We start from the raw sequence: 230,686 nt of genomic DNA, 5'->3' as shown, positions 1-230,686 counted from the left end.
TGCCATCCGGACCTATCTGAACGGCCGGACGGTGCAGGACGACAACACCGGGAACATGATCCACCGGATCCCGGCCCTGATCGAGTACATCAGCACCTTCAGCGCCCTGTCGCCGGGCGACGTCATCATCACCGGATCGCCGGGCGGCGTCGGCAAGAAGCGCACTCCGCCCCTCTTCCTAAAGGAAGGCGACGTGGTGGAGGTCGAGATCGAGCGTATCGGCCGCCTCAGCAACCGCGTCGTCCGCGACGCGATCGCCGCATAGCGGCCGACCTGATGTTACCCGGCCGGCATCGACCGGCCGGCCTGCTCTACGGCGCGGGGGAAGGGAGTGCCCGACCCGCAGGAACCGCGACCACCCTGTCGGAAGCTCCAGAGGGAGCATGACTCCGTGACTGACGAACTCGAATTCTACGCCGTCGATCCGGCCTGCAGCGTCAGGGAGCGCCGGGAGATCCGGACCCTCCTCGGCCGCTGCGGGCTCGACTACGAGGAGCACATCCAGGTCTTCGTGGTCTGCCGCGACGCCGGCCGGCTGGTGGCCTGCGCCGGGCTGGAAAGCAACATCGTCAAGTGCTGCGCCATCGAGCCCGACCTGCGCGGCGGCTCGCTGAGCCTGACGCTGCTGAGCGAGGTGGTCCATCTCGCCTACGAGCGCGGCCACTCGCACCTCTTCCTCTACACCCGGCCGGAGAACGTCTCCTTCTTCCAGGGCTGCGGCTTCTACCCGCTGGCCGAGGTGCCGGGCTACGTCACGCTGATGGAGAACACGCCGGTCGGCATCCGCTCCTATTGCGACCGGCTGCGCGCCCAGCGCCCGCAGGGGCTGCGGCCCGACGCGAAGATCGGCGGCATCGTCATCAACGCCAACCCCTTCACGCTCGGCCACCAGTATCTCGTGACGCTGGCGGCGGCGCAATGCGACTGGCTGCACCTGTTCGTGGTCAGCGAGGACGTCTCCTTCGTCTCCTACCGCGACCGCTATGCGCTGGTGGAGACGGGTGTCCAGGGAATCCCCAACCTGACGCTCCACCACGGTTCGCAATACATGGTCTCGCGCGCCACCTTCCCCGACTATTTCTTCAAGGAGAAGGGGGTGGTGGGCGATTGCTGCACGGCGATCGACCTGCTGCTGTTCCGCACCTACATCGCACCCGCGCTCGGCATCACCCACCGCTTCGTCGGGACCGAGCCCTTCTGCGAGACCACGCGCAAATACAACGCGGACATGAAGTTCTGGCTGCAGACCGCGGACAGCGCGGCGCCGGCCGTCACCGTCATCGAGGAGGCGCGCACCCGCTCGGGCGGCACGCCGATCTCCGCGTCCGAGGTGCGGCGCCTGCTGCGCGCCCGCGACCTCGACCGCATCCGCGCCCTGGTTCCCGCGGCGACCTTCGACCTGCTGCGGGAGAAATACGTGTCCAAGATCGTGCCGTTCGTCCCGGAGGCGTTGGTTTCCGGCGGCGAGCCCGACGCGCTGCCGCGCCGGGCCCTGGCGGCCGGCATCTGAACCGGCCCGGCGGCGGGGCGCTGGACGCCTCCGCCGCCGGACCATCTGGAGTGGGATCGATGAAGATCGTGAAAGAGGCCCTGGCGGGCACGCTCGAATCGAGCGACCTGCTGGTCAAGGTATCCCCCGGACCGGGCACCGGGCTGGAAGTCGTCATCAGCAGCGAGGTCATGCAGCAGTTCGGCGCCCAGATCGACCGGGTGGTGCGCGACACGCTCGCCCGGCTCGGCGTCACCGCCGGGCTGGTCGTGGTGGAGGACAAGGGGGCGCTCGACTGCGCCATCCGCGCGCGCGTCCAGACGGCGGTGATGCGCGGGGCCGAGGCCAAAACCATCAACTGGAGCGCCCTGTCATGAAACTCCGCCGCAGCATGCTCTTCCTGCCCGGCGCCAACGCCGCCATGCTCAGCACGGCGTTCGTCTACAAGCCGGACTCCATCATGTTCGACCTGGAGGACGCCGTCTCGCTGCGCGAGAAGGACTCGGCCCGCCTCCTCGTCTTCCACGCCCTCCAGCTCCCGGTCTACCGCGAGATCGAGACTGTGGTGCGCATCAACCCCCTCAACACCCCCTTCGGCCATGCCGACCTGGAGGCCGCGGTGCGGGCCGGCGTCGACGTCGTCCGCCTGCCCAAGACCGACTGCGCCGAGGATGTCGAGGTTCTGGAGCGCGAGGTGGAGCGCATCGAGCGCGCCTGCGGCCGCGAGGTCGGCTCCACCAAGCTGATGGCGGCCATCGAGTCCGCCAGCGGCGTCATCAACGCGCTGGCCATCGCCAAATCCTCGCCGCGCCTGATCGGCATCGCGCTGGCCGGCTTCGACTATGTGATGGACATGCAGACCGAGCGCGGCGACGGCACCGAGCTGTTCTACGCCCGCTGCGCCGTCCTCCATGCCGCCCGCGCCGCCAGGATCGACGCCTTCGACGTGGTGTGGTCCGACCTCAACGACGAGGCCGGCTTCCTCAAGGAGGTCGACCTGATCAAGCGGCTGGGCTTCAACGGCAAGTCGCTGATCAACCCGCGCCAGATCGAGCTTCTGCACAACGCCTACGCCCCGACCGAGGAAGAGGTCGAGTATGCCGGGCGCGTCGTCGCCGCGGCGGCGGAGGGCGAGCGCAAGGGGCTGGGCGTCGTGTCGCTCAACGGAAAGATGATCGACGGTCCCGTCATCGACCACGCGCGCCGTGTGCTGCAGCGGGCCGAGGCCTCGGGAACCCGCAAGTGAACTGGAGTGCTGTGCCGTGACCGACCTCAATGATCCGCTGCTCGACCGCCTGGCCCGCTTCGACGGGTTCGCGAAGCAGACCCCCTATCTGACCGATCCCGAGCTGAAGCGCTCCCGCAAGGTCTGCCCGTCGCTGGAGGAGGCGATCCGCCGCTCCGGCCTCAGGGACGGGATGACGATCTCCTTCCACCACGCCTTCCGCGAAGGCGACAAGACGATCAACACCGTGGTCGACCTGCTGGCCCGCATGGGCTTCCGGGACCTGACCCTGGCCCCCTCGTCGCTGCTGAACTGCAACGCGCCGCTGATCGAGCATATCCGCAACGGCGTCATCAGCCGCATCTACACCTCCGGCATGCGCGGCAAGCTGGCCGAGGCGATCAGCCACGGGCTGATGCGGCATCCGGTCAACATCCACTCGCACGGCGGCCGGGTGAAGCTGATCCAGGACGGCGAGCTGACGATCGACGTCGCCTTCCTCGGCGTCTCGACATCCGACTGTTTCGGCAACGCCAACGGCATCAGCGGCCGGTCGCGCTGCGGCTCGCTCGGCTACGCCAAGGTCGACGCCCGCCATGCCGGCACGGTGATCCTGCTGGCGGAGGAGATCGTGCCCTTCCCCAACGCCCCGGCCAGCATCTCGCAGGACGAGGTCGACTGGGTCGTCAAGGTGGACCAGATCGGCGATCCCTCGAAGATCAGCGTCGGGGCGGCGCGCATCACCTCCAACCCCCGCGAATTGCTGATCGCCCGCCTGTCGGCCGAGGTGATGGTCCATTCCGGCTATTTCGAGCAGGGCTTCTCGCTGCAGACCGGTTCCGGCGCATCCTCCACCGCGGCGACGCGCTTCCTGGAAGGCTACATGCGCAAGAAGGGGATCACCGCCAGCTTCGCGCTGGGCGGCATCACCGGCGGCATCGTGGACCTGCACAGGAAGGGCCTGATCGAGCGGGTGATCGACACCCAGAGCTTCGACGGCGACGCCGCGGAATCGCTGCGCACCTCGCCCAACCACATCGAGATCTCGACCAACGAATACGCCAACCCCGGCTCCAAGGGCGCCTATGTCGACCAGATGGATCTGGTGATCCTCAGCGCGCTGGAGATCGACCTCGACTTCAACGTGAACGTCATCACCGGCTCGGACGGGGTGATGCGCGGGGCGTCGGGCGGCCACTCCGACGTGGCGGCGGCGGCCAATCTCTCCATCGTCGTGGCGCCGCTGATCCGCAGCCGCATCCCGACCGTCGTGCGCCGGGTCACCACCGTGGTCACGCCCGGCGAGTGCATCGGCGTGCTGGTCACCGACCACGGCATCGCCGTCAACCCGCGCCGGCCCGAGGTGGCGCAGCGGCTGAAGGACGCCGGCCTGCCGTTGATGACCATCGGGGAGCTGCAGGCCCGTGCCGACTCGATCACCGGCGAACCGCGGCCGATCGAGTTCCTCGACAAGCTGGTCGGCGTCATCCGCTACCGCGACGGCAGCGTGATCGACGCCGTGCGGCAGGTGAAGGGCTGACGGCGATGGATACGGTCCTTGCACCGACACCGGCGCAGACCCGGTCCCCTGCCGGGCCGGTCTCGCTTCCGGTCACGCTGGCGGAGATGCTGGACGCGCGGGACCGCCGTGCGGAGCGCCAGCGCATGGTGCTGGACCGCTATCAGGCGCCGGTCCTGTCGGTGACGCTGGTCATGCCGGGGCCGGTCAAGGATACGCCCGACAGCCGCTTCGTCATGGAGACGGCGGCCGGCGAACTCGACGCGCTGTTCGCCCGCACGGGCTGGCCGGTGCTGTTCCATCTGCCGGTGTGGGGATGGACGGGGGCCGAGGCGCTCTATGCCGTGGACGCCGACGCCCGCGACCTCAAGCGTGCCGCGGCCGCGCTGGAGGACGGGCATCCCCTGGGCCGGCTGTGGGACCTCGACGTCCTGTGCCCGCGGGGGGGCGGCCTGTCGCGTACCGCCCTGGGGCTGGCGCCGCGGCGCTGCCTGGTGTGCGGCGAGGCGGGACACGCCTGCGCGCGCTCGCGCCGCCATCCGCTGGACGAGGTGCTGGCGGCGATCGAGGAGAGGGTAAATGCCTGTCGCGCCCGTTGACGCCGCCGTCCGCACCCTGCCGCCGTCCGCCGCATTCATGGCCGGGCGGGACGGCCATGCCATCGGCAACCGGCTGGCCCATCTGGCCTACCGGTCGCTGCTGCGCGAGGTCCTGCTGACGCCCAAGCCCGGGCTGGTCGACCGGCGCAACACCGGGTCGCACCGCGACATGGACCTGGCGAGTTTCCTCGCCTCCGCCCGCGCCGTCACCCCCTGGTTCCGCCGGTTCTTCGCCTGCGGGCTGGCGGGCTGCACGGTGCCGGCCGACCTGTTCCTGCCGGGCATCCGCGGCCACGGTCTCGCCTGCGAGCGCGACATGCTGCGCGCCACCGGCGGGGTCAACACCCACAAGGGCAGCATCTTCGCCTTCGGGCTGCTGTGCGCCGCGGCCGGCCGGCTGGTCGGGCAGGGGCGGGCGCTTGCCGTCGAGCCGCTGTGCGGGGAGGTGGCGGCGATCTGCACCGGCGTGGTCGATGAACTGCGCCGTCCGGGCGAGGCCGGCACGGCGGGCGAGCATCTCTACCGCCGCTACGGCCTGACCGGGGCGCGCGGCGAGGCGGCCTCCGGCTTCGCCACCGTGCGCACCCATGCCCTGCCGGCCTTCGACCGGCTGCGCGCCTCCGGGGCGGACGCGGCGACGGCTCTGCATGCCGCCCTGCTGGAACTGATGGCGTTCAACTCCGACACCAACGTCGTCGCCCGCGGCGGGCCGGAGGGGCTGGCCTTCCTGCAGGGGGAGGCGCAGCGCCTGCGTCGCGCCGGCGGGGTCGCCGCGCCGGGATACCTGCGGCGGCTGGCGGCGCTGGATGACGAGGCGATCCGCCGCAACCTCAGCCCCGGCGGCAGCGCCGACCTGCTGGCGGTCACCTGGTTCCTGTCCCGTCTGCCGGCGGTTTCCGTCTCCCGCTCCTGACGCAGTCCGCAAGAAGGAGGCGGGCGGCAGCGCCGGTGTGGCGGGACCGGCAGGACGACCGCGGTGGCCCATGGAAGTCGATCACATGCACGAGGTTGATGCGGCCCTGCTCGAGGCGTCGGCACGCTACAGCTTCGTGCTGGTGCCGGGCCTGTACGACAGCGGACCCGAGCACTGGCAGAGCTTCTGGCAGAACCGCCATCCCTTCTGGCTGCGCATCGCCCAGAGCAACTGGAACGTTCCGGACATCGAACGCTGGATCGGCGCGATCCGCCGGCTCCTCGGCCGGCGGTCGCGGCCGGCCATCCTGGTCGGGCACAGCTTCGGCGCGCTGGCGTCCTGCTGCCTCGCCACCGACCGCAGCCACGACATCGCCGGCCTGATGGTGGTCGCCCCGGCCGAGCCCTCCCGTTTCGAGGCGGAGGACCGCGTCCCGGACCATGCGCTGGGCGTCCCCGCCGTGGTGGTGGCGAGCCACACCGATCCGGTGATGCGCTTCCCGCGTGCCGTCCACTGGGCCGGCGTCTGGCAGGCCGAACTCGTCGACCTCGGCGAGGCCGGGCACATCAACGCCGAGGCCGGCTTCGGCCCCTGGCCCTATGGGCTCCAGGTGCTGCGCGCGCTGGTCGCCCGCATCGACGCGGCGGCGGGCGGCGGGGCCGTCCCTCCCGAAAAAGCCGTTCCGGGCTTCGAACCCTGACAGGCTTCTGACAGATCTGATCGGTAAAAACGTCATAACGAGCAAGTACGAGACGATTGATCTGCCACATGGTGATTTCCAGGAAAGCACGCTGAAGAGATAAATAGAATAAAGATCATAAGAAGGTGACCTAGATTTGCCGCGGTCCCGGTGTTTGCGGCGTTCTGTTCGTTTGTCAATTTTCCGGACGTCCCTTCGCAGCGCTATTACGGCCGTCTGCGATGGATGTTCCGACCTTCCACAGGCCGCCCGGCGCACGACCGGAGCGCAAACAAACCCAAATGGCTGGAGGACCCCATGCCCAGTGAAGTCTCTATCGCCTCCATTCCGCTCGACGAGGCGCTCTCGTCGGCAGACGCGGCCTCCCGCAGGTCATGGCGCGAGATCTGGTGGTCGCTGCTCGACATCCGGATCGGCATCGTTCCGCTGCCGGTGTTCGTGATGCTGATCGGGGTGTTCGCCGGGGCCGTCGCGACCGGATCGCTGACGCACGAGATCAACATGATGATCGCCGTCCTGGCGGTCTGCGGCTTCAGTTGCGGCGAGCTGGGCAAGCGTCTTCCGGTGTTCCGCCACATCGGCGCCGCGGCGATCTTCGCCACCTTCATCCCCTCGGCGCTGGCCTACTACCATGTCCTGCCCGTGCCGATGCTGAAGGCGGTGGTGGACTTCACCAAGTTCACCAACTTCCTCTATCTCTTCATCGCCTGCATCATCGTCGGCAGCGTGCTCAGCATGAACCGCGACGCGCTGGTGAAGGGCTTCTTCAAGATCTTCGTGCCGCTGGCCAGCGGCGCCGTCTGCGCCGCCTGCGTAGGCACGCTGGTCGGCACGCTGCTTGGCCTCGATCCCAAGCACACCTTCTTCTTCATCGTCGTTCCGATCATGTCGGGCGGCGTCGGCGAGGGCGCCATCCCGTTGTCCATGGGCTATGCCGAGATCCTGAACGGCAACCAGGGCGAGATCTTCGCGCAGGTCCTGCCGATGGTCATGCTGGGCAGCCTGATGGCGATCCTGATGTCGGGCTTGCTGAACTTCATCGGCAAGCGCATGCCGCACCTGACCGGCAACGGCCAGCTCCAGCCCGGCAACGGCGCCGACTTCGCCAACGCCAAGACCAAGAGCAGCGGCCCCGTGGATGCCAACACCGTCGCCGCCGCCGGCCTGTTCGCCGTCACCCTCTACCTGATGGGCGTCATGGCCCAGAAGATGGTCGGCCTGCCGGCTCCGGTGGCGATGCTGTTCATCGCGGTGCTGGTCAAGGTCCTCCAGCTCGCCTCCCCCTCGCTGGAGGCCGGCGCCGGCGTCGTCTACAAGTTCTTCCAGGTCGCCGTGACCTACCCGCTGCTCTTCGCGATGGGTGTCGCCGTGACCCCGTGGGACAAGCTGGTCTCCGCCTTCAACCTGCAGAACCTGATCATCATCTTCTGCACCGTGGCGACGCACATGTCGGTCGGCTTCACCATCGGCCGGCTGGTGAAGATGTATCCGATCGAAACCGCAATCATCAATTCCTGCAACTGCGGCCAGGGCGGCACCGGCGACGTCGCCATCCTGACGGCGGCCAACCGGATGCAGCTGATGCCCTTCGCCCAGGTCGCGACCCGCATCGGCGGCGCCATCACCGTCACCCTGTCGCTGATCGCGATGGCCAAGCTGATGTGATCCGCTCTCTTCCGCTCCGGGGCCGGCGGGCCCGGGGCGGACGGCGATCAAACGAAAAGGGGGTGCGGCATGCACCTCCTTTCTTCGTTTTTGCGGGCTGCCCGTTACCCGGCGGCCTCCAGGGCGTCGAGTGTGCCGCCGAGGGTGTCCGCGGCGGTTTCGGCGGAGCGGGCGGGCTCGGGTTGTGCGGGTCGCTCGACCCAGGCGATGCGCAGGACGTTTGTCGAGCCCGGCATGCCGAAGGGGACGCCGGCGGTGATGACCAGCCGCTGGCCGTCCCTGGCCAGCCCATGGGCATGCGCCAGCCTCGTGGCCTTGTGCACCATGTCGGAGAAGTTCTGCACATCCTCCGACAGCACGCTGTGCACCCCGTAGGCCAGCACCAGGCGGCGCGCCGTCCCCAGGCTGGCGGTCAGGCCGAGGATGGGCACCGCCGGCCGCTCGCGCGCCGCGCGCAGCGTGGTCGAGCCGCTGGTCGTGTAGGTGACGATCGCCGCCGCCTGCACCGTCTCGGCGACCTGGCGCGCCGCCGCGGTGATGGCGTCGGCCTCGGTGCTCTCCGGGGCGGCGTGCTGGGCGTCCATCATGGTGCGGTAGAGCGGGTCGTCCTCGACCCGCCGGGCGATGCGGTTCATGATCGACACCGCCTCGATGGGATAGGCGCCGCTGGCGGTCTCGGCCGACAGCATCACCGCGTCGGCGCCGTCGAACACCGCGGTGGCGACGTCGGACGCCTCGGCGCGGGTCGGGGCGGGGGCGCCGACCATCGACTCCAGCATCTGGGTGGCGACGATCACCGGCTTGCCGGCGCGGCGCGCCTCGGCGACGATGCGCTTCTGGATCGACGGGACATCCTCGGGCGGCATCTCGACGCCGAGGTCGCCGCGCGCCACCATGACGCCGTCGGACAGCTCGACGATGCGCGCGAGATGGTCGATGGCCTGGGGCTTCTCCAGCTTGGACAGCAGGGCGGCGCGGCCGCCGATCAGCTTGCGCGCCTCCAGCACGTCCTCGGGACGCTGGACGAAGCTCAGCGCCACCCAGTCGACACCCTGGTCGAGGGCGAAGGCGAGGTCGGCGCGGTCCTTGGCGGTGAGGGGCGACAGCGGCAGGACGACGCCGGGGACGTTGACGCCCTTGCGGTCGGAGAGCCGGGTGCCGGAGACGACGAGCGTGTCGGCGTGGCCGGGGCTGCAGTCGATGACGCGCAGGCGCACGCGGCCGTCGTCGAGCAGCAGTTCGGCGCCGGGTTCGAGGGCGGCGAAGATCTCGGGATGGGGCATGCCGACGCGGCTGGCGGTGCCGGGCTCGGGGAGAGGTCGAGGCGGAAGCCCTGGCCGGGGATGAGGTCGACGGGGCCGTCGGCGAAGCGTCCCAGGCGCAGCTTGGGCCCCTGCAGGTCGGCCATGATGGCCATCGGGCGTCCGGCGTCCTGCTCCAGGGCGCGGATGGCGCGGATGCGGGCGCCGTGGTCGTCGTGGGTGCCGTGGCTGAAGTTGAGGCGGAAGACGTCGACGCCCGCCTCGAACAGCGCGCGGATCATCTCAGGAGACGTGCTGGACGGACCCAGAGTGGCGACGATCTTCGTCTGCCGGAAACGGCGGACCGGGGTGCCGGTGGTCATGGTGACGCGAGCTCCACAAGGAAGGGGGCGCAAGGAAAAAGAGGGCGGTGACCCCGCATCGCGGTGCAGGCGGCCGTGCCGCCGCTCCGGCGAGGTCTCGATGGCTGGCGGCCCCAACGCAAATCCGGCGCCGTGGGTACCCATCGCAGTGAGCCCGTCCCGGCAAATATATTAGTATACGCGGAGCCTGTACAGGGTCCGGGCAGCGGTCGGGGTCCGCCCTGACACTATGTCGCAGCGCGGCATCGGGTTCGCGCGCCGCCGGAAGATTGGCGTTCAAACCGCCGGCGCCCTTGGCTAAGGTGCGCCGGTCGGCCGGGTCCGACCGCGCCTTGCCGGGGGGCGGGCGACGTCAACGCTGGCGACATCCGTCGCCGTCATGGGAGTGCGGGCATGGTCACGGCCAAGATCCTTCTTCTCGGCTCCGGCGAGCTGGGCAAGGAGTTCGTCATTTCGGCAAAGCGCCTCGGCTGTCAGGTCGTCGCCTGCGACAGCTACGCCGACGCCCCGGCCATGCAGGTGGCCGATTCCTGCGAAGTCTTCTCCATGCTCGACGCCGACGCCCTGCGGGCGGCGATCCTGAAGCACGCCCCGGACTTCATCGTGCCGGAGATCGAGGCGATCCGCACCGAGGTCCTGCAGGAGGTCGAGGCGGCCGGGATGACCGTGGTCCCCTCGGCCCGCGCCGCCGCGATGACGATGAACCGCGACCGCATCCGCGAGGTCGCCGCCACCGAGCTCGGGCTGCGCACCTCCCGCTACCGCTACGCCGAAAGCCTGGAGGAGGTGCGGGCCGCCGTGGCCCATACCGGCCTGCCCTGCGTCATCAAGCCGGTGATGTCCTCCTCCGGCAAGGGGCAGAGCACCGTCCGCACCGCCGACGAGCTGGAGGCCGCCTGGACCTATGCGGTCGCCAACATGCGCGGCGACCGCCGCAAGGTGATCGTCGAGGAGTTCGTCGCCTTCGAGTACGAGATCACCCTGCTGACCGTCCGCACGCGCGACGGCGTCCTGTTCTGCGATCCGATCGGCCACCGGCAGGAGCGCGGCGACTACCAGGAGTCCTGGCAGCCGGTCGCCATGCCGGACACGCTGATCGGGGACGCGAAGGACATGGCGACCAAGGTCGTCGACAATCTCGGCGGCTACGGCATCTTCGGCGTCGAGTTCTTCGTCACCCGCGACGAGGTGATCTTCTCCGAGCTGTCGCCGCGTCCGCACGACACCGGCATGGTCACCCTGCTGTCGCAGAACCTGTCGGAATTCGACCTGCACGCCCGCGCCATCCTGGGGCTGCCGATTCCGCGCATCGCCGTGCGCGGCCCGACCGCCTCGGCGGTGATCCTGGCCGACCGCGAGGCGGAACGCTTCACCATCGAGGGGCTGGCCGAGGCGCTGGGCCACGGAACGGCGGACTTCGACGTGGACGTCCGCCTGTTCGGCAAGCCGGTCACCCGCAGGAACCGCCGCATGGGCGTGGCGCTCGCCGCCGGGGCGACGCTGGACGAGGCGCGCGCGCGGGCGATGGCGGCGGCGGCGGCGGTCCGCATCCGCTACGAGTGACGATAAGGAGAAGGCCCCGCCCCGCGGAGTGCGGGACGGGGCCTTCGGACGGGCGGCGACGGGATGCGGGTCGGGGATCACATGACCGCGCCCATCTGCCAGGGGATGAACTCGTCGGATCCGACGCCGATCAGCTCGCTCTTGCTCTTCGTTCCCGACGCGGTGTCGAGGATCATCTGGAAGATCCGGCGGCCGACCTCCTCGATCGTCGCGTCGCCGCTGGCGATCGGGCCGCAGTCGATGTCCATGTCGTCGGGCATGCGGCGGAACAGCGCCGTGTTGGTCGCCAGCTTCAGGCACGGCACCGGCTTGCTGCCGAAGACGGAGCCGCGGCCGGTGGTGAAGCACAGCACGTTGGCGCCCCCCGCCACCTGGCCGGTCGCCGCCACCGGGTCGTAGCCCGGCGTGTCCATGAACACCAGCCCCTTCGCCGTCACCGGCTCGGCATAGCGGTAGACTTCCGTCAAAGCGGTGGTGCCGGCCTTGGCGACGGCGCCCAGCGACTTCTCCAGGATGGTCGTCAGGCCGCCCTTCTTGTTGCCGGGGGAGGGGTTGTTGTTCATCTCGCCGCCGGTGCGGCTGGTGTAGTCCTCCCACCAGCGGATCCGCTCCACCAGCTTCTCGCCGACCGCGCGGCTCACCGCCCGGCGGGTCAGCAGATGCTCGGCGCCGTAGACCTCCGGCGTCTCGGACAGGATGGCGGTGCCGCCCTGGCGCACCAGAAGATCGACCGCATGGCCGAGCGCCGGATTGGCGGTGATCCCCGAATAGCCGTCGGAGCCGCCGCATTCCAGCGCCAGAGTCAGGTGGCTGGCCGGCAGGGGCCGGCGGACGACCGCATCGGCTTCGGGCAGCAGCGCCTCGATCAGGCGGATGCCTTCGCGCACCGCCGCGGTGGTGCCGCCGAGGTCCTGGATCGACAGGGTCCGCACCCGTGCGCCCAGCTCCAGCCCCTCGGCCTCGACCAGCCGGTCCACCTGGTTGACCTCGCAGCCCAGCCCGATGATCAGCACGGCGGCGAAGTTGGGGTGGCGGGCGTAGCCGGCGATGGTGCGGCGCAGGGCGTCGATGGCGTCCCCCTGGGCGCCCATGCCGCAGCCGTAGCCGTGGGCGAGCGCCACGACGCCGTCGACGTTCGGATAGGCGGCAAGTGCCGCGCCGCGGAAATGGTCGGCGATCAGCCGCGCCGCGGTGGCGGAGCAGTTCACCGACGTCAGCACGCCGATGTAGTTGCGCGTCGCCACCTGCCCGTCGGCGCGCCGGATCCCCTGGAAGGTGGCGCGTTCGGCCTCCGGCACCAGGTCGGTCGGCCGGGCGTCGGCGCCGAAGGCATAGTCGCGCTCGAACTCGTCGCCCATGCTCAGGTTGTGGACATGCACATGCTCGCCCGGCGCGATGGCGGCGGTGGCGAAGCCGATGACCTGATTGTACTTGCGCACCGGCTCGCCGGCCGCGATGGGCTGGACCGCGACCTTGTGGCCGGCGGGGACCGTCGTGCCGCAGGCCACATCGGTCCCCGGCAGCCGCGTGCCGGGCAGCAGATCGGCCCCGGCGACGACGACGTTGTCGGCGGGGTGCAGGCGGATGGTCAGCGATGCCATGGAACGGTCCTCGTTGCGGGGACGGCCCGGCCGGACCGTCCCCCTTTCCAGATCGGAACGTGCTGACCCGGCGGTTGCCGGCTACAGCTTGTAGGCGTTCTTGGCGAGCCGGTAGGCGAGATCGACGGCCAGCTCCGCCGCCTCGTCCTCGTCCAGCCGGTGCTCCGACACCAGCCGCGCCAGGAAGGCGCAGTCCACCCGGCGGGCGACGTCGTGGCGGGCCGGGATCGAGCAGAAGGCGCGGGTGTCGTCGTTGAAGCCGACCGTGTTGTAGAAGCCGGCGGTCTCGGTGACCATCTCGCGGTAGCGGCGCATGCCCTCGGGGCTGTCGTGGAACCACCAGGCCGGACCCAGCCGCAGGGCGGGGTAATGGCCGGCCAGCGGCGCCAGCTCGCGGGCATAGCTGGTCTCGTCCAGCGTGAAGAGGATGATGGTCAGGCCGCGCTCGTTGCCGAAGCGGTCGAGCAGCGGCTTCAGCGACCGGACATATTCGGTGGCGGTCGGGATGTCGGCGCCCTTGTCGCGGCCGAACCGCTCGAAGACCTGCGGGTTGTGGTTGCGGAAGCTGCCGGGGTGGATCTGCATGACCAGCCCGTCGTCCAGGCTCATGCGGGCCATCTCGGTCAGCATCTGGCCGCGGAACAGCTCGGCCTCCTCGGCCGTCACGGTGCCGGCCAGCGCCTTGGCGAACAGGCTTTCCGCCTCGGCCGCCGAAAGGTTCGCCGTGCGGGCGGTCGGGTGGCCGTGGTCGGTGGAGGTGGCGCCGCCGACCTCCTTGAAGTACTGGCGGCGGTTGGCGAGCGCGGCGAGATAGCCCTTCCAGGTCGCCGTGTTCTCACCCGTCAGGGCGCCCAGCGCCTCGACGTTGGCCTTGAAGCCCTCGAACTCCGGATCGACCACCGGGTCCGGGCGGAAGGCGGTGACGACCCGGCCCTTCCAGCCGCTGGCGCGGATGGTCTTGTGATGCTCCAGCGTATCGAGCGGGGACTCGGTGGTCGCCAGCACCTCGAGGTTGAAGCGCTCGAACAGGGCGCGCGGGCGGAACTCCGGCTTGCGCAGGCAGTCCTCGATGCGGTCGTAGATGGCGTCGGCGGTGTCCGGGGCCAGACGCTCGGTCACGCCGAAGACCGTCTCGAAGGCATGCTCCAGCCACATGCGGGTCGGGGTGCCGCGGAACAGGTACCAGTGATCGGCCAACTGGCGCCAGATCTTGCGGGAGTCGCTCTCGACCGGCGCGCCGTCCAGGCGCTTCACGCCGACGTCCTCGATGGCGACGCCCTGGCTGTAGAGCATGCGGAAGGCGTAATGGTCCGGCTTGACGAACAGCGTCGCGGGGTCGGGGAACGGCAGGTCCTCGGCGAACCAGGACGGGTCGGTGTGGCCGTGCGGGCTGACGATCGGCAGGTCGCGCACCTCGGCATAGAGCCGCCGCGCAATCGCGCGCTGCGTCGCGTCGCTCGGGAAAAGCCGGTCAGGGTGGAGCATCCTCGGTCTCCGGAAGATAAGGGATGGTGCGGTTGCCGGGGGCGGATCCCCGCTGTCCGCGCCGCATGTGAATATTAATATACTAGCTTGCCCCGCGCATCGCTACAGCCATCATCGGCGCTCAGCCAAAATGCCGCACGCGGCGACCCGGACTCAGAGCTGGCGGCCTTCGTAGCTGCGGAAGTCGACCGGCCGCGGCCGGTAGCTGTCGGTGAACAGCGGCGAGGACACGACCATGTCGGCGGTCGCCTCGTTGCAGGCGAAGGGCACGTTGTAGAGCGTGGCGAGCCGGGTCAGCGCCTTCACGTCGACGTCGTGCGGCTGGGCGGTCATCGGGTCGACGAAGAACACCAGCAGGTCGACGCGCCCCTCGGCGATCATCGCGCCGATCTGCTGGTCGCCGCCCAGCGGGCCGCTCTTCAGCGGGGTCACGTCCAGGTCGGGAAACGCCTCCTTCACCCGGCCGCCGGTGGTGCCGGTGGCATAGAAGATGTGGCCGGACAGGGACCGCAGGTGGGCTCCGATCCAGGTGATCAGGTCGCGCTTGCGGGCGTCGTGCGCGACCAGGGCGATGCACTTGCGTTCCATGAGGCGGGGATCCTGCCGTTGCTGTGCTCCCGATGCGATATTAGCGCGCGGGGGCGAAGGATGACATTGGCGTGACGGGCCAATCAACGTATACTAATATGCCAGGATGAGGCGCAAGCCCCGCGCCCTGCGTCACTTCGCGCGGGGCCACGTCCTGCTGCAGTACGCAGGCGTACGTCCCGGACAAGGGTTTGGTGGCGTCCGGGCCGCAGCCTTGTGGTAGACTGCTCCGCATGGAAGATCGCGCTTTGGACGCGGCGGTGAGAATGGCAAGGACGGGTCGGCAAATGCTCGGCGGCAACGAAGCGGTGAAGGATCGGCGGGTGCGCCGCAAGACGATGAAGGCGGATGCGCGGCCGGTCCAGCGCACCACCACCATTTCCGCGACCATCTACCGCGACCTGCGTGAGGATATCCTGACGCTGCGCCGCGCCCCCGGCTCGCCCATCGCGGAAAAGGCGATCGCCGAGACCTACGGCGTCAGCCGCACGCCGGTGCGCGAGGCCATGCTGAAGCTGGCGGACGAGGGGCTGGTGGAGATCTATCCGCAGTCCGGCACCTTCGTCGGCCGCATCCCCATCGGTGCCCTGCCCGAGGCCATCACCATCCGCCGCGTGCTGGAGGAGGCGGTGGTGCGCTACGCCGCGGAGCGGGCGACCCGCAGCCAGGTGGCGCTGCTGCGCGCCTGTCTGGAGCGGCAGCATGAATGCGACGCCGCCGGCGACCGCGAAGGCTTCCACAAGGCGGACGAGGAGTTCCACGCCCTGCTGGCGGAGATTTCCGGCTATCCCGGCTTCTGGTCGATCATCGATCAGGTCAAGGTGCAGGTCGACCGCTACCGCCGGCTGACCCTGCCGCTGGCCGGCCGCGTCGGCGCCGCCATCGCCGAGCATGAGGCGATCGTCGAGGCCATCGCGTCCCGCGACCCGGCGCGGGCCGTCGAGACGCTGAAGGCCCATCTGGAGCACCTGGAGGTCTCCATCGCCGAGGCCCGGGCGGCGAACCCCGAGTACTTCACCGTTCCCGGATCCGCCGACGCCCGCATCTGAGAGCGGCACCGGGGGAGGGGAGGCTCCGCTCCCCCGGCGTTCCAGGACGGGGCTGCGAGGACGGGGCCGCGGCGTTACATCTGCGCGTCGGACAGCGCCATCACCGTGTCGGCGCCGTTCACCACCGCCGCCCGGCAGCCCTCCACCTGACCCAGCAGATGCTCGGCGAAGAAGCGGGCGGTGACCGGCTTGGCGGCGAGGAAGCCGTCGTCGGCCTCGCCCTCCGACAGGCGGCGCAGGGCGGCGACCGCCCCCAGGCTCAGATAATGGGCGCCGGCGACCAGGCCCATGGCGTTCAGCAGCGGGACGGCCGCGGCGGCGGGCTTCGCCGGGTCGGCGGCGTTGGCGAGGATCCAGCCGGTCATTTCCCGCGTGCGGCCGGCGGCGAGTGCGATCTCGCGGCCGATCACCTGCAGGTCGAGGTCGGTCGAGCCCTCCAGCGTCCGGGCGTTCCCCTCCACCTCGTCCAGCCAGACGCCGAGCGAGGCGCCCTTGTCGCGCAGCAGCTTGCGGTTCACCAGATCGTTGGCCTGGATCGCCGTGGTGCCTTCATAGATGGTGGTGATGCGGGCGTCGCGCAGGTGCTGGGCTGCGCCGGTCTCCTCGACATAGCCCATGCCGCCGTGGATCTGCACGCCCTGGGAGGCGATGTCCTGGCCCGTCTCGGTCGACCAGCCCTTGGCGATGGGCGTCAGCAGCTCCTCCAGCACGGCCGCCGTCTGACGGGCCTCCGGCTCGGGATGGCTGTGGCGGATGTCGTGGGCGGCGGCGGCGGTGTAGAGGATGCCGCGCATCGCCTCGATCCGCGCCTTCATGCTCATCAGGCTGCGCCGGACCTCGGGGTGGTTGAGGATCGGCGTGCGCCCCTCGCCCTGCCAGCCGGCCGGCTTGCCCTGCACGCGCTCGCGGGCATAGGACAGCGCCTGCTGGTAGGCCCGCTCGCCGATGGACAGGCCCTGCAGCCCGACCGCCTGCCGGGCGTGGTTCATCATCACGAACATGTATTCCAGGCCGCGGTGCGGCTCGCCGACCAGCCAGCCGATGGCGCCGCCCTGGTCGCCGAAGGCCAGCACGGCGGTCGGGCTGGCATGGATGCCCAGCTTGTGCTCGATCGAGACGCAGGCCACGTCGTTGCGCGCACCCAGGCTGCCGTCGGCATTCACCATCACCTTCGGCACGACGAACAGCGAGATGCCCTTCACGCCCGGCGGGGCGTCGGGCAGGCGGGCCAGCACCAGATGGACGATGTTGTCCGTCAGGTCATGGTCGCCATAGGTGATGAAGATCTTCTGTCCGTAGACGCGGTAGCTGCCGTCGCCCACCGGCTCTGCCCGCGAGCGGATGGCGGCGAGGTCGGATCCGGCCTGCGGCTCGGTCAGGTTCATGGTGCCGGTCCACTCGCCGGTCACCATCTTCGGCAGGTAGGTCTGCTTGACCTCCTCCGAAGCGAACTGCTGCAGGGCGTTGACGGCGCCCTGCGTCAGCATCGGGCACAGCGCGAAGGCCATGTTGGCGGCGTGCCACATCTCCTGCACGGCGGTGTTCAGCACGTTGGGCAGCCCCATCCCGCCCCACTGCGCGGCGAAGGGCAGGCCGTTCCAGCCGCCCTCGACCAGCGTGTTCCAGGCGTCCCGCCAGCCGTCCGGCGTGGTGACGGCGCCGTCGGTCCAGCGGGCGCCCTGCCGGTCGCCGGGAGCGTTCAGCGGCGCCAGCACGCCGCCGGCGATCTTCGCCGCTTCCTCCAGGATGGAGTCGGCCAGCTCGGGCGTCGCCTCCTCGAAGCCGGGCAGGGCGGCCACGGAATCGAAGCCGGCGATCTCCTTCAGCACGAAGCGGATGTCGCGCAGCGGTGCGGTGTAGGTCATCTCGGTGCTTTCTCCCCAGTCTTCTTCTTGGCGGGCGGTGGTTTCCCGGCCGTTCGGCCGTCAGCCGGCCAGCGCCTTGTCCAGCTCCGGCAGGGCGGCGAACAGGTCGGCGACGAGGCCGTAGTCGGCGACCTGGAAGATCGGCGCCTCCTCGTCCTTGTTGATGGCGACGATCACCTTGCTGTCCTTCATGCCGGCCAGATGCTGGATCGCGCCGGAGATGCCGACCGCGACATAGAGGTCCGGAGCGACGATCTTGCCGGTCTGCCCGACCTGATAGTCGTTCGGGACATAGCCGGCATCGACCGCGGCGCGGCTGGCGCCCACGGCGGCCCCCAGCCGGTCGGCGACCGCCTCCAGCAGCCCGAAATTCTCGCCCGACTGCATGCCGCGCCCGCCGGAGATCACGACGCGGGCGGCGGTCAGCTCCGGCCGCTCCGACTTCACGATCTCGGCGGAGACGAAGCGGGACAGGCCGGGATCGCCCGCCGCGGCGACCGGCTTCACGGTCGCCGCGCCGCCGGTTGCCGGCACCGCCTCGAAGGCGGTGGTGCGCACGGTGACCACCTTCACCGCGTCCGACGACTGCACGGTCGCCAGCGCGTTGCCGGCATAGATCGGCCGGACGAAGGTGTCGGCGCTCTCCACCGCCACGATGTCGGAGATCTGGGCGACGTCGAGCAGGGCGGCGACGCGCGGCAGCACATTCTTGGCGCCCGCCGTCGCCGGGGCCAGGATGTGGCTGTAGCCGCCGGCGACCGACAGGATCAGGGCGGCCAGCGGTTCCGCCAGCGCATGGGCGTAGGCGGCATCCTCCGCCGCCAGCACCGTCTCCACCCCCTCGACGGCGGCCGCGGCGGCGGCGATGCCGGTTCCGGGCGCGGAGGCCGCCAGCAGGTCGACCGGGCCGCCGATCCGGCGGGCGGCGGCGACGGCGTTGAGCGTGGCGGGCTTGAGGACGCCGCCCTCGCAGTCGGCGATGACCAGGATGCGCATCGTCAGATCACCTTCGCTTCGGTCTTCAGCTTCTCGACCAGGGCCGCCACGTCCGGCACCTTGATGCCGGCCTTGCGCGACGGCGGTTCCGCCACCTTCAGCGTCTTCAGCCGCGGCGCGATGTCCACCCCCAGGCTCTCCGCCTTCACCGTGTCGAGCGGCTTCTTCTTGGCCTTCATGATGTTGGGCAGCGAGGCATAGCGCGGCTCGTTCAGCCGCAGGTCGGCGGTCACCACCGCCGGCAGGGTCAGGTCCACCGTCTCCAGCCCGCCGTCGATCTCGCGGGTCACCGTGACGGTGCCGTCGCCGATCGCGACCTTGGAGGCGAAGGTGCCCTGGCTCCAGCCGAGCAGGGCCGCCAGCATCTGGCCGGTCTGGTTGCTGTCGTCGTCGATCGCCTGCTTGCCCAGGATGACGACCTGCGGCTGCTCCTTCTCGATCACCGCCTTCAGCAGCTTGGCGACCGCCAGCGGCTGCAGCTCGGCGTCGCTCTCCACCAGGATGGCGCGGTCGGCCCCCAGCGCCAGCGCGGTGCGCAGCGTCTCCTGCGACTGCGCGCTGCCCAGCGACACGGCGACCACCTCGGTCGCCTTGCCGGCCTCCTTCAGGCGGACCGCCTCTTCCACGGCGATCTCGTCGAAGGGGTTCATGGAGAACTTGACGTTGGCCGTATCCACGCCGGACTGGTCGGCCTTGACGCGGATCTTGACGTTGTAGTCGACGACCCGCTTGACGGCGCACAGCACCTTCATCGTTACAGCTCCTTGACCCGCTGGCGCAGGATGAATTTCTGGATCTTGCCGGTGGAGGTCTTCGGCAGCGGCTGGAACACCACCGTCCGCGGCACCTTGAAGTGGGCGAGGTTGGCGCGGCAGAAGGCGATGATGTCGGCCTCCGTCGTCGCCGCCCCGTCCTTCAGCGTGACGAAGGCGCAGGGCGTCTCGCCCCACTTCTCGTCATGGCGGGCGACCACCGCCGCCTCCAGCACGTCGGGATGGCGGTACAGCACGTCCTCCACCTCGATGGAGGAGATGTTCTCGCCGCCGGAGATGATGATGTCCTTGGAGCGGTCCTTGATCTCCAGATAGCCGTCCTCGTGCCAGACGCCGAGGTCGCCGGTGTGGAACCAGCCGCCGCGGAAGGACTCCTCGGTCGCCGCCGGGTTCTTCAGGTAGCCCTTCATCACGTTGTTGCCGCGCATGAAGATCTCGCCGACCGTCATCCCGTCCTTCGGCACCGGCTCCAGCGTGTCGGGGCTGGCGACCATCACCGCCTCCAGCATCGGGCCGCGCACGCCCTGGCGCGCCTTCAGCGCCGCCTTGTGGTCCAGCGGCAGGTCGTTCCACTTGTCCTGCCAGACGCAGAGCGTGACGGGGCCGTAGACCTCCGTCAGGCCATAGACGTGGGTGACCTCCCAGCCCATCCGCTCGGCTCCGGCGATCACCGCGGCGGGCGGGGCGGCGCCGGCGGTCATCACCTTGATCTTGCGGTCGATGCCCTGCTTCAGCTCGGCCGGGGCGTTGTTGATCATGTTCAGCACGATCGGCGCGCCGCAGAAATGCGTCACCCCCTCCTCGCGGATGGCGTTCAGCACCGCGTCGACCCGCACGGCCCGCAGGCAGACCGAGGTGCCGGCGACCACCGCCATCGTCCAGGGGAAGCACCAGCCGTTGCAGTGGAACATCGGCAGCGTCCACAGATAGACCGGCGCCTCGCCCATGCTCCAGGACAGCGCGTTGGACACCGCGTTCAGGTAGGCGCCGCGGTGGTGGTAGACGACGCCCTTCGGGTTGCCCGTGGTGCCGGAGGTGTAGTTCAGCGCGATGGCGTCCCACTCGTCGGCCGGCATCACCCAGGGATAGTCATCCTCGCCGCCGGCGACCAGCGCCTCGTAATCGCATTCGCCGAACAGCTCGCCGCCGGTGAACTGCGGGTCGTCGATGTCGATCACCGGGATCGGGGTCTTCATCGCCGCGACCGCCGGCTTGCCGACCTTGGCGAACTCGCGGTCGCAGATCAGCAGCTTGGCCTCGCCATGCTCCAGGATGAAGGTGATGGCGGCGGCGTCCAGGCGGGTGTTGATGGCGTTCAGCACGGCGCCGGCCAGCGGCACGCCGAAATGCGCCTCGAACAGTTCGGGCGTGTTGGCGGCCAGCATCGCCACCGTGTCGCCCTTGCCGATGCCGCGCTTGGCGAGCGCCGAGGCCAGCTTGCGGCAGCGCAGCGCGGTTTCCGCCCAGGTCCGGCGCACCGGGCCGTGGACCACCGCCAGACGGTCGGGCCACACGCTGGCCGCCCGCTCCAGGAAGGTCAGCGGGGTCAGCGGGACATAGTTGGCGGCGGTCTTGTCGAGATGAAGGTCGTACGGACTGGTCGCACTCATCGAACCGTTTCTCCCCAGGGCATCGCGATCGTCGCGGTCGCAGTCGTCGCGTTCGTCGCGGCGTTGGCGTGGAGGGTAGCGGTTCGGCTTTTCTCAACTGTCTCCCAAATATGACGAATTGTAAGTCCGGCGAATCGTGCGGGGGGCGTCCGACCCCCGCCCTCCGCCGCCCGCCCTCCGCCTCAGCTCAGCCAGGTCACGTCGGCGGTGAACAGATAGCCGGCGCCGTACACCGTGCGGATCAGCTTGGGCGAGCGCGGATCGGCCTCGATCTTGCGGCGGATGCGGGAGATGCGCACATCGATCGCGCGGTCGAAGGGGATGTCCTCGCGGTCCAGCTCCGGCCCCTGGAGCTGCTCGCGCGTCAGCACCCGGCGCGGCGCCTTCAGCAGGGCGACCAGCAGAGCCGCCTCCGCCGCGGTCAGCGTCTCGCGCCGGCCGTCGTCGGCGGTCAGGGTCAACGCGCCGAGGTCGAAGGTCCAGCCGCCGAAGCGCGCCTTGTCGGACCCGATGCCGCGGGCGTTGGCGATCAGCTGCTCGCGGCGGCGGATCACCGTCTTGACGCGGGCAACCAGCTCCCGCGGCTCGAACGGCTTCACGATGTAGTCGTCGGCGCCCAGCTCCAGCCCCAGCACCCGGTCGGACACGTCGCCCCGCCCGGTCAGCACGATGACGGCGAAGCGCACGTCCTCCGACAGTTCGCGGACCAGCGTCAGCCCGTCCATGTCGGGAAGCCCGAGATCGACGATGCAGACGTCCGGCACCTCGCGGCGGATGGCCGTCCGCACCGCCTGGCCGGAGGCGAAGAAGGCAGCCGAAAAACCGAATCCCTCCAGCACCGTCCGCAGCAAGTCGCGGATGTCCGGATCGTCGTCGACGACGTAGATCAGCTTCCTCCCGCCCATCGCCTTTTCTTTTCCCGTTCTTGTGCCGAGCGCGCTTCTTCCCCTAAACGGCCGCCGGTATCCGGACCGCAGCCGCCAGATCCTTCTTGTCCCATGGTTTGCCGAGAATGACCAGCCCCTCGCGCTCGTCGATCTCCTCTACGGAGAAGCCGCTGATCAGGATCACCTGCACGTCCGGCCGCGCCACCCGCAGATGGCGGGCGAGCTGCAGCCCCGACACCCCGGGCATGACGATGTCCGACACCAGCAGCCGCAGGTCGTCGAGCTGGTCGAGCAGTTCCATCGCCTCGTCCCCGCTCGCCGCCTCCATGACGGAAAACCCCAGCTCCATCAGTTGTTTGCGCATCACCTGCCGGACGTCGTCGTCATCCTCCGCCACCAGGGCGAGCTGGCCGCTCCAGCGCGGCGCCGGCTGGTCGTCCGGCTCGCCGCCGGGCAGGTCCTCCCGCTCGGGCGCGTCGGCCCGCGGAAGCAGCAGGGTGATGGCGGCCCCGGCCCCCGCCGCGCTGTCGATGCGGATATAGCCGCCCGACTGCTTGACGAAGCCGTAGACCATCGACAGCCCCAGGCCGGAGCCCAGCGACTTGGTGGTGAAGAAGGGCTCGAAGGCGCGCGCCAGCCCTTCCGGGGCGAAGCCGCAGCCGGTGTCGCGCACGGCGATCTCGACATAGCGGCCGGGGGCGGGCGGCTCGTCGAAGCCCGCCGTCTCGACCTCCGCGCGCTCCTGCACCGACAGGGTCAGGACGCCGCCCTGCGGCATCGCATCGCGGGCGTTCAGCGCCAGATTGACCAGCGCGTTCTCCAGCTGCGCCGGGTCGGCCACCACCCAGATGCCGTCGGCGCCGCCCGCCGGGTCGGCCGGGGTCCCGATGGCCGGGGTCCCGATGGCCGGCGTTCCGATGGTGGGCGTCTCGATGGTGATGGAGGCGGGCAGGCTGCGGCTCAGCAGCACCGTCATCTCCCGCACCAGCAGCCGCACCTCGACCGGCTGCGGCTTCAGCGGCTGGCGGCGGGCGAAGGCCAGCAGGCGGGCCGTGATGTCGGCGCCGCGCCGGCTCGCCCGCAGCGCGGGCTCCAGGCAGGCGGCGAGATCCTCCAGCCCGGCGAAGCGCTCCCGCGCCACCGACAGGTTGCCGAGGATGATCGACAGCAGGTTGTTGAAGTCGTGCGCCAGCCCGCCGGAGAGCTGCCCGACCGCCTTCAGCCTCTGCGCCTCCAGAAGCTGGCGCTGTGCCTCGCGCTCCTCGGTCACGTCCAGCGACAGCACGAAGAATCCGACCGTCGCCCCCCGCGCGTTGCGCTGCGGGATCAGCATGGTCCGGGTGACCAGCGGCCGGCCGTCGCGGCCGGTGCCGCCGTCCTCGAAGCTGGCGGCCTCCCCGGCGCGGGTGCGCTCCAGATGGGGCGACAGGCGGCGGTAGGCGTCGGCGTCCAGCACCTCGTCCAGGCGGCGGTCCAGCACGTCGTCGGCATCGTGCCCGGCCAGTTCGCGCCAGCGGCGGTTGACGAAGCGCAGCCGCTCCGCCCCGTCCAGATAGGCGATGGCGGCGGGGATGGCGTCGAGGATCAGCCGCTGCCGCGCCTCCGCCTCCTCCAGCGCCGCGGTGCGCTCCTTGACGCGGCTGTCCAGCGTGGCGATGTCGTCGCGCACCCGGCCGATCATCCCGTCGAAGGTGGCGGCCAGCACGCCGATCTCGTCGTTGCGGCGGATGCCGCTCTGCACGTCCAGGTTCCCGGCGCGCACCTGGTCCGCGGTCCCGGCCAGCCGTTGCAGCGGGCCGACCAGCCAGCGGGTGCCGACCCAGCCGAGCGCCCCGCCGATCGCCGTCACCGCCAGCGAGATGCCGAACAGCCGGTTGCGCAGCACGGTGGAGGAGCTGCGCAGCTCCTCCTCGTAGACGCTGGAGGCGATGTACCAGTCCAGCTCCGGGAAATGCCGGACCCAGCTGATCTTCTCATAGGCGTAGTTGTTGGGGTCGCTCGGCTTGTCCCACATGTAGCGCAGGTAGCGCCCCTCCTGCGCCGCCCGCATCAGCGCCTCGGCGATGAACTCGCCGGTCGCCGGGTCCTTCATGTCGCCGAAGGCCGCGCCCTCGATGTTCGGGTTCGGGTGGATGATCATCCGCCGGCGGAATCGAAGATGTAGACGTATCCCGTGCGGGCGATGCGGATGTTGCGCAGGGCCTGGCGCAGATCCTCGATCGCCTCGGCCTTGCGGCGCTCCACCGCGGCGTCGATCCGGTCCAGCCAGGCGCCGGCCCCGATCACCAGCCGGTATTCCGGCAGATGGCGGAAATAGGACATCTTCTGCACCGGCTGCCCGCCGGCCGAACGGCGCCAGGGATAGGTGTGATAGCCCTCGCCCTCGCGCCGGGCGCGCTCGATGATGGTCGGCAGGATGTAGCGCCCCTGTTCGTCCTGCAACTCGGCGACGTTGCGGCCGGCATAGTCGGGGTCGGGGTGCGACAGGATGCGCGAGCCGTAGTCGGTGACCCAGATATAGTCGTCGCGCCCGTGGCGGAAGGCCTTCAGCCCGTCGAAGACCAGCCGTTCCGCCTCCTCGCGGCCGATCTCGCCGTGCTCCATCCGGGCGAAGACATAATCCATGTAGCCCGCCGCCAGGGAGACGGTCAGCCGCATCTCGTTGCGGAAGCCGTCGATGATGGCCGAGCGCTGCTCGTCCAGGCCGCTGCGGATCCGGCCCACCAGCTCGTGCACGTTGTCGAGGATGGTGCGGCTGGCATCCAGCTCGATCTGATAGGCCTTCTCCTCCACCAGCGGCACCGACAGCAGGTAGTAGGCCGAGGAGAACAGCCCCACCAGCAGCAGCATGGTCGAGAACAGGCGGAGGAACAGCCGGGAGCGGAGCATGGGGTCGGGCCTGGAGGCCGGCGGATCGGGGGGCGACGGCCACTTTGGCACCGCGGGCGGGCCTCGGGCAATGGGGATCGCCGGGGATCGCCCCGGGGCGGCGCGCTCCGCCCGTGCTCCCTGCTGCGACGCAATGTCCGGCAACAATCTGCAACATTCCCGGGGTATTTCAGAAACACTGATCGGATAGCGTCCCTCCCCAGCAATAAGTAACCAGGAGGAAACAATGTCGGATCCGGTCTACCAACGGGTTCGCGCCAATCCGAAATTCCAGCAGCTCGTCGCCCGGCGCGGCCGGCTGGCGCTGGTCCTGTCGCTGATCGTGCTGGGCGCCTACTACGCGCTGATGATGGTGGTCGCCTTCGCCCCCGACCTGCTGCGCAGCCCCGTCGCGGAAGGCGGCGCGCTCAGCATCGGCTTCCCCATCGCCGCCGTGGTGATCGTCGTCTCCTGGCTGCTGACCGGGGTCTATTCCTACTTCGCCAATGGCGAGTTCGAGGACCTCAACAACCAGATCGTGGCGGAGAGCCGGAAATGAGCATCAGGATTCTCGCCGCCGCGCTGACGGCGGCCCTTCTGGCCGCCGGCCCGGCCATCGCCGCCGGCGACATGGGGGCCGCGGACAAGCAGGCCATCAACCCGACCGCCATCGCCATGTTCGTCGCCTTCGTGGGGCTGACGCTGGGCATCACCTACTGGGCGGCCAAGCGCACCCGGTCGGCCTCGGATTTCTACACGGCGGGCGGCGGCATCTCCGGCTTCCAGAACGGCCTTGCCATCGCGGGCGACTACATGTCGGCGGCGACCCTGCTCGGCCTGTCCAGCCTCGTCTACGCGACGGGGTTCGACGGGGTGGCCTACACCGTCAGCTTCTTCGTCGGCTGGCCGATCATCCTGTTCCTGATGGCGGAGCGGCTGCGCAACCTCGGCCGCTACACCTTCGCGGACATCGCCTCCTACCGGCTCGACCAGTCGAGTGTCCGCACCTTCGCGGCGCTGGGCTCGCTGACCGTCGTCATCTGCTACCTGATCGTCCAGATGGTCGGCGCCGGCCAGCTCATCAAGCTGCTGTTCGGGCTCGACTATGCGGTGGCCGTGGTGCTGGTCGGCGTGCTGATGGTGATCTACGTCACCTTCGGCGGCATGATCGCCACCACCTGGGTGCAGATCATCAAGGCCTGCCTGATGCTGGGCGGCGGCCTGCTGCTCCTGGTGCTGACCCTGTCGCAGTTCGGCTTCAGCCTGGAGGCCATCGCCGCCAAGGCGATCGAGACGCACAAGGCCGGGCCGAAGATCATGGGGCCGGGCAGCCTGCTGGCCGATCCGGTCTCCACCGTGTCGATGTCGCTGGGGCTGGTGTTCGGCACCGCCGCCCTGCCGCACATCATGATGCGCTTCTTCACCGTCCCCAACGCCAAGGAGGCGCGCAAGAGCGTCTTCGTCGCCTCCGGCCTGATCGGGATGTTCTTCCTGGTGGTGGCGGTGCTGGGCATGGCCGCGATCTCCATCGTCGGCGCCAACCCGCAGTATTTCGAGGGCGGCGTGGTCGGCGGCAAGCTGCTCGGCGGCGGCAACATGCCGATCATGCACCTCGCCCACGCCATGGGCGGCGACGTGCTGCTGGGCTTCATGTCGGCGGTCGCCTTCGCCACCATCCTGGCGGTGGTCGCCGGGCTGGCCTTGGCCGGCGCCTCGGCCATCGCGCACGACCTCTACGCCCGCATCATCCGCAAGGGCCAGGCGACGGAGGCCGAGGAGATGCGCGTCTCCAAGCTGTCCTCGCTGGCGCTCGGCGTGGTCGGCGTGATCCTCGGCATCGTGTTCGAGAAGCAGAACGTCGCCTTCCTGGTCGGCCTGACCTTCGGCATCGCGGCGTCGGTCAACTTCCCGGTGCTGATCCTCTCCATGTACTGGAAGGGGCTGACCACCCGCGGCGCGCTGTGGGGCGGCTTCAGCGGCCTCGTCTCGGCGGTGGCGCTGGTGGTGCTGTCGAAGACCGTGTGGGTGGCGGTGCTGGGCTACGCCACGCCGGTCTTCCCCTACGAGCATCCGGCGCTGTTCTCCATGTCGCTGGCCTTCATCGTCACCATCCTGGTGTCGAAGCTGGACAACAGCCAGCGCGCGCGGGCGGAGATCGCCGCCTACGACGACCAGTATGTCCGGTCGCAGACGGGGATCGGCGCCGCCGCCGCGTCCTCGCACTGACGACGGGGTCCCCCGGCCGGCCCGCCCCGGCCGGGGGTGTCCCTGCACAGCGGGATTCCTCGCCCGCCTTGCGAACCAGTTGGCGCATGCGCCTGTTGGCAGGAGCGACCACCGGCCCCGGCGGCCGGGAACGCCGACAGCAGGGAGTGCGCGACATGGCGGTGAAGGATACGCTGCGGGCCGTCCGCAACGCGGGACCCAGGACCTCTTCCGATGAACGGACCGGCGCCACCAGCGCCGCGGCGATCGGCCGCCACCCGATCCACCCCGTCCTCATTCCCTATCCGGTGGCCTTCCTGACCGCGACGCTCGGCACCGACGTCGCCTACTGGCGCACCGGCGATCCCTTCTGGGCGCGCACCTCGCAATGGATGCTGCGGCTGGGCCTCGCCTCGGGCGTGGTGGCCGCGACCGCCGGCGCCGCCGACTACCTGTCGATCCCGCGGGCGCGCAAGCATGCGGTCGGCCCGCTCCACGCGATCGGCAACGCCACCGTTCTTGCCCTGTCGCTCGCCAACCTGCTCGCCCGCCGCGACGATCCCGAGGATGCGGTGGTGCCGCGCGGGCTCGCCCTTTCGGCGGCCACCACGGCGCTGCTCGGCGTTACCGCCTGGGCCGGCGGCGAGATGATCTACCGCCACCGCATCGGCGTCATCGAGGAGGAGGGAGCGGGGGAGCCCGACGCGCTGCCCTCCGGCGACGCGGCCGGCCGCGGGCTGCTGCGCCATGACGCCCGGCGCGAAACCCAGCACGAGTCCGCGTGACTGATTCCTCCCCCGCATGTTGTTGCGATGCAGCAGCGAGCCGGGGAGCACACTCATGGACCGATCCTTCGACGGGATGGTGGTCGTCATCACGGGCGCGTCCAGCGGCATCGGCCGGGCCACCGCCCATGCCTTCGCCGGCCGCGGCGCCACCGTCGTCCTCGCCGCCCGCCGGCCGGAGATGCTGGCGGAGGCGGCGGACGAATGCCGGGACCTCGGCGGCAAGGCCGTCGCGGTGCCCACCGACATGACGGACGAGGCGGCGGTGGAGCGGCTGGCCCGCCACACCGTCGCCCGCTTCGGCCACATCGACGTGTGGTTCAACAATGCCGGCGTCGGCGTCTTCGGCCGGTTCGAGGACATTCCCTCCGACGTCTGGCGCCGGGTGATCGAAACGAACGTCTTCGGCTGCATGTATGGCGCCAAGGCGGCGATGCGGCAGTTCCGCGCCCAGGGGCACGGCGTGCTTATCAGCAACGCCTCCATCGTCGGGCGTCTCGCCAAGCCGGACTCGACCGCCTACGCCACCAGCAAGTTCGCCGTGCGCGGCTTTTCGGAGGCGCTGCGCCAGGAGGTGCTGGACCAGCCGGACATCCACATCTGCACCATCCTGCCGTCGGTCATCGACACCCCCTTCTTCCAGCATGCGGCCAACTACAGCCACCACCGCGTCCGCGCCGCTCCGCCGGTCTATACGCCGGAGAAGGTGGCCCGCGCCGTGGTCGGGCTGGTGACCAGCCCCCGGGCCGAGGTCATCATCGGCGGCGCCGGCAAGGCGGCCATCGCGGCGAAGCGGCTGGTCCCCTCCCTGATGACGCGGGTCAACGGCCGGGCGCTCAACGACGGCTTCCTCGCCGACCAGCCGGGCGACGAGACGACCGGCACCCTGTTCGAGCCGATGCGCGACGGGGCGGCGGTCCATGGCGGCTGGCGCAAGGGGCCGAACGACGGCGGGGTGCCGGTGCTGACCCTGGCGCTGATCGGCCTGCCGCTCGGCATCATGGCGTGGCGGCGCTGGCAGCGGACCGGCGCGGAAGCCTCCCGGCGGTCCCGGCCGGTGCAGGGGGTGAGGCGGGCGGCATGACCGGCGCGACGACCCTGCCGCTGACCCTGGTGCTGTCCGGCGGCAATGCGCTCGGCGCCTTCCAGGCCGGCGCCTATGAAGTGCTGCACGAGCGCGGGCTCCTGCCGCAGCGGGTGGTGGCCGTCTCCATCGGGGCGGTCAACGCCGCGCTGATCGCCGGCAACCCGCCGGAGGCGCGGGTGGAGGCGCTGCGGCGCTTCTGGGACGCGGCGACACAGGACAGGCTGGTGATCGGCAGCCCCCTGCTCAGCAGCCCGCTGTTCGGGCCGCTGGTCGGCGACGGGCGGGCGCGGGCGCTGCAGTCGCCGTTGCTCGGCAGCCCGGGGGTGTTCCGGCCGCGCCTGCCCGGCGCCCTGTCCCTGCTGCCCGGCATGCCGGGGGACGCCAGCCTCTTCGACCTGGGGCCGCTGCGCACGACGCTGGCCCGCCTGGTCGATTTCGACCGGCTGAACGGCGGCGAACTGCCGTTGACCGTGGTGGCCGTGGACGCGGTGACCGGAGACGAGGTGCGGTTTGCGGCCGGCGACCCCGGCCTGCGGATGGAGCATCTGCTGGCCAGCTGCGGCTTCATCCCCTTCTTCCCGCCGGTGGAGATCGAGGGGCGGCTGCTGTGCGACGGCGCCATGGTCGCCAACCTGCCGCTGGAGGCGGCGATCGGCGAGCCGGTGGCGGAGGACCGGCTGTGCATCGCCATCGACCTGTTCGACCGGCAGGGCGGTCCGCCGCGTACCGTCGGGCAGTCGGTGGACCGGCAGCTCGACCTCCTGCTGTCCAGCCAGACCCGCCGGACGATCGACGGGCTGCGCCGCAGCCACCGGCTTCGCCGCCGGCTCGCCAACCTCGCGTCGCACCTGCCTGCAGACCGGCGCAACGGCTCCGGCCCGGCCGACCCAGATCTGGCGGAGGCGCTGGCCGAGGCGTCACGGGCGGGGGACGGCGCCACCGCCCTGATGGTCGTCGGCTCCACCGCCGTGCCGGGCGATGCGGAGATGCGGTCCTTCGACTTCTCCCGCCCCGTGCTGGAGGAGCGCTGGCAGGCCGGCCGCCGCCGGATGGAACAGGCGCTCGACCGGCTGGCCGGGATGGAGGTCGCGCCCGGCGACTTCGCCGTGGAGATGGTCGGGGCGGTTCCCTGAACGGCCCTGTGTGGTGGACGAGGCCTCCGACGAATCCGTCCCGGCCGGCGACCCGCCCTCCTACCACCCGCCGCGGCCCTGATCGCCGGCCGGTCGGGCCTGCAGGCCGAAGGGGAAGGTCTCGGGCGGGCCTTCCCCCTCCGCCGCTTCCACCGCGTCGACCTGTGCGGCGTCGGGCCAGTCGGCCTCCACCGCCGTGATGGTGAAGCCATGCCGCTCGACCAGCCGCCGGGTGATCGCCGCCCGCGCCCGATAGAACTCCCCCGATAGAACTCAGACGTGCCGTGCGAGGCCTCGCCGAGCAGGACGGTGCGCCGCCTGCCCCAGCTCGTCGAAGGCATCGGCGAAGGCGGGATCGTCGGGATCGGGCAGGGCCTGTGCCGCGGCGGCGATGCGGCCGGGAATGGACACGGCAAGGTTGCGGTCATGGTCATGGTCATCCCGGCGGGAGCTGTAAAGTCTTCGCATGCGAAATGGCACGCATGGCCGGTCCAACAGCCGCGGCGCGGTCCCGCCCCGCCGCCTTGCGTCGATCGGCCGGCGGCGGCCTTGACGCGCCGCGGAGCTTGGCCGCAATGATTGGCGCATGACGCCGATCGCCCGCCCGCTCCATTCCGCCGTCGCTGCGGCAGCGCTGCTGCTCCTCGCGCCGCTCTCTCCGGTGCAGGCCGAGGAGTTCGACGCCGGCCCGCTGTGGAGCGGCAGCATCGTCCGCGACCGGGCGGGGCGGCTGGAAAGCTGCGCCATCGTGCGGATGTTCGACGACGACAGCGTGGTGACCTTCGCGCTGACCCGCAGCCGCAACTTCTTCCTGGTGGTGTCGAACCCGGCCTTCCGCCTGCCGGACGGCGCGAAGCGGATGCTGACCTACCGGGTGGACGAAGGGGCCGCCGATCCCGCGCCGGCGGACCTGCTGGCACGCAGCGTCATCATCGACCTGCCGGACACCGACCGGACGCAGGAGCTGTTGCGCCGGGGGAGTGGCTGTTCGTGCAGGGGCTGTTCGACGGCGGCCAGGACGTCGAGGCGCTCGGCTATTCGCTGGAGGGGGCGGGGCAGGGCCTGCCGCAACTTGCGGGCTGCGTCGATGCGGCGCTGGCCGCCGAACAGCGGGCCGCCGCCGCCGTCGCCGCCGCCAAGCCCTCGGTCGCGCTGCCGGCGCCCGCTCCCGCCGCGAAACCGGACGGGGTCGCGGTCGATCTCAGCACCTTCGCCTCGGAAGCGACGGCGCGCTCCGACTGGGACCATTTGAAGAAGGTCTTCGGGCCGCTGCTGGCCGGCCGCGAACCGGTCTTCGCCCCGCGGCCACGCAGCAGCGACGGCCGCGTCTTCACCACGGTGCGCATCCCCGGCTTCGCCGACCGCGACGAGGCGGAGCGGTTCTGCAAGGCTCTGCGGGCACGCGGGCAGGAATGCCGCCCGCGCTGAGTCCGCGGGGTCAGCGGGCGGCCGCCGGCCGGGCGGGGCGGGCGGCGTGGACCATCATCATCTCCCCGACATTCTCCGGCGTCACCAGCCCGACCAGCCGGCCGGCGCCGTCGACCACCCCACCGCCGGCAACTCGCCGTCCCGCATCAGTTGCAGCGCGTCCTCCAGCTTCTGGCCGGGATGGATGGTCGGGATGTCCGCCTGCATCGCCTGCAGGACCGGCGCCTGCGGGCCGAGGTCGCGCAGCGCGCGGATCATCGCCTGGCGCGTCAGCACGCCGCGCAGCCGGCCGGTGCCGTCCACCACCGGGAACTCGTGCTGGGTGGTGCGCAGCAGGCACTGCACCGCATCCTCGATCACGCTGGACGGCGACAGGCTCTCGAAGCGGGTGATCATGGCATCCGACACGGTGACGCCGTTGGTCACCTCGCGCATCTGCACGGCATGGGCCTCCGACGCCGCCCCCAGATAGACGAACAGCGCGATGAACAGCAGGATCGGGTTGCCGAACAGGCCGAGCAGCCCCAGCAGGAAGGCCACCCCCTGGCCGACCGAGGCCGCCATCTGCGTGCCGCGGACATAGCCGTTGCGGCTCGCCAGGATGGCGCGCAGCACCCGTCCGCCATCCATCGGAAGGCCGGGATCAGGTTGAACAGCGCCAGGAACAGGTTGACCGCGGCCAGCCGTTCCAGCACGCCGACCCCGGCGTTCTGCGGCTCCACGCTGCCGGCCGGGACGAAGCCGCCGAGCACGAGATAGAGCAGCCCGGCGATCACGATGTTCACCGCCGGGCCGGCCAGCGCCACCACGATCTCCTGCGCCGGCTTCTCCGGGATGCGCTCCAGCCGCGCCACGCCGCCGATGGGCAGCAGCGTGATGTCCGGCGTCCTGACCCCGTAGCGCCGGGCGGCGAAGACATGGCCGAACTCGTGCAGCACGACGCAGAGGAACAGCAGGGCCATGAAGACCACGCCCTCGGTCGCCGCCGGCCAGCCGCCCTGGCTGTAATGGGCGGCGCCGATCCACAGCAGGAACAGAAGGAAGGTGATGTGGATGCGGATCACCGTGCCTTTCACGATGCCGATGGGGAATGACCAGCTCATCTCGGCCCTCTTGTCGCGTCTGTTGACGGCGGAACGCGCCGCGCGGAGAGTGGGTCCCCCGCGGGCTCCGGTCCTGGCCCCAGCGGAACCTCGTCCATCAGGATCTCGTGCGTCCGCCCCCCTCCCTTCAAGCCCGCAAAGGAAACGGCGTCGTGTTCCGTCAGGCCCGCTCGCTCCTCGTCCTCCTTCTTCTCGCCTGCGGGCCGGACTCCTGGTCTTCGGGATCGACCCGCCGGACGGCGGCCGGCAGGCGGACAGCCGCAGCTTCCTCGCGGCCTGCGAGGGTGGTCCCTTCGCCGCCGCCAACACCACCAACAGCGCCGACGCCGCCCGGCTGTGCGCCTGCGTCCTGTCCTGGCACCTGAAGGAGGGGGCGCGCGCCGGCTATCCGCTGCCCGTCGCCCTCTACCGCTCCGCCGGCACGACGACGCAGGCCGCGGCCACCCAGACTACGGCGGTTGCCGAGGCCGACCGCACCGCCCGCGAGGCCTGCCTGTCCGGACGCATGCCCAGAACGGGACGCTGACCCGCTCCGCCGGCAGGCGGCAGGGCCGCGCTGCGGTTTGACCCGCGCTCCGTCCCTGCGCCATTCTGTCCGATGGGCGAACGAACATAAGAACGAAGGGGGAGCGCCGTGGTCGCCATCACCGACCGCCGGACGGAACTGGAGGGCACGGCCATGCTGGGGCTCGTGCTCCTCTGCCTGCTCTGGGGAGTCCAGCAGGCGACGATCAAGATCGCCATGACCGGGGTGCCGCCGGTGCTGCAGGGCGGGCTGCGCTCGCTGGGCGCGGTGGTGCTGGTCTGGGGCTGGGCTTCCTGGCGCGGCCTGCGGCTGTTCGAGCGGGACGGGACGCTCGGGCCCGGGCTGCTCGCCGGGCTGCTCTTCGCGCTGGAGTTCCTGCTGATCTACTGGGGCCTCACCTACACCACCGCCTCGCGCAGCATCCTGTTCCTCTACACCGCGCCCTTCGTGGTGGCGCTCGGCGCCCATCTGCTGCTTCCCGGCGAGCGGCTGAGCCGCCTGCAGGCCGTCGGACTGCTCTGCGCCTTCGCCGGCGTCGCCGCCGCCTTCGCCGAGGGGCTGCGCCTGCCGACATACCGCGAGCTGGCGGGCGACCTGATGGTGCTGGGCGGGGCGGTGCTGTGGGGGGCCACGACGCTGCTGATCAAGACCACCCGCCTCGTGCGGAGCAGCCCGACCAAGGTGCTGTTCTACCAGCTCGCCGTCTCCGCGGCCCTGCTCCCCGTCGGCTCGGCCCTGCTGGGGGAGGGCGGGGTGGTGGCGCTGAGCCCGCTGGTGCTGGCCTGCCTCGCCTACCAGATCGTGGTGATCGCGGCGCTGTCCTACCTCGCCTGGTTCTGGCTGATCGCCCGCTATCCGGCGGCGCGGCTGTCCGCCTTCACCTTCCTGACGCCGCTGTTCGGCGTGATGGCCGGGGCGCTGCTGCTCGGCGAGCGGATCACCGGCGGCTTCGTGGCGGCGATGGCGCTGGTCTGCGCCGGCATCTATCTGGTGAACCGGCGGCCCGCCCTGCCCCGGACGACATAGCCCCTTCCCCGTTCCGTGCCGCGGGGGAACCGCTCCGCGCGCCGCCGGTTGGCAGACGAGACGTCACCGGAGCAGGCCGGGCGGAACAGCGGAGCGGATCATGGAACTGAAGGGCAAGGTCGCACTCGTCACCGGCGCCGGCTCGGGCATCGGAAAGGCCGCGGCGGTCCGCTTCGCCCGCGAGGGGGCCGCCATCGGCGTGCTGAGCCGCACGGAATCCGAGGTCCGCAAGACGGTGGAGGAGATCGCCGCCGCCGGCGGCCGGGCCATCCCCCTGGTGGCGGACATCGCCGACAGCGCGGCGATGAAACAGGCGATCGCCCAACTGGTCCGGGAGTACGGGCGGCTCGACATCGTCTTCGCCAATGCCGGCATCAACGGCGTCTGGGCGCCGATCGACGAGCTGGCGCCGGAGGAGTGGGACCGCACCATCAACATCAACCTGCGCGGCACCTACCTGACGCTCCACCATGCCGTGCCGCACCTGCGCGCGGCCGGCGGCGGCGCCGTCCTGGTGACGGCGTCGGTCAACGGCACCCGCATCTTCAGCAATGCCGGCGCCACCGCCTATTCCTGCACCAAGGCGGCGCAGGTGGCGATGGTCCAGATGCTGGCAGTCGAATTGGCCAAGGACCGCATCCGCGTCAACGCCATCTGCCCCGGCTGGATCGAGACGGACATCCCCGACAACACCGAGACCCGCAACACCGAGAAGGCCGGGGAGCCGGTGGAGTATCCGGAGGGCGAGATCCCCCTGACCGACGGCAGGCCCGGCGACAGCCACGAGGTGGCGGAGCTGGCGCTGTTCCTCGCCTCCGACCGCGCCCGCCACGTCACCGGCACGCCGGTGTGGATCGACGGGGCCGAATCCCTGCTGGTCGGCTGATCCGCTCTGGTCATGGGGGTGCCGATGCCGGCCGGTCATGCATGGTGGCAGAGCGGGGTGATCTATCAGGTCTATCCGCGCTCCTTCCAGGATTCGAACGGGGACGGCGTCGGCGACCTGCCGGGGGTCCTGGCGCGGCTCGACCATCTGGTGGAACTCGGCGTCGATGCCGTCTGGCTGTCGCCCGTCTACCCGTCGCCGATGGCGGACTTCGGCTACGACGTGGAGGACTACACCGGGATCCATCCGCTGTTCGGCGGCATGGCGGACTTCGACCGGCTGGTGGCGGGCGCCCACGCCCGCGGGCTGAAGGTCATCCTCGACTATGTGCCGAACCACAGCTCCGACCGGCACCCCTGGTTCCGCGCCAGCCGCTCCTCGCGCGAGGATCCCCGGCGCGACTGGTACATCTGGCGCGATCCCGCTCCGGACGGCGGCCCGCCGACCAACTGGCTGTCGGAGTTCGGCGGCAGCGCCTGGGAATGGGATGCCCGCACCGGCCAGTATTACTACCACGCCTACCTGAAGGAGCAGCCGGACCTGAACTGGCGCAACCCGGAGGTCCGGGAGGCGATGCTCGGCGTGCTGCGCTTCTGGCTCGACCGCGGGGTGGACGGCTTCCGTGTCGATGCCATCCACCACCTGATCGAGGACGAGCGGCTGCGCGACAACCCGCCCAACCAGGCCTGGCGGGAGGGCATGTCGCCGACCCGCCGCGTCATCCGGCTGCACACCATGGACCAGCCGGAGGTGCACGACGCCATCGCCGCGATGCGGCGCGTGGTGGACGGCTATGACGGCGACCGGCTCCTGATCGGCGAGGCCTATCTGCCCATCGACCGGCTGATGGCCTATTACGGCGCCGACCTGTCGGGCTTCCAGCTCCCCTTCAACTTCCACCTGCTCTCCACCCCCTGGACGGCGCAGGCGGTGGCCGCCCTCATCCGCAGCTACGAAGCGGCGCTGCCTGCCGGCGGCTGGCCCAACTGGGTGCTGGGCAACCACGACCGTTCCCGCGTGGCGAGCCGCCTCGGCCCGTCCCAGGCGCGGGTGGCGGCGATGATGCTGCTGACGCTGCGCGGTACCCCCACCCTCTACCAGGGGGACGAGATCGGCATGACCGACGTGCCGATCCCGCCGGACCTCGTCCAGGACCCGTGGGAGAAGAACGTGCCCGGCCTCGGCCTCGGCCGCGACCCGGTGCGCACGCCGATCCCCTGGGATGGCGGCCCCGGCGGCGGCTTCACCACCGGCACGCCCTGGCTGCCCTTCGGTCCCGACCGGGGGCAGGTGAATGTCGCGGCCCAGCAGGGCGATCCCGCCTCGATGCTGGCTCTGCACCGCTCCCTGCTGGCGCTGCGCCGGGCGGAGCCGGCCCTGTCTGTCGGGGCCTGTCACGGCGTTTCGGCGGAACAGGACGTGCTGGTCTACGAGCGCAGCCACGACGGCCGCCGGCTCCGCGTCCTGCTGAATTTCGGCGGCGAGCCGCGCAGCGTCGCCGGCCAGCCGCCCGGTGGGCGCATCCGCCTGTCGACCCGACTCGACCGCGCCGGCGAGGCGGTGGGGGAGGCGGTGGCGCTGCGTCCCGACGAAGGGCTGGTGATCGGGTTCGGCTGAGTCCGCCGGGAACTCCGCCCCGGCCGCCGTCGCGGGAGGCGGGCGGATCAGGGTGCCGTCGCCGTCCGGCCCTCCGTCGCGGCGGCGTCCTCCGCCGCCTGCTGCGAGCGGACCTCCTCACGCTTCGCCCGCCGGGCGACCACCCAGCCCAGCCCGGCCGCCGCCAGCAGCACCAGCGCCGCGATCAGGAAGGCCGCTCCGGGATGCGGCAGGATCGGCGCCTCGCCGACCGAGGCGGAATAGACCATGCCGAAGAACAGCGGCGACAGGATGCCGGCGATGCTCGCCACGCTCATGTTGGCGCCCTGGAGCTGGCCCTGCTCGGACTCCGATACCCGCTGCGTCATCAGCGACTGCAGCGTCGGCATGGCGAGGCCCCACAGCGCGTTCGGCAGCATGGACAGCGTGAAGCTCCAGGCATCCGGCGCCAGCCCCATGCAGGCGATGCCGATCGAGCCGCCGAACAGCCCGACGATCATCGTGCCGCGGTCGCCCAGCCGCTTCACCACCCGGCCGACCAGCAGGCCCTGCACCAGCATGTCCAGCACGCCGACCAATGCCAGCAGCAGCCCGACCTCGCGCGGCCCCCAGCCGTAGCGCAGTGCGGCATAGAGCACGAACACCGCGGGGAAGACGTGGTGCGAGAAGTGCAGCAGGAAGTTGACCACCGCCAGCCCCGACAGCTCGTGGTGGGAGCGCAGCAGCCGCAGCGCGCCGAACGGGTTGGCCCTGGCCCAGGAGAAGCGCATGCGGTTCTCCGGCGCCAGCGACTCCGGCAGCACGGCCAGCCCGTAGAGGAAGGCGAGCCCGCTCAGCACCGCCGCCGCCCAGAAGGGCGCCCGCGGCGACAGCTCGCCCAGCAGCCCGCCCAGCACCGGGCCGGCGACGAAGCCGGCGCTGAAGGCCGCCCCGATCAGGCCGTAGGCCTTCGCCCGCTTCTCCGGCGGGGTGACGTCGGCCATATAGGCGAAGACGGTGGTGAAGCTGGAGGAGGTGATGCCGGCGATCGCCCGCCCCGCCACCAGCCAGGCGAGGCTCGGCGCCAGCGCCATCAGCACATAGTCGGCGGCCAGCCCGATGGTGGACAGCAGGATGACCGGCCGGCGGCCGAACCGGTCGGACAGCGAGCCGATGACCGGCGACGAGAAGAACTGCATCAGCGCCCACAGCGCGATCAGCGCGCCGTTGATCGCACCGGCCGCGGCGTTGGAGCCGGCGAACTCCTCGATCAGCGCGGGCAGCACCGGGATGACGATTCCCATGGCGACGATGTCCAGCGCCGCGGTGACGAGGATGAAGGCGATGGCGGCCTTGCGCCGGGAGGCTGCGAGGGCGGTCATGATGAAGGTCCTTGGTGACGGGCCGTCCGGACGGCTGTTCGCGCCCGGCCGATCTGCCGCCGGGCTGCTTTCTTGTCGTCCCCGCACCGGCAAGCGCGACGGCGCGGATTGCGGCGGACGATAGCTCAGCCGGCCCGTCTTGTGGAGCGCAAAAATATCCGACACAGGATGTGTTGCATGTTTGCACGATCGGGCCGGAGTGTCCGTTAAGGCTGCGAACAAATCCGCAGACAGGAATATGTTAACTTTTCTGGGGCAAAATTCGGACAGAAATAGGGATGAAACACACCCATTGGCGACCCATGATGAAGTACCTTCCTGCGTATAGGCGCGCGGGGGAATGGCGTTTCTCAGTGAAAGTGGTGGCGCCTATCATGGCTGCTACTTTGCTGGTACTAGGCCTGACGGCCTACGGCATTTCCTGGGCGGCAAAGAAAAGTGACGAGGCTTCGATAGGCCGGCAAGTCCGCATGGCGGAACTCGTCATCGGGTCCAGTATCGACACCTTGGCGCGCGAACTTGAGGTGGTTGCGGTCTGGAATGAAGCGGTCGCCTATACCGGGCAGGACCAGTTCAGTTCCAAGTGGATCGACGAGAATCTCGGGACATGGCTTTTCAAGATGTTCGGCCATGACCGGGTTTTCGTCCTGAACGCGAGCGATGAGCCGGTCTATGCAATGGCCGACGGCGCCCAGGTGGACGCGACCCGCTATGCCGAGGTGCGCGACTCCATCGCCGACATGGTGGCGGACCTGCGGGCGCTCGGGCCCAAGGCGGTGCCGCACAGGGCCACCAAGACCACCGGGCGCGGCATCCATGTCGCGGACCTGCGCCGGGTGGCCGGCCGGCCGGCGGTGGTCGGCGTCATGCGCATCGTCCCGCACGCCGGCGACTTCCCGCCGGCGCTCCCGGGGCGGGAGGCGCTGCTGCTCGGCGTGCGGTTCCTCGACGGCAGCTTCCAGGAGGAGTTGCGGACCGAGCATCTGCTGGACGGCGCCCGCTTCGGCGGGGCGTCGGATGCCGGGCCGGGCGAGCGGCTGCTGCCGCTGCATGGCCGCCGCGGCGTGCTGGCCGACTATCTGATCTGGCGGCCGGAGGCGCCGGGCGCCCAGATCCTGGGCCATCTGATCCCGCTCTATCTGCTGGAATCCGCCTGCTTCATCCTGATCATGCTGGTCCTGCTGCGCGTGCTCTGGCGGTCGGCCGGCGAACTGCGCGCCAGCGAGGCGCAGGCCCAGCACCTTGCCTACCACGACATGCTGACCGGCCACCCCAACCGCGCGCAGTTGATGGACATGCTGGACCAGTCGCTCGCCGGGGCGGCGCGGGCGCCCGACGGGCCGCAGGAGCGGTTCGCGCTTCTCCTGCTCGACCTCGACCGGTTCAAGCAGGTCAACGACGCGCTCGGCCATCAGGCCGGCGACGGGCTGATCCGGCAGTTCGCCGACCGCCTGTCGACCGTGGTGCGCCGCGGCGACCTCGTGGCCCGGCTCGGCGGCGACGAGTTCGCCATCGTCCAGCACGGCATCACCGGCCAAAGCGACACCGAGGCGCTGTGCCGCCGCATCCTCGACAGCGTGTGCCGGCCCTTCTCGCTGGCCGGCGGCATGCAGGCGTCGGTCGGCGTCAGCATCGGCATCGCCACCGCGCCGGAGGCCGGGCTCGACAGCATCGGCCTGATGCGCAAGGCCGACATCGCGCTCTACCGGGCGAAGGCCCAGGGGCGCAACCGCTTCTGCTTCTTCGCCGACGACATGGACGACGAGGTCCGCAACCGCAACCGGCTGGAGGTCGACCTGCGCCGGGCGTTGGAGACGGGGGAGGGGCTGGTCGTCCATTACCAGCCGCAGATGTCCTGCGACGGCCGCTGCGTGACCGGGCTGGAGGCGCTGGTCCGCTGGCAGCATCCGATGCTCGGGCTGCTGCCGCCGTCGCAGTTCCTCTCCGTCGCCGACGAATGCGGGCTGTCGGTGAGGATCGACGACTGGGTGCTGGAGCACACCTGCCAGGTGATGGAGCGGCTCCCCGAGGTCCCCGTCGCGGTCAACCTCTCGCCGGCCCAGTTCTACACCGGCGACCTGTTCGAGCGGGTGACGGACATCGTCCGCCGCCATGGCGTCGATCCCGCGCGGATCGAGCTGGAGATCACCGAACGGGTGCTGCTGGAGGACAATGCCAGCAGCCACGGCGCCCTGCGCCGCCTGCGCGAGGCCGGCTTCCGCATCGCGCTCGACGATTTCGGCACCGGCTATTCCAGCCTCAGCTATCTCCGCCGCTTCCGGGTGGACAAGATCAAGATCGACCAGTCCTTCGTCCGCCATCTCGACCACTCGCAGGAAGCGTCGTGCATCGTCCGGGCGATCGTCTCCCTGGGGCAGGCCATGGGGCTCGACGTGACGGCGGAGGGGGTGGAGACGGAGGACCAGCTCCGCTACCTGGCGCTGCTCGGCTGCGACCAGATGCAGGGCTATCTCTTCTCCCCGCCCGTGCCCGAACCCGGCCTCACGGCTCTCGGCCTGACCACGATGCGCCAGGCGATGGAGGCAGCCTTTCCCGCGGTCGAATCAGGGTAAACCTGGACCCGGGGGAGCAGCTGGAAGGTCTTAATCGTTTCGGTTATCGCGTTACAATGGAGGACCGGCAACACCGGTAGCTGAATCCGGGGGTCAGGCGCATCATGCTGTCCCGCACGCGGCCTTATACTGGGAAGTGGCGCTTTTCTGCAAAGGTTGTCTTCCCGACGCTGTCCGCAACTCTGGTCGTGCTGGGGCTGATGGCCTACGGCATCTCCTGGGCGGCCCACAACAGCGATGCGGCATCGGTCGCCCGCCAGATCCGGATGGCGGAACGCGCCATCGCCGCCAGCGTCGCCGCCCTGGCGCATGAGCTGGAGGTCGTGGCGGTCTGGGACGACGCCGTCGCCTTCTCCTCCCCCGACCGGTTCGATGCCGTCTGGCTGGACCGCAACGTCGGCGTCTGGCTCGCCCGCATGTATGGTCACGACCGGGTTGCCGTGCTCGATGCGCAGGACCGCCCGGTCTACGCCATGGCGGATGGCCGGGGGGGCGATCCGGCCGGGGCCGCCGACCTCGCCGCCGCCCTGGCGGACTTGACGGGGGAGGTGAGGGCGCGCGGCGTGGTGCTGCCCGACGGACGGGCGCGCAAGGCGACCGGCCGCGGTGTCCATGTCTCCGATTTCCGCAGGATCGCCGGCCGGCCGGCGGCCGTGGCGGTGATGCGCATCGTCCCGCTGTCCGACGGCGTCCCGGCGCCCGCGCCGGGGCGGGAGACGCTGCTGGTCGGTGTGCGGTACCTCGACGGCAGCTTCCTGGAGGAGTTGCGCACCGAGCATCTGCTGGACGGCGCCCGCTTCGCCGGGCCACCGGCCCCCGGGGCGGGGGAGACGGTGCTGCCGCTGACCAACCGCCACGGGCAGGTGATCGACCATCTGGTCTGGCGGCCCGAGGCGCCGGGGGCCGCCGTTCTCGGCACGCTGCTGCCGCTCTATCTCGGCGAGACGGCGGGCGTGCTGCTGATCATGCTGGTCCTGCTGCGCGTCCTGTGGACTGCCGCCAACGACCTGCGCGCCACCGAGGCGGAGGCGGCGCGCCTCGCCTTCTTCGACGGGCTGACCGGCCATCCCAACCGGGCCCGGCTGATGGACATGCTGGAGCGCATCCAGCCCGGCGGGCCGGCGGGCGCCGTCGCGCCGGCCGACCGCTTCGCCCTGCTGCTGCTCGATCTCGACCGCTTCAAGCAGATCAACGACACGCTGGGCCATCAGGCGGGGGACGAGCTGATCCGCCAGTTCGCCGACCGGCTCGCCGCCCTGGTCGGTCCCGGCGACCTGATCGCCCGCCTCTGGGGGGACGAGTTCGCCGTGGTCCAGTTCGGCGCGGCCGATCCGGCGGCGGCGGAGACGCTCTGCCAGTCGATCCTCGACAGCGGCCGCCGTCCCTTCTCGCTGGGGGGCGGCATGCAGGTGCTGGTCGGCGTCAGCATCGGCGTCGCCTTCGGTCCGCAGGACTGGCTGGGCAGCGAGGACCTGCTCCGCCGGGCGGACATCGCGCTCTACCGCGCGAAGATGGCGGGGCGCAACCGCTACTCCTTCTTCTCCGCCGAGATGAACGAGCAGGTGCGCGAGCGTGCCATGCTGGAGATGGCGCTGCGCGAGGCGCTCGACACCAGGGAGGGGCTGACCGTCTATTTCCAGCCACAGATGTCGCAGGACGGCGGCACCCTGACCGGGCTGGAGGCGCTGGTGCGCTGGAAGCATCCGCAGCACGGCATGATGTCGCCCGGCCGCTTCCTGCCCGTCGCCGAGGAATGCGGCCTCGCGGTCCGGCTCGACGAATGGGTGCTCGACTACACCTGCAGCCGGATGAAGGATCTGCCGGACGTGCCGGTCTCGGTGAACCTGTCGCCCGGCCAGTTCTGCACCGACGACCTCTACGAGCGCATCATGGTCATCGTCCAGCATTACGGCGTCGACCCGCGGCGCATCGAGCTGGAGATCACCGAGAAGGTGCTGCTGGAGGAGAATGTCGCCAGCCATACCGCCCTGCGCCGCCTGCGCGAGGCCGGGTTCCGCATCGCGCTCGACGATTTCGGCACCGGCAACTCCAGCCTGAACTATCTGCGGCGCTTCCGGGTGGACAAGATCAAGATCGACCAGTCCTTCGTCCAGCATCTCGGCAAGAGCAGCGAGTCCGCCCCCCTGCTCCGCGCCATCATCAATCTCGGCCACGCCATGGGGCTCGACATCACGGCGGAGGGGGTGGAGACGCGGGAGCAGCTCGACTTCCTCGCGCAGAACGGCTGCAACCAGATGCAGGGCTACCTCTTCGCCCCGCCGGTCCCGGAGGAGCGCCTGGCCGACTTCCGCCAGACGGCCTCCGGATCCGCCGCCGCGGCCGACGGCTCCGCCCCTACGCCGTCCGCACCCTGAGATGGGGCGTGCTGCGGACCTCGGCATATTTGACGAGGCGGGAGGCGAGGAAGTTGATCAGCAGGTAGAGCGCGCCGGCGACGATGAAGATCTCGAAGACGGCGAAGGTCTGCGAGATGATCTTGCGGGCCAGCCCGGTGATCTCCAGCATGGTGATGGTGCTGGCCAGCGAGCTCGCCTTGACCATCAGGATGACCTCGTTGCCGTAGGCCGGCAGCATCTGGCGGACCGCCACCGGCAGGACGATGCGGCGGAACACCAGCACCCGCGACATGCCGCAGGCCCGCGCCGCCTCGATCTGGCCGTGCGGCACCGACAGGATGGCGCCGCGCAGGATCTCGCTGGTGTAGGCGCCGGTGTTCAGCGTCAGCGCCAGGATCGCGCACCACATCGGCTCGCGCAGGAACGGCCACAGCACGCTCTCCCGCACCGCCTCGAACTGGCCGAGCCCGTAGTAGATCAGGAAGATCTGCACCAGCAGCGGCGTGCCGCGGAAGACGAAGACATAGGCACCGGTCACCCCCGCCGCCACCCGGTTGCCCGACAGCCGCAGCAGCGCCGTCGCGAAGGCCACCACCGCCCCGCAGAGCAGCGCGGCGGAGACGAGTTGCAGCGTCACGGGCGTCGCCGCCAGCAGCCGCGGGATGCTGTCGAGCATCAGTTCCCAGTTCATCGCTCAGACCCTCCGCACGCCGCGGTTGGCGTACCGCTCGGCCCGCTCGAAGGCGGTGGTGGAGACCGTGGTCAGCAGCAGGTAGAGCGCCGCCGCGGTCGAGTAGAACAGGAAGGGCTGGCGGGTCGAGCCGGCGGCGACATGCGACACCCGCATGATCTCGGCCAGCGCCGTCACCGAGATCAGCGCCGTATCCTTGAGCGTGAGCTGCCAGACGTTGCCCAGCCCCGGCAGGGCGTAGCGCAGGGTCTGCGGCACCAGCACGCGGCGCAGGATCAGCCAGCGGTTCATGCCGCAGGCCCGTGCCGCCTCGATCTGGCCGAAGGGCACCGCCTGCACCGCGCCGCGGATCACCTCGGTGGAATAGGCGCCGGAGATCAGCCCGACCGAGGCGACGCCGATGCTGAAGGCGTTCAGCTCGATGTAGCCGTCATAGCCGAAGACCCGCGCCACCGCCATCACCATGCCCGAGCCGCCGAAGAACAGCAGGTAGATCACCAGCAGCTCCGGCACGCCGCGCACGACGGTGGTGTAGACCTCGGCAACCCCGCGCAGGGTCAGGCTGTAACTCAGTTTCGCCGCCGCCCCGCCGGCCCCGAACAGGAGGCCGAGCAGGAAGGAGGACAGCGCCACCGCCATGGTCATCGCCGTCCCGGCGAGGAGCTGTCCGCCCCAGCCGTTCGGCCCGAAGGAGAGAAGGTCCAGCATGCGGCTCCTGATGGTTTCGGTGCGGAGGGGACCGGGTCTTCACGGAGGTCAAGGGAGGACAGGGCGGAGGTCAGGGAATGACCAGGGCATCGGCGACCGAGGGCCGTCCGCCTCCCGGCAGGGTCCGTCCAGGTCCGGATATGTCGTGTCTGTGGAAAGAGGCTGGCCGCTCCGCGGTCCCGCCCGGAATTCCGCGTCATCCGAAGAACGATCCGGGCGATCCGTGAGAGATGCAGGACGCGTCCAGCCTCGGGGGCGCCCCGTTGCCGCGAGGCGCCGATACCTTACTTGATCGAGACGTCTTACTTGATCGAGATGTCGTAACCGAAATACTTGTTGCTCAGCTTGGTGATGGTGCCGTCCTTGTTCGCCTCGGCGATCGCCTTGTTGAATTTCTCCTTCAGGTCGGCGTCCGCCTTGCGCAGGCCCACGCCGACGCCCTGGCCGAGCACGCCGCGCGAGAAGGCCGGGCCGAACAGCATCATGCCCTTGTCGGCCTGCGATTTCAGGATGGCGTCCACCGCCGAGCGGTCGCCGAAGACGGCGTCGACGCGACCGGCGGCGAGGTCGATGCCGGCGTTGTCCAGCTTGTCATAGCTGCGCACGGCGACGCTCGGCAGGTACTTCTCGACGAAGTTCGCCTGGATCGAGGAGGTCTGCACCCCCACCGTCTTGCCCTTCATCGCCTCGGTCAGCTTGGCAATGGCCGCCTTATTCTCCGGGCTGTCGGTGGCGAGGTCGACGCGCTCGGCGTCGAACTTCACGTCGGCCAGCTTGGAGGACTTCAGGATGCCGAACATCGAGGGCTCGGTGCCGTAGGGGCCGGCGAAGTCGATGACCTTCTTGCGCTCGTCGGTGATCGACATCGTCGCCATGATGCCGTCGTACTTGCCCTGCTGCAGCGCCGGGATCATGCCGTCCCAGTCCTGCGGGACGATCACGCACTCGGCCTCCATGCGCTTGCACAGCTCATGCGCCAGGTCGATCTCGAAGCCGATCAGCTTGCCCGACGGGTCGGTGTAGTTCCACGGGGCGTAGGCGCCTTCCGAGGCGATCCGGACCTTCTTCCAGTCCTTGGCGTCCGCAGCTCCGGCGACGCCGGCGACCAGCGCACCCAGCGCCAGGGCCGCAACGATCTTCTTCACGGCAAAACTCCTGTAATCGGTGATGCCCGTTTCAGGCCGGCGGAGAGCCGGCGGGGCAAGCCCCCGAGGGTGACGATTCCACACCCCCGGTCAAGGTCATTCGCATGCCCTGAGTGGTTAAGCCGCTCCCGACAGGTGGCGGGAGAGGAACTGGCGGACGCGGTCGGAGTCGGGGTTGGTCAGCACCTTGTCGGGCGCGCCCTCCTCCTCGATGACGCCCTGGTGGAGGAAGACCACCTTGGACGACACCTCCCGCGCGAAGCCCATCTCGTGGGTGACGAGAATCATCGTGTTGCCTTCGTCGGCGAGCTGGCGGATCACCCGCAGCACCTCGCCGACCAGCTCGGGATCAAGCGCCGAGGTCGGCTCGTCGAACAGCATCACCTTGGGCTGCATCGCCAGCGCCCGCGCGATCGCCGCGCGCTGCTGCTGCCCGCCCGACAGCTGCACCGGATAGCTGTCGGCCTTGGCCAGGATGCCCACCTTGTCCAGCAGCATGCGCGCCCGCTCCACCGCCTCCGCCCGCGGCACGCCCAGAACATGCACCGGCGCCTCGATGACGTTCTGCAGCACCGTCATGTGGGTCCACAGGTTGAAGCTCTGGAACACCATGCCCAGGCTGGTGCGGATGCGGTCGACCTGACGGGCATCCGCCGGTACGGTGGCGCCGGACCGCGTCTTCTTCAGCCCGATCGTCTCGCCGGCGATGGTGATGCGCCCGTCGTCCGGCACCTCCAGCATGTTGATGCAGCGCAGCAACGTGCTCTTGCCCGACCCCGACGAGCCGATCAGCGTGATGACGTCGCCCTCGCGCGCCGTCAGCGACACCCCCTTGAGGACCTCGAGCTTGCCGAACCTCTTGTGGACGTCCTCAACCACGACGGCGGCGGGGGCTGAGGGATTGCTCGGCGGATGGCGGTGCATGTGCGGTACGCTGTCCGGAATGGCGATGCGGTGATGATCCATGGCGTCTGCCCCGTTGTTCGGCGCGCTGTGTGCCTGGCCTGTTCTGTGCGTCGTCCGGCCGGTTGTTGTCCGGTCCTTTTGTTCGGTGAACGGAGCATCAGCGATGCGTCTGGCGGCCGATAGGCCAAAAATTGATGGAAAAGGCGCAATCCCTTGCCAAAACGGCAGCTTGGCCTGAGCAGATCGGCAGGTGGTGCTCCCCATAGCCGCAGCTTATAGCCTCGCCCGGGTGCTGCGCGGGGTGGCGAGGAGCAGGTTGGTCTCGCTGCTGGTGATGCCGGGGATCAGCCGGATGCGGCGCAGCACCGAATCCAGTTCCGGCAGGCTGCCGGCCGACAGTTCCACGATCAGGTCCCAGCGGCCGTTGGTGCTGTGGATCTCCAGAACCTCCGGGAATCCGCTCAGCGCCTTCACCGCCCGGTCGGCGGAATGGCCCTCCACCTCGATCAGCATGATGCCGCGCACGGGGGCCTCCACCGTGTCGGCGCGCAGGATCACCGTGTAGCCGATGATGACGCCGGAGCGTTCCAGCCGTTCCATTCGCGAGCGCACCGTCGCCCGCGACACCCCCAGCTCGACCGCCAGATCGGAGATGCTGCGCCGCCCGTCATGGCGCAGCAGGGTGATCAGCTTCTCGTCGAGCTGGTCCATCGTCGTGGCCATCGCCGCGTCTCCCCTCTTGTCGAATTCCGTTTTGGAATGGTGATCTGTCCGTTCTGCTAAGGCGATGCGCCGCTTTTGTCAATTTGCCCTGTCCGTTCCGCCGCAAGCCTGTGGTTTGATCGCAAGCGGAACAGGTGAGGGACCCAACAAATGCTATCCAGCACGATGAAGCCGAAGCAGTGCCGGCTGATCGGTGCACCGGTGCAGGACGGAGCCGGCCGGCTCGGCTGCGAGATGGGGCCGAGCGCCTTCCGCACCGCCGGCATCGCCAGGGCGCTGGCGGACCTCGGCCACAGCGTCACCGACCTCGGCAACGTGTCGCCGGTGCCGCTCCGGCCGCTGTCCCATGGCAACGCCGCGCTGAAATGCCTGCCGGAGGTCGCCGGCTGGACCGCGGCGCTCGCCGGTGCCGCCTATGAGGCGAGCGCCGGGCCGGACGCCATGCCGATCTTCATGGGCGGCGACCACAGCCTGGCCGCCGGCACGCTGACCGGCCTCGCCCGGCGGGCCTCCGACATGGGGCGCGAGCTGTTCGTCCTCTGGCTCGACGCCCATACCGACTTCCACACGCTCGACTCGACGGAGAGCGGCAACCTGCACGGCGTGCCGATGGCCTATGCGACCGGCCGGCCGGGGTTCCAGGGCTATTTCCCGCCGGCCCCGGCCCATGTCGATCCGCACAACGTCTGCATGATGGGCATCCGCAGCGTCGATCCGGCGGAGCAGCGGGCGCTGGAGAACTCCGGCATCACCATCCACGACATGCGCAAGATCGACGAGTTCGGCATCGCGCCGCTGCTGCGCGCCTTCCTGCAGCGGGTGGCGGACGCCAACGGCCTGCTGCATGTCAGCCTGGACGTGGATTTCCTCGATCCCGGCATCGCCCCCGGCGTCGGCACCACGGTGCCCGGCGGCGCCACCTTCCGCGAGGCGCATCTCATCATGGAGATGCTGCACGACACCGGCCTGGTCAGCAGCGTGGACCTGGTCGAACTCAACCCCTTCCTCGACGACCGCGGGCGGACCGCCATCCTGATGGTCGACCTGCTGGCAAGCCTGATGGGGCGCCGCGTCCTGGACTATCCCACGAGGAGCTTCTGATCATGATCCCCAACCTCAATCTCGTCCCCTTCGTCAGCGTCGACCACATGATGAAGCTGGTCCTGCGGGTGGGCGTCGAGCGCTTCCTCGCGGAACTGGCCGACTATGTCGAGGAGGATTTCCGCCGCTGGGAGGCCTTCGACAAGACCCCCCGCGTCGCCTCCCACAGCGCCGAGGGGGTGATCGAGCTGATGCCGACCAGCGACGGCCGGGTCTACGGCTTCAAGTACGTGAACGGCCACCCGAAGAACACGAAGGAGGGGCGGCAGACCGTCACCGCCTTCGGCGTGCTGGCGGAGGTCGACACCGGCTATCCGGTGCTGCTGACGGAGATGACCATCCTCACCGCGCTGCGCACCGCCGCCACCTCGGCGGTCGCGGCCAGGCACCTCGCCCCGCGCGACGCCTCCTGCATGGCGATCATCGGCAATGGCGCGCAGGCGGAGTTCCAGGCGCTCGCCTTCAAGGCGCTGCTCGGCATCCGCGACATCCGGCTCTACGACATCGATCCGGTCGCCACCGAGAAGTGCGTGCGCAACCTGCAGGGCCAGGGCCTGCGCATCACCGCCTGCCGCTCGACCGAGGAGGCGGTGGAGGGCGCCCACATCATCACCACCGTCACCGCCGACAAGCAGTATGCCACCATCCTGACCGACAACATGGTCGGGGCGGGTGTCCACATCAACGCGGTCGGCGGCGACTGCCCCGGCAAGACGGAGCTGCACCGCGACATCCTGCTGCGCTCGGACATCTTCGTGGAATACACGCCGCAGACCCGGATCGAGGGGGAGATCCAGCAGCTCGCCGCCGACCATCCGGTGACCGAGCTGTGGCAGGTGATGACCGGGCAGGCCGCCGGCCGCCGTGACGCCCGGCAGATCACCCTGTTCGATTCCGTCGGCTTCGCCGTCGAGGACTTCTCGGCCCTGCGCTATGTCCGCGACAAGCTGGCCGGCACCGGTCTCCACCAGGACCTCGACCTGCTGGCCGACCCGGACGAGCCGCGCGACCTGTTCGGCATGATCCTGCGCGCCGCCAAGCCGTCCCCGGTCGGCGAAGCGGCCTGAGCGGCCTGAGCGGCCGGGTGCCCGTGGGGACCCTGATTGTTGTGGAGACCCGTCCGCGGTGCTAAGCAGCAGCGCCGGGCGGGCTCCGGCGGGATGGCGACGGGTGCGGGGCGATGCGGCTGCGGCAGATCGAGGTGTTCCGGGCGGTGATGCTGGCCGGGACGGTGAGCGGCGCGGCGCGCCTGCTGAACGTGACCCAGCCCGCCGTCACCAACGTCCTCCTCCACACCGAGGACGAGCTGGGCATCAAGCTGTTCGAGCGGATCAAGGGCCGCCTCTACCCGACGGCGGAGGGCCGCGCGCTCTACGCCGAGGTGGAGCGCGCCTTCGCCGACATCGAGAATCTGCGCAAGCTCGCCGCCAACCTGCGCGGTGGCCGCTCGGGCAACCTGCGCATCACCGCCAGCCCGGCGCTGTGCATCGAGATCATCCCGCTCGCCATCTGCCGCTTCCTGCAGAAGCACCCCGACGTCAACATCCAGGTGGAGACGCACAATTACCGCGACGTGCTGAACTCCGTCCTGGTGCAGAACGTCGACATCGGCTTCACCTTCAACCCGCAGCCCCACCCGGCGCTGGATGCCGAGCCGATCGCCGAAGGCTCCCTCGTCGGCCTGTTCCCCAGCGCGATGGCGGACGGCCTGCCCGAGCGCGTCTCGCTCGCCAGCTTCCAGGATCTGCCGCTGATCGGGCTGCACACCGACGACCCGCTCGGCAACATCCTGCGCGGCGCCTGCCAGGGGGCGAACGTCCTGCTCGCCCCGCGGGTCGAGGTGAAGACCAACCGCATCGCGCTCGCCCTGGTGCAGAACGGGGCGGGAGCGGCGATCCTCGACCAGTACACCGCCGCCTCCGCCGATCCGGAGCGGGTGCGGGTCAAGGCGCTGCAGCAGGATCTGCGTTTCACCGTCAACGTCATCCGCGCCCGCCACCACACCCGCTCGGTCATCGAGCAGCATTTCGTCGCCGAGGTGGTGGAGGTCGAACGGCTGGTCGCCAGGGCCGCCCAGGAGCGGCTCGGAGGCTGAGCGCCGCCCAAACCCATAACCCGGCCTTATAGGCTTTCGGTGAGAAGCAATTTCACCTGCACCACTCCCGATGCTAATCGTGGGGGAGGACCAGCCGCGGCTCCCGCCGCGCCGCTCCCTGTTCGGGCAGGACGCTGAAAAGAAAATGGCGAGACCTCGTTCCCCATCCCCAGCTATTGCTGCATCGCGATCGGCCTCTCGATTTTTCTGTTTCTGCGCCATCCGGACACCGGACGCTCCACCGACCTGACCCGGTCGGATTCCCCCTTTTTCTTTCCTTGAAATCGAAAGAGACCGCCAAATGGGTGTCGTGCGTGGGCTTGTCGAGGACGTGACGGGCCAGCTCTCCGAACTGGTGCGCAGCCGGCTCGGCCGGGACCGTGGTGAGAAGACCGGGCGCTTCATCCGGCGCTTCTATGCGGACGTGCCGCCGGACGATCTGGCGCGGGTGCCGACCGACCACCTCTACGGTGCGGCGGTGGCGATCTGGCAGTGGGGCCAGCAGCGCACCCCCGGGACGGCCCGCGTGCGCGTCTACAACCCGGGCCTGGAGACGCACGGCTGGCACTCCGGCCGCACGATCGTCGAGATCGTCAACGACGACATGCCCTTCCTGGTCGACTCGGTGATGGCGGAGCTGAACCGCCAGGGGCTGACCGTCCATCTCGTCATCCATCCCGTCCTGCGCGTGGCGCGCGACGGCCAGGGCAAGCTGACGGACCTCCACGACGGCGCCGTCGGCCCGGCCGGTGCGCTGCCCGAATCCTTCATGCATGTCGAGATCGACGTCCGCTCCGCAGCGGAGGATCTGGAGCGCATCCGCCAGGGGCTGGAAACGGTGCTGGCCGACGTCCGCGCCGCCGTGCAGGACTGGCAGCCGATGCGCGAGCGGCTCGACCGGGCGACCGCCGCGGTGGCCGCCGGCATCGCCGGCCTGCCGGCCGAAGAGGTGGAGGAGGGGGGCGAATTCCTCCGCTGGCTCACCCGCGACAACTTCACCTTCCTCGGCTACCGCGAATACCGCTTCGACGAATCGGGCGACGAGCCGATGCTGGCGCTGGTCGAGGAGAGCGCGCTCGGCGTCCTGCGCGATCCCTCGGTGATCGTGCTGGAAGGGCTGCAGCATTTCCACTCCCTGCCGCCCAGCGTGCGCGATTTCATCCGCGCCCCGCGCGTGCTGATGGTCGCCAAGGCCGACCGCCGCTCCACCGTCCATCGTCCGGTCCATATGGACGTGATCCTGGTGAAGCATTTCGGCGCCGACGGCCGGGTGGTGGGGGAGGATCTGTTCGTCGGCCTGTTCACCGCCACCGCCTACAACCGCAGCCCGCGCGAGATCCCGTTCCTGCGCCGCAAGGTGGCGGCGGTGATGGGGCGCGCCGGCTTCGACCCCCACGGCCATAACGGCAAGGCGCTGCTCAACATCCTGGAGACCTATCCGCGCGACGAGCTGTTCCAGGTCGAGGCCGACGAGCTGTTCGACAGCGCCCGCGGCATCCTCAACCTGCAGGAGCGCCAGCGGCTCGCCCTGTTCGTCCGCCAGGACCCGTTCGAGCGCTTCGCCTCCTGCCTCGTCTATGTCCCGCGCGACCGCTTCGACACCAGCCTGCGCCTGCGCCTGCAGTCGATCCTGGAGACCGCCTTCGCCGGCACCTGCATGTCGAGCAGCACCCAGCTCTCGGACAGCACGCTGGCGCGTCTGCACGTGATCATCCGGACGGAGCCGGGGCATGTGCCGGCGGTCGACGTGGCGGAGCTGGAGGCGCGGCTGGTCCAGGCGGCGCGCGGCTGGGGCGACCGCCTCAAGGACGCGCTGATCGAGGCGCACGGCGAGGAGACCGGCGCCGCCCTGCTGCGCCGCTACGCCGACGCCTTCCCGGTCGGCTACCGCGACGCCTTCACCGCCGAGACCGCGCTGCACGACATCGACCGCATCGAGCAGACGCTGGCCTCCCGCCGCCTCGCCATCGCGCTCTTCCGCCCGCTCGAGGCCGAGCCCGACGAGCTGCACGTCAAGATCTACCACCCCGGTCGCCCGGTGCCGCTCTCCGACGTGCTGCCCATGCTCGAGCACATGGACCTCAAGATCGTCACCGAGCAGCCCTACGAGGTCACCCCCGCCGGGGCCGCCGACGGCGTCTGGATCCACGACTTCACCGCCCGCACCCAGAGCGGCGCCCCGGTCGGCGCGGCCGGGACCAGCGACGCCCCCGCCGCCCCCGCCGACGCCGCCATCGACCCGGCCCGCGTCAAGCAGACCTTCCAGGAGGCCTTCGCCGCGGTGTGGGACGGCCGCATGGAGGATGACGGCTTCAACCGCCTGATCCTGCGCGCCGGCCTCGATGCCCGCGCCGTCACCGTGCTGCGCGCCTACGCCAAGTACCTGCGCCAGGCCCGCTTCGCCTATGCCCAGGACACCGTCGAGGCCACCCTGGCCGCCCATCCCCGCACCACCCGCCTCATCGTCCGCCTCTTCCACGCCCGCTTCGCGCCAAACAGGGGGGATGTGGCCGGCGAGGATGTGGCCGGCGGGGACGAGGCGGCGCTGCTCGCCGCCATCGACGCGGCGCTGGACGCGGTGGGCAACCTCGACGAGGACCGCATCCTGCGGCGCTTCGTCAACCTGGTGCGCGCCACCCTGCGCACCAACGCCTTCCAGCGCGGCCCCGACGGCCAGCCCAAGCCCTACCTCTCGCTCAAGCTCGACAGCCGCGCGGTGGAGGAGCTGCCGCTGCCGCGCCCCTGGGTCGAGGTCTTCGTCTACAGCCCGCGCATGGAGGGCGTGCACCTGCGCGGCGGCAGGGTGGCGCGCGGCGGCATCCGCTGGTCCGACCGCCGCGAGGACTTCCGCACCGAGATCCTCGGGCTGATGAAGGCCCAGATGGTCAAGAACACCGTCATCGTGCCGGTCGGCTCCAAGGGCGGCTTCGTCGTCAAGCGCCCGCCGCCCGCGGCGGCCGGCCGCGAGGCGCAGCTCGCCGAGGGCATCGAGTGCTACAAGACGCTGATGCGCGGCCTGCTCGACCTCACCGACACGCTCGACGCCGAGGGGCGCGTGCTGCCGCCGCCCGACCTGGTGCGCCACGACGGCGACGACCCCTATCTGGTGGTGGCGGCCGACAAGGGCACCGCGACCTTCTCCGACATCGCCAACTCGGTCTCGCTCGACTACGGCTTCTGGCTCGGCGACGCCTTCGCGTCGGGCGGCTCGGCCGGCTACGACCACAAGAGGATGGGCATCACCGCCCGCGGCGCCTGGGAGAGCGTGAAGCGCCATTTCCGCGAGCTCGGCACCGACATCCAGACCACCGGCTTCACCGTGGTCGGCGTCGGCGACATGTCGGGCGACGTCTTCGGCAACGGCATGCTGCTGTCGCGCCACATCCGCCTGCTCGCCGCCTTCGACCACCGCCACATCTTCCTCGACCCCGATCCCGACCCGGCGGCGAGCTGGGCCGAGCGCAAGCGGCTGTTCGACCTGCCGCGCTCCTCCTGGGCCGACTACGACCGGGCGCTGCTGTCCAGGGGCGGCATGATCGTCGAGCGCACGGCCAAGACGGTGGAGCTGACGGCGGAGGTGCGCGCCCGCTTCGCCATCGAGGCGACCAGCATCGCGCCGGCCGAGCTGATGCGCCGGCTGCTCGCCGCCCCGGTCGACCTGCTGTGGTTCGGCGGCATCGGCACCTACGTCAAGGCGAGCGGCGAGAGCCAGGCGGAGGCCGGCGACAAGGCCAACGACGCGCTGCGCATCGACGGGCGCGACATCCGCGCCCGGGTGGTCGGCGAGGGCGCCAACCTCGGCGTCACCCAGCGCGGCCGCATCGAGGCGGCGCAGGCCGGGGTGCGGCTGAACACCGACGCCATCGACAACTCGGCCGGCGTCGACACCTCCGACCACGAGGTGAACATCAAGATCCTGCTGGGCGACGTGGTCGGGCGCGGCGACATGACGACCAAGCAGCGCGACCGGCTGCTGGCGGAGATGACCGACGAGGTGGCCGGTCTGGTGCTGGCCGACAACTACCGCCAGACCCAGGCGATCAGCGTGGCGCAGGCGCAGGGGGCCGACCTGCTGGAGGCGCAGGCGCGCTTCATCCGTTCGCTGGAGAAGGCGGGGCGGCTCAACCGGGCCATCGAGTATCTGCCGGACGAGGAGGAGCTGGCGGCGCGCATGGCCGACCGCCGCGGCCTGACGCGGCCGGAGCTGGCGGTGCTGCTGGCCTATGCCAAGATCACGCTGTACGACGAGCTGCTGGCCTCGGACCTGCCGGACGATCCCTTCATGGCGGAGGACCTGCTGCGCTACTTCCCGCAGCCGCTGCAGCAGCGCCATGGCGAGGCGATCGCGCGGCACCGGCTGCGGCGGGAGATCGTGGCGAGTTCGGTGACCAACAGCCTGGTCAACCGGCTGGGGCCGACCTTCGTGAAGGAGACGGTGGAGAAGACGGGCATGGGTCCGGCGGACGTGGCGCGGGCCTACACCATCGTGCGCGACGTCTACGGTCTGCGGGCGCTGTGGGCGGGGATCGACGCGCTGGACACGCTGGTCCCGGCGGCGCTGCAGACGGGGCTGGTCCTGGAGACGGTGCATCTGATGGAGCGGGCGGTGAACTGGTTCCTGGCGCATGCCGGGCACCCGCTGGACATCGCGGCGGAGACGGCGGCCTACCGTCCGGGGGTGGAGGCCCTGCTGGCGGGTCTCGACGGCTTCCTCGACGCCGAGGAGGCGGGGCGTCTGGCGGCGCGGGTGGCGTCCTCGACCGGGCAGGGGGTGCCGGAGGATCTGGCGCGGCGTCTGGCGGCGCTTCCGGTTCTGGCGGCGGCGCCGGACCTGGTGCGGATCGCCGGGCGGACGGGCCGGGCGGTCGAGGCGGTGGGGTCGGTCTATTACGGCCTGGGCCGGCGCTTCGGCCTGGAGTGGCTGCGCGACCGGGCGGCGAGCGCCAAGGTGGACAACCACTGGCAGAAGCAGGCGGTGGGGGCGATCATCGACGACCTGTTCGCGCACCAGACGGCCCTGACGGTGCGGGTTCTGGAGGCGGGGGGCGAGGACCCGGTGGAGGGCTGGATCGCCCAGCGCCGCCCGGTGGTCGAGCGGGTGGAGCAGCTCCTGTCGGAGCTGCGCACCCAGCCGGCCGTCGACCTCGCCATGCTCGCCGTCGCCAACCGCCAGCTCCGCGGCCTCACCGCAGGGTGAGACCGGACGGCCCTCACCCGCTCCGCAAGGAGGGGGTGAGGGCTCTCGGGCGGTGCCGGCTCAGGCGGCGCGGATATGGGCGATGAAGCTGCTCACCTCGTTGCGCAGCCGCTCGGCCTCGTTCGACAGTTGGCCTGCGGCGCCCAGCACCTGCTCGGACGCCGTCCCCGCGTCGCCTGCCCCCTTGCTGACCCCGGCGATGGCGGCGGTGACGTTCTGCGCCCCTTCCGCCACGTTCTGGACGTTGCGCCCGATCTCCGCCGTCGCGGCGCTCTGTTCCTCCACCGCCGCGGCGATGGTGCTGGAGATCTCGTTCACCTGGGTGATGGTCCGCCCGATGCTGCGGATGGCGGTCACGGCGCTCGCGGTCTGGGTCTGGATTTCCGCGATCTGTGCCGAGATGTCGTCGGTCGCCCGCGCCGTCTGGGTCGCCAGCTGCTTCACCTCGCTGGCGACGACGGCGAAGCCCTTGCCCGCTTCGCCGGCGCGGGCCGCCTCGATGGTGGCGTTCAGCGCCAGCAGGTTGGTCTGGCTGGCGATGTCCTGGATCAGGCCGACCACGTCGCCGATCCGCTGCGCGGCGACCGCCAGCCCTTCCACCGTCGCGTTGGTCTGCTCGGCTTCGACCACGGCGTCCTTGGAGACGCGCGACGCGTCGGTCACCTGCCGGCTGATCTCGCCGATGGAGCTGTTCATCTCCTCGGCGGCGGAGGCCACCGTCTGCAGGTTGCTGCTCGCCTGTTCCGTCACCGATGCCACCAGCAGGGACTGCTTGGCCGTTTCCTCCGCGATGGAGGACATGCCCTGCGCGTTGGACTGAAGCTGGCCCGCCGCCGAGGACACCGCCTCCACCACATGCAGGACGGTCGACTCGAACTGGTCCGCCAGTTGCGCCATGGTCGCCTTGCGCTCCCGCTCGATCCGGGCGGCGGACTCGCTGGCCTCCTTCTCCAATGCGATGGTGCGGATCAGGTTCTCCTTGAAGATCTGGACCGCGCCCGCCATCCGGCCGATCTCGTTCCGCGCGCCGACGGAGGGCACCAGGACCTCCGTGTCGCGCTCGGCCAGACGGCCCATCGCCAGCGTCATGGCCTCCATCGGCCGCGAGATGCTGCGGGCGATCAGCCATGCACACAGGGCGCCGATGACCGCGGCAAGCGGGGTCAGCCACTCCGCGGCGGATTCGGCGAACATCGCGCTGGCGACGGCGGTGTCCCTGCCGGCGGTCTGGATGGCATCGACCCGCTGCTGGAGCAGGGCCGACTTCTCCATGATGGCGACGCTGAGCGGGGTCAGGCGCTCCGCCGTCAGCCTGTCGAGATCCGCCATCGCCTGCACCAGCTTCTCGATGCCGGCCGTGTAGCTGCGCAGCAGAGTGCCCGCCTGCGCCAGCCGCTCCTTCTGTTCGGGAACCGTCAGGACGGGGGCGAGATCGGCGATGGCCTGTGCCGCGGCGTCCATCTGCTTGCGCAGCGTGGCGAGGTCGTAGGTCGTGTCGCCTTCGATCAGCCGGGCGGCCAGGATGCGGGCCGTCCAAACCTTCTCCTCCAGCCTGACCACGGACAGCGCGGCGTCCGCCCGTCCGGCATCCGCCTCCGCCTTCCGGATGTCGCCCAGCACGTCGCGGATCCTGGAGCCGAGATCGTAGGCGACCTCCGAGATCAGTTGCTGGCGCTGCGAGCGCAAGCGGACGCCGTCGTCGAAGGCCGCTGCGTAATGCTCCTTGATGGACAGGATGTCGTCGATCGTCCGGCGGTTCTCCTCCAGCCTCATCCGGGTGCGCAGGCCGGACAGGGTCTCCTGGAACTTGGCGAGCTGCGTCTTCGCGGCCGCGGCCGTGGATTCGCCACCGAGATAGAAGTAGCGCACCACGGCGAGCCGGGCCTGGAGCAGGATGCCGTCGGCGCGGATCGTCGACTCCAGGATTTCCCCCTGCGCGGCCGAAAGCTGGATCTGTTCGCTGGTCTGCGCCGCCCCCCGCCAGGCGATCAGGCCGAGAATGAGCAGCAATGCCATAAGGCTTCCGAACCCCAGCCCCAGCTTGGCCGCGATGCTCAGGTTCAAGAAGCCGCTCGCGGGAGCCGCAACAGCCCCCTGCGAGCGTCCTGTCTCAGCATGAGTCATGGTCGTTGTCCAGCTTGATAATGATCGTTCGGCAGAGGAGAGGGAATATTCCCTGGGAGATCATCCGGTCCCCAGCCGAGTCAATTAGAGATCCTGAATGGAGGGGAGGGAAACAGAAAAGAGCAGGAGTGCGCCGTCTTGACGCATGAATTCAATCAGTTTGGCAAATGTTTTTGAAACTGACTTTCAAAAACGACTCACAGTCTTTCGAAAATTTGGAGGAAATTCCGGCCGTGCCGCGACCCGCTGCTCCGGTGCCCGCGCCGCTGGACGGGCCACTGGACGGGAGACGTCGGCGGACATGGGAAAGGCCCGCGCGGCCGCCACCGCGCGGGCCTTCCGTTCCGCAGCGGGCGTTACAGCTTCGCCGCGGCGTCGAACACGGCGTGGCTGTAGGCGCCCTCCGGCTTCCTGCTGATCACCGGGGCCGAGGCGCCGGACAGCAGGACCTCCACGGTGCGGTCGAAATCGGCCGGGTCGAGGTAGCCGGTGCCCTTCTTCGAGCCCTCCAGCAGCTTGGCGACCTCCTGCATCATGGTGGTCTGGTGCTCCTTGGTCTGGGCGCCGCTGGCGTCGGCGGCCAGCACGATGTCCACCGCCTCCGCCTGGTTCTTCGCGGCGTATTCCCAACCCTTGGCCGACGCCTTCACGAAGCGGGCGAGCTTCTCGACCGTCTTCGGGTCGGCGAGCTGCTTCTCCGTCGTGTAGAGCCCGTCCTCCAGCGTGGCGACGCCCTGGTCCTGGTACTTGAAGACCACCAGCTCCTCCGGCTTCACGCCGGCCTCGATGATCTGCCAGTACTCGTTGTAGGTCATGGTGGAGATGCAGGCCGCCTGCTTCTGCAGCAGCGGGTCGACGTTGAAGCCCTGCTTCAGCACCTTCACGTCGGGATTGGCGCCGGAGGTGGAATAGCCGAGCCTGCTCATCCAGGACAGGAAGGGATACTCGTTGCCGGCGAACCAGACGCCCAGCGTGTTGCCCTTGAAGTCCTTGGGCGAGGCGATGTTGGCATCCTTCCGGCAGGTCAGCATCATGCCCGAGGTCTGGAAGATCTGCGCGATGTTGACCAGCGGCACGCCCTTCTCGCGGGTCGCCAGCGCCGAGGGCATCCAGTCGACGATCACGTCCGCTCCGCCGGCGGCGATGACCTGCGTCGGGTTGATGTCCGGCCCGCCCGCCTTGATGGTGACGTCCAGCCCGGCCTCCTTGTAGAAGCCCTTCTCGGCGGCGACGTAATAGCCGGCGAACTGGGCCTGGGTGACCCACTTCAACTGCAGGGTGACCTTGTCCGCGGCGGCGGCGGTGGCGCACCAGCCGGCAACGGCGGCGGCGACCAGGGAGGCGATCGTCTTGGTCTTCATCGCGTGTCAGTCCTCTCGTTGAGTGGCGTTATCGTTTGCGGAAGGAGGGATGCCAGGAGGTCGCCCGCCGCTCGGCCAGCGCCAGCGCGCCGTAGAGCAGCGAGCCGGTCAGGGCGGCGACGGCGATGCTCGCCCACACCACGTCCAGGTTCATGCGGGCGACCTGGGTGGAGATGCGGAATCCCATGCCGACCACCGGCGTGCCGAAGAACTCGGCGACGATGGCGCCGATCAGGGCGAGGGTGGAGTTGATCTTCAGCCCGTTGAACAGGAAGGGCAGGGCCGACGGCAGCCGCAGCAGCACCAGCGTGCGCCAGTAGCCCGCGCCATAGGACCGCATGAGGTCGAGCTGGATCCGCTCCGCGCTCGACAGTCCGGCCAGCGTGTTGATCAGCATCGGGAAGAAGGTCATGACGACGATCACCGCCGCCTTGGACTGCCAGTCGAAGCCGAACCACATCACCATGATCGGCGCGATGCCGACCACCGGGATGGCGCTCGCCAGGTTGCCGAGCGGCAGCAGGCCGCGCGCCAGGGCGGGCACCCGGTCGGCCAGGATCGCCACCGCGAAGCCGGCGCCGCAGCCGATCAGATAGCCGCGCAGCACCGATTTCAGCACCGTCTGCCGGAAATCGTCCCACAGGTCGGCGGCGTTGGCGGCAAGCGCCGCGAGGATGGCGCTCGGCGGCGGCAGCAGAACGGCCGGCACCTCGAAGCCGCGCGTCAGGATCTCCCACAGCGCCACCAGCGCGAGGCCGAACAGCGCCGGCCCGGCGAGGCGCCCCGCCCCGTCGAGAGGCGCGACCAGCGCCAGCACCCGCCACAGCAGCAGCACGCCGCCCGCCAGATGGACCCAGACGCCCGGCGCCTGCGCCAGGGCCAGACCCTGGCCGATCAGCAGGACGGGGGCGGCGAAGGCGGCAACGACGCCGGCCAGCAGCAGCACCGCCTCCGCCAAGCTACCGCGCACCGTGCCCCGCAGCAGCAGGGCGCCGAGGCTGACGGCGAAGCAGGCGAGCGCCGCCGGGCTCTGCGGCAGGTAGACCGGCGCGCCTCCCTGCCAGGCGATCGGCAGCAGCGGCGCCACCAGCATCACCAGCGGGGCCGGGGACATGGGCGTCGTCCGGCTCATCGCGCGCCTCCCCGTCCGGCGCGGACGAAGAGCCGCTCGGCGGCGCCGACCGCGGCGACCAGCGCCACGCTGAGCACCGCCGACATGACCAGCGCGCTCCAGATCTGCACCGTCTGCCCGTAGTAGGAGCCGCTGAGCAGCCGGGCTCCCAGTCCGGCCTGCCCGCCGGTCGGCAGCTCGCCGACGATGGCGCCGACCACGCTGGCCGCCACGGCGATCTTGAGGCTGGCGAACAGGAAGGGCAGGGCGGCCGGCAGCCGCAGCAGACGGAAGGTCTGGCGGGTGGTGGCGCTGTAGGTCCGCATCAGGTCGAGCGCCAGCGGGTCGGCGGAGCGCAGCCCCTTCACCATGCCGACCGTGATGGGAAAGAAGCAGAGATACATGCTGATCACCGCCTTGGGCAGCAGCCCGGTGAAGCCCATGTTGCCGAGGATCACCACGATCATCGGCGCGATCGCCAGGATCGGGATGGTCTGCGAGGCGATGATCCAGGGCAGCAGGCTCGATTCCAGCGTGCGCACCTGGACGATGCCCGCCGCCAGCGCCACCCCCAGCACCACGCCCATGGCGAAGCCGGTCAGCGCCGACCCGGCGGTGACCGCGGTGTGGTAGAGCAGGTTGCGGATGCTGGTGACCGGATGGCCGGTCAGCGAGTTCCAGAGATCCACCGCCACCTGGTCCGGCGTCGGCAGAACCGGCCGCTTCATGGCGAAGGCCTGCCGGATCAGGTCGGCCGTCCCCCAGCCGGTCCCGGAGCGGGTCAGCGCCTCGGCCGCCTGCGGCCCGTTCAGCCACAGCGCGCCGCCGTACCACAGGACGAGGACGGCCAGCGCCATGGCGGCGACCGGCCCGTAGCGGCCGGCCAGGGTGTCCGCGGGGTCAGTCGTCATAGGAATGCCCCTCCTTCAGGCCGTCGCGCACCCGGTGCGCCAGCGCGGCGAACTCCGGCGTCTCGCGGATGTCCAGCGTCCGCTCGGCGGGCAGGTCGCAGTCGATGACGTCGAGGATGCGGCCCGGCCGCGGGCTCATCACCACGATGCGGGTGGAGAGGAAGACCGCCTCGGCGATGGAGTGGGTGACGAAGATGCAGGTCTTGCGCGTCCGCCGCCAGAGCTGGGTGAGCTGCAGGTTCAGATGGTCGCGGGTGATCTCGTCGAGCGCGCCGAACGGCTCGTCCATCAGCAGCAGTTCGGGCTCGAAGGCCAGCGCGCGGGCGATGGAGACGCGCTGCTGCATGCCGCCCGACAGTTGCCAGGGGAACTTCTTCTCGAAGCCGGCCAGCCCGACGTTGCGAAGCTGCTCGGCGGCGCGGGCCTTCCGCTCCGCCCTGGGCAGCCCCATGATCTCCAGCGGCAGCATCACGTTGCGCTCCACCGTCCGCCAGGGATAGAGCGCCGGCGCCTGGAAGACATAGCCGTAGGCGCGCTTCAGCCGCGCCTGTTCCGGCGTCATCCCGTTGACCGTGACCTCCCCGGAGGTCGGCTGCTCCAGGTCGGCCACCACGCGCATCAGCGTGGTCTTGCCGCAGCCGGACGGCCCGATCAGCGAGATGAAGTCGCCCTTGCCGATGGTCAGGCTGACGTCGCTCAGCGCGTAGACCGGCTTGTCGGCGGTCTGGTAGGTCAGCGTCAGATGGCGGACGTCCACGATGGGCCGGGCCGGTTCGGGGACGGAACGGCCGGCAGCGGGACGGTCGGGGGCGATGACGGGAGCGAGAGGGGCGAGCGAGGCAGGCTTCGGGACTGTCACGGGTGGGTCCTCGCGATGACGGGTCTCGCGAGGGGGTCAGCAAGAACTACGCCAGACAAGCGGAAGAACTCGTTGTCCGTCGTCAGTACTTTGATTCACCGGGCAAAAAACCTGTCCTGCGGGACAGGACCTGACGCGGCGGACAGGGAATGGTCCGTCCCCGCCCCTGTCCGGGCGCCTGAAAATTGGTCAGCCGCCCGTCAGTGCCGCGGATTCAGGCAGCCGCCGTCTCCGTCTGTTTCAGCAGGGCGAGGAACCGTTCCAGCACCAGATTGGGCTGCGCCCCTTTCTTGGTCACGGCGTGGAAGTCCAGGCTGTAGCGATGGCTGTCCGGCAGCAGGGCGCGCATGGCGCCGCGCTCCACCCACTGCCGTGCGTAATGGGTGGGCAGGAACCCCAGATAGCAGCCGGTCAGGATCAGGAAGGCGACGCCCTCGCGGTCGGTGGCGGTCGCGGTGGCGGTCAGCGCCCGCTGGAAGCCGATGGCGTCGGGAACCTGCTGCGCCTCGGTCGGCGCCACCGCGTCCGCCGCCGCCAGCACCGCGGGCGTGACCGCCGCGGCCTCCGCCTCGAACAGCGGGTGGCCGCGCCCGCAATAGAGCCGCGACTCCTCCTGATACAGGGAGAAGCGGTCGAGGCCGGGCAGCGCGCGGCGCGCCGGGACCACCCCGACATGCAGCCGCCCGTCCAGCACGCCGCGCTCGATCTCGTTGGGCGGGATCATGCGGATGTTGACCCGCACCTCCGGCCCCTGGCGCTTCAGGTTGCCCAGCGCGTTGGTCACGCGCATCTGCGGCAGGGTGACGAGGTTGTCGGTGATGCCGATGTTGAGTTCACCGCGCAGCCGGCCATGGGCGGCATTGATCTCGCTGCGGAAGCTCTCCAGCCCGGCCAGCAGCCGCAGGGTCGCCTCGTAGGCGAGCCGCCCCTCGTCGGTCAGCAGGAAGCCGGCCCGCCCGCGCCGGCACAGCCGCAGCCCCAGCCGCCGCTCCAGGTCGGCCATGTGCAGGCTGATCGCCGCGCGGCTGATGTTCAGCTCGACCTCCGCCGCCGAGAAGCCGCCGCTCTCCACCACCGTCCGGAAGACGCGCAGGAGCCGGATGTCCACGTCGGTGACGGCGGGCAGCACGCGGGTGGCCGGGGGGCGGGTGGCCGGGGGGCGGGTGGCCGGGGAACGGGTGGGCTTGCTCATCCTGCGGGTGGCATCAGGTAAGTGATCTCTTACGTGAAGTTTGAATGGTTTGGATTTAAGCGCAACCGAAACCCGACGCACACTGCCGGTCATGCAGCCCAGAAACCAGCAGGAGATTGGCGGATGACCCCCCTGGACGACATGCGCACCCCCGGCCCCGACCGTGCCGCCGGCCTGACCCGGGAGGAGCTGGACGCCCACTGGATGCCCTTCACGGCGAACCGGGAGTTCAAGTCCAACCCGCGCATGATCGTGAAGGCCGAGGGCACCTGGTACTGGGACGCCCGGGGCCGCAGGATCTACGACAGCCTGTCGGGCCTGTGGTGCTGCGGCGCCGGCCACAGCCGCCGCGAGATCGCCGAGGCCGTCGCCCGCCAGATCGCCGAGCTCGACTACAGCCCGGCCTTCCAGTACGGCCACCCCGCCGCCTTCAAGCTGGCGCACAAGGTCGCCTCGCTGGCGCCGGCCGGGCTCGACCATGTCTTCTTCGTCAATTCGGGCTCCGAGGCCGCCGACACCTCGCTGAAGATGGCGCGCGCCTACTGGCGCATGAAGGGCCAGCCGACCAAGACAAAGCTGATCGGCCGGGCCAAGGGCTATCACGGCGTCAATTTCGGCGGCACCAGCCTGGGCGGCATCGGCGGCAACCGCAAGCTGTTCGGCAGCGGCGTCGATGCCGACCACCTGCCGCACACGCTGCTGCCGCAGAACCTCTTCACCAAGGGCATGCCGGAGGAGGGCGCCTTCCTCGCCGATGCGCTGGAGGAGCTTGTGATGCTTCACGACGCCTCCAACATCGCCGCGGTGATCGTGGAGCCGATGGCGGGCTCGGCCGGCGTGCTGCCGCCGCCCAAGGGCTATCTGCAGCGCCTGCGCGAGATCTGCGACAAGCACTCGATCCTGCTGATCTTCGACGAGGTCATCACCGGGTTCGGCCGCATGGGGGCGGCCTTCGGCGCCCAGGCCTTCGGCGTGGTGCCCGACATGATGAACATCGCCAAGGGCCTGACCAACGGCGCCGTGCCGATGGGGGCGGTGATCGCCAGCCACGAGATCTACCAGACCTTCATGGACAATGGCGGGCCCGACTATCTGGTGGAGTTCCCGCACGGCTACACCTATTCGGCCCATCCCGTGGCCTGCGCCGCCGGCCTCGCCGCCATGGAGATCTTCGAGACGGACCGTCTGGCGGAGAAGGCGGCGGCGCTCGCCCCGCATTTCGAGACCGTGCTGCACGGCCTGAAGGGGCTGAAGCACGTCGTCGACATCCGCAACTGCGGCCTCGCCGGTGCGGTCACCATCGCGCCGTTGCCGGGCGAGCCGGCCCGCCGCCCCTACGAGATCGCGATGAAGTGCTGGGACGCCGGCTACTACGTCCGCTACGGCGGCGACACCCTGCAGTTCGGCCCGCACTTCCACACCACTCCGGAAGAGCTCGACACGCTGATGACCGTCGTCGCCGACGCCATCCGGTCGGTCGCCTGACGCGCCGCGGGAGAGCAGGAGACACCATGACCATCGTTCCCCACCTCATCGGCGCCGCCACCGACGTGCCGGCCGGCAGCCGGACCGCCGACATCGTGAACCCGGCCACCGGCGAGACCGTCGGGAGTGTTCCTCTCGCCGACCGGGCGACCGTCGAACAGGCCATCGCCGCGGCGCAGGCCGCCTTCCCGGCCTGGCGGGCCACCCCGCCGGCCAGGCGGGCACGCGTGATGTTCCGCTTCCGCCAGCTTCTGGAGGACAACGCCGCCCGCATCTGCGAGCTGATCACGCGCGAGCACGGCAAGACCCTCGATGACGCCCGGGGCGAGCTGACCCGCGGCATGGAGAATGTCGAATATGCCTGCGGCGTCGCCGACCTGCTGAAGGGCGAGCATTCCAAGAATGTCGGGCCGGGCATCGACAGCTGGTCGGAGTTCCAGCCGCTCGGCGTCGTCGCCGGCATCACGCCCTTCAACTTCCCGGCGATGGTCCCGCTGTGGATGTATCCCATCGCCATCGCCTGCGGGAATACCTTCGTCCTCAAGCCGTCGGAGCGCGATCCCAGCGCCGCGCTCCTGGTGGCCCGGCTCGCGCTGGAGGCCGGGCTGCCGCCGGGCGTGCTGAACGTGGTGCATGGCGACAAGGTGGCGGTCGACACGCTGCTGACCGATCCGCGGGTGCAGGCCGTCAGCTTCGTCGGCTCCACCCCGATCGCCGAGCATGTCTATTCCACCGCCAGCGCCCACGGTAAGCGGGTGCAGGCGCTGGGCGGCGCCAAGAACCACGCCATCGTCATGCCGGACGCCGACCTCGACAACGCGGTCAGCGCCATCATGGGGGCGGCCTACGGCTCCTGCGGCGAGCGCTGCATGGCGATCTCCGTCGTGGTCGCCGTGGGCGACGAGCTGGCCGACCGGCTGGTCGCAAAGCTCTCCGCCCAGCTCCGCGGGCTGGCGGTCGGGGCGGGCACCGCGGCGGGCTGCGACATGGGCCCGCTGGTCAGCCGCGTCCATTACGAGAAGGTGAAGGGCTATGTCGACCAGGGCGTCGCCGAGGGGGCGGAGCTGGTGGTGGACGGCCGCGGCCTCGTGGTGCCGGGCCACGAGACCGGCTTCTTCCTCGGCGGCTGCCTGTTCGACCGGGTGACGCCGCAGATGACCATCTACCGGGAGGAGATCTTCGGCCCCGTCCTCTGCGTCGTCCGCGTGAAGACGATGCAGGAGGGCATGGACCTGATCGACGCCCACGAGTACGGCAACGGCACCTGCCTGTTCACCCGCGACGGCGAGGCCGCCCGCTACTTCACCGACGCCATCCGGGTCGGCATGGTCGGCATCAACGTGCCGCTGCCGGTGCCGGTCGCCTACCACAGCTTCGGCGGCTGGAAACGCTCGCTGTTCGGCGACCTTTCGGCCTACGGTCCGGACGGCGTGCGCTTCTACACCCGCCGCAAGACCGTCACCCAGCGCTGGCCCTCGGGCGGCGTGCGCGAAGGGGCGCAGTTCTCCTTCCCCTCGATGAAGTAGCACCCGCCGGCGGGCGCCGGCGGAGGCCGCCGGAGGAAAGGTTCCCGAAAAACATGCGGCTACCTCCTCCGGCTGCCGTCAAACTGTAACAGGGCGACGCTATGGTCCCCTCCTGAGCGAGGAGGGCGGCAAACTGCCGCGCCTCCTGAAGATTGCAGGAGAGTGTCCATGTCCCAGTTGCCCGAGACGTCCCGGCGTTCGGTGCTCCGCATTCTCGCCGGAATGCCGCTGCTCCCGGTCGCCGGAATGGCCGGGGGTTCCGCCGTCACCCTGCTCGCGCCGACCGGCGCCGCTGCCAAGGCTGCCCCGACCGCCGCCGAGTTCATCGGCATGGCCGCCCCGGCGACCGCGCGGGCCCAGGCCTCCACGCAGGTCGAGTCGAGCATGGTCGTCACCTTTGCCGACGGCAAGAAGCAGACCTTCAAGCTCGGCTACCAGCCCCTGTTCAACACCGGCGACCAGGTGCCGGACGGCAAGGGCGGCACGACGCTGGCCGGCGGCTACTACGACATCCACGGCAAGCCGATCATGGACGACTCGGCCGGGCAGCCGGTGCAGTTCTTCTCCGACTGCCCGGACGGCTGCAACCTGCTCAACCCCATGCCGTCGACCGTCCCGGGCGTGAAGGGCAACCCGCTCTTCGCCGTCGTGCAGTTCGAGTACGCCTCGCGCGACGCCAAGGACAAGAACATGTACGGCAAGCTGCCGTCGCCGATCGCCGTCCTGACGCTCGACCAGGACAAGGAGACCGGCGCCCTGCGCCTCGTCCAGTACCACACCGTCGACACCAGCAAGGCGCACGGCCTGTGGATCACCTGCGGCGCCAGCCTGTCGCCGTGGAACACCCACCTGTCGAGCGAGGAGTATGAGCCGGACGCGGTCGTCGCCGCCTCCGACGAGCAGTTCCGCGCCTACAGCCAGAACCTGTTCGGCGACCCGGCCAAGGCCAACCCCTACCACTACGGCCACATGCCGGAGGTGGTGGTGAACCCCGACGGCACCGGCACGATCAGGAAGCACTACTGCCTCGGCCGCATCTCGCACGAGCTGGTGCAGGTGATGCCGGACCAGCGCACGGTGCTGATGGGCGACGACGCCACCAACGGCGGCCTGTTCATGTTCATCGCCGACAAGCCGGCCGACCTGTCCGCCGGCACGCTCTATGCGGCGAAGCTGGAGCAGGAGCCGGGCGTCGCCCTCGACAAGGGCGGTGCCTTCAAGCTGGTCTGGGTCAAGCTCGGCCACGCCACCAGCGCCGAGATCGAGCGTCTGGCCGACACGCTGAAGCACTCCGACATCCTGGAGGTCAAGACCAGCGACCCGCAGGACCCCACCTTCACCGCCGTTCCCTTCAACGGCAAGCAGCAGTGGGTGAAGTTCAAGCCGGGCATGGAGAAGGCCGCCGCCTTCCTCGAAACCCACCGCTACGCCCCCACCGTCGGCGCGACGCTCGCCCTCACCAAGCTGGAAGGCGTCACCGTCAACGCCAAGGACAAGGTCGCCTACGCGGCGATGTCCTACATCTACAAGTCGATGAGCGACGGCAAGAGCGGCATCAAGGTCAACGCCATCAACGCCGGCGCCGTCTACCAGCTTCCGATGAAGGGCGGCCAGTCCGACTCGGCCGGCACCGCCATCGACAGCGAGTGGGTGCCCGTCCACCTCAGCACCGTCCCGGCGCTGGTCGGCCGCGACCTGCCGACGCCGGACGCGCTCGGCAACACCGCCGACGCCGACCTGATCGCCAACCCGGACAACCTGAAGTTCTCCGAGCGGATGCGCACCCTGTTCATCGGCGAGGACAGCGGCAACCACGTCAACAACTTCCTGTGGGCCTACAACGTCGACACCGGCAAGCTGGCGCGCCTGCTGTCCTGCCCGGCCGGCGCCGAATCGACCGGCCTGCAGGCGGTCGACGACGTCAACGGCTTCGCCTACATCATGAGCAACTTCCAGCACCCCGGCGACTGGGAGAAGGGCCTGCACGACAAGGTGAAGGCGGAGGTCGCCCCGCTGATCGACGAGGCCTACCGCAACCGGCGCGCCGGCGGCGTCGGCTACATCCACGGCCTGCCGCAGCCGGCCTGACCGCCGGCCGCACCGACCGCAAGCGGACCGGCCCCGGGGATCCCTCCCCGGGGCCGGTTTCCGTTCGCGCCCCCGGCGGGGCGCCCGTCACGGCACTTGCGAAATCCCGGTTATGTGATGCTACCATCGCGCGTGTTTCTCGGTGCGGGCGGGGGAGGAAGGGCGCATGCGGGGGTGGGGTCTGTCGGCGGCGGTCGCCGTCATCGTGCTGGCGGGCTGCGCGCCGCAGGGCACCGTCTATGACCGCTCGATCTTCTCGACCGCGGTGTTCGAGGCTGGGAACGTCCGTCCGCTGACGCCGCTCGCCTATCCGGTGCAGGCCGCCACGCTGACCAGCTATCCCGCCTGGGGGCAGGAGGCGGTCGGCCGGACGATCACCCTGCAGCGCGACACCTGGATCACCGTCGAGCCGGAGGTGAAGCGGATCTGCCGCGCCTATCCCCGCCATCAGGTGGTGGAGCGGCTGCACCAGCTCCTCGGCCTGAAGCCGGCCGTTCCCGACGACGAGAAGCAGCGCTTCGTGCGTTTCACCATCGCGCGGGCGCAGGCCACCGGCCCGGCGGGGATCGGCATCTTCCGCCCCTGCGCCGACCCCGATCCGACCGCCGCCTCCTGCGGCAACAGCCTCAAGGGGCCGCCGGCCTACACCGCCTGGTTCGCCAACCAGATGACCTCCTCCTACGTCCTGGCGCCGACGATCAGGGAGACCGGCTATCCCTGGACCCGGCTCGGCTACACCTACAACTGGGATCCGGCGGCGGCGAGCCCGGTCGGCGCCCAGGAATATGTCGTGCCCGCCGGCACCGAGGTGACGGTGACGGAGGTGGTCGACCCGCGCACCTATTGCGCCGCCGACTGACCGGCCGGCCTCCGTCCGGGTCCGCGCGGACGCCTCACGCCGTCCGCCGCTGCGCGTCCGGCTCGCGGTTGGCCGCCTCGCGCCCGGGCTCCGGGGGGGGACGGCGGCGGTCCGGCACATGGACGAGGTCCAGCCGTTCGCGCGGCAGCGAGCCGGGATAGCGTTCGGTCAGGTGCTTGACCATCTCCTCGCGGACATGGCAGCGCAGGTCCCAGGCGGTGCCGGCGTCCCGCGCGCTGATCACCGCGCGCAGTTCCATGGTCCGCTCCTTCAGGTCGGTGACCTGCAGGCTCCACGCCCGGCCGTCCCACAGCGGCGTGTTGCGCAGGATCTCGCCCAGCCTGGCGCGCAGATCGGCCACCGGGACCGAATAATCGACATAGAGCATCACGCTGCCCATGATGTTGGGCGTCTCGCGCGTCCAGTTCTGGAAGGGCTTCTCCAGGAAATAGCCGAGCGGCACCACCAGCCGCCGCTCGTCCCACAGGCGGACCACGACATAGGTCGAGGTGATCTCCTCGATGTTGCCCCACTCGTTCTCGACGATGACGGCGTCGCCGATGCGGATCGGCTGGGTCAGGGCGATCTGGATGCCGGCGATCAGGTTGGCGATGGTCGGGCGGGCGGCGATGCCCATGACGATGCCGGCGACGCCGGCCGAGGCGAACAGGCTGACGCCGATGCTGCGCACCACCGGCAGGGCCATCAGGGCGAAGCCCACGGTGAGGCAGAGGATCGCCAGCAGCGTCAGCCGGCGGAACACCGTCAGCTTGGTCCGGCGGCGGCGCCAGTCGAGGCTCGACTCGTTGCGGCCGCTCTGGTTCAGGTAGCTGTCGAAGATCGCCCCCACCTTGGCGGCGATCGCCCAGCCGAGGGCGCAGATGAACAGGATGCCGACGGCGCGCGCCAGCGGCTCCGCCACCTCCGGCCGCAGCGGCAGGGCGGCCATGGAGGCGAGCGCCACGGCCGCCGCGATGGCCAGCCGCACCGGGTTGCGGCCGCTGCGCACGACGCGGCTCAGCACCGGGGCGTTGGCCTCGCGGAAGATCCGCCGCAGCACGCGCGACACGATCTCTTCGATCAGGAGGGCGATGGCGATCGCCAGGACGGGGGTCCCGGCGGTCACCAGCCAGGCTGGAATGGCGAAATCCATGGGGCCTTCGGTCTGCGAAGTGGACACGTCCGCTTATCAATGGCCGCGGGCGAAGATGGTTCGGGGGGACCCGCCGTTTTTGCCGGCCGGGCTCGCCCATCCGGTGGCGGAGCCGCGGCTGCTCCGCGGCCGGCATGCCACGGGCCGGCGCCGACCGGAAGCCTGCACCTTTCCGCCGCAAAAACGCCGCACTCGCTTCCGACCCTGCGCGCCGGGACCCACGAAGAGGCCGTGAAGGGGAAACGGGATGAGGCTGGTGGTCGCGTGCTGCGCGGGGGCGGTCGCGTTGGCTCTGTCGGGATGCTCGTCGGTGGGCGGACCGCCGTCCGATGACGGGGTCTCCCTCGCCACCGGCAGCCGGAACGGCAACTTCACCGCCGAGCCCGCCGGCGAGATGCGGGACGCCTCCGGCGAGCGCTGCGTCGTCTTCGACTGGGACCGCCCGCTGACCGGCGACCTCGCCGTCCGCCTGCGGTCGGCATCCTGCGAATCCAGGCAGCATCCCGGCTGGATGGCCGGCACCGAGCTGTCCCGCACCGTCATCCCGCGGTCGCAGAGCAATCTCCGCGACGGGGCGGACGACGCCCGCCGGTAGCCGGCCGGCCTCCTACGGGCGCGGCGCGCCGGCAAGCGGCGGCAGCAGGTCCAGCAGGCTGTCGAGGTCCGGGCGCTCGGCGACCCGGCGCTCCCGCCAGGGCACCGGCCGCCCGTCGGCGGTCGCGGCGGCGGCCTCGTCCACCGCGCGGCTCAGCCCGATCATGTCGGCCGACCGGCAGGCCTCCAGCAGTCCGGCCGCGTCGAGCAGCGCCACGAAGGACCTCGCGGTGCGCGGCGACATCAGCGTGACGCCGGCGATCCGCCCCTGCCGCAGCGCCACCGCCGTCTCGCCGGACAGGGCGGCGGCCGGCACCGTCTCGTACAGCACCTCCTTGCGCACGGTGAAGCCGTCCGCCGCCAGCATGCCGCCGAGGTCCCCCGCCACCGCGCTCGCCGCGGCATGCAGCAGGGCGCCGGCCGCCGGATCGCAGCGCCGGCGGATCAGCGCCGCCAGATCCGCCACGTCGCCGTCGGCGCTCTCCACCGCGGCGAATCCCGCCTCGCGCGCCGCCGCCGCACTCGCGGCCCCCACCGCCAGCACCGGCAGCGCCCGCTCGTCGCTGCAGCGGGCGAAGGCGCGCACGCCGTTGGCGCTGGTGAACAGCAGGGCCTGAACCTCCGCCGGATCGGGGTGCCGGTCGGTCCGCCAGCGCACCGTCAGCATCGGCTCCACCATCACGCCATAGCCGCGCTGCCGCAGCAGGGAGCGCATCGGCTCCGCATCGTCGGCCGGACGGGTGATCAGCAGGGTGGGGGCGTCGGTCATGGTCGGACGGTCCTTCCGGCAGGTCTGCGGCGGTCTTGCGCGCCGCCTGGGTGGCGCGGAGCTTAGCAGCCCGGGCCGCCGATGCGCAGGCTCTCTTGGACGGACGGTACCGCCCGCCGCCCGGCGGTCCTGCGCGAAGGTGATAGCCGCTGCTGCCAAGGTACCGTTCGGCTAATCCCTTTGGCCCACGAGCCCGACTGCCACCTTTACGTGTTGTGTCAACGGGAACCGCAGGTTCCGGCCGCGCAACGACATCGGGGGAGGGATGGCCGAGCGCTTCACCAAATCAGCCGCGCGGAACATCTTCTACGGGGGCTCCGCCTTCTTTCTGGTCCTGTTCGTCGCCCTGACGATCCACAGCCACTATTACATGCGGACGACCAGCACCGACGAATCCAGGCTGTCCGACAGCGTCGCCCGCGGCAAGCATGTCTGGGAGAGGAACTCCTGCATCAACTGCCACACGCTGCTCGGCGAAGGCGCCTATTTCGCGCCGGAGCTCGGCAATGTCTGGGTGCGCTACGGCGGCGACAAGGATCCGGAATCGGCCCGCGCCGCCCTGATCGCCTGGATGCAGTCGCAGCCGAGCGGCGTCGAGGGGCGCCGCCAGATGCCGCAGTTCAACCTGACCGACCAGGAGCTGAACGACCTCGTCGATTTCCTGGCCTGGACCAGCACCATCAGGACGCAGGGCTGGCCGCCCAACGTCGCGGGTTGAGAGGGGAGGCGCCGACATGAAATTCGCCACGCAACGGATCGCCTACTGGTACTTCGTCTGCGCCATGGCGCTGTTCGTCGTGCAGGTGCTGGTCGGCGCGCTCGCCGGCACGGTCTATGTCCTGCCGAACTTCCTGGCGGAGGTGCTGCCCTTCAACATCCTGCGCATGATCCACACCAACGCGCTGATCGTCTGGCTCCTGCTGGGCTTCTTCGGCGCCGCCTATTACCTGATCCCGGAAGAGGCGGAGCGCGACATCGAGAGCCCGATGCTCGCCTATGTCCAGCTCGTCATCCTGATGGTCGGCGCGCTGGGGGCGGTGGCCGGCTACACGCTCGGCATCCATGGCGGGCGGGAGTTCCTGGAACAGCCCCTGTGGGTCAAGATCGGCATCGTCGTCGCGGCGCTGATCTTCCTCTACAACATCTCGCTGACCGTGCTGCGCGGCCGCAGGACGGCGATCACCAACATCCTGCTGCTCGGCCTGTGGGGCGTGGCGATCTTCTTCCTGTTCGCCTTCTACAACCCCGACAATCTGGCGGTGGACAAGCTCTACTGGTGGTACGTCGTGCACCTGTGGGTCGAGGGCGTGTGGGAACTGGTGATGGCCTCGATCCTGGGATTCCTCGTCATCAAGATGACCGGCGTCGACCGCGAGCTGGTGGAGAAGTGGCTGTACGCCATCGTCGGGCTGGCGCTGTTCTCCGGCCTGCTCGGCACCGGCCACCATTACTACTGGATCGGGGCGCCGGGCTACTGGCAGTGGATCGGCTCGCTGTTCTCCACGCTGGAGGTCGCGCCCTTCTTCGCCATGGTGATCTTCGCCTTCTCCATGGCCTGGAAGGGCCGGCGCGACCACCCGAACCGGGCGGCGCTGCTCTGGACGCTCGCCACCCCGGTCTTCGCCTTCTTCGGGGCCGGCGTCTGGGGCTTCCTGCACACGCTGTCCTTCGTCAACTACTACAGCCACGGCACCCAGATCACCGCGGCGCACGGGCACCTCGCCTTCTTCGGCGCCTACGTGATGATCAACCTGTCGATCATCACCTACGCCATGCCGCATCTGCGCGGGCGGGCGCCCTACAACCAGCTCCTGAACATGTGGAGCTTCTGGATCATGTGCTCCGCCATGGCCTTCATGACCTTCACGCTGACCTTCGGCGGCGTCGTGCAGGTCCATCTGCAGCGCGTCATGGGCCTGACCTACATGGAGGTGCAGGAACAGCTCGCCCTGTTCTACTGGATGCGGCTGGGCTCCGGGGTCTTCGTGGTGGTCTCCGTGCTGATGTTCGTCTACGCCATCTTCGGACCGGCGCGCGAGCAGCTTCCGGCCCGCACCCGTCCCGGCGTCGTGCCGGCGGAATAGGGCGGTGGCGATGGACGCGGCGGAGCTTCCCTATTACGCCCCGGTCGGGCGGGAGGTGGCGCTGTTCGAGCACGCCTTCCGCAACCGGCTGCCCCTTCTGCTGAAGGGGCCGACCGGCTGCGGCAAGACGCGCTTCGTCAGCCACATGGCGGCGAGGCTGGGACGCCCGCTCTACACCGTCTCCTGCCACGACGACCTGACCGCCGCCGACCTGACCGGCCGCTACCTGCTGAAGGGCGGCGACACGGTCTGGGTGGACGGGCCGCTGACCCGGGCGGTGCGCGAGGGCGCCGTCTGCTACCTCGACGAGGTGGTGGAGGCGCGCAAGGACGTGACCGTCGTGCTGCATCCGCTGACCGACGACCGCCGCCTGCTGCCGCTGGAACGCACCGGCGAACTGCTGGAGGCGCCCGACGGCTTCATGCTCGTCGTCTCCTACAATCCCGGCTACCAGAACATCCTGAAGTCCCTGAAGCCATCGACCCGCCAGCGCTTCCTCGCCATCGAGTTCGACTTCCCGGAGCCGGAGGCGGAGACCGCCATCGTCGCCCGCGAAAGCGGCCTGGAGCGCGACCGCGTCGCCCCGCTGGTCCGGCTGGGCAATGCGCTGCGCGCCCTCAAGGGCCAGGATCTGGAGGAGGGGGTCTCCACCCGCCTGCTGGTCTATTGCGCCACCCTGATCCGCGACGGCATGGCGCGCGAGGATGCGGTGACGGCCGCGATGATCGAGCCGCTGACCGACGATCCGGAGGTCAAGCGGGCGCTGCTGCGCGCCGTCGAGCTGACCCTGTCCTGACGCGGGGAGGGGAGAGCCATGGCCTCGTTCTGGGAACCGGAGGAGTTCGTCGGCCAGCTCTGGCACCGTCTGGTGGGGCAGGCGGCCTCCTATCCCGATCACCCCGCCGCCGCGGCGCGGCTGGAGGAGATGCGCGGCCGGCTCGGCATCCTCTTCCGCATGCTGGGCGGCCCCGGCGCCGTCCGCCTCGCCGCCGGGGCGGCGGAAGGCTCGGCGCACCGGCTGTCCTGGCGCCAGCGCCTGGGGCTGGGGACGGAGGCGCTGGAGCGCGCCCGCTTCGACGGCAGCGTCCTGCAGCTTCCCGACCGCATCGCCCTGTTCCCCGACCACGCCGACAACCAGGCGCTCTACGAGTGGCTGGCGGCCTTCTTCGCCCACGCCGAAGCGCCCGGCCCGCTGCCGGCCAATCCGCTGCCCGCCGATCCGCTGCCCGCCGATCCATTGCCCGCCGATCCGTTGCAAGCCGACATCGTCCGCCTGCGCGCCGCCCGCCTCGCCACCGCGCGGACGCTCGCCTGCTGGCCGGCCCTGCGCCCCCTGCACGACCGGCTGGCCGCCGCCCTGCTGGCGGTCCGGCCGACCCGCCGGCTGCCGGCGCAGGAGGCGGCGGTCGAGGCGGTGGTCCGCCGCCTGCTCGGCGGCGCAGATCCTGTCGATCCCGCCCTGTGGGCCGCGGTGAGCGATCCCGCGGCACCGCTCGACCGCTTCCGGGCGCCGGTCGGTCACCAGCCCGTCCTGCCGGTCCCGCTGTGGGGCGATCTGGTCGAGCCGACGCCGGGACCGGCGCCGGAGGAGGAGGGGGACGAGACCGGCATCGCCGCCCCTGCCGACGAGCGGCGCCGCAAGGCGTCCCGCCGGGACAACGACCAGACGCGCCGCGACGACCCGCTGATGCTGAACCGCTTCGAGAAGCTGCTGAGCATCGCCGAGATGGTGAACCTCAACCGCAAGACCGAGGATGAGGACGAGGATCAGGCGCGCCGCGCCGTCGAGGATCTGGAGGAGATCACGCTCGGCCGCCACGACCGCAAGGCGGCGGCCAGGCTGCGCCTGGAACTCGACATCGCCCCCGCCGGGCAGGAGACGGAGCCCCTGCGGGCCGAGCTGACCTATCCCGAATGGGACTGGAAGCGCCGGTGCTATCTGCCCGACCACTGCCGCGTCGTCGCCGAGCCCGCCGCGCTGGAGGGCGAGGACTGGATCCCCGACGAGGCGGCGCTGCGCCGCATCCGCCTCGTCCGCCGCCAGTTCGAGGCGATGCGCCCGCGCCGCATGGTGATGCCCGCCCAGCCGGACGGCGAGGAGCTCGACCTCTCCGCGCTCGTCCGCTCGGTCGCCGACCGCCGGGCCGGCGGGGTGGGATCCGACCGCGTCTACAGCGCCGTGCGCACCGTCGCCCGCGACCTGTCGGTCTGCGTGCTGGTCGACGTCTCGCTCTCCACCGACAGCTACATCGAGGAGCGGCGCGTGCTGGAGGTGGAGAAGGAGGCGCTGCTCGCCCTGACCCACGGCCTGACCGCCTGCGGCGACGAGCATGCCATCCTCACCTTCACCTCGCGCCGCCGCCATTGGGTGAGCCTGCGCACCGTGAAGGATTTCGGCGACCGGCTCGACGCCCGCACGCTGCGCCGCATCCAGGCGCTGAAGCCGGGCAGCTACACCCGCATGGGGGCGGCGCTGCGCCACGCCACGGCGCGGCTGAAGGACCGGCCGCACGGCACCCGCCTGCTGCTGGTCCTCACCGACGGCAAGCCCAACGACACCGACCATTACGAGGGCCGCTACGCCATCGAGGACACCCGCGCCGCGGTGCAGGAGGCGCGGCGGGCCGGGCTGAAGCTGTTCGGCGTGACGGTGGACGAGCGCGGCCGCGACTATCTCCCCGCCATCTTCGGCCCCGGCGCCTATGCGATCTTCCCGCACGTCTCGCGCCTGCCGGCCGCCCTGCCCGCGATCTACCGGCAGCTCACCGCCGGCCCCTGACCCAAGAGGAGGCAAGACGCCACCATGCGCAGGACCGTCCTTCCCGTGCTGCTCGCCGCCGGCCTGTGCGCCGGCCCCCTCGTTCCCCTGGCCGTCGCGCCCGCGGCCCTGGCCCAGGCGAACCTGCGGCCCGATCCCAACCCGCGTGTGCCGCCCCAGCCCGGACAGGCCCTGCCGGTGGAGGATGCCCTGTTCCTCCGCCAGGCGGCGGAGGCCAGCCGCGGCCAGATCGACCTCGGCCGGCTCGCCGCGGAGAAGGCGCCGGACGACGCCATGCGCACGCTGGCCGCCCGCATCGCCGACACCCACCGCAAGCTGCAGGACGACCTGAAGGCACTGACCGGCGACCGCAAGCTGCCGCCGGCCGACCAGCTCGCGCCGGAGCGGACCGACGCGCTGGGCGCGGCCGGCGCCGTCACCAACCCGGCCAACGCCGCCTCCGGTCTGGCGGCGGAGGCGGCGAAGACCCTGTCCGGCGCCGGCGGCGAGTCCTTCGGCAAGGGCTATGTCGAAGCCCAGCTCCGCATCCACGACCGCCTCGTCGACCTCTACCAGACCGAGGCGTCGGGCACGCCCGACCGCCAGCTCGCCACCTTCGCCATCACCAGCCTCGTCGCCATCCAGAAGGACCGCGACGCGCTGCGCCAGATGGCCGGCCGCTTCGGCATCCACGCCCCGGCGGAAGGGCAGGCGATCCAGTACGGCGACCCGACCAGGGCGCGGTGATCCGGCGGCCGGACCCGCCGTCCGGCCTGTTCACTCCGGCAGCGCGGGATCCTCCGCCAGCCCGTGCGCCTCCGGCGCATCGCGCGTCACCGTCCGGAAGTCGGCACGGCGGCCCGTCAGGCTGCGCGGCCAGAGGTATTCGAGCTGCTTCGCCCGCCGGAGGCCGGCTCCGCCCCTGCCGGCGACGCCGCCCGATTCCGCCCGATTCCGCCCGCTTCCCCGCGGCCCTGCTGCAGCGCACAACGGCCGGCGCGGCATCGCGCAAGTGCTCCGCAGGCATCGCGGACAAGGATCTTCGCATCCGCAAACACCGCCATGCTTTCCCTCGTGAATTGCTGGCCTGCCAAGCTGTCGAGCATTTCGCCGATGGCCCTGCTCCTTTTTCCGACAGCTTGGCCGCAAGGATTGCAACCTGCCGACCTCCTGCCCGATACCCGGGTATCAGTCCCAAAGGACCAGTCTGCGTCATTTGACCACATCGGAAGTAGGGGGACGTTGGAGTACCAAAGAGCCATGTGAAATCACTGGGGGCCCACCCGATGGCCCGACCCCTCCCGTCCTCCGTCAGCCGTGCTTCCCTGCTCCGCGGACGCCTCTTCGCCAGGGTGGAGAGCGAACCGCCGGATGCGGCGGACGCGCCGAAGATCGCCGCCTTCGCCGGGACCTGCCTGTCCGCCCGGGGGGTGGAATGCCGGATCTGCGGCGACCATTGCGAGCCGCGCGCCATCCGCTTCCGCCTGCTCGGCCGCGGCCGGTCGGTGCCGACTCTCGATGCCGCCGCCTGCGATGGCTGCGGCGCCTGCGTCGCGCCATGCCCGGTCGGCGCCATCGCCCTCACCCCCGTGCCGGAGGAGACCGCAGCATGCGCCTGACCCGCTTCATGCGAGAGGAGGCGGAGCGCAAGCCCGCCCCGGCCGCGCAGGGCCACAACATCTGCGGCGTCCTCGTCCATGCCCGCCCCGGCCGCGCGGCGGAGGCTGCGGCCGCCCTGTCCGCCCTGCCGGGCGTCGAGGTCCACCAGCGGTCCGACGACGGGCGGCTGGTCATCACCGTGGAGGATACGGACGGCATCCCCGCCGCCCTGACCCTCGCCGGCCTGCCACAGACGAGCGGCGTCGCTTCGACCGCGCTCATCTACCACCACTGCGTGACGGACGACCTGTCCGAGGAGATGCCCTCATGAAGCTCACCCGCCGCACGTTCGTGAAGGCCAATGCGGTCGCCGCCACGGCCGCCGTCGCCGGCCTGCCGCTCTCCCCCGACGTCGCGGAGGCCGCCGGCCGGCCCGCGGACGACATCCGCTGGGACAAGGGGGTGTGCCGCTTCTGCGGCACCGGCTGCGGCGTCCTGGTCGGCGTCAAGTCCGGCCGCGTCGTCGCCACCCAGGGCGATCCGGACGCGCCGGTCAACCGCGGCCTGAACTGCATCAAGGGCTACTTCCTCTCCAAGATCATGTATGGCGAGGACCGGCTGACCAGGCCGCTGCTGCGCAGGAAGAACGGCAAGTACGACAAGAACGGCGAGTTCGAGCCGGTCTCCTGGGACGAGGCCTTCGACGTCATGGCCGCCAAGTGGAAGGAGGCCCTGAAGAAGAGCGGCCCCACGGCGGTCGGCATGTTCGGCTCCGGCCAGTGGACGATCTGGGAAGGCTATGCGGCGGCCAAGCTGATGAAGGCCGGGCTGCGCTCCAACAACCTCGACCCCAACGCGCGGCACTGCATGGCCTCCGCCGTCGCCGGCTTCATGCGCACCTTCGGCATCGACGAGCCGATGGGCTGCTACGACGACGCGGAGCATGCCGACGCCTTCGTGCTGTGGGGCTCCAACATGGCGGAGATGCACCCCATCCTGTGGTCGCGCATCACCGACCGCCGCCTGACCCATGACGGCTGCAAGGTCGCCGTGCTGTCGACCTTCGAGCATCGCAGCTACGAGCTGGCCGACCTCGGCCTGACCTTCCGGCCGCAGACCGATCTGGCGATCCTCAACTACATCGCCAACCACATCATCCAGACCGGCCGGGTGAACCAGGAGTTCGTCGCCAAGGCGGTGAACTTCAAGAAGGGCGTCACCGACATCGGCTACGGCCTGCGCCCGACCCACCCGCTGGAGAAGGACGCCAAGGACGCCGCCGACCCCAACAAGGCCGATCCCATCTCCTTCGAGGAGTTCAAGGCCTTCGTCGCCGACTACACGCTGGAGAAGGTGGCCGGGCTCTCCGGCGTGCCGGCCGACAAGCTGCTGGCGCTGGCCGAGCTCTATGCCGATCCCAAGGTCAAGGTCGTCTCCTACTGGACCATGGGCTTCAACCAGCACACGCGCGGGACGTGGGTGAACAACCTCGTCTACAACGTGCATCTGCTGACCGGCAAGATCAGCCAGCCCGGCTGCGGCCCCTTCTCGCTGACCGGCCAGCCGTCCGCCTGCGGCACGGCGCGCGAGGTCGGCACCTTCTCGCACCGGCTGCCCGCCGACATGGTGGTGAACAACCCGGCCCACCGCAAGGCGACCGAGCAGATCTGGAAAGTGCCGGAGGGCACCATCCCCGACAAGGTGGGCTTCCACGCCGTCCAGCAGCACCGCATGCTGAAGGACGGCAAGCTGAACGCCTACTGGGTGATGTGCACCAACAACATGCAGGCCGCGCCCAACATCAACGAGGAGGGCTATCCCGGCTACCGCAACCCGGACAACTTCATCATCGTCTCCGACCCCTATCCGACGGTCACCGCGCTGTCCGCCGACCTGATCCTGCCCACCGCCATGTGGATGGAGAAGGAAGGCGCCTACGGCAACGCCGAGCGGCGCACCCAGTTCTGGCGCCAGCAGGTGAAGGCGCCGGGCGAGGCGCGCTCCGACCTCTGGCAGATGATGGAGTTCTCCAAGCGCTTCACGGTGGAGGAGGTCTGGCCGGCCGACCTGATCGCCAAGGCGCCGGAACTCAAGGGCAAGACCCTGTTCGACGTGCTGTTCGCCAACGGGCAGGTCGACCGCTTCCCGGTGACGGAGATCCAGGCCGGCTTCGACAACGACGAATCGCGGCACTTCGGCTTCTACGTGCAGAAGGGGCTGTTCGAGGAATATGCCGCCTTCGGCCGCGGCCACGGCCACGACCTCGCCCCCTTCGAGCTGTACCACAAGGCCCGCGGCCTGCGCTGGCCGGTGGTGGACGAGAAGGAGACCCTCTGGCGCTTCCGCGAGGGCTACGACCCCTACGTGAAGGCGGGGGAGGGGGTGAAGTTCTACGGCCACAAGGACGGCCGCGCCGTGGTCTTCGCGCTGCCCTACCAGCCCGCGGCGGAGGAGCCGGACAAGGACTACGACCTGTGGCTCGTCACCGGCCGCGTGCTGGAGCACTGGCACAGCGGCTCGATGACCCGCCGCGTGCCCGAGCTGCACCGCGCCTTCCCCAACGCCGTGGTCTTCATGCATCCCGAGGACGCGAAGAAGCGCGGCCTGCGCCGGGGCATGCCGGTGAAGCTGCAGACCCGCCGGGGCGAGGTGCTGACCCGGGTCGAGACCCAGGGCCGCAACAAGCCGCCCGAGGGCGTCGTCTTCATCCCCTGGTTCGACGAGACCCAGCTCGTCAACAAGCTGACGCTCGACGCCACCTGCCCGATCTCCAAGGAGACGGACTTCAAGAAATGCGCCGTCCGGGTGGTGAAGGCCTGACGGCCGCCACCGCCGCTCCTTCCGCCCGGCCGCTTCCGGCCGGCGGGAGGGCGCAAGATCCCACGGGACCGTTCCCGGGAGTTTCCGATGCCTCCACCCCCCAACAAGGACAGGCGCCAGTTCCTGGCCGACGCCGCGAAGCTCGCGGCCGGGGCCGGCTGCACCGCGCTGGTGCTGGGCGAGCTCGCCGGCCCGTCGCGCTCGCTCGCCGCGCCGGCCCTGCGGCCGCCCGGCGCCCTGCCCGAGGCGGACTTCCTCGGCGCCTGCGTCCGCTGCGGCCTGTGCGCGCGCGCCTGCCCCTACGACACGCTGAAGCTCGCCGAGCCCGGCGGGCCGGCGGCCATGGGCACGCCCTACTTCGAGGCGCGCGACATCCCCTGCGAGATGTGCCCCGACATCCCCTGCGTCCCCGCCTGTCCGACCGGCGCGCTCGACCGCTCGCTGACCGACATCGACAAGGCGCGCATGGGCACCGCCGTCCTGGTCGGCCATGAAAGCTGCCTGAACGTGCTGGGGCTGCGCTGCGACGTCTGCTACCGCGTCTGCCCGCTGATCGACAAGGCGATCACGCTGGAGATGCGCCACAACGAGCGGACCGGCAAGCACGCCTACCTGATCCCCGTCGTCCATACCGACGCCTGCACCGGCTGCGGCAAGTGCGAGAAGTCCTGCGTGCTGGAGGAGGCCGCCATCAAGGTCCTGCCCACCGCGCTCGCCGTCGGCCGGATCGGCGGCCATTACCGGCTGGGCTGGGAGGAGAAGGCGAAGCATGGCGGCGCCCTGATCGAGGGCACCATCGACCTGCCGGACCGCGGCTACGAGCCGCCCTCCCTCAAATCCCCGCTCGGCAAGGGAGGTCTGCCATGAGCATGCAGCCCACCGCCGCGAGGCGGGGTCCAGGCAAGGCCGCCGAACGGCGGATCCCCGGCAGGGCCGCCGCCGCGTCGCGCGGCTGGTTCGCCGCCCACCGCTGGCTGATCGCCCGCCGCCTGTCGCAGCTCTTCTTCCTCTCGCTGTTCCTCAGCGGGCCGCTGTTCGGGGTGTGGATCGCCAAGGGGACGCTGGCGGAAAGCCGCACGCTCGACGTGCTGCCGCTGACCGACCCGTTCGTCCTGCTGCAGTCGCTGCTCGCCGGCCACTGGCCGGAGACCACGGCGGTGGTCGGCGCCGTCATCGTGCTGTCGGCCTATCTGCTGCTGCGCGGCCGGCTCTACTGCTCCTGGGTCTGCCCGCTGAACCTCGTCACCGACGCCGCCGCGGCGCTGCGCCGCCGGCTGGGCCTGCGCGAGGGCATGTCGCTCGGCCGGAAGACCCGGCTGGCGGTGCTGGCCGGCGTCCTCGTCGCCTCGGCCGTCACCGGCACCATCGCGTGGGAGGCTGTCAATCCCGTCACCATCCTGCACCGCGGCATCGTCTTCGGCGGGCTGTTCGCCGGGGGGGCCGTGCTGGCCGCCGTCGCCGCGGTCTTCGTCTTCGACCTCGCCGTCGCCCAGCGCGGCTGGTGCGGCCATCTCTGCCCGGTCGGCGCCTTCTACGGGCTGGTCGGCCGGCGGGGAAGCGTCGCGGTCAAGGCGCCGGCGCGCGAGCGCTGCGACCAGTGCATGGACTGCTACGCCGTCTGCCCGGAGCCGCAGGTCCTCACGCCGGCCCTGAAGGGACCCGGCGCCCCCCTCGTCACCTCGCCCGACTGCACGGCCTGCGGCCGCTGCGTCGATGTCTGCCCGCACACCGTCTTCGCGCTGGGGCTCGTCCGTCCGTTCGCGCGGCCTGGCCAAGGAGAAACGCCGTGACCAAACGCCTGAAGATTGCCGCCGCCGCCGCCCTGCTGGCCCTGTTCGCCGCCGGCAGCGCCCTTACCGGCGAGATCAAGACCCTGCGCGGCGACCAGCCGGTGCAGGACAACAGCGAAGCCTCCGACGTGCCGGTCTACCGCGAGGGCGGCGTGCACGAGCGCAACTACCGCCAGCAGCCGCCGCTGATCCCCCACCGGATCGAGAAGTACGAGGTGGACCTCAAGGTCAACCAGTGCCTGCGCTGCCACGACTGGTCGAACGCCAAGAAGATGGGCGCCCCGCAGGTCAGCGAGACCCACTTCATCGACCGCAGCGGCAAGCGGCTGGACCAGGTGGCCGGCACCCGCTGGTTCTGCACCCAGTGCCATGTGCCGCAGACCGACGCCAAGCCGCTGGTGGACAATCTCTTCACGCCCGCGACCCAGGCCCGCTGACGCCCCCGCTCCCGGATAAGGACCAGTCCCATGACCACACAACACCCTGAACCGCGGCCGGGGCTGCTGCGTCGCCTGTGGCGGGTCCTCACCCGCCCGGCCTCCACCGTCTCGCTGGGCCTGCTGCTGATCGTCGGCGGCGTCGGCGGCGTGCTCTTCTGGGGCGGCTTCAACTGGGCGATGGAGGCCACCAACAACCAGGCCTTCTGCGTCTCCTGCCACGAGATGGGCGACAACGTGTTCGTCGAGTACACCGGCACCGTCCACGACGCCAACCCGTCCGGCGTGCGCGCGACCTGCCCCGACTGCCACGTGCCGAAGGACTGGACGCACAAGGTGATCCGCAAGATCCAGGCCTCGACCGAGCTCTATCACCACCTGATCGGCAGCATCAAGACGCGCGAGGACTTCGAGGCGCAGCGGCTGCGGCTCGCCACCAACGTGTGGACGGCGATGAAGACGACCGACAGCCGCGAATGCCGCAACTGCCACAACTTCGCCGCCATGGACATCCCCCAGCAGGGCGGCCGCGCCCGCGACCGCCACCTCGCCGCCCAGGCGAAGGGGGACACCTGCATCGACTGCCACAAGGGCATCGCCCACAAGCTGCCCGCCGGCGCCTTCGAAGCCGAACGCGCCCTCAACGAGAAGCTCAGCGCGGTGCGGTGACCCAGGGCCGCGGGGCCGCGGGCCGGAGCGGCGGAAGACCGCCCTACCGGCCCCGCACCACCGCCACCACCGCCCGGCCGCCCGCCTCGGGTCCGGCCTCGGCGGCGGTCCCCTCGACGCGTGCCGTCCAGCCCGGCGGCACGCGGACCGTTTCCCCGGCCGTCCGCACCAGCGCCGCCCCCTCCAGCGCATGCACCAGTGCCACGGCGTCCGCCGCGATGCCGGCCGCGGCGCCGTCCGCCGGCAGCTCCAGCCGTCCCTCGGCCCGCTCGCGGTCATGGATCAGGTTGAAGTCGCGGATCGGTCCGCCGGTCAGCCGGCACTCCACCGCCGCGTCGCCGGAGAAGCGGAAGGCGGGGGCGCCGAGCCGCACCGTCACCGGCGTCCCGTCCACCGTCAGCACCATGCCGGCCCCCTCCACCACGGCGATCAGCCGCTCGTATCCGGCGAAGGCGGAGAAGGGGCCGGCCTGCGCCACGTCGGCGATGCTGACCCGCCAGAGGAAGCGTCCGGGCTCCCCCGGCAGGTCGGCCAGGGCGAGTTCCGTCGTGGTGCCGCCGCCGTTCTTCCAGGGCATGCGCCGGTAGCCGGCGGGATCGAGGAGCATGACGGGCATCGGCGGGTGACCCCTGCTGTGTCGGATCCGCGGATGATAGAAGCTTGGCCGGCAAAGGAAAACCCCCGCCCGGACGGTCCGGGCGGGGGTGCGGGCAGCCGTGCCGCGGCGGGCGCCGGCCTTCAGAAGCTGCTGGTCAGCGTCACCAGCACGGTGCGCGGCGCTCCGGGGGTGATGTTGTTGTTGCTGTGGGCGGTGCTGTAATACCTGCGGTCGAACAGGTTCTGCACGTTCAGCTGCGCCCGGACAGTCTCCGTCACGGTGGCGTAGACCGCCGCGTCGAAGCGGGTGAAGCCCGGCAGGGTCACCGTGTTGTCGGCGCCGGCATAGACCTTGGTCTGGTGGATCATGCCGATGCCGGCGCCCCAGGTCTCGGTGAACCGGTACTTGTTCCACAGCGAGAAACTGTGGCGCGGCACCAGCGGCACGGTGGCGCCGCTGGCCGCGCTGCTGGTCGTGCTGGTGATCTCGGCATTCTGCAGCGCATAGCCGCCGGCGATCTGCCACTTGTCGGTGATGTTGCCGCTGACGCCCAGCTCGAAGCCGCGGCTGCGCTGGCTGCCGGTCTGCACCACCAGGCCCGGATTGTTCGGATCGGGCGCCGTCGTGTTGGTGCGGTCGAGCTGGAACAGCGCGCCGGTCATCGTCAGGTTGGGCAGCACCTCCCACTTGGCGCCGACCTCCCAGTTCCGGAACTTCTCCGGCTCCAGGTTGGCCGAGGTGGCGGTCAGCGAGGTGAACTGGTCGCCCGAGCCCGGCAGGTACGACACGCTGTAGCTGGCATAGAGCGACAGCGGCTGGACCGGCTTGAACACCACGCCCAGGCGCGGCGACCACATGGTGTCCTCGCGGCTCAGGCTCTGGCCGTTGCGCTTGTTCCTGAAGCCGATGTCGAACCGCTCGAACCGAAGGCCGCCGATGATCTGCCACTGGTCGTTCAGCTCGATCTGGTCCTGCACATAGCCGGCCGCCGTGTTGACCGTGGCGGAGGAGTCGGCGTCGGTGGCGCTCTGCCGCCAGCCCACCGGGCCGCGGTAGGTCGGGTTGGACAGCGGCACCGTCACCGAGGTGGCGTTGCCGAAGAAGCCGGTGTTGCGGAACTGGTCGGTCTTCTGCCGGCCGAGCTCGACTCCGGTCACCAGCGTGTGCTTCACCGGCCCGGTGGTCAGCTTGACGATCGCGTCGGTCTGGTTGATCAGGTTGTCGCGCTGGATGGCGTGGTTGTAGGCGGCGAGGCTGACGGCGGTGCCGGTGGCGTTCACCGTGCCGGGGAAGACGTTCTGGTAGACCTTGTCGTAGCTGGCGTAGCGGAAGCGGTCGCGGATCGTGACGCCGCTGGAGAGCTCATGCTCCAGCATCGCGTCGACCGCATGCGCCTCGACCTTGGAATAGCTGGTGTCGGGATTGCCGAAGAAGGTCGACTCGTCGCTGGCCACCGGCCGCCCGCGGAAGGAGGGGATGCCGCGGTCGGCGGTGCGGTCGTCCTTGAAATACTCGTAGCTCAGCTTCAGCTTGGTCTTGTCGCTGGGCGTGAAGGTGACGGTCGGGTTGATGCCGATCCGCTCGACATTGACGTCGTTGCGGTAGCTGTCCGAATTCTCGTACATGCCGTTCAGCCGCACGGCGAGGTCGGAGGTCAGCGCCTGTCCGACGTCGCCGGTCACGCGGCGCGTGTCGAACGACCCGGCGCGCAGGCTGAACTCGCGCACCGTCTGGCCGTCGGCCTCCTTCTGCACGCGGTTGATCACGCCGCCGCCGCCGCCGCGGCCGAAGACCATGGCGTTGGAGCCCTTCAGCGCCTCGACCCGGTCGATGTTGTAGAGGTCGCGGTAGTACATGACGTCGTCACGTACCCCGTCCAGGAAGAAATCGGCCGTCGTGTTGTTGCCGCGGATGGTGAGCTGGTCGCGGTTGCCCTCGCCCTGGCCGGCGGTGATGCCGGGGATGTAGCGCACGACGTCGGCCATGCTCTGCATCGCCTGGTCCTTGATCAGCGCCTCCGGCACCACCGTCACCGACTGCGGCACGTCCTGCAGCGGCGTGTCGGTCTTGGTCGCCGCCGTGCTGCGCCTGGCGGCATAGCCCTGCACCGGTGCCGCCTGCTGCGCCGCGCCGGTCACCGTCACCGGACCCAGCACCGTCGCCGGTTCCGCCGCCTGGGCCTTCTCCTGGGCCAGCGCCGCCCCGGCGCCGCCGAGCGCCGCCACCGTCACCGCCGCCGCGGTCGTGCGCAGCAGAGCCGCGCGCGTCGCGGCCCCCATCCCCGGCCGCCGGCCAATCCCCAGCATGATCCCCCTCATCGACCGCTCTTTCCTCTCAAGCACGAAAATGCGACTTACTCGCACTGGCGGCGCGTCATACGAAATAGGGGTGGGGCAGGGCAAGCATTTTTGAGAATGATTCCTATTCTCTGATATGGCGGCGACGTCAGGCGGTGATGCCTCCGTCGGCGCTCAGCGCCGCGCCGGTGACGAAGCGCGCCTCCGGACCCGCCAGATAGGTGACGAGGCTGGCGATGTCCTCCGGCTCGCCATAGCGGGGGATCGCCATCTGGCTGCGCAGCCGGTCGGCCCGCTCGCCGTCTGCCGGATTCATGTCGGTGTCGGTCGGGCCGGGATGGACGATGTTGACGGTGATGCCGCGCGGTCCCAGGTCGCGCGCCATGCCCTTGGTCAGCCCGACCAGCGCCGCCTTGCTCATGGCATAGAGCGCCACGCCCGGCCGCTGCGCCACCCCGGCGAGGCAGCTTCCCAGCGTGACGATCCGCCCGCCGTCCCCCATACGGCGGGCCGCCGCCTGCGCGGCGACGAAGACCGCCCGGACATTGACGTCCATCGTCCGCTGGAACTCCTCCAGCGTCGCCTCGGTCACCGGCTTGGCGATGAAGATGCCGGCGTTGTTGACCAGGATGTCCAGCCGCCCGAGGTCCGCCGCTACCCGCTCCACAGCGTCGCGCACCGCGTCCGGATCGCCATTGTCGGCGGCGATGGCCAGGGCGCGGCGGCCCGTCTGCCGGATGCCGTCCGCCACCGCCTGCGCCGGGCCGGCGGCCGAGACATAGGTCAGCGCCACGTCCGCCCCGTCCTCGGCCAGGCGCCGGGCGATCGCCGCCCCGATGCCGCGGCTGCCGCCGGTCACCAGCGCCACCTTGCCCTCCAGCCGCTTGCCGGTCTGTGCCGTCATCGTCCTGCTCCAATTCTGTGTTGATCGATACAGAAATGCTGGCGCGCTTGCGGCGAGCGGTCAAGTGAATTATTTATCGATCGATACAGAAAGGAGCCGCCATGGCCGACCGGGGCCGCCCGCGCAAGTTCGACCGCACCGCCGCCCTGCAGCGGGCGATGGAGGTGTTCTGGGCGAAGGGCTTCGCCGGGGCGTCGATGGCCGACCTGACGGCGGCGATGGGCATCAACTCCCCCAGCCTCTATGCCGCCTTCGGCAGCAAGGAGCAGCTCTTCCGCGAGGCGGTCGATCTCTATCGCGGGACGGAGGGGCAGCGGGTCTGGAAGGATGTCGAGACGCTCCCCACCGCCCGGGCCACGGTGGAGGCGATCCTGATGCGGACGGCGGAGAGCTTCACCCGGCCGGGCAAGCCGACCGGCTGTCTCGTCGTGCTCGGCGCCGTGGTGGGCGGCGACGCCGGGGAGGCGGTCGGCCGCGATCTGTGCGAGCGCCGCCGCGGCAACCACGACGCGCTGATCCGCCGGCTGGAACGCGCGGTGGCGGAGGGGGAACTGCCGCAGGGCATCGACTGCGGCGCCATCGCCACCTTCTACCTGACGGTCCAGCAGGGGATGTCGCTGCAGGCCCGCGACGGCGCGACGCGCGAGACGCTGACGGAGGTCGCCCGCTCGGCGATGGCCGCCTGGCCGGCCCTGACCGCGTCGCCCCGCATCGCGGCGCGGCAATGAGACGGCCCGCCGGGATCCCTCCGGCGGGCCGTCTCCCGTAGCGGATTACACCGCGAGCACGGTGTTTACGCCGCCCGCAAGCTGTTCAAGCCGCTCGCAAGCTGCTCAAGCCGCTCGCAAGCTGTTCAAGCCGCTCGCACGGTGGCGATGAAGCGCGTGACCTCGCCGCGGAGCTGTTCGGCCTCGCGGGCCAGCGCTTCCGAGGTGCCCAGCACCTGCGTGGCGGCGCTGCCGGTCTCGGTCGCGGCGCGGGTGACGCCGACGATGTTGGTGGAGACGTCCTCGGTGCCCTGGGCGGCCTGGGTGACGTTGCCGGAGATCTCGCGGGTCGCGGCGTTCTGCTGCTCGATCGCCGCGGCGATGGCGGTGGCGATGTCGTTCATCTCGGCGATGGTGTGGCCGATGCCCTCGATGGCGGTCTGGGCGCCGCTGGTCGCCCCCTGGATCTCCTTGACCTTGGTCTGGATGTCCTCGGTCGCCCGCGCGGTCTGGGTGGCGAGAGCCTTGACCTCGCTCGCCACCACGGCGAAGCCCTTGCCGGCCTCTCCCGCCCGCGCCGCCTCGATGGTGGCGTTCAGCGCCAGCAGGTTGGTCTGGCTGGCGATGTCGTTGATCAGCGCCACCACCTCGCCGATCTCGTGCGCCGCCTCGACCAGCTCCTTCATGGTGCCGTTGGTGCGGTGCGCCTCCTGCACGGCGTTGCCGGCGATGGCGGTGGAGGTCGTCACCTGACGGCCGATCTCGTGGATGGAGGCCGCCAGCTCCTCGGTCGCCGCCGCCACCGTCTGCACATTGGCGGTGGCCTGTTCGGACGCCGCCGCGACGGCGGTCGCCTGGGCGCTGGTCTGGTTGGCGGTGGAGGACATCGAGGCCGCCGCCCGCTGCATCTCCGACGCCGCGTTGGCGACGGTCTCGACGATACCCTGTACCGCCCGCTCGAAGCCGGTGGCCAGCTCGTGCAGCTCCGCCTTGCGGCGCGCCTCGGCCGCCGCCTTCTCCTGCTCCTGCTCCGCCTGCATCCGGCGCATGGCGAGCCCGGTGTCCTTGAACACCTGCAGCGAGCGGGCGAGCGCTCCCACCTCGTCGCGCCGCTGCGTCCCCTCGACCGCCAGGTCCAGATTGCCGGCGGCGATGGTCTGCATGGCGGCGGTCATGCCGCTCAGCGGGCGAAGGACCATGCGGCTCAGGATCCACACCATCAGCCCGATGGACAGGACCAGCCCGACCGCGGCCACCGTCAGCATCGACCGCTTGGCCTCGGCCGCCAGCAGGTCGGTGTCGGCGATCGCCTTGCTCACCGCCGCCTTGTTGAAGGCCACGACGTTCTCGACCAGTTCCGAGGCCTTGGCGCGCACCGCGCGGCCCTCGCCGTCGGACAGGCGCTGCGCCTCCATGGTCTTGCCGTCGAAGGCCAGCGCCATCGCCCGGCCGGCCGTCTGCTCGTAGGCGGCGACGGCGGCGGCCAGCTCCTCCAGCACCTTGCGGCGGTCGGCGTTGGGGGCGTAATGCACGATCTCCTGCGACGCCTTCACCGCGTTCGCCATGCGGCTGCGGAAGATCTCGATGCTCTCGCGCCGCTTGGCCTCGTCGGTCTCCAGGATCGTGTTCTTCTCGGCGACGGCGGCCCCGTTCAGCCAGGCCCAGGTCTCGAAGGCGAGCTGCTGGCGTTTTACGGTTGTTGCTCCAAGATTGTTGGTTGCATTGTTCAATTCCGTCAGGCTCTTTTCCCCATGGAAAAGAATAGCCCCGATAGCCAGGAACAACATCGTCATCGGAATGGCGATCTTGTACGCAAGTTTCAGATTGCCGAACCAGTTGCTAATCACGGCTATTCTCCCGAAGGCGATATCAAAACGCCGCAGCGGCGCCGACGATAGGCCGGGCTACTGAGGGTGACGGGTCCATAGCCGAAAGTGTTAGGCCATATAGGGTGGGGTGCAATTGATCTTGCTCAAGGGGCACAGATTTTCCACGGCGACCGCCGGTCGGTCGAAGTCTCAGCGCCCTCTCGCCCGCCGCAGCGTTTCCGACGGGGATTCGCCGAAGGCGCGCTTGTAGTCGGCGGCGAAATTCCCGAAATGGCTGAAGCCCCAGGCCAGCGCCGCCTCGGTCACCGAGGGCGCCCCGCCGGCGGCGAGCTGGGCGCGCGCCTTCTCCAGCCGCCGCGCCTTCAGATAGGCCATCGGCGTGCAGTTGCGGAAGCGGTGGAAGCTGTCGAACAGCGCCCGCATGCTGACGCCGGAGGCCTGGACGATCTGCGCCAGCGTCACCGGCTGGTCGAGGTTGGCCTCCATATAGTCCAGCGCCCGCTTCAGGTGGGTGGGGGCGGCGGCGGACCGGCCGGGCGCCAGCGCCGTCGAATAGCTGTTGGGCTGCCCGGCCAGCAGCAGCGACACCGCCGCGGCGGTCAGCTGGTTCGCCACGGCCGGGGTGGTGGCGACCGGGCTGCCGCGGTCGAACTCCGTGCCGATGAACAGCAGCAGGTTCTTCAGGCTCGCCCCGCAGCCGGTCTCCAGCGGCAGTGCCGGGTCGAAGACCAGCGGGTCGCGCACCGTCACCTGATAGGCGTCCTCCATGAAGCGCTCCAGCGCCTTGCGCTCGATCTGCAGCATCAGCTGGTCGCAGTCGGCCCCCCAGCGCATCGTCACCGGCCGGGTAGGGGAGACGATGCTGGCGACCGCGGCGTCGCTGCCGACCGTCCGGCCGCCATGGTCGATCTCGCAGCGCCCGGCCAGCGGAATCTGGATCAGGTAGAAGGACTCCAGCGCCCCCGGCTCGATCACCACGTCGGCGCCGTAGCGCAGCAGGTTCAGCGAGGCGCTGCCCACCGACACCCGGCGGAACTCGGTGTCGAGCGGCTGGCCGGGCGCCGCGAAGTTCAGCCGGTGCGGCTTGTAGGCCTGCGCGATGCGGTCGCGCGCCTCGTCCAGGTCGCGGGTGGCGAACAGCCGGTGGGCGGACAGCGGCAGCTTCCGGTCCTCGACGGTCATGCGGCGAACTCCCCGGCGATCTCGGCCAGCCAATGGGCGGCCCTGACATTATAAGCTTAAAAATTCCATAGGCGAAATAGCCCGCGGCGGGACTTTCCTGCAATGGTTGGATAAGCCTGCAATCAGCAGATAGTCGCTTTCCCGCCGCGCTGCCACGCTCGCCCCATCCAGACCGGCAGCAGCAGGAGGAGGGGGAATGCAGGCGCTTCGCAACAAGGTGGCCATCGTCGCCGGCGGCGCGACCCTGATCGGGGAGCATGTGGTCCGCGCCCTGGCGGAGGCCGGGGCCGCCGTCACCATCGCCGACATCGACCACGCCAAGGGCGAGCGGATCGCGGTGGAGCTCGCCCCGGCGGTGCGCTTCCGGCACACCGACCTGACCGACGACGCCGGCATCGCCGCCACCGTCGCGGCGGCGGCGGAGGGGGGGGCGGCGGCGGAGGGGGCGGCCGGCGGCATCGACATCCTGGTCAACGTCGCCTGCAGCTATGTCGACGACGGGCCGGCCTCGACCCGCGCCCAGTGGCTCCAGGCGCTGGAGGTCAACCTGGTCGGCGCCGCCATGATGCTGCAGGCGGTGCGCCCGCACATGGTGGCGCGCGGCGGCGGGGCGGTCGTCAATTTCGGCAGCATCAGCGGCAAGATCGCCCAGTCCGGCCGCTGGCTTTACCCGGTGTCGAAGGCGGCCATCCTCCAGCTCACCCGCAACGCCGCGGTGGACCTCGCCCGCGACAACATCCGCGTCAACGCCGTCTCCCCCGGCTGGACCTGGTCCTCGGTGATCGAGCAGCTAAGCGGCGGCGACCGCGGCAAGGCCGACCGCGTGGCCGCCCCCTTCCATGCGCTGGGCCGCCTCGGCCGGCCGGAGGAGGTGGCGCAGGCCGTGCTCTTCCTCTGCTCCGACGCCGCCTCCTTCGTCACCGGCGCCGACCTGCCGGTGGACGGCGGCTACAGCGCCATGGGGCCGGAACAGGCCGACCAGCCGATCGCCCGGCTGGCGAACTGACGAACAGGCCCAACTGACGAACAGGCCCAATTGAGGAACAGGCAGGGACTTCACATGCGCCACATCACCATCATCGGGGCCGGCCAGTCCGGCCTTCTGCTCGGCATCGGGCTGCTCAAGGCGGGCTACCGCGTCACCATCGTCTCCAACCGCACCGGCGAGGAGATCGCCAGCGGCCGCATCACCTCCAGCCAGTGCATGTTCGACATGGCGCTGGAGGTCGAACGCCGCCTCGACGTCGATTTCTGGCACGACGACTGCCCGGACATCGAGGGCATCGGCTTCATCCTGCCCGACCCGGCGGGCGGCAAGGCGCTCGACTGGGCCTACCGGCTCGACCGCCCGGCCCGGTCGGTCGACCAGCGGGTGAAGATGCCCCGCTTCATGCAGGCCTTCGAGGATCTCGGCGGCGCGCTCGTCATCCATGACGCGGAGCTTGCCGACCTCGACCGCTACCGCGCGGCAAGCGACCTCGTCATCGTCGCCTCCGGCAAGGGGGAGATCGGCCGCCTGTTCGAGCGCGACGCCGAAAAGTCCGCCTTCGACAAGCCGATGCGCGCGCTGGGCCTCACCTATGTCCACGGGATGGAGCCCCACCGGCCCTTCTCCCGCGTCAGCTTCAACCTGATCCCCGGTGTGGGCGAGTATTTCGTCTTCCCCGCCCTGACCCACAGCGGCCCCTGCGAGATCATGGTGTTCGAGGGCATTCCCGGCGGCCCGATGGACTGCTGGGGCGACGTGAAGACGCCGGCCGAGCATCTCGCCCGCAGCAAATGGATCCTCGACAGCTTCGTCCCCTGGGAGGCCGAGCGCTGCCGCCACATCGAGCTGACCGACGGGCTCGGCACGCTGTCCGGCCGCTTCGCGCCGACCATCCGCAAGCCGGTGGCGCATCTGCCCTCCGGTGCGGCGGTGATGGGGATGGCGGACGCACTGGTGCTCAACGACCCGATCACCGGCCAGGGCTCCAACAACGCCGCCAAATGCGCCAACATCTTTCTGCAGGAGATCCTGGCCCACGGCGACCGGCCCTATGACGAGGCCTGGATGCAGCGGACCTTCGACCGCTACTGGGACTATGCCCGCTGGGTGGTCGGCTGGACCAACGGCCTGCTGCTGCCGCCGCCGGAGCATGTGGTGCGGCTTCTCCAGGCGGCCCAGGGCTCGCCGGCCGTCGGGCGGGCCATCGCCAACGGCTTCAACGATCCCACCAGCTTCTTCCCCTGGTTCGCCGACCCGCAGGCGGCCGACCGCTTCCTGGCCCAAGAGGCCGCCGCGGCCTGACGGAGACGACCCCGCCATGACCAGTCTCGATCCCAAGGACTTCCGCCGCGCGCTCGGCCGCTTCCCGACCGGCGTCGCGGTGATGACCACCCGGACGCCGGACGGCCGCTGCGTCGGCATGACCGCCAACTCCTTCTCCTCCGTCTCGCTCGATCCGGCGATGGTGCTGTGGAGCGTGGCGCGCCGGGCGCCGAGCTTCGACGCCTTCGTCGGGGCGGACGCCTTCGCCATCAACATCCTGGCGGCCGGGCAGGAGCATCTCTCCCAGCAGTTCGCCCGCCCGTCCGACGACAAGTTCGCCGGGGTGGAGTGGACCCCCGGCCATGGCGGCGCCCCGGTGATCGCCGGCTGCACCGCGGTGTTCGAATGCAGCGTGTCGGCGACCTATCCCGGCGGCGACCACGAGATCATCCTCGGCCGCGTCCAGCGCTACCGCTGGGACGATACCGAGCCGCTGGTCTTCGCCGCCGGCGCCTACGCCCGCATCGCCCCGCTGCTGTCCGCGGCGTGACCCCGGCCCCTCTCCCGGGGGGAGGGGACCACAAGAACCACAAGAACCAAAAAGTACCGAACGGGAGTTCCGGAGACGATGACGACCTTCACCGACCGCCTCGGGCGGCTGTGCTCCCTCCTGGCCGTGACGGCCGCTCTCGCCGCCGCGGCGCCCGCGCGGGCGACCGAGGCGGTCGCGCAATATCCCGACGGGGCGGAGGGCATCATGGCCGGCGCGGTGCCGCCGCCCGGCACCTATTTCCTCAACTACCTCACCCACTACACCGCCCACCGCGTCAACGACGGCGACGGCGACAAGCTCCCCGTCAACTTCCGCCTGAACGCCACGGCGGAGGTGGCCCGCCTGCTCTATGTCAGCGAGTATCAAATCCTCGGCGGCAACTGGGGCGCCCACATCCTGGTGCCGGTGGTCAATCTCGACTACGACCTCGGCCCCTTCTCGGTGCGCCAGTTCGGGCTGGGCGACATCACGGTCGATCCCTTCATCCTCTCCTGGCACTGGCCGAACTTCCATCTGGTGACGGCGCTCGACATCTATCTGCCGACCGGCCGCTACGACAAAACCAAGCCGCTGAACATCGGCGCCAACCATTGGGGGTTCGAGCCGGTGGTGGCCGGCACCTACCTGTCCGACAGCGGGTTCGAGGCGTCGGCCAAGCTGATGTACGCCTTCAACACCCGCAACACCGACACCGACTACCGGTCCGGCCAGGCCTTCCACACCGACTTTTTCACCGGCCAGCACTGGGGGGACTGGACGGCCGGGCTCGGCGGCTACTGGTTCAGGCAGACGACCGGCGACCGGCGCGGCGGCACCGACATCGGCAACCGCGGGCAGGCCTTCGCCCTCGGTCCCGCGCTGCAATACGACTTCGGCGGCATCTCGCTCATCGGCAAGTGGCAGCACGAGTTCGTCAGCGAAAACCGGCCGCAAGGTGACAAACTCTGGGTGAAGCTCGTCGCGCGTCTGTGAGCGCGGGCCGCGCGGCCCTTCACCCGCCTTTTATCGACCCCACCTTCTCCAACCGCTGAGCGGGGACAGGCATGGCAAGGCCGGACTACATCATCGTCGGCAGCGGCATCAACGCGCTGGTCGCGGCGGCTCTTCTCGGGCGCAAGGGCCGCCGCGTCCTCATCCTGGAACGCAACGACCGCATCGGCGGCTGCATCCTGACCGATCAGGTCACCGTCCCCGGCTTCGTCCACGACGTGATGGCGACCACCTTCGTGCTGTTCGTCACCTCCCCCGCCTATGCGGCGCTGGCGGCGGATCTGGAACGGCGGGGGCTTTCCTTCGCCGGGACCGACACGCCGACCGGGGTCCTCCTGCCGGACGGCCGCCATGCCGTCCTGCGCACCGACCGCGCCGCCAACGTCTCCGCCTTCGAGGCGCTCGCCGCCGGGGACGGCCGGCGCCACCAAGCCGACGTCGAGGCGATCGAGCGCGAGGCCGGTCTGCTCTTCGCCCTGCTGGGCGGGCAGCTCTGGTCCGGCGCCACCGCCCGGCTGATGGCCAAGGAGATGTGGCGGCGCGGCCTGCGCGGCCTTGCCGGCTTCCTCGGCGACAGCCTCGGCACCGCGCGGGCCTGGCTGGAGGGCGGCTACCGCTCCGACGAGCTGCGCGCGCTGTGGGCGCCCTGGGTGCTGCACACCGGCCTCGGCCCGGAATCGGCCTGTTCCGGCCAGATGGGCAAGGTCATCGCCTTCGCGCTGGAGGCGGCCGGCGCCCCCATCGTCAGGGGCGGCGCGCAGACGCTGCTCGACGCCTTCTCCGCCCTCATCGCCGACCAGGGCGGCGAGATCCGCACCGGCGCCGACGTCTCGGCCATCCTGCGCGACGCCAGGGGGGCGGCCGGCGGCGTCCTGCTGGCGAACGGGGAACGGCTGGAGGCGGGGCAGGGCGTCATCTGCTCCGTCACCCCGACGCAGCTCTACGGCCGCCTGCTGGCCGACACGCCGGTCCCGCCGGAGCAGCGGGAGAAGGCCGCCGCCTACCGCTACGGCAACGGCAACATGCAGATCCACTATGCGCTGTCCCGCCCGCCGGCCTGGAGGGCGCCGGGGCTCGACAAGGTGGCTCTGCTGCATCTCACCCCCGGCCTCGACGGCGTGTCGAAGGCGGCGAACGAGGCGGTGCGCGGCATGCTGCCGGCCACCCCGACCATCTGCGTCGGCCAGCCCACCGCACTCGACCCCTCGCGCTGCCCGGAGGGCAAGGCCATCCTGTGGCTGCAGCTTCCCGAGGCGCCGCGCCATGTGAAGGGCGACGCGGCGGGCGAGATCGCGCCCCCTCCGGACGGGCGATGGACGGCGGAACTGCGCGAGCGCTACGCTGACCGGGTGGAGGCGATCCTGGCCGGCCATATCGAGGGGTTCCGCGACAGCGTGCTCGGCCGCCGCTGCTATTCCCCGGCCGACCTGGAGGCGCTGAACATGAACCTCGTCGGCGGCGATCCCTATGGCGGGTTCTGCGGCATCGACCAGTTCTTCCTGTGGCGGCCCTTCAAGGACTCGGTCAACCACCGCACCCCGGTGCCGAAGCTCTACCACATCGGCGCCTCCACCCATCCCGGCCCCGGCCTCGGCGGCGGCTCGGGCTATCTGCTGGCGCAGTCGCTGCGCTGACCGCCCTCAACCACAACAGGCCGCCAACGGCCGTTCCCCCACAGCGGAGGCTTCATCCATGTCCGGTACCCTTCAATCCCTCGCCCAGGCCCTGTCGTCCGGCGCGATCCGCGTGATCGACCTGACCCAGCCGCTGTCCCCCGACACCCCGACCATCGCCCTGCCGCCGGAGTTCGGCCAGTGCGCCGGCTTCTCGATGCAGGAGATCTCGCGCTATGACAGCCGCGGCGTCGCCTGGTACTGGAACAACTTCACGGTGGGCGAGCACACCGGCACCCATTTCGACGCCCCGGTCCATTGGGTGACCGGCCGCGACCTGCCGGACAACAGCGTGGACAGCATCCCGCCGCGCGATTTCGTCGCCCCGGCGGTGGTGATCGACTGTTCCGCCCGGGCGGCGGCCGATCCCGACTTCCTGCTGACTCCCGCCGACATCGAGGCGTGGGAGGCCGCGCACGGCCGCATCCCGGCGGGCGCCTGGGTCCTGCTGCGCACCGACTGGTCGAAGCGCGAGGGCGACGCCTACACCAACCGCCGCGAGGACGGCGCCCACACCCCCGGCCCCTCGGCCGAGGCGGTGCGCTGTCTGCTCGACCGTCAGGTGATCGGCTTCGGGGTGGAGACCATCGGCACCGACGCCGGCCAGGCCCATCTGCTCGACCCCGCCTATCCGGCCCACACTCTGCTGCACGGCGCCGGCCGCTATGGCCTGCAATGCCTGACCAACCTCGACCGGCTGCCGCCGACCGGCGCGCTGATCCTGGCGGCCCCGCTGAAGATCCGCAACGGCTCCGGCAGCCCCCTGCGCGTGCTGGCCCTGGTCGAGGGCTGAGGGGGGATCGAGGGTGGAGGGCTGGGCACCGGCCCGTCCATCGGCGAGGACGGGCGGCGAGGACGGGCGGCGAGGACGGGTCCCCCGTCCCCGCCGCGACGGCGGAAATCGAGCGGACGCCCCCCTGTCGGGAGGCGTCCGCAACGGCGCCGAGGTCAAGGTCTGGAGCTACTCGTTTCAATGAGGCCCAGGCATTGCTGCCTGGGAAGACGAACAGTGGGATTTCCTCGCGTATCAAGCCTACCTGCTTCAATGAGGCCCAGGCATTGCTGCCTGGGAAGACAGGGTACCCCGTACCCTGTTGAAAAGCCGCCCGAATCGGCTGCGGATTCGAGCGGTCCGCGATCCTGACCGTCCGGTCAGGTTTTCCGGTTCCGTTTCGTTCTCAACGATGTCCAAGACCCCTGGAAAATCAACGGCCCGTCCGCTGCGAGCGGGTCCGGGGTTTTCGCGGGTACCGCACCGCTCGCACGGCAGCGGCGGCGGGCGCAGCATAGCACACGCCCCGCGGGATGCGACATCGGCTTTTTCCCCTCGCGGCCGGCTTTTCCCGCAGGGCTCCGAAGTCGGGTTAACGCTGGTTTACGAACGGCACGGTTTCTGATTCGGTGGGGCCGAACCGGATCGGGGGTGCCGTGCCATGAGTTCCATCGCAGCCGAATTTGGTCAGAAATCGCGTCTGAAGGCGCTGCTGGATCATTTTTCGCTGATCGACGATCCGCGCGATCCGTGGCGGGTGGCCTATCCCTTGCCGGAGATTCTGCTTCTGGCGGTCTGTGGGACGATCGCCGATTGTGAGGATTATGAGGCGATCGCAGCGTGGGGCGAAGCCCGGCTCGATTTTCTGCGGCGGTTTCAGCCCTACCATCACGGGGTGCCGAGCGGACGCTGGCTGACCGTGTTCATGAACCGGATCAACCCGTGCCTGTTCCAGGACTGCTTCACAGCCTGGGTGCGCGAGGCTTGGCCCGACCGCCCCGAGCTTGTCGCCATCGACGGCAAGACCTCGCGGCGCAGCCATGACCGCAGCCGCGCTCAAGCCCCTCTCCACTTGGTGTCGGCCTTCGCCACCACCAGCCGTCTGGTGCTCGGGCAGGAAGCCGTCGAAGACAAGGCTGGCGAACTCGCGGCCATTCCCGTTCTTCTGGAGCGCCTGGCGGCCGACGGCGGCCTCACGGGAGCGATCGTGACCATCGACGCCATCGCCTGCAACGCCACCATCGCCCAAGCCATCCGCGACGCCGGGGCCGACTACCTGCTGGCGGTCAAGGCCAACCAGCCGACCCTGCGCGATGAGATCGAAACTTACTTCGCCGAGGCCCCGGACGTGGCCCTCGAGCACGCCACCGACATCGACAAGGGCCATGGCCGGATCGAGCAGCGCACGGTCACGGTCGCCCGCGAGGTCGATTGGCTGACCGGCGAGCGCCGCTTCCCCGGCGAGGTGCGTCTGCCCGCCGTCGCCTCGATCATTCGGGTTGGCAGCAAAGCCGAGTTGAAGGACCGCTGCCGCTTCGACACCCGCTACTACGTTTCTTCCGCCACGCTGAGCGCCCAGGCAGCGGCTGAGGCCATTCGGGGGCATTGGGGCATCGAGAACCGGCTGCATTGGGTTCTCGACGTCGTCTTCACCGACGACCAGTCCCGCTTGCGCAAGGGACATGGCGCTCAGAACATGGCCGTCGTCCGCCATTTCGCCATCAATCTCGTCCGCAAGGCCGAGGAACCCGCCCGGCCGCGCTCGGGACTGCGGCGCGCCACCAAAAAACCGGCCAAACCCAAAGCGACAAGCATCAAGCTCCGACGAAAGCTGGCGGGATGGGACACCGATTACCTCGACGCCATCCTTGCCGCCAAAATCCGTTAACCTGGATTCGGAGCCCTGGCTTTTCCCGGCACCCCTTGTCCGCCCGTCCGCCGCCGGCTACTCTTCCCGCATCACCGCCACAGCCGCGCCAACTCCCCGCCTGTTGTGCAGCCAACGCACAACGAACGTAGGCGAACGACCACCGGCAACCCTCTGGCGGGAAACGGAAAAGGCGGCCCCGGACGCATTGTGCGGCGGAAACGCTCTGCACGATGCGCCCGGGGCCGCCCGGCGACCGGTCAGACCACCGCCACCAGACTCGCGTTGCCGCCGGCCGCGGTGGTGTTGATGCTGACGGTGCGCTCGTCCAGCAGCAGCTCCAGCCGGCAGGCGGCGGGATCGTCGCCGGCGCCGGCCGCGCCCTGGACGGTCAGGATGGCGCCGGGCAGGGCGGCGACCCTGGCGGTCACCTCGGCCAGACGGTCGCCGCCGCCCTCCACCAGCACCCCGGCCAGCGGGCCGGCCGCCGACCAGTCCCCGCCGGTGCGGACGCGGGCGGCAAGCCCGGCGGGCAGGTCGCGCAGCAGCCCGGCCACCGCCTCCGGCGCATCGACCAGCGCCTCGTTGCCGGTGGCGAAGACGGCGGAGAGCTGGTGCAGCAGCCCGGCTTCGCTGGCCGGCAGCAGCAGGATGCGGCCGCGCGGGTACAGGGCATAGAGGTTGGTCTCGCCGACCGGGCCGGGCAGCTCCAGCACGCCGCCCAGAAGCGACTGGCGGGCCAGCGCCTCGGCCGCCGCCGCCTCGGCGGTGCGGCCGGTGCCGCGCAGCCACTCGGCCCACGCCCGCGCCGGGGCCGTCGCGGCCTCCGGCGCCGGCTTGACCGGCAGGTCGGGCGGCGGGCGGCGCGACAGCAGGCGCAGCAGGTAGAGCGGGCCGCCGGCCTTCGGGCCGGTGCCGGACAGGCCGTGGCCGCCGAAGGGCTGCACGCCGACCACCGCGCCGATGATGTTGCGGTTGACGTACAGGTTGCCGGCGGTCACCCGCTCCGTCACCCGCTCGACGGTGGCGTCGATGCGGGTGTGCAGGCCGAAGGTCAGGCCGTAGCCGGTGGCGTTGATCGCGTCGATCAGCCGGTCCAGCTCGTCGCGGCGATAGCGCAGGACGTGCAGGACCGGGCCGAACACCTCGCGCTGCAGTTCGCCGATGCCGTCGATCTCGATGATCGTCGGGGCGACGAAGGTGCCGTGGGCGGTCTCGGCGGGCAGGGGCAGCGACTCCACCCGGCGGCCCCTGGCGCGCATCGCGTCGATGTGGGCCTGGATGCCGTCGCGCGCCTCCGCCGTGATGACCGGGCCGACGTCGGTCGCCAGCCGGTCGGGGTTGCCGATGCGCAGCTCGCGCAGCGCGCCCTTCAGCATGGTCAGCGTGCGGTCGGCGACATCCTCCTGCAGGCAAAGGATGCGCAGGGCCGAGCAGCGCTGCCCGGCGCTGTCGAAGGCCGAGGCGACGACGTCGGCCACCACCTGCTCGGCCAGGGCCGAGGAGTCGACGATCATGGCGTTCTGGCCGCCGGTCTCGGCGATCAGCGGGATCGGCGCGCCCTCCGGCGACAGCCGGCCGGCGAGCTGGCGCTGGATCAGCCGCGCCACCTCGGTGGAGCCGGTGAACATCACCGCCCGCGTCGCGGCATGGCCGACCAGGGCGGCGCCCACCTCGCCGGCGCCGGGCAGAAGCTGCAGGACGTCGGCCGGGACGCCGGCCTCGTGCAGCAGGCGCACCGCCTGCGCCGCGACCAGCGGCGTCTGCTCGGCCGGCTTGGCCAGCACCGGGTTGCCGGCGGCCAGCGCCGCGGCGACCTGCCCGGAGAAGATCGCCAGCGGGAAGTTCCACGGGCTGATGCAGACCACCGGGCCGACCGGCCGGTGGGTGCCGTTGTCGAAGCCGTCGCGCACCTGCGCCCCGTAATAGCGCAGGAAGTCGATGGCCTCGCGCACCTCGGCGATGGCGTTGGCGGCCGACTTGCCGGCCTCGCGGATCGTCAGCCCGATCAGGGTCGGCAGCGTCTCCTGCATGCGGTCGGCGGCGCGGAACAGGCAGGCGGCGCGCTCGGCCGGCGGGGTGGCGGCCCAGCCCGGCGCCGCGGCGACGGCGCGCCGGACGGCGGCCTCGACGGTCTCCGGCGTGGCCTCGACCACCGTGCCCACCACGTCGCGGTGGTCGGCGGGGTTCGGCACCGGCCGGGCGGTCCCGCCCGTCTCGCCCCCGGCGGCGGGCGGGGCGGCCGTCCAGGTCATCCGGGCGCTGGCGGCCAGCGCCTCCGACAGCTCGGCCAGCGTGCGCTCGTTCGACAGGTCGAGCCCGGCGGAATTGGCGCGCTCCGCGCCGAACAGGTCGGCGGGCAGGCGGATGATCGGGTGCGGCGCGCCGACGGGGACGGTCCTGCGGGCGACCTCCACCGGGTCCTCCACCAGTTCGTCCACCGGCACGGCCTTGTCGGCGATGCGGTTGACGAAGCTGCTGTTGGCGCCGTTCTCCAGCAGGCGGCGGACCAGATAGGCCAGCAGCGTCTCGTGCGTGCCGACCGGGGCATAGACGCGGCAGGGGCGGCCGAGCGGGGCGACCACCTCCTGGTACAGCGGCTCGCCCATGCCGTGCAGGCACTGGAACTCGTACTGGCCGACGCGGAACCCGTCGCCCGCCATGCGGTAGATGGTGGCGAGCGTCATGGCGTTGTGCGTGGCGAACTGCGGGAACACCGCGTCCGGGGCGCCCAGCAGGCGGCGGGCGCAGGCCACGTAGGACACGTCGGTGTAGACCTTGCGGGTATAGACCGGGAAGCCGTCCAGCCCGTCCACCTGGGCGCGCTTGATCTCGCTGTCCCAGTAGGCGCCCTTGACCAGCCGGACCATCAGCCGGTGGCCGCTGCGCCGGGCGAGGTCGATGACGAAGTCGATGACGAAGGGGCAGCGCTTGCCGTAGGCCTGCACGACGAAGCCGATGCCGTTCCATCCCGCCAGATCGGGGTCGAGGCACAGCGACTCCAGCAGGTCGAGCGACAGCTCCAGCCGGTCGGCCTCCTCGGCGTCGATGTTGATGCCGATGTCGTAGGATTTCGCCAGCGCCACCAGCGCCTTGACCCGCGGCAGCAGCTCGCCCATCACCCGGTCGGCCTGCGCGCGGGCATAGCGCGGGTGCAGCGCCGACAGCTTGATGGAGATGCCGGGGCCGTCATAGAGGCCGCGGCCGGCCGAGGCCTTGCCGATGGCGTGGATGGCGCGCTCGTAGTCGGCGTAATAGCGGTCGGCGTCCGCCGCCGTGGTCGCCGCCTCGCCCAGCATGTCGTAGGAATAGCGGAAGCCCTCCGCCTCCATCTTCCGGCTGTTGGCCAGCGCCTCGTCGATGGTCTGGCCGGTGACGAACTGCTCGCCCATCATCCGCATGGCGAAGTCGACGCCGCGGCGGATCACCGGCTCGCCGCCCCGCGCGATCAGCCGCGACAGGGCCGAGGCCAGCGCCGGCTCGCTCGCCACCGAGGTCAGCCTGCCGGTGATCAGCAGGCCCCAGGTGGCGGCGTTGACGAACATCGACGGGCTGTTGCCCAGATGGGCCTGCCAGTCGCCGCCGGCGATCTTGTCGCGGATCAGCGCGTCGCGGGTGGCGCGGTCGGGGATGCGCAGCAGCGCCTCCGCCAGGCACATCAGGGCGACGCCCTCCTGGCTCGACAGGCTGTACTCGTGGATCAGCCCCTCCACCCCGTTGCGCGACTTGCCGCGCAGCGCGGTGATCAGGGTGCGCGCCGTGTCCTGCGCCGCCTTGACCATCGGCGCCGGCAGGGTCGCCTGCTCGATCAGGTAGGGCAGGCACTCCGTCTCCGGACGGCGGTAGGCGGCGGTGATGGCGGCGCGCAGCGCGTCCGGCTCGCGCACCGGCGGGGCGAAGGCCGCGAAGGGGGCGGGACCGACCGGTTCCCTGGTGGCGACGAAGGCAGGGGCGGGGGCGGCGGAAACGGGTGCGGAGGACACAAGGTTGCTCATCGACATCCTTCACTCTGGTCGGCAGCCCCGGGTCGGTCCGGGAGGGGTCACGGGGAACGGTCTTCAGGCGGCGCCGCGGCGGCGGGAGGATCACGGCGGCTCTTCGGCCCGCCCCCGGATCTGCGCACCGTCCTTCCGGTAATAGTGTCCCTGGAAAGACCAGGGGCAATGGACCGGCAGACGAAGCTGGGCGATTTCGGGGAAACGACTTGGGCCAGGCTCGCGCTGTTCTCCCGTCCTCCTTGCGATGCTCTTGCCTGCGTGGTATCAGCAGCCTATCCGGAACGGCTCCGTGGTTCCATAGACCATTCAAGCGAAACTCCGGATGATTTACGGAAGAAACAGGCCTTGGGCGCAAAAATGGCGGACCTCGACAAGATCGACCGGCGCATCCTCAACATCCTGCAGGTCGATGGCCGGATCGCCGCCGTGGATCTTGCGGAAAGGGTCGGGCTGTCCCCGACGACCACCGGCGAGCGGCTGCGCCGCCTGCAGAAGGACGGCTACATCACCGGGTTCGGCGCGCGGCTCGACCCGCAGCGGCTGGGCTTCGGCCTGATGGTGTTCGTCGAGGTGCTGCTGGACAAGACGACGCCGGACGTCTTCGACCGCTTCGTCTCCGCCGTGCGCGACGCGCCGGAGGTGCTGGAATGCCACATGGTGGCCGGCGGCTTCGACTATCTGGTCAAGACGCGCGTCGCCGACATGGCGGCCTACCGCCGCTTCCTCGGCGACGTGCTGCTGCCGCTGCCCGGCGTGAAGGAGACGCGGACCTATGCGGTGATGGAGGAGGTGAAGAACGACGGGCCGCTGCCGCTGTGACGCCGGGCCGGCTCAGGCTCCCGCCGCCTCAGGCCCCCATCATCTCCGGCCCCATCATCTCGGGCACGGTCGGCCAGCGCAGCGCCGGATGTCCGGCCAGCCGGTCCAGCAGGGCCTCCAGCAGGCCCCAGATCGCCGCGTCATGCACCAGATGGTGGGTCAGCAGGCCGATCGGCTCCTCCGGGTCGCGCCGCCCCTCGCGCCGGTCGGCCAGATGCCGGCGGAGCGCGTCCAGCAGCGGCTCCGGCGCGACGGCCGAGCGGCCGCCGTGCCAGTCGATCAGGTCGAGATGGGTGTTCAGCCAGCGCAGCCCCGCAGGCCGCTCCGCCGCGATCCGGTCGCCGAAGGCGGAGACGGCGCGGAAGCCGGCGCCGGCCAGCAGGTCGGGCATGTCCGGCGCCATGCGGTTCCACGGCGGCACGAACAGCGGCAGCAGCCGCTCGCCGTAGAGGCCGCGCAGCCGGTCGAGCGCCGCGACGGCGTCCGCCCGGCGCGCCCCGGCCGGCCGGCCGGGCCCGAACTCGCACTTCTTCTCGCCGGCCGCCGCGTGGTTGGCGTGCGCCCAGCCATGGACCAGCAGCGCCACCTCCGGCCGGCCACCGGCCGGCTCGGCCAGCGGGTCGATCAGCGACGGCTCGGCCGCCGCGGCGATCACGGCGAGGCCGAGCGGGATGCCGGCGTCGCCGCACAGCCGCAGCAGCCGGCGCAGCGCTGGCGTGTCGGCGACCGCGTCGTCGTCGCGCAGCCAGACCGGGCAGCGCCGGCCGAGATCCGCCCAGCGCGCCAGCTCCTCGTCCAACGCCTGCCAGCCGCCCGAGTGACCGTCGATCATCGCTCCCGCTCCCGCATCAGCCGCTCCACGATCCCGACGCTGTTGGCGGCCCCGGCCAGCGATGCGGGGGCGAGCGGCTCCGGCGCCATGCCCAGCACGCCCTCCAGCGCCGCCGCCAGCGCCGCCGGGGTCAGCGCCGCCTCGCGCAGCACCGCGATGCCGGGGCGGCGGGCGAGGATGGCGGCGCGGGTCGCCTGCTCGGTCTCCCGCCCGTCCTCGAAGGGGATGAAGACGCTCGGCACGCCCAGCGCCAGGCAGTCCAGCGCCGTGTTGTAGCCGCAGCGCCCGACCGCAGCGGCGGCCCGGCTCAACAGGCTGCGGAAGTCCGGCCGCACCGGCTCCACCACCAGCCGGTCCTCCGGCGCCAGCCCGCGCAGCCCGTCGGCGAAGGCGGCGTCGCCCGGCGCATGGAGCAGCCGCCAGCGCCGTCCCGGCGGCCCGGCGGCGGCGCAGCGCGCCGCCACCTCGAACACGGCCCGGCCGACCGGACCGCCGCCGGCCGTCACCAGGACCTCGCCGCGGCCCTCCTCCCCATCCTCCGCCGGCGGGGGAGGGGGGGTCACGAAGCCGGTATAGTGCAGCATCCCGCGCATGACCGGGGTCAGCGGCCAGCTCGCCTCCAGCGGGATCACCGCCGGGTCGGAATGGACCAGCACCCCGTCATAGAAGCGCAGCAGCCGTGCCTCCGTCTGCGCCACCCGGGCCGGCTTGGAGGGCGGCGCCAGGATGTCGCGGACGGAGGCGAGCACCAGCGGCCGGCGCGGCCGGGAGGCCACCCACTCCAGCAGGGCCTCGAACTCGCCGGCCAGCGCCCGCCGGCCGAAGGGGAACAGCTCGGTCACCAGCAGATCCGGCTGCAGCCGGTCGGCCAGCGCGGTCAGGGCGTGCCGCCGCTCCTCCAGCGCCGCGGCGTCGGCGGCTCGGCCATCGGCGGTCAGCAGGGTGGAGAAGTCGGCGCCGTCGCTCGCCAGCGGCGGAAGCTGGTGGAGCGTCACCCCGGCCGCCCGCAGGTGGGGCGCCGGCCGGCCGCCGCTGGCGACCTCGACGGTCCAGCCGGCGTCGGCGAAGGCTTCGGCCAGCGCCAGGGCGCGGGCGAGGTGCCCGCTGCCCAGCAGGTGGGTGACGGCGATCATCAGGCGCATGGCAGTCTGTCTCCCTCCGGCGGCGACACCGGCCGCAGCGTGCCATCCGGGTCGAGGGCAAGGGCATAGAGCCGGTCGCGCTTCACCCGGAAGGGGGGCGCCCCCCGGAACGGCCAGCCCCAGGCCATCGCCAGCAGGACGCGGATCACCCCGACATGGGTCACCGCCAGATGGGCGGGCTCCGCCATCCGGGCAAGGTCGGCCAGCCAGCCGGACAGCCGCTCCCGCACCTCCGCCGGGCTCTCGCCGCCGGGCGGGCGGAAGTTCCAGCCCCACTCCTCCAGGTCGCGGTAACCGGACTGCGGGTCCGCCCGCAGGTCGACGCCGCGCCGCCCCTCCCAGTCGCCCCAGCCCATCTCGGCAAGGCGGGGGTCACGGCGCACGGTCCGGCCGCCGCCCAGCCGCTCCGCCGTCTCCACCGCGCGGGACAGGGGGCTGGCGTGCAGCGCCGCCGCCCGCCACTCCTCCGGCAGGGACAGGCCGTCGAGCCGCCGCCGCCCCTCCTCGTCCAGCGGAATGTCGGTCCGCCCCTGGATCCGCCCCTGGCGGTTCCATTCGGTGACGCCATGGCGCAGCAGCGCCAGCCGCTTCGCGCCGCTCATGGCAGCAGGCTCCCCAGCAGGTGGCGCAGCCGCTCCGCCGCGGCCTCCAGGCTGTGATGGGCCTCGACATGGCGGCGGGCGTCCCGCCGCATGGCGGTCAGCCGCTCGGGCCGGTCGAGCAGCCCCGCCACCGCCCTGGCGAAATCCTCCGCGTCGGGCGCCGTCAGCAGCCCGCCCAGCCCATGGCGGATCACCGTTCCGGTGCCGGCATTGTCCACCGCCACCACCGGCGTGCCGTGCGCCTGGGCCTCCAGATAGACCATGCCGAAGGCCTCGTTCAGTCCCGGCCACGGCATCAGGTCGGCAGCGGCGTACCAGGGCGACAGCGCTTCCGGCGGCAGCAGCCCGTGACGGCGGACCCGCTCGCCGAACGGCGCCAGCAGGGCCGCCACCTCGTCCGCCGCGGTGCCGTCGCCGATCACGTCCAGCCGCCAGGGCCGCCCGGCGATCCGCTCCAGCGCCCCGGCCAGCAGCCGGTAGGAGGCCAGCTTGTCCCCCGGCCGCATCATCGCGACGGTCAGCAGGCGGGGCGGCTCGCCGGGACAGGGCCGCTCCACCGGCGGCGGCAGCTCCAGGAAGGGGGGAAGTCGCCCGACCCGCTGGCCGGGCGGTCCATAGGCCTCCACCGCCTGCCGGTCGCGCTCGCTGACGCACAGCACCATCGCCGCGCCGTCGATGGCGGCCTCCGCCGCCGCGGCGAACCCCGCCCACGGGCCGTCCAGCCGCTTGCGCGCCCGCGACGCCTCGGCGGCGACATAGGGGATGCCCAGGTCCGCGGCTACCGCCGGCCCGATCAGGTCGGGCGCCTTGTAATAGACGTGATAGCTCAGCCACAGCGCCGGCCGCCGCCCGGGCTCCTCGCGGTAGAGCCGCAGCAGCCGGTCGCGCTCCGCCGCCGCATCGCCGGCGATGGCCCGCTGCGCCGCCGCGTCGCCGCGCCCGTCATAGCTGCGCAGCCGGCTGGCGATCTCCGGCCGGAACCCCGCCTGGGCCAGCGCCCGCAGCAGCAGCCGGGCCATCTGCCGGTCGCCCGACGGCACCGGATGGTCGGGCGCCTTCAGCGGCGCATAGAAGGCGACCGGCCGGCCCGTCGTCAGCGCTCCGGTCATGCCGTGGCCGTGCTCCCGGCGCCGGCCAGCCGGCGGACCAGCCGGTCGATGCCCGCGGTCATGCCGAACTCGGCGGTCAGCCGGGCCTGTGCCGCCTCGCCCAGCCGCAGCCGCAGGCCCGGATCCCCCAGCAGGCGCGACAGCCCCGCGGCGATGGCGTCCGGCTCCGGCTCGGTCAGCAGGCCCTGCGCGCCGTCCGTGATGAATTCGGGGATCGCCGAGACGGCGGTGGACAGGATGGCCAGCCGCTGGCTTGCCGCCTCCATCAGCACGTTGGGCAGCCCGTCGCGGTCGCCGTCGCCGGCGATGATGCTGGTCAGCACGAACAGGTCGGCATGGCGCAGCGCCTCGATCACCGCCGCCTGGTCCTGCGCGCCGCGCCACTCGATGCGCTCCGTCAGTCCCAGCCGCGCCGCCTGCGCCCGCAGATCGTCGCGCTGCGGCCCCGACCCGATATGGACGAGGCGCCAGTGCAGCCCGGCCGGCAGGCGCGCCAGCGCGTCGAGCAGCCGGTCATAGCCCTTCTTCTCGACCAGGCGGCCGACCGACAGGATCTCCACCGCCCGCCCGGCGGAGGAGCCGTCGCGCACCAGCGCGCCGGAGCGGTCGGGCGGCGGCGGAAACCGCCCGAGGTCCAGCCCGTGGTAGACGAGGTCGATCCGTCCCGGGTCGGCGGCCAGCGACCGCAGATGGTCGGCGCCGGAGGCGGTGCAGGTCACGCCGAAGCGGGCCTCGGCCAGCTTCTCGCGCTTGTCCCACGCCTCGGTGGTCCAGATATCCTTGGCATGGGCGGAGACTCCCCACTCCAGTCCGCGCAGCAGGGCGGCATAGCGGGCGACCGAGGCGGGGGTGTGCAGGAAATGGGCGTAGAGGAAGGTGACGTCCGCAGGCAGTTCCGCCGCCAGCACGATCGCCTGCCCGAACCGCCGTCCGCGGTTGGCCGTCGGGTCGCGGCGCAGGTCGCGCAGCCAGACCCGCGTCGCAGCCCACAGCCGGCGCAGATCCAGCCGCGGCAGGGCGCGCAGCAGGCGCAGCGGCTCCTGGTACAGATATTCCGGCAGGTAATGGACCGGTGCGGTGATCCGCTCGTTCAGCGCATGACGCCGGCTGTCGGTCGGATGCCGCAGCGACCAGATGGAAAAGACGATCCCGCGCTCCTGCAGGGCGAGCAGTTCCTGCGCGATGAAGGTCTCCGACAGGCGCGGGTATCCCTTCACCACCACGGCCAGCCGCAGCGGGGGCGTCGTCCCGTCCCTCATTCCCGTGCTCTCCTCTCCACCCCGGCTAGCCGCGGCTGCCCTGGACCGCCAGACGGGGGGCGTGCTCCTCGGCGTCCTCCAGAAGGTCGCGGGTGAAGGCGACGATGTTCTCCAGGCCGCCCAGCAGGTCGCCGACCGGGCTCGCCGAAGGCGGCTTCTGGTGGACGAGGTTGCGGATCGCCTCGGCCATCACCTGCGGCGCGGTGCCGTCGCGCGCGGTATCCAGCATCCGCACCAGCCCCAGCGACTCCGCCGCCTCCGCCCGGATGTGCTGCTCCATGCGCGGCCGGGTGCGCGGCGCGATGACCGACGGCTTGTCGAAGGACAGGATCTCGCAGAAGGTGTTGTAGCCGCCCATGGCGACGACGCCCACCGCCCCGGCATACAGCTCCTCCATGCGGGAATGGAAGTCCATCGCCTCGACCCGGCCCTCCAGCGCCGCGATCCGTTTGGCGTAGTCCCGGCGCAGCGCCGCGTCGAGGAAGGGGCCGTAGACGATCAGCGCACGCGGCGACAGGCTGGGGTCGTTCTCGTAGGCGGCGAGCGTCCAGTCCACCAGGGCGGCACCGTCGCCCCCGCCGCCGGGCGTCACCAGCACATAGGGATCGCCCCGGACGGCGTCGGCGACGTCGGCCGGACAGCCCCGGCGCAGATAGCCGGTGTAGCGCAGCCGGCCCTCCACCTCGGGCGGCAGATCGAGCCCGGCCAGCGGCCGGAACACCTGCCGCAGGCCGTAGATCCACACCTCGTCGTAATAGCGGTCCACCGCCGCCGGCGCGCATTTGCGCTCCCACTCGGGCCGCAGGGCGTCCGGCGAATCCAGCACGTCGCGCAGCCCCAGAACCACCTTGGCGGTGCCCAGCGCGCGCAGCAGCTCCAGCGCCGGCAGCATCTCGCCATGCAGGCCGGTCGGCTCCTTGTCGACGATCACCAGCGCCGGGCGGAAGGACTGCACGGTCGCGCGGATGATGTCCGCCCGCATGGCGCTCACCTCCTCGACCGGCAGGCCCAGGCTCTGCGAGCAATAGCGGCCGTCCTGCCGCTTCACCACGCCGGGCAGGCGGATATGGTCCACCCGCTCGGGAAAGTCGAACCGTCCGGCGACCGGCGATCCCGTCAGGATCAGGGCCGAGGAGTCCGGAAAGGCCGAGACCAGCGCCTGCGCGATGGTGCGCGAGCGGCGCAGATGGCCGAGGCCGAAGGTGTCGTGGCTGTAGAGCAGGATGCGGGGCGGCGGGCAGCCGCCGCGGTCCGAGCGCAGCGCGGTCAGGCGTTGGGGCATGCTATGGGACTCCGCATCAGCTTCGCTTCGGAACGCACTCGCACACTAACAGAAGCGGCAGGCCTCCCCAGCTAGGGCCAAGGCATTATCCTTTAAGGCGTAGCCGCCGCTTGCCGTTGGGAACGGGCCGCCGTCCCGGCGGTTCCCGGCCCTGACGCCCGGGCGGAAGGAGGGACATCCTGTCGTGCCTGCCCTGAGGCTGCTCGTCCGGGCGCGCAGTATCGTCCCCGGCGCCGCCGTACCGCAACATCCGATCTCGCTGCTGCGGTATCGGCCGGCGCAGATCAGGCATGATGATAGGGGTCGAGCGCGTCCCGCAGTCCGTCGCCCAGAAAGTTGAAGGACAGGACCACCAGCATGACCGGCAGCATCGGCGACAGCACCCAGGGATAGGACTCGACCGCCATCAGGTTCTGCGCGTCGTTCAGCATCACACCCCAGCTCGTCGCCGGGGGCCGCAGGCCGAGCCCGAGGAAGGACAGCGCCGTCTCGCCGAGGATCATCGACGGGATCGACAGGGTGGCGCTCGCCAGCAGGTGGCTCGCGAAGTTGGGCAGCAGGTGACGGCGGATGATCCGGCCGGGCGAGGCGCCCATCAGCTCCGCCGCCATGACGAAGTCCTCCTCGCGCAGCGCCAGGAAGCGCGACCGCACGGCGCGGGCCAGCGACGGCCAGTCCAGCAGCCCCAGGATGACCGAGATGCACAGGAACACCGTCACCGGGCTCCAGTGCGCCGGCACCGCCGCCGACAGCGCCAGCCACAGCGGCAGCTCCGGCAGCGACTTCAGGATCTCCGACACGCGCTGCACCGTCCAGTCGGCCCAGCCGCCGAAATAGCCGGCGATCCCGCCCAGCGTGATGCCGATCCCGAAGGACACGGCGATGCCCAGAAGCCCGACGGTCAGCGACAGCTTCGCCCCGATGGCGAGCCGCGAGAGGATGTCGCGTCCCAGCCGGTCGGTGCCCAGCAGATGCAGCGTCGCCCCCGGCGGCGGGCAGACCAGCCGCAGCCGCGCCTCGACCAGCCCGAGGAACCGGTAGGGCGCGCCGTCGCAGAAGAACTCCAGCGGCATCGGCCGGCCGGTGTCGGCGGTGTAGCGCCAGCGGTAGGATTTCAGGTCCGGCTGCGCGGTGGTCGGATAGACGAAGGGGCCGACGAAGCGCCCCTCGTGGACCAGATGCACCCCCTGCGGCGGGGCGTAGAGATGCTCCACGTCCCGCTCGTTGGCGCCGTAGGGCACCAGGAAATCGACGAAGGGCAGGCTGAGGTAGGAGAATCCCAGGAACAGCGCCGCCAGCACCGCCAGCCGGTGGCGCAGGAAGCGGCGGAACATCAGCCGGCCGGCCGACGCCCCCGGATCGAGGGTGGAGGCGGCGGGCGGCTCGTCGTCGGGCGACCAGGGCTCCGGATCGACGGTGTGCTTCCAGGTCCCGGTCATCCGCGCGGCCTCCTGCTCAACCGGATCCGCGGGTCGAGCAGGGCCAGCAGGATGTCGGAGACCAGCATGCCGACCAGCACCAGGATGGAGATGAACAGCAGGATGAAGCCGGCGAGGAACTGGTCCTGCGAGCGCAGCGCCTCCAGCAGCGCCGGGCCGATGGTCGGCAGGCTCAGCACCACCGAGATCAGCACCGACCCCGACACCAGCGAGGGCAGCAGCGACCCGATGTCCGAGACGAAGGGGTTCAGCGCCATGCGCAGCGGGTACTTCACCAGGCGGCGCACCGGCGGCACCCCCTTGGCCTGGGCGGTCACGACATAGGGCTTGCCCAGCTCGTCCAGCAGGTTGGCGCGCAGGCGCCTCACCATGGCGGCGGTGCCGTGCAGGCCGATGACGATGGTCGGCACGATCAGGTGGTGCAGCACCGACAGGATCTTGTCCCAGCTCATCGGCTGGTTCTCGTATCGCGGGTCCATCAGCCCGCCGATCGGCAGCCCCAGCCATTTCTGGCCGTAATAGAGCAGGATCAGCGCCAGCAGGAAGTTCGGCGTGGCGAGCCCGACATAACCGACCGCCGCCGCCAGGTAATCGACCCAGCTGTTGGCGCGGATCGCCGCCAGCGCCCCCAGCGGGAAGGAGACGAGATAGACGAACAGCACCGCCGCGAAGTTCAGGATCACGGTGAACCACAGCGTCTCGCCGACCACCTCGGCGACCGGCTTGCCGAACTCGAACGACCAGCCGAGGTCGCCCTGCAGCAGCCCGTTGAATCCGCTCGGCCCCGGCCAGACGCCGATCCAGATCAGGTACTGCTCGTGGATCGGCCGGTCGAGCGCATATTCGTGGCGCAGGAACTCCGCCTTGGCGAGGCCGGATTCCTGCCCCGTCGCGCGCAGCTCGGCGATCTGGTTGGACAGATAGTCGCCCGGCGGCAGGTTGATCACGACGAAGATCAGCATCGACACCACGATCAGCGTCGGGACCATGATGCACAGCCGGCGGAGGATGTAGCGCAGCATCGGCCGCTATCCCTTCTTGTCCGGATCGATGAAGAAGAACTCGTCCGGCCGGTAGATGCCGAAATAGGCGCCGGGGTCCCACAGCCACAGCGCGCGCTCCGGCACGTTGCGCAGGCGCCTGCTGACGACGACCGGCTGCGGCGCCTCCGCCACCAGGCCGATCACCAGGACGTTGTCGGCATGGATGTCCAGCATGCGCTCCCAGATGGCGCGCCGCTCGGCCTCGGACCCGGCATAGCGCCAGGCGCGCGCCAGCTCCAGCAGCCGCGCCGCCACCGTCATGGTGACCGGCTCCCCCGCCTTGCCGGAGGTCTGGTAATGCTGCCCCCATTTCGGCCAGCAGAAGCTCTCCTGCATCATCGGGGCCAGCTCCATCGGGTTGCTCTCCGGCTCCGGCACGCCGTTGTCCCAGCCGCTCCACACCGCCATCATCACCTGGCCGGCATAGACGCGGTTGCGCAGCACGTCGCGGTCGGCGGTGCGGACCAGCAGCCGGACGCCGATGTCCCGCCAGGTCTCCGCGATCAGCTGCAGGGCGTCGGTGACCTCCGGCCTCTCCTCCGCCGTCTCGACGATGACGTCGAGCGGCCGTCCGTCCGGCAGGGTGCGGTAGAGCTCGCCGCGCGGCCGGCGCAGCCCCATCTCGTCCAGCAGCGCCCCCGCCTGCTCCGGGTCGTAGCCGGCCCACCTCCCGTGCCGCTCCGGCTTGTAGAGCGAACTCATCGGCAGCACGCCGACCCCGCCCTCGCGGGCGAGACCGAAATAGAGCGAGCGGTTGATGATCCGCCGGTCGATGGCGAGCGACAGGGCGCGGCGGAACCGCAAGTCCTGCAGCACCGCGCGCCATCCCGGGTCGTTGTAGTTCAGGTTGGGGTAGAGCGCGATCTCCGCCCCCTTGCCCGACGGCCACAGCCGCGTCGCATAGCCGCCGCCCTCCTCGCCGGAGACCAGGACCGGCACCTGGGTGAAGGACAGCCCCTCCGCCTGCAGGTCGGCCTTGCCGGTGGCGACCTGCGCCGGGATCAGCCCGCCGGATATGACGGTCACGTCCAGCCCGTCGGCATAGGGGAGCTGCACGCCGTTCGCATCGAAGCGGTGGTAGTAGGGATTGCGCTGGAACAGCAGGTGCGTCCCGCTGCCCTTGGACACCGCCATCCAGGGCTGCAGCGTCGGCTCCGCCGGGTTCTCCATGCGGAACATGTCGTCCAGCGCGTTGTGCAGCGCCGCCCAGTTCCGCACCTTGTGCTTGGCGATCAGCGGCGCCAGCGCCTCCTCGGGGGTGTAGCGGGCGTGGAACCGCTTCAGGTAATGGCTCGGCCGGTAGATGAAGGGCGGCCGGGCGGCGGCCAGCGTCGGCAGGAAGTCGGGGTTCTGCTCCGCCCAGCGGAACCGCACGGTCTGCGCGTCGGGAAACTCCACCTGCGGCGGCTGGCCGTTCACCAGCATGAAGCGCGGCGGACCGGAGGGGGAGAGCATCGGATTGTTGGCGATGTCCTCCCACCAGTAGCGGATGTCCTCGCTGGTGAAGGGGGCGCCGTCGGACCAGCGGTGGCCGCGCCGCAGCCTCAGCGTGAACTCGCGCTCCTCGACCACCTCGACCGACTTCAGCAGGTCGGGCACGATCTCCCGCCGCTCGTCATATCCGACCAGCCGGGCATAGCCGTAGAGCACGGCCAGCCGGCTGTTGCGCCGCTGGGTGATGAAGGTGCGGATCCAGCCGCCCGGCTTGCCGAGGCTGCGTCCCTTCGCCGCCAGATCGACGACCAGCGGCTCCTCCGGCATCCGGCGGGCGACCGGCGGCATCAGGCCGTAGGTCACTTCCTCCTCGTACAGCGGCGTCTCGCGCGGCGTGAAGGCGGAGGCGGGGGCCGGCAGCAGGGCGGACAGCAGGCCGGCGAGCAGCAGCGCCCGGCACGGCCGGCCCCGGTAGGGCGCGGATCGCAGGAACTCCCGCATCGTCATGCCGCCCGCCGCACGAAATGGTCGGGCGCCACCTGCACCAGCGGAAGGCCCCCCCCGGCCGGCGGGCGGAAGGGTTCCGGCCACAGGTCCGGCTTCCCCGCCCCCAGCGCCACCGTCCGGATGTCGATGCAGCGCCTGACGTCCGGCGTCGGCGAGGCGGCGATCAGCGCGCGGGTGTAGGGGTGCAGCGGGGCGGAGAACAGGACGGACGGCGGCGCCTGTTCCACCACCTGGCCCGCCCGCATCACCGCCACCCGGTTCGCCAGCCGCGCCACCACCGCGAGGTCGTGCGAGATGAACATCAGGCTGAGGCCGAGGCGCGCCTTGATCTCCTCCAGCAGGTCCAGAACCTGCGCCTGCACCGACACGTCGAGCGCCGAGGTCGGCTCGTCGCAGATCAGCAGCATGGGGTCGAGCGCCAGCGCGCGGGCGATGCTGATCCGCTGGCGCTGGCCGCCGGAAAAGGCGTGCGGATAGCGGCAGGCCCAGGCGGGATCCAGCCCGACCTGCTCCATCAGCCTGCGCACGCGCCGGCGCCGGTCAACCGCCGTCCCGATCCGGTGGATCGCCAGCGGCTCGGCGATGATCTCGCCGACGCTCATCCGCGGACTGAGCGAGGCGTAGGGGTCCTGGAACACCATTTGGGCGAACCGGCGGTAGCCGCAGCCGACGGCCGCCGCCTGCCCGGTCAGGTCGATGGCGGTGCCGTGGCGGTCCGGCCGGAACAGCACCCTTCCGCCGGCGTCGGGCAGGTCGGCCAGCATGGCGATGCGGGCCAGCGTGGTCTTGCCCGATCCCGATTCGCCGACGATCGCCAGCGTCTCGCCGCGCCGCACCGACAGGTCCACGCCGTCCAGCGCCTTCACCCGCGCCTCTCCGCGCTCGAAGGTCTTGGCGACGTTGTGGAACTCCAGGATCCAGTCCTCGACCGGCAGCGGCCGGCAGCGCGGCAACTGCTCGGGAATCGTCGGAGCGGCGGCCATCAGCCTGCGGGTGTAGGGGTGCAGCGGCGCCCCCAGCACGTCGGCGCAGCCCCCCGACTCCATGACGCGCCCGCCGCGCATCACCACCACCGCATCCGCCATGTTGGCGACCACCCCCAGGTCGTGGGTGACCAGCAGGACCGCCATGCCGGATTCCGCCTGCAGATCCTTGATCAGGCTCAGCACCTGCGCCTGCAGCGTGACGTCCAGCGCCGTGGTCGGTTCGTCGGCGATCAGCAGGCGCGGATGGCCGACCATCGCCATGGCGATCATCGCCCGCTGCCGCAGCCCGCCCGAAAGCTGGAACGGATAGGAGCGGAAGGCGCGGCCGGGGTCGGGAAATCCCACCCGCTCGAACATCCGCAGGCATTCCTCCTTCGCCCCCCGGCGCGAGACGCTGCCATGCAGGCGCAGCACTTCCATCGTCTGCTCGCCGATGCTGTGCAGCGGCGACAGGGCGCTCATCGGCTCCTGGAAGATCATCGCGATCCTGCTGCCGCGGATGGCCTGCAGGCGGGAGGAGGGCAGGGTCAGCAGGTCGACCCGGTCGGCGCCGTCGCCGAACAGGATGGAGCCGCCGCACACCTCCGCCCCGCGCGGCAGGATCCGCAGGATGCTGCGGCAGGTCAGCGTCTTGCCGGATCCCGATTCGCCGACCAGCGCCACGCTCTGCCCGGCGTCGATGGAAAACCCGACTCCGTCGACCACCGGCCGCAGGGCAGGCGAGCGGCCGAACCGGATCGACAGATTCTCCACCTTCAGCATCGCGAGACCTTCGCAGTGGACGGGCGGACCGGGCGGGCGGACCGGACGGATGCCCCTTCCTGAACAGCCGGCGGCCGCCCTGGTCGTGATCCTACCCTATTTGCGTACATACGCCACTGTGCAGCGTCGCCTCTCCCGCGATGATGCTCTCAGGGTGGCGCCTCGCTGGTCAGGCGGCGGCCGACCTGGCGGATCACCCGCATCGGCAGGGCGGGCACGGCGGGCAGGATCCGCAGCAGCGTCGTGCCGTCCAGCCGCAGAACCCGCAGGTCGGTCCGCGCGCGGATCGTCGAGAAGCGGCGGGTGCCGGCCAGCAGCTCCATGTCGCCGAACACCTCCGGCGGCTTGATGTAGGCGAGGTGCAGCGGCTCGCGGCCCTCCATCAGGCGGACCAGCTCGGCCTCGCCCTCCGCCAGCACGAAGACGTACTCCGACGCTTCGCCGCTGCGGTAGATGTAGTCGCCCGCGCGCACCGTCCGCCAGTCCGACGCGCCGAGCAGCCGGCGCAGGATCGGCTCCGGCAGGTCGGAGAAGACGGAGGAGCGCGACAGCAGCCGCAGCGCCGCGTCGTCATGGTCGCCGGTTTCTCCCGCGCCGCTGCCGTCCTCGTCGTGTTCGGCGCCGTCATGGCCGCGGCGGACCAGCCGGCCGTCCTCCAGGTCGTAGAGCGCGTCGAAGGACGGGTCGTCCTCGATCCGCTCCTCCAGCACGATCAGCGTCATGTGGGGGAGCAGTTCCTTCATCCGCTTGAAGATGTTCAGCCGCTCCGCCGGATCGTAGCTGTTCAGCGCCTGGTAGATCACGTAGATGTCCGGCTTCTTCAGCAGCCCGCGGACGAGCTGCACCCGCTGGCGCACGCTGATCGGCAGCAGAGAGCCGCCGATTCCGACCTCGCCCAGCGCCACCAGGATCAGCACATAGGCCCGCCCGTCGGTCTGCTCCAGCGCCTCGTCCACCAGGGCGCGCAGTCCGGCGAGCGCCCGCGGCTCCTCCGTCGTGACGCGGCCGAACAGCAGGTTGTCCAGCACGTTCAGCCGCGGGTGGTAGAGATCCGGGTCGAAGAAGGCGATCTTGCTGCGCAGGCTCTCGTCCGTGTCCTCCAGCAGGCGGCGGCGGACCGCCATGATCGCCTCCCGCTCCGCCGGGGGGACCAGTTCCTTGCCGTCGCGCTTGGGCACGATCATCAGGAACATGCAGGCGAACAGCAGCTTGTCCGCCTCCGACTGGCGGCGTTCCAGCTTGTCGGCCCGGCGCTTCAGGCGGGTCACCGCCTCGACCAGATCCTCGAACAGCGTATCGTCGATCAGCGGATAGCGCATGATCAGCACGTCGCCCTGCGAGCGGTCCTGGTAGACCGAGACGATCCGCATGGCGAAGCGGCGGCCGATGCGCACCGCCGGCTCCCACAGCCCGTGCTCCTCCATCAGCGCGCGGATCGCCGGTTCCGCCACCAGCCGGCTCACCGTCAGATCCGGGTCGTTCGGCAGGCCGAACAGCATGTTCTCGGCAAGGCTGGCATAGGGGTTGAACCGGTCGCGGTCGAACCGCTCCAGCATGCCGTCCATGCCGCGGGCGGCCATCGCCTCGCGCAGCCAATGCCGCGCGCGCAGCAGCGGTTCCGCGACGAAGGGATATTCGTCGGGGTCGAACACCTCGCGCAGGCCGCGCTCATAGATCTGGGCTTCGCCGCCGGTGGCGTTCAGGCACTGCATCAGCCAGGGCCGCATGCTCTTCCAGTCGGTGGCGCCGACCATGCCGAAGTCGGTCCAGATGTCGGCCATGCTGTCGGTCGAGTTGCCCGAGGCCTTCGCCTCCTCGATCTGGCGCCGCCGCGCGGCGGTCATCGTCTCGGGATCCTCCGGCGGCGGCCGGTGGCGCAGGCCGTAGGTCATGTTCTGCATGATGCTGCCGGTGAACATCCGCGGCTCCGGCCCGGCATAGGCCATGCGGCGGCCCAGCAGCTCCAGGGGCAGCGTGTCCAGCGGCTGGTCGCCGACCAGGATGCGGCCGGAGGTCGGCGGCGACAGCCGCACCATCATCTCGGCCAGCCGGCGCAGCGCCAGCGCGTTGCTGCCGGCGATGCCGATCATCGCGCCGGGCTGGACCTGCAGCGTGATGCGCTGCAGCATGCGGTCGCCATACTCGTTGGCCCAGCTCACCGACTCCAGCCGGTAGGGCGCGCGCAGGCCGGGAGGCGTTTCCGGGCCCGGCTGCGTCCAGTCGAACAGGAAGGGCGGGGAGAACTGCTCGACGATCTGCTCGTACTTGATCTGCGCGTCGATCGCGTTCTGGTAATAGTCCAGCAGCTCCTTCCACGGCGCCGTCAGATCCTTGAAGGCCGACAGCGCCGCCACCAGCGCCCCGATGCTGAGATCCCCCTTCAGCACGAAATAGCCGCCGATCGAGAAGAAGAAGAACGGCGTGATCTGGTTGATGAAGTTGTTGAGGAATTTAACGAAGTACTTCCTCTTGTAAATCTCCAGTCTTATGTAATAAATATCACCAAGGTACTTCGAGAATTCCGCCTTGACATAGCGGACGGTGCCGTTGACCCGGATCTCCCGCACGTTTTCGACGCTCTCGCCGATGCGTTCGGAAAGCTGGCGGACCTTCTTCACCCGCTCCTTGCCCAGGCGCTTCACCTTGATCTGCAGTTTCGGGATGATGTAGGCCTGCACCGGGATCATCGCGACGGAGACCAGCCCGATCATCGGTTCCTGGATGAACAGGAACAGCAGGATCGTCGCCATCGTGCCGCCCTGGTAGAGCGGCAGGGCGAAGGAATCGCCGATGAAGCCGGCCAGCGGCTCGGTTTCCGCCGTGATGGTGGAGATCAGCTCGCCCTGGCTGACATGCGAGAAGTGCGGCAGCGGGAAGCGCAGCATGCGGTCCAGCAGCATGAAGCGCAGGCGCCGGACCTGCCGCTCGCCCACCACCCCCTTGAAGGTGTTGATGCGCATCTTGAACACGCCGTTGGCGAGGACGAGCGCAAGGAACGCCAGGCACAGGACCAGAAGATACTCGACCGGGCCGAGCGTCAGCCCCATCAACTGCCGCTGCGGCTCCGGCTCGGAGATCGCGCGGTTGATGATGATCTTCGGCAGTTCCAGCGAGGCGTAGAGGACCGGGAAGGACGCGACGGTCAGCAGGGCGAGCAGGACTTGCTGCCGGGCGCTGTGCTTCCAGATATACTGGAAAACGTTCTTTTCCATAAATGACCTTTGGAAATCCGGGCGCACCAACCGGCCCGGACCGGCTTTACCGGGGCACGACAATATTGGATGAAACGGCCGGTTTTGCCAGTCGGCGCCCGTCGCCTCCCACTTTGGTCGGTAACCCGTCCGGCGTCATAGAACCGGTGGGGAACTCGGCCGGTGCCGCTCTCCCGTACCGTTTCCTGTCGCTGTTGCTCCGTTCCGGCGCCGCCGCTACTCTTCGGCCGTCACCTCTCCCCTGCTGCCCGACTCCCGCCGCGCCATCCCGGTGCGGGCGCAGGGCGGGTGTCGGATTGGGCAGCGGGTGCACAACGCCCGATAACGAACGATCTGGGCAAGCTCCTGAAACGACAGGAAGATTCGGCGGAGAACGCATTGTGCGCCGGAAAGACGCTGCACACCGTGCACAAGACCGCTCAAGGCCGGACCACCCGGGGAGGGAGGCCGGTCAGTCGATCACCAGGGCGATGCCGGCCGCTTCCATGGCCCGGCGCTGGTCGGGTTCGGCGCCGTCGTCGGTGATGACCGACTCGAAGACCTGCAGGTCGGCGAAGCGGGCCGGCTTGACCTTGCCGAGCTTGCTCGAGTCGACCACGACGTAGGAATGGACGGCGGTCTCGATCGCCGCCTGCTTGATCGGGATCTCGTGGAAGTTGGAGCAGCTCACGCCGCGCTCCGGATGGACGCCGCCGGCCGACAGGAAGGCCTTGTTGATGCCGATCTTGCGCAGCATCGCCAGCCCCTCCTCGCTGGCGAAGGAGACGGAGGAGCGGTGGTAGAGTCCTCCCAGCAGGACCACCGTCATGTTGGGATTCTTGCAGACGATCTCGGCCACGTTCATCGCGTAGCAGACGACGGTCAGGTGCAGGTCGGCCGGGATGCAGGCCGCCAGATGCGGCATGGTGGTGCCGCAGTCGATGAAGATCGTGTCGCCCTGCTCGATCAGCCGGGCGGCGGTGGCGCAGGCGGCCTGCTTGTTCTGGGCGTGGACGTCCTTTTCCCAGTCCAGGACATAGCTGAGGCCACCCTGCGGGTCCTGGCCGTTGACGATGTAGCCGCCGAGATAGGCCAGCCGCCCGTTGCAGGCGGCGACGTCCCGGCGCACCGTCATCTCCGACACGCCGAGCATGCGCGCCGCCTCCTTCAGGCGGATCACGGAGCCCCGCTCCAGCACTTCGGTCAGCCGGGTCAAGCGATCAGACCTGCTCTTGAACATGATCCCGCCTCGGGCCTCCCTGGTCCTGTGCAGCGCGGCAATGGATGCTGCATCGCAATATGACTTTCCAGAATAGAAAGGTCAGGATTGCTACCCCGAATGTCCCGCCAACCCTGGTGGACGACTTGTGCAGCGGGCCGGCTCTTTAGGATCTCTCCAATGATGATTTCATCTTGACGGGGAGCGGTCAACATGAAACGATCATACCAGAGTATGTGATAATCATCACACGAAGCTGTAACAAGCAGCGCCGGTAACGGGAGGGTGCAGCCATGCTGGCACCGAAGGAGATCCGCCACCCGGCGGATCTGGCATCTTACATCGATCACACCATCCTCCGGCCCGACGCCGGCCGGGCGGACGTGCTGCGCTGGTGCGACGAGGCCCGGCAGCACCGCTTCCGCTCGGTCTGCGTCAATCCGATCCATGTCCCGCTGGTCCACGGGCGGCTGGCGGGCAGCGGGGTGCTGACCTGCTCGGTCGTCGCCTTCCCCTTCGGCGCGACGCCGACCGCCGCCAAGGTGGCGGAGACGGAGCTCGTCGTGGCCGCCGGCGCCGACGAGGTCGACATGGTCATCGCCGTCGGCGCCCTGAAGGACGGCGACCTCGACGGCGTCCGCGCCGACATCGCCGCGGTCAAGCGGGCCTGCGGCGACCGGGTCCTCAAGGTCATCATCGAGACCTGCGCCCTGACCGAGGCGGAGAAGGTCGCCGCCTGCCGCCTCTCGCAGGAGGCCGGGGCCGACTTCGTCAAGACCTCCACCGGCTACGGCAGCGCCGGCGCGACGGCGGAGGATGTGGCCCTGATGCGCCGGACGGTCGGCGACGCCATGGGCGTGAAGGCGTCCGGCGGCATCCGCAGCTATGCCGACGCGCTCCGCATGATCCAGGCCGGGGCAAGCCGCATCGGCGCCAGCGCCAGCACGACCCTGATCCAGGGCTAGGCCGTCCCCGGCCGCAACGCTGCGGCACGACAACAAAGAACCGGTCCGGACACAAGGCCCGGACACCCGACTGGCAGGAACACACCAAGGAGCCTCCGCCATGAGAAAGCTTCTGTCCTCCTTTGCGCTTACCGCCACGCTGGCCGCGGCCCTGGCCGCCGGGCCGGCCTTCGCCGCCTCGGGTCCGGTGGACACGACCAACGTCCGCAAGGACGTGACCTCCCAGGCCACCAAGAAGGCCTACACCATCGCCACGGTGGTCAAGGTCGACGGCATCGCCTGGTTCGACCGCATGCGCGAAGGGGTGGAGCAGTTCAAGAAGGACACCGGCCACGACACCTTCATGGTCGGGCCGAGCCAGGCCGACGCCGCCGCCCAGGTCCAGATCGTGGAGAACCTGATCGCCCAGGGCGTCGACGCCATCTGCATCGTTCCCTTCTCGGTCGAGGCGGTGGAGCCGGTGCTGAAGAAGGCCCGCGACCGCGGCATCCTGGTGATCGCGCACGAGGCCTCCAACATCGTCAACGCCGACTACGTGCTGGAGGCCTTCGACAACAAGGCCTACGGCGCCAAGCTGATGGAGGTGCTGGGCAAGGCGATGGGGGGCGAGGGCAAGTACGTCACCACCGTCGGCAGCCTGACCTCCAAGTCGCAGAACGAGTGGATCGACGGCGCCGTCGCGTACCAGAAGGAGCATTTCCCGAAGATGTCGCAGGTCACCGGCCGGCTGGAGACCTATGACGACGCCAACACCGACTACAACAAGCTGAAGGAAACGCTGACGACCTATCCCGACCTCAAGGGGATCATCGGCGGTCCGATGCCGACCTCGGCGGGCGCCGGGCGCCTGATCACCGAGCGCGGCCTGAAGGACAAGCTGTTCTTCTCCGGCACCGGCCTCGTCTCCGTCGCCGGCGAGTACCTGAAGAACGGCTCGGTCCAGTACATCCAGTTCTGGGACCCGGCGGTCGCCGGGTATGCCATGAACGTCATGGCGACCATGGTGCTGTCCGGCAAGAAGGGCGAGATCAAGCCCGGCCTGAACCTCGGCCTCAACGGCTACACCAACCTCATCTCCCCCGACGCCTCGAAGACCAACCTGCTCTACGGCCAGGGCTGGGTCGGCGTGACCAAGGAGAACATGAAGGACTACAACTTCTGATCGGCTGCTGAACGACGCGCCCCCATTCCTCTCCGCGGGGTGGGGCGCCGCCGACACCCGACCAACGGGTGCTCATGGAACGCGCAACCCCGCGGCCTGCCATGACCGAACCCTTCATCGAACTCCGCGACATCGGCAAGCGCTTTGCCGGGGTCCGCGCACTGGATGGCGTGTCGCTGGCCCTGATGCCGGGCGAGATCCACTGCTTGGCCGGCGAGAACGGCTCCGGCAAATCGACCATCATCAAGGTGCTGTCCGGCGTCCACCAGCCGGACGACGGCGAGATCCTCATCGACGGCAAGCCCGTCCGGGCGCTGAGCCCGATGGAGTCGATCCGCCACGGCGTCCAGGTCATCTACCAGGACTTCTCCCTGTTCGGGAACCTGACCGTCGCCGAGAACCTCGCGACCAACACGATCCTCCGGGAGCGCCGCCGGCTGGTCAACTGGACCAGCGTTCGCAAGCTGGCGCGCGATGCGCTGGACCGGCTGGGGGTCGACCTCGACCTCGACGCCGAGGTCGGCTCGCTGCCGACCGCCGGCAAGCAGATCGTCGCCATCGCCCGCGCGCTGATGTCCGACGCCCGCCTGCTGATCATGGACGAGCCGACCACGGCGCTCACCCGCAACGAGGTCGACGCCCTCTTCCGCATCGTCCGCGACATCCAGCGCCAGGGCATCGCCGTGCTGTTCGTCAGCCACAAGATGCGCGAGATGCTGGAGATCAGCGAGCGGATGACCGTCATCCGCAACGGGCGCAAGGTGGTGGAGGGGCCGACCGGCAACTTCGACGAATCCTCCCTGATCCGCGCCATGACCGGCCAGGACATCCGTGACGAGCGCTATGTCTGGACACCGGCGCCCGGGACCGCGGCGCCGCGCCTGGAGGTGCGGAACCTCAGCCTGCCGGGCTCCTTCGAGGATCTGACCCTGAGCCTTCTGCCGGGCGAGATCGTCGGGCTGTCGGGCCTGCTGGGCTCCGGCCGGACCGAGATGGCGCTGGCCCTCTTCGGGCTGAAGACCGGCTTCACCGGCGAGATCCGCATCGACGGCCGGCCCGTCCATCCCAAGACCGTGCAGGAGGCCATCGGCCTCGGCGTCGCCTATGTTCCGGAGGACCGGCTGACCGAGGGGCTGTTCCTCAACCAGTCGATCAACCGCAACATGCTGGCCAGCTCCTACGAGACGCATGCCCGCCTGTCGGTGATCGACCGGGACAAGGTGGCGGATCTGGCGACCGGCATGATCGGCGCCATGCACATCGCCACCCCGACCGGCGAGAAGCCGGTCGGCCAGCTCTCCGGCGGCAACCAGCAGCGCGTCGTCATCGCCCGCTGGCTGCTGACCGAGGCGCGCATCCTGATCCTGAACGGGCCGACCGTCGGCGTCGATGTCGGGTCCAAGGCGGAAATCCACCGCATCATCCGCGGGCTGGCCCGCGACAAGGGGCTGAGCGTGCTGATGATCTCCGACGACGTGCCCGAACTGGTCCAGAACTGCAACCGCATCATCGTGATGCACCGCGGCCGCTTCGTCGAGGAGCTGGAGGCCGCCGCGACGACCGAAGAGCAGGTCGCCGACCTGCTCAAGACCCTGCGGTAGGAGGACGCCATGGCGATCCTTCAGCGATCCGAGGCGGTCATCGCCATCATCCTGCTGACGGCGATGGTGGTGATCGGCCTGATCAATCCGGCCTTCTGGCAACTCGACAACCTGTTCAACCTGATCAAGAGCAACGTCGTCATCGGCATCATGGCGCTGGGCGTCCTGCTGGTGCTGCTGTCCGGCGGCATCGACGTCTCCTTCCCGGCCTTCGCCGCCGCCGCCCTGTACCTGACGGTCAAGGCGATGCTGGCGCTGGGCTACGAGGGGGTGGCGGCCCCGTTCCTGATGGCGACGCTGATCGGCCTCCTCCTCGGCGCGGTCAACGCCTTCTTCGTGCACCAGTTCAAGATGATCCCGCTGATCGTCACGCTGGGCACCGGGGCGATGGTCCGCGGCTTCCTGCTGGGGGTGGTCGGCACCAGCATGATCAACATCAATATGATGCCGCCGGCGCTCATCGAGTTCGCCAGGGTGGACCTGATCACCATCGCCCAGCCGGACGGCACCCGCTTCGGCCTGACCGCCATGGTGCTGGTCTATGCCGGCGTCGCCCTGCTGATCCACCTGATGCTGCGCTACACCGTCATCGGCCGCAGCATCTATGCGGTGGGCGGCGACGCGGAGGCGGCGAGCCGCGTCGGCTTCAACATCCGCACCACCATGCTGGTGGTCTACTGCACGGCCGGCGCGCTGGCCGGCTTCGCCGGGCTGCTCCACAGCTCGATGATCTGGCTCGCCAACCCGCGCGACTTCGTCGGGCTGGAGCTGGACGTCATCGCCGCGGTGGTGCTGGGCGGGGCCAGCATCTTCGGCGGGCGGGGCAGCGTGCTCGGCACCATGCTCGGCGTCTTCATGCTGGTGATGGTGAAGAACAGCCTGATCATCATGAAGGTGGACACCACCTGGCAGCGCGTCGTCGTCGGCGTGATCGTCATCCTTGCCACCGCGGCCACCGTGTGGCGCGACCGCAAGCGCAGCACCTGACGGGCAGGGGAGGCCGGACCGATGAAACTCGCACACGACACCCGCAGGCTGGTCAACCGGGACAACAACATCCTGCAGCTCATCGCGATCACGGTGCTGATCTTCATTGCGATGAGCGCGCTGAACCCCGAGAAGTTCCTGCGCTTCTACAATTTCGAATCCATCACCTACATGTTCCCCGAGCTGGGGCTGCTGTCGATCGCCATGATGATCGCCATGCTGACCGGCGGGATCGACCTGTCGGTGGTGGGCATCGCCAACCTGTCGGGCATCCTGGCCGGCACCTTCTTCCATGCCGTGCTCACCCGCCAGCAGATGACGGCCGATCCGGCCCTGCCGCAGGTGCTGATCGGCATCGCCATCGCGCTCGGCACCGGGATCACGGCCGGGGCGCTGAACGGCCTGCTGATCGCCCGCATGAGGATCACCCCGATCCTGGCGACCATGGGCACCGGGCAGCTCTTCACCGGGCTGGCGCTGGTCATCACCGGCGGCCCGGCCATCGCCGGCTTCCCGGCCAACTGGGCCTTCATCGGCAACGGGTCGCTGTTCGGGCTGGCGGTGCCCTTCCTGATCTTCCTGGCCGTGGCGGTCCTGATCGCCTTCGTGCTGTCGCGCACGGTGTTCGGCGTCAACCTGATGCTGATCGGCACCAACCCGAAGGCGGCGCTGTTCGCCGGCCTGCGCACCAGCCGCATGGTCTTCTTCTCCTACGTCACGACCGGGGTGCTGGCGAGCCTTGCCGGCATCATCCTGTCCGGCCGGACCAACGCGGCCAAGGCGGACTACGGCAACTCCTACCTGCTGCAGGCGGTCCTGATCGCCGTGCTGGGCGGCACCAACCCGGCGGGCGGGCGGGGGACGGTGCTGGGCGTCAGCATCGCGGTCCTGGCCCTGATGCTGCTGTCCAGCGGCTTCCAGATGATGCGCTTCAGCATCCACCTGATCGACTTCATCTGGGGCGCCTTCCTGCTTCTGGTGATCGCGATCAACACCTACCTGCACCGCAAGTGACCCAAGGACCCGGAGGCAACGATGGCACGGGTGACCCTGCACAAGAGATTCTTCGCCGAGGCCGAGCGCGAGCTGCTGGGCCATGGCGGGCTGACCGCCAGCCTGTTCCGCTATGAGAGCGGCATCGAGGCGGTGCGGCTCGCCAACGCCCGCGGGCATCTGGTGATCCTGCCCTACATGGGCCAGATGGTCTGGGACGCCGTCTTCGACGGGGTCGACCTGACCATGGCCAACATGTTCTCCATGCCGCGCCCGGCCGACGTGATCGTCGGGACCTACGGCTGCTTCGCCTTCCACAGCGGCCTGCTGGCGAACGGCTGCCCGTCGCCCGAGGACAGCCACCCCCTGCACGGCGAGATGCCCTGCGCCCCGATGGACGGTGCGGCGATCGAGGCCGGGGAGGACGGGCAGGGCCCTTTCCTGCGGCTGACCGGCCACCGGGAGTATGTCATGGGCTTCGGCGCCCATTACGTCGCCCGCCCGTCCGTCACGCTGCGGGCGGGGAGAGCCAGTTCGACATCGCCATGGCGGTGGAGAACCTGGCGGGCGATCCCATGGACCTGATGTACATGTGCCACGTCAACTTCGCCTTCGCCGAGGGCGCCCGCATCGTCCAGCCGGCGCCCTACACGCCGCAGGCGACGGTGGTCCGCACCGCGGTGCCCGGCCATGTCCGCCCGACGCCCGACTACCTCGCCCTGCTCGACGAGCTGGCCCGCGACCCGGCCGTCATGGAGGTGCTGGACGAGCCGGCCCGCTACAACCCCGAACAGGTCTTCTACGTCCGCGGCCTGAAGGCCGGCCCGGACGGGCTGACCCGGGTGATGATGCGGCGGCGCGAGGGGACGGCTTCGCCATCGCCTACGACCCCGCGGTCTTCCCGCACACCGTCCGCTGGGTGCTGTGCAACGCCGACCAGAAGGTCGCCGCCTTCGCCCTGCCGTCGACCTGCGAGCCGGAAGGCTATCTGGCCGAGAAGCGCAAGGGCCATGTCCGCAGCCTGCCGCCGGGCGGCCGGGCCGACTTCGCCGTCCGCCTCGGCTACCTGACCGCCGCGGAGGCGGAGCGCACCGCCCAGGCCATCGCCTCCTACTGACCCGGAGTACCCGCTATGTCCAAGCCCATCGCCGTCGTCGGCAGCAACATGGTGGACCTGATCACCTACGTCACCCGCATGCCCGACCGCGGCGAGACGGTCGAGGCGCCGCGCTTCGAGATGGGCTGCGGCGGCAAGGGAGCCAACCAGGCGGTCGCGGCGGCCAAGCTGGGGGCCGAGGTGCTGATGGTGACGAAGGTGGGGGACGACCCCTTCGCCGACACCACCATCGCCAACCTCGCCAAACACGGCATCGACACCCGGCATGTCGAGCGGGTGCCGGGGACCTCCAGCGGCGTCGCCCCGATCTTCGTGGAGCCGTCGGGCGAGAACAGCATCCTGATCATCAAGGGTGCCAACGCCATGCTGAGCCCGGCCGACGTGGACCGGGCCGCGGCCGACCTGAAGCGCTGCGGCCTGATCACCATGCAGCTCGAAGTGCCGCTGGAGACGGTCTACCACACCATCGCCTTCGGCGCCGCCAACGGCATCGAGACGCTGCTGAACCCGGCCCCGGCCTGTGCCGACCTCGACATCGAGCGGATCCGGACCCTGAGCTTCCTCGTCCCCAACGAGACGGAGCTGGCCATCCTGTCCGGCATGCCGGTCGACGGCGAGGAGGCGGTGGTCGCCGCCGCCCGGTCGCTGGTCGCCAAGGGCATCCGCACGGTCATCGTCACCATGGGCGGGCGCGGCGCGCTGCTGGTGACCGCCGACCGGTGCAGCCGCATCGCCCCGGTCAAGGTGACGCCGGTCGACACCACCGGGGCGGGGGACGCCTTCATCGGCAGCTTCTCCCGCTACTACTCCCTGACCGGCGACCTGACGGCCGCCCTGGACAAGGCCGTCCGCTACGCCGCCGATTCGATCACCCGGCCGGGCACCCAGAAGTCCTACGCCACGGCGGCGGAGTTCGAGGCCTTCTGCCGCAAGGTCGACGGCGCGGCGTGACCCGGGGAGGGACCGACCATGGCTGACCTCGTCCTCGGCATCGACGTCGGCACCGGCAGCGCGCGGGCCGGGCTGTTCGACCTGAGCGGACGGCGCATCGCCAGCGCCAGCCGCGGGATCCGGATGTGGCACCCGGAGCCCGACTTCGCCGAGCAGTCGTCCGACGACATCTGGCAGGCGGTGGTCGCGGCGGCGCGGCAGGCGCTGGCGGCGGCCGGCCCGGCGGACCGGGTGGCCGGCATCGGCTTCGACGCCACCTGCTCGCTGGTCGTGCTGGACGCGGCCGGCCGGCCGGTGTCGGTCAGCCCGACCGGCGACGACGCGCAGAACGTCATCGTCTGGATGGACCACCGGGCCATCGCCCAGGCCGACCGGATCAACGCGCTGGGCCATGAGGTCCTGCGCTATGTCGGCGGCCGGATCTCGCCGGAGATGCAGACGCCCAAGCTGCTGTGGCTGAAGGAACGGCTGCCGCAGGCCTGGAGCCGGGCGGCGCATGTCTTCGACCTGCCCGACTTCCTGACCTGGCGGGCGACCGGGGCCGCCTCGCGCTCGCTGTGTTCGACCGTCTGCAAATGGACCTACCTCGGCCACGAGGGGCGGTGGGACGAGGGCTACTTCCGCTCGATCGGGCTGGGCGACCTCGCCGACGAGGGCTTCGCCCGCATTGGCACCGAGGTGCTGCCGATCGCCCGCCCGGTGGGGCGGGGGCTGTCGGCGGCGGCCGCGGCGGAGCTGGGCCTGCCGCCGGGGACGCCGGTCGGCACCTCGCTGATCGACGCCCACGCCGGCGGGGTGGGGGTGATCGGCGCGGCGGTGCCCGGCTGCACGTCCGACTTCGGGCGCCGGCTGGCGCTGATCGGCGGAACGTCGAGCTGCCACATGGCGGTGTCGCAGGAGCCGCGCTTCGTCCCCGGCGTCTGGGGCCCCTACTTCTCGGCCATGGTGCCGGGGCTGTGGCTGAACGAGGGCGGCCAGTCGGCGACCGGCGCCCTGATCGACCACGTGATCGCCAGCCATGCCCGCGGCGCCGAGGCGGCGGCCGAGGCGGCGCGCGGAGGACGCACGGTGTACGAGCTGCTGAACGGCCGGCTCGACGCCCTGGCCGCGGCGGCCGGCGGACCGGTGCCGGCGGCGCTGACGCGGGAGCTGCACGTGATGCCGGACTTCCACGGCAACCGCTCCCCCCGCGCCGACGCCACGCTGCGCGGCATGATCTCCGGCCTGCGGCTGTCGGACGAGCTGGACGAGCTGGCCCTGCTGTACCTCGCCACCATCCAGGCGGTCGCCTACGGCACGCGCCACATCGTGGAGGCGCTGAACGCCCGGGGATACGGCATCGACACCATCCTGGTCTGCGGCGGCGGCACCAAGAATCCGGTGTTCCTGCGGGAACATGCCGACGCCACCGGCTGCCGCTTCGTCCTGCCGGAGGAGCCGGAGGCCGTGCTGCTCGGCTCCGCCATCCTGGGGGCGGTGGCCGGCGGGGCCTTCCCCACGGTGACCGAAGCGATGGCCGCCATGACGCGGGCCGGCCGCAGCATCGAGCCGGCGGCGGGCGCCGCGGCCTTCCACCGCGCGAAATACGCGGTGTTCCACCGCATGTACGAGGACCAGATGGCCTACCGGGCGCTGATGTCCGGCGTGTGAGCGGAGGAGCCGGCGGGACGGGTGCGCCCGGCCGGACCCCCCGGCGGTCTGAGCCGGCGGTGGCGGTGCGGCGTTGGGCGCGTCGGGCGGTGACACTTTGCTGCACAACGGGTGACATCGCCGCTTCGTCCTTGCCGGACAAGGGTTTGGCGGCAGGCGGCGCGGCCGGCCGTTGTGCAGGGGATGCACAATCGGGCCGCCCCGTGCCGTCGCCCGATGTGCCATTGCCCGATGTGCCATTGCCCGATGTGCCGTTTCGCGGGCCGCCGTCCTCCGGGGGAAGCGTCCAGGAGGGGGCGACCAGGGCGTTCAGCGCCCGCAGCCGGGCGCGCGCCTCGCGCACCAGCGAACAATATTCCCAATAGACGCGCAGGCGGAAGCCGCGGTGCTCCTGCCACGCCCCCAGATGGTGGTGCGGTGCAGGCCGAGGCGGGCGCCGGCCTCGGTCGGGGAATAGCCGGCGGCGATCAGCCGGGCGACCGCCGCCCAGGTGGAGTCGGGAATCGGCGAGCGGGGAACCAGCCGGGTGCCGTTGTTTGCGGACTGGGGGCCGTCCTCGGGATCGGGCTCGGCGGGCAGGTCGGCCAGCGCGTCCGGCCCGGAGCGCGGCGCCCGGCCCGGCCGGCCGAAGCGGGTCACCGAACTGTCGAGGCAGCGCGGGTCGCAGCGCTCCCAGGCGTCGGCGAGCAGGAGGCCGGCGAATCCCAGCGCCGCCAGCCCCTGCGTGCGGTCGCGCGGGATGCAGGATTTGCCCCTGCGGAAGCCGAGAGCGACGGTCATGGCGGCGGCTCCCTCTGCTGGCGGTGGCGGAGGGAGTATGCGCCAGGACTTCATACCTAGCAATGGACGGAGAAAACGGGCGCGGGGCGAGGCCGGGCAGGGATCGGCGCTGCGCTTGGCGAAAAAGGCCGGTCATCCCTGTTGAGGCCCATGCGATGAGACGGGGGACCGTACCATGATAGAGCCGGGTCAGCAGAAGCAGCAGCGCAACACGGGACACGCACAGCAGGAGGCGCAGGACAGGATCGAGCTGCTGGAGCGGCAGGGCGGGCCGTTCGTCGCCGCCGTCGAGGCGACGCGCATGCCGATGGTGGTCACCGACCCGACCCTCGCCAACAATCCCATCATCTACGCCAACGCCGCCTTCCTGGAGATGTGCGGCTATGAGCGGGACGAGGTGCTGGGGCAGAACTACCATTTTCTCGGCGGCGAGAACACCGACCCCGAGGTCGCCGACGCGATCGACACCGCGCTCGGCGCCCGGCGGAGCATCAACATCGAGGTGCAGTTCTACACCAAGTCCGGCACCGCCATCTGGGTGGCGCAGCAGGTCAGCCCGGTCAAGGACGACCAGGGGCGGATCGTCCAGCACTTCTCCTCCTTCATCGACATCACGCACCGCAAGCTGACCGAGGAGCGGCTGCGGCGCCTGACCGAGGAGCTGGAGCGCCGGGTGAGGACCCGGACGAAGCGGCTTGAGCAGGCGAACGAGCAGTTGAAGGAGGAGGTGGAGCGGCGGGCCGCGCTGGAGGGCGTGCTGCGCGCCGCGCTGGAGGACAAGCAGGAGCTGGTCCGGCAGAAGGTGTTCATGATCAAGGAGGTCAACCACCGGATCAAGAACACGCTGCAGGCGGCGCAATCGCTGCTGCTGGTCCAGGCCAGCGGGGAGAGCAGCGCCACGGTGAAGGACGCGCTGCAGAGCGCCGGCCGGCGGCTGGCCCGGCTGGCCGAGGTCCATGAGCTGCTCTACCGGACGGAGGGGTTCCAGACGATCGACGTCGCCCGGTATCTGGACGTGCTGTGCCGGGGCCTGCTGACGTCCTTCAGCGCCGATCCGGACCAGGTCTCGCTGTCGCTGGAAGCGGACGAGATCCTCTGGGGGCCGGATCTGGTGCTGCCGCTGGCCCTGATCGTCAACGAGGCGGTGAGCAACGCCCTGAAATACGCCTTTCCGCAGGGGCGCCGCGGGCATATCGCCGTCGAGCTGCACAGCGCCCCGCAGACGCTGTACCGCCTGACGATCCGCGACGACGGGGTGGGGCTTCCCGATGACCGCGGCTCCAACTCCCTGGGCCTGAAGCTGATCGACATCTTCGCCGAGCAGTTGAGAGGCAGCGCGGTCCTCCGGAACGACAACGGGGCGGTGGTGACCGTCACTTTTCCGGCCTGACCGGGGGGGGTGGTCGCCCGGCCGCCCCCGGATGCCCGTCTTGCCTTCGTCCGCTGCCTTCGGCCATCATGAGGACGATCGTGCAATGAGGTGACTGCCGATTGGCCAAGGCCCTTCTCCTGGCGGCAATGGCGGGCCTGGTCCTCGCCCTCGCCCTCGTCCCGGCGTCGGCATCGGCGCAGGCGGGCGATGCCGCCGCGCAGGTTCTCCGCGACGGATTCGACGCCCCGGGCTTCGCGGAGGCAGGGGGGCTCTATTACAGGGAGAACGACGAGCAGGCCGCGGGCACCGTCGAGTTCCAGAGCGAGGTCAGGCGCAGCGGGGCCGGCGCATTGAAGCTCACCGTCCGCTCCCTCTGCCCCGCCGGCCACCCGACCTGCAGCGAGCGGGCGGAGATCTGGGAGAAGACGCCGCTGCGCGTCCCCTATGACACCCCGGTCTGGTACGGCTTCGCGGTCAGGTTCGCGGACCCGATCCCGACGGACGACCACCGCTACCTGATCGCCCAGTGGAAGCGGGAGATCGGACCGGGCGCGCAGGGCGATTTCAGCCCGTATCTGGGGTTCCGCTTCAGCGGCGGCCGGCTCTATGTCACCGTGGAGACCAATCATCATCCGGGACTGCCGGTCTCGCCGCGGAGCGGGTCCTGTCCGGTCGGGGCGGTCCCCGTGTGGCTGCGGCCGGAAACGAACCAGATGCGTGCCCTGGTGGTCCGGCCGAAGGACTGGGCATCCGCCGACGCCGAACGGTTCACGGGCTGCACCGACAAGATCACGGTCATCGACCGCGGGAACGAGCTGCCGGATGTCGCCGGGGGCTGGATCCATTTCGCCGTGCTGTCCAAGCCGGGGCCGGACGGGACCGGCCATATCGAGATCTTCGCCAACGGCAGATGGATCGTCACGGTGAAGGGCATGATCGGCCACGCCGATGCCGGCCTCGGCGGGAACCAGTACTTCAAGTTCGGACCCTACCGTGACGGCGCGCCCGATGTCTGGACGCTGTATTACGACGACTTCGTCCGGTCGCCGACGTGCGAGGACGTTCTCGGCCGGGCCGGGCAGTGCCGGATGATCGGCGACTGAAAGGCGGAATCGACGGACGTCCGGCCGGAACGGCCGCGGCGCTCCGGGACCCCGGCGAACCGCGCCGGGGTCCCGGCGGGACCGCTCCTCACTCCGCCGCGCGGATCACCGGCTGGGGGGCCAGCGCCGCGTTGCGTCGGGTGACGGCCTGGTAGACGGTGGGGAAGGCGGGGCGGTCGATGTAGCGGCCGGCGCCGCGGACGGCGCGGCTCCCGTCCGGCGCGTGGACGATGCGGCCCTGGCTGAGCGTGTAGGCGGGCAGGCCGGTCACCGCCATGCCCTCGAAGATGTTCAGCCCGACCTTCTGCATCTGCGTCCGGGCCGAGATGGTCTTGCCCGCCGCCGGATCCCACACCACCAGATCGGCGTCCGCCCCGACGGAAACCGAGCCCTTGCGCGGGTAGAGGTTGAAGATCTTCGCGGCGTTGGCCGAGGTGACCGCGACGAACTCGTTCATCGTCAGGCGGCCGCTGTTGACGCCGTGCGTCCACAGCGCCGTCATGCGGTCCTCGATCCCGGCGGTGCCGTTGGGGATCTTGGTGAAGTCGGTGCGGCCCATCGCCTTCTGCTCGGCGCAGAAGCAGCAGTGGTCGGTGGCGGTGGTGTGCAGGTGGCCGGACTGCAGGCCGCGCCACAGCGCCTCCTGATGCTCCTTGGGGCGGAAGGGCGGGCTCATGACATGGGCGGCGGCGAAGTCCCAGTCGGGGTTGCGGTAGACACCGTCATCCACCAGCAGATGGCCGGCCAGCACCTCGCCGAAGACGCGGTGGCCGTCCATCCGGCCGCGGATGATCGAGTCCAGCGCCTCCCGCGCCGAGACATGGACGATGTAGACCGGCACGCCCAGCACCTTCGCCACCTGGATGGCGCGGTTGGCGGCCTCGCCCTCGACCTCCGGCGGGCGGGAGAGGGGGTGCGCCTCCGGACCGGTCAGGCCCTGGGCCAGCAGCTTCTGCTGCAGGCGGAAGACCAGCTCGCCGTTCTCGGCATGGACGGTGGGGATGGCGCCCAGCTCCAGGCAGCGCTGGAAGCTGTTCACCAGCACCTCGTCGTCGGCCATGATGGCGTTCTTGTAGGCCATGAAGTGCTTGAAGCTGTTCACCCCGTGCTCGCGCACCAGCGTGCCCATGTCCTCGCGCACGCTGTCGTCCCACCAGGTGACGGCGACGTGGAAGGAATAGTCGCCGGCCGCCTTCTCCGCCCAGCCGCGCCAGGTGCGGTAGGCCTCCATCAGGCTCTGTTTCGGGTTCGGAATGACGAAGTCGATGATCATCGTGGTGCCGCCGGCGAAGCCCGCCGCGGTGCCGCTGAAGAAGTCCTCGGTCGTCACCGTGCCCATGAAGGGCAGTTCCATGTGGGTGTGCGGGTCGATGCCGCCGGGCATGACGTAGCAGCCGCCGGCCTCCACCACCTCCGCCCCCGCCGGGACGTCGAGCGACGGGGCGACCGCCTTGATGATTCCGTCTTCGCAATAGACGTCGGCGCGCTTGGTTTCTTCCGCCGTGACAACGGTTCCGCCACGAATGACGACAGCCATGGGCTTCCTCCCTCAGGGGTGCGGTGGGGGTTCGGGCAGGCCGGCGGCGCGCAGGACCATGCGCACCACCTCGCGGGTGATGCGGTCGAAGTCGGAGCGCGTCAGCTTCTTCCGGCCGAGAAGGGCGGCGACCTGGACGTTGAAGTCGGCGTAATGCTGGGTGACCGCCCAGATCATGAAGAGGAACTGCCGGGCATCGAGCGGCGCCATGCGCCCGGCGGCGATCCAGCCGTCGATCACCGCCGCCTTGGCGTCGACCAGCCGGCGCAGGTCCTTCGCCAGGAACTCCTGCACCTGGGCGGCGCCGTGCAGGATCTCGTTGGCGAAGACCTTGGAGGCGGCGGGCCGGCTGCGCGACGCCTCCATCTTGGCGGCGACATAGGCGGTGAGCGCCGCGGCCGGGTCGGCGTCGGGCCGCAGGCTGTCGATCGGCGCCAGCCACAGCCGCAGGATGTTGTCGAGGACCGCGCGGTAGAGGTCCTCCTTGGTGCCGAAATAATAGTGCAGGTTGGCCTTGGGCAGCCCGGCCCGCTCGGCGATGTCGGCCATGGTGGCGCCGGCGCGGCCGGCCTCGGCGAAGACCAGCTCGGCGGCCTTCAGGATGCGCTCGCGGTTCTCGCGGCGGATGCGGCCCTGGGGGGCGGTGTCCTGAAGATCGGTGTTTTCCGTCGTCGCCATGGTCGGTCCATCGTTGCCGGTGATCTCCGGAGGGGGGAGCGGCAGAGTATCATGTCCGCCCCGCATCTCCCGGCCCGCCGGTCCCGCGCGGGTCAGCCCCTGGCCGGGGCGTTGGCGCGCTCCAGCACGGCGTGCAGCAGCACCTCGCAGCCGGCGGTCGCCCATTCGGGCGTCGTCTCCTCGATCTCGTTGTGGCTGATGCCGTCGATGCAGGGGATGAAGACCATGCCGGTCGGCGCCACGCGGGCGAGGTAGCAGGCGTCGTGCCCGGCGCCCGAGACGATGTCGCGCGAGGAACAGCCGGTGCGCTCCACCCCCTGGCGGACGGCGGCGACGCAGGCGGCGTCGAACTTCACCGGGGCGTAGTACCAGATCTGCCGGAAGTCGGTCTCCAGCCCGATGGCCGCCGCCGTCTCCGCCACGGCGGCGCGCAGTTCGGCGTCCATGGCGGCGAGGATGGCGTCGTCGGGATGGCGGAAGTCGACGGTGAAGAAGACGCGGCCGGGGATGACGTTGCGCGAGTTGGGGTGGATCTGCATCAGCCCGACCGTGGCGCAGGCCGCCGGGCCGTAGGTCAGGCCGATGCGGTTGACCGCCTCCACCACCCGCGCCGCGCCGAGCAGGGCGTCCCTGCGGCGGGTCATCGGGGTGGGGCCGGCGTGGGCCTCCTGCCCGGTGAAGGTGATCTCGTACCAGCGCTGGCCCTGGGCGTCGGTGACGACGCCGATGGTCTTGCCCTCGGCCTCCAGGATCGGACCCTGCTCGATGTGCGCCTCGAAATAGGCGCCGACCGGACGGCCGCCGACCGGGGCGTCGCCGGCATAGCCGATGCGCGCCAGCTCCTCGCCCATCGTCCGGCCGTCGAGGTCGGCGCGCGACAGCCCGTAGTCCAGGTCGAAGACCCCGGCGAAGACGCCGGAGGCCACCATGGCCGGGGCGAAGCGCGAGCCCTCCTCGTTGGTCCAGACCGCGACCTCCACCGGCGCCTCGGTCACGTAGCCCATGTCGTTGAGGCTGCGGACGACCTCCAGCCCGGCCAGCACGCCGTAGACGCCGTCATATTTGCCGCCGGTCGGCTGGCTGTCGAGGTGGCTGCCCATGATGACGGGGGGCAGGCTGTCGTCGCGGCCGGGGCGGCGGGCGAAGATGTTGCCGATGCGGTCGACGGTGACGGTGCAGCCGGCCTCCTCGCACCAGCGCACGAACAGGTCGCGGCCCTGGCGGTCGAGGTCGGTGAGGGCGAGGCGGCAGACGCCGCCCTTCTCGGTAGCGCCGATCTTCGCCATGTCCATCAGGCTCTGCCACAGGCGGGAGCCGTTGACGGCGAGGTTGTGCGGATGGGTCATCGGTGCTGTCTCCAAGGTCCCGGAAAGGGGGAGGATCAGGCGGTGCGCAGCGGGTTGCGCGGGTCCTGCGGCCAGGTGACGTAGGGCAGGCCGGTGTCCTCCGGCCGCATGGTGATGCAGTCGGGAACCGGGCAGACGTGGGAGCAGAGGTTGCAGCCCACGCACTCCGCGTCGATCACGGTGAAGAGGCGGCGGCCCTCGCCGGGGTCGATGCGGATCGCCTGGTGCGAGGTGTCCTCGCAGACGACGTGGCAGCGGCCGCAGTCGATGCACAGCGCCGGGTCGATCACCGCCTTGGCCGAGAAGTTCATGTTGAGGTCGTTCCAGTTCACCACGTTGCGCACGGCGCGGCCGGTGAGCTGGTCGAGCGAGCGGTAGCCCTTGTCGTCCATCCAGTTGGACAGGCCGCCGGCCAGATCCTCGACGATCTTGAAGCCGTAGGTCATGGCGGCGGTGCAGACCTGGACGCCCGACGCGCCCAGCGCCAGGAACTCCGCCGCGTCGCGCCAGGTGGTGACGCCGCCGATGCCGGAGATCGGCAGACCGGCGGTCGCCGGGTTGCGGGCGATCTCCGCCACCATGTTGAGGGCGATCGGCTTCACCGCCGGGCCGCAATAGCCCCCGTGGCTGCCCTTGCCGTCCACCACGGGGGTGGGGGCCATGGCGTCGAGGTCGACCGCGACGATGGAGTTGACGGTGTTGATCAGCGACACCGCGTCGGCGCCGCCGCGCTTGGCGGCCTCCGCCGACCACAGGATGTTGGTGATGTTGGGGGTCAGCTTCACGATCACCGGCAGGCGGGTGGCCGCCTTCACCCAGCGGGTGACCTGCTCCACCATCTCCGGCACCTGTCCGATGGCGGAGCCCATGCCGCGCTCGCACATGCCGTGCGGGCAGCCGAGGTTGAGCTCCAGCCCGTCGCAGCCCGTCGCCTCGATCCGGCGGGCGAGGCCGGCCCAGGCCTCCTCCTCGATGCGCGCCATCAGCGAGACGACCATGGCGCGGTCGGGGAAGGCCTTCTTGACCTCGGCGATCTCGCGCAGGTTGACCTCCAGCGGGCGGTCGGAGATCAGCTCGATGTTGTTGATGCCGTAGAGGCGCCGCTCGGTGTCGTGGTGGGCGCCGTAGCGGGAGGAGACGTTGACCACCGGCGGGTCCTCGCCCAGCGTCTTCCACACCACGCCGCCCCAGCCGGCCCGGAAGGCGCGCAGCACGTTGTAGGCCTTGTCGGTTGGCGGGGCGGAGGCCAGCCAGAAGGGGTTGGGCGAGCGGATGCCGGCGATGGTGCAGGTCAGATCGGCCATGGGTTCGGCCCCCCTTCGGTCAGGCGGTCAGGAAGGAATGGATGGACAGGGCGGCCAGCTTGCCGTCCTGCACGGACTGGACGGTCAGATCCTCGCCGCTGGCGATGCAGTCGCCGCCGGCGAAGACCTTGGGCAGCGCGGTGCGGAAGCCCCCGTCCACCACGATCTTGCCGCCGGCGAGGGTGAGCCCGTCGAGCGCATCGGCGCGCAGGGTCTGGCCGACCGCCTTCAGCACCATGTCGGCCGGCTGCAGGAAGGTGAGGCCGGTGCCGGCCAGCCGGCCGTCGGAAAGCGCCGTATGCTCGAAGGTCACGCCGTCGGGGCCGATGCCTGTGGGCATGGCGAAGGTCTTCAGCACGACGCCGTTGGTCTGGGCGAGCTCCTGCTCCCAGGCGGTGGCGCCCATCTGGGCCCGGCCGCGGCGGTAGACCAGCGTCACCTCCTCCGCGCCCAGCCGCTTCGCCTGGATGGCGGCGTCCACCGCGGTGTTGCCGCCGCCGATCACCACGACGCGGCGGCCGACCGCCGGCGGGGCGGCGGGATCGGCCTGCCGCACCCGCTCGATGAAGGCCACGGCGTCCTCGACGCCCGGCCGGTCCTCGCCGGGGATGTTCAGGCGGTTGCTGCCGCCGAGCCCGATGCCGAGGAACACCGCGTCGTATTCGCGGCGCAGCATCTCCAGCGACAGGTCGGCGCCGAGCCGGCGGCCATGCTCCACCGTGATGCCGCCGATGCCGAGGATGAAGGCGACCTCGCGCTGGGCGAAGCCGTCGGCCATCTTGTAGGGGGCGAGGCCGTATTCGTTGAGGCCGCCGGACTTCGCCCTCGCCTCGAACACCGTCACCGCGTGGCCCAGCATGGCGAGCCGGTGGGCGCAGGACAGGCCGGCCGGGCCGGCGCCGACCACGGCGACGCGCCGGCCGGTGGCGGGGGCGCGGGTGAAGGGGTGGGCGGTGGCGGTCGCCATCAGGCCGTCGGTGGCGTGGCGCTGCAGCCGGCCGATGGCGACCGGCCGCTCCTCCGCCGTGTTGCGGACGCAGGCCTGCTCGCACAGCGTCTCGGTCGGGCAGACGCGGCCGCAGGTGCCGCCCATGATGTTCTCCGCCAGGATGGTGGTGGCGGCGCCGCGCAGGTTGCCGGTGGCGATGGAGCGGATGAAGGCGGGGATGTCGATGCCGGTGGGGCAGGCGCGCACGCAGGCGGCGTCGTAGCAGTAGAGGCAGCGGTTCGCCTCCGCCATCGCCTGGACCTTGGTGAGCGGCGGGATGAGGTCGCCGTAGGGGGAAGCCGGGCTGTCAGCGGTCAGGGTCATGTGCGGTCGGTCCCTTCTGTCGCGAGGCGGCACGGCCGGACATCAGCAACCCGCGTGCCAAGCCGCGCCAAGCCGGCGCCCGGCCCGGAAAAGCTAACTGTCCGGTCAGGTTCTGACGATTCGGACAGGGAGAGGGGAGCCGGCTTTGCCCGCATCGGCGACAGAAGCCTGCCCGTTTTCGCGCCGCCGGACCCCGGCGGGGGGAGGCGGCGCGGGAATGGCTGGGACGGCGGATTGTTTTTCAAAGACTTGGGCGGATCGGGGGCTGCCTGGAAATTCGGCAGGGCGGATCGATGGTCACGGAATGGGCACCGGCAGATGGTGTTGAAGTGGTATTATTGGAGATCGGTGGCAGGCATGATCATTCTCGCGTGGCCACCCCAATGAAGGCTGGCCTGCCGGGGCATAAGGTCTTATATTGGTATTCTCCTTCGTCCCAGCCGCGAGAGGCGCCATGACCGAAGCCCGAGCTCCAGAAGCGCAAGCTCCCAAGACTCCCCTGATGGCGCAGGAGGCGGCCGAGGCGCCGGCCGTGGTGGCGCGGCAGATGGACCGCTGCGGCCCGGCCTTCGCGGAGATCGGCGACCGGCTGCGCCGGCAGCCGCCGCGCTTCGTGGTGACCTGCGCGCGGGGCAGCTCCGACCACGCCTCGCTCTACGGCAAATACCTGATCGAGACGCGGCTGGGCCGCGCGGTGGCCTCCATCGGGCCGTCGGTGGCCTCGGTCTATTCCGGCCATCTCGACCTGCAGGGGGCGCTGTTCGTCGCGGTCTCGCAGTCGGGCCGCAGCCCCGACCTGCTGAAGCTGGTCGAGGCGGCCAAGGCCGGCGGCGCGGTGGTTCTGGGATTCGTGAACGCCGAGGACTCGCCGCTGGCGGCCTTGTGCGACCATTGCCTGCCGCTGTGCGCCGGGCCGGAGCGCAGCGTGGCGGCGACCAAGTCCTGCATCGCCTCGCTGGCGGCCTATCTGCAGCTCGTCGCGCACTGGCAGCAGGACCCGGCCCTGACGGCGACGCTGGCCGCCCTGCCGGAGACGCTGGAGGCGGCGAAGGGCTGCGACTGGCGGCCGGCGCTGCTGCCGCTGGCGGCGGCGCAGTCGCTCTATGTGCTGGGGCGCGGCATCGGCTTCGGCGCGGCGGCCGAGATGGCGCTGAAGTTCAAGGAGACCTGCCGGCTGCATGCCGAGGCCTTCAGCGCCGCCGAGGTGGTGCACGGGCCGCTGGCGCTGGTCGGGCCGGGCTTCCCGGTGCTGGCGCTGACCCAGGCGGACGCGGCGGAACCGCACACCCGCGCCGTGCTGGAGCGGATGGTCGGGCTGGGCGCCGCGGTGGCCGCGACCGAGGACGGGCTGGCCGGGGCGGTCCGGCTGCCGGTGCCGGCCGGGCTGGCGGCGGAGGCGGCGCCGCTGGCCCATCTGCAGAGCTTCTACGGGGCGGTGTACGAGCTGGCGCTTGCCCGCGGGCTCGACCCCGATACGCCGCCCAACCTGCGCAAGGTGACGGAGACGGTATGATGCGCCAGCTTCTGACCGGTGCCCGGATCTTCACGGGCGAGACCATCCTGGACGGCCATGCCCTGCTGATCGGCGAGGGCCGCATCCTCGACATCCTGGCCCCCGGACGGGCCGCCCCGGCGGCGGAGACCGTGCGGCTGGAGGACGGCGACCTGATCGCGCCGGGCTTCATCGACATCCAGGTGAACGGCGGCGGCGGCGTGCTGTTCAACGGGACGCCGACGGCCGAGGGCGCGCTCGCCATCGCGGCGGCGCACCGGCGCTTCGGCACCACGGCGGTGCTGCCGACCGTCATCACGGATACGCCGGAGTGCCTGCAGTCCGCCGCCGAGGCGGCGGTCGCCGCGGTGGCGACGCCGGGCGGCGGCGTGCTGGGCATCCATTTCGAAGGCCCCTTCATCGCCCTGGAGCGGGCGGGGGCGCACGACCGCCGCTTCGTCCGCCGGCCGGACGAGGCGGACCTCGCCTTCCTCGGCGCCCTGCCGGCGCGGATGCCGGGCGGCCGGGTGCTGCTGACTCTGGCGCCGGAATGCGTGGAGGACGAGGCGATCTGCCGGCTGATCGCCGCCGGCCTGATCCTGTCGGTCGGCCACACCATGGCGAGCGCCGAGCGGGTGGTGGAGGCGCTCGATCTCGGCATGCGCGGCGTGACCCACCTGTTCAACGCCATGCCCGGCATCGTCAACCGCCAGCCCGGCCCGGCCGGGGCGGCGATGGCCGACGGGCGGCCCTGGTGCGGGCTGATCGTCGACGGGCACCATGTGCATCCGCTGATGCTGCGCGCCGCGGTGGCGGCCCGGCCGCGCGGCAGGATGATGCTGGTGACCGACGCCATGCCGCCGACCGGCACCGACGCCGACAGCTTCCTGCTGAACGGCCGGACGATCTACCGGCGCGACGGCAAGCTGGTGCTGGCCGACGGCACGCTGGCCGGCGCCGACCTGGACATGGCGGCGGCGGTGCGCAACGTCCCGGCCCTGCTGGGGCTGCCGCTGGAGGAGGGGCTGCGCATGGCCTCGCTCTACCCGGCGCAGTTCCTCGGGCTGGAGGGCGAGCGCGGCCGGGTGGCGCCGGGCTGGCGGGCCGACCTGACGCTGCTGGGCCGCGACCTGACCGTCCGCGGCACCTGGGTGGAGGGCGGCTGGCGGGCGGCGGGGTGAGGGAGCCGGACGGGGCAGGCTCCGCCGCAATAAATAGTTTTTCCCCGAAACAGTTGGACAGCGCCGCGGCGGGCGCGCAAGGTGGGACGTTGTCAGCATGACTGATCGCCGGCACGACGGAGGAGCCCATGGCCTGCCGTGTGCAAGGGCCCCGGTCCGACCTTGTGACGTGGAGCACCGACAAGCGGTTCTGGCTCGGCTGTCCCCCGGAGTTCGACAGCGTCGATGCCGCGGTGATCTTCGTGATGGAGCGCGCCCCGGCCCGCGACCTGGACCGCATCGAGATCCATACGGACGGCGGGGAGCTGTACACCATCCTTGCCATCGCCCGCCGATACCGGGAGCTGGCCGCCCCCGGGGACCGGGGGGCGCGATGGAGATCCTGAAATTCGCCAGCCGGCAGGAGGCCGAGGACCATCTGAGGGCCGCCGGCTACCAGTTCCTCGGCGCGCCCAGCCGCTGGTCGAGAACCCAGGGCCTGCGGACCTGGTACGCCGACGTCCAGCTCCGCGAGCGGGGGGCCGTCATCCTGTTCACCGGGGCCAAGAGCGCTGCCGGACTCCGCGAGACGGGCGTGCCCTGAGCGCCAGGGGGGAGCGCCAGGAGGGAGCGCATAATGCGGTGGCGCGGCGGGCGGCTTTTCCGCTAAGCAAAGCGGACGATGAAAGAGACGCTGAAACACCGCACCCTGTCGGCCGCGATCGTCGATCAGGTCCGGCAGGCCATCCTGGACGGCACGCATCCGGCCGGGAGCCAGCTTCGGCAGGATGCGCTGGCGGAGATGTACGGCACCAGCCGCATCCCCGTGCGCGAGGCGCTGTTCCAGCTCGAGGCGGAAGGGCTGGTGCGCATCGTGCCGCACAAGGGCGCCATCGTCTCCGACCTGTCGGCCGACGAGATCAACGACGTGTTCGAGCTGCGCGCCATCCTGGAGCCGCGCATGCTCGCCGGCTCGGCCCCCGCCCTGGACGAGGCGGATTACGGCCGGCTGGCCGGCATCCAGCAGCGCTTCGAGGCGGCCATCGCCGGCGGCGACGTGGCGAGCTGGGGCGCGCTGAACGCCGAGTTCCATCTGGCGCTCTATGCCAGGGCGCGCCAGCCGCGCACGCTGGCGATCGTCACCTCGCTGCTGCAGACCAGCGACCGCTATACCCGCCTGCAACTGACGACCACCACCGCCCTGGGGCAGGCCGAGCGGGAGCATGCCGAGCTGATCGCGCTGTGCCGCCGCGGCGCGGTGGAGGAGGCCTGCCGCTTCCTGCGCGACCACATCGTATCGGTGCGCACCGACCTGCTGGCCGTGCTGGGGCTGACCGGCAAGGCCGCCTGAGCCCCGTCCCCCCGAGCCCCGTCCCACGGATCCGGAGCGTCAGGCGGTTGCCCCGGTTTTACCCCGCGGACAGGACGCGAATTTGTGGTATGGAGGGGCCGTCGGCACGCGGCATCCGGGCGGTGCCGGGCAGATGTTCGAGCATCGGGAGTGCGTGAAGCGGTCATGAGCGTCGGCGCCAAGGTCATGCGGCAGTTGCCGGCGCTGTTCGGCGCGCAGATGATGCAGTATCTCGTCACGCTGCTGACGATCCCGCTGCTGGCGCGGACGCTGGGGCCGGAGGGATGGGGGCGGACCGCCCTGCTGATGACCTTCGCCCAGCTCGCCCTGATCCCGCTGGAGTACGGGTTCCACGTCTCCGCCACGCGGACGGCGGCCCGCCGGCAGGCCTGCGCCGCCGATCTGGCCGGGCTGTTCGGCTCCGTCACCGCGGCCAAGCTGCTGGTCGCCCTGCTGCTGGCGCTGCCGCTCTACGGCGTGGGGCTGGCGATCCCGCATGGCGGCGACGACCCGTGGCTGCCGGCGCTCGCCCTGCTCGCCGCGGTCGCCCAGGCGCAGGACCCGATGTGGTTCTTCCTGGGGACCGAGCAGCCCAACCGCATCGCCGCGGCGACCATCCTGTCGCGGCTGGCGACGCTGGCGGTCCTCGTCCTGTTCCTGCGCGGGCCGGAGGACGCCTGGATCTATTTCGCGGCGCAGGCGGCGAGCTGGAGCGGCCTGCTGGCCTACGGCATCCTGCTGGTGCGGCGGCAGACCGGCTTCGGGCCGCGCCATCTCCGCGCGCCGGGGACGCCGCTGCGCGACGGCTGGCGCTTCTTCCAGCTCTTCCTCGGCAGCAACGTCTTCGACGCCCTGCTGCCGATCGTGCTGGGGGCGGTGAGCACGCCGCAGTCGGTCGGCGTCTTCGTCGCCGCCGACAAGCTGGCGCGGGCGGCGAGCGGGCTGATCGGGCCGCTGCGCACGGCGCTGTTCCCCAGCGTGACGGCGCTGATGGCCGAATCCCGCGAGGCGGCGGCCCGGCTGTGGCGCTGGGCGATGCTGCGCGCCGGCGGGCTGGCGGCGCTCGCCGGGCTGGTCATGCTGCTGGGGGCCGAGCCGATCATGCGGGCGGTGCTGGGTGCCGCGGCCGGCGAGGGGAGTGCGGCGGCCGACATGCTGCGGCTGCTGAGCCCGCTGCCGCTTCTGCTGACGGTGAACATCACGCTGGGGGTGCAGTGGATGATCCCCTCCGGGCTGGAGGGGTGGCTGCGCAACCTCTATCTGGCGAGCGGCTGCCTGCGGCTCGCCCTGTGCGCGGCGCTCGGCTGGCAGATCGACGCCCTGGCGGGGGCCGTGGCGAACCTCTGCGGCGAGCTGATGGTCCTCGGCGCCTGCCTTGTGTTCCTGCGCCGGAGGCGGCTGTGCCCGTGGTCCGCCTGATGCCGCGCGACGTCAACCCGCCATCCGCCCTGAAAGGGATGCCCCGATGACCGCCCATTTCGGCTTCCGGCCCGGCAAGCGCCCGCCGCCGGCAGAAGGCCTGCCGCTCTACAGCCTGATCACCATCGTGCGCAACGCGGCCGGCACGCTGGAGCGCACCTTGCGCAGCGTCGAGCGGCAGAGCTATCCGGCGATCGAGTACATCGTGGTCGACGCCGGATCGACGGACGGGACGGTGGAGCTGCTGGCCGCCCACGAGCATCTGATCACCCGCTGGTGCTCCGAGCCGGACGGCGGCCATGCCGACGGCGCCAACAAGGGCGTGCAGGCGGCGACCGGGCGCTTCATCGGCTTCGTCTATGCCGACGACTGGCTGCCGGACGATTTCGTCGAGACGTCGGTGGCGGCGCTGACCAGGGACGGCGGCGGCGGGACGCCCGACTTCGTCTTCGGCGACCTCAACCTGTACAAGGACGGGGTCTATGCCTTCACGCTGCGCGGCGATCCCGACTACCGGCGCAAGATGTCCTACCGGGTGCCGATGCTGAACTTCCCCACCGTCTCGGCCGGCCGCCACGTCTATGAGAGGGCCGGGCTCTACGACACCGGCTACAAGGTGGTGCCGGACAGCGACTGGCTGGTGCGGGTCAACAAGGCGGGGCTGATCGGGGCGCATGATCCGGCGGTCGGCTACAATTTCAGCTTCGGCGGCCATTCGACGAAGAACATCGGCCGGGTCTATGTCGAGACGGCGCAGTCGATCGTCCGGCATGGCGGCGATCCGGTGAAGACCTGGGCGCATGCCCTGGTCCGGATCGCCTTCCACACGCTGGACGGCATGCTGCGCGAGCGGGTGTCGCTGCGCACCTACACCCGCATCCGCAGCATCCGCAAGGCGATCACCGGCTGACGGGGACGCGCGGCCGGGACGTCAGCGCAGGGCGCGCGGGGTGATCTCCAGCCCGTCGCCGCGGACGTCGAGCGCGATGGCGGTGAGGTCGGCGACGCACAGGTCGCAGGGCAGCTCGGCCGCCGGCATGGTGGTGGTCAGGCCGATGACCCTGGCCCCGGCGGCGAGCCCGGCGCGGATGCCGGCGGGCGCATCCTCGAACACCAGCGTGTCGCGCGGGTCGAAGCCGAGGCCGGTGGCGGCGGCGCGGTAGCCCTCGGGATCGGGCTTGCCGCGGCTGACGTTGTCGGCGCCGATCAGCAGCTCGGGCAGCGGCAGGCCGGCCTGGGCGATGCGCAGCCGCGCCATCTCGTGCGGGGCGGAGGTGACGACGGCCCAGCGCCCGGGCGGCAGCGCCCGCATCAGCTCCAGCGCGCCGGGGATGGCGTAGACGCCTTCGGAGTCGTTGATGTAGTCCTGCTCCAGCAGCCGCACCTCCTCCTCGACGTCGAGGTGGGGCGGGGCGAAGCGACGGACCGTCTCGATGGAGCGGACGCCGTGGCAGACCGCGATGATGGCGTCCGGATCCAGGTCGTGGCGGGCGGCCCAGGCGCGCCAGGCGCGCTCCACGGGGCCCTTCGTGTCGATCAGGGTGCCGTCCATGTCGAACAGGATGGCCTGGACGCGGAACGGGGTATCGAAGGCAGGCTGCATGCTCGCTCTCGCAAGGGGAATTCTGCTGATTTTTGAAGCGGCCGGGCGGTCCGGCCCCCAGGGGATACGCTCAAACCAGGGAGAGTTCCACGACGAAGTCGTAGGCATCCCCCGGTAATGTGAACGCACGAATTCCAGCGGCGTTCCGTCCTCCAGGAAGGTGCGCCGCTCGATGTAGAGCGCCGGGGCGCCGTCGGGAACCTGGAGAAGGGCGGCCTGGTCGGCCGGCAGGCGGATCGCCGACAGGCGCTGCAGGGCGCGGAAGGGCGGGAAGCCGCGGCTGCGCAGCGTCTCGTAGAGGGAGCCCTGCACCACCGACGGATCGGGCAGGAAGCGGGTGGGCAGCGCGCTCAGCTCGATGGCGAGCGGCGTCTCGTCGGCCAGCCGCAGCCGGTGCAGCCGCGCCACCTCCGCCCCCGGCCGCAGGCCAAGCGCCATCGCCTCCTCCGGCGTCGCGACGGCGACCGAGCGGTTGAGCCAGGACGAGCCGGGCGTGAAACCGCGGGCGCCGATGTCCTCGGTGAAGCTGGTCAGCGCCGACAGCCGCTGCTCGACGTGCGGGCTGCGGTTGACGAAGGTGCCGGCGCCCTGGCGCTGGCGCAGCAGCCCCTCGGCGATCAGCTCGCGCAGGGCCTTGCGGACGGTGACGCGGGAGACGCCGAAGGCCTCCGCCAGCTCGCGCTCGCCGGGCAGGGCGTCCTGGTCGGCCAGCCGCCCCGTCACGATGAGGTCGCGCAGATGCCGGGCGAGCTGCAGGTAGAGCGGCAGCGGCAGGCTGTCGGACAGGGCGCCGGGATCGAAGGGGGCCGCGGCGGCGGCGGCGGTCGGCATGAGGGCGACTCCGCGACGGGGGAACCGGAGGAATGATACCACTAACAGGCCAGCGGGCAACAGAGGGGCCGGTGCGTCCACATAGCAGTTGCGCAGGTTCCGGAATTTGGTATTCTGCACGAACAGTCCAATCTAATACCACTCACCGGTGGTCAAGCGAGACGGGGTCGGGCATGGCTGGCAGCACGGAGGATGCAGCGCGTCGCTTCCGCGGACTGGACGGCTGGCCCGCGACCGACCTGCTGACGGCGCTGTGGGAGGGACAGACCCGCGCGCTCGCCGCCTGCCTGCCGGCGCTGCCCGCCCTGGCGGCGGCGGTCGAGGCGGCGGCGGACCGGCTGTCGCGGCGGACGGGGCGGCTGGTCTATGTCGGCGCCGGGTCGTCCGGCATGGTGGCGGCGCTGGACGGGCTGGACCTCGGCCCGACCTTCGACTGGCCGGCGGAGCGGCTGGTGCTGCTGATCGCCGGCGGGCTCGACCTGTCGCGCGGGCTGGCCGGCGCGGCGGAGGACGACGAGGGGGCCGGACGCGCCGACCTGGAGACGGCCGGCGCCGGACCCGACGACGTGGTGGTCGGCGTCTCGGCCAGCGGCAACAGCGCCTATACGGTGGGGGCGGTGCGGGCGGCCCGGCAGCGCGGCGCGCTGACGCTGGGCGTGGCGAGCAGCGCCGGATCCCCGCTGGTCGCGGCGGCGGAGCATCCCATCCTGGTGCCGACCGGGCCGGAGGTGATCGCCGGCTCCACCCGGCTGGGCGCGGGGACGGCGCAGAAGGTGGTGCTGAACCTCTTCTCCACCGGGGTGATGACCGCGCTCGGCAGCGTCTACGACAATCTGATGATCAACGTCCGGCCGGAGAACGCCAAGCTGCGCCGCCGCTGCGCCGCCATGGTGGCGCGCATCGCCGGGGTGGACGGGGAGACCGCCGCCGCCGCGCTGGAACGCCACGGCGACGTGCGCCGCGCCGTGCTGGGGCTGGCCGGCGTCGCCGGGACGGAGATCGACCGGCTGCTGGACGAGGCCGGCGGCAACCTGCGCCGGGCGCTGGAGCGCGCCGGGCAGGGGACGGGCAAGGGCTGAACTGACTGAACCTGAGAGACGGCCGGGTCGCCGATCCGGCCGATAACCTGAAGAGGGGGCTGTCCGAATGTCGACCGATCGTTTCTCGGGCGTCCAGAGGCTGGGCCGGGCGCTGATGCTGCCCATCGCGGTCCTGCCGATCGCGGGGCTTCTGCTCCGCCTCGGCCAGCCGGACCTGTTGAACATCGCCTTCATCGCCGCGGCGGGTGACGCGGTCTTCTCCAATCTCGGCGTGCTGTTCGCCGTGGGCATCGCCGTCGGCTTCGCGCGGGAGAACCACGGCGCGGCCGGCCTTGCCGGCGCCGTCGGCTATTTCGTCGCCGTCAAGGGGGCGGTGGTGCTGTCGGGCGTGGCGCCCGAGCTGGTCGCCAAGATGTCGAGCCGCATCAGCATCCCGGTCGGCATCCTGATCGGCATCATCGCCGGCCAGCTCTACAACCGGTACAAGGACATCAAGCTGCCGGACTATCTCGCCTTCTTCGGCGGGCGGCGCTTCGTGCCGATCGTGACCGGGCTGGCGGCTCTCGGCATCGCCGTGCTGTTCGGCTATGGCTGGCCGGTCGTCGATGCCGGGCTGACCGGGCTGACCACCGGCGTGCTGGGGCTGGGCGAGCTGGGTCTGTTCCTCTACGGCGTGCTGAACCGCGTGCTGATCATCACCGGCCTGCACCACATCATCAACAACATCGCCTGGTTCCTGCTGGGCGACTATCAGGGCGTGACGGGCGACCTGAACCGCTTCTTCAAGGGCGACCCGACGGCCGGCGCCTTCATGGCCGGCTTCTTCCCGGTGATGATGTTCGGCCTGCCGGCCGCCTGCCTCGCCATGTACCACACGGCCAGGCCGGAGAACCGCGCGGCGGTCGGCGGCGTGCTGCTGTCGATGGCGCTGACCGCCTTCCTGACCGGCGTGACCGAGCCGGTCGAGTTCGCCTTCATGTTCCTGGCCCCGGCGCTCTATGCCGTCCATGCGGTGCTGACCGGCATCTCGATGGTGCTGATGGACGTGCTGAACGTGAAGCTGGGCTTCGGCTTCTCGGCGGGCCTGTTCGACTATGTGCTGAACTACGGCAAGGCGACCAACCCGATCCTGCTGCTGCCGATCGGCGCGGTCTATTTCGCGGTCTATTACGGGCTGTTCCGCTTCGTCATCCAGCGCTTCGACCTGAAGACGCTGGGCCGCGACGACGTGGCGATCCCGGCCGGTCAGGCGCCGGCCGCCGCCGCCGCCACGGGAACGCCGGCCGCCGCCGCGTCGGACCGCGCCAGCGCCTACATCGCGGCGATGGGCGGCCGGAGCAACCTGCGCACGGTGGAGGCCTGCACGACGCGCCTGCGCCTGACCGTCGCCGACGCCGCCCGCATCGACGAGGCGGAGCTGAAGCGGCTGGGCGCCCGCGGGGTGGTGAAGCCCTCGGCCAACTCGGTCCAGGTCATCGTCGGGCCGATCGCCGACCAGCTCGCCGGCGAGATCGAGGACACGCTGCGCGCCTCGGCCGGCGTGGTGGCGTAAGGGAGAGGGGTGCCCGCCCGCCTCCCCCGGCGCACGGTGTCCGGGAGGGGCGGGCGGGGGCCGTTCCTACTTCGCCAGCGGGCAGCCGCCCTTGTCGAGCGGACGGTAGGCCTGCTCGCCGGGGATGGTGGTCAGCACCTTGTAATAGTCCCAGGGACCCTTGGATTCCGCCGGGGTCTTCACCTGCATCAGATACATGTCGTGCACCATGCGGCCGTCGATGCGCAGGGTGCCCCCCTTGGTGAAGGCGTCGTTCACCGGCGTCTCGCGCATCTTCGCCATCACCGCCTTCGCCTCGTCGGTGCCGGCGGCGGCGATGGCCTTCAGATAGTGGCGGACGGCGGAATAGCTGCCGGCCTGGATCATGCTGGGCATCCGGCCGGTGCGGGCCATGTAGGCCTTGACGAAGGCGCGGCTCTCCTCGTCGCGGTCGGGGTTCCAGCCGTCGGTCAGCACCAGCCCCTGGGCGGCCTGGAGGCCCAGCGAGTGGATGTCCGTCGGGAACATCAGCATGCTGGCGAGGGTCTGGCCGCCCTGGGTCAGGCCGAATTCCTGCGCCTGCTTGATCGAGTTGACGGTGTCGCCGCCGGCGTTGGCGAGCGCGATGACCTTGGCCTGCGAGGATTGCGCCTGCAGCAGGAAGGAGGAGAAGTCGGCGGTGTTCAGCGGATGGCGCACCGCGCCGGCGACCTTGGCGCCGTTGGCCTTCAGCACCTCCGACACGTCGCGTTCCAGCGCATGGCCGAAGGCGTAGTCCACCGTCAGGAAGTACCAGCTGTCGCCCAGCATCTTCGGCCCGGCGGTGCCCATGCCCTGGGCCAGCGCGTAGGTGTCGTAGGTCCAGTGCGCCGTGGTCGGCGAACAGGCGGGGCCGGTGAGCTGCGCCGCGCCGCCGCCGGAGATCAGGAAGACGCGGTTCTTCTGCCGGGTGATCTCCTGCACCGCCAGCGCCACCGACGAGGTCGGGACGTCGACGATCACGTCCACCTGCTCGGTATCGATCCATTTGTTGGCGAGCGAGGCGCCGACGTCGGGCTTGTTCTGGTGGTCGGCGAAGATGACCTCGACGGGCTTGCCGGCGACCTTGCCGCCCATCTCCTCCACCGCCATGCGCACCGCCTCGACCGATCCCATGCCGGTGGGGTCGGCATAGACGCCGGCCATGTCGTTGAGCACGGCGATCTTGACCTTGTCGTCGGAGATTTGGGCCGGGGCGGTTTGCGCCAGGGCGGCCCCGGCGGTGAGGGCGGCGGCACAGACTCCGGCCATGAGCACCAGACGGTTCATGCGTTTCCTCCTGTTCCTTGATTATGATTTGACGCGGTTATGGATCGGGCTCGGTGCCCGGCGGATGGGGGCCGCGTCGGCATGCGGCCCCGTCGGAAGGCGGCCCCAATCAGAAGGCGCCCCCGTCAGAACGCGACGTTGTCGCCGCCCTTGGTCCGGAGCATCGCGCGGGCCTCGTCGGGCGTGGCGACCTCCAGGCTCAACTCGTCGAGGATGCGGCGGATCCTGGCGACCTGCTCGGCGTTCGAGGTGGCGAGCCTGCCCTTGCCGGCATAGAGGCTGTCCTCCAGCCCGACGCGGACGTTGCCGCCGAGGATGGCGCTCATCGTCACGAAGGGCATCTGGTGGCGCCCGGCGGCCAGGACCGAGAGGTAGTAGTCGCTGCCGAACAGCCGGTCGGCCGTCGTGCGCATGTGCATCAGGTTCTCCGGGTCGGCGCCGATGCCGCCGAGGATGCCGAAGATGCACTGGATGAAGAAGGGCGGCTCGACGATGCCGCGCTCGGCGAAATGGGCGAGGTTGTAGAGGTGGCTGACGTCGTAGCACTCGAACTCGAAGCGGGTGCCGAGGTCGCCCAGCTCGCGCATCCCCCGCTCGATCTGGGCGAAGGTGTTGGAGAGGATCAGGTCCCTGGTGCCCTCCAGATAGGGGCGCTCCCAATCGTGCCTGAAGCTGTCGAACTTCGCGGCGGCGCCGGAGATGTTGAAGTTCATCGAGCCCATGTTCATCGACGCCACCTCCGGCTGCGCCCGCCTGGCCGCCGCCAGACGCTCGTCCAGCGTCATGCCCAGCCCGCCGCCGGTGGTGATGTTCAGGATGGCGCCGGTCTGCTGCTTGATGCGCGGCAGGAACTCCATGAACAGGTCGGGCGAGGGGCTGGGCTTGCCGGTCTGCGGATCGCGGGCGTGGAGATGCAGCATCGCCGCCCCGGCCTCCGCCGCCGCCACCGCCTGGGCGGTGATCTCGTCCGGCGTCACCGGCAGGTGCGGCGACATGGTGGGGGTGTGGATGGAGCCGGTGACGGCGCAGGTGATGATGACCTTGTCGGCACGCTTCATGGATCGTCCCTCCGGTTTCGTTTCTTCGTCAGGCGGTCTTTCGGCCAGCCCCTTCTTCAGGCTGGAGCAGCGGCGGCGCGCTCGCGCTGCAGCAGCTCGATCAGGGCGAGCAGCAGCCGGTCGCGCTCCGCGGCGATCTCGGCGGTGGTGCGGCCGTGCGCCTCCGCCGCGACCCCTTCGGCCAGCCGGCGGGCGATCTCCGGCGTCATCGCCGGGCTGCCGAGATCGCGCCACCAGCCCTCCATCGACGGGCCGATGTGGTCGAGGAAATGGGCCATCCCGCCGGGGCCGCCGGCGAGGTTGAAGATCATCGCCGGCCCCATCAGAGCCCAGCGCAGGCCCGGCCCCTCGGAAATGGCGGTGTCGACGTCCTCGACGCTGGCGAGGCCGCTGGCGACGGCATGCACCGCCTCGCGCCACAGCGCGGCCTGCAGCCGGTTGGCGAGATGGCCGGGCACCTCGCGGTTCAGCCGGATCGGCCGCTTGCCGACACGGCGGTAGAAGGCCATCAGCCAGTCGAGCGTCTCGGGCGCCGTGCGGTCGCCGCCGACCACCTCGACCAGCGGGATGAGGTGCGGCGGGTTGAAGGGATGGCCGACCGCGAAGCGCCGGGGCAGGCGGCAGGCGGCCTGCAGGTCGCTCATCATCAGGCCGGAGGTGCTGGAGGCGATGACCACGCCGTCGCCGACGATGTCCTCCAGGATCCCGTAAATCTCGCGCTTGACCGCGGCGCGCTCCGGGGCGCTTTCCTGGACGAAGCGGGCGCCGCGGGCGGCGACGCCCGGGTCGGTGTGGAAGAACCAGTTGTCGCGCCTGGCGCCGGGCGACAGGCCCAGCCGTTCCAGCGCCGGCCAGGCGCGGTCGATATACTGCTGCACCGCCCTTTCGGCCGCCGGGTCGGGATCGCTGACGGCGACGCTCAGGCCGCGGGCCAGGAACAGGGCGGTCCAGCCCGCCCCGATGGTGCCGGCGCCGATGACGGCGACGCGGTCAACCTCCGCCGGATCCGGCGTCCTCTTCTCGGTGGTCATTCTCCCCCCTTCTCCCCCTGGATGTCCCGTTGGGTTGTTTCTGGCCGGCCTGCGTCCGGGCGCGCGGCGGCGTCCCCGCCGCCAGCCCGGTCATCAGCAGGGCGATGCAGCCGTCGGCGATCTCCTCCACCGACAGATCGCCGTCCGGCCGGTACCAGCGGGCGATCCAGCTCAGGGCGCCGGCCAGCGTGAAGGCGGCGATCTTCGGGTCGCAGGGGCCGATGGAGCCCTCCGCCACGCCGCGTTCGATCAGGCCGCGGAACTTGCGGTCGATGCTGCGCTTCAGGCCGCGCAGCGTGCGGCGGCTGTCCTCGGTCAGCGGCTCCTCGCCGACGCGGATCACGCACATGCCGAAATCCATGGTGACGATCTCGACATAGCGGCGCATCACGGCGATCAGCTCCTCGTGCGCGCTGCCGCCGTGGCCCATCACCTCGTTCGACGCCTCGTCCAGCATCTCCAGCCCGATGCGGACGCATTCGAACAGGATCTCCTCCTTGTTCCGGACATAGTAGTAGATGGTCGGCTTGGTGACGTTGAGCCGCCGCGCGATGTCGTCGAGCGAGGTGGTGTGGTAGCCCATCTCGTTGAAGGCGCGGGCGGCGGTGCGCAGAACGGCGATGCGCTTGGCCTCCCGCTCGGTCCGGCGGTCGGGGGTGGGCTTCCAGGGAGAATCGCTGAGGGAGGCGTCCGACATGGCGCGGTCAGTCCTTTGCTGCATCCGGTCCTTCGCCCAGTCCTCGCACGCCGCCCGGTTCCCCGTCCAGGCCCGCCATTCTGGTGGCCCAGCCAACTGTTGAACAGGCGATCGGTCGCGAGTATCCTACCCGTAAGTAACATGGCTTCCAACAGGTATGTTGGCGTCCGCCGGCAGGGACCGCGGACGGCAGCCGAAAAAGCACGACCGGAACGCAGGGGGAGGAAACGCACGCCATGGACAGCATCGCCATCACCCGGACCAACAGCATCGGCGCGGCGCTGGACCGCACCGCCCGGCGCAACGGCGCGCGCACCGCCTTGACCTGCGAGGGGCGGGAGTGGAGCTTCGCCGGGCTGCGCACCGCCGCCCGCCGGGTGGCGCGGCGGCTGTCCGACCTCGGTCTGCGGCCGGGCGACCGGGTGGCGGCCTATGGCCGCAACTCCGACGCCTATGTGGTGGCCTGGCTGGGCTGCGCCGTCGGCGGATTCATCCATGTGCCGGTCAACTACGCCCTGACCGGGGAGGAGCTGTCCTACATCGTCGGGCAGTCGGGCGCCCGGATGGTGCTGTTCGACGCCGACCTCGGCGCCAGCCTGGAGGGCGTGCGCGCCACCGGCCGGGTCGAGCTGTACGGCAGCCTGACCGGCGGGCCGGAGGCGCCGGACGGTCTCGCCCTGGATGTCCTGGCGGTAGCGCTGGACGGGACGGCGCCGGACGAGGTGACGGCGCAGGTGTCGGCCGACGACGTGGCGCAGCTTCTCTACACCTCCGGCACCACGGCGGCGCCCAAGGGGGCGATGATGACCCACGGCGCGCTGCTGGCGGAGTACCAGAGCGCCATCCACGACTGCGGCTTCGAGCGCGGCGACCGGTCGCTGGCGGCGCTGCCGCTCTACCATTCGGCGCAGATGCACGTCTTCCTGATGCCGCAGCTGCTGATCGGCGCGACGACGCTGCTGATCCAGGCGCCGGCGCTGAAGCGCTGCCTGGAGCTGATCGAGCGGCACCGCATCACCTCCTTCTTCGCGCCGCCGACGGTGTGGGTGGGGCTGCTGCGCCACGGCGACTTCGACCGGCACGAGCTGGGGTCGCTGCAGAAGCTCTATTACGGCGCCTCGATCATGCCGGTGCCGGTGCTGCAGGAACTGCGGCAGCGCCTGCCGAACGCCGGCGTCTACAACTGCTACGGCCAGAGCGAGATCGGGCCGCTCGCCACCGTGCTGCGCCCGGAGGAGCACGAGGCGCGCCCGGCCTCGGCGGGGCGGCCGGTGCTGAACGTCGAGACGCGGGTGGTCGATCCGGAGATGCGCGACGTGCCGCCGGGCACCCATGGCGAGATCGTCCACCGCTCGCCGCAGCTCATGGCCGGCTATTGGGGCAAGGAGGCGGAGACGGCGGAGGCCTTCGCCGGCGGCTGGTTCCATTCCGGCGACGTCGGCTATCTCGACGAGGAGGGCTATCTCTACATCGTCGACCGCATCAAGGACGTCATCAACACCGGCGGCGTGCTGGTCGCCAGCCGCGAGGTGGAGGAGGCGCTCTACACCCACCCGGCGGTGGCGGAGGTGGCGGTGGTGGCCCTGCCGGATCCGAAATGGATCGAGGCGATCAGCGCCTTCATCGTGCTGCGCGAAGGGCGGAGCGTGACGCCGGAGGAGCTGATCGAGCATTGCCGCGGCCATCTGGCGCACTTCAAGCTGCCCAAGCGGATCGAGTTCCTCGACCAGCTTCCCCGCAACACCGCGGGAAAGCTGCTGAAGCGCGAATTGCGCAAGAGCTTCGCGTGATGGAGGAGCGATGAGGGAAAACCCCTAGTCCGGGTGTCGTTAAGTCTTTGAAAGGACCCGTCCCGGTATATTGACCGAACTGTTGGTGCGGCGATGCAGTCTGCTCTTGCCGAAGATTGCCGCCCGACACGCGGAGCTGGTGTTTCGGTCGGGCGGGGGCGGTTGGATGATCTGGTCTGCGGGAGAGAAGCCGGGCCAAGGCGGCGGGCCGAGCGATGCGGCGGGCAGTCCGGCCCTTCGCCTTGCCGTTTCGGTGTGGATCGGCGGGATCATCCTGGCGGTCGCGGTGTGGGCGGCCGCCCTGGCGCTGAGCGACCGCGAGGGCAAGGAGGCGATGGAGCGGGCGCGGCGCGACACCGCGAACCTGACCCGCTCGATCGCCGAGCAGACCGTCCGCGCCATCTCCGGCGCCGACCAGATCCTGGCGTTCCTGGCCTTCGACCTCGGCCGCTTCGGCTTCAACAATCCGGACCTGGGCGCCGTGCTGCGCAACGCGGTGGAGGGGTCGGAGCTTCTGCTGCAGCTCGCCTACACCGACGAGAAGGGCGACCTCGTGCAGACCAGCGTCGACGGGCCGCCGCCGCGGGTGAACCTGGCCGACCGCGAGCATTTCCGCGTCCACAAGGAGGGCAGGGTCCAGGGGCTGTTCATCAGCCGGCCGGTCTACGGCCGGGCGTCGGGCAAATGGTCGATCCAGCTCAGCCGCCGCATCGACGGGCCGGACGGGCGGTTCGCCGGGATGATCGTCATCTCGCTCGACCCCTTCTATTTCAGCCGGACCTTCGACGACCTGGAGGTGGGCAGGCGCGGCGTCGTCACCATCCTGGGGCGCGACGGCATCCTGCGCGCCCGCTCGGTGATGGATGAGACGATCATCGGGCAGGACCTGTCCGGCTCCCCCGTCTTCGCCGCCGCGACCGCCGCGCCGGAGGGATTCCAGCGCAGCGTCAGCACCATCGACGGGGTGACGCGGCTGCTGGGGTTCCGCGAGGTGCCGGGCTATCCGCTGATCGTGCTGGCCGGCTTCGAGGAGGCGGAGTTCCTGGCCGACGTGCGGGCGCGCCGGCAGACCTACCTGAGCGGCGCCGGGGCGGTCAGCGGGCTGCTGCTGGTGGTGGCTCTGCTGGTCTCCTGGCAGGCGCGGCGGCAGGCGCGCGTCGCCGCGGCGCTGGCCGAGACGGCCGAGCGGCTGAGCGGCAGCGAGCAGCGGCTGCGCGACATCGTGGAGACGGCGTCGGACTGGTTCTGGGAGATGGGGCCGGACCTGCGCTTCACCGGCTATTCCGGCGGGCCGCAGGGGCCGTCCGGCATCGGCGACCGCATCGTCGGCCGCCGCCGCGACGAGGTGGCGCTGCGCGAGCCCGGCGACGAGGAGCACTGGCGCCGCCACCAGGAGACGCTGGACCGGCACGAGCCCTTCCGCGGCTTCGAGTATGCGGTGGAGACCCCGGAGGGCGAGCGGCGGATCTGGTCGGTCAGCGGCACGCCGGTCTTCGATCCGCAGGGGCAGTTCCAGGGCTATCGCGGATCGGGCTCCGACATCACCGACCGCCGGCGGGCGGAACGCGCCCTGGCGGCGAGCGAGCGGCGCTACCGCGCGATGTTCAAGGCGGTCGGCCAGCCGATCATCGTGACGGACGCCGAGGGCACCGTCGTCGGCTTCAACCCCGCGGCGGAGCGGCTGTTCGGCTGGAGCGAGGTGGAGGTCTGCGGCAACAACATCGCCATGCTGATGCCGGAGCCCTATGCCGCGGAGCATCCCGGCTATTACCGCGCCTATCGCCGGAGCGGCCGGAAGACGCCGGTCGGGACGCTGCGGGAGCTGACCGCGCGCTGCGCCGACGGGACGCTGCTGCCGGTGGAGATCGCGCTGTCCAACTGGCGCAGCGGCGGCGACGAGTTCTTCATCGGGATCGTCCGCGACATCTCCGCCAGCAAGCAGATCGAGGCGGAGCTGCGGCGCGCCCGCGACAGCGCCGAGCATGCCAGCCGCATGAAGAGCGAGTTCCTGGCGACCATCAGCCACGAGATCCGCACGCCGATGAACGGGGTGCTGGGGACGGTGACCCTGCTGGGCGCCGAGCCGCTGGAGCCGGAGCAGAAGCGGCTGGCGGACATCGCCCGGCAGTCGGCGGAGGGGCTGCTGGGCCTGCTGGACGACATCCTCGACTTCTCCAAGCTGGAGGCCGGACGGGTGACGGTGGAGACGGCCACGGTCTCTCCCGCGGCGCTGCTGGAGGCGGTGGTGCAGGTGCTGCGCCCGCGGGCGGAGGAGAAGGGGCTGCGCCTGTCCTGGCGGCTGCTGCCGCGCACGCCGGACGCGGTGGTGACCGACGGGGCGCGGCTGCGCCAGATCCTGTTCAACCTGATCGGCAACGCCATCAAGTTCACCGAGGCCGGCCATGTGGCGATCCGCGGCCGGCGCGGCCGGGACCTGGAGGACGGGCGGTTCCTGCTGGACTTCGAGGTGGAGGATACCGGGATCGGCATCAACCCCGAGGTGCTGCCCAGCCTGTTCGACCGCTTCACCCAGGCCGACGGATCGATCACCCGGCGCTTCGGCGGCACCGGGCTGGGGCTGGCGATCTGCCGCGAGCTGTGCCTGCTGCTGGGCGGCGACATCACGGTGGACAGCGCCCCCGGCCGCGGCAGCGTCTTCCGCTTCACCATCGCCTGCGGGGAGGGCGACCCGGCCCTGCTGCGCACGGAGGAGACGGAGGCCGCCGCGGGGACGCATGCGCTGCCGCCGATGCGGGTGCTGGCGGTGGACGACAACGCCATCAACCGCGACATCGTGCGGATGCTGCTGGAGCGGTCCGGCCACACGGTGGTGACGGCGGCCGACGGCGAGGAGGCCGTGCGGCTGGCCGCCTCCGGCGGGTTCGACCTGATCCTGATGGACATCCAGATGCCGGTGCTGGACGGCATGGCGGCGACGCGGCGCATCCGCGCGCTGCCGCCGCCCGCCGGCCTCGTCCCGGTGATCGCGCTGACGGCGCAGGCCTCCGGCACGGCGCGGCCGGACTGCGCGGCGGCCGGCATGGACGGCTATGTGCCGAAGCCGGTGCGCCCGGCGGTGCTGTTCGCCGAGATGACCTCGGTGATGGAGGCGACGCGCAGCCGGGTGCATCTGCCGTCCTCCGGCCGGCTGGCCGGCCTGCTGGACGAGGAGCAGGTGCGCATGCTGGAGGGGGCGCTGGGGCCGGCCCGCTGGGGCGAGACGGTGCGCTTCCTGGAGGTGGCGGCGCAGGAGCAGGTCGACGCCCTGATCCGGGCGCTGGATGCCGGCGAGGACCACCGGCTGCCGGCCCACACGCTGAAGGGCGTGGCGTGGAACGCCGGGGCGGCGCGGCTCGGCGACTTCGCCCTGACCATCGAGACGGCGGAACCGGCGGAGGCGCGGCGGCTGGCCGCCGGGCTGGGCGATCTGCTGCGCGCCACCATCGACGCCCTGCGCGAACGCGAGCCGGCGTGAGCGGACCCTAGCCCGCACCCGCCGGCAGGAGCGGGCCGGCCTCCAGCGCGAAGTCCGCCGGGAGCAGGCAGGCGACGCGGCAGGCGAGGCCGGCCGGCGCGAAGTCGAGGTCGACCGTGCCGTTCAGCTCCCTGGCGAGCTGGCGGCTGATCAGGCGGGTGCCGAAGCCGGTGCGCACGGGCGGCATCACCGGCGGGCCGCCAGCCTCCCGCCAGTCCAGGCGCAGCAGCGTGCCGTCCTGCGTCTCCTCCGCCGTCCAGGCGACGGTGACGGTGCCCTCGGCGCAGGACAGGGCGCCGTACTTGGCGGCGTTGGTGCACAGCTCGTGGATCGCCATGGACAGGGCGAGCGCCATGCGCGGCGGCATCGCCACCGCCGGCCCGCCGAGCTGGAACTGGTTGGCGCCCGGCCGGACATAGGGGGCCACCGTCTGCTCCACCACCGTGGCGAGGTCGGCCTGCTGCCAGTTCTCCCGCGTCAGCACGTCGTGGGTCTGCGCCAGTGCCACGAGCCGCGACTGGAAGGCCTCGCGCGAATCGGCCACCGGCACGTCGTCCTTCAGGGTCAGCAGCGCGATCGCCTGCACGGTGGCCAGCGTGTTCTTCACGCGGTGGTTCAGCTCGTTGATGAGGAGCTGCTGGTGGTGCTGGCGCGCGGCCACCTCGTCCATGAGCTGGTCGATCTCCGCCCCGATGGCCGCCAGCTCGTCGCCCTGGCGGACCATGCCGGTGCGCGCCTTGCCGTCGCCGCCGCGCCAGGCGTCGATGGTGCGCAGGATGCGGGTGACCGGCCGCCGGACGAAGTAATGGCCGGCCGCCCAGGCCGAGGCGACCGCGACGATCACCCCGAGCATCGCCAGCGCCAGCCCGCGCTGGAAGGCGCGGCTGATCGGAGCGGCCGCCTGCTCCTCCGACAGGCCGGCGCTGACGTAGAAGCCGCGGCCGGGCGGGATGGCCGGCGGGAAATAGCCGAGGATGCGGCGCGTGCCGTCCTGGCTCAGCACGACCTCCGCCCCCGGCCGGTCCGCCCGGACCAGCCGCAGGAAGGGCTCGGGAATGCGGGTGCCGACGAACTGCTCCGGCAGGGGGTTGCGGGCGATGATCGTGCCCCGGCTGTCGGCGATGGTCAGGGCGCCGCCGTCCGGGATGCCGCGCTCGGCGATGCGGGCGCCGAACCAGGAGAGGTTGATGGCCCCGACGATCACCGCCCGCGCGCCGCCGGCGAGCGTCAGCGGCATGGCGACGGGCAGGGTCGGCTGGCCGGTCGGCCGGTCCACCGCATAATGGCCGACCACCAGCGACCGGCCGCCCAGCGCGTCGCGCAGGTAGGAACGGTCGCCATAGTCGAAGTCGCCGCCCTCCCCGGCACTGGCGCAGCGCAAGCGGCCGTCGCCGTCGAGGATGCCGATGCGCAGCAGATGCGGTTCCTGCGGCACGAGGGCGGCGAGATAGCCGGAACAGGCCGGCCCGTCGAGCCGCTGCACCCCCTCGGTCTGACCGATGGCGATGTAGAGCTGCTCCAGCCCGAGGACGATGCGGTCGATCTCGTAGGCGGCGAGCCGCGCGGCGGCGATCGCCTGCTCGCGCGTCTCGGCCTCGCGCGTTACGCGCAGGTCATGCTCGTTGTAGGCGATGGCGGCCAGAGCCGGCAGGATCGCGACCAGGGCCAGGATGAAAAGCCGGTACGTCAACGGCATGATCGGGCGGGGTCCTGGCGTTCACGCGGCGGATGGTCGGGGAGCGGGCAAGGGATTATCCGCAACGATAGCCGAGAGAAACAATCCGGCATAGGGGTGGCATCAATATTACCCGGCGGGATACGGCGTCAGCTCTGCCGGTCCCGCTGGATAATATGGAGATCGCCGGAAATAAAGGTCAATTTCAATACCGAAACAATTTTCGGCAGCCGTTGCCGCGAAACAGTCATGCACACTATGGTATGATGGTATCGGGTGCCAACCGATACTTTCGAGGGATGGCGCGCCGGAAAAGCGGTGGGGGCCGGCGACTCGTCAACCGGCGGTAAGGGCTGTTCCGGCCCGATCCGCCACCGGTCCTAGGCCGATGGCCCGACGGAACGCGGCGGGGGAGGGCCGTCTCCGCCTCCGGGGTGTCATCCGTCGCGGCGGCTGGCCGGCCCCCCGTTTCTCCGCAAGACTCTTGAGGTCATTTCCACCAGCTTCGCGCAGGGGCGCTGCCGGCCATGGCCACCACCAGGACGCTTCCTTCGGACGGGAAAACCGACCGGCCCCGGTCATCCGCCCAGCCCTCCAGGCGCCGCCGCTCGGCGATCCATCTCTACGACCTCTATGTCCGGGCGCGGACCGACCGCCGGCGCTGGGTGCTGCGCGAGCATCTGCTGGCCGTCGCCCTGACGGAGGGGGCGCAGCGGACGGCGGCGATGGAGTTCCTGCGCCGCATGGGGATCACGCTGACCCTGACGCCGCACGGCGCGCGCATCGCGCTGCCCGGCCGGCTCGGCGGCAGCCCGCCGGCCCCCTGAGACCGCGCCGGACCCCGCGGACAGCGATGGAGGAACGGCATGACGATCGACACCGGCGATTTCCTGACGCGGCTGCGCAGGCTGTTCAGGCTGCGCGTGCACGACGCGACGCGCGCCGTGGAGGATCTGGAGCGCGACACCATCCTGTGCCTGTCCCGCGCCGCCGAGCACCGCGATCCGGAAACCGGCAACCATCTGGCCCGCATGGCGAGCTATTCCCGCCTGATCGCCGAGGGGATCGGCCGGCCGGCCGGCGAGGTCCGGCTGATCCACGCCGCGGCGCCGATGCACGACGTCGGCAAGATCGGCATCCCCGACAGCGTCCTGCTGAAGCCCGGCCCGCTGACGCAGGAGGAGGTGGCGGTGATGCGGCAGCACACCGTCTACGGCTATGAGATCCTGGCCGGCAGCTCGTCGCCGCTGCTGACCGTGGCGGCGGAGATCGCGCTGACCCATCACGAGCAGTTCGACGGCTCCGGCTATCCGCAGGGGCTGGCGGGGACGGAGATTCCGCTGGTCGGACGGATCACGGCGCTCGCCGACGTGTTCGACGCGCTGACCAGCGTCCGCCCCTACAAGCCCGCCTGGCCGCTGGCGACGGCGCGCCGCCACATCGTCGAGCACAGCGGCAGCCACTTCGACCCCGACTGCGTGCAGGTCCTGGTCGAGCGCTGGGACGAGGTGTGCGGCATCGCCGGCGCCTATGCCGATGCCGATGCCGATGCCGGCATGGTATCGGGCTGAATGGTGTGACGGCGCAAGAGCGCGCCGCCGTCCGCCGGCGCCCTACAGGGCCGCGACCTCCCGCGCCGCGTCGCGGTGGGCGCGGGCGAGGCCGGCATAGTGGCGGATGTCGAAGGCGATGAACTCTCGCTCCTGCGCCGTCACCTCGCGCATCATCTTGGCCGGGCTGCCGGCCCAGAGCTGACCCGCGGGAATGCGCTTGCGCGGGGTGAGCACCGCCCCGGCGGCGAGCATGGCGCCGCCTTCGATCACCGCGCCGTCCAGCACCACGGCGCCGATCCCGACGAGCGCCCCGTCCTCCACCGTGCAGCCGTGCATGCGGACACCGTGGCCGACCACCACGTCGGCGCCGATGATCGTCGGATGGGCGTCGAGCATGACGTGGATGACGGTGCCGTCCTGGATGTTGCTGCGCGGCCCGACGCGGATGAAATGGTCGTCGCCGCGCAGCACGCAGCCGTACCAGACGCTGGCCTCCGCCGCGATCTCCACGTCGCCGACCACCACGGCGCCGGGGGCGACGTAGGCGTCTTCGGCGATGCGCGGCCAGACGCCCTTGAAGGGCTGGATGATGGCGCCGGGATGGCGGCGCAGCAGGTCGGCGGGCGTCTCGCTGGGCATCGGGTCGTCCTGTCGGCTGGGGGTCACGGGGAAGCGGGGGCGGCGAACAGGGTCAGCAGAAGGTCGCGCAGCCAGCGGTTGGCCGGGTCGTGGTCCGCCGTCTCGTGCCAGTAAAGGTATACGTCGAGCGGCGGCGTGTCGAAGGGGACGGGGAAGACGCGGTTGGGCAGGTTGCGGTTGGCCGAGTGGGCGTAATGCTCGGGCATCGTCAGCAGCAGGTCGCTGTCCGCCACCACCCGGCAGGCGGCGTAATAATGCTGGCAGCGCAGGGCGATGCGGCGGTGGCGGCCGATGCGGGCGAGCTCCACGTCCTCCAGCCCCATGCCCTTGCGGCGCGACGACACCAGGATGTGGCTCTGCGCCAGATAGGTTTCCAGGTCGGGAGGACCGTCGAGCGCGGGGTGCCCGTCGCGGGCGACCACCACCAGCCGGTCGCTGAGCAGCCGGGCGCGCCGCACCCCGCCGGACAGGGTCAGCAGCACGTCCACCGCCATGTCGAGCGAGCCGGCGGCGAGTTCCGATTCCAGCTCCCGCCGGTCGGCGCGGACGGAGGACAGGTCGATCAGCGGGGCGGCCGTCCTCAGCGCGCCGATCAGCGGCGGCAGCAGCTTGGATTCGAGAACGTCGCGCACGCCGATGGTGAAGCTGCGCCGGGTGGCGGCCGGGTCGAAGTCGCGGCACTGCTGCACCGAGGTGCTGAGCGTCCTCAACGCCTGCTGCACCGGCCCGATCAGCGAGCGGGTCAGCGGCGTCGGCATCATGACGCTGCCCTGGCGGACGAACAGCGGGTCGTCGAACACCGCGCGCAGCCGGCCGAGCGCATGGCTGAGCGCCGGCTGCGTCAGGTTCAGGCTGCGCGCCGCGCGGGTGATGTTGCCCTCGGCATAGATCGCGTCGAGGACGACGAAGAGGTTCAGGTCGAGCCGGCTGACATGCATGGCGTTTATAGTACTGCATGAAGACTCATCATTTGATTCATTTTTCCACGCGGCTAGAGTCGGTGCAAGGCAAACGCCCGCGAGGAAGGGGCACCGTCATGAATTTCGAACATTCCGCCCGGGCCAGGGAGTTCATCGAGCGCCTGAACGCCTTCATGGCCGAGCATGTCTATCCGGCCGAGGCGGTCTATGCCGCCCAGCTCGACCGCGGCGACCGGCCCTGGCGGGTGCCGCCGGTGATGGAGGAGCTGAAGGGGCGCGCGCGGGCGGCCGGGCTGTGGAACCTGTTCCTGCCGGAGCCGGAGCATGGCGCCGGCCTGTCCAACGTCGAATACGCTCCGCTGGCCGAGATCATGGGCCGCTCGCCCATCGCGCCGGAGGTGTTCAACTGCAACGCCCCGGACACCGGCAACATGGAGGTGCTGGTCAAGTACGGCTCCGCCGCGCAGAAGGAGCGCTGGCTGCTGCCGCTGCTGGAGGGGCGCATCCGCTCCGCCTTCTGCATGACGGAGCCGGAGGTCGCCTCCTCCGACGCGACCAACATGCGGGCGACCGCCGTGGTGGACGGCGACGAGATGGTGCTGAACGGCCGCAAATGGTGGAGCACCGGCATCGGCCACCCCGACTGCCGCTTCGTCATCTTCATGGGGCTGACCGATCCGCAGGCGCCCAAGCACCAGCGCCATTCGATGGTGATCGTGCCGCTCGACACGCCGGGCGTGGTCATCGAGCGGATGCTGCCGGTGTTCGGCGCGCTGCACCCGCCGCACGGCCATGGCGAGGTGAGCTTCACCGACGTGCGGGTGCCGGTGTCGAACGTGATCGCCGGGCCGGGCCGCGGCTTCGAGATCGCGCAGGGGCGGCTGGGGCCGGGGCGCATCCACCACTGCATGCGCGCCATCGGCGTGGCGGAGCGCGCCTTCGACCTGATGTGCGAGCGGTCGCTGACGCGCACCGCCTTCGGCAAGCCGCTGGCGGCGCTGGGCGGCAACGGCGACATCATCGCCAACGCCCGCATGGCGATCGACCAGGCGCGGCTGCTGACCCTGAAGGCGGCCTGGATGATGGACACGGTCGGGGTCAAGGGGGCGATGAGCGAGATCTCGCAGATCAAGGTGGTGGCGCCCTCGGTCGCCCAGATGGTGGTCGACCAGGCGATCCAGATGCATGGCGGCGCCGGCGTCAGCGACGATGTCCCGCTGACCGAGCTGTTCGCCAACGCCCGCGTCCTGCGCATCGCCGACGGGCCGGACGAGGTCCACCGCGCCTCCATCGCCAAGCTGGCGCTGAAGCCCTACGCCGCCCGGCTGGGGCTGGGGAAGGGCTGAGGCGGGCCGACGGGACGCGAAGCAACGAAAGAACGACGGGGAGGAGCGGGACGCATGGGACGGATCGATGCGACGGCGATCGACAGGGCAGGGCCGGTGCGCGCCGGGGAGGAGCTGGACGTCGCCGCGGTGGACGGCTTCCTGAAGGGGGCGGTGCCCGGCCTGTCCGGCACGCCGGAGGTCGGGCAGTTCGCCGGCGGCGCCTCCAACCTGACCTACGGGCTGCGCTATCCCGGCCGCGACCTGATCCTGCGCCGCCCGCCCTTCGGCGCCCGCGGCGGCAGCGCCCACGACATGCTGCGCGAGGCGGGGGTGATGCGCTCGCTGAAGCCGGTCTACCCCTATGTGCCGGCCGTGGTGGCGGTGTGCGAGGACCCGGCGGTGCTGGGCTGCGCCTTCTACGTGATGGAGCGGATCGCCGGCATCATCCCGCGCCGCGACCTGCCGCCCGGCCTGGACCTGACGCCGGAGGAGACGCGGCGGCTCTGCCTCACCGTCGTGGACAAGCTGATCGAGCTGCACCGCATCGACCCCGCCGCCGCCGGGCTCGGCCATCTCGGCAAGGGCGAGGGCTATGTCAGGCGGCAGGTCGAGGGCTGGCAGGAGCGCTACCGCCGCGCCAGGACGGCGGACGTCGCCGATTTCGAGGAGGTGATGGCCTGGATCGGCGGGCGGATGCCGGAGGGCGAGGTGGCGATCCGGGTCATCCACAACGACTTCCGCTTCGACAACGTCGTGCTGGACCCGGACGACCCGCTGGAGGTGATCGGGGTGCTGGACTGGGAGATGGCGACGCTGGGCGATCCGCTGATGGACCTCGGCGGGGCGCTCGCCTACTGGGTGGAGGCCGGCGACGAGCGCGAGTTCCTCTCCCTGCGGCGGCAGCCGACCCATCTGCCGGGCATGCTGACGCGCCGGGAGGTGGTGGACTATTACGGCGAGCGGACCGGCCTGCCGGTGGCGGGGTTCGACTTCTACCTGGTGTTCGGCCTGTTCCGGCTGGCGGTGATCGCCCAGCAGATCTACCAGCGCTACAGCGAGGGCAAGACCCGCAACCCGCAGTTCGCCGGCTTCGGCATGGCGGTGAACTATCTGGAGCGGCGCTGCCGGTCCATCATCGCCGCCGCGGGCTGAGCCGATGGGCCGGATCCGTCTGGTGCGGCACGGGCAGGCGAGCTTCCTGGCCGAGGATTACGACCGGCTGTCGGAGACGGGGATGCGCCAGTCGGTGGCGCTGGGGGCATGGCTGCGCCGGACGGGGCAGGACGCCGACCTCGTCCTGCGCGGCAGCCTGCGCCGCCACCGCGAGACCGCCGAGGCCTGCCTCGCCGCCTGGAAGCCGGAGGAGGGACGGCCGGTCGAGACGGTCGAGGATGCCGCCTTCGACGAGTTCGACCATCTCGACGTGCTGGGCGCCCTGCGTCCGGAGCTGCGCGCGCCCGGCGCGCTCGCCGCCTTCCTGCGCGGGCAGGACGACCCGCGCCGCGCCTTCCAGGCGCTGTTCGTGCGGAGCCTGGAGCGCTGGACCGCCGGCGGCCACGGCGGCCACGGCGGCGACTACCGCGAGAGCTGGACGGCCTTTCGCGAGCGCTGCGCCGCCGGGCTGCGCCGCGCGATCGAGCGGGCACCGTCGGGCAGCGTCTGGGTGTTCACCTCCGGCGGGCCGGTCGCGGTGGCCTGCCAGCAGGTGCTGGGGCTGTCGGACCGCGGGACGCTCGACCTCAACGCGGTGATCGCCAACACCGGGGTGACCACGCTGCTGCACGGCCGCGGGCGGCTCAGCCTCGGCAGCTTCAACGCCACCGGCCATCTGGAGGCGGCCTGCGACGCCGGCCTCCTCACCCTTCGATAGGACAGGACGCACCCGCCATGGACCGCAAAGACCTTTTCGACCTGAGTGGCAAGATCGCGCTGGTGACCGGCGCCAGCCGGGGCATCGGCGAGTCCGCGGCCCGGCTGCTGGCGGCGTCGGGCGCCCATGTCATCGTGTCCAGCCGCAAGCTGGACGCCTGCCAGGCGGTGGCCGAGAGCATCAGGGCCGAGGGCGGCTCGGCCGAGGCCATCGCCTGCCACATCGGCGAACTGGCCGACATCGACGCCGTCTTCGCCGCCATCGCCGACCGGCACGGGCGGCTGGACATCCTGGTGAACAACGCGGCGACCAACCCGCATTACGGGCCGATCGTCGACACCGACCCCGCCGCCTTCCAGAAGACGGTGGACGTGAACATCCGCGGCTATTTCTTCATGTCGGCGGGCGGCGCCCGGCTGATGGCCCGCGGCGGGCGCGGCGGCGCCATCGTCAACGTCGCCTCGGTCAACGGCGAGATCCCGGCGCTCCACCAGGGCATCTATTCGATCACCAAGGCGGCGGTCCTCTCGATGACCAAGGCCTTCGCCAAGGAATGCGCGCCCGACGGCATCCGGGTGAACGCCCTGCTGCCGGGGGCGACCGACACGAAGTTCGCCGCGGCGCTGGTGAAGAACAAGGCGGTGCTGGACACCGTGCTGGCCCATGTCCCGATGAAGCGGGTCGCCCGGCCCGACGAGATGGCCGGCGCCATCCTGTATCTGGCGTCGGACGCCGCGAGCTACACCACCGGCGCCTGCCTGAATGTGGACGGCGGCTATCTGATCGCCTGACGCGACGCAAAAGAACCGGAAGGGGAGGAAGTGCCATGAAGGAGCTGTCCGGCAAGGTCGCCGTGATCACCGGCGCCGCCGAGGGCATCGGCCGGGCCATCGCCCGCAGGGCGGCGGGGGAGGGGATGAGCCTCGTCCTCGCCGACATCGACCAGGGCGGGCTGGACGCGCTGGCCGGCGAGATGGCGGCGGCGGGGACGGCCTGCCTGGCGCTGCGCACCGACGTGTCCGACCCGCAGGCGGTCGACGCGCTGGCCGACGCCGCCTTCGCCCGCTTCGGCGCCGTCCATCTGCTGGTCAACAATGCCGGGGTGGCGGTCGCCAAGAGCGTGTGGGAGACGACGCCCAGGGACTGGGACTGGGTGATGGGGGTGAACTTCCACGGCGTCACCAACGGGCTGCGCGCCTTCGTGCCGCGCATGCTGGAGGGCGGGCAGCCGGGCCACATCGTCAACACCGCCTCGATTGCCGGGCTGCTGTCGGTGCCGGCGCTGGCCGCCTACAACGCCAGCAAGTTCGCCGTCGTCACGGTATCGGAAGGGCTGCACCACGACCTGACGCTGCGCGGCGCGCCGATCGGCGTGTCGGTGCTCTGCCCCTCCTGGGTGAAGACGCGCATCGCGGACTCGAGCCGCCACCGCGCCGAGGCCGACCGCGTCGACCCGGCGACGCTGAGCGGGGTGTCGCAGAAGGCCGGCCTCGCCATCCTGAAGGCGGTGGAGGCCGGCATCACGCCGGAGCAGGTGGCCGACTCCGTGTTCGAGGCGGTGGCGGAGGAGCGCTTCTACATCCTGACCCACCCGCAGAGCCGCGCCGCCGTCGAGATCCGGATGACCGACATCCTGCAGGACCGCAAGCCGACGCTGCTGTCCTTCTGAGCGGGCTGGCCGCCTTCCTCCACGTAATGGGTTGCAAGGGTGATGGTATTGAATCTAAACAACAGGAGGATCTGAGCGGGGAGGAGGTGCGGCATGGACCGCTTCACCGGCGGCTGCCTGTGCGGCAAAATCCGGGTCGTGGCGACGGGGCTGCCATACCGGGTCGGGATTTGCCACTGCCTCGACTGCCGCAAGCATCATGGCGCCCTGTTCTATGCCGCCGCCGTGTTCCCCGAGGATGCGGTGACGATCGAGGGGGAGCCGCGCGGCTATGCCGGGCGGTTCTTCTGTCCCGACTGCGGCTCGTCCGTGTTCGCACGGTCCGGGGACGAGGTGGAACTGCATCTCGGCGCCCTGGATGCGCCGGACCGGCTGGTGCCGACCTACGAAAGCTGGACCATCCGCCGCGAGTCCTGGCTGCCGGCCTTTCCGCTCGCCAGGCGGTACGAGCGTGACCGTGAAGGGCGGGGCCGCAGCGAAGGGTAGGGCACGGATGTCCTGTCACATCCGTCATCATCTTGTCACCGACTGTGTTTGGGGCGCGCCGGCATATCCCGCTATGTTGCAGCAGCGAGGGTGCGCTGCACCCGGTTGCCGGATCGGGTTTGAATGATCGTTTCCCATCATCTGCGGGTTCTGCTGGTCGAGGACGAGGCGGTGAGCGCGATGGCCCTGGCGGCCGTCTGCGAGCAGGCGGGCTATCGCGTGACCTGCGTCGGCAACGGGCGCGAGGGGCTGGAGGCGTTCGAACGCGCCCCGTTCGACGTCGTGGTGACCGACCTGAACATGCCGCAGCTCGACGGCGGACGGATGATCCGCAGCCTGCGCCGGGAGTGGCCCTGCCTGCCGGTCGTGGTGGTCACCGGTTCGCCGCCGCCGGGCGGCCTGCGCGAGCTTCAGGGCAGCGAGCCCGGCGTCATGGCGCTGCTGACCAAGCCGGTGGCCGGCGCGGATCTCGTGCGGGCGATCCGCGGCGTCTTCGCGATGACGTGAGCCGATGCCCGCGGGCCGGCCGGCTAGCGGGTCCCGTCATGGTAGCCCTTGCTGCCGACCGCCAGGGCGAGCGGGCTGCGGAACTCCGTCCCGGCGGCGAGGCAGTCGAGCATGTGGCGGAAATCGTAGCGTGGCCGCCATCCGAGATCCCGCCGCGCCCGGTCATTGACGTAGACGCGGTCGACGCCGGGGAACAGCCGCCAGCCGCGGGCGCGGTAGAGGGCTTCGGCGTCCGGGAAGAGGCGGCGGACCACCGCGGCGGCGTCGCGGCGCAGCTCCGCGAGGTCGTCGCGGGTGAAGGGGCTGGTGGCGGAGACGATGTAGCGCGCGAAGCCGATCTCCGCGGCCCGCCCGGCGGCCAGCAGATGCGCCTCCACGATGTCGGCGAGGTCGGCGCGGCGGTGCAGCAGCTCGTTCGCCTGGGCATTCAGCGTGTCGTAACGGCTGCGCACGGCGGGATCGTCGTCGGGCTCGGGGAAGAAGCGGCTGGTGCGCAGCACGATCACCGGCAGGCCGTGCCGGCGGGCGAACAGCTCGCACAGGCTCTCCGCCGCGACCTTGGTGACGCCGTAGATGTTCTTGGGCACCGGCGTCACCTCCTCGGTGATCCAGGCGGCGGGCTCGCCCTCGGCCGGGCTGAGGGCGAGGCCGAAGGCGCTGGTGGTGCTGGTGAAGACGACGGAGCGGACGCCGGCCGCCGCCGCTTCCTCCAGCAGGGTCAGCGTGCCGGCCAGGTTGGTGTCGAGGAACTGCCCATAGCTGTGGGTGTCGACATGCGGCTTGTGCAGGGTGGCGGCGTGCAGGACCGTCGCGACGCCGTCCAGGCTGCGGCGGACGACGGCGCGGTCGCCGATCGAGCCGACATGGTCGGTGAAGGGCGACGGCTTGAGGTCGAGCCCCGCCGCCGCCTGCCCGTCGGCGCGCAGCCGGCGCATCAGGGCCTCGCCGAGATGGCCGGCGCTGCCGGTCACGAGAATGCTCATCGCTGGTCGTCTCCCTGTGCGGAACGGCGTTCGTGCCGGGGAGGCTAGCGGCGGAGCCGCGGCGCCGGCCACGCATAAGATATGCGCAAGGGGCGGTGCGACCGGCTAGGACAGGGTGGTGACCAGCCGGGCGGGGCTGCCGTCGGCGAGCGGCAGCCGTTCCCACAGCGCCCGGCCCGGCCGGATCGGCAGCAGCGCGTCGCCGTTGCTGCCGGTCTCCACCGCCAGGGAGGCGAGACGGCCGTCGCGCCAGCCGAGCGCGTCGAGCCGCTCCTCCTCGGCCAGGATCTCCGGCGTGGCAAAGAGCAGCAGCGAGCGGCCGAGGAAATCGGCGGGATCGCCGCGCCATTCCGCCCGCCGGGCCGGCGACGCGGCGAGCAGCCGGTGCGTGCGGTCGCAGATCAGATGGACCTTGAGGCCGGAGCTTTCGACCAGCCGCCTGAGCGCCGCGTCCTGCGCCGGATCCGGCGCGCTCACCAGCCGCCGTTCCGCCGCCGCGGCCTGGGCCGGCGTCATGGCGAGGTCGCCGCGCTCCCAGCGCGAGACGGTGGCCTGGGTGACGCCGAGCAGGTCCGCCAGATGCGCCTGCTTCATGCCGCGCAGGACGCGCAGCCGCCGCAGGGTGCGGCCGAAGAGAGGTGTCGTCATGGAAAGCACTCGCCCCCGCGCGGTCGGGTCCGCACCCATCCTCCCGCCGATCGGCCGGTGCGGCAAGAGCCGCGGCAGTCCGGGCGGAGCCGCGCCGCGACGGCCCCGGCGACGGTGCGGCGGCGAGATAATTTCCATAAGGCTCCTTATGCCGTTTTTGCCTGTAGGCGCAATGTCAAAATGTCAGTCCGGCGTAATATGGAAGTGTCGGCCTTCCGCCACGGTTGCGACGGCGCGGCGGGCCGGCGTGACTCCGACGCGCCTCCCCCGCCCTTACCGCGCCATTTCGTCCAAAGGCGCTGCCGCATCCCGTATGGCCTCGAAAGGACCGCATCGTGTGGTCCTGATGAATATAATTACAGTATTCAAGGTAGGTTTTTGGACGCCATTAGTACGAGTTATACTGCGCTTTATCAGCATGATGAGCAATCATTTATCATTTTTGTTGAATGCAGAATCAAATTTTGTTATTTGCTAATTGAATCTCGTTTTGGTTGTTGCGTACGCATGTCCTGAACACATTCGGCAAGACCCTCCGGAGAGAAAAGCCCTTGGTTGAAAAACAGCCTGATGACTGTTATGGAACGGGTGCGGCGACCCGCTACTCTCCAAAAAGGGAATTCTCATGTTGGGCACTCCGGGCAACGACACGCTGTACGGTACCAGTGGCAACGATCTGCTGGAGGGCCTGACGGGCAACGACGCGCTGTACGGCTTCGCGGGCAACGATACGCTGATCGGCGGCGACGGCGACGACATCCTGGATGGCGGTTCCGGCGACGACTCCATGGTTGGTGGCGCGGGAAACGACGTCTACATCGTCGACAGCAACAGCGACCGCATCACGGAGCTGGCCGGCGAAGGCATCGATGAGGTGCGCACCAGCCTCAGCAGCTACAGCTTGGCAAGCACCCCCGACGTGGAGAACCTGACCTACACCGGTCCGGGAGCGTTCCGCGGGACCGGCAATGCGTTGGCCAATCATATCAAGGGAAAGGATGGCAACGACACGCTGGAGGGCGCGAAGGGGGAGGACACGCTCGAAGGGGGCAACGGCAACGACATCTACATGGTGTATGGCGAAGGCGTGACCATTGTCGAGGCCGCCGGGGCCGGCATCGACGAGGTGTACACCACCCTCTCCACCTATACTCTTCCCGACGGCGTGGAGAAGCTGACCTACACCGGCAACGGCCCATTCACCGGCATCGGCAACGCGTTGAACAATCGCCTCTGGGGCCCGGAAGGATCGACGTTGGCCGGTGGTGGCGGCGACGACCTCTATATCATCAGTGATAAAAACATCCGCATCATCGAGAAGGCGGGGGAAGGCATTGACGAGATACGCACCTCCCTGACCGAATACACGTTGGCAGACAAGGAAGAGGTTGAGAATCTGACATACGCCGGTACCGACATTGTAACCTTCATCGGCACCGGGAACCTGAAGAACAATGTCATCACCTCCGGGAGTGGCAATGATACGCTGGACGGCGGTGGGGGGATCGACACGCTGTCGGGTGGGGCCGGTGATGACGTGTACTATGTCGATGACGTTGCCGATGTGGTCTTCGAGCAGGTCAATTCGGGTTTCGATGAGGTGCGGGCCCGCGTCGCCAATTACAGCCTGAGCAACAATCTGGAGCAGCTGACGTTCATCGGTTCCGGCGCCTTCAACGGCACCGGCAACAGCTTGGCCAACGTGATCACCGGTGGTGACGGGAACGACACGCTCACCGGCGGAAGCGGCAACGACACGTTGTTGGGCGCCGGCGGAAGCGACAACCTGATTGGTGGCGACGGCAACGATGTCCTGCTGGGTGGTGACGGGAACGATATGCTGGACGGCGGCACGGGCAACGACAGCCTGGACGGTGGGACCGGCGGCGACAGTTTCGATGGCGGAGCGGGTGACGACATATACGTCGTAGACAATGTCAACGATATCGTCAACGAAGTGGGAGGCGGGGGCAATGATACAGTGCGCACCTCACTGGACAGCTACAAACTCACGCCTTGGGTGGAGACCCTGATCTACACCGGCGGGAGCGCATTCACCGGCACGGGCAACGACCTGGCCAATCGCCTGGAAGGCAGGGACGGGAACGACACGCTGGACGGCAGGGAGGGCAGCGATACGCTGGTCGGCGGCGCCGGTGACGACGTCTACATCGTGGACAGCAGCGCCGATACCATCATCGAGATGGCGAACGGCGGCAACGACACGGTGCGCACGTCGCTGAGCAGCTACACACTGGGCGAGACCTCCAACCTCGAGAACCTGGCCTTCATCGGCTCGGGCGCCTTCACCGGCACCGGCAACAGCCTGGCCAACGCGATCACCGGTGGCGTGCTCAGCGACACGCTGTCGGGCGGAGCCGGCAACGACACGCTGGACGGCGGCGCGGGCAACGACAGTCTGATCGGCGGCGCCGGCGACGACGTCTACATCGTGGACAGCAGCGCCGATATCGTCGTCGAGATCGCGAACGGCGGTATCGACACGGTGTGCACATCGCTCGGCAGCTACACGCTGGGCGAGACCTCCAACCTCGAGAACCTGGCCTTCATCGGCTCGGGCGCCTTCACCGGCACCGGCAACAGCCTGGCCAACGCGATCGCCGGCGGCAGCGGCAATGACAGCCTGAGCGGCGGTGCGGGCAACGACACGCTGACCGGCGGATTGGGCAACGACACGCTGGACGGCGGTGCGGGCAACGACAGTCTGATCGGCGGCGCCGGCGACGACGTCTACATCGTGGACAGCAGCGCCGATATCGTCGTCGAGACGGCGAACGGCGGTATCGACACGGTGCGCACGTCGCTCGGCAGCTACACGCTGGGCGAGACCTCCAACCTCGAGAACCTGGCCTTCATCGGCTCGGGCGCCTTCACCGGCACCGGCAACAGCCTGGCCAACGCGATCGCCGGCGGCAGCGGCAATGACAACCTGAGCGGCGGCGCAGGCAACGATACTCTGGACGGCGGCGCGGGCAACGACAGTCTGATCGGCGGCGTCGGCGACGACGTCTACATCGTGGACAGCAGCGCCGATATCGTCGTCGAGATCGCGAATGGCGGTATCGACACGGTGCGCACGTCACTGAGCGGCTACACGCTGGGCGAGACCTCCAACCTCGAGAACCTGGCCTACTTCGGCTCGGGCGCCTTCACCGGCACCGGCAACAGCCTGGCCAACGCGATCGCCGGCGGCAGCGGCAATGACAGCCTGAGCGGCGGCGACGGCAACGACACGCTGACCGGCGGATTGGGCAACGACACGCTGATCGGCGGAGCCGGCGAGGACACGGCGGTGTTCGCCGCCGGCACCATCGTCTGGCGTGACATCGACGGCACCGAACGCGCCTTCGGCCCCGACGGAGAGGACGTGCTGTCGGGCATCGAGCGGGTGCGGATCGGGGCGGGAGCGGCGGTGCCGATCGAGCAGAGCCGGTTCAACCCCTGGGCCTATCTGGCCTCCTACAGCGACCTGCGGGCCGCCTTCGGCAGCGACGGCGCGGCCGCGGTCCGCCATTATCTCGAATACGGCCGCGACGAGGGACGCGGCATCATCTTCGACACCCTGAGCTATACCGCCTCCTACAGCGACCTGATCGGAGCTTTCGGAACCAACGTCGATGCCGCAGCCCGGCACTATCTCGAACATGGCCGCAGCGAAGGGCGGGGCATCGTCTTCGACGCGCACCGTTATCTCGACAAATATGCCGATCTGAAGGCCGCCTTCGGCGACGACACGGTTGCGGCCACCCGACAGTTCATTCTGGAAGGCTACGCCCAGGGGCGCAACCTGGAAGCCGCGGTCGTGAACGGCACGGCGGCGGCGGAGATCCTGCAGGGCACCGGCATCGAGGACATCATCACCGGCGGATTGGGCAACGACACGCTGATCGGCGGAGCCGGCGAGGACACGGCGGTGTTCGCCGCCGGCACCATCGTCTGGCGTGACATCGACGGCACCGAACGCGCCTTCGGCCCCGACGGAGAGGACGTGCTGTCGGGCATCGAGCGGGTGCGGATCGGGGCGGGACCGGCGGTGCCGATCGAGCAGAGCCGGTTCAACCCCTGGGCCTATCTGGCCTCCTACAGCGACCTGCGGGCCGCCTTCGGCAGCGACGGCGCGGCCGCGGTCCACCATTATCTCGAATACGGCCGCGACGAGGGGCGCGGCATCATCTTCGACGCCCTGAGCTATACCGCCTCCTACAGCGACCTGATCGGAGCCTTCGGAACCGATGCCGAGGCCGCGGCCCATCATTACCTGTCCTACGGCCTGCGCGAGGGGCGGGGAATCACCTTCGACGCACAGCATTATCTCGACAGATATGCCGACCTCAAGGCCGCCTTCGGCAACGACACGGCCGCCGCCACCAGGCACTATATCCAATACGGATTCTTCGAGGGACGGCTGACCTGACGCCCCGTCGGGGAGCCGCCCGGACGAGCGGCTCACGTCCTCCCCGCGGGTGAAGTCGAGGATCAGGTCGTCCCCGCCCCGGATCCGGTCCCGTGAACGTCCCGGCTGTCGGCGGGGCCTCGGCGCGGTCGTGCAGGCCGTAGTCGCGGATGACGGTGGCGACGCGCAGGCGGTAGTCGGCGAAGACCCCGCCGCGCCCCTTGGCCTGCGTCGCGCGGTGGGAGGCGCGGGTCCGCCACTGCCGGACCGCCTCCTCGTCGCGCCAGAAGGAGAGCGACAGCAGCTTGCCCGGATCGGTCAGGCTCTGGAAGCGCTCGATCGACAGGAAGCCGTCGATGCCGGACAGCTCGTCGCGCAGGGCCGCGGCGAGGTCGAGATAGTGCCCGGTCTCGCCCTCGGCCGGCCGGACTTCGAAGATCACCGCGATCATGGCTCGCTCAAGCTCCGTGCATGGGGGCGGACGCGAGGCCCCGGTTGCGGGCGCAGGTGTCGAAGGCGGCGACCTTGAACGGATCGATCTCGCAGCGGATGAAGCAGGTGATCATGGGGAGACGGTCTCCGATGGGGATGGACACCCCCTTGATAGCGGATTGAGCGGCGGCGTCGCTTCGGCTAGCGTCGAAGTATGAAAGCGATCGAACCATCCATGAAGGAAGGCCCCGTCATCGCATCGGTCGCCGCCCTGCTCGGCGATCCGGCGCGGGCCAACATCCTGACCGCCCTGATGGACGGCCGGGCGCTGACCGTGAGCGAGCTGGCCGGGGTCGCGGGGGTCACCCTGCAGACCGCCAGCGGCCACCTCGCCAAGCTGGAGGCCGCCCGGCTGCTGGTCGCCGAGAAGCAGGGGCGCCACCGCTATTTCCGCCTCTCCGGCACGGACGTGGCGCAGGTGCTGGAGGCGCTGATGGGGCTTGCCCAGCGCACCGGCGCGACGCGGGTGCGGACGGGCCCGAAGGATGCGGCGCTGCGCTCGGCACGCGTCTGCTACGACCATCTCGCCGGGGAGCGCGGGGTGGAGCTGCTGGCCGGCGCGCGGCGGCAGGGGCTGATCGCCGGGGAGGTGATCGGTGGGGACGTGATCGGCGGGGACGTGATCGGTGGGGACGTGATCGGTGGGGACAGGGCGCTGGCGCTGACCGACAAGGGACGCGCCGTCTTCGCCGGGTTCGGGCTCGACCTGGGGCGGCTGGAGAAGGGGCGCCGGCCGCTGTGCCGGGCCTGCCTGGACTGGAGCGAGCGCCGCGACCATCTGGGCGGCGCGCTGGGCGCCGCCATCCTGGCGCGCATCCTGGAGGCCGGCTGGGCGCGGCGCGAGGACGGACGCGTGGTGACCTTCACGCCGGCCGGGCTGGAGCGGCTCGCGGCGCTCGTCGACCCGGCCTGCTAGGGAGGTCCCCTGCCCTGCCCTCGGGCACCTTGGCCTCAGGCGCGGACGGCGATCCGGGCGGGCACCATCACGGCGGCGGTCAGCAGGACGAACGCCCCGCCGAGCCACAGCACGCTGGCCGGGCCGACGCCGTCGACCGTCCAGCCGCCGATCAGCGCGCCGAGCGCGATCGACAGGTTGAAGGTCCCGGCGAAGAGGGAGGACGCCGCCTCGGTCGCCCGCGGGGCGGTCTTGACGATCAGCGTCTGCAGGCTGACCGAGACGCCGCCATAGGACAGTCCCCACAGCACCAGCATGGCCACACCGCCGACCGGGCCGGCGCCGAGCAGCGGCATCAGCAGCAGGGTGGCGGAGAGTGCGGCGACGATGACGATCAGCGTCCGGCGCACGTCCCGCGCGGCGGTCCCGCCGGCGACCGCGTTGCCGACGATGCCGGCGACGCCGTAGACCAGCAGAAGCGGGCCGACCAGGCCGGCGTCGATGCCGGAAAGCTGCTGCAGGATCGGGTTGACGAAGGTGTAGGCGGCGAAGTGGCCGGTCACCAGCAGGGCGGTGGACAGGATGCCGACCCGCACCCCCTCGATGCGCAGGACCGCCGGCAGGCTCGCCAGCCGCACCGGCTGGGTCGCCGGCAGCCGCGGCAGCGACAGGGCGAGCCCGGCCAGCACCACGGCCGCGAGGACCGCCGCCGCGACGAAGGTCAGCCGCCAGCCGGCCAGCTCGCCCAGCAGGGTGCCCGCCGGCACGCCGAGAACCGAGGCCGCGGCGACGCCGCCGAAGATCAGCGCCATCGCCCGCCCCACCGATTCCGGCGGGACGAGGCGCGGGGCGAGGCTGCCGGCGAGCGCCCAGAATCCGCCGATGCTGAGCCCGACCAGGAGCCGCGCGCCGAGCAGCACCGCGAAGCCGGGGGCCGCCGCGGTGACGAGGTTGGCGACGGTCAGCAGGGCCATCAGCAGGCAGAGGTAGAGGCGGCGGTCGAGCCGGCCGATCGCCAGCATCAGCAGCGGCGAGGCGGCGGCGGCGACGAGGCCGGGGGCGGTGACCATCAGGCCGACCGTCCCGTCGGTCACCCCCATCTCCGCCGCGACGGCCGGCAGGATCCCGACCGGCAGCATCTCGCTGGTCACCAGCGTGAACACGCCGGCCGCCGCCGCGGCGACGCCGAGCCAATGGTGCCGGGCCGGCCCGGTCTGGACAGTCTGCACCCGAGATCTCCGCAGGGTTTCCGGTCCGTCCGCGAGGCGCCGTGCCCGTGGCGCGCTCCGGAAGGCCTGCGCCGCGCCGGGGGACGGAGGCGGTCAGGCGGACCGATCAGGACGAACAGTGTCCTTGAGTCCTGCCCGGCGGACCCGGGGGTGTCAACCGGCCCTCGGGCATGGCTGCCCTACGCGCGCAAACGGCAGCCCTGCCCCGCCCGTCCGCAGGCGCACGGGTCAGTGGGTGCCGGAGCCGGGCTCGGCCATCTTGCGGTGCTGGGCGGCGAGCACGCCCGAGGGGGTGACCGTCGCCATCGCGGTCTGCAGCTTGTTCTTCCAGCCGGCGACCACGTCGCCGTCGCCGCGCATCATGGCGTCGAAGCCGGTCTGCGCGACCATCGCCGGGTCGTCCTTCTTCCCCTGGCCGACGGCGGTGTCCGTCATGTCGGCGCGCTCGAAGAACTCGGTATCGGTCGGGCCGGGCATCAGGCAGGTGACGGTGACGCCGCTGTCCTTCAGCTCCTCGCGCAGGGCGAAGGAGAAGGAATCGATGAAGGCCTTGGTGCCGTTGTAGACCGCCTGGAAGCTGCCGGGCATGAAGCCGGCGACCGAGCCGGTGATGAGGATGCGGCCCTGCCCGCGCTCGCGCATGCCGCGCCCGGCCTTCCGGATCAGGTAGAGGGTGCCGGTGACGTTGGTGTCGATGACGTGGCGGACCTCGGCGAAGTCCTGATCGAGGAAGCCGTGGCCGAGCCCGTGTCCGGCGTTGGCGAGCAGCGCGTCGACCGGCCGGCCCTTCACCGCCGCCCACAGGGTATCGACGCCGTCCAGCGTGGCGAGGTCGGCCTGGACGGCATCGACCGAGGCGCCGGAGGCGCGCAACTCGCGCGCGGCCTCCTCGATGTCGGGCGTGTCGGCGGCGATGACGAGGTCGAAGCCGTTCCCGACGCAGAGCCTGGCAAGCTCGCGGCCGATGCCGCTGGACGCGCCGGTGACGATCGCCAGGGGGCGGATGGAGCTGCGGGCCATGGGGGATCCTTCAGACATGAGGGCCGGCTTGCGGGGATGCCGGCTCAACCCCGCAAGCCTGAGGAAGGTTCCGGACCGGCCGCTCAGTCGCCCGCGGCGGCGGCCATGTGCCCGTCGCCGGGAACCGCGGAGGAGCGCCGCCCCGCCCCGGCCAGCCGGCGCAGCAGCACGTAGAACACCGGGGTCAGCACCAGCCCGAACAGGGTGACGCCCAGCATGCCGAAGAAGACCGCCACACCCATGGCGTGCCGCATCTCGGCCCCCGCCCCGGTCGAGACGACCAGCGGCACCACGCCCATGATGAAGGCGATGGAGGTCATCAGGATGGGACGCAGCCGCAGGCGGCTGGCCTCGATGGCGGCCTGGACGACGCTGCGGCCCTGAAGCTCCAGCTCGCGGGCGAACTCGACGATCAGGATGGCGTTCTTCGCCGACAGGCCGACCAGCACCATGAAGCCGATCTGGGTGAAGATGTTGTTGTCGCCCCCGGTCAGCCAGACGCCGCCCAGCGCCGACATCAGGCTCATCGGCACGATCAGCAGGATGGCGAGCGGCAGCGTCAGGCTCTCGTACTGGGCCGCCAGCACCAGGAAGACCAGCAGCACGCTGATCGGGAACACCCACAGCGCGGTGTTGCCGGCGAGGATCTGCTGGTAGGTCAGGTCGGTCCACTCGAACTTCACGCCGCGCGGCAGCACCTCGGCCGCGATGCGCTCGGCCGCCGCCTCCGCCTGGCCGGACGAGAAGCCCGGCGCCGGGCCGCCGTTGATGTCGGCGGCGGTGTAGCCGTTGTAGCGGACCACCATCTCCGGCCCGTAGCTCTGGTTGACGGTGACCAGCGAGGAGAGCGGGACCATGGTCCCCCTGTCGTTGCGGGTCTTCAACTGGCCGATGTCGTCGGCCTGGGCGCGGAAGGGGGCGTCGGCCTGCACCCGCACCTGGTAGACGCGGCCGAAGGCGTTGAAGTCGTTGACGTAGAGCGAGCCGAGATAGACCTGCATCGTCTCGAACACCTCGCCGACCGAGACGCCGAGCTGCTTGGCCTTCACGCGGTCGAGGTTGACGTCGAGCTGCGGCACGTTGATCTGGTAGCTGGAGAAGGTCGGCCCCAGCTCCGGCGTCTGCCTTGCCCGGGCGACGAAGGCGCCGACGGCGGCGTTCAGCGCCTCGTAGCCCAGCGACCCGCGGTCCTCGATCTGCATCTTGAAGCCGCCCAGCGTGCCGAGACCCATCACCGGCGGCGGCGGGAAGATGGCGACGAAGGCCTCCTTCAGCCCGGCATAGCGCTTCTGCAGGTCGCCGGCGATGGCGTTGGCCGACAGGGCGGGATCCTTGCGCTCGGCGAAGGGCTTCAGCGTGACGAAGACGATGCCGGCGCTGGAGCTGTTGGTGAAGCCGTTGACCGACAGGCCGGGGAAGGCCACCGCGCTCTCGACGCCGGGGCGGGCGAGCGCGATGTCGGTCATCTCGCGGATCACCGCCTCCGTCCGGTCGAGCGAGGCGCCGGTCGGAAGCTGGGCGAAGCTGATGAGATATTCCTTGTCCTGCAGGGGAACGAAGCCGGTGGGCACCGCGCGGCCGAGCAGGACGGTCAGCCCGATCAGCCCGACATAGAGCAGCATCATCACGCCCTTGCGCCGCACCACCCCGCCGACGCCGCGGCCGTAGCCTTCGGAGGCACGGTGGAAGACGCGGTTGAACAGGCGGAAGAAGCCGCCGAAGACCCGGTTCATGACGCGGGTCAGCCGGTCCTGCGGCTGGTCGTGGCCGCGCAGCAGGATGGCGGACAGCGCCGGCGACAGGGTCAGCGAGTTGAAGGCCGAGATGACGGTGGAGATCGCGATGGTCATCGCGAACTGGTTGTAGAACTCGCCCGACAGGCCGGGCATGGCGGCCAGCGGGACGAAGACGGCGACCAGCGTCAGCGCGATGGCGATGATCGGGCCGCTGACCTCCTGCATCGCCTTGTAGGTGGCGTCGCGGGCGGACAGGCCGGCGGAGATGTTGCGCTCGACATTCTCCACCACGACGATGGCGTCGTCGACCACGATGCCGATGGCCAGCACCATGCCGAACAGCGACAGCGCGTTGATCGAATAGCCGAAGGCCAGCATCAGCGAGAAGGTGCCGACGATCGACACCGGCACCGCCAGCAGCGGGATGATCGAGGCGCGCCAGGTCTGCAGGAAGACGATGACCACCAGGACGACCAGCGCGATGGCCTCCAGCAGCGTGTGGATGACGGCCTCGATGCTCGACCGCACGAACTGGGTCGGGTCGTAGACGATGGAATAGTCGACGCCTTCCGGCATGTCGGCCTTCAACTCCGCCATGACGCGCCGCACCTCGTCGGAGATGGAGAGCGCGTTGGCGTCCGGCGTCTGGTTGATGCCGAGCGCCACCGCCGGCTTGTTGTTCAGCAGCGAGCGCAGGCCGTACTGGGCGGCGGCCAGCTCCACCCGCGCCACGTCGCGCAGATAGGTGACGCCGCCGTCGGCCCCGGTCTTCAGCACGATGCCGGCGAACTCCTCCGGCGTCTTCAGCCGTCCCTGCGCGTTGATGGAGAGTTGCAGCGGCACGTCGGGCAGCGTCGGCGAGGCGCCGATGACGCCGGCCGCCACCTGGATGTTCTGCTCGCGGATCGCCGCCACCACGTCGCCGGCGGTCAGCCCGCGCTGCGCCACCTTCTGCGGGTCGAGCCAGACGCGCATGGCATAGTCGCCGGCGCCCCAGATCTGCACCTCGCCGACGCCGGCGACGCGGGTCAGCCGGTCCTTGACGTTGAGCAGCGCGTAGTTGCGCAGGTAGGTCATGTCGTACCGGTCGTTGGGCGACAGGATGTGCACGACCATGGTCAGGGTCGGCGAGCTCTTCACCGTGGTGACGCCCAGCCGCTGCACGTCCTGCGGCAGGCGCGGCAGGGCCTGCGCCACCCGGTTCTGCACGAGCTGCTGCGCCTTGTCCGGATCGGTGCCGAGCCGGAAGGTGACGGTCAGCGCCATGTTGCCGTCGCTGTTCGCCTGCGACTGCATGTAGAGCATGTTCTCGACGCCGTTGATCTGCTCTTCCAGCGGCGAGGCGACGGTCTCGGCGATGACCTTGGGGTTGGCGCCGGGGAACTGGGCGCGCACGACGACGGAGGGCGGCACCACCTCGGGATATTCCGAGATGGGCAGCCGGAACAGCGCGATCAGCCCGGCGAGGAACAGGGCGACCGACAGCACGCCGGCGAAGATCGGCCGGTCGATGAAGAACTTTGAGATGTTCATGACGGATCTCGCGGGTGGGCGGTGTCGTCAGGGACCGGAGGCGGCGACGGAAACCGTCTGCGTGCGGGGCCGGTCGGCGCCCATGGCGACCATCTTCGGGCGGATGCGGGTGCCGGGACGGGCGTGCTGCAGGCCGTTGACGATCACGCGGTCGCCGGCGGCGAGCCCCGTCGTCACCACGCGCAGACCGTCCTGCAGGGTGCCGAGCTTCACCTGGCGGTATTCCACGGTGTCGTCGGCCGTGACGGCGAGGACGAACTTCTTGTCCTGGTCGGTGCCGATGGCGCGCTCGTCCACCAGCAGCGACTCCTTCGGCGCGCCGCCGCCGACCTTGACGCGGGCGTAAAGGCCGGGGACCAGCATCCCGTCGGGATTGTCGAAGCGTGCGCGCACCCGGATCGTGCCGGACACGACGTCGAGCCGGTTGTCGACATGCTCCACCTTGCCCTCGCGGGAATAGCCCTCCTCGTTGGCGAGGCCGAGCTGCACCGGGATGTCGCGGGAATCGCGGACCGAGGCGATGTGGCGCAGATAGGTCTGCTCGTCCACCTCGAAGGCGGCGTAGATCGGCGAGACCGAGACCAGCGTGGTCAGCGGCTCCGCCGCGGCGCCGGCCGCCACCACGTTGCCGACCGTGCGCTCGGCGCGCGAGACGCGGCCGGCGACCGGGGCGGTGACGCGGGTGTAGCCGAGATTGAGCCGCGCGAGGTCGAGGGCCGCCTGCGCCGCCTTCAGGTTGGCGGCGGCCTCGCGGGCGGCGTTCTCCTTGCCGTCGAGCGACTGGCGGGAGATGGTGTCGTCCCTGATCAGGCGCTGGGCGCGGTCGAGGTCGGCGGCGGTGAAGCGGACGCGCGCCTGGGCGGCGGCCACCTGGGCTTCGGCGCGGGCGACCTCCGCCTCGTAGGGGCGCGGGTCGATGGTGAACAGGACGTCGCCCTGCCTGACCAGCGAGCCGTTGCGGAAATGGACGGCGGTGATGGTGCCCGGCACCTGGGGCCGGACCTCCACCCGGTCGACCGCCTCCAGCCGGCCGGAGTAGGACTGCCAGTCGGTGACCGGCCGGGACAGCACGGGGGCGACGTCCACCTCGGGCGCGGGCGGCGCCTGCGGGGCCTCCGCGGTCTGGGCGTCGGCGGGGCTGCGGGAAACGTTGAGGGCAGCGCCGGCGGCGATGAACACACCGGCCGCCAGGAGCAGGGCGAGCTTCGTACGATGTCCGGACATGAGCGGCATCCTGGGGTTCGGGGTTGGGGTCAGGGTTGGGGTCAGGGTTCGGCGCCGGTCAGGCGGCGCCGCAGGAACTGGGAGACGGCGGACAGCGCCCCGGCGTGACGGGCGAGCCCGGCGCGGCTGGCGTCGGCGAAGCGCAGGACCTGCGCCGCGACGCCGGCCTCGGCCAGCCGGCAGGCATAGCGTTCCGATTCCCGGCGCAGCGGGTCGTTGCCCGCGGTGACGATCAGCGCCGGCGGCAGCCGGTCGAGCCGCCGGCAGTCGAGCAGCGCCGCATAGGGATGCAGCCGCTGCGTGGCGACCGGCAGATAGGCGCGGAAGCAGCGGCCGCATTCCCGCACCGCCTCGCCATAGGCCTTGCGGAGATCCTCCTGCCCGTCCCGCTCCTCCGCGATGCGCGTGAGGCTGGGGTCGAGCATCGGGGCGAGCAGCGCCTGCCCGGCGATGAACGGATGGCCCTGGTCGCGGGCGATCAGGGTCAGGGCCGCCGCGATGTGGGCGCCGGCGTCATGGCCGGCGACGCCGATGCCGGTGCGGCGGACGCCGAGCGACGCGGCCTCCCCCGCCACCCAGCAGGCGGTCCGCCGGGCGTCCTCGATGGCCGCCGGGAAGGGGAAGGCCGGGGCCAGCGAGTAGCCGACCGAGACGACGAGGGCCGGCACCCCCTCCGCCACGGCCGCAGCCGCCGCCTCCGCCTCGTCGAGCGAGCCGGTGGTGAAGCCGCCGCCGTGGAACCACAGGACGGCCGGCAGCACCGGCGCAGCGGCCACCGCCAGGGCGAGCGGGCGGTAGAGCCGCAGCGCGATGTCCTGGGCGTGGCCGGCGATGACACGCTCGGCGACCGAGAGCCGGACGCCCGGTGCGGCGCCGGCGATCTCCCGCCCGTCAAGCTGTCCTGCGAACCGTCCCATCGGCATCCGGCGGCGACCGCCCCTCCCGCACTGCAACGGAGGGAAGTCTGTCCGACGGGGACGGTCGGATAAAGATCACCGGACCGGGAACACAATTCACCGTCCGCGAACAATCAGCGACCGGTGATGGGCTCTGTTCATCAGGGGATGCGGATGGGCGGAGGCCCGTCAGCGCCGGGCGTCGAAGGCGCGCCGCCAGGCGGTCCAGCCGGTCCGCGCGCCCAGGCAGGCCGCCAGGACAACCGGAAAGGACAGGACCGCCGGGCCTTGCCGAAGGCCGCCGGCATGAGCGGCTCCCCAGAGGATCGCCAGAGCGACCAGCGAGCAGCAGGCGCCACAGACGACGGCCAAGCCGACGGGGCCGAGACGCCGCGTCAGAACGGGAGCGCCGTCGATCAGCAGGGAGCCAAGTCCCGATGGCTTGCGCGCGATCTGCATGGTTCGCTTCCTTACCGGATACGCGAGCGCCAGCTTAAGCCGGAGGGGCCATCCGTACAACCGGGCCCGCTGTTCAACCGGGCCATCCGGTGCGTTGCCGCGCTCCCTCACGCCACGCAGTCGCAGGTGGTCTCGGTCTCCAGCTCCGGCGCGGGGGCCGGGCGGTCGAGGCGGCCGGTGGCGCAGACCTCGTCGCCCTCGTCCTCGCCCTGCAGCAGGGGGCAGCGCTCGAACAGCTCGACCAGCCAATCCACAAAGACGCGGACCTTGGGCGAGAGGTGGCGGTTCTGCGGATAGACGGCGGAGATCGGCTTGGGCGGCGGGCGCCAGTCGCGCAGCACCTCGCGCAGGGCGCCGCTGCGCAGATGCGGCAGCACCATGAAGCGGCCCGGCTGGAACAGGCCGAGACCCTCCAGCCCGCAGGTGACGTAGGCGTCGGCGTCGTTGACGGAGACGACGCTCTTCATCGGCACCTCGATGGTCTCGCCGTCGCTCTGGAAGCACATGTTGACGGTGCGTCCGGTGCGGCTGCCGAAGTAGTTGACCGCGACGTGGTTCTCCAGGTCGGCGATGGTCTGCGGCGCGCCGCGGGCGGCGAGATATTCCGGGCTGGCGCAGGTGACCTGCTGCATGGCGCCGATGCGGCGCGCCACCAGGCTCGAATCCTCCAGCCGGCCGAGCCGGATGACGCAGTCCACCCCCTCCTGGATCAGGTCGATGGGCCGGTCGCTGAGGCCGATCATGACGTCGATCTCGGGATATTGCTGGTGGAACTCGTGGATCGACGGGATGATGACCAGCCGCCCGATGGCGCCCGGCATGTCCACCCGCAGCCGGCCGCGCGGCATCTTGCTGGCGGTGGTGAAGGTCGATTCCAGCTCCTCCAGCTCGGACAGGATGCGGTTGGCTCCTTCCAGATAGGCGGCACCGTCCAGCGTCAGGTTCAGCCGCCGCGTCGTGCGCTGCAGCAGCCGCACGCCGAGCGAGGCCTCCAGATTCTGGATGGTGGTGGTGACCGAGGCGCGCGGCAGGCCCAGCGTGTCGGCCGCCTTGGAGAAGCTGTTGGCCTCGACCACCCGGACGAAGACGCGCATGGCGTGAAGCTTGTCCATGAGGCATCCCTTCCCTGTTCCGATCCCGGCCGCCGGCCCCGGCGGACCCGGCGTCAGTGTTAACCAAGCATTGCGCTGGGACGTTGTCCAGACAGCCGAAAGTTAAGGAGCGGCCGGCCGGCCGGTCGTAACCGGAGGGGTGTGGCCCAGCGCACGCACGGCGAAGCGAACGGCGACCGTCAGGTCGTCCGGCAGCGCGTCCAGCGCGAACCAGCCCCAGTCGGAGTGCTTGTCGGGTTCCCGGATGCGGGGTTCGCCCTCGAAGTCCGTGACGAGGTAGACGGGGGCCACCCAGTGCTCGCCGGTCCAGGGCTCGCCCTTGTCCGGTTCGATGTGGTCGACGACGCAGAGCAGCCGGTCGGGCCGGATGACGATCCCCATCTCCTCCCGCGCCTCGCGGATGGCGGCCTGTTCCACCGGCTCCATCCAGTCGACCTTGCCGCCGAGCAGGCCCCAGCAGCCGGCCTCCGGATCCTTGCGGCGGCGCAGCAGGAGGATGCGCCGCCCGGACAGCACCGCCGCTCCGCAGCCGACACGCGGTTCCCTGATGCCCATCCCCCGTCCCTCCCCTCTTCACGGTCCGCCGGGTTCGGCAGATCGCCGCCGACCCGACAAGGGCGCGCACCATACTCATTCGCCTGCCAACGGCCTAGCCCCGGCTTGGCGGCGGCACCGGTAGGCCGGCCCTACCGAATGGGCAATTCCCAAGCGCGGCGGCGGCCTCCAGACTTGGCCACCCTCCGGACCTTGCCGACCCCGGTCCGGCGGATGACAGGAAGGACCGGCATATGGAATTCCAGTTTCCCCAGGGCTTCGTATGGGGCTCCGCCACCGCCGCGCTGCAGATCGAAGGGGCGACGCGCGAGGACGGCCGCGGGGATTCGCAGTGGGACGTCTTCTGCCGCGAGCATCCCGAGCGGATCTGGCAGCAGGCGACGCCCGACCTCGCCTGCGACCATTATCACCGCTGGGCCGGGGATGTGGCGCTGATGAAGGCGCTGGGCCATACCGGCTATCGCCTGTCGATCGCCTGGCCGCGCATCATCCCCGACGGGACGGGGGCGGTGAACGAGGCCGGCGTCGCCTTCTACCGCCGCCTGTTCGCCGCCCTGATCGAGGCGGGCATCGAGCCGAACGTCACGCTCTACCACTGGGACCTGCCGCAGCCGCTGGCCCGGGCGGGCGGCTGGGAGAATCCGGCGACGATGGACGCCTTCCTGCGCTATGCGCGGGTGTGCTTCGAGGCGTTCGGCGATCAGGTCAAGCTGTGGGCCACCTTCAACGAGCCGTCCTGGTCGACGCTGAACGGCTATGTCACCGCCCTGCACCCGCCGCTGAAGCACGACTACAGGGCCGCCGTGCAGGTCGCCTATACCCTGATGGTCACGCATGCCCGCACCGTGGCGCTGTTCCACGGGCTGGGCGGCGACGGGAAGATCGGCATCGTGCAGAACATGTGCCCGGTCTATCCGGCGACCGACAGCCCGCGCGACGCCGAGGCCGCGCGGATCGCCGACGCCGTCTACAACCGCTGGTTCATCGACCCCGCCCTGCTCGGCCGGTTCCCCGAGGATGCGGTGGAGCTCTACCGCCGCAACCACATCCTGCCGGAGATGCGGCGCGAGGACCTCGACATGGTCGCCGCGGACAGCGTCGATTTCATCGGCGTGAACTACTATTTCCCGCATTATGCCTCGGCCGACGCGACGGAGACGCTGTTCGGCCTCAACACCTCCGGCAACAGGGACGAGGACTGCCACTTCTCGATCAAGGGGCTGTTCAAGTTCGTCAGGAATCCGAAGGGCCGCTATACGGACTGGGCGTGGGAGATCTATCCGCCGGGCCTGCGCGACCTGCTGGCCCGCGCCCACCGGTACCGCCCCGGCCTGCCGATCTACGTGACGGAGAACGGCATCGGCGCGCAGGAGACGCTGGACGCCGACGGCACGGTGGACGACCAGTACCGCATCGACTTCGTCCGCGAGCATCTGGAGGTCATCCACGGCGCCATCGCCGACGGCATGAACGTCCGCGGCTATTACATGTGGGCGCTGATGGACAACTTCAGCTGGCTGAACGGCTACAAGAAGCGCTACGGCTTCCTGTTCATCGACCGCGAGACGATGCGCCGCGTCCCGAAGAAGAGCGCCTTCTGGTACCGGGAGGTGGCGCGGCGCAACGGCTTCTGACGGCCCGCGCCGTCGGCCCCCCTCTCAGCCGGTTCCGTCCGCCGGGGCGTCCGCCGTCCGTGCCGGCGGGGGAATGACCGGGGCGTCGGGGCGCAGCGCGATGCGGCCCAGCCCCGGCAGCTTCACCGCGAGGTCGAGCGGATCGACGCCGACCGTCAGGCCGAGCAGGTTGACCTCCAGCCCCTCCTCCACCGCCAGCAGGATGCCGGCGACGCCGAACAGGCTGAGCTGCCAGCCGGTGCCGCTGGGCGCCCGCGCGATCAGGCTGCCGCCGAGATAGTCCTTGCCGAGCGCGGTGGACGGCAGGTCGAGCCGCAGTTCCGGCACCGCCCGCCCGACCCAGGCGGCGAAGGTGTTGCTGTTGGGGCCGGGCCAGACCCGGTAGTCCCGCGGATAGGGGTAGCTCGCGGCGGCCTCCGCGATCCTGGGGATCGCCGCCTCGGCCGCGGCGCCGCGCAGTTCGGCCAGCACGGCGGGCTGGGAGCCGAACCAGCGCCCGTCCGGGTCGCGGTTGCTGACCGACACGACCGGCAGGCCGCGGTAGAGCCGCCAGCCGATCACCTCGTAGACCGTGTAGCTCCCCGCCCCCGCCGGCTTGACCGCGAACCAGGGATGCACGCCGAAGGCGCCCCGCCAGGACAGGGCGCGCGCGGCATAGACCTGCACCACCGCCTCCGGCGTCGTGGCGGCATCGGGGGCGAGCCCGGCCGGCCGTCGGTCCGCCCTGGTCCAGTCGACGCCGAGCGACGCGGCGCCGGAGGCGATCACATAGGCCGGCCCGGCGAGCAGCAGGACCAGAGTCACCAGAAAACCCAGCAGCAGCACCTTCACCGCCTTCCCCGCCCCGTTCGGCCTGTTTCGCTTGGGCCGTTTCGCTTGGCCCATATCGTTTCAGCGCGTCCCCGATGCTATCATCGCGGGACGGTCCGCTTCTGTTGTACGAAGGTGACCATCCGCGCGGTTCAGTCCCTACCCCCTTTGCCCGCGCCCGCCGATGGAGAGAGCCATGCCCGGTTCCGCGCCGACGCCCGATCCGGCCGACGATCTGGCCGACCTGCTGGTCCGCATCACCCGGCAGGTGCCGGGGCGCAGCGAGACGATCGCCGTGGCGCGGGCGCTCGGCTGGACGACCGGGCCGAGCCGCAAGGGCTGGAAGGTGGTGCAGCCCACCGGCTATGCCGGCGGCATGGTGATCCCGCCGCGCGAGGACACCGGCCCGGCCGAGGCGTGGTTCGATCCGGAGGGCCGGGAGGTCGGCCTCGCCGGTCCGGAGGCGGCCTTCCCGCCCTATCTGACCAGCCTGGACACGGCGCTGGCGGCGGCCCCGGCGGCCCGGCGCGCCGATCTGCTGCGCCGGGCCATGGAGCGGCACCGGTCCTGGCAGGAGGAGAGCGGGCGCGACGATTCCGCGCTCGCCCGCCTGCCCGGTTTCGTCATCGCGGAGCTGCTGGGCGACCGGGCTCCCCGAGATGGAGCGCCATCGGGACGGTGACCGCCTGCCGCATCGCCTCCCGCCACGCCGACAGGGTGACGAAGCGGTAGCCCCGGCTGGCCCCGGCCGCCAGGATGTCCGGCAGGGCCTGCAGCGAGGCGGGTTTGGTGCTGTGCATCAGCACGACCGCGCCGGGATGGAGACGGTCGACCACCCGGCGGCCGATGGTCGCGGCGTCGGTCCCCTTCCAGTCCTGGCTGTCGACGGTCCACAGCACGGTCTGCAGGCCGCGGGCGCGGGCCGCCGCCTCGACCGCCGCGTCGAAGTCGCCATAGGGCGGACGGAACCACGCCGGGCGGAGGCCGATCCGGCCGAACGCGGCATTGGTGGCGTCCAGGCTGCGGAGCTGGCCGGCCGGCGGCAGGTCCGTCATCATCGGATGCTCCCAGCTATGGCTGCCGATCTCGTGGCCCGACGCGGCGACCTGGGTGGTCAGATCATGCTGCCGGTCCAGCTTGCGCCCGATGAAGAAGAAGGTCGCCCCGGCGCCGTGGCGGCGCAGCACCTCCAGGATGCGCAGGTCCTGCGGGTCGGGGCCGTCGTCGATGGTCAGGGCGATCACCCGGGCGGCGGGGTGGTCCGGATCGACCGTGGAGAGGTCGAGGTCGGCGCCGGGGATCAGATGCTCCGTCGCGAAGGGGGCATAGCCGTAGGTCGCGGCGTGGCTGCGCGGCTTTCCCGCCGCCAGGGCGGGGCCGACCGCCGGGTGCAGGGCGGCGACGGCCAGCGGCAGGCCGAACAGGGCGCGGCGGCGGATCGCGTGGCGGCGGATCGCGTGACGGTCGGGCCCCCTCATCGCCGCCTCGCCGCGTCGCGGCCCGCGAACATGGATCCCCGTTTCCCTGCGATCGACATTCCCGCCCCCGTCCTGCACGTCGGACGCGAAGCCTAGCAGGGGAAGGTGCGCGCGGGTAGCCCGGCCTTTGCAGGGCAAGGAGCCGCCGGCCGCATGCCGCGCCGCCGGACTGGGCGGCGGCGGCGGCGCGTCACAGGATGCCGAGCCGCTCCTTGATCTGGGGGAAGAAACGGCGGCTGACCGGGATGACGTGGCCGCGCCTGGTGTGGATCTCGGCGAGGCCGTTTTCCAGGAAGTTGATCTTCTCGATATAGTCGACGTTGACGAGATACTGCCGGTGGCAGCGCAGCAGCGGCGTGCGGTCCTGCAGGATGTGCAGCGGCAGGGCGGTCGGCTTCTCGCTGCCGTCGGTGGCGACGACATAGACCCCGCTGATGCCCGAGGCGACATACTCCACCTCCTCCATCCGCAGGAGCTGGACATGGTGCTGGCCGAAGCAGGGGATCTGGCGGAGCTGGTTGGCGCCGGGCAGCAGGCCGATCTTCTGCGGCTCGCGGTCGCGGCGCAGGCGCTGCAGCGTCTTGTCGAGGCGGGCCTGGTTGACCGGTTTCAGCAGATAGTCGAAGGCGTGCTGTTCGAAGGCCTGCACCGCGTATTCGTCGTAGGCGGTCAGGAAGACGATGTGGGGCATCTTCTCGTGGTCGAGCATGCTCAGCATCTCGATCCCGCTGACCCGCGGCATCTGGATGTCGAGGAAGACGACGTCCGGCTTCTCCCGGTTGATCATGCCCACCGCGTCGATGGCGTTGCTGCATTCCCCGATGATGGCGATGTCCTCGGCCTTGGAGAGGACACGGCGAAGCTCCTTGCGAGCCAGCGGCTCGTCATCGACGATGAGGACGTTGATCATTTGGAAGCGGCCTCCAGAGGGACCCGGATCGAGACGCGGGTGAAGACGTCGCGCTCGGACGTGACGGTAACACCATAGGACGCGCCGAAACAGTTCTTGATGCGGCGGTCGACAAGGCTCATGCCGAGGCCCTTGCCCGCCGGTTTCGGCTCGTAAAGCCCGGCGTTGTCTTCCACATCGAGAACGAGATCTTCCCCGTCCTGACGGGCCTTTATGGAAACGCGGCCGGGACGCAGCAACTGGGACGTGCCGTGCTTGATGGAATTTTCCACGACAGGCTGGAGCGTGAAGGTCGGCAGCCGCACCCAGCCGAGCGAGTCCGGGATGTCGACCTCGACCGTGAGCTGGTCGGAGAAGCGGGCGAGCTCGATCTGCAGGTAGGCGTTCACATGCTCGATCTCCTCCGACAGCGAGGCCTCCTCGCTCGGCCGCTTCAGGTTCATGCGGAAGAAGGTCGAGAGGTCGCCGATCAGGTCGCGCGCCTTCTCCGGGTCGTCGCAGGTGACCGCCGCGATGGTGTTCAGCGCGTTGAACAGGAAGTGCGGGTTGACCTGGGCGTGCAGCAGCTTGATCTCCGCCTGGGCGAGCAGGGCCTTCTGCTGCTCGTAGCGGCCGGCCAGGATCTGGCTGGACAGCAGCTTGGCGATGCCCTCGCCCAGCGTGCGGTTGATGGTGGAGAACAGCTTGCTCTTCGGCTCGTAGAGCTTGATCGTGCCGATGACGTGGTTGTCCTCGCCGACCAGCGGGATGACCAGCGAGGACCCGAGCCGGCAGGTCGGGCTGATCGAGCACTGGTAGGCCACCTCGTTGCCGTCGGCATAGATGACCTGGTTGTAGGTGATGGCCTCCAGCGTGCTGGCCGAGGAGATCGGCGTGCCGGGGAGATGGTGGTCGTCGCCGATGCCGATGAAGGCCAGGATCTTCTCGCGGTCGGTGATGGCGACCGCGCCGACTCCCGTCTCCTCGTAGATGATGCGGGCGACGGTCTGGCTGTTCTCCTGGTTGAAGCCGCGGCGCAGCACGCCGTCGGCCCGCGCCGCGATGGCGAGCGCCTTGGCCGAGAAGATGCTGGACTGCCGCTCGATCAGCGCGCGGCGGTCGAGCAGGATGCCCATGAACATCGCCGCCCCCAGCGAGTTGGCGATCAGCTCCGGGATGGCGATCAGCCGGACGATCTCCAGCGTCTGGTCGAAGGGCTTCGCCACCGCGAGGTCGATCAGCAGTTCCAGGACCACGCCGATGAAGGTGAGGGCGCCGGCCTTGTAGGGGTCGAACAGGGTGCGGATCCTGCCCTGCCGGACCAGATGGCGGTGGACGAGGCCGCCCAGCAGCCCCTGCACCACGATGTCGATGCCGGCGGCGAGCGCGAAGGCGCCGCCCAGCGAATAGCGGTGCAGACCGCCGGTCACCCCGACCGCCAGCCCGACCAGCGGCCCGCCGAGAAGCCCGCCGAGCGTGGCGCCGATCGCCGGCGTGTTGGCGATGGCGTGGACCACCGGCATGCCGAGGATGGTTCCCATGATGCAGAACAGCGAGAAGATGACGTAGCAGGTCAGCTTGTGCGGCGGCCGGATGGTGACGTGGGTGAGCGGGATGAAGATCTTCGTCCGGCTCAGCAGATAGGCCACCACCAGATAGACGCACATCTGCTGCAGCAGGAACAGCGAGAGGCCCAGGAGATCGACGGACATCGGAACGGCTCCTCATACCCGCGCGTCGGGCCTGCGCTTCGGGCCCGCGCTTCCGGAAGGTCTGCCCCCCGGCGGTGAGTGGTGACAGGTGGTGGCGCGAGGCGCATCTAGTGGAACATCGCCGGCCAAAACGCCAGAGAGAAGCATGGGCCCGGACCGGGTTGCGACGTTCGGCGCACGGCGCTTTCTCCCCGGCCCCGGCTGCCGCCCTTGGCGTCTCCGCTCATTTGCGCATTCCACCGCTCATTCTGCTATTCCACCGTTCCGGCGTTGGGCCCGGAAGCGGGCCTTTGTCCTTGCTAGGCTGCCTCCAGTCAATCAACCGCAGCCGCACCGGGATGGACGAACCATCCGGCGTCACGGGCTCGCAGGAGGCATCGCCATGGTCAGTATCTCAACCGAAACCACAAGGCTGGGCAACCCGACCCTGCCCTGGTCCAAGCACGACACGATGTGGATGCTCGGGCTGTTCGGCACCGCCATCGGCGCGGGAACCCTGTTCCTGCCGATCAACGCCGGCCTCGGCGGCTTCTGGCCGCTCGCCACCATGGCGGCCATCGCCTTCCCCATGACCTACCTCGCCCACCGCGGCCTGTGCCGCTTCATCCTCTCCTCCTCCAAGCCCGGCAGCGACATCACCGAGGTCGTCGAGGAGCATTTCGGCGCCACCGCCGGCAAGCTCATCACCCTGCTCTACTTCTTCACCATCCTGCCCATCCTGCTCATCTACGGCGTCGGCCTCACCAACACCGTCCAGAGCTTCATGGTCCACCAGCTCGGCATGGTGCCGCCCCCGCGCATCCTGCTCTCCCTCGGCCTCATCCTCGGCCTGATGGCCGTCATCAAGCTCGGCGAGCAGATGGTCGTGCGCGTCATGAGCTGGCTGGTCTATCCCTTCGTCCTCGTCCTCATCGGCATCGCCCTCTACCTCGCCCCCGACTGGAACGGCGCCATCCTCAACGAGACCCCCAGCGTCGGCACCTTCAGCCTCACCCTGTGGCTGAGCATCCCCGCCCTGGTCTTCTCCTTCAACCACTCCCCCGCCATCTCCCGCTTCGTCGTCGCCCAGCAGCACCAGTACCGCGACGAGGCCGAGGCCAAGTCCGACCAGATCGAGAAGTACGCCGCCGTCATGATGGTCCTGGTCGTCATGTTCTTCGTCTTCAGCTGCGTCTTCAGCCTCACCCCCCAGGACCTCGCCAACGCCAAGGCGCAGAACATCTCCATCCTCTCCTACCTCGGCAACAAGTTCGACAACCCCCTGATGGCCTACCTCACCCCGGCCGTCGCCTTCGTCGCCATCACCAAGTCCTTCTTCGGCCACTATCTCGGCGCCCGCGAAGGCCTCAACGGCCTGATCTCCCAGCATCTGCGCGGCCAGGGCAAGGCCGTCGACCTCAAGGCGATCAACCGCTTCAGCGCCCTGTTCATGGTCGCCGCCGTCTGGATCGCCGCCACCCTCAACCCCAGCATCCTCGGCATGATCGAATCCCTGTGCGGCCCGATCATCGCCTCCCTGCTCTTCATCATGCCGATGTACGCCATCCGCAAGGTCCCCGCGATGCGCAAATATGCCGGCCAGCCGGGCAACGTCGTGGTCCTCTTCATCGGTTCGGTCGCCATCTCCGCCATCCTCTACTCCCTGCTCAGCCTCTGAACCGCCGGACCGGCCGCCGCCTCTCCCCCACCGGGGAAGGCGGCCCAGGCCGACACAGGAAGGACCTCCGCCATGATCAGCATGTTCGACCTCTACAAGATCGGCATCGGCCCCTCCAGCTCCCACACCGTCGGGCCGATGAAGGCCGCCCGGCAGTTCGTCGACGATCTGGCGGCCTCCGGCCGGCTCGAGCGCACCGGCCGGGTGGCGGTCGACGTCTACGGCTCGCTCGCCCTCACCGGCAAGGGCCACCACACCGACGTGGCGCTGATCCTCGGGCTGGCCGGCAACCTGCCCGACACGGTGGACATCGACGCCATCCCCGGCTTCCTCCAGCAGGTGCGGGCCAGCCGCCGCCTGCCGCTCGGGCCGCAGGGCCGGCCGGTCGACTTCCCCGCCACCGCCATCACCTTCCACCGCTCCAACCTGCCCCGCCACGAGAACGGCCTGACCATCCGCGCCTTCGACGGCGAGGAGGAGCTGCTGGCCAAGACCTACTATTCGATCGGCGGCGGCTTCATCGTCGACGAGGAGACTTTCGGCCGGCCGGCGCCGCAGGCGGCCGAGCTGCCCTATCCCTACGCCACGGCGGCCGAGCTGCTGGCCCATTGCCGGGCCACCGGCCTGTCCTTCTCCGGGCTGGTGCTGGAGAACGAGCTGCGGCTGCACGGCCGCCAGGAGATCCGCGACTATTTCAGCCGCATCTGGCAGACGATGCGCGCCTGCATGGAGCGCGGCATGGCGACCGAGGGCGTGCTGCCCGGGCCGCTGCGGGTGCCGCGGCGCGCGGCCCTGCTGCGCCGCCAGCTCGCCTCGTCGGAGGCGCTGTCGCGCGACCCGATGAACGTGGTGGACTGGGTGAACATGTTCGCCTTCGCGGTGAGCGAGGAGAACGCCTCGGGCGGCCGGGTGGTGACGGCGCCGACCAACGGGGCCTGCGGCATCGTGCCGGCGGTGCTGGCCTACTACCACCACTTCATCAAGCCGGTGGACGAGGAGGCCTGCATGCGCTTCTTCCTCGCCTCGGCCGCGATCGGGGCGCTGTACAAGACCAACGCCTCGATCTCCGGCGCCGAGGTCGGCTGCCAGGGCGAGGTCGGGGTCGCCTGCTCGATGGCGGCGGGCGGCCTGGCCGACCTGATGGGCGGCAGCCCCGAGCAGGTCTGCGTCGCCGCCGAGGTGGCGATGGAGCACAATCTGGGCCTGACCTGCGACCCGGTGGGCGGCCAGGTGCAGATCCCCTGCATCGAGCGCAACGCGATGGGCGCGATGAAGGCGATCAACGCGACGCGCATGGCGCTGCACCGCACCAGCGAGCCGCTGGTCTCGCTCGACAAGGTGATCGAGACGATGTTCGAGACCGGCAAGGACATGGACCCCAAGTACCGCGAAACCTCCTGCGGCGGCCTCGCCGTCAAGGTCCTCCCCAACCCCGCTGCCCAGACCGCCCCGCAGGACGCCGACACCGTCGTCTGGGCCGCGTGAGGGCCGTCATCCGAGGACGCATGACCTCCCGGTTTGCGTGAGAGGTCATGCCGATCAGCCCAATGGGGCGGTCGGGGACTCCGACCTCCCGCCATACGGAGCATCGCGTCATGCATTCCACCCAAATCGAACAGGTCTCCGCCCTGCGCATCGGCCAGACGGCCAGCCTGACGAGCCGGTTCACCGCCATGGATGCCGAGCTGTGCACCATCCTCTCCGATGACGCCGACAGCCATTTCGAACCGGCCGGCGGATCCGCCCTGTGGATCGGCTGGATGGTCTCCGGCGTGCTGGAAGGCCTTCTGCCCGGCGCCGGGGCGCTGCAGCAGGACCAGCGCCTGCGGGTCGAACGGCCGGTGCGGCTGGGCGAGGCCGTCACCGCGACCGTCACGGTCACCGGGAAGCGGGCGGACGGGACCGCGGTCGCCTTCGACTGCACCTGCACCAACCAGGACGACGAGATCGTCGCCAGCGGCACCGCCGAGGTCATCGCCCCCATCGGCGGGACCCGCCCGGCGGCGCAGATGCAGGCGCACCGCTACGACCGGCATGCCGCCCTGCTGGCGGGATGCGCCGGCCTGCCGCCGCTGCGCACCGCGATCGTCCATCCCTGCGACGAGGACACGCTGCAGACCGCCGTCGCGGCGGCCGAGGCCGGGCTGATCGACCCGGTGCTGATCGGCCCGGCCGCGACGATCTGCTCGGTGGCCGCCCTCTGTCAGCTCGACCTCCGCCCCTACCACCTGATCGGCGTCGACCACGATCACTCGGCGGCCGAAACCGCCGTCACGCTGGCCCGGGTCGGCAAGGTCGAGGCCATCATGCAGGGAAGCCCCGACGCCGAGGATCTGATGACCGAGGTGGTCGAGAGGGAGGCCGGTCCGGACCTGCCGGCGCTGGATCTGGAGTCCGGCATCGTGCTGGGCGCCGAGGTGCCGGTGATCCTCGCCAGCCGCGCCGACACGATGCGGGCGCGCCTGACCTGCTGCGCCATCGCCTCGCTGCTCGCCACGTCGCGCCGCAGGCCGTCGCTGGCGGCGGAATGACCGCCGCCATGCCCCCGATCAAGAAGTCGCCACCCAAGACGCCACCACCAGGACGCTGCCACGGCCCGCCGTGGCGGCGCCGGTCAAGGCGCGCCATCGCGTAGAGGACCATCATGAAGCAGCCATCGACCGCCTTGACCGGCACAGCACCGCAGAAAAAGTTCATCCACAAGATCCTGATGGCTGCCACCGCGCTGATCACGCTGTCGGTCGGCGTGCTCGGACTCTGGATTTATCTGCTGTCGTCCCAGTCGCTCCAGACCGAGCTCGATGAGAAGGTGCGGGCGGCCGGCGTCGGCGCCGCCGACGGCATCCAGAAATGGCTGGACGGCCGGCTGATCCTCGTCCGCACCGTCACGGAGGACATCACCGGTGCTGAGCCCGGTGCGCTGCTGTCGCTGGTGTCGCGCAAGACGCTCGGCGACGTCTTCTCCGAGGTCTATTTCGGCGCCGAGGCGGACGGCCGCATGGTCTCCTCCGTCGCCGCGGAATTTCCCGCCGGCTACGACCCGCGCAAGCGGCCCTGGTACCAGTCGGCGGTCAGGGTCAACGGCCTGACCATGTCGGAGCCCTATCAGGACGCCCGGACGAAGAAGATCGTCATCGGCGCGTCCATGCCGGTCACCGCCGACGGGAAGCTGCGGGGCGTCGCCGGGGCCGACCTGTCGATGGATGCCCTGCAGTCCTTCCTGCGCTCGATCGAGCTGGGCGGCAAGGGCTTCGTCTTCCTGGTGGACGGCGACGGCAAGGTGCTGGTGCATCCCGACGAGGCCAAGGTGATGAAACCCTCCGGCTACAAGCCGGCCGGCGGCGCCACCATTGCCGATAACAGCCAGCTCGTCAGCTTCTACCGCATCGAGGGGCTGCCCAGCCTCACCTGGTACGTCGGCGTGTCGATGGACCAGGAGAAGGTGATGGCGCCGATGCGTCTGCTCTCCAAGGCGCTGACCGCCACCGTCATCGGCGCCATCGTCTTCGTCGTGCCGCTGCTCGGCCTGCTGATCGTGCGCATCGTCGCCCGGCCGATCACCAGCATGACCCGGGCGATGTCGCGGCTCAGCGCCGGCGACCTCACCGTCACCATCCCGGCGCTCGACCGCCGCGACGAGATCGGCGCCATGGCCCGCTCGCTGGAGATCTTCAAGGAGACCCTCGCCCACAACCGCGCCATGGAGGAGGAGGTCCGGCGCACCCGCGAGCAGGCGGAGCAGGAAAAGCGCGGCGCCCTGCGCCGCATGGCCGACACCTTCGAGGCCAACGTCAAGGCGATCGTCGGCCAGGTCACTTCGGCGGCGAGCCGCATGAAGTCCAACTCGCAGCAGCTCTCCGACATGGCGGAGGACGGCCGGCTGCGCGCCACCGCCGTCGCCGCGGCGGCCGAGGAGGCCTCGGTCAACGTGCAGACGGTGGCGGCCTCGGCGGAGGAGATGACCAGCTCGATCGGCGAGATCACCCGGCAGGTCAACCACTCCAGCCAGGTCGCCCAGCAGGCGGCCCAGCGCTCCGACGAGGCGTCGCGCAACGTGCAGCTCCTGGCCGACCAGGCGCGCAACATCGGCGCGGTGGTGCATCTGATCAACGAGATCGCCAGCCAGACCAACCTGCTGGCGCTGAACGCCACCATCGAGGCGGCGCGGGCGGGAGAGGCCGGCAAGGGCTTCGCCGTCGTGGCGTCGGAGGTCAAGCATCTGGCGACCCAGACGGCGCGGGCGACCGAGGAGATCTCTGCCCAGATCGCCTCGATGCAGGAGGCGACGAACGGGGCGGTCGGCGCCATCGCGGCGATCGCCGCGGTGGTGACGCAGATCAACGAGGTGTCGACCACCATCGCGGCGGCGGTGGAGGAGCAGGACGCGGCCACCCGCGAGATCGCCCGCAACGTGCAGCAGGCGGCGGCGGGAACGCAGGAGATCTCGCACAACATCGGCGGCGTGCAGCAGATCGCCGACGGCACCGGTACCGCCGCCCATCAGGTGCTCGACGCCGCCGGCACCCTGTTCCGCGACTCCGAACGGCTGTCGCAGGAGGTCGAGCGCTTCATCAGCGAGGTCCGCGCCGGCTGAGGACGCGGTGGATCAAACGGGCGCCGTGCCACCGGCCGGCGCCCGTCCGGATTCAGGGATCAGTAGGCGAAGGCCTGATACTGCTCCGTCTGGCCGTCGTCGAGACTGTCGACCACCGGGTTGAAGCGCAGCAGATGGCGGGCGCGATCGGACAGGCGGGCGTGGACGGAACGCGGAACGCGGATGCTGACCTCCGGACGGAACAGCCAGCGGCGGCTGTAGCCCAGCACGACCATCGGCCGCGGCTGATCGGTGCGGTTGGGCGTTCCGCGGTGCAGGTGACGGACGTCGCGGATCATCACGTCGCCCAGCGCCATCGGCACCGTCTCCAGCGGGATCTCGCCGGACCTGATCTTCGCCAGGGCCTCGTCCCGGTTCATCAGGTGGGTTCCCCTGGCGATCTCGATCGGACCGTTCTCCAGCGTGACGTCGCACAGCGCGAAGTTCACGGCGAGCTGGAAGGACGGCGTCTCGCGGCCCCATTCCGGGAACAGGGGCGGCGTGTCGCGATGGATCTCCTGATGCTCCGATCCCAGAACCGGCGTGTCGGTCGCAAGCTGGCAGAACACCGGGTCGGGGCCGACGAGGCGCTGGACGACGCCCAGGATATCCTCGTCCTCGAAGATTTCCGGGTCCGCGAACGGGGCGTCGAACGGCAAGGTGACGTAGAAGCGGCCCTTGCCGCGGTTCTGCATGTGCCCCTCCCGTTCGACATGGCGGTCGAACAGGGGCTGGAACGCCTCCCTCCAGGCTTGCAGCGTCGCCTTCGGCAGATGGTCCTTCAGGACGACATAGCTGTCGCGCCTGACGGTCTCGGCCAGGGCGTCGAGGGTGGCGGAATCATAGCGGCCGGTCATGGTGGCAGTGCTCCCTCAGGAAAACGCGCGGTGGTGGAGAAGTCCCGTCAGCCGGTCCGCCGCGCCGTCAGGCGGCTTTGCAGAACGACGACGACGAGCAGGAAGAGACCGCGGATCACCGATTGCCAGTAGGCACTCAGGCTGATGGCCCCGCGGCCGTTCTCGAAATTCAGGATGTTGAAGATCAGGCCGAGCAGCAGGACGCCCGACAGCGTGGCGCCGACCGAGCCGATGCCGCCGGTGAGCAGCGTTCCGCCCACCACCACGGCGGCGATGGCGAACAGCTCCCACCCCGCCCCCTCGGTCGGCTGGCCGGCGCCGAACTGCGATGCCAGGATCACCCCGGCCAGCCCGGCCAGCCCGCCGGAGAGGACGTAGACGGCGATCTTCACGCGCCGGACCGGCAGGCCCATCAGGCGCGCCGCCTCCTCGTTGCCGCCGACCGCCAGCGTGTTGCGGCCGAAGGCCGTGTAGTTCAGCGCCAGCGAGCCGAGCAGGTAGGCGGCGGCGGCGATCAGGGCCGGGACCGGCAGGCCGAACAGGTCGCCCTGGCCGAGCTCGATGAACAGGCCCTCCCACGACACGGAGACGGACTGGTTGCCGGCGAGCAGCAGCGCCATCCCGTTGGCCGCGAGCATCGTCGCCAGCGTGGTGATGAAGGGCAGGATGCCGCCCCAGGCGATGACGAGACCGTTGACCAGCCCGGTCAGCAGCCCCGCCCCGATTCCGGCGGCGAGCGCCGGCACCAGCCCGTAGGGGCTGACCAGGGCGGACACGACGCTCGCCATGGCGGCGACGGCCCCGACCGACAGATCGATCCCGCCGGTCATGATGACGAAGCACATGCCGAGCGCCACCAGCGCGAACATGGCGTTGTAGCGCAACAGGCTCAGCACGTTGTAGGAGCCGAGGAAATTGTCGTAGCGCAGCGCCCCGAACAGGATCAGCAGCAACAGCGCCACCAGCACCCCCTGCCGGCCGATCAGGCTGGCGGCACGGGCCGCGCCGAGGCTGCGGCGGCGAGGAGGCATGGATCCGGCGGTGATCGGGGTGGTGGTCGGGGCGGTCATCGGGATGCTCCCTGACGTTGCAGCCAGACGGCCAGCAGGATGATCGCGGCCTTGACCACCAGGGCGGCGGCATCCGGCACCCCGTTGGCGAGCAGCGTGTAGCGGACGAGCTGGATGATGAGCGCGCCGAGCAGCGTGCCGATCACCGTCGCCCGTCCGCCGGTCAGCAGCGTGCCGCCGACCGCCACGGCGGCGATGGCGTCCAGCTCCATGCCGAGGCCGATCAGGTTGGCGTCGGCCGACGAGTTGATGGAGATGACGATCAGGCCGGCGATGCCCGACAGCAGCCCGCTGATGGCGTAGACGGCCAGCTTGACCCGCGCCACCGGGATGCCCGCCAGACGCGCCGCCCCTTCGTTGCCGCCGGTCGCCAGCACGTGGCGGCCATAGACGGTGGCGCGCAGCACCCAGGCCATGGCGAGCACGATGACGACCATCAGGACCGCCTGCACCGGCACCCCGGAGATCCGCCCCAGCCCGATCCACTGGAAGGACGGGTTGGAGAAGGTCTGCAGATTGCCGTTGGTCATCACCTGCGCGATGCCCCGCCCGGCGATGAACAGGACCAGGGTCGCGATGATCGGCTGGATGCGGAAGCCGGTGACGAGGACGCCGTTGAAGAGACCGAGCGCCGCCGTGACCAGCACCGGCACCCCGAGCGCCAGCGCGACCGCCGTGGTCGGGTCGAGCGGGCCGAACAGGCTTCCTCCGAGGATCAGCGGGGCGAGCGCCCCGGCGATCGCCATGAGCGAGCCGACCGACAGGTCGATCCCCCCCGTGGCGATGACCAGCGTCATCCCGACGGCGACGATCACGATGGTCGCGACCTGCGTCAGGTTGACGAAGAAGGTCTGCCAGGTCAGGAAGTTCGGCGTCACGGCGACGTTGAAGACCAGCAGGGCCAGCAGGGCGAGCGGCGCCCCCCAGTCCCGCATCCGGCGGCCCATCCGCCGGGCAGGGGCTTCGCTGCGCTTGCTCAGGCTCAGTTCAGCCATGGGCGGTCTCCGCCGGATCCTGGGAGTGGCCGTGCGCCATGGCGTGCATCAGCGCCGGCTCGCTCACCGCATCGCCATCCAGTTCCGCGACCGTGCGGCCGTCGCGCAGCACCACGACGCGGTCCGCCCCCTCGACGAGTTCCTCCAGTTCGGACGAGATCATCAGGACGCCCATGCCGCCGTCCGCCAGCTCCTGGATCAGCGCCTGGATTTCCGCCTTGGCGCCGACGTCGATGCCGCGCGTCGGCTCGTCGAGCAGCAGCACCTTCGGGTTCATGCAGAGCCAGCGGGCGAGCAGCACCTTCTGCTGGTTGCCGCCCGACAGCTCGCGGATCTTCTGGTCCGGCGAGGCGCATTTGATGCCCAGCCGGCGGATGAAGGTCCAGACGACCGACTGCTGGTGGTAGGTGTCGACGATGCCGGCCCGCGACATGGCCGGCAACAGCGCCAGCGTCATGTTCTCGCGGATCGACATGTCGGGGATGATGCCCTCGCTCTTGCGGTCCTCCGAGCAGAAGCCGATGCCGGCGCGGATCGCGTCGGCGGGACTCTGGAAGCGCACGGGACGGCCGTTCAGGCGCAACGTCCCGCCCTCCAGGGCATCGGCCCCGAACAGCACCCGGGCGACCTCCGTCCGGCCGGAGCCGAGCAGCCCGGCCAGCCCGACGATCTCGCCGGCCCGCAGCTCGACGCTGGCGTCCTGCACCCGGCGGCCCTGCCGCAGCCCTTCGACCGCCAGCAGCGGTTCCCGCCCGTGATGGGCCGATCCGGTGAATCCGGTGGCGCCGCCGCGCTCCACCTCGGTCATGCGGCGGCCGAGCATGGTGGAGACCAGTTCCAGCTTGCCGATGTCCCGCATGGCGCTGGCGGCCACCGTGCGGCCGTCGCGCATGACGGTGACGCGGTCGCAGACGGCATAGAGCTCGTCGAGGCGATGGCTGACGAAGATGACCGAGACGCCGCTTTCCTTCAGTTGGCGGATGACGCCGAAGAGGATCTCCACCTCCTGCTCGTCGAGGGAGGAGGTGGGCTCGTCCATCACCACCAGCCTGGCATCGAACGACACGGCGCGGGCGATGGCGACCATCTGCTGAACGGCGATGTTGTAGCTGCCGAGGGGCCGGCGCACGTCGATCTCGATCCCGAAGCGGCGGAGCAGCTCCGCCGCGCGGTCATGCACCCGGCGCCAGTCGATCAGCCCGAACCGGCGCGGCTCGCGGCCGAGAAAGACGTTCTCGGCGACCGAGCGGAAGGGGACGAGGTTGACCTCCTGGTAGATGGTGCTGATTCCCAGGCGCCGGGCGTCCTTGGGCGAGGACGGATCGATAGGCCGGCCGTCGAACAGCACCTCGCCGACGTCGCGGCGGTAGGCGCCGGTCAGGATCTTGATGAGGGTGGATTTCCCCGCCCCGTTCTGGCCGATCAGCGCATGCACCTCGCCGCGCCCGACCTCCAGGGAAGCATCGGTCAATGCCGCGACCCCGGCGAAATGCTTGCCGATGCCGCGCATCGACAGCAGTGGAGATGCGCCCATCACGCTTGATCCACAGGTTGTTGGTCCTGAGACCGGGGGTGGTCCTGGGACCGGGATCGGCCCCGTCGGCGCCCGGACGGCCGGACCGGGCGCCGCGCTCCGGATCAGAATGCCTCGCCGATCTTCGCCGCGGCGTTGGAGGCGTCGAAGAACTGGTCCTCGTTGATGATCTTCGGCTCGATCTTCTCGCCCTTCGCATAGCGCAGCGCGGTATCGAAGGCCTTCGGGCCGAAGCGCGGGCTGCATTCGACGGTGGCTCCGAGCTTGCCGTCGATGATCGCCTGCAGCGCGTCGCGGGTGCCGTCGATCGAGACGAGCCGGATGTCCTTGCCCGGCGTCCTGCCCGCCGCCTCGACCGCGGCGATGGCGCCGATCACCATCTCGTCGTTGTGGGCGTAGATGGCGGTGGCGTCGGGATGGGCCTGCAGCAGCGTCTCGGTGACCTGCCGCCCCTTGTCCCGGACGAAATCGCCGGACTGGCTGGCGACGATCTTCATCCCCGGATTCTTGGCGATCACCTCCTCGAAGCCCTTGCGGCGGTCGTTGGCGGGGGACGAGCCGGCGGTCCCTTCGAGCTGGATGATCCTGGCGTTGCCGTTGGTCGCCTTGACCAGCCATTGCGCGGCACGGCGCCCTTCCTCGACGAAGTCGGAGCCGATGAAGGTGACATAGTCGCGGCCGGCCTTGGCGACGCTCTCGTCGACCGTCCGGTCGAGCAGGATGACCGGAATCCCGGCGCGCTTCGCCTTCATGACGGCGGGCACCAGCGGCTTCTCCTCGCGCGGGGCCAGGAAGATCAGGTCGACGCCCTGGGCGATCATGCTGTCGACGTCGGCCACCTGCTTGGCGGCCGAGCCGGCCGCATCGGTGTAGACGAGCTGCCAGCCCCGCTTCGCGGCCTCGGCCTTCATGCTCTCGGTCTGGGCGATGCGCCAGGGGTTGTTGCTCTCCGTCTGGGCGAAGCCGACCTTGTAGGTCTCTTTCTGCTTCATCGCCGGCAAGCCCTGCGCCCCCGCCGATGCCGCCACGAAGGTGGCGGCCGCGCATGCCAGACCCACGGCGAGGCGCCGCACGTCGAACGTGATCATGGTCTTCCCTCCTGTCTCGCAGCCCGCCCGGTCCGCATCGGGATGGCGCCTTTTGGTTTGTTTGCTAAGCGGAGCATCGACAGGGGCGCAGCATGCGCGAGGTAATTTTATTGGTCAACATGCGCTAAAGTATTGCGGCACCGGTCAGGGGTAGCGCTGCCAAAGCCTCTGTTTGGAGCGATCATGACATGGTAATAATTAGCAATGCCGGGCCGTGGCCAGGGGGAAGCAGCGGTGGGATCGGAACGCAGACGACGACCGACGATGACCGACGTGGCCAAGCTGGCCGGGGTCTCGCAGTCCAGCGTGTCGCTCGTGCTGAACAACATGACGGGCGCGCGCATCTCCGAGGCGACGCGGCAGCGGGTGTGGGAGGCGGTGCGGGCGATCGGCTACCAGTTCGAGCCGCGCGGCCACCAGCCGCTGCCGGCGAGCGGCCCGGTGCCCAAGACGCTGATCGGCTATCTGGTGGACGAGATCTCGACCAGCCCGCATCCGGTCCAGTCGGTCGACGGCGCGCGGGAGGCGGCGTGGGAGCATGACTGCGTCGTCGCCGTCCACACCACCCGCAGCAATCCGGAGCTGGAAGCGGCGTCCCTGGCGGCCCTTCTCGCCAACCCGGCGCTGGTGGGGATCGTCTATTCGACCATCTTCACGCGCAAGGTGGAGCTGCCGCCCTTGCTGGACGGCATCCCGACCGTGCTGCTGAACTGCACCACCGCGGACCGCAGCCGTTCCTCGGTCATTCCGGGGGATGTGGCGGGTGGCCATGCGGCGACCGAACGGCTGATCCGTGCCGGGCACAGCCGCATCGGCTTCATCAACGGCGAACCGTGGATGGATGCGGCGCGCGACCGCTACAAGGGATACCGGCAGGCACTGGCGACCGCCGATCTGCCGGTCGACCCGCAGATGGTGCGCGAGGGGGAATGGTCGCCCAGCAGCGGCTACCGGCACACCCGCTCCCTGATGAGCGAGCCCCGCCCGCCGACGGCGATCTTCTGCGGCAACGACCTGATGGCGGTCGGCTGTCTGGAGGCCCTGAAGGAACTGGGGCTGCGGGTGCCCGACGACATTGCCGTGATCGGCTTCGACGACCAGGAGATCGCCCAGCACACCCGCCCGCCGCTGACCACCGTGCTGCTGCCGAACTACGAGATGGGCCGCTGGGCGGTGGAGCAGTTGATCTCGGAGGTCATCCAGGGGCGTGCCCCGCGCCCGATGCAGGTGAAGATGGATTGCCCGCTGGTGGAGCGCGACACCGTCCCGCCGGTCGCGGGCGGCTCAGGCACGGTCGACGGCGACGACGCGCTGATGGAGGAGGAGATGCGGGGCTGAGCGGAGCCCGCCCCGCCTCCCGCCGTCAGGCCGGAAGCCCGTCGGCCGCCGGCGCCGCCTGGGCGCGGCGCGCCCGCTGCAGCTCCATGAAGTCCCGCCCGGCATGGTAGGAGGACCGGGTCAGGGGGCTTGCGGAGACCATCAGGAAGCCCTTGGCCCGCGCGACACTCTCATACTCCGCGAACTCCTCCGGCGGGGCATAGCGCACCACCGGATGATGGCGCGGCGTCGGCCGGAGGTACTGGCCGATGGTCAGGAAATCGACCCCGGCCGCCCGCAGGTCGTCCATCACCTGCAGCACCTCCGCCCGCTCCTCGCCCAGCCCCAGCATGATGCCGGACTTGGTGAAGGTCTCCGGCTGCCGCTCCTTCACCCGGTCGAGCAGCCGCAGCGAGTGGTAGTAGCGCGCGCCCGGCCGGACGGTGCGGTAGAGCCGCGGCACGGTCTCCAGATTGTGGTTGTAGACGTCGGGCCGCGCATCGGCGACCGCCTCGATGGCTCCGGCCTTGTTGCGGAAGTCGGGGGTCAGGATTTCGATTGTCGTGGCGGGGGAGGCGGCGCGGATCCGCCCGATGCAGCGGACGAACTGCCCCGCCCCGCCGTCCTCCAGATCGTCGCGGTCGACAGACGTGATGACGACGTGGCGCAGCCCCATCTCCACCACCGTCTCGGCCAGCCGGTCGGGCTCGTGGGGGTCGAGCCTGTCCGGCCGGCCGGTCGCCACGTTGCAGAAGGCACAGGCCCGCGTGCACACGCTGCCCAGGATCATCACGGTCGCGTGCCGCTTGCTCCAGCATTCGCCGATGTTGGGACAGGCGGCCTCCTCGCAGACGGTGTGCAGCGCCTTGCGGCGGACCAGCGCGCGGGTGTCCTCGTAGGTCCCGCCGGCAGGCGCGCGGGCGCGCAGCCAGGACGGCCGGTCCGCCTGATGGACCGGCCCGGACAGGGTGGTTGCTGCGGGCGCGGCCGTCATCCCGCCATCTCCATCAGCTCGGCCGGGCGGACGATGATCTTCACGTTGCGGTCCTTGTTGTGGACCAGCTCCTCGAAGCCGCTGGAGACGATCTCGTCCAGCGTGATGCGCCCGGTGATCAGCGGCTGGACGTCGAGCCGCCCGTCGGCGATGAAGCTGATGACGTCGGCGAATTCGCCGTTGTAGGCCAGCGAGCCGATCACCTGTTTTTCCGTCGCCACGATCTCGAAGAAATTGAACTCGCTCGGCTCCTCGAAGATGCCGACCAGCACGGCCTTGCCGGCCTTGCGGATCACGTCGAGGGTGAGCTTGGCGGTGTTGCGGTTGCCGATGCACTCGAAGGAGACATCGGCGCCGTAGCCGCCGGTCAGCGCCTTCACCTCCGCCACCGCGTCGCATTCCTTGGGGTCGAGCACGACGGTGGCGCCGACCTCCATGGCCTTCCGCTTGCGCGCGGCCGACATCTCCAGGACGATCACCCGCCCCGCGCCGGCCGCCCGCGCGCACATGATGGTGCAGAGCCCGATCGTGCCGGCGCCGACCACCACCACCGTCTGCCCGACGATGGAGCCGGCCTTCTTCACCGCGTGCATGCCGACCGCCAGCGGCTCGATCAGGGCGCCGGCCTCGGTCGGGAAGCCCTCCGGCAGCTTGTAGAGAAGCTCGGCCGGAACGTTGACGTAGCTGGCGAAGGCGCCGTTGTTCATCAGCCCGGTGAAGGCCAGCTTCTCGCAGATGTTGTACATGCCGTGCTTGCAGTAATAGCAGGTGCCGCAATGCTGGCAGGCGTCGGCCGCCACCCGGTCGCCCACGGCGAAGCCCTCGACCCCCTCGCCCAGCCGGAGGATCTCGCCGCTGAACTCGTGGCCCAGGATGCACTGCCCCTTCAGGCCGGTCAGCGGATGGGGCTGGTCGACGGGGATGAAGACCGGGCCGGCGACATATTCGTGCAGGTCGGACCCGCAGATGCCGCACCAATGCACCTTGATCTGCACCCAGCCGGCGGGCGGGGGTCGGGCAGCGGCACCTGCTCCACGCGGATGTCGTTGCGGCCGTGCCAGACGGCGGCCTTCATGCTGGTCGCGATGCTCATGGCGTTTCCTTCCAGGTGTTTTTTTATCGGATGGGAGGTCCTGCGCTCAGACGAAGACCATGCCGCCGTCGACCATCAGCGACTGGCCGGTCATGAAGTCCGAGTCCGACGAGGCGAGGAAGCGTGCGACGCCGACCAGATCCTCGGGTGCCGACGGCCGTCCCAACACGGCCCCGGCGGCGAACATGTCGAAGGCCTCGTTCTCGGTCCTGGTGAGGCCGGTGTCGCGGAAGCCCTGGTCGATGATCTTCCACATCGGCGTCGCCACCACGCCGGGACAGATGGCGTTGGCGGTGATCCCGTCCTTGCCGAAGGCGCGGGCGGCCGCCTGGGTCAGGGCGACGACGGCGAATTTGCTGGCGGAGTAGTGGGCGAGCGGCTCGTAGCCCTGCTTGCCGGCGATCGAGGCGGTGTTGACGATCTTGCCGCCGCCGCCCTGGGCGCGGAAGGTCTTGATCGCCTCCTGCATGCCGATCAGCACGCCGAGCGCGTTGACGTCGGTGACGGTGTGCCAGTCCTCCTCGGTGATGTCGAGGAAGGGCTTGGTCTGGGCGATGCCGGCGTTGTTGAAGAGGACGTCCAGCCGTCCGTGGGCCTTGACGGTCTCGTCGATCATCCGGCGGACCGCGGCGCGGTCGCGGACGTCGACGGCGACGGCGATGGCGGTGCCGCCCTCGGCACGGATGGCGTCGGCGACCTGCCGCGCGTCCTCCCCCGTGATGTCGGCGATGGTCAGCCGGGCGCCGTCGGCGGCGAGCGCGCGGGCGATGGCGGCACCGATGCCGCGGCCGGCCCCGGTGATGGCGATGCACCTGTCCTTGAGGTCTGGCATCAGAGGTCTCCTGCGGCCGGCGCGCGGGGCGCCGGCCTCCTGGGAGGTGGAAGGGATCAGATGGCTTCGGCGATGTGATCCTTGACGAGGGCGTTGACCTTGCCGGCCGCTTCCATCTGGACCATGTGGCCGGCGTTCGGGATCACCTCCACCCGCGCCGCCGAGCCGAGGCCGGCGGCATGGGCGGCGGGGATGACGCGGTCCTTCTCGCCCCACACGACCAGGATGGGGATGCCGGTCTCCGCCAGCTCCCCGGCGAGCCGGTCGGCCTGCCGCCCGCCCTCGAACAGCGCGCCGGACAGGGCGCGCAGCGCGCCGTCCACCCCATCGAGCCGCTTGTACTTCAGCAGGTCGTCGACCATCTGGCGGCTGACCAGCCCCGGATCGGCGAACAGGATCTCCAGCACCGGCTTCAGGTCGCGCCGGGACGAGGCCTTGACGAAGCCGTCGATGTAGTCGCGGTTGACCTCCTCCCCCAGCCCGGCGGAGCAGATCAGCGAGAGGGAGCCCACCCTGTCGCGGGCGTCGAGTGCCGTGCGCATGGCGACCGCCCCGCCCATCGAATGGCCGACGAGATGGGCGCGCCCGATGCCGACCGCGTCCATGAAGTCCAGCACCGCCCGCGACAGGCCGGAGAGCGACGGGTCGGCCAGCGACTTGGCCGACTGCCCGTGCCCGGGCAGGTCCAGCGCATAGACGGTGGCGGTCTCCGCCAGCGCGTCGATGGTGAACAGCCAGTTGTCGAGGTCGCCGCCGAAGCCATGGACCAGCAGCACCGTCGGCTCGCCCTCGCCGCGCCTGGCGTAGCGGATGGAGCCCGCCGCCGTCTCGACGAACTCGTAGCGCGGACCGGCGTCGGCGCCCTCCCCGTCCTCGTCGCCGGACGGCGCGGCGTAGCCGGCGATGAAGGCGTCGATCTCCTCGTCCGGCACGTCGGGTTCCGACAGCACGGCGATCAGCGCCTTCACCGGATAGATGTTGCCTTCTTCACCCAGCACGCGGCGCAGGATGCCGGTCTCGCCGGCCTCCACGACGTTGGTGATCTTGTCGGTCTCGACCTCCAGCAGGTCGTCGCCCAGCTTGACGGTGGCGCCCGGCTGCTTCAGCCAGCCGGTGACCTTGCCTTCCGACATGGACAGGCCCCATTTGGGCATGACGATGGGCTTGATGCGCTCGTTCGACAGGGACATGAACTCGGCTCCGGATTCAGGCGGCGATGGTGCTGCGGGACTGGCCGGCCGGCTCCAGCGTCCGGCGGGCCGCCGCGGCGATGGCATCGGCGCTGGGGATGTAGAGGTCTTCGAGGACGGGCGAGAAGGGCACCGGCGTGTGCGGGGCGGAGACCATCCGCACCCCCGCCTTCAGCGCGCCGAAGGCGTTCTGGCCGACGAAGGCGGCGATGTCGGTGGCGAGGTTGCAGCGCGGATGCGCCTCGTCCACCACCACCAGCCGTCCGGTGCGCTCCACGCTGTCGATGATGGTGTCCCAGTCGATGGGCGACAGGGTGCGCAGGTCGATCACCTCGGCCTCGACCTTCTCGCGCGCCAGCGCATCGGCCGCGTCCATGGCGCGGTGGACGGTCAGGCCGTAGCTGACGATGGTGACGTCGTCGCCGTCGCGCAGCACATTCGCCTCGCCGAAGGGGATGGCGTAGGACTCGGCCGGAACCTCCGTCTCCAGCCCGTAGAGGTTCTTGTGCTCGCAGAACAGAACCGGGTCGTTGTCGCGGATCGACTGGATCAGCAGCCCCTTGGCGTCATAGGCGTTGGAGGGACAGACGACCTTCAGGCCGGGAATGTGGGTGAACAGCGGGGTCAGCATCTGCGAGTGCTGGGCCGCGGCGCGGAAGCCGGCGCCGACCATGCCGCGGATGACCACCGGCGTCTCCGCCTTGCCGCCGAACATGTAGCGGAACTTGGCCGCCTGGTTGAAGATCTGGTCGAAGCAGACGCCCATGAAGTCCATGAACATCAGCTCCGCCACCGGGCGCAGGCCGCAGGCGGCGGCCCCGATCGCCGCCCCGATATAGGCGGACTCCGACAGCGGCGTGTCCATCAGCCGGTTGCCGTGCTTGGCGTAGAGCCCCTTGGTGACGCCGAGCACGCCGCCCCAGGCGTCGTCCTCGCCGGGCGCGCCGGTGCCGCCGACGATGTCCTCCCCCATCAGGATGACGGTGGGATCGCGGCGCATCTCGAGGTCCAGCGCCTCGTTGATCGCCTGCTTCATGCTGATCTTGCGCGACATGGTGTTTCCTCCGGTCTCGCGGACCTTTATCGGTCTCAGTAGGTGACGTAGACGTCGGTCAGCAGGTCGGCCGCGACCGGCTGCGGCGCCGCCTTCGCGCAGCGCACCGCGTCCTCGATCAGGGCCGCGACCTCGCGGTCGATGGCCTGCAGCTCGTCGCGGGAGACGACGCCGGCCTCGGTCACCCGCTCGCCCAGCAGGGTCAGGCAGTCGCGGGTGGCGCGCAGGTTCTCCACCTCGCCCTTGGCGCGGTAGGTCTGGGCGTCGCCTTCGAAATGCCCGTAGAAGCGGACCATGTTGCATTCGAGCAGCGCCGGGCCACCGCCTTCGCGGGCGCGCCGGATGATCTCGCCCGCCGCCTCGTACACCGCGAAGAAGTCGGTGCCGTCGACCGTGACGCCCGGCAGACCGAAGCCGGTGGCGCGGTCGATGTAGCTGTCGCAGGCGACCGCCCACTCCATCGCGGTGGATTCGGCATAGCCGTTGTTCTCCACCACGAAGATGACCGGCAGGTTCCACACCGCCGCGAGGTTCATGCTCTCCAGGAAGGTGCCCTGGTTGGAGGCGCCGTCGCCGACGAAGGTGATGCCGACCCCGCCGTCGCCGCGCACCTTGGCGGCCAGCGCCGCACCGCAGATCAGCGGCGCCCCGGCCCCCAGGATGCCGTTGGCGCCCATCATGCCCTTGGACAGGTCGGCGATGTGCATGGAGCCGCCCTTGCCCCGGCAGGCGCCGGTGGCACGGCCGTAGATCTCCGCCATCATCTCGTGGACGTCGACGCCCTTGGCGATGCAGTGGCCGTGGCCGCGGTGGGTGGAGGCGATGCGGTCGTTGTCGTTGAGGTGCATCATGATGCCGGTGGCGCAGGCCTCCTCGCCGGCATAGAGGTGGACGAAGCCGGGGATGTCGCCCTTGGCGAAGTCGATGTGCAGCCGCTCCTCGAACTCGCGGATCGTCCGCATGGTCCGGTAGGCCTGCAGCAGGTCCGCCTTGCTCAGCGGATAGGGGTTGTCGGTCACGGTCGTTTCTCCCATGCGATTGTTCTTGAGGGGGGTCAGAGCGCTGCGGCGACCGGCGCGGGTACGCCGGCCAGCAGCCTGTTGAGGGCGGCGTGCCGCATGCAGCCGCCCACGTCCACGGTGCGGAATGCCTCGTCCCGGAGCGTCAGGCGCACCCGGTCCCGCACCGAAAAGGAAATCTCCCGCTCGCCGTCGAGCGCGATGGAACCGGCCTTCGCCTCCGGCAGGAAGGGCACGCCGGCCGGCATGCGGCGCCAGTCGGTGACGCCGATCCGCGCCATCAGGCCGGGGGCGATGGGTGCCTGCAGGACGATGCCCTCCGCCCGGCTGTCCGCCGGGGCGAGGCGCAGCATCAGCCCGCCGCTCTCCCCGCGCTCCACCGGCTCGACGAGGCCGGCGATGGCCGACATGCCGATCACCTGCGGATCGGCGAAGGTGACGTAGAGCTCGCGGAAGCTCTCGGGCCTCCACAGCGCGCGGGCGCCGACATAGCGCTCGGTCACCAGAGCCACGTCGACCAGGGCGATCTCCGGCTCGTCCGCGTCGTTGACCGTGACGTCGATGCGCTTGTTGGCGGCGAAGGCCACCGGGGCCGGGATGAGGCCGGTGACGGCGAGCCCGGTGGCGAGCCCGGTGATGGTCGGCTCGCGGTGTTCGGGAAAGGCGTTGTTCGTGCCGGTCGAGATGCCGGCGACCGGCACGGCGCCGCAATGGGCGACCACCGCCCGGTGCGTGCCGTCGCCGCCCAGCACGACGATGGCCGAGACGCCGAGGCGCCGCATCTCGGCCGCCGCGCGGTGGGTGTCGGCGACGGTGCCGGTGACCGGCATGTCCAGGCGGCGCAGCGCCGGATAGGTCGCCTCGCCCCGCAGCCGGGCGCGGGTGAGGCCGCGCTCGACATGGCTGCCGATGCCGCCCTGTTCCGGCATCATCACCGCGTCCTCTATGCCGCAGGCCTTCAGGGCCGCCAGCACCCGCAGCACGATGTTGGCGCGGTCGGCGATCTGCAGGCCGGCCGCGTTGGCGACGACCCGGCGGATGTCCCGGGCGGACACCGGATTGGCGATGATCCCGACGACCGGAGCCACGATGCACTCTCCCTCGATCCTGCGTTTCGGGGGTACATCAGCAACTGCCGTGCCAGATTGTTCGTTTGATGAACTGTCCAGGACTCCCAAGGCCTTGCCGGGGGAGCCGTCGGGGACGCCGGCTGTGGCGGCCGCATCACCTGTTGCATCGCCTGTGGCAGGGGCCATGCAACAGGTGTTGCAGCGGAGCGCGGCGCCTCAGGACTGCCGGTGCGGCGCGACGATGCCGTAGCGGCGCATCTGCCGGTGGATGGTGGAGCGGTCGACCCCCAGATCGCGGGCGGCTGCCGATACGTTCCAGCGGCGGCGGCGCAGCACCTCGCGCAGCCGCTCCGCCGGCTCCTCCTCCCCGTGGCGGGAGCAGTCCGCGGCGGGAGGATCGCCGGCCGGCCAGGCATCGAAGGCGCCGCTGTGCTGCACCGGCTCGGGCAGGTCGGCCAGATCGATCGTGCCGTCGTCGCAGACGGCGCAGGCATAGTCCAGCGCGTTCACCAGCTCGCGCACGTTGCCGGGCCAGGAATGGGCGCGCAACGCCGCCAGCGCCGGGGCGGCGATGCTGTACTCGACGCCGTCATGCCGGCTGCGCTCCGCCAGCAGACGGTCGATCAGCCAGACGAGGTCGCCTCGCTGGCGCAACGGCGGCAGGGTGAAGACCGCGCCGTTCAGCCGGAAATAGAGGTCGTCGCGGAAGCGGCCCGCCTTGACCAGATCGACGAGGTTGCGGTGCGTCGCGGCGATCACCCGGACGTCGACGGACACCGCCTTGGTCCGGCCGATCGGGGTCACCTCGCGCTCCGCCAGCACGCGCAGCAGCCGGGTCTGCGAGGACAGCGGCATGTCGCCGATCTCGTCGAGGAACAGCGTGCCGCCGTCCGCCTCCAGGATCAGCCCTTTCTTGCCGCGGGCGGTGGCGCCGGTGAAGGATCCCGGCTCATAGCCGAACAGCTCGCTCTCGATCAGCGCCTCGGGCAGGGCGGCGCAGTTGACGGCGATGAAGGGCTTGCCGGCCCGGACGCTGGAGCGGTGGAGCGCCTTGGCGAAATGCTCCTTGCCCGTGCCGGTCTCGCCGTGGATCAGCAGGCTCATGCGCGTGTTGACCAGCTTCGCCGCCCGCGCCAGCACCGCCTTCAGGGCCGGATCGCCGCCGGACACCGCGCGCAGCGGCGGCGGCAGTTGCGGCTCGTCCGCCGCCTGCGGCCGGGGAATGAGGACGGCCGGCGGCGGCATCGCCTGGATGAACAGCGGGGTCCCGCTGCGCCGCAGCCGGATGGTGCGCTGATCGGTCGGCAGCGAGCGGACGAACCGCACCAGATCGTCCACCTGACAGTCGAAGAAGTCCGAGAAGCAGCGGCCGAGCAGCCCCGACCGGTCGGGCCCGCCCGGAACGGCGCTCGCCTGCCCGCCATCCCCCTGCCCGCCCTCCTCGGACGCCAGAAGGCGGGCTGCACGGCTGTTGAAGCCGATGATGCGTCCGCCGCCGTCCAGCGCCAGCACGAAGTCGGGATCGACCTCCGCGAACTCGTGCGAGGCGGAGAGCTTCACCACCCACTCGCGCCGGAAGTTGTTGTAGAGGCTGGCCGTCTCGATCTTGTGCGCATAGGCCCGCACGAGCTGCAGCGCCAGATACTGGCTGATCTTCGGTTCCGGCGAGCGCAGCGCCGAGATGTCGAGCACCGCCGCCAGCTCGCCCCCGCTGTGGAAGATGGGGGCGGAGGTGCAGGTCAGCGGGATGTGGGTGGTGTCGAAATGGTCGGACTGGTGGACGGTCAGCGCCTCGCCGGTGGCGATGCATGTGCCGACCGCGCAGGTGCCGGCCCGTCCCTCGTTCCAGTCGGCCCCGAGATAGAGGCCGGCGCGCCGCAGCCGGTCGTCGATGTTGGGGTCGCCGATGAAGTCGACGGTAATGCCGTTGTGGTCGGTCAGCAGCAGCACATAGCCCATGCCGGCGACCTGATGGTACAGCGACTCCAACCCGAAGCGCGCCATGCGCAGGAACTCGTCCATCGCATCGCGGTGCAGGCGCAGATGCTCGTTGGGCAGGATGTAGGCTTCGCGCCGGATGGTGGGGTCGAGCTTGTAGTCGGAGACGCAACGGCGCCAGGAGTCCGTGATGATGCCGTCGCGCCTGGAATCGCCGCCTTCGGATACGCGCACCAGCTCGTCGATATGGGCCGCTTTCGCGTTCTCCATCATCGTTTCCTCCCGGACAGATCTTCCGTACGATCGCCCAATTGTTTATGGGGCGAGCGTAACCGCAGCCCCCGTCCGGGGCAACCAGCGCGAAAGTACGACGCGGACCGGCCGCGTCATGGCGACGGCGTGGCGCCGGCCCCGGCGGCGGCGAACACGAAGTCGCTGCCTTCGGTGAAGGACGGCGCGCCTTGGGACACCCCTGTGACGTGGAGCCTGGAGCCGTCGCGGAAGGACAGCTCGGCAGTCCAGGAATAGCTGTCCGCATAGCGCGGGAACGGCGTGACCTTGGTGACGGTGACCGGGGCGGTCAGATCGTCGTGGCTGTAGCCCTGGAAGACGATCCGGTCGGTCTCGTCGTTGAAGCCTTGCAGGCTGTCGTCGCCGAAGCCTCCGCCCTCCCGCGCGAAGAGGAACAGGTCGCCCTCGTCGGCGAAGTTCACCGTGTTGCCGTCGGACGGCGACCCGCCGGCATCGATGCGGTCGTTGCCCCGCCCGCCGATGATCGTGTCGTGGCCGGCCCTGGCGGGCTCGGTCCCGTAGCCGACGATGTCCAGCAGGTCGTCCCCATCGCCGCCGTCCAGCAGATCGTCGCCGTATCCCCCGATCAGGATGTCCCGGCCGGCCATGCCGAGAATCACGTCGTTGCCGCTGTCGCCCCACAGCGTGTCGTTTCCTCCCATTCCGTTGATCGTGTCGTTGCCGATGTCGCCGTTGAACTCGTTCTCGCTCGAACTGCCGACGAAGCGGTTCGCCAGCTCGTTCCCCTGGCCGCCGCTGAAGACGCCGGGGACCGGCTCCTGGACGATCAGGTTCTCGACATTGGCATCGAGCCGCCACCAGCCCTTGACATGGACGGTGTCGATCCCCTCGCCGCCCCGTTCGCGGATGATGTCCTGGGGCGTCCAGGTATCGAAGCGGGTGTCGCTGCCGTTGACCCAATAGACGTCGTCGCCGGCACCGCCGATCAGGCTGTCCATATCCGTGTCGTCGCCGGCATAGAGCGTGTCGTTGCCGGTCCCGGCCAGCAGCGTGTCCATACCCTGGCCGCCGCCCATCAGGTCGTTGCCCGCACCGCCCTCCAGCGAATCGTTGCCCGCCGCCGCCCAGATCGTGTCGTTGCCGTCCTGCCCGTCCAGCCAGTTGTTGCCGCCGTTCCCCGTCAGCCGGTTGCCGAGGCCGTTGCCGGTCGCCGACCCGTTGGAGTCCGCTCCCTTTTCCTGCAGGGTCAGGTTCTCCAGGTTCGCTCCCAAGGCCCAGCCGTATCTGGCGAAGACGGTATCGATGCCCTCGCCCGCCGCCTCGACGACGGCGTCCTCCGGGCCGTTCACCCAGAAGCTGTCGTTGCCGGTGCCGCCGACCAGCCGGTCCGGGACGGCATCGTCGCCGGCGAAGAGCACGTCGTTGCCGGCACCGCCCTCCACCGTGTCGGTGCCGCCGCCACCGCCCAGCGTGTCGTCGCCGGCCAGGCCGAGGATCCATTGCGATCCCGCCGACCTCCAGATGGTGTCGTTGCCGTTGGTGCCCTCGACCCGTTCGACCGCCGCCGGATCGGACGGGGCGGCGCCCGGCACGGCCGCGGCGATACCGCCGGGCGACGGGGCCTCGGCCACCGGCGCCGCCTGAATGGGCCGGCCGCTTTCGCTGAAGACGTAGTCGCTGCCCTCCGTGAAGGACGGCACGCCCTGCGATATGCCGGTGACGTAGAGCGTGGAGCCGTCCTTGAACGCGACGTTGGCGACCCAGGACAGGGCCCCGGGATAGCGGGAATAGGGCGTGATGTCCGAGATGAGCACCGGACCGTCGAGGCTGTCGGGGCGATAACCCTGGAAGACGATGAGGTCGTTGCGATCGTTGAAGCCCGCCAGACGGTCGTGCCCGAAGCCGCCGTCCTTGGCCTCGAAGATGATCAGGTCGCCGGCGTCGGCGAAATCCACCTCGTCCGACTTGCCGGGGGTGCCGCCGCCGTTCAGATCGTCGTCCCCCTTGCCGCCGATCAGCGTGTCGCGGCCGGTGTTGACGGCGTTGAAGTCCGGACTGATGCCGAGACGGTCGTTGCCGTCGCCGCCGTCAAGCAGATCGTCGCCGGAGCCCCCGTCGAAGAAGTCGATGCCGTCCCGGCCGAGAAGGACGTCGTTGCCGGCGCTGCCCTGCAGGATGTCGTCGCCGCCCAGCCCGTCGAGCGTGTCGTCGCCTTCCCTGCCCAGCAGCCAGTTGCCGTAGGAGCTGCCGACGAGCCGGTTGGACAGGGCGTTGCCCCACCCGGTCAGGCCGTCATAGGGATCGCCCTCCTGGATGATCAGGTTCTCGGTGTTGTCGCTGAGCCACCAGGAGCCCTCGGAAATGACGGTGTCGATCCCCTCGTCGGGCTGCTCCACCGTGTAGTCGAGGTGGTCGAAGGGATCGATCCTGCCCCTGACGTAATAGAGATCATCGCCCGGGCCTCCGGTCAGGAAATCCCAGGAGATGACGTCGCCGGCGCGCAGCGTGTCGTTCCCGGCGCCGCCGCGCAGGCTGTCGCTGCCGGACCCGCCGTCGAGCAGGTCGTTGCCGGCGCCGCCCTCCAGGGAATCGTCGTCCCGGCCGCCCCACAGCGCATCGTTGCCGTCGAGGCCGATCAGCGTGTCGTTGCCCAGAAGGCCGAACAGCGCGTTGTCGCCGCTGTTGCCGGTCAGGCGGTTGGACAGGGCGTTGCCGGTGGCGGTGCCGTTGGCCGACGCCCCCTTCTCCTGGAGGGTCAGGTCTTCCAGATGGTCGCCGAGCGTCCAGCCATATCTGGCATGGACGGTGTCCCGGCCCCCGCCGCTGTATTCGACGATCGTGTCTTCCGGCCCGTTGACCCAGAAGGCGTCGTTGCCGGGCCCGCCGATCAGCCGGTCGGGATCGCCGTCGTCCCCGCCATAGAGCAGGTCGTCCCCGCTGCCGCCGTCCACCGTGTCGGTGCCGCTGCCCGGCCCCAACGTGTCGTTGCCGGCGAACCCCAGGAGCCACTGCGACCCTGCCCGCCGCCAGATCCTGTCGTTGCCGCTGGTGCCCTCGACCCGCTCGACCGCCATCGGACTGTCCTCCTGGCCCATTCCGGGAGCATGACCGCGGTGGCGTCCGTCACACCGCCTGTTGCGGGCGCTCACGGCCAGTCATGCAAGCCGAGCATGAAGCCGCGACCGGGGGAGTCAACTCGCCTGTTTCAGCACTGTTCTTCGGGAATAGGCGGTCCGGCGCGCACATCTCCGCCCTGCGTCCCGGGATTACTTGGTCGACTTCCCCGGTGGGCTGGCCGAAAGCTAGGGGACAAGCGCCGGCAGCGTCACCGGCAGCGTGACGAAGTCGCTGCGGGTGCCATCCGCCCCGGTCCGTTGCACCCCCACGGTCACCCGTCCGTCGATCCGGAGCGGCAGCGGCAGGGGAAGCACGTCGTAGAGGACGAGCCCGCCCGCCGCCTCCTGCGCTCCATAGCTGCCGGGGCTGCCCCGCTTCGCCAGCTCCGCCGCGCCGAGGGTGCCCGGCGCCCACCAGACGGTGAAGCGGCCGCCGCCGGGCGGGGTGGTGAAGCGCAGCTTCAGCATCGTGCGCTGATAGAAGTCGATGCCCAGCACCTGGACCTCGAAAGGCGGCGGCACCGGCGGCACCACCGGCTGGCGGATGGCGCAGACGACGGTGCCCGCCGGCCCCAGCCGGCCGAGATAGGACAGGCGCACCGTATAGGCCTCGATCGCCAGTCCCGGCGTCGGCGGCAAGGGATCGGCGAACGCCAGCTCCTCCGGCAGGCCCTTGGCCGGGAAGGCCGCGACCTTGGTCCACAGCGACGGATGGGTCGGGCTCTGGCTCAGCCGGGCCGGACCGGGCGCGAACAGCTCGGCCGTCGCAGCCTTGTCCGGTAGTCCGCCCGCAGACACGGCGAGATCGACGCTGGAGGGGCCGGCCGCCACGACGGCCTCGGTGAAGGCCCCGGCGGACAGGGTCCCGCCGACGAAGTCGCCGAGGCCGGCGGCGCCGGAGACGGCCACCCGGTAGCGGCCGGGCGCCATCTCGACCGGCATCCCGACCGTCACGTCGGCGGTACGGGGCGACGCGGCGCGGCGGTAGACGAAGACCTGCCCGCCGGCCCGCGCGACCAGGGGATCCGGCTGCCAGTCCGCAATCCCCTCGCGACCCGCCGCGCGCCGGATCCGGGTGGTGCCGGCGTCATGGCGGGCGGTTTCCAGCGGCGGGGGTGCCGGTTCGTGCACCAGCACGGGATTGACCGCCGGTCCCCAGCCGGAAAAGTCGCTCACGCGGTCCCAGCCGTCCTGCGCGCGGACACGCGCCTGCAGGGTGACGTCGGGAAAGACGACGTCGGGATTCCGGGAGACCGATCCCTGCAGGACCGGGGCGCCCGGCCGGCGGGTCCGGCTGAGGAAGCTGGTCCTGCGGCCGGGCGCCCCGGTGGCCGGGCTGGCGCTCACCGCCTCCTCGACCTCGACCCCGATCGCCTGGGGATCGGCCTGCTGCCAGGACAGCGTCGCACGGACCCGGTACTCCTCCTCCACCTCCATGACCGGGGAGAAGGCCTTGAGCGAGGCATGGGCGGCAAGGTCGAAGCCGCCCGGCAGCGGCGAGCGGCGCTCGCGCAGCCGGACCTCCGCTCCCGAATAGTGGGGGGGAGCCGGTGGCGACAGCGGCGTCGCCGTCCAGGGCGGGCAGACCACGAGGTTGCTGATCCCGCCGCTCCCCTCGCGGTCGACCACGCGGTAGGCCACCATGCCGGCGGGCGGCTTTGCCAGGATGTCGTCGGACAGCCGGTCGAGCTCGCTGCGGTCGCGGCGCGGCCCGTCGAAGAAGGCGAAGCCGGCGAGAAGCGCGAACTCCCAGCGCAGGCCGAGCAGCAGGGCCAGCCGGCCCCAGGCGGTCGGTTCCCCCGCCGGCGCCGCCGCAGGCGTTGCGGTCATCGCCTCGGCCGCCGCCTGCCGCAGTTCCTCCCATTCCCCGGACGACAGGGTGGGCGGCTGGTCGTAGCGCGGGGCGACGGATCCGAGGCCGACGCCGAAGCTCGCCTCCACCGCGATCTCGGCGATCGGCTCGAAACGCAGGCCGCGGTCGCGGAACAGGTCGAGCACCCGCAGATTGCGCAGGGTTCCCCAGACGGCGAAGACCAGCACCGTGTCGAGGCCGGTTCCCTCGGCATAGACGATGTCGCCGTTGGAGACGGTCCTGTCGAAGGCGGCGCTGCCGGTCGTCCGGTCGCGGATCAGGATGCGGCCCGCGCTGCCCTCCCACAGGAAGCTCACCGCCTGGACCGGACCGGGCAGCGCATGGGCGAAGGGGGGAAGGAAGCCGGCAACGGCGACGTCGCCCAGCCGGTCCCACCAGTCCGAGGGATAGGCGAGGGAGGTCTCCCGCGTCCGGTAGAGGTCGCGGGAGTCGAGCGGCGCCCGTTCGACGACCAGGGTCTTCGGCAACCCGACATAGCGCCCCTCGGCCGTCACCTCCTCCATGGGATAGTGCCAGCGCAGCCGGTTGCCGAAGGGCGCCTCGTCGATCCAGCCGAGTGCGGACAGATGGATGGTCATGGCTGCTCTCCCTCCTCGACACCCTGTTGCGGGGAAGCCGGCGCCGGGGCGTCCTGGTCCTGGGGTCCGGGTGCCCGAGCTCCGGGATCCGCGGCCGTCCCGGCATCGCCCGCTTCGTCCCGCACGGCTTCGTCCGGCGGGCGGTCGACGATCCGTTCCGCCCCGATGGGCCGCAGCGCGACCGTGCCCAGGGCACCGGCCGCCGCGGCGAGCCCGGTCCCGGCGACCGGCGGGTGCCCCGGTTCGGGCAGGGCGGGCGGCGGCGCCAGCGTCCGGGCATGCTGCGCCAGCGAGGCGAGAATGCGCGCCTCCACCTCCGCGGCGGGCAGGTCCTGCTGCACGGCCTCCTCCCAGATGCGCGGATCGAAGGGAATGTGCTTCAGCACCACCTCGATCAGGTCGAGGCGGAACTTCCCGGTGTCCGTCGGCAGCGGCCAGCCCGCCCCGAACGGCTGCAGGAAGCGGAGCGTCACCAGCTCCGGCCCGGCCCCGACCATGGCCGAGGGGCGCAGCGGCGGCAGCCCGGCGACCGCCGGATCGAAGCGCAGGGTCAGCAGATACTCGCCGCGCGGCAGCAGGATCGGCACGCCGGCCATGGTTCCGGTCAGGAAGGCGGCGCTGCCGTCCGGGCTCGGCAGGATGCCGACCGCGAGTTCCAGCGGGCGCCGGTGCGCGTAGCCGGTCGGGCAGCCGCCGGCCGGCTCGACATGCGACACCCGCAGGCCGGCGGCGACCCGGCGCCAGTCCACCGGCTCCGGCGTGCGCAGCCAGAGGGCGAAGGGGCGTCCGCCGTCGTCGGTCACCGCCTCCACGGTGGTCGATCCGGGCACGTCCTGGATGCCGGCCAGCGGCTCGGCCGCGGCCCCGAAGCGCACGCCGCTGGCGGCGGCGAAGCGGGCATAGCGCAGCCCGGCCGCCGCATCGGGCGGCCCCGTCAGCTCCGCCAGCGCCGCCGGCAGCCGCCAGGAGGTCGGCGGCGTCGCCAGCTCCGCCGGATAGGGCTTCAGCAGGTCGCCGAGTTCGAGGCTCGGCAGCAGCGGCTCGGCGGTGATGCTGCCGGAGACCTTGGCTTGCGGTACCGGCAGGGGCGTCAGCAGCGGCGCCAGACCGCCATGGCCGCCGGGACTGTCCTGCCACACCCAGGATTTCGGCGGCTTCGCCGGGGTGGCACAGGGCGGCTGCTCGTGCCGGCCGGCGGAATCGTAGCGGACCGTCAGGCAGGGTCCCGGCCAGGCGAGATGGTCGCGGAAGCTGTCGAAGCGGGACACGGCCCCCGTCCACTCGTCGATACGGATCTCGCCGTCCACCGGATGCGTGAACAGCAGTTCCAGCCTGGCGACGCCGCTCTTGGGCGGCAGGGCCGTCAGCACCATCTCCCTGTCGGGCGGTACGGCGCCGCCCTGCTTGACGATCCAGTCCTGGCTCTGCGGCAGAAGCGAACTGCTGCCGTCCGGCACGGCCGAAGGCGTCACGGCGCCGCCGATGCTGCTGCCGTCCGCCTCCCAGGTCAGCCGCAGCGACATCGGGTTCCTGCCGAAGACCTCGTGGATGTAGGGCACCAGGAAACGCACCGCGACGTGGTAGCGGCGGTAGAGCGGGAAGCCGACGCCGTACAGGGTCGGGTTCCAGCGGTCGAGCGTCCAGCCGGTCCACGGATGCTGCGGCCGGGCGAACAGGCGGTTGTCGCCGAAGGTCGCCTCGCGGATGTAGGAGCGGGCGCTGTCGGGGTAGGCGACGCGGAACTCCTCCCGCACCGACCAGTCGATCCGCGGCGCCGGCGGATAGAGCTCCGGGTTCGTCGCGGCGTCCGGGTGGACGGCGGTCGAGTTGCCCTCCACCGTCAGGCGGTAGCGGCCGGGCACCAGCACCGTCTTGCGCAGCGTGCCGGAAGCCACCGTCCGCGCCTCGCGGTAACGCACGGCGAACACCAGCAGGTCCCGCCCCGACCGCGACCAGTAGGTGAGGCTGCCGACCGGCGTGGCGAAATCGACCGTGGCGGCGAACAGGCTGAGCGAGCCGTAGAGCTGTCCGACCAGCTCCAGCCGGCTGATCCCGGCAGGGTCGGTGATGACGTTCTCGCTGTCGCGCCCGGGGATGCCGGTCCCGATCAGGAAAATCACCACCTGATCGACGAGGATGGCGGCGCCGGCGGAGTCGGCGACACGCAGTCCGATCCGGTTGCCGCGCAGGACGCGGGTCGGCAGGTGCGGCGCGAAGAGGTCGTCCAGCATCGCCGGCCCGGCGGCCGGCGCGACGTGGAGGTCGCCGAAGCGTCGCTCCGCCGCGACCGCCTCGTCGCGGCCCGTACCGAACTGCACCTGGACGACGCGCGGCGGCGTCCCGAACTCCCAGGACGAGACGGTGGTCTGCGCGGTCAGCCAGCTCATCGGATCGCTGCCGAGCACATGCAGTTGCGAAGTGCCGGTCTCCGCCGCGTCGGCCCAGACGCCCTGGACGTCGGGAACCGGCACGTCACGCTCCAGGTCCCACAGCTCGAGCTTCGTCAAGTCGTGGCCGACCGTGTAGCCGCCCTCCACCGTGGGGCTGACCGGCGGCCCGACCAGCTGGCCGACCTTGTCGGTGACCCGGCTCTTGAAGGGAACCACCAGGACGGCGTCCGGCCAGGGCTGCTCCGTCTCCAGGTCCCACTGGCGCTCGCTCACCGGATGCAGCGTGGTGACCTTCTGCGCCTGTATCGTCTTCGCCCCCTCGCTGACCGCCTCGCCGGCCAGCAGCGGCGACTGGATCCTGGGCGGCGTGGCGACGCTGTCTCCGAAGGTCTTGCTGTCCTCGATGTCGGGAATCGGCCAGGGCAGGTTCAGCTTGAACTTCATCTCGAAGCTGAAGTGGATCGGGCTCGGCAGATAGACGGTGGGCGTCGCCTCGCCGGTCAGCAGGAACTCGAACTTCCAGACCTTGATGCCCAGTTCCCCCACCACCGTCAGCCGGGCGCAGACCAGCAGGGGGTCGCGCCCGATCCGGGCGGCCAGCGCGCCGGTCAGCCGGGCGACCAGCCGGATGATCTTGCCGATGCGGAACTCGCCGCCGATGCCGACCCTGGCGCCGAAGGCGATGCGGTGATGGTTGATGCGCAGATAGGCTTCGGCCTTCTCGGAGAACAGGATGCTGACGACCGGGACGTCGGTCAGCACCTCCATCATGCAGGGCTTGGCCTCGGTGCCGAGATCGAAGAACCAGGCGCGCGGATCGCCGAAGGAGAAGAAGGCGTCGAGCTGGGCGGACCCCTTGATCAGCGTGACGGTCAGCGGGTCGGCCTCGTCGCCCGGCCCCTTGATGTCCACATTCACTCCGGCGCCGAGCGCCAGCGACGCGGTGGCGGCATCGATGACGAAATAGCCCTCGACCCCGAACCCCTTGCGCCGCAGCAGCCGGCCGGCGCCGCCCAGGATGATGGCGCCGCCCGGAACCAGGAAGGACATGCCGATCGGGTTCAGCTCGAACACGAAGCCCATGTCGGCGACGGTGCAGATCACCGCCCGGATGCCGACGCCGATCGCCGTCCGGTCGATCGGGCCGGGCTTCCAGCGGTCGATGCTGTTGCGGTCGCGCGCCCAGGCGACATAGTCCTTGGCGCTCGGGCTGGCGATGGGGATGCCGCCGCTCTCCAGCCGGGCGACGAAGTTGTGGGCGAAATCGCCGCCCACCCCGCGCAGGCCGAGGCCGGTGGGGCCGAGCGGGATGGCGGAGCCTGGCGGCGCCTCGCCGTCGAGCCCCAGCACCATGCCGCGGTCGCTGATGCCGCCGTAGACCGCCACCTTCATCCCGACCGGCTTGAGGTCGAGCGATCCCTGCCCGAGCCAGGCCCCGCCGTCGTAGCCGAAGCCGAGGCCCCCTCCAGCAGCTTGCCGTCCTTGATCGTCAGGTCGCCCAGCACGGTCCGCCAGGCCTTCACGCGGACGGGCGCCTCGGCGAAGGTGAGGTCGATGTCGGAGCGCGAGACGACGATTTCCAGCCGCATGAAGGGCGTGACGCCGCCGATCGGGAAGGAGCCGCGCACCAGCAGGGTCAGCGTGTCGGCGGCATTATCCACCACCAGGACCTTGACCAGCGGCGAGGAGGAGAGCTGTTCGCCGGCGGTGAGGCTGCGCAGCTTGTCGCGGATCGCCTCCTCCCCCTTGCCCGCGAGATCCCGGAAGAAGTCGGAGATCGCCTTCCAGATGACCTCCCGGATCATCTTCTCGAACCAGTCGAACATGGCGGCTCCTCTGGCGATGGGGTGGAGGCCGGGGGCGGGGCGCCGGCAGCCGGCAGCCGGTCCGCGCAGGGGCACCGTGGACGGGCGGCGCGATCGGGCCGGCCGCCATCCTCGCCGCCGCGGGCGGCACGGCGGCGTCGGTCGAAGCTTCAGACGATGTGCGGCACGTCGTTGCCGGTGCGGGCCGTCCCAAATCGGCCCAGCAAGGTCCGGCGGGCGGACGGGCAGAGGCCCGTCGGCCGTCTTTTCGCGGCTTCGGACTGCCCGGCCACTCTTTCGGGCACCTGCGCCCGATGTAACCGGTTCAAGCTTGTCCCTGCAACCGGCAGCCCACAACGATCCTGCCGGGGTGGCGCAAAGCCCCGAAGGAGTTAATCTCAAAGAGATGGGCCGGCGTCCCGCGGCCGGGGAGAGCCGGGCCGGGTCAGCGGTCCTGCCTGACCTGGGCGTGGTTGATCAGCGCCACCAGCCCGACGCCGCCCAGCACGTTGCCGATCAGGGCCGGCAACAGGAAGCCGAAACCGTATCCGGTCCAGGTCACCTCGCCGATCATCGCGGCGTAGGACACCTCGACGGAGCCGGCCACCACATGGGCGAACTTGCCGAGCGCGATCAGGTAGGTCAGCGCCACGATCACGAAGAAGCGCGCCTGACCCACCGACGGGGTGATCCACACCAGCAGGGCGATCAGCCAGCCCGCCAGCACGCCGTGCAGCAGCGTCGTCGTGAAGCCGTCGCCCTGGGCCGCGCGGCCGAGTTCGGCGAAGCCGGCGCGCAGGTCGGGGGAGAAGGCGCCGGTCCCGGCCGCCATGGCGGCGAACAGCAGTGTGCCGGCCATGTTCGCGGCGAACACCAGCGTCCACAGCCGGATCACCCGCATGAGGTTCCACGGGCTCCAGCGCTGCAGCAGGGGCAGGATGACCGTCAGGGTGTTCTCGGTGAAGAGCTGCTGCCGCCCGAGGATGACGATGAGGAAGCCGAAGCAGTAGCCGAAGCTCGCCAGCAGGGGGCGCCACGGCTCGTCGGGCAGATGCGCCATGAACAGCGCCTCCCCCACCATCGAGAAGCCCATCGACAGGCCGGCGGCCAGACCGGACCACATCAGGGCGCTGGCGGGGCGTTTCAGCTCCTCCTCGCCTTCGAGCCGGATGGCTTCGTGAAGGATCAGCGCCGGCGGGTTCGACCGCTCGCGGATCTCCTCCCGCTCGCGCCGGTCGAGGCGGGGGTCCTGACCATCGGTTGCCGGGCTGTCGGGCAAGGAACTGTCGGGCAAGGAATGCTCTCCGTTGGTCTCCACCGGACCGGCGAGGGAGCGGCAGGCTCCCCGCCCTTCAAGAACGCCGTCGACGTCCAAACGCTCCATCGGCGGAACGGAAAACCCCCGCCGGGACCGACTCCAGGCGTTCACCTCAAGGCGTTCACTTGAAATGTGGAGAGGGACGCCCCAACCGACGCCGGACGGCCACGCGCCTGCTTGACGGCCACCCCGGCCGGTATCAATCTTTGATACAGCGTGATGGAGGCATGGCATGGGCGGTCGGAATTTCAGCCTGACGGAGCGATTGAGCGAGTTCATCGATCAGCAGGTCGAAGACGGGCGCCACCAGAACGCCAGCGAGGTCGTTCGGGAGGCGCTGCGCCGCTATCAGGACGATCTGGAAGCGGAGCGCGCAAGCCTCGCGGCGATCGAAGCCGTTGCCGACCGTGGAATCGCCGCCCTCGAGCGCGGAGACTTCCGGCTCGTGAACGGCGAGGAGGATCGGCGCGCGCTCCTTGCGGACCTGAACCGCCGGGCGTCCGGGCGTGCCGCGGCTCGAAAGGACTGAACGTGGGTGGGTTCCGCCTTTCCGCACCGGCGGAAGCCGAACTCGACAGGATCCTGGACTGGAGCGAAGAGCAGTTCCACGCGGTCGGCCGCATGCGCTACGCCGCCCTTCTCGTCCAGGCGATGCAGGATCTGGCCGACGACCCGCAGCGGGAAGGCGTTGGATGGGTGCGGCCCGTGAAGCACCCCGTCGGCGTGTACCACGCCTGGCACAGCCGGGATCATGTTCCCGATCCGGCGGAACGGGTCCATGATCCGCGACACGCGGTCGTGTTCCGCATCGCCGAGGATGGAGTCGCGGACATCCTGGGCTTCGTTCACGACCACATGCTGCGTGGCCGGGCGTTGCGCCGCATTGTGCGCGGGAACCCGTTTGCTCCGCACTGACGCCGGTCGAATGCCGCCGGCCGGCGTCGGCGGAATTCCACACGTCAGGTAGACGCTCCGGGGGAACGGCCAGCCCCCTCCGTTCGGACACGGGAGGGGGCCGCCCGGATGCGCTCGGATCCCGGATGCGCTCAGATGACGTTCCTGGCCATCTGGTCGGCGATGTAGTCGGCCTGCCGGATGGCCAGCGCGACGATGGTCAGCGTCGGGTTCTCGGAGCCGCCGGTGGTGAACTGGCTGCCGTCCGACACGAACAGGTTCTTCACGTCATGCGCCTGCCCCCACTTGTTCACCACGCCGTCGCGCGCGTTGGCGCTCATGCGGTTGGTGCCGAGATTGTGGGTGGAGGGATAGGGCGGCGTGTGGATCGTGCGGATCGCGCCGACCGCCTCGTAGATCGCCGAGCCGCGGCCATAGGCATGGGTGCGCATGGCGACGTCGTTGGGATGGTCGTCGAAATGCACGTTGGGGATCGGCAGGCCGAACTTGTCCTTGTCGGTCGCGTGCAGGGTCACCCGGTTGGTCTCCCGCGGCATGTCCTCCCCCACCAGCCACATGCCGGCCATATGGTCGTAGGCGTCCAGGGCCGAGGTGAAGCCGCGCCCCCAGGCGCCGGGATCGAGGAAGGCGGCCATGAAGGGCACGCCGAGCGACAGCGTCTCCATCTCGTAGCCGCCGACGAAGCCGCGCGACGGATCGAAGCGGGACTCGTCCTTGACGATGCCGGCCATGGTGGTGCCGCGGTACATGTGCACCGGCTTGTCGAAGACGCCATAGACCGAGCCGGTCATGTGCCGCATGTAGTTGCGCCCGACCTGCCCCGAGGAGTTGGCCAGCCCGTCCGGGAACAGGGTGGAGGCCGAGTTCAGCAGCAACCGCGGGCTTTCGATGGAGTTGCCGGCGACGGCGACGATGCGGGCCTTCTGACGGTGGAGCGTCCCGGACTTGTCGGCGTAGAGCACGGCGTTGACGCGGCCCCTGGCGTCATGCTCGATCTTCAGAACCTGGCTGTTCGGCCGGACCTCCAGCTTGCCGGTCGCCTCGCCCTTGGGGATCTCGGTGTAGAGGGTCGACCATTTGGCGCCCGACTTGCAGCCCTGGAAGCAGAAGCCGATCTGCTGGCAGGGGCCGCGGCCGTCGCGCGGCTTGCTGTTGATCGACATGTTGCCGGTGTGGACCTCGGTGTAGCCGACCTTCTTGGCCCCGGCGGCCAGCACCTTGTAGTTGTTGTTGCCGGGCAGCCGCGGAATGCCGTTGGTCCCGGTGGTGCCCATCTTGGTTTCGGCCTTGGCGTAGTAGGGCTCCATCTCCGCCAGGGTGACCGGCCAGTCCAGCAGGTTGGCCCCGTCCAGCGCGCCATAGGTGGTGCGTGCCTTGAACTCGTGCTCCTGGAAGCGCAGCGAGGCGCCGGCCCAGTGGACGGTGGAGCCGCCGACCGCCTTCACGATCCAGGCCGGCAGGTTGGGAAAGTCCCTGGCGACCCGCCAGTCGCCCGAGGTCGTTCTCTTGTCGAGCCAGGAGATCTGCGAGAAGCTCTTCCACTCGTCGTTCACGAAGTCCTGGATCTCGTGGCGGCCGCCGGCCTCCAGGCAGACCACCTTGATGCCCTTCTGGGCCAGCTCGTTCGACAGGGTGCCGCCCCCGGCGCCCGACCCGATCACCACCACGACGCTGTCGTCGTCGAGACTGAATTTCGCAGCCATTCCTCGTCCTCCCGTTTTGTCGGTGCAGCCCTTCGTTCCCCGGCGGACGGCCGGTCAGGCTTCCTTGATCCAGTCGATGTCGTCGAAGCCGCGGTGCAGATAGCCGCCATACTCCGCCGACGGCCCCTCGTAGCCGAGCTTGGCCCACACCTCCGGCTGGTTGTAGAGGGCGACCACCATGTCGCCGCGCACCTTCCGGAAGAAGGGCGTGGTCTCCACCGACTTCAGCACCGCCACGCGGTCGGCTTCGCTGCTGAGCGCGGCATAGGGAGCCTTGCGCAGCTCGCGCGCCGCGGAATCGAGGGCCGCCGCCCCGTCGTTGAGCTGGGTCGCCAGG

Annotated in this window: 183 protein-coding genes and 8 pseudogenes (2 of these 191 running past the window's edge); 93 read left to right on the top strand and 98 right to left on the bottom strand. The window is 70.5% G+C overall.

What is annotated here, in order from left to right; all coding sequences use genetic code 11:
- The 9 genes from DEW08_RS26685 to DEW08_RS26645 all read left to right on the top strand — a co-directional run.
- Positions 1 to 265, top strand: partial view of a fumarylacetoacetate hydrolase family protein gene (locus DEW08_RS26685; RefSeq protein ID WP_109333045.1) — the 3' end only. It extends 584 nt beyond the left edge of the window; the window shows 265 of its 849 coding nt (coding positions 585-849); its start codon lies off the left edge, out of view; its stop codon occupies positions 263 to 265.
- Positions 266 to 391: 126 nt separating this feature from the next.
- Positions 392 to 1,510, top strand: a complete 1,119-nt coding sequence (citC, locus tag DEW08_RS26680) for a [citrate (pro-3S)-lyase] ligase (protein WP_109333043.1) — start codon at positions 392 to 394, stop codon at positions 1,508 to 1,510.
- Between the two features lie 59 nt (positions 1,511 to 1,569).
- The gene (gene citD, locus DEW08_RS26675) at positions 1,570 to 1,866 is read left to right on the top strand and encodes a citrate lyase acyl carrier protein (RefSeq protein WP_109333041.1); all 297 of its coding nucleotides are present in this window, start codon (positions 1,570 to 1,572) and stop codon (positions 1,864 to 1,866) included.
- Positions 1,863 to 2,735 (top strand): citrate (pro-3S)-lyase subunit beta, encoded by an 873-nt coding sequence (gene citE / locus DEW08_RS26670; RefSeq protein ID WP_109333039.1) that lies wholly within the window; start codon positions 1,863 to 1,865, stop codon positions 2,733 to 2,735. Before citD ends, citE begins: the two co-directional genes overlap by 4 nt.
- Before the next feature lie 16 nt (positions 2,736 to 2,751).
- Positions 2,752 to 4,254, top strand: coding sequence for a citrate lyase subunit alpha (gene citF, locus DEW08_RS26665; RefSeq protein ID WP_109333037.1), 1,503 nt, complete (start codon positions 2,752 to 2,754; stop codon positions 4,252 to 4,254).
- Between the two features lie 5 nt (positions 4,255 to 4,259).
- Positions 4,260 to 4,832, top strand: coding sequence for a citrate lyase holo-[acyl-carrier protein] synthase (citX, locus tag DEW08_RS26660; RefSeq protein ID WP_109333035.1), 573 nt, complete (start codon positions 4,260 to 4,262; stop codon positions 4,830 to 4,832).
- Positions 4,813 to 5,745, top strand: coding sequence for a triphosphoribosyl-dephospho-CoA synthase CitG (citG, locus tag DEW08_RS26655; protein ID WP_109333033.1), 933 nt, complete (start codon positions 4,813 to 4,815; stop codon positions 5,743 to 5,745). The genes citX and citG overlap by 20 nt, the downstream gene beginning before the upstream one ends.
- 70 nt (positions 5,746 to 5,815) lie before the next feature.
- Positions 5,816 to 6,445, top strand: coding sequence for an RBBP9/YdeN family alpha/beta hydrolase (locus DEW08_RS26650; protein ID WP_109333031.1), 630 nt, complete (start codon positions 5,816 to 5,818; stop codon positions 6,443 to 6,445).
- 297 nt (positions 6,446 to 6,742) lie between these two features.
- Positions 6,743 to 8,110: a 2-hydroxycarboxylate transporter family protein gene (locus DEW08_RS26645; protein WP_109333029.1), complete on the top strand. Its 1,368-nt coding sequence runs from the start codon at positions 6,743 to 6,745 to the stop codon at positions 8,108 to 8,110.
- Between the two features lie 104 nt (positions 8,111 to 8,214).
- Here the strand turns inward: DEW08_RS26645 and pyk are convergent.
- Positions 8,215 to 9,734: pseudogene (pyk, locus tag DEW08_RS26640) on the bottom strand (pyruvate kinase).
- A gap of 393 nt (positions 9,735 to 10,127) precedes the next feature.
- Here pyk and purT point away from each other — a divergent pair.
- On the top strand, positions 10,128 to 11,297 hold the full coding sequence (purT, locus tag DEW08_RS26635) for a formate-dependent phosphoribosylglycinamide formyltransferase (RefSeq protein WP_109333027.1): 1,170 nt from the start codon (positions 10,128 to 10,130) through the stop codon (positions 11,295 to 11,297).
- A 77-nt stretch (positions 11,298 to 11,374) separates the two neighbouring features.
- Here purT and DEW08_RS26630 read toward each other — a convergent pair whose 3' ends face one another.
- The 3 genes from DEW08_RS26630 to DEW08_RS26620 all read right to left on the bottom strand — a co-directional run bounded on the left by DEW08_RS26630 (position 11,375) and on the right by DEW08_RS26620 (position 14,971).
- Positions 11,375 to 12,898 carry a UxaA family hydrolase gene (locus DEW08_RS26630; protein ID WP_109333024.1) on the bottom strand — a complete coding sequence of 508 codons (1,524 nt, stop codon included), beginning with the start codon at positions 12,896 to 12,898 and terminating at the stop codon, positions 11,375 to 11,377.
- Positions 12,899 to 12,979: 81 nt separating this feature from the next.
- The gene (gene uxaC, locus DEW08_RS26625; RefSeq protein ID WP_109333022.1) at positions 12,980 to 14,383 is read right to left on the bottom strand and encodes a glucuronate isomerase; all 1,404 of its coding nucleotides are present in this window, start codon (positions 14,381 to 14,383) and stop codon (positions 12,980 to 12,982) included.
- 153 nt (positions 14,384 to 14,536) lie between these two features.
- Positions 14,537 to 14,971 (bottom strand): methylglyoxal synthase, encoded by a 435-nt coding sequence (locus DEW08_RS26620; RefSeq protein ID WP_109333020.1) that lies wholly within the window; start codon positions 14,969 to 14,971, stop codon positions 14,537 to 14,539.
- A 287-nt stretch (positions 14,972 to 15,258) separates the two neighbouring features.
- On the opposite strand from DEW08_RS26620, the gene DEW08_RS26615 reads away from it, so the two are divergent.
- Positions 15,259 to 16,020 carry a GntR family transcriptional regulator gene (locus DEW08_RS26615; protein ID WP_425429142.1) on the top strand — a complete coding sequence of 254 codons (762 nt, stop codon included), beginning with the start codon at positions 15,259 to 15,261 and terminating at the stop codon, positions 16,018 to 16,020.
- Between the two features lie 74 nt (positions 16,021 to 16,094).
- Here the strand turns inward: DEW08_RS26615 and DEW08_RS26610 are convergent, their stop codons facing one another.
- The 7 genes from DEW08_RS26610 to DEW08_RS32925 all read right to left on the bottom strand — a co-directional run bounded on the left by DEW08_RS26610 (position 16,095) and on the right by DEW08_RS32925 (position 25,040).
- Positions 16,095 to 17,885, bottom strand: coding sequence for an acyl-CoA dehydrogenase (locus DEW08_RS26610; RefSeq protein WP_109333016.1), 1,791 nt, complete (start codon positions 17,883 to 17,885; stop codon positions 16,095 to 16,097).
- A gap of 60 nt (positions 17,886 to 17,945) precedes the next feature.
- Positions 17,946 to 18,881, bottom strand: coding sequence for an FAD-binding protein (locus DEW08_RS26605; protein ID WP_109333014.1), 936 nt, complete (start codon positions 18,879 to 18,881; stop codon positions 17,946 to 17,948).
- A 2-nt stretch (positions 18,882 to 18,883) separates the two neighbouring features.
- On the bottom strand, positions 18,884 to 19,633 hold the full coding sequence (locus DEW08_RS26600; protein WP_109333012.1) for an electron transfer flavoprotein subunit beta/FixA family protein: 750 nt from the start codon (positions 19,631 to 19,633) through the stop codon (positions 18,884 to 18,886).
- 2 nt (positions 19,634 to 19,635) lie between these two features.
- Positions 19,636 to 21,264: an acyl-CoA synthetase gene (locus DEW08_RS26595; protein ID WP_109333010.1), complete on the bottom strand. Its 1,629-nt coding sequence runs from the start codon at positions 21,262 to 21,264 to the stop codon at positions 19,636 to 19,638.
- Between the two features lie 182 nt (positions 21,265 to 21,446).
- Positions 21,447 to 22,169: a response regulator gene (locus DEW08_RS26590; protein ID WP_109333008.1), complete on the bottom strand. Its 723-nt coding sequence runs from the start codon at positions 22,167 to 22,169 to the stop codon at positions 21,447 to 21,449.
- 43 nt (positions 22,170 to 22,212) lie between these two features.
- Positions 22,213 to 24,291 (bottom strand): ATP-binding protein, encoded by a 2,079-nt coding sequence (locus DEW08_RS26585; RefSeq protein ID WP_245987007.1) that lies wholly within the window; start codon positions 24,289 to 24,291, stop codon positions 22,213 to 22,215.
- Complete coding sequence (locus DEW08_RS32925; RefSeq protein WP_245987006.1) at positions 24,288 to 25,040, bottom strand: cache domain-containing protein; 753 nt, start codon at positions 25,038 to 25,040, stop codon at positions 24,288 to 24,290. The genes DEW08_RS26585 and DEW08_RS32925 overlap by 4 nt, the downstream gene beginning before the upstream one ends.
- Positions 25,041 to 25,266: 226 nt before the next feature.
- On the opposite strand from DEW08_RS32925, the gene DEW08_RS26580 reads away from it, so the two are divergent.
- The 5 genes from DEW08_RS26580 to DEW08_RS26560 all read left to right on the top strand — a co-directional run bounded on the left by DEW08_RS26580 (position 25,267) and on the right by DEW08_RS26560 (position 30,229).
- Positions 25,267 to 25,578 carry a DUF485 domain-containing protein gene (locus DEW08_RS26580; protein WP_109333006.1) on the top strand — a complete coding sequence of 104 codons (312 nt, stop codon included), beginning with the start codon at positions 25,267 to 25,269 and terminating at the stop codon, positions 25,576 to 25,578.
- The gene (gene actP, locus DEW08_RS26575; protein ID WP_109333004.1) at positions 25,575 to 27,245 is read left to right on the top strand and encodes a cation/acetate symporter ActP; all 1,671 of its coding nucleotides are present in this window, start codon (positions 25,575 to 25,577) and stop codon (positions 27,243 to 27,245) included. Before DEW08_RS26580 ends, actP begins: the two co-directional genes overlap by 4 nt.
- A 155-nt stretch (positions 27,246 to 27,400) precedes the next feature.
- Positions 27,401 to 28,009 (top strand): DUF2231 domain-containing protein, encoded by a 609-nt coding sequence (locus DEW08_RS26570; protein WP_109333002.1) that lies wholly within the window; start codon positions 27,401 to 27,403, stop codon positions 28,007 to 28,009.
- A 55-nt stretch (positions 28,010 to 28,064) separates the two neighbouring features.
- Entirely contained in the window at positions 28,065 to 29,093 is a 1,029-nt protein-coding gene (locus tag DEW08_RS26565) for an SDR family oxidoreductase (RefSeq protein WP_109333000.1), read from the top strand.
- Positions 29,090 to 30,229 (top strand): patatin-like phospholipase family protein, encoded by a 1,140-nt coding sequence (locus tag DEW08_RS26560; RefSeq protein ID WP_109333478.1) that lies wholly within the window; start codon positions 29,090 to 29,092, stop codon positions 30,227 to 30,229. Before DEW08_RS26565 ends, DEW08_RS26560 begins: the two co-directional genes overlap by 4 nt.
- 60 nt (positions 30,230 to 30,289) lie before the next feature.
- Here DEW08_RS26560 and DEW08_RS33605 read toward each other — a convergent pair whose 3' ends face one another.
- Both DEW08_RS33605 and DEW08_RS33600 read right to left on the bottom strand, forming a co-directional pair.
- Entirely contained in the window at positions 30,290 to 30,421 is a 132-nt protein-coding gene (locus DEW08_RS33605) for a hypothetical protein (protein WP_342760808.1), read from the bottom strand.
- 81 nt (positions 30,422 to 30,502) lie between these two features.
- Entirely contained in the window at positions 30,503 to 31,033 is a 531-nt protein-coding gene (locus DEW08_RS33600) for a hypothetical protein (RefSeq protein WP_342760807.1), read from the bottom strand.
- A gap of 186 nt (positions 31,034 to 31,219) precedes the next feature.
- On the opposite strand from DEW08_RS33600, the gene DEW08_RS26550 reads away from it, so the two are divergent.
- Positions 31,220 to 31,657: an SPOR domain-containing protein gene (locus DEW08_RS26550; protein ID WP_109332998.1), complete on the top strand. Its 438-nt coding sequence runs from the start codon at positions 31,220 to 31,222 to the stop codon at positions 31,655 to 31,657.
- A 10-nt stretch (positions 31,658 to 31,667) separates the two neighbouring features.
- Here the strand turns inward: DEW08_RS26550 and DEW08_RS26545 are convergent.
- Positions 31,668 to 32,760, bottom strand: a pseudogene (locus tag DEW08_RS26545) (site-2 protease family protein).
- 679 nt (positions 32,761 to 33,439) lie between these two features.
- Between DEW08_RS26545 and DEW08_RS26535 the strand changes: the two are divergent.
- The 3 genes from DEW08_RS26535 to DEW08_RS26525 all read left to right on the top strand — a co-directional run bounded on the left by DEW08_RS26535 (position 33,440) and on the right by DEW08_RS26525 (position 36,815).
- Positions 33,440 to 34,312 carry a DMT family transporter gene (locus DEW08_RS26535; RefSeq protein ID WP_109333476.1) on the top strand — a complete coding sequence of 291 codons (873 nt, stop codon included), beginning with the start codon at positions 33,440 to 33,442 and terminating at the stop codon, positions 34,310 to 34,312.
- A gap of 100 nt (positions 34,313 to 34,412) precedes the next feature.
- Positions 34,413 to 35,198 carry an SDR family oxidoreductase gene (locus DEW08_RS26530; RefSeq protein WP_109332996.1) on the top strand — a complete coding sequence of 262 codons (786 nt, stop codon included), beginning with the start codon at positions 34,413 to 34,415 and terminating at the stop codon, positions 35,196 to 35,198.
- Positions 35,199 to 35,222: 24 nt separating this feature from the next.
- The gene (locus DEW08_RS26525; protein WP_109333474.1) at positions 35,223 to 36,815 is read left to right on the top strand and encodes an alpha-amylase family glycosyl hydrolase; all 1,593 of its coding nucleotides are present in this window, start codon (positions 35,223 to 35,225) and stop codon (positions 36,813 to 36,815) included.
- Between the two features lie 47 nt (positions 36,816 to 36,862).
- On the opposite strand, the gene DEW08_RS26520 is transcribed toward DEW08_RS26525, so the two are convergent.
- Positions 36,863 to 38,155, bottom strand: coding sequence for a TCR/Tet family MFS transporter (locus tag DEW08_RS26520; protein ID WP_109332994.1), 1,293 nt, complete (start codon positions 38,153 to 38,155; stop codon positions 36,863 to 36,865).
- 470 nt (positions 38,156 to 38,625) lie between these two features.
- Here DEW08_RS26520 and DEW08_RS26515 point away from each other — a divergent pair, with 470 nt between their 5' ends.
- Positions 38,626 to 40,728: a putative bifunctional diguanylate cyclase/phosphodiesterase gene (locus DEW08_RS26515; protein WP_168220524.1), complete on the top strand. Its 2,103-nt coding sequence runs from the start codon at positions 38,626 to 38,628 to the stop codon at positions 40,726 to 40,728.
- 188 nt (positions 40,729 to 40,916) lie between these two features.
- Positions 40,917 to 43,103, top strand: coding sequence for a putative bifunctional diguanylate cyclase/phosphodiesterase (locus DEW08_RS26510; protein WP_168220523.1), 2,187 nt, complete (start codon positions 40,917 to 40,919; stop codon positions 43,101 to 43,103).
- Here DEW08_RS26510 and DEW08_RS26505 read toward each other — a convergent pair.
- From DEW08_RS26505 to DEW08_RS26485, 5 genes are all read right to left on the bottom strand, one after another.
- On the bottom strand, positions 43,084 to 43,776 hold the full coding sequence (locus tag DEW08_RS26505) for an ABC transporter permease (RefSeq protein WP_109332988.1): 693 nt from the start codon (positions 43,774 to 43,776) through the stop codon (positions 43,084 to 43,086). The two genes, DEW08_RS26510 and DEW08_RS26505, sit on opposite strands and share 20 nt — an antisense overlap.
- A gap of 3 nt (positions 43,777 to 43,779) precedes the next feature.
- Entirely contained in the window at positions 43,780 to 44,484 is a 705-nt protein-coding gene (locus tag DEW08_RS26500; protein WP_109332986.1) for an ABC transporter permease, read from the bottom strand.
- 302 nt (positions 44,485 to 44,786) lie between these two features.
- On the bottom strand, positions 44,787 to 45,629 hold the full coding sequence (locus tag DEW08_RS26495; RefSeq protein WP_109332984.1) for a lysine/arginine/ornithine ABC transporter substrate-binding protein: 843 nt from the start codon (positions 45,627 to 45,629) through the stop codon (positions 44,787 to 44,789).
- Between the two features lie 117 nt (positions 45,630 to 45,746).
- A complete protein-coding gene (locus DEW08_RS26490) occupies positions 45,747 to 46,553 on the bottom strand; it encodes an ABC transporter ATP-binding protein (RefSeq protein WP_109329308.1) in 807 nt (268 codons plus the stop codon).
- A 255-nt stretch (positions 46,554 to 46,808) separates the two neighbouring features.
- Positions 46,809 to 47,246, bottom strand: a complete 438-nt coding sequence (locus DEW08_RS26485; RefSeq protein WP_109333472.1) for an Lrp/AsnC family transcriptional regulator — start codon at positions 47,244 to 47,246, stop codon at positions 46,809 to 46,811.
- A gap of 162 nt (positions 47,247 to 47,408) precedes the next feature.
- Between DEW08_RS26485 and rocF the strand changes: the two genes are divergently transcribed.
- The 4 genes from rocF to DEW08_RS26465 all read left to right on the top strand — a co-directional run bounded on the left by rocF (position 47,409) and on the right by DEW08_RS26465 (position 55,651).
- The gene (gene rocF, locus DEW08_RS26480) at positions 47,409 to 48,359 is read left to right on the top strand and encodes an arginase (protein WP_109332982.1); all 951 of its coding nucleotides are present in this window, start codon (positions 47,409 to 47,411) and stop codon (positions 48,357 to 48,359) included.
- On the top strand, positions 48,359 to 49,426 hold the full coding sequence (locus DEW08_RS26475; protein WP_181449493.1) for an ornithine cyclodeaminase: 1,068 nt from the start codon (positions 48,359 to 48,361) through the stop codon (positions 49,424 to 49,426). The genes rocF and DEW08_RS26475 overlap by 1 nt, the downstream gene beginning before the upstream one ends.
- Before the next feature lie 113 nt (positions 49,427 to 49,539).
- The gene (locus tag DEW08_RS26470; protein WP_109332978.1) at positions 49,540 to 50,454 is read left to right on the top strand and encodes a LysR family transcriptional regulator; all 915 of its coding nucleotides are present in this window, start codon (positions 49,540 to 49,542) and stop codon (positions 50,452 to 50,454) included.
- A gap of 301 nt (positions 50,455 to 50,755) precedes the next feature.
- Positions 50,756 to 55,651: an NAD-glutamate dehydrogenase gene (locus DEW08_RS26465; protein WP_109332976.1), complete on the top strand. Its 4,896-nt coding sequence runs from the start codon at positions 50,756 to 50,758 to the stop codon at positions 55,649 to 55,651.
- 60 nt (positions 55,652 to 55,711) lie between these two features.
- On the opposite strand, the gene DEW08_RS26460 is transcribed toward DEW08_RS26465, so the two are convergent.
- From DEW08_RS26460 to DEW08_RS26435, 6 genes are all read right to left on the bottom strand, one after another.
- A complete protein-coding gene (locus DEW08_RS26460; protein WP_168220522.1) occupies positions 55,712 to 57,715 on the bottom strand; it encodes a methyl-accepting chemotaxis protein in 2,004 nt (667 codons plus the stop codon).
- A 416-nt stretch (positions 57,716 to 58,131) separates the two neighbouring features.
- Positions 58,132 to 59,136: an ABC transporter substrate-binding protein gene (locus tag DEW08_RS26455; RefSeq protein ID WP_109332972.1), complete on the bottom strand. Its 1,005-nt coding sequence runs from the start codon at positions 59,134 to 59,136 to the stop codon at positions 58,132 to 58,134.
- Between the two features lie 28 nt (positions 59,137 to 59,164).
- On the bottom strand, positions 59,165 to 60,268 hold the full coding sequence (locus DEW08_RS26450) for an ABC transporter permease (RefSeq protein ID WP_109332970.1): 1,104 nt from the start codon (positions 60,266 to 60,268) through the stop codon (positions 59,165 to 59,167).
- A complete protein-coding gene (locus tag DEW08_RS26445; RefSeq protein ID WP_168220521.1) occupies positions 60,265 to 61,158 on the bottom strand; it encodes an ABC transporter permease in 894 nt (297 codons plus the stop codon). The genes DEW08_RS26450 and DEW08_RS26445 overlap by 4 nt, the downstream gene beginning before the upstream one ends.
- Positions 61,148 to 61,918: an ABC transporter ATP-binding protein gene (locus tag DEW08_RS26440; RefSeq protein WP_245987044.1), complete on the bottom strand. Its 771-nt coding sequence runs from the start codon at positions 61,916 to 61,918 to the stop codon at positions 61,148 to 61,150. Before DEW08_RS26440 ends, DEW08_RS26445 begins: the two co-directional genes overlap by 11 nt.
- 313 nt (positions 61,919 to 62,231) lie before the next feature.
- The gene (locus DEW08_RS26435; RefSeq protein ID WP_109332968.1) at positions 62,232 to 63,209 is read right to left on the bottom strand and encodes a LysR family transcriptional regulator; all 978 of its coding nucleotides are present in this window, start codon (positions 63,207 to 63,209) and stop codon (positions 62,232 to 62,234) included.
- A 123-nt stretch (positions 63,210 to 63,332) separates the two neighbouring features.
- On the opposite strand from DEW08_RS26435, the gene aptA reads away from it, so the two are divergent.
- The 4 genes from aptA (at position 63,333) to DEW08_RS26415 (ending at position 69,167) form a co-directional block, all read left to right on the top strand.
- Positions 63,333 to 64,694: an omega-aminotransferase AptA gene (aptA, locus tag DEW08_RS26430; protein WP_281262081.1), complete on the top strand. Its 1,362-nt coding sequence runs from the start codon at positions 63,333 to 63,335 to the stop codon at positions 64,692 to 64,694.
- Between the two features lie 26 nt (positions 64,695 to 64,720).
- Entirely contained in the window at positions 64,721 to 66,220 is a 1,500-nt protein-coding gene (locus tag DEW08_RS26425; protein WP_109332966.1) for a CoA-acylating methylmalonate-semialdehyde dehydrogenase, read from the top strand.
- Between the two features lie 168 nt (positions 66,221 to 66,388).
- On the top strand, positions 66,389 to 68,308 hold the full coding sequence (locus DEW08_RS26420; protein WP_109332964.1) for a PhoX family protein: 1,920 nt from the start codon (positions 66,389 to 66,391) through the stop codon (positions 68,306 to 68,308).
- Between the two features lie 166 nt (positions 68,309 to 68,474).
- On the top strand, positions 68,475 to 69,167 hold the full coding sequence (locus tag DEW08_RS26415; RefSeq protein WP_109332962.1) for a hypothetical protein: 693 nt from the start codon (positions 68,475 to 68,477) through the stop codon (positions 69,165 to 69,167).
- A 34-nt stretch (positions 69,168 to 69,201) separates the two neighbouring features.
- Here DEW08_RS26415 and DEW08_RS26410 read toward each other — a convergent pair whose 3' ends face one another.
- Positions 69,202 to 70,320 (bottom strand): mechanosensitive ion channel family protein, encoded by a 1,119-nt coding sequence (locus DEW08_RS26410; protein ID WP_109332960.1) that lies wholly within the window; start codon positions 70,318 to 70,320, stop codon positions 69,202 to 69,204.
- A gap of 247 nt (positions 70,321 to 70,567) precedes the next feature.
- Between DEW08_RS26410 and DEW08_RS26405 the strand changes: the two genes are divergently transcribed.
- Positions 70,568 to 70,915, top strand: a complete 348-nt coding sequence (locus tag DEW08_RS26405; protein ID WP_146214771.1) for a hypothetical protein — start codon at positions 70,568 to 70,570, stop codon at positions 70,913 to 70,915.
- A 12-nt stretch (positions 70,916 to 70,927) separates the two neighbouring features.
- On the opposite strand, the gene DEW08_RS26400 is transcribed toward DEW08_RS26405, so the two are convergent.
- Positions 70,928 to 71,683, bottom strand: a complete 756-nt coding sequence (locus DEW08_RS26400; protein ID WP_109332956.1) for a uroporphyrinogen-III synthase — start codon at positions 71,681 to 71,683, stop codon at positions 70,928 to 70,930.
- Between the two features lie 265 nt (positions 71,684 to 71,948).
- On the opposite strand from DEW08_RS26400, the gene DEW08_RS26395 reads away from it, so the two are divergent.
- Genes DEW08_RS26395 through DEW08_RS26375 form a run of 5 tightly spaced genes read left to right on the top strand, consistent with a single transcriptional unit; the run spans position 71,949 to position 77,272 of the window.
- Positions 71,949 to 72,401 carry a c-type cytochrome gene (locus DEW08_RS26395; protein ID WP_109332954.1) on the top strand — a complete coding sequence of 151 codons (453 nt, stop codon included), beginning with the start codon at positions 71,949 to 71,951 and terminating at the stop codon, positions 72,399 to 72,401.
- A 16-nt stretch (positions 72,402 to 72,417) separates the two neighbouring features.
- Positions 72,418 to 73,767, top strand: a complete 1,350-nt coding sequence (locus tag DEW08_RS26390; RefSeq protein ID WP_109332953.1) for a cbb3-type cytochrome c oxidase subunit I — start codon at positions 72,418 to 72,420, stop codon at positions 73,765 to 73,767.
- A 10-nt stretch (positions 73,768 to 73,777) separates the two neighbouring features.
- The gene (locus DEW08_RS26385; protein ID WP_109332951.1) at positions 73,778 to 74,563 is read left to right on the top strand and encodes a CbbQ/NirQ/NorQ/GpvN family protein; all 786 of its coding nucleotides are present in this window, start codon (positions 73,778 to 73,780) and stop codon (positions 74,561 to 74,563) included.
- A gap of 18 nt (positions 74,564 to 74,581) precedes the next feature.
- A complete protein-coding gene (locus DEW08_RS26380; protein ID WP_109332949.1) occupies positions 74,582 to 76,546 on the top strand; it encodes a nitric oxide reductase activation protein NorD in 1,965 nt (654 codons plus the stop codon).
- Between the two features lie 24 nt (positions 76,547 to 76,570).
- The gene (locus DEW08_RS26375; protein WP_109332947.1) at positions 76,571 to 77,272 is read left to right on the top strand and encodes a DUF4142 domain-containing protein; all 702 of its coding nucleotides are present in this window, start codon (positions 76,571 to 76,573) and stop codon (positions 77,270 to 77,272) included.
- 30 nt (positions 77,273 to 77,302) lie between these two features.
- Here DEW08_RS26375 and DEW08_RS30855 read toward each other — a convergent pair whose 3' ends face one another.
- Positions 77,303 to 77,530 (bottom strand): HAD family hydrolase, encoded by a 228-nt coding sequence (locus tag DEW08_RS30855; RefSeq protein ID WP_146214770.1) that lies wholly within the window; start codon positions 77,528 to 77,530, stop codon positions 77,303 to 77,305.
- A gap of 281 nt (positions 77,531 to 77,811) precedes the next feature.
- Here DEW08_RS30855 and DEW08_RS26370 point away from each other — a divergent pair, with 281 nt between their 5' ends.
- From DEW08_RS26370 to DEW08_RS26340, 7 genes are all read left to right on the top strand, one after another.
- Positions 77,812 to 78,144 carry a 4Fe-4S dicluster domain-containing protein gene (locus tag DEW08_RS26370; protein ID WP_109332945.1) on the top strand — a complete coding sequence of 111 codons (333 nt, stop codon included), beginning with the start codon at positions 77,812 to 77,814 and terminating at the stop codon, positions 78,142 to 78,144.
- The gene (locus DEW08_RS26365) at positions 78,135 to 78,455 is read left to right on the top strand and encodes a chaperone NapD (RefSeq protein WP_245987005.1); all 321 of its coding nucleotides are present in this window, start codon (positions 78,135 to 78,137) and stop codon (positions 78,453 to 78,455) included. The genes DEW08_RS26370 and DEW08_RS26365 overlap by 10 nt, the downstream gene beginning before the upstream one ends.
- Positions 78,452 to 80,944, top strand: a complete 2,493-nt coding sequence (napA, locus tag DEW08_RS26360; protein ID WP_109332943.1) for a nitrate reductase catalytic subunit NapA — start codon at positions 78,452 to 78,454, stop codon at positions 80,942 to 80,944. Before DEW08_RS26365 ends, napA begins: the two co-directional genes overlap by 4 nt.
- Before the next feature lie 87 nt (positions 80,945 to 81,031).
- Positions 81,032 to 81,811 (top strand): ferredoxin-type protein NapG, encoded by a 780-nt coding sequence (gene napG, locus DEW08_RS26355; RefSeq protein ID WP_109332941.1) that lies wholly within the window; start codon positions 81,032 to 81,034, stop codon positions 81,809 to 81,811.
- A gap of 2 nt (positions 81,812 to 81,813) precedes the next feature.
- Positions 81,814 to 82,734 (top strand): quinol dehydrogenase ferredoxin subunit NapH, encoded by a 921-nt coding sequence (napH, locus tag DEW08_RS26350; RefSeq protein ID WP_181449492.1) that lies wholly within the window; start codon positions 81,814 to 81,816, stop codon positions 82,732 to 82,734.
- Positions 82,731 to 83,171, top strand: a complete 441-nt coding sequence (locus DEW08_RS26345; protein WP_245987004.1) for a nitrate reductase cytochrome c-type subunit — start codon at positions 82,731 to 82,733, stop codon at positions 83,169 to 83,171. Before napH ends, DEW08_RS26345 begins: the two co-directional genes overlap by 4 nt.
- Before the next feature lie 30 nt (positions 83,172 to 83,201).
- Positions 83,202 to 83,840, top strand: a complete 639-nt coding sequence (locus tag DEW08_RS26340; RefSeq protein WP_109332937.1) for a NapC/NirT family cytochrome c — start codon at positions 83,202 to 83,204, stop codon at positions 83,838 to 83,840.
- A gap of 43 nt (positions 83,841 to 83,883) precedes the next feature.
- Here DEW08_RS26340 and DEW08_RS26335 read toward each other — a convergent pair whose 3' ends face one another.
- From DEW08_RS26335 to DEW08_RS26325, 3 genes are all read right to left on the bottom strand, one after another.
- Positions 83,884 to 84,456 (bottom strand): HutD/Ves family protein, encoded by a 573-nt coding sequence (locus tag DEW08_RS26335; protein ID WP_211107312.1) that lies wholly within the window; start codon positions 84,454 to 84,456, stop codon positions 83,884 to 83,886.
- A gap of 122 nt (positions 84,457 to 84,578) precedes the next feature.
- Positions 84,579 to 86,744, bottom strand: coding sequence for a TonB-dependent receptor (locus DEW08_RS26330; RefSeq protein ID WP_146214769.1), 2,166 nt, complete (start codon positions 86,742 to 86,744; stop codon positions 84,579 to 84,581).
- A 139-nt stretch (positions 86,745 to 86,883) separates the two neighbouring features.
- On the bottom strand, positions 86,884 to 87,639 hold the full coding sequence (locus tag DEW08_RS26325) for a 3-oxoacyl-ACP reductase family protein (protein WP_109332933.1): 756 nt from the start codon (positions 87,637 to 87,639) through the stop codon (positions 86,884 to 86,886).
- 101 nt (positions 87,640 to 87,740) lie between these two features.
- Here DEW08_RS26325 and DEW08_RS26320 point away from each other — a divergent pair, with 101 nt between their 5' ends.
- Positions 87,741 to 88,367, top strand: coding sequence for a TetR/AcrR family transcriptional regulator (locus tag DEW08_RS26320; RefSeq protein WP_109332931.1), 627 nt, complete (start codon positions 87,741 to 87,743; stop codon positions 88,365 to 88,367).
- Positions 88,368 to 88,492: 125 nt separating this feature from the next.
- Here DEW08_RS26320 and DEW08_RS26315 read toward each other — a convergent pair whose 3' ends face one another.
- Together DEW08_RS26315 and DEW08_RS26310 are read right to left on the bottom strand one after the other, a co-directional pair.
- Positions 88,493 to 90,193: a methyl-accepting chemotaxis protein gene (locus DEW08_RS26315; RefSeq protein WP_281262080.1), complete on the bottom strand. Its 1,701-nt coding sequence runs from the start codon at positions 90,191 to 90,193 to the stop codon at positions 88,493 to 88,495.
- Between the two features lie 171 nt (positions 90,194 to 90,364).
- Positions 90,365 to 91,357 carry an AraC family transcriptional regulator gene (locus DEW08_RS26310; protein WP_109332929.1) on the bottom strand — a complete coding sequence of 331 codons (993 nt, stop codon included), beginning with the start codon at positions 91,355 to 91,357 and terminating at the stop codon, positions 90,365 to 90,367.
- Positions 91,358 to 91,553: 196 nt separating this feature from the next.
- On the opposite strand from DEW08_RS26310, the gene DEW08_RS26305 reads away from it, so the two are divergent.
- The 7 genes from DEW08_RS26305 to DEW08_RS26275 all read left to right on the top strand — a co-directional run bounded on the left by DEW08_RS26305 (position 91,554) and on the right by DEW08_RS26275 (position 99,484).
- Positions 91,554 to 92,363: an SDR family oxidoreductase gene (locus DEW08_RS26305; protein ID WP_109332927.1), complete on the top strand. Its 810-nt coding sequence runs from the start codon at positions 91,554 to 91,556 to the stop codon at positions 92,361 to 92,363.
- A 54-nt stretch (positions 92,364 to 92,417) separates the two neighbouring features.
- A complete protein-coding gene (locus DEW08_RS26300; RefSeq protein WP_109332925.1) occupies positions 92,418 to 93,647 on the top strand; it encodes a styrene monooxygenase/indole monooxygenase family protein in 1,230 nt (409 codons plus the stop codon).
- Between the two features lie 16 nt (positions 93,648 to 93,663).
- Entirely contained in the window at positions 93,664 to 94,158 is a 495-nt protein-coding gene (locus DEW08_RS26295) for a flavin reductase family protein (RefSeq protein WP_109332923.1), read from the top strand.
- 78 nt (positions 94,159 to 94,236) lie between these two features.
- Positions 94,237 to 95,133, top strand: a complete 897-nt coding sequence (locus DEW08_RS26290) for a SphA family protein (protein WP_109332921.1) — start codon at positions 94,237 to 94,239, stop codon at positions 95,131 to 95,133.
- A gap of 71 nt (positions 95,134 to 95,204) precedes the next feature.
- Positions 95,205 to 96,785: a phytoene desaturase family protein gene (locus DEW08_RS26285; protein WP_109332919.1), complete on the top strand. Its 1,581-nt coding sequence runs from the start codon at positions 95,205 to 95,207 to the stop codon at positions 96,783 to 96,785.
- 58 nt (positions 96,786 to 96,843) lie between these two features.
- On the top strand, positions 96,844 to 97,617 hold the full coding sequence (locus DEW08_RS26280; protein ID WP_109332917.1) for a cyclase family protein: 774 nt from the start codon (positions 96,844 to 96,846) through the stop codon (positions 97,615 to 97,617).
- A gap of 640 nt (positions 97,618 to 98,257) precedes the next feature.
- Positions 98,258 to 99,484, top strand: coding sequence for an ISAs1 family transposase (locus DEW08_RS26275; RefSeq protein ID WP_109326513.1), 1,227 nt, complete (start codon positions 98,258 to 98,260; stop codon positions 99,482 to 99,484).
- 239 nt (positions 99,485 to 99,723) lie between these two features.
- On the opposite strand, the gene putA is transcribed toward DEW08_RS26275, so the two are convergent.
- Positions 99,724 to 103,458, bottom strand: a complete 3,735-nt coding sequence (putA, locus tag DEW08_RS26270) for a trifunctional transcriptional regulator/proline dehydrogenase/L-glutamate gamma-semialdehyde dehydrogenase (RefSeq protein WP_245987003.1) — start codon at positions 103,456 to 103,458, stop codon at positions 99,724 to 99,726.
- Between the two features lie 360 nt (positions 103,459 to 103,818).
- Between putA and DEW08_RS26265 the strand changes: the two genes are divergently transcribed.
- Positions 103,819 to 104,280 carry an Lrp/AsnC ligand binding domain-containing protein gene (locus tag DEW08_RS26265; RefSeq protein WP_109332913.1) on the top strand — a complete coding sequence of 154 codons (462 nt, stop codon included), beginning with the start codon at positions 103,819 to 103,821 and terminating at the stop codon, positions 104,278 to 104,280.
- A gap of 28 nt (positions 104,281 to 104,308) precedes the next feature.
- On the opposite strand, the gene DEW08_RS26260 is transcribed toward DEW08_RS26265, so the two are convergent.
- The 12 genes from DEW08_RS26260 to DEW08_RS26205 form a co-directional block, all read right to left on the bottom strand.
- Positions 104,309 to 105,112, bottom strand: coding sequence for a polysaccharide deacetylase family protein (locus DEW08_RS26260; protein ID WP_109332911.1), 804 nt, complete (start codon positions 105,110 to 105,112; stop codon positions 104,309 to 104,311).
- Positions 105,109 to 106,254, bottom strand: a complete 1,146-nt coding sequence (locus tag DEW08_RS26255) for a glycosyltransferase family protein (RefSeq protein ID WP_109332909.1) — start codon at positions 106,252 to 106,254, stop codon at positions 105,109 to 105,111. Before DEW08_RS26255 ends, DEW08_RS26260 begins: the two co-directional genes overlap by 4 nt.
- The gene (locus DEW08_RS26250) at positions 106,245 to 106,856 is read right to left on the bottom strand and encodes a histidine phosphatase family protein (RefSeq protein WP_109332907.1); all 612 of its coding nucleotides are present in this window, start codon (positions 106,854 to 106,856) and stop codon (positions 106,245 to 106,247) included. Before DEW08_RS26250 ends, DEW08_RS26255 begins: the two co-directional genes overlap by 10 nt.
- Entirely contained in the window at positions 106,853 to 107,965 is a 1,113-nt protein-coding gene (locus DEW08_RS26245) for a glycosyltransferase family 4 protein (RefSeq protein ID WP_109332900.1), read from the bottom strand. Before DEW08_RS26245 ends, DEW08_RS26250 begins: the two co-directional genes overlap by 4 nt.
- Positions 107,962 to 109,224 (bottom strand): glycosyltransferase family 4 protein, encoded by a 1,263-nt coding sequence (locus DEW08_RS26240; RefSeq protein ID WP_109332899.1) that lies wholly within the window; start codon positions 109,222 to 109,224, stop codon positions 107,962 to 107,964. The genes DEW08_RS26245 and DEW08_RS26240 overlap by 4 nt, the downstream gene beginning before the upstream one ends.
- 25 nt (positions 109,225 to 109,249) lie before the next feature.
- Positions 109,250 to 110,506, bottom strand: coding sequence for a glycosyltransferase family protein (locus DEW08_RS26235; protein ID WP_109332898.1), 1,257 nt, complete (start codon positions 110,504 to 110,506; stop codon positions 109,250 to 109,252).
- A 284-nt stretch (positions 110,507 to 110,790) separates the two neighbouring features.
- Positions 110,791 to 111,945 carry an ABC transporter permease gene (locus tag DEW08_RS26230; protein ID WP_109332895.1) on the bottom strand — a complete coding sequence of 385 codons (1,155 nt, stop codon included), beginning with the start codon at positions 111,943 to 111,945 and terminating at the stop codon, positions 110,791 to 110,793.
- Positions 111,942 to 112,967 (bottom strand): ABC transporter permease, encoded by a 1,026-nt coding sequence (locus tag DEW08_RS26225; protein WP_109332894.1) that lies wholly within the window; start codon positions 112,965 to 112,967, stop codon positions 111,942 to 111,944. Before DEW08_RS26225 ends, DEW08_RS26230 begins: the two co-directional genes overlap by 4 nt.
- 6 nt (positions 112,968 to 112,973) lie before the next feature.
- Positions 112,974 to 114,929: an ABC transporter substrate-binding protein gene (locus tag DEW08_RS26220; RefSeq protein WP_109332885.1), complete on the bottom strand. Its 1,956-nt coding sequence runs from the start codon at positions 114,927 to 114,929 to the stop codon at positions 112,974 to 112,976.
- On the bottom strand, positions 114,926 to 116,677 hold the full coding sequence (locus DEW08_RS26215; RefSeq protein WP_109332881.1) for an ABC transporter ATP-binding protein: 1,752 nt from the start codon (positions 116,675 to 116,677) through the stop codon (positions 114,926 to 114,928). Before DEW08_RS26215 ends, DEW08_RS26220 begins: the two co-directional genes overlap by 4 nt.
- A 149-nt stretch (positions 116,678 to 116,826) precedes the next feature.
- Complete coding sequence (locus DEW08_RS26210) at positions 116,827 to 119,889, bottom strand: ABC transporter transmembrane domain-containing protein (RefSeq protein WP_109332880.1); 3,063 nt, start codon at positions 119,887 to 119,889, stop codon at positions 116,827 to 116,829.
- A gap of 451 nt (positions 119,890 to 120,340) precedes the next feature.
- Positions 120,341 to 121,084, bottom strand: coding sequence for a DeoR/GlpR family DNA-binding transcription regulator (locus DEW08_RS26205; RefSeq protein ID WP_245987002.1), 744 nt, complete (start codon positions 121,082 to 121,084; stop codon positions 120,341 to 120,343).
- 296 nt (positions 121,085 to 121,380) lie between these two features.
- Between DEW08_RS26205 and deoC the strand changes: the two genes are divergently transcribed.
- The 8 genes and pseudogenes from deoC to DEW08_RS26165 all read left to right on the top strand — a co-directional run bounded on the left by deoC (position 121,381) and on the right by DEW08_RS26165 (position 130,513).
- Entirely contained in the window at positions 121,381 to 122,052 is a 672-nt protein-coding gene (deoC, locus tag DEW08_RS26200) for a deoxyribose-phosphate aldolase (protein WP_109332870.1), read from the top strand.
- 100 nt (positions 122,053 to 122,152) lie between these two features.
- Positions 122,153 to 123,214: an autoinducer 2 ABC transporter substrate-binding protein gene (locus DEW08_RS26195; protein WP_109332868.1), complete on the top strand. Its 1,062-nt coding sequence runs from the start codon at positions 122,153 to 122,155 to the stop codon at positions 123,212 to 123,214.
- A gap of 101 nt (positions 123,215 to 123,315) precedes the next feature.
- The gene (locus DEW08_RS26190; RefSeq protein WP_109332861.1) at positions 123,316 to 124,815 is read left to right on the top strand and encodes a sugar ABC transporter ATP-binding protein; all 1,500 of its coding nucleotides are present in this window, start codon (positions 123,316 to 123,318) and stop codon (positions 124,813 to 124,815) included.
- A 9-nt stretch (positions 124,816 to 124,824) separates the two neighbouring features.
- Positions 124,825 to 125,802 carry an ABC transporter permease gene (locus DEW08_RS26185; protein ID WP_109332860.1) on the top strand — a complete coding sequence of 326 codons (978 nt, stop codon included), beginning with the start codon at positions 124,825 to 124,827 and terminating at the stop codon, positions 125,800 to 125,802.
- A 21-nt stretch (positions 125,803 to 125,823) separates the two neighbouring features.
- Positions 125,824 to 126,816: an ABC transporter permease gene (locus DEW08_RS26180; protein WP_109332858.1), complete on the top strand. Its 993-nt coding sequence runs from the start codon at positions 125,824 to 125,826 to the stop codon at positions 126,814 to 126,816.
- A gap of 21 nt (positions 126,817 to 126,837) precedes the next feature.
- A pseudogene (locus DEW08_RS26175) lies at positions 126,838 to 127,912 on the top strand (aldose 1-epimerase family protein).
- Positions 127,913 to 127,927: 15 nt separating this feature from the next.
- A complete protein-coding gene (rbsK, locus tag DEW08_RS26170) occupies positions 127,928 to 128,863 on the top strand; it encodes a ribokinase (RefSeq protein ID WP_109332857.1) in 936 nt (311 codons plus the stop codon).
- A gap of 18 nt (positions 128,864 to 128,881) precedes the next feature.
- On the top strand, positions 128,882 to 130,513 hold the full coding sequence (locus DEW08_RS26165) for an FGGY-family carbohydrate kinase (protein WP_109332852.1): 1,632 nt from the start codon (positions 128,882 to 128,884) through the stop codon (positions 130,511 to 130,513).
- A gap of 309 nt (positions 130,514 to 130,822) precedes the next feature.
- Here DEW08_RS26165 and DEW08_RS26160 read toward each other — a convergent pair whose 3' ends face one another.
- Entirely contained in the window at positions 130,823 to 131,293 is a 471-nt protein-coding gene (locus tag DEW08_RS26160; RefSeq protein WP_109332851.1) for a hypothetical protein, read from the bottom strand.
- A gap of 175 nt (positions 131,294 to 131,468) precedes the next feature.
- On the opposite strand from DEW08_RS26160, the gene DEW08_RS26155 reads away from it, so the two are divergent.
- Together DEW08_RS26155 and DEW08_RS26150 are read left to right on the top strand one after the other, a co-directional pair.
- Positions 131,469 to 132,683: a sensor histidine kinase gene (locus DEW08_RS26155; protein WP_109332850.1), complete on the top strand. Its 1,215-nt coding sequence runs from the start codon at positions 131,469 to 131,471 to the stop codon at positions 132,681 to 132,683.
- Positions 132,684 to 132,811: 128 nt separating this feature from the next.
- Positions 132,812 to 133,768 (top strand): polysaccharide lyase family 20 protein, encoded by a 957-nt coding sequence (locus DEW08_RS26150; protein WP_109333457.1) that lies wholly within the window; start codon positions 132,812 to 132,814, stop codon positions 133,766 to 133,768.
- A gap of 88 nt (positions 133,769 to 133,856) precedes the next feature.
- Here DEW08_RS26150 and hydA read toward each other — a convergent pair whose 3' ends face one another.
- The 5 genes from hydA to DEW08_RS26125 form a co-directional block, all read right to left on the bottom strand.
- Positions 133,857 to 135,305 carry a dihydropyrimidinase gene (hydA, locus tag DEW08_RS26145; protein ID WP_109332849.1) on the bottom strand — a complete coding sequence of 483 codons (1,449 nt, stop codon included), beginning with the start codon at positions 135,303 to 135,305 and terminating at the stop codon, positions 133,857 to 133,859.
- A gap of 12 nt (positions 135,306 to 135,317) precedes the next feature.
- Positions 135,318 to 135,983 carry a TetR/AcrR family transcriptional regulator gene (locus DEW08_RS26140; RefSeq protein WP_109332847.1) on the bottom strand — a complete coding sequence of 222 codons (666 nt, stop codon included), beginning with the start codon at positions 135,981 to 135,983 and terminating at the stop codon, positions 135,318 to 135,320.
- Between the two features lie 92 nt (positions 135,984 to 136,075).
- Positions 136,076 to 137,329, bottom strand: a complete 1,254-nt coding sequence (locus DEW08_RS26135; RefSeq protein WP_109332846.1) for a Zn-dependent hydrolase — start codon at positions 137,327 to 137,329, stop codon at positions 136,076 to 136,078.
- Between the two features lie 35 nt (positions 137,330 to 137,364).
- On the bottom strand, positions 137,365 to 138,633 hold the full coding sequence (gene preA, locus DEW08_RS26130; RefSeq protein ID WP_109332845.1) for an NAD-dependent dihydropyrimidine dehydrogenase subunit PreA: 1,269 nt from the start codon (positions 138,631 to 138,633) through the stop codon (positions 137,365 to 137,367).
- A gap of 19 nt (positions 138,634 to 138,652) precedes the next feature.
- Positions 138,653 to 139,945 carry an NAD(P)-dependent oxidoreductase gene (locus tag DEW08_RS26125; RefSeq protein WP_109332844.1) on the bottom strand — a complete coding sequence of 431 codons (1,293 nt, stop codon included), beginning with the start codon at positions 139,943 to 139,945 and terminating at the stop codon, positions 138,653 to 138,655.
- A 454-nt stretch (positions 139,946 to 140,399) separates the two neighbouring features.
- On the opposite strand from DEW08_RS26125, the gene DEW08_RS26120 reads away from it, so the two are divergent.
- The 7 genes from DEW08_RS26120 (at position 140,400) to DEW08_RS26090 (ending at position 146,277) form a co-directional block, all read left to right on the top strand.
- On the top strand, positions 140,400 to 141,458 hold the full coding sequence (locus DEW08_RS26120; RefSeq protein WP_109332839.1) for an SIS domain-containing protein: 1,059 nt from the start codon (positions 140,400 to 140,402) through the stop codon (positions 141,456 to 141,458).
- Complete coding sequence (gene nagA / locus DEW08_RS26115; protein WP_109332838.1) at positions 141,458 to 142,618, top strand: N-acetylglucosamine-6-phosphate deacetylase; 1,161 nt, start codon at positions 141,458 to 141,460, stop codon at positions 142,616 to 142,618. The genes DEW08_RS26120 and nagA overlap by 1 nt, the downstream gene beginning before the upstream one ends.
- 164 nt (positions 142,619 to 142,782) lie before the next feature.
- A complete protein-coding gene (locus DEW08_RS26110; RefSeq protein WP_146214768.1) occupies positions 142,783 to 143,004 on the top strand; it encodes a hypothetical protein in 222 nt (73 codons plus the stop codon).
- Positions 142,992 to 143,201 (top strand): hypothetical protein, encoded by a 210-nt coding sequence (locus DEW08_RS26105; protein ID WP_109332836.1) that lies wholly within the window; start codon positions 142,992 to 142,994, stop codon positions 143,199 to 143,201. Before DEW08_RS26110 ends, DEW08_RS26105 begins: the two co-directional genes overlap by 13 nt.
- 78 nt (positions 143,202 to 143,279) lie before the next feature.
- A complete protein-coding gene (locus DEW08_RS26100) occupies positions 143,280 to 143,948 on the top strand; it encodes a GntR family transcriptional regulator (protein WP_109332835.1) in 669 nt (222 codons plus the stop codon).
- Between the two features lie 150 nt (positions 143,949 to 144,098).
- Complete coding sequence (locus DEW08_RS26095) at positions 144,099 to 145,367, top strand: oligosaccharide flippase family protein (protein ID WP_146214767.1); 1,269 nt, start codon at positions 144,099 to 144,101, stop codon at positions 145,365 to 145,367.
- A gap of 46 nt (positions 145,368 to 145,413) precedes the next feature.
- On the top strand, positions 145,414 to 146,277 hold the full coding sequence (locus tag DEW08_RS26090) for a glycosyltransferase family 2 protein (RefSeq protein ID WP_109332833.1): 864 nt from the start codon (positions 145,414 to 145,416) through the stop codon (positions 146,275 to 146,277).
- Between the two features lie 21 nt (positions 146,278 to 146,298).
- Here the strand turns inward: DEW08_RS26090 and DEW08_RS26085 are convergent.
- Positions 146,299 to 146,925 (bottom strand): annotated as a pseudogene (locus DEW08_RS26085) (HAD family hydrolase); the annotation flags it as partial.
- 115 nt (positions 146,926 to 147,040) lie between these two features.
- Positions 147,041 to 147,801, bottom strand: a pseudogene (locus tag DEW08_RS26080) (GntR family transcriptional regulator).
- A 173-nt stretch (positions 147,802 to 147,974) separates the two neighbouring features.
- Here DEW08_RS26080 and DEW08_RS26075 point away from each other — a divergent pair.
- Entirely contained in the window at positions 147,975 to 148,880 is a 906-nt protein-coding gene (locus DEW08_RS26075; RefSeq protein ID WP_109332830.1) for an N-acetylmuramic acid 6-phosphate etherase, read from the top strand.
- Positions 148,881 to 148,947: 67 nt separating this feature from the next.
- Complete coding sequence (gene nagE / locus DEW08_RS26070) at positions 148,948 to 150,393, top strand: N-acetylglucosamine-specific PTS transporter subunit IIBC (protein WP_109332828.1); 1,446 nt, start codon at positions 148,948 to 148,950, stop codon at positions 150,391 to 150,393.
- 66 nt (positions 150,394 to 150,459) lie between these two features.
- On the opposite strand, the gene DEW08_RS26065 is transcribed toward nagE, so the two are convergent.
- The 4 genes from DEW08_RS26065 to DEW08_RS26050 form a co-directional block, all read right to left on the bottom strand.
- Complete coding sequence (locus tag DEW08_RS26065) at positions 150,460 to 151,680, bottom strand: ABC transporter substrate-binding protein (protein WP_109332827.1); 1,221 nt, start codon at positions 151,678 to 151,680, stop codon at positions 150,460 to 150,462.
- Positions 151,681 to 151,805: 125 nt separating this feature from the next.
- Positions 151,806 to 152,738, bottom strand: coding sequence for a 3,5-dioxohexanoate:acetyl-CoA acetone transferase (gene kce, locus DEW08_RS26060; RefSeq protein ID WP_109332826.1), 933 nt, complete (start codon positions 152,736 to 152,738; stop codon positions 151,806 to 151,808).
- Positions 152,739 to 152,794: 56 nt separating this feature from the next.
- Complete coding sequence (locus tag DEW08_RS26055) at positions 152,795 to 153,769, bottom strand: 3-hydroxyacyl-CoA dehydrogenase NAD-binding domain-containing protein (RefSeq protein ID WP_109332825.1); 975 nt, start codon at positions 153,767 to 153,769, stop codon at positions 152,795 to 152,797.
- Positions 153,729 to 154,466 carry a TetR/AcrR family transcriptional regulator gene (locus DEW08_RS26050; RefSeq protein ID WP_109332824.1) on the bottom strand — a complete coding sequence of 246 codons (738 nt, stop codon included), beginning with the start codon at positions 154,464 to 154,466 and terminating at the stop codon, positions 153,729 to 153,731. Before DEW08_RS26050 ends, DEW08_RS26055 begins: the two co-directional genes overlap by 41 nt.
- A gap of 236 nt (positions 154,467 to 154,702) precedes the next feature.
- Here DEW08_RS26050 and DEW08_RS26045 point away from each other — a divergent pair, with 236 nt between their 5' ends.
- Positions 154,703 to 156,256, top strand: a complete 1,554-nt coding sequence (locus DEW08_RS26045) for a fatty acyl-CoA synthetase (protein WP_109332823.1) — start codon at positions 154,703 to 154,705, stop codon at positions 156,254 to 156,256.
- A gap of 166 nt (positions 156,257 to 156,422) precedes the next feature.
- Entirely contained in the window at positions 156,423 to 159,731 is a 3,309-nt protein-coding gene (locus DEW08_RS26040) for a PAS domain S-box protein (protein ID WP_109332822.1), read from the top strand.
- Between the two features lie 7 nt (positions 159,732 to 159,738).
- On the opposite strand, the gene DEW08_RS26035 is transcribed toward DEW08_RS26040, so the two are convergent.
- Positions 159,739 to 161,427, bottom strand: a complete 1,689-nt coding sequence (locus DEW08_RS26035) for a sensor histidine kinase (RefSeq protein ID WP_109332821.1) — start codon at positions 161,425 to 161,427, stop codon at positions 159,739 to 159,741.
- 506 nt (positions 161,428 to 161,933) lie between these two features.
- On the opposite strand from DEW08_RS26035, the gene DEW08_RS26030 reads away from it, so the two are divergent.
- The gene (locus tag DEW08_RS26030; RefSeq protein ID WP_109332820.1) at positions 161,934 to 162,233 is read left to right on the top strand and encodes a hypothetical protein; all 300 of its coding nucleotides are present in this window, start codon (positions 161,934 to 161,936) and stop codon (positions 162,231 to 162,233) included.
- Between the two features lie 39 nt (positions 162,234 to 162,272).
- Positions 162,273 to 162,977 (top strand): HD-GYP domain-containing protein, encoded by a 705-nt coding sequence (locus DEW08_RS26025; protein ID WP_109332816.1) that lies wholly within the window; start codon positions 162,273 to 162,275, stop codon positions 162,975 to 162,977.
- A gap of 42 nt (positions 162,978 to 163,019) precedes the next feature.
- On the opposite strand, the gene DEW08_RS26020 is transcribed toward DEW08_RS26025, so the two are convergent.
- Both DEW08_RS26020 and DEW08_RS26015 read right to left on the bottom strand, forming a co-directional pair.
- On the bottom strand, positions 163,020 to 163,598 hold the full coding sequence (locus DEW08_RS26020) for a gamma carbonic anhydrase family protein (protein WP_109332815.1): 579 nt from the start codon (positions 163,596 to 163,598) through the stop codon (positions 163,020 to 163,022).
- 23 nt (positions 163,599 to 163,621) lie between these two features.
- Positions 163,622 to 164,536 carry a LysR family transcriptional regulator gene (locus DEW08_RS26015; protein ID WP_109332812.1) on the bottom strand — a complete coding sequence of 305 codons (915 nt, stop codon included), beginning with the start codon at positions 164,534 to 164,536 and terminating at the stop codon, positions 163,622 to 163,624.
- Between the two features lie 98 nt (positions 164,537 to 164,634).
- Here DEW08_RS26015 and DEW08_RS26010 point away from each other — a divergent pair, with 98 nt between their 5' ends.
- The 7 genes from DEW08_RS26010 to DEW08_RS25980 all read left to right on the top strand — a co-directional run bounded on the left by DEW08_RS26010 (position 164,635) and on the right by DEW08_RS25980 (position 170,378).
- Positions 164,635 to 165,864 (top strand): acyl-CoA dehydrogenase family protein, encoded by a 1,230-nt coding sequence (locus DEW08_RS26010; RefSeq protein WP_109332811.1) that lies wholly within the window; start codon positions 164,635 to 164,637, stop codon positions 165,862 to 165,864.
- A 54-nt stretch (positions 165,865 to 165,918) separates the two neighbouring features.
- Positions 165,919 to 166,998 carry a phosphotransferase family protein gene (locus tag DEW08_RS26005; protein ID WP_109332810.1) on the top strand — a complete coding sequence of 360 codons (1,080 nt, stop codon included), beginning with the start codon at positions 165,919 to 165,921 and terminating at the stop codon, positions 166,996 to 166,998.
- 4 nt (positions 166,999 to 167,002) lie between these two features.
- On the top strand, positions 167,003 to 167,716 hold the full coding sequence (locus DEW08_RS26000; protein ID WP_109332809.1) for a histidine phosphatase family protein: 714 nt from the start codon (positions 167,003 to 167,005) through the stop codon (positions 167,714 to 167,716).
- A 17-nt stretch (positions 167,717 to 167,733) separates the two neighbouring features.
- Positions 167,734 to 168,507: an SDR family oxidoreductase gene (locus tag DEW08_RS25995; protein ID WP_109332808.1), complete on the top strand. Its 774-nt coding sequence runs from the start codon at positions 167,734 to 167,736 to the stop codon at positions 168,505 to 168,507.
- A 35-nt stretch (positions 168,508 to 168,542) separates the two neighbouring features.
- Positions 168,543 to 169,385, top strand: coding sequence for an SDR family NAD(P)-dependent oxidoreductase (locus tag DEW08_RS25990; protein ID WP_109332807.1), 843 nt, complete (start codon positions 168,543 to 168,545; stop codon positions 169,383 to 169,385).
- Between the two features lie 93 nt (positions 169,386 to 169,478).
- On the top strand, positions 169,479 to 169,871 hold the full coding sequence (locus tag DEW08_RS25985; protein ID WP_109332806.1) for a GFA family protein: 393 nt from the start codon (positions 169,479 to 169,481) through the stop codon (positions 169,869 to 169,871).
- A 123-nt stretch (positions 169,872 to 169,994) separates the two neighbouring features.
- Entirely contained in the window at positions 169,995 to 170,378 is a 384-nt protein-coding gene (locus DEW08_RS25980; protein WP_109332805.1) for a response regulator, read from the top strand.
- Positions 170,379 to 170,401: 23 nt separating this feature from the next.
- Here DEW08_RS25980 and DEW08_RS25975 read toward each other — a convergent pair whose 3' ends face one another.
- Both DEW08_RS25975 and DEW08_RS25970 read right to left on the bottom strand, forming a co-directional pair.
- Positions 170,402 to 171,361: an NAD-dependent epimerase/dehydratase family protein gene (locus tag DEW08_RS25975; protein WP_109332803.1), complete on the bottom strand. Its 960-nt coding sequence runs from the start codon at positions 171,359 to 171,361 to the stop codon at positions 170,402 to 170,404.
- A gap of 105 nt (positions 171,362 to 171,466) precedes the next feature.
- Positions 171,467 to 172,009: a helix-turn-helix transcriptional regulator gene (locus DEW08_RS25970; RefSeq protein ID WP_109333455.1), complete on the bottom strand. Its 543-nt coding sequence runs from the start codon at positions 172,007 to 172,009 to the stop codon at positions 171,467 to 171,469.
- Positions 172,010 to 172,634: 625 nt separating this feature from the next.
- Between DEW08_RS25970 and DEW08_RS32920 the strand changes: the two genes are divergently transcribed.
- Positions 172,635 to 176,444 (top strand): beta strand repeat-containing protein, encoded by a 3,810-nt coding sequence (locus DEW08_RS32920; RefSeq protein WP_109332802.1) that lies wholly within the window; start codon positions 172,635 to 172,637, stop codon positions 176,442 to 176,444.
- Positions 176,445 to 176,506: 62 nt separating this feature from the next.
- Here the strand turns inward: DEW08_RS32920 and DEW08_RS25960 are convergent.
- Both DEW08_RS25960 and DEW08_RS25955 read right to left on the bottom strand, forming a co-directional pair.
- Positions 176,507 to 176,874 (bottom strand): annotated as a pseudogene (locus DEW08_RS25960) (antibiotic biosynthesis monooxygenase family protein).
- Between the two features lie 31 nt (positions 176,875 to 176,905).
- Positions 176,906 to 176,989: pseudogene (locus DEW08_RS25955) on the bottom strand (NIPSNAP family protein); the annotation flags it as partial.
- A gap of 101 nt (positions 176,990 to 177,090) precedes the next feature.
- Between DEW08_RS25955 and DEW08_RS25950 the strand changes: the two are divergent.
- The gene (locus DEW08_RS25950; protein ID WP_109332800.1) at positions 177,091 to 177,831 is read left to right on the top strand and encodes an ArsR/SmtB family transcription factor; all 741 of its coding nucleotides are present in this window, start codon (positions 177,091 to 177,093) and stop codon (positions 177,829 to 177,831) included.
- A 35-nt stretch (positions 177,832 to 177,866) separates the two neighbouring features.
- On the opposite strand, the gene DEW08_RS25945 is transcribed toward DEW08_RS25950, so the two are convergent.
- The 8 genes from DEW08_RS25945 to DEW08_RS25910 form a co-directional block, all read right to left on the bottom strand.
- The gene (locus tag DEW08_RS25945; protein ID WP_245987001.1) at positions 177,867 to 179,039 is read right to left on the bottom strand and encodes an MFS transporter; all 1,173 of its coding nucleotides are present in this window, start codon (positions 179,037 to 179,039) and stop codon (positions 177,867 to 177,869) included.
- Between the two features lie 228 nt (positions 179,040 to 179,267).
- A complete protein-coding gene (locus tag DEW08_RS25940; protein WP_109332796.1) occupies positions 179,268 to 180,059 on the bottom strand; it encodes an SDR family NAD(P)-dependent oxidoreductase in 792 nt (263 codons plus the stop codon).
- 83 nt (positions 180,060 to 180,142) lie between these two features.
- On the bottom strand, positions 180,143 to 183,328 hold the full coding sequence (locus DEW08_RS25935; RefSeq protein ID WP_109332795.1) for an efflux RND transporter permease subunit: 3,186 nt from the start codon (positions 183,326 to 183,328) through the stop codon (positions 180,143 to 180,145).
- A 27-nt stretch (positions 183,329 to 183,355) separates the two neighbouring features.
- Positions 183,356 to 184,552, bottom strand: coding sequence for an efflux RND transporter periplasmic adaptor subunit (locus DEW08_RS25930; RefSeq protein WP_109332790.1), 1,197 nt, complete (start codon positions 184,550 to 184,552; stop codon positions 183,356 to 183,358).
- 41 nt (positions 184,553 to 184,593) lie between these two features.
- Positions 184,594 to 185,475, bottom strand: a complete 882-nt coding sequence (locus tag DEW08_RS25925) for an alpha/beta hydrolase (RefSeq protein ID WP_425429140.1) — start codon at positions 185,473 to 185,475, stop codon at positions 184,594 to 184,596.
- Between the two features lie 162 nt (positions 185,476 to 185,637).
- Complete coding sequence (locus tag DEW08_RS25920) at positions 185,638 to 185,907, bottom strand: hypothetical protein (protein ID WP_109332780.1); 270 nt, start codon at positions 185,905 to 185,907, stop codon at positions 185,638 to 185,640.
- Positions 185,908 to 186,014: 107 nt separating this feature from the next.
- The gene (locus DEW08_RS25915; protein WP_109332779.1) at positions 186,015 to 187,019 is read right to left on the bottom strand and encodes a LysR family transcriptional regulator; all 1,005 of its coding nucleotides are present in this window, start codon (positions 187,017 to 187,019) and stop codon (positions 186,015 to 186,017) included.
- A gap of 102 nt (positions 187,020 to 187,121) precedes the next feature.
- On the bottom strand, positions 187,122 to 187,574 hold the full coding sequence (locus tag DEW08_RS25910; RefSeq protein ID WP_109332775.1) for an NUDIX domain-containing protein: 453 nt from the start codon (positions 187,572 to 187,574) through the stop codon (positions 187,122 to 187,124).
- A gap of 233 nt (positions 187,575 to 187,807) precedes the next feature.
- Between DEW08_RS25910 and DEW08_RS25905 the strand changes: the two genes are divergently transcribed.
- Positions 187,808 to 189,208 (top strand): GH1 family beta-glucosidase, encoded by a 1,401-nt coding sequence (locus DEW08_RS25905; protein ID WP_109332774.1) that lies wholly within the window; start codon positions 187,808 to 187,810, stop codon positions 189,206 to 189,208.
- Between the two features lie 24 nt (positions 189,209 to 189,232).
- Here the strand turns inward: DEW08_RS25905 and DEW08_RS25900 are convergent, their stop codons facing one another.
- Positions 189,233 to 190,039 carry a DUF3750 domain-containing protein gene (locus DEW08_RS25900; RefSeq protein WP_245987000.1) on the bottom strand — a complete coding sequence of 269 codons (807 nt, stop codon included), beginning with the start codon at positions 190,037 to 190,039 and terminating at the stop codon, positions 189,233 to 189,235.
- Between the two features lie 175 nt (positions 190,040 to 190,214).
- Here DEW08_RS25900 and DEW08_RS25895 point away from each other — a divergent pair, with 175 nt between their 5' ends.
- Positions 190,215 to 190,700, top strand: coding sequence for a hypothetical protein (locus DEW08_RS25895; protein ID WP_109332771.1), 486 nt, complete (start codon positions 190,215 to 190,217; stop codon positions 190,698 to 190,700).
- Here the strand turns inward: DEW08_RS25895 and DEW08_RS25890 are convergent.
- The 3 genes from DEW08_RS25890 to DEW08_RS25880 all read right to left on the bottom strand — a co-directional run bounded on the left by DEW08_RS25890 (position 190,642) and on the right by DEW08_RS25880 (position 194,097).
- Positions 190,642 to 191,496 carry a polysaccharide deacetylase family protein gene (locus DEW08_RS25890; protein WP_109332770.1) on the bottom strand — a complete coding sequence of 285 codons (855 nt, stop codon included), beginning with the start codon at positions 191,494 to 191,496 and terminating at the stop codon, positions 190,642 to 190,644. The two genes, DEW08_RS25895 and DEW08_RS25890, sit on opposite strands and share 59 nt — an antisense overlap.
- A gap of 190 nt (positions 191,497 to 191,686) precedes the next feature.
- Positions 191,687 to 192,406 carry a two-component system response regulator BtsR gene (btsR, locus tag DEW08_RS25885; RefSeq protein ID WP_109332760.1) on the bottom strand — a complete coding sequence of 240 codons (720 nt, stop codon included), beginning with the start codon at positions 192,404 to 192,406 and terminating at the stop codon, positions 191,687 to 191,689.
- A complete protein-coding gene (locus DEW08_RS25880; protein ID WP_109332759.1) occupies positions 192,403 to 194,097 on the bottom strand; it encodes a sensor histidine kinase in 1,695 nt (564 codons plus the stop codon). Before DEW08_RS25880 ends, btsR begins: the two co-directional genes overlap by 4 nt.
- Before the next feature lie 382 nt (positions 194,098 to 194,479).
- Here DEW08_RS25880 and DEW08_RS25875 point away from each other — a divergent pair, with 382 nt between their 5' ends.
- The 4 genes from DEW08_RS25875 (at position 194,480) to DEW08_RS25860 (ending at position 200,348) form a co-directional block, all read left to right on the top strand.
- Positions 194,480 to 195,754, top strand: coding sequence for a serine/threonine transporter (locus DEW08_RS25875; RefSeq protein WP_109332758.1), 1,275 nt, complete (start codon positions 194,480 to 194,482; stop codon positions 195,752 to 195,754).
- A 72-nt stretch (positions 195,755 to 195,826) separates the two neighbouring features.
- On the top strand, positions 195,827 to 197,239 hold the full coding sequence (locus DEW08_RS25870; RefSeq protein WP_109332755.1) for an L-serine ammonia-lyase: 1,413 nt from the start codon (positions 195,827 to 195,829) through the stop codon (positions 197,237 to 197,239).
- A gap of 110 nt (positions 197,240 to 197,349) precedes the next feature.
- Complete coding sequence (locus tag DEW08_RS25865) at positions 197,350 to 198,285, top strand: enoyl-CoA hydratase (RefSeq protein ID WP_109332754.1); 936 nt, start codon at positions 197,350 to 197,352, stop codon at positions 198,283 to 198,285.
- A gap of 113 nt (positions 198,286 to 198,398) precedes the next feature.
- Entirely contained in the window at positions 198,399 to 200,348 is a 1,950-nt protein-coding gene (locus DEW08_RS25860) for a methyl-accepting chemotaxis protein (RefSeq protein WP_109332753.1), read from the top strand.
- Between the two features lie 59 nt (positions 200,349 to 200,407).
- Here the strand turns inward: DEW08_RS25860 and DEW08_RS25855 are convergent, their stop codons facing one another.
- The 5 genes from DEW08_RS25855 to DEW08_RS25835 all read right to left on the bottom strand — a co-directional run bounded on the left by DEW08_RS25855 (position 200,408) and on the right by DEW08_RS25835 (position 205,892).
- A complete protein-coding gene (locus DEW08_RS25855; RefSeq protein ID WP_109332752.1) occupies positions 200,408 to 201,205 on the bottom strand; it encodes a phytanoyl-CoA dioxygenase family protein in 798 nt (265 codons plus the stop codon).
- Positions 201,206 to 201,252: 47 nt separating this feature from the next.
- The gene (locus tag DEW08_RS25850) at positions 201,253 to 202,236 is read right to left on the bottom strand and encodes an ABC transporter permease (RefSeq protein ID WP_109333451.1); all 984 of its coding nucleotides are present in this window, start codon (positions 202,234 to 202,236) and stop codon (positions 201,253 to 201,255) included.
- Between the two features lie 35 nt (positions 202,237 to 202,271).
- The gene (locus DEW08_RS25845; RefSeq protein WP_245987040.1) at positions 202,272 to 203,222 is read right to left on the bottom strand and encodes an ABC transporter permease; all 951 of its coding nucleotides are present in this window, start codon (positions 203,220 to 203,222) and stop codon (positions 202,272 to 202,274) included.
- Positions 203,223 to 203,262: 40 nt separating this feature from the next.
- Entirely contained in the window at positions 203,263 to 204,804 is a 1,542-nt protein-coding gene (locus tag DEW08_RS25840) for a sugar ABC transporter ATP-binding protein (RefSeq protein WP_245986999.1), read from the bottom strand.
- A gap of 104 nt (positions 204,805 to 204,908) precedes the next feature.
- Positions 204,909 to 205,892 (bottom strand): ABC transporter substrate-binding protein, encoded by a 984-nt coding sequence (locus tag DEW08_RS25835; protein WP_109332750.1) that lies wholly within the window; start codon positions 205,890 to 205,892, stop codon positions 204,909 to 204,911.
- Positions 205,893 to 206,156: 264 nt separating this feature from the next.
- Here DEW08_RS25835 and DEW08_RS25830 point away from each other — a divergent pair, with 264 nt between their 5' ends.
- On the top strand, positions 206,157 to 207,230 hold the full coding sequence (locus DEW08_RS25830; protein ID WP_109332749.1) for a LacI family DNA-binding transcriptional regulator: 1,074 nt from the start codon (positions 206,157 to 206,159) through the stop codon (positions 207,228 to 207,230).
- 25 nt (positions 207,231 to 207,255) lie between these two features.
- On the opposite strand, the gene lipA is transcribed toward DEW08_RS25830, so the two are convergent.
- The 13 genes and pseudogenes from lipA to DEW08_RS25765 form a co-directional block, all read right to left on the bottom strand.
- Positions 207,256 to 208,203 carry a lipoyl synthase gene (gene lipA / locus DEW08_RS25825; RefSeq protein ID WP_109332748.1) on the bottom strand — a complete coding sequence of 316 codons (948 nt, stop codon included), beginning with the start codon at positions 208,201 to 208,203 and terminating at the stop codon, positions 207,256 to 207,258.
- Positions 208,200 to 209,278: pseudogene (locus DEW08_RS25820) on the bottom strand (2,3-butanediol dehydrogenase). Before DEW08_RS25820 ends, lipA begins: the two are co-directional and overlap by 4 nt.
- 64 nt (positions 209,279 to 209,342) lie before the next feature.
- Positions 209,343 to 210,128, bottom strand: a complete 786-nt coding sequence (locus tag DEW08_RS25815) for a glucose 1-dehydrogenase (protein WP_109332747.1) — start codon at positions 210,126 to 210,128, stop codon at positions 209,343 to 209,345.
- A gap of 56 nt (positions 210,129 to 210,184) precedes the next feature.
- On the bottom strand, positions 210,185 to 211,318 hold the full coding sequence (locus DEW08_RS25810; RefSeq protein ID WP_109332746.1) for an acetoin dehydrogenase dihydrolipoyllysine-residue acetyltransferase subunit: 1,134 nt from the start codon (positions 211,316 to 211,318) through the stop codon (positions 210,185 to 210,187).
- 16 nt (positions 211,319 to 211,334) lie between these two features.
- Complete coding sequence (locus tag DEW08_RS25805; protein WP_109332732.1) at positions 211,335 to 212,372, bottom strand: alpha-ketoacid dehydrogenase subunit beta; 1,038 nt, start codon at positions 212,370 to 212,372, stop codon at positions 211,335 to 211,337.
- A 35-nt stretch (positions 212,373 to 212,407) separates the two neighbouring features.
- Entirely contained in the window at positions 212,408 to 213,391 is a 984-nt protein-coding gene (locus DEW08_RS25800; protein ID WP_109333447.1) for a thiamine pyrophosphate-dependent dehydrogenase E1 component subunit alpha, read from the bottom strand.
- A 35-nt stretch (positions 213,392 to 213,426) separates the two neighbouring features.
- Positions 213,427 to 214,479, bottom strand: coding sequence for an ATP-NAD kinase family protein (locus DEW08_RS25795; protein ID WP_245986998.1), 1,053 nt, complete (start codon positions 214,477 to 214,479; stop codon positions 213,427 to 213,429).
- 198 nt (positions 214,480 to 214,677) lie between these two features.
- On the bottom strand, positions 214,678 to 216,669 hold the full coding sequence (locus DEW08_RS25790; protein ID WP_109333445.1) for a sigma-54-dependent Fis family transcriptional regulator: 1,992 nt from the start codon (positions 216,667 to 216,669) through the stop codon (positions 214,678 to 214,680).
- Between the two features lie 116 nt (positions 216,670 to 216,785).
- Positions 216,786 to 219,725: a calcium-binding protein gene (locus DEW08_RS25785; protein ID WP_168220520.1), complete on the bottom strand. Its 2,940-nt coding sequence runs from the start codon at positions 219,723 to 219,725 to the stop codon at positions 216,786 to 216,788.
- Positions 219,726 to 219,953: 228 nt separating this feature from the next.
- Positions 219,954 to 222,218, bottom strand: coding sequence for a hypothetical protein (locus DEW08_RS25780; protein WP_109332724.1), 2,265 nt, complete (start codon positions 222,216 to 222,218; stop codon positions 219,954 to 219,956).
- On the bottom strand, positions 222,215 to 226,000 hold the full coding sequence (locus DEW08_RS25775; RefSeq protein ID WP_109332723.1) for a hypothetical protein: 3,786 nt from the start codon (positions 225,998 to 226,000) through the stop codon (positions 222,215 to 222,217). Before DEW08_RS25775 ends, DEW08_RS25780 begins: the two co-directional genes overlap by 4 nt.
- Positions 225,997 to 226,434, bottom strand: a complete 438-nt coding sequence (locus tag DEW08_RS25770) for a hypothetical protein (RefSeq protein WP_109332721.1) — start codon at positions 226,432 to 226,434, stop codon at positions 225,997 to 225,999. The genes DEW08_RS25775 and DEW08_RS25770 overlap by 4 nt, the downstream gene beginning before the upstream one ends.
- A 424-nt stretch (positions 226,435 to 226,858) precedes the next feature.
- Positions 226,859 to 227,707, bottom strand: a complete 849-nt coding sequence (locus DEW08_RS25765; protein WP_245986997.1) for a formate/nitrite transporter family protein — start codon at positions 227,705 to 227,707, stop codon at positions 226,859 to 226,861.
- A 256-nt stretch (positions 227,708 to 227,963) separates the two neighbouring features.
- On the opposite strand from DEW08_RS25765, the gene DEW08_RS25760 reads away from it, so the two are divergent.
- Together DEW08_RS25760 and DEW08_RS25755 are read left to right on the top strand one after the other, a co-directional pair.
- Entirely contained in the window at positions 227,964 to 228,260 is a 297-nt protein-coding gene (locus tag DEW08_RS25760; RefSeq protein ID WP_109332706.1) for a type II toxin-antitoxin system ParD family antitoxin, read from the top strand.
- A gap of 2 nt (positions 228,261 to 228,262) precedes the next feature.
- Positions 228,263 to 228,646 (top strand): type II toxin-antitoxin system RelE/ParE family toxin, encoded by a 384-nt coding sequence (locus tag DEW08_RS25755; protein WP_168220519.1) that lies wholly within the window; start codon positions 228,263 to 228,265, stop codon positions 228,644 to 228,646.
- 131 nt (positions 228,647 to 228,777) lie between these two features.
- Here DEW08_RS25755 and DEW08_RS25750 read toward each other — a convergent pair whose 3' ends face one another.
- Both DEW08_RS25750 and DEW08_RS25745 read right to left on the bottom strand, forming a co-directional pair.
- Entirely contained in the window at positions 228,778 to 230,349 is a 1,572-nt protein-coding gene (locus tag DEW08_RS25750) for a GMC family oxidoreductase (protein ID WP_109332705.1), read from the bottom strand.
- Between the two features lie 54 nt (positions 230,350 to 230,403).
- A protein-coding gene (locus DEW08_RS25745) for a twin-arginine translocation signal domain-containing protein (RefSeq protein ID WP_109333441.1) crosses the window boundary here: on the bottom strand, positions 230,404 to 230,686 show its 3' portion. It continues 272 nt past the right edge of the window; only the last 283 of its 555 coding nucleotides appear in the window; the start codon falls outside the window, past its right edge; its stop codon occupies positions 230,404 to 230,406.

The sequence above is a fragment of the Azospirillum thermophilum genome (assembly GCF_003130795.1).
Classification (GTDB): domain Bacteria; phylum Pseudomonadota; class Alphaproteobacteria; order Azospirillales; family Azospirillaceae; genus Azospirillum; species Azospirillum thermophilum.
The sequence above is the reverse complement of the archived record's forward strand: the minus strand, read 5'-3'. Positions and strand labels throughout refer to the sequence as shown.

Coding starts and splice junctions, on each gene's coding strand:
- DEW08_RS26210 (WP_109332880.1), bottom strand. CDS start 119,889: ATGGAAAAGAACGTTTTCCAGTATATCTGGAAGCACAGCGCCCGGCAG.
- DEW08_RS26310 (WP_109332929.1), bottom strand. CDS start 91,357: ATGACCGTCGAGGACCGGAAGCTGCCGCTGTCCGCCCACCGGCTGTTC.
- DEW08_RS26065 (WP_109332827.1), bottom strand. CDS start 151,680: ATGAACCGTCTGGTGCTCATGGCCGGAGTCTGTGCCGCCGCCCTCACC.
- DEW08_RS26615 (WP_425429142.1), top strand. CDS start 15,259: ATGCTCGGCGGCAACGAAGCGGTGAAGGATCGGCGGGTGCGCCGCAAG.
- DEW08_RS26120 (WP_109332839.1), top strand. CDS start 140,400: ATGACCGAAGCCCGAGCTCCAGAAGCGCAAGCTCCCAAGACTCCCCTG.
- DEW08_RS25790 (WP_109333445.1), bottom strand. CDS start 216,669: ATGGAGAACGCGAAAGCGGCCCATATCGACGAGCTGGTGCGCGTATCC.
- DEW08_RS26105 (WP_109332836.1), top strand. CDS start 142,992: ATGGAGATCCTGAAATTCGCCAGCCGGCAGGAGGCCGAGGACCATCTG.
- DEW08_RS26260 (WP_109332911.1), bottom strand. CDS start 105,112: ATGATCGACGGTCACTCGGGCGGCTGGCAGGCGTTGGACGAGGAGCTG.
- DEW08_RS26125 (WP_109332844.1), bottom strand. CDS start 139,945: ATGACCCTGACCGCTGACAGCCCGGCTTCCCCCTACGGCGACCTCATC.
- DEW08_RS26025 (WP_109332816.1), top strand. CDS start 162,273: ATGACGATCGACACCGGCGATTTCCTGACGCGGCTGCGCAGGCTGTTC.
- DEW08_RS25895 (WP_109332771.1), top strand. CDS start 190,215: ATGCCCGGTTCCGCGCCGACGCCCGATCCGGCCGACGATCTGGCCGAC.
- DEW08_RS26500 (WP_109332986.1), bottom strand. CDS start 44,484: ATGCTGGACCTTCTCTCCTTCGGGCCGAACGGCTGGGGCGGACAGCTC.
- rocF (WP_109332982.1), top strand. CDS start 47,409: ATGCTATCCAGCACGATGAAGCCGAAGCAGTGCCGGCTGATCGGTGCA.
- DEW08_RS26285 (WP_109332919.1), top strand. CDS start 95,205: ATGGCAAGGCCGGACTACATCATCGTCGGCAGCGGCATCAACGCGCTG.
- nagE (WP_109332828.1), top strand. CDS start 148,948: ATGTCGACCGATCGTTTCTCGGGCGTCCAGAGGCTGGGCCGGGCGCTG.
- DEW08_RS26560 (WP_109333478.1), top strand. CDS start 29,090: ATGACCGGCGCGACGACCCTGCCGCTGACCCTGGTGCTGTCCGGCGGC.
- DEW08_RS26030 (WP_109332820.1), top strand. CDS start 161,934: ATGGCCACCACCAGGACGCTTCCTTCGGACGGGAAAACCGACCGGCCC.
- DEW08_RS26000 (WP_109332809.1), top strand. CDS start 167,003: ATGGGCCGGATCCGTCTGGTGCGGCACGGGCAGGCGAGCTTCCTGGCC.
- DEW08_RS26400 (WP_109332956.1), bottom strand. CDS start 71,683: ATGACCGACGCCCCCACCCTGCTGATCACCCGTCCGGCCGACGATGCG.
- DEW08_RS26160 (WP_109332851.1), bottom strand. CDS start 131,293: ATGACCGTCGCTCTCGGCTTCCGCAGGGGCAAATCCTGCATCCCGCGC.
- DEW08_RS26230 (WP_109332895.1), bottom strand. CDS start 111,945: ATGACCGGGACCTGGAAGCACACCGTCGATCCGGAGCCCTGGTCGCCC.
- kce (WP_109332826.1), bottom strand. CDS start 152,738: ATGAAGCGTGCCGACAAGGTCATCATCACCTGCGCCGTCACCGGCTCC.
- putA (WP_245987003.1), bottom strand. CDS start 103,458: ATGAGCAACCTTGTGTCCTCCGCACCCGTTTCCGCCGCCCCCGCCCCT.
- napA (WP_109332943.1), top strand. CDS start 78,452: ATGAAGCTCACCCGCCGCACGTTCGTGAAGGCCAATGCGGTCGCCGCC.
- DEW08_RS25890 (WP_109332770.1), bottom strand. CDS start 191,496: ATGAGGGGGCCCGACCGTCACGCGATCCGCCGCCACGCGATCCGCCGC.
- DEW08_RS26375 (WP_109332947.1), top strand. CDS start 76,571: ATGCGCAGGACCGTCCTTCCCGTGCTGCTCGCCGCCGGCCTGTGCGCC.
- DEW08_RS25840 (WP_245986999.1), bottom strand. CDS start 204,804: ATGGGCGCATCTCCACTGCTGTCGATGCGCGGCATCGGCAAGCATTTC.
- DEW08_RS26605 (WP_109333014.1), bottom strand. CDS start 18,881: ATGCGCATCCTGGTCATCGCCGACTGCGAGGGCGGCGTCCTCAAGCCC.
- DEW08_RS26240 (WP_109332899.1), bottom strand. CDS start 109,224: ATGAGGGACGGGACGACGCCCCCGCTGCGGCTGGCCGTGGTGGTGAAG.
- purT (WP_109333027.1), top strand. CDS start 10,128: ATGGTCACGGCCAAGATCCTTCTTCTCGGCTCCGGCGAGCTGGGCAAG.
- DEW08_RS26415 (WP_109332962.1), top strand. CDS start 68,475: ATGCGGGGGTGGGGTCTGTCGGCGGCGGTCGCCGTCATCGTGCTGGCG.
- DEW08_RS26485 (WP_109333472.1), bottom strand. CDS start 47,246: ATGGACCAGCTCGACGAGAAGCTGATCACCCTGCTGCGCCATGACGGG.
- DEW08_RS26190 (WP_109332861.1), top strand. CDS start 123,316: ATGACCGAACCCTTCATCGAACTCCGCGACATCGGCAAGCGCTTTGCC.
- DEW08_RS26620 (WP_109333020.1), bottom strand. CDS start 14,971: ATGGAACGCAAGTGCATCGCCCTGGTCGCGCACGACGCCCGCAAGCGC.
- DEW08_RS25780 (WP_109332724.1), bottom strand. CDS start 222,218: ATGACCATCCATCTGTCCGCACTCGGCTGGATCGACGAGGCGCCCTTC.
- DEW08_RS26035 (WP_109332821.1), bottom strand. CDS start 161,427: ATGCCGTTGACGTACCGGCTTTTCATCCTGGCCCTGGTCGCGATCCTG.
- citD (WP_109333041.1), top strand. CDS start 1,570: ATGAAGATCGTGAAAGAGGCCCTGGCGGGCACGCTCGAATCGAGCGAC.
- DEW08_RS26650 (WP_109333031.1), top strand. CDS start 5,816: ATGGAAGTCGATCACATGCACGAGGTTGATGCGGCCCTGCTCGAGGCG.
- DEW08_RS26380 (WP_109332949.1), top strand. CDS start 74,582: ATGGCCTCGTTCTGGGAACCGGAGGAGTTCGTCGGCCAGCTCTGGCAC.
- DEW08_RS26265 (WP_109332913.1), top strand. CDS start 103,819: ATGGCGGACCTCGACAAGATCGACCGGCGCATCCTCAACATCCTGCAG.
- DEW08_RS25775 (WP_109332723.1), bottom strand. CDS start 226,000: ATGAAGGTGGCGGTCTACGGCGGCATCAGCGACCGCGGCATGGTGCTG.
- DEW08_RS25850 (WP_109333451.1), bottom strand. CDS start 202,236: ATGCCTCCTCGCCGCCGCAGCCTCGGCGCGGCCCGTGCCGCCAGCCTG.
- DEW08_RS26390 (WP_109332953.1), top strand. CDS start 72,418: ATGAAATTCGCCACGCAACGGATCGCCTACTGGTACTTCGTCTGCGCC.
- DEW08_RS26225 (WP_109332894.1), bottom strand. CDS start 112,967: ATGCTGCGCTACATCCTCCGCCGGCTGTGCATCATGGTCCCGACGCTG.
- DEW08_RS26455 (WP_109332972.1), bottom strand. CDS start 59,136: ATGAAGACCAAGACGATCGCCTCCCTGGTCGCCGCCGCCGTTGCCGGC.
- lipA (WP_109332748.1), bottom strand. CDS start 208,203: ATGACGGCCGCGCCCGCAGCAACCACCCTGTCCGGGCCGGTCCATCAG.
- DEW08_RS25770 (WP_109332721.1), bottom strand. CDS start 226,434: ATGTTCGACTGGTTCGAGAAGATGATCCGGGAGGTCATCTGGAAGGCG.
- DEW08_RS26580 (WP_109333006.1), top strand. CDS start 25,267: ATGTCGGATCCGGTCTACCAACGGGTTCGCGCCAATCCGAAATTCCAG.
- DEW08_RS26530 (WP_109332996.1), top strand. CDS start 34,413: ATGGAACTGAAGGGCAAGGTCGCACTCGTCACCGGCGCCGGCTCGGGC.
- DEW08_RS25870 (WP_109332755.1), top strand. CDS start 195,827: ATGATCAGCATGTTCGACCTCTACAAGATCGGCATCGGCCCCTCCAGC.
- DEW08_RS26045 (WP_109332823.1), top strand. CDS start 154,703: ATGGACAGCATCGCCATCACCCGGACCAACAGCATCGGCGCGGCGCTG.
- DEW08_RS26300 (WP_109332925.1), top strand. CDS start 92,418: ATGCGCCACATCACCATCATCGGGGCCGGCCAGTCCGGCCTTCTGCTC.
- DEW08_RS26340 (WP_109332937.1), top strand. CDS start 83,202: ATGACCACACAACACCCTGAACCGCGGCCGGGGCTGCTGCGTCGCCTG.
- DEW08_RS26435 (WP_109332968.1), bottom strand. CDS start 63,209: ATGAGCAAGCCCACCCGTTCCCCGGCCACCCGCCCCCCGGCCACCCGC.
- DEW08_RS26335 (WP_211107312.1), bottom strand. CDS start 84,456: ATGCCCGTCATGCTCCTCGATCCCGCCGGCTACCGGCGCATGCCCTGG.
- DEW08_RS26100 (WP_109332835.1), top strand. CDS start 143,280: ATGAAAGAGACGCTGAAACACCGCACCCTGTCGGCCGCGATCGTCGAT.
- DEW08_RS26630 (WP_109333024.1), bottom strand. CDS start 12,898: ATGGCATCGCTGACCATCCGCCTGCACCCCGCCGACAACGTCGTCGTC.
- DEW08_RS26040 (WP_109332822.1), top strand. CDS start 156,423: ATGATCTGGTCTGCGGGAGAGAAGCCGGGCCAAGGCGGCGGGCCGAGC.
- btsR (WP_109332760.1), bottom strand. CDS start 192,406: ATGATCAACGTCCTCATCGTCGATGACGAGCCGCTGGCTCGCAAGGAG.
- rbsK (WP_109332857.1), top strand. CDS start 127,928: ATGTCCAAGCCCATCGCCGTCGTCGGCAGCAACATGGTGGACCTGATC.
- DEW08_RS26250 (WP_109332907.1), bottom strand. CDS start 106,856: ATGAGCGGCGCGAAGCGGCTGGCGCTGCTGCGCCATGGCGTCACCGAA.
- DEW08_RS26585 (WP_245987007.1), bottom strand. CDS start 24,291: ATGATCATCCACCCGAACCCGAACATCGAGGGCGCGGCCTTCGGCGAC.
- DEW08_RS26515 (WP_168220524.1), top strand. CDS start 38,626: ATGGCGGAACTCGTCATCGGGTCCAGTATCGACACCTTGGCGCGCGAA.
- DEW08_RS32925 (WP_245987006.1), bottom strand. CDS start 25,040: ATGCTCCGCTCCCGGCTGTTCCTCCGCCTGTTCTCGACCATGCTGCTG.
- DEW08_RS26370 (WP_109332945.1), top strand. CDS start 77,812: ATGGCCCGACCCCTCCCGTCCTCCGTCAGCCGTGCTTCCCTGCTCCGC.
- DEW08_RS26645 (WP_109333029.1), top strand. CDS start 6,743: ATGCCCAGTGAAGTCTCTATCGCCTCCATTCCGCTCGACGAGGCGCTC.
- DEW08_RS26405 (WP_146214771.1), top strand. CDS start 70,568: ATGAGGCTGGTGGTCGCGTGCTGCGCGGGGGCGGTCGCGTTGGCTCTG.
- actP (WP_109333004.1), top strand. CDS start 25,575: ATGAGCATCAGGATTCTCGCCGCCGCGCTGACGGCGGCCCTTCTGGCC.
- napG (WP_109332941.1), top strand. CDS start 81,032: ATGCCTCCACCCCCCAACAAGGACAGGCGCCAGTTCCTGGCCGACGCC.
- DEW08_RS25860 (WP_109332753.1), top strand. CDS start 198,399: ATGAAGCAGCCATCGACCGCCTTGACCGGCACAGCACCGCAGAAAAAG.
- DEW08_RS26050 (WP_109332824.1), bottom strand. CDS start 154,466: ATGTCGGACGCCTCCCTCAGCGATTCTCCCTGGAAGCCCACCCCCGAC.
- DEW08_RS26150 (WP_109333457.1), top strand. CDS start 132,812: ATGGCGGGCCTGGTCCTCGCCCTCGCCCTCGTCCCGGCGTCGGCATCG.
- DEW08_RS26020 (WP_109332815.1), bottom strand. CDS start 163,598: ATGCCCAGCGAGACGCCCGCCGACCTGCTGCGCCGCCATCCCGGCGCC.
- DEW08_RS26470 (WP_109332978.1), top strand. CDS start 49,540: ATGCGGCTGCGGCAGATCGAGGTGTTCCGGGCGGTGATGCTGGCCGGG.
- DEW08_RS25760 (WP_109332706.1), top strand. CDS start 227,964: ATGGGCGGTCGGAATTTCAGCCTGACGGAGCGATTGAGCGAGTTCATC.
- DEW08_RS26535 (WP_109333476.1), top strand. CDS start 33,440: ATGCTGGGGCTCGTGCTCCTCTGCCTGCTCTGGGGAGTCCAGCAGGCG.
- DEW08_RS26055 (WP_109332825.1), bottom strand. CDS start 153,769: ATGACCACCGAGAAGAGGACGCCGGATCCGGCGGAGGTTGACCGCGTC.
- DEW08_RS26180 (WP_109332858.1), top strand. CDS start 125,824: ATGAAACTCGCACACGACACCCGCAGGCTGGTCAACCGGGACAACAAC.
- DEW08_RS26505 (WP_109332988.1), bottom strand. CDS start 43,776: ATGAACTGGGAACTGATGCTCGACAGCATCCCGCGGCTGCTGGCGGCG.
- DEW08_RS25855 (WP_109332752.1), bottom strand. CDS start 201,205: ATGACCGGCCGCTATGATTCCGCCACCCTCGACGCCCTGGCCGAGACC.
- DEW08_RS26425 (WP_109332966.1), top strand. CDS start 64,721: ATGACCATCGTTCCCCACCTCATCGGCGCCGCCACCGACGTGCCGGCC.
- DEW08_RS25830 (WP_109332749.1), top strand. CDS start 206,157: ATGACCGACGTGGCCAAGCTGGCCGGGGTCTCGCAGTCCAGCGTGTCG.
- DEW08_RS26450 (WP_109332970.1), bottom strand. CDS start 60,268: ATGAGCCGGACGACGCCCATGTCCCCGGCCCCGCTGGTGATGCTGGTG.
- citE (WP_109333039.1), top strand. CDS start 1,863: ATGAAACTCCGCCGCAGCATGCTCTTCCTGCCCGGCGCCAACGCCGCC.
- DEW08_RS26325 (WP_109332933.1), bottom strand. CDS start 87,639: ATGACGGCACAGACCGGCAAGCGGCTGGAGGGCAAGGTGGCGCTGGTG.
- DEW08_RS26445 (WP_168220521.1), bottom strand. CDS start 61,158: ATGACGACTGACCCCGCGGACACCCTGGCCGGCCGCTACGGGCCGGTC.
- DEW08_RS26305 (WP_109332927.1), top strand. CDS start 91,554: ATGCAGGCGCTTCGCAACAAGGTGGCCATCGTCGCCGGCGGCGCGACC.
- DEW08_RS25990 (WP_109332807.1), top strand. CDS start 168,543: ATGAAGGAGCTGTCCGGCAAGGTCGCCGTGATCACCGGCGCCGCCGAG.
- DEW08_RS26275 (WP_109326513.1), top strand. CDS start 98,258: ATGAGTTCCATCGCAGCCGAATTTGGTCAGAAATCGCGTCTGAAGGCG.
- napH (WP_181449492.1), top strand. CDS start 81,814: ATGCAGCCCACCGCCGCGAGGCGGGGTCCAGGCAAGGCCGCCGAACGG.
- DEW08_RS26135 (WP_109332846.1), bottom strand. CDS start 137,329: ATGACCCATCCGCACAACCTCGCCGTCAACGGCTCCCGCCTGTGGCAG.
- DEW08_RS26570 (WP_109333002.1), top strand. CDS start 27,401: ATGGCGGTGAAGGATACGCTGCGGGCCGTCCGCAACGCGGGACCCAGG.
- DEW08_RS26385 (WP_109332951.1), top strand. CDS start 73,778: ATGGACGCGGCGGAGCTTCCCTATTACGCCCCGGTCGGGCGGGAGGTG.
- DEW08_RS26490 (WP_109329308.1), bottom strand. CDS start 46,553: ATGCACCGCCATCCGCCGAGCAATCCCTCAGCCCCCGCCGCCGTCGTG.
- DEW08_RS25785 (WP_168220520.1), bottom strand. CDS start 219,725: ATGGCGGTCGAGCGGGTCGAGGGCACCAGCGGCAACGACAGGATCTGG.
- DEW08_RS26610 (WP_109333016.1), bottom strand. CDS start 17,885: ATGACCTACACCGCACCGCTGCGCGACATCCGCTTCGTGCTGAAGGAG.
- aptA (WP_281262081.1), top strand. CDS start 63,333: ATGACCCCCCTGGACGACATGCGCACCCCCGGCCCCGACCGTGCCGCC.
- DEW08_RS25925 (WP_425429140.1), bottom strand. CDS start 185,475: ATGCCGATGGGACGGTTCGCAGGACAGCTTGACGGGCGGGAGATCGCC.
- DEW08_RS25940 (WP_109332796.1), bottom strand. CDS start 180,059: ATGGCCCGCAGCTCCATCCGCCCCCTGGCGATCGTCACCGGCGCGTCC.
- DEW08_RS26245 (WP_109332900.1), bottom strand. CDS start 107,965: ATGACCGGAGCGCTGACGACGGGCCGGCCGGTCGCCTTCTATGCGCCG.
- DEW08_RS26395 (WP_109332954.1), top strand. CDS start 71,949: ATGGCCGAGCGCTTCACCAAATCAGCCGCGCGGAACATCTTCTACGGG.
- DEW08_RS26465 (WP_109332976.1), top strand. CDS start 50,756: ATGGGTGTCGTGCGTGGGCTTGTCGAGGACGTGACGGGCCAGCTCTCC.
- DEW08_RS25865 (WP_109332754.1), top strand. CDS start 197,350: ATGCATTCCACCCAAATCGAACAGGTCTCCGCCCTGCGCATCGGCCAG.
- DEW08_RS25880 (WP_109332759.1), bottom strand. CDS start 194,097: ATGTCCGTCGATCTCCTGGGCCTCTCGCTGTTCCTGCTGCAGCAGATG.
- nagA (WP_109332838.1), top strand. CDS start 141,458: ATGCGCCAGCTTCTGACCGGTGCCCGGATCTTCACGGGCGAGACCATC.
- DEW08_RS25905 (WP_109332774.1), top strand. CDS start 187,808: ATGGAATTCCAGTTTCCCCAGGGCTTCGTATGGGGCTCCGCCACCGCC.
- DEW08_RS32920 (WP_109332802.1), top strand. CDS start 172,635: ATGTTGGGCACTCCGGGCAACGACACGCTGTACGGTACCAGTGGCAAC.
- DEW08_RS26595 (WP_109333010.1), bottom strand. CDS start 21,264: ATGAGTGCGACCAGTCCGTACGACCTTCATCTCGACAAGACCGCCGCC.
- DEW08_RS25875 (WP_109332758.1), top strand. CDS start 194,480: ATGGTCAGTATCTCAACCGAAACCACAAGGCTGGGCAACCCGACCCTG.
- DEW08_RS26075 (WP_109332830.1), top strand. CDS start 147,975: ATGGCTGGCAGCACGGAGGATGCAGCGCGTCGCTTCCGCGGACTGGAC.
- DEW08_RS25985 (WP_109332806.1), top strand. CDS start 169,479: ATGGACCGCTTCACCGGCGGCTGCCTGTGCGGCAAAATCCGGGTCGTG.
- DEW08_RS25750 (WP_109332705.1), bottom strand. CDS start 230,349: ATGGCTGCGAAATTCAGTCTCGACGACGACAGCGTCGTGGTGGTGATC.
- preA (WP_109332845.1), bottom strand. CDS start 138,633: ATGGCCGATCTGACCTGCACCATCGCCGGCATCCGCTCGCCCAACCCC.
- DEW08_RS26015 (WP_109332812.1), bottom strand. CDS start 164,536: ATGCATGTCAGCCGGCTCGACCTGAACCTCTTCGTCGTCCTCGACGCG.
- DEW08_RS26330 (WP_146214769.1), bottom strand. CDS start 86,744: ATGCTGGGGATTGGCCGGCGGCCGGGGATGGGGGCCGCGACGCGCGCG.
- DEW08_RS26165 (WP_109332852.1), top strand. CDS start 128,882: ATGGCTGACCTCGTCCTCGGCATCGACGTCGGCACCGGCAGCGCGCGG.
- DEW08_RS25805 (WP_109332732.1), bottom strand. CDS start 212,372: ATGTCGCGCAAGATCAGCATGAAGCAGGCGATCAACGAGGCGCTGGAC.
- DEW08_RS26235 (WP_109332898.1), bottom strand. CDS start 110,506: ATGCCCCAACGCCTGACCGCGCTGCGCTCGGACCGCGGCGGCTGCCCG.
- DEW08_RS25935 (WP_109332795.1), bottom strand. CDS start 183,328: ATGAACATCTCAAAGTTCTTCATCGACCGGCCGATCTTCGCCGGCGTG.
- DEW08_RS26010 (WP_109332811.1), top strand. CDS start 164,635: ATGAATTTCGAACATTCCGCCCGGGCCAGGGAGTTCATCGAGCGCCTG.
- DEW08_RS26220 (WP_109332885.1), bottom strand. CDS start 114,929: ATGACGATGCGGGAGTTCCTGCGATCCGCGCCCTACCGGGGCCGGCCG.
- DEW08_RS26600 (WP_109333012.1), bottom strand. CDS start 19,633: ATGAAGGTGCTGTGCGCCGTCAAGCGGGTCGTCGACTACAACGTCAAG.
- DEW08_RS25980 (WP_109332805.1), top strand. CDS start 169,995: ATGATCGTTTCCCATCATCTGCGGGTTCTGCTGGTCGAGGACGAGGCG.
- DEW08_RS25920 (WP_109332780.1), bottom strand. CDS start 185,907: ATGCAGATCGCGCGCAAGCCATCGGGACTTGGCTCCCTGCTGATCGAC.
- DEW08_RS26215 (WP_109332881.1), bottom strand. CDS start 116,677: ATGCTGAAGGTGGAGAATCTGTCGATCCGGTTCGGCCGCTCGCCTGCC.
- DEW08_RS26140 (WP_109332847.1), bottom strand. CDS start 135,983: ATGGCGACGACGGAAAACACCGATCTTCAGGACACCGCCCCCCAGGGC.
- DEW08_RS26565 (WP_109333000.1), top strand. CDS start 28,065: ATGGACCGATCCTTCGACGGGATGGTGGTCGTCATCACGGGCGCGTCC.
- citX (WP_109333035.1), top strand. CDS start 4,260: ATGGATACGGTCCTTGCACCGACACCGGCGCAGACCCGGTCCCCTGCC.
- DEW08_RS25845 (WP_245987040.1), bottom strand. CDS start 203,222: ATGGGCCGCCGGATGCGGGACTGGGGGGCGCCGCTCGCCCTGCTGGCC.
- DEW08_RS25815 (WP_109332747.1), bottom strand. CDS start 210,128: ATGCCAGACCTCAAGGACAGGTGCATCGCCATCACCGGGGCCGGCCGC.
- hydA (WP_109332849.1), bottom strand. CDS start 135,305: ATGGCTGTCGTCATTCGTGGCGGAACCGTTGTCACGGCGGAAGAAACC.
- DEW08_RS25995 (WP_109332808.1), top strand. CDS start 167,734: ATGGACCGCAAAGACCTTTTCGACCTGAGTGGCAAGATCGCGCTGGTG.
- DEW08_RS26420 (WP_109332964.1), top strand. CDS start 66,389: ATGTCCCAGTTGCCCGAGACGTCCCGGCGTTCGGTGCTCCGCATTCTC.
- DEW08_RS25975 (WP_109332803.1), bottom strand. CDS start 171,361: ATGAGCATTCTCGTGACCGGCAGCGCCGGCCATCTCGGCGAGGCCCTG.
- DEW08_RS26005 (WP_109332810.1), top strand. CDS start 165,919: ATGGGACGGATCGATGCGACGGCGATCGACAGGGCAGGGCCGGTGCGC.
- DEW08_RS26280 (WP_109332917.1), top strand. CDS start 96,844: ATGTCCGGTACCCTTCAATCCCTCGCCCAGGCCCTGTCGTCCGGCGCG.
- DEW08_RS26295 (WP_109332923.1), top strand. CDS start 93,664: ATGACCAGTCTCGATCCCAAGGACTTCCGCCGCGCGCTCGGCCGCTTC.
- DEW08_RS26185 (WP_109332860.1), top strand. CDS start 124,825: ATGGCGATCCTTCAGCGATCCGAGGCGGTCATCGCCATCATCCTGCTG.
- uxaC (WP_109333022.1), bottom strand. CDS start 14,383: ATGCTCCACCCTGACCGGCTTTTCCCGAGCGACGCGACGCAGCGCGCG.
- DEW08_RS25930 (WP_109332790.1), bottom strand. CDS start 184,552: ATGTCCGGACATCGTACGAAGCTCGCCCTGCTCCTGGCGGCCGGTGTG.
- DEW08_RS26525 (WP_109333474.1), top strand. CDS start 35,223: ATGCCGGCCGGTCATGCATGGTGGCAGAGCGGGGTGATCTATCAGGTC.
- DEW08_RS25950 (WP_109332800.1), top strand. CDS start 177,091: ATGAAGGAAGGCCCCGTCATCGCATCGGTCGCCGCCCTGCTCGGCGAT.
- DEW08_RS25835 (WP_109332750.1), bottom strand. CDS start 205,892: ATGATCACGTTCGACGTGCGGCGCCTCGCCGTGGGTCTGGCATGCGCG.
- DEW08_RS26520 (WP_109332994.1), bottom strand. CDS start 38,155: ATGACCGCCCTCGCAGCCTCCCGGCGCAAGGCCGCCATCGCCTTCATC.
- DEW08_RS26155 (WP_109332850.1), top strand. CDS start 131,469: ATGATAGAGCCGGGTCAGCAGAAGCAGCAGCGCAACACGGGACACGCA.
- DEW08_RS26290 (WP_109332921.1), top strand. CDS start 94,237: ATGACGACCTTCACCGACCGCCTCGGGCGGCTGTGCTCCCTCCTGGCC.
- DEW08_RS26410 (WP_109332960.1), bottom strand. CDS start 70,320: ATGGATTTCGCCATTCCAGCCTGGCTGGTGACCGCCGGGACCCCCGTC.
- citG (WP_109333033.1), top strand. CDS start 4,813: ATGCCTGTCGCGCCCGTTGACGCCGCCGTCCGCACCCTGCCGCCGTCC.
- DEW08_RS25970 (WP_109333455.1), bottom strand. CDS start 172,009: ATGACGACACCTCTCTTCGGCCGCACCCTGCGGCGGCTGCGCGTCCTG.
- DEW08_RS26255 (WP_109332909.1), bottom strand. CDS start 106,254: ATGCGCCTGATGATCGCCGTCACCCACCTGCTGGGCAGCGGGCACCTC.
- DEW08_RS25915 (WP_109332779.1), bottom strand. CDS start 187,019: ATGGACAAGCTTCACGCCATGCGCGTCTTCGTCCGGGTGGTCGAGGCC.
- DEW08_RS30855 (WP_146214770.1), bottom strand. CDS start 77,530: ATGCCGCGCCGGCCGTTGTGCGCTGCAGCAGGGCCGCGGGGAAGCGGG.
- deoC (WP_109332870.1), top strand. CDS start 121,381: ATGCTGGCACCGAAGGAGATCCGCCACCCGGCGGATCTGGCATCTTAC.
- DEW08_RS25910 (WP_109332775.1), bottom strand. CDS start 187,574: ATGGGCATCAGGGAACCGCGTGTCGGCTGCGGAGCGGCGGTGCTGTCC.
- DEW08_RS26365 (WP_245987005.1), top strand. CDS start 78,135: ATGCGCCTGACCCGCTTCATGCGAGAGGAGGCGGAGCGCAAGCCCGCC.
- DEW08_RS25810 (WP_109332746.1), bottom strand. CDS start 211,318: ATGTCCCTGTCGAACGAGCGCATCAAGCCCATCGTCATGCCCAAATGG.
- DEW08_RS26090 (WP_109332833.1), top strand. CDS start 145,414: ATGACCGCCCATTTCGGCTTCCGGCCCGGCAAGCGCCCGCCGCCGGCA.
- DEW08_RS26195 (WP_109332868.1), top strand. CDS start 122,153: ATGAGAAAGCTTCTGTCCTCCTTTGCGCTTACCGCCACGCTGGCCGCG.
- DEW08_RS26320 (WP_109332931.1), top strand. CDS start 87,741: ATGGCCGACCGGGGCCGCCCGCGCAAGTTCGACCGCACCGCCGCCCTG.
- DEW08_RS26590 (WP_109333008.1), bottom strand. CDS start 22,169: ATGGGCGGGAGGAAGCTGATCTACGTCGTCGACGACGATCCGGACATC.